This window comes from Pseudomonas sp. B21-035 (assembly GCF_024748945.1).
Taxonomy (GTDB): Bacteria; Pseudomonadota; Gammaproteobacteria; order Pseudomonadales; family Pseudomonadaceae; genus Aquipseudomonas.
On sequence record NZ_CP087179.1, the window covers coordinates 4,764,869 to 4,987,500 of the forward strand.

Genomic DNA, 222,632 nt, shown 5'->3' on the forward strand with positions numbered 1-222,632 from the left:
GCGAACTGCGCATGGCGGTCAACCTGTCGACCGTGCAACTGCACCACAACGAGTTGCCGCGAGTGGTCAACAACCTGCTGCAGATCTACCGCCTGCCGCCGCGCAGCCTGGAGCTGGAAGTCACCGAGACCGGCCTGATGGAAGACATCAGCACCGCTGCCCAGCACCTGCTGAGCCTGCGCCGATCCGGGGCGCTGATTGCCATTGACGACTTCGGCACCGGCTACTCGTCGCTCAGCTACCTGAAGTCGCTGCCGCTGGACAAGATCAAGATCGACAAGAGCTTCGTCCAGGACCTGCTCGATGACGACGACGATGCCACCATCGTCCGCGCCATCATCCAGCTGGGCAAGAGCCTGGGCATGCAAGTCATTGCCGAAGGGGTCGAGACGGCGGAACAGGAAGCCTACATCATCGCCCAGGGTTGCCATGAAGGTCAGGGCTACCACTACAGCAAACCCTTGCCGGCCCGGGAGCTGACTGCGTTCCTCAAACAGGCCCAGCGCAACCAGGTTTCGATTCTCTAACCCCTGTACGCATTGCTCGAAGCGGTCAACCCACGCATTTGAATATTTACGTGACTGCCCCTTTACACAAAATGCAAATCTTTCGCATTATGTTGCAGTTTTGCGTGCCCCCGGTACGCCTGTCCAACCTCTCGACGCAGGAATTCGCCATGATTCGTATGCCTCTGGCCACCGCCAGTCTGTTGGCCATTGCCATCTCTCTCGCCGGTTGCGGCGACAGCAAGGACAAGGACAAAGCCGCCGCACCGCAAGCCCCGGCCACCACCTCGGCTACCGCCCCTGCTGCCGCTGGCGCCGTCGACGAGGCAGCGGCCAAGGCCGTGGTCAAGCATTACGCCGACATGGTCCACGCCGTCTACAGCGACTCGCTGAGCACCGCCAAGACCCTGCAAACCGCGATCGACGCCTTCCTTGCCAAGCCCAGCGACGAAACCCTGAACGCTGCCAAAGCCGCCTGGGTCGCTGCCCGTGTGCCATACCTGCAGAGCGAAGTGTTCCGCTTCGGCAACACCATCATCGACGACTGGGAAGGCCAGGTGAATGCCTGGCCGCTGGACGAAGGCCTGATCGACTATGTCGACAAGAGCTACGAGCATGCTCTGGGCAACCCTGGCGCGACCGCCAACATCATCGCCAATACCCAGGTTCAGGTCGGCGAAGACAAGGTTGACGTCAAGGACATCACCCCGGAGAAGCTCGCCAGCCTGAACGAGCTGGGCGGCTCCGAAGCCAACGTTGCCACCGGTTACCACGCCATCGAATTCCTGCTCTGGGGCCAGGACCTCAACGGCACCGGCCCGGGCGCCGGCGCCCGTCCTGCCTCCGACTACCTGGAAGGCCAGGGCGCTACCGGCGGCCACAACGAGCGCCGCCGTGCCTACCTCAAAGCCGTGACCCAACTGCTGGTCAACGACCTCGAGGAAATGGTCGGCAACTGGGCACCGAACGTTGCCACCAACTACCGTGCCACCCTCGAAGCCGAGCCAGTGGCCGACGGCCTGCGCAAGATGCTGTTCGGCATGGGCAGCCTGTCGCTGGGCGAACTGGCTGGCGAGCGCATGAAGGTTTCTCTGGAAGCCAATTCGCCTGAAGACGAGCAGGACTGCTTCAGCGACAACACCCACAACTCGCACTTCTATGACGCCAAGGGCATCCGCAACGTCTACCTGGGCGAGTACACCCGCACCGACGGCACCAAGCTGAGCGGCCCGAGCCTGTCGTCGCTGGTGGCCAAGATCGACGCCGCCACCGACACCACCCTCAAGGCCGACCTGCAAGCAACCGAAGCCAAGATCCAGGTGATGGTCGACCATGCCGCCAAAGGCGAGCACTACGACCAGCTGATCGCGGCCGACAACGCTGCCGGCAACCAGATCGTGCGTGACGCCATCGCCGCCCTGGTCAAGCAGACCGGTGCGATCGAACAGGCCGCAAGCAAACTGGGCATCGCCAACCTGGCACCGGACACCGCTGATCACGAGTTCTGATTCAGCGGCGGCTTGATAGAGGCGACCTTCGGGTCGCCTTCTTTATGCGCATCATCGCGGGTCAAGCCCGCTCCCACAGGATTGGTGCAGGCAGGTCCACTGGAGGAGCCGGCTTGCCCCGCGATAGATTTCATCGAGCAAACGCAAATCCCTCTTATTCAATTACCCCGAGCCTGCTAAGCTTGCACGCCGGTTTTTTGCCCAAGCCCCAGGATTATTGATGTCCTCGTTGCTTCCCCGTCTCAGCCCCCTGCTTCTGGTCGCCGTTCTGGCCGGTTGCGACGACGCCCCGCGATTCACCCAGGCCGAGCCCGGTGAAGCGCTGGCCGGTGGCAAGGCGACGGTGAACAAGCGCGACCAGAACGCCTATTCCATGCCTTCGGCCAACCTGCCGCCGAGCCGGCGCCTGGACTTCAGTGTCGGCAACAGCTTTTTCCGCAGCCCCTGGGTGATTGCCCCGTCGACCACCACCGCCCGCGACGGCCTGGGCCCGCTGTTCAATACCAATGCCTGCCAGAACTGCCACATCAAGGACGGCCGCGGCCACCCGCCCGGGCCCAACGCCGCCAACGCGGTGTCGATGCTGGTGCGCCTGTCGATCCCCGATCTGCCGCAGTACGCCAAGGTTATCGAGCAACTGGGCATCGTCCCGGAGCCGGTGTATGGCGGTCAGTTGCAGGACATGGCGGTGCCGGGTGTCGCCCCCGAAGGCAAGGTGCGGGTCGAGTACGATACGCAACAGGTCACCTTCAAGGACGGCACCCAGGTCGAGCTGCGCAAGCCGCGCCTGCAGATCACCCAGCTGGGCTACGGGCCGATGCACCCCGATACGCGCTTCTCGGCCCGGGTCGCCCCGCCGATGATCGGCCTGGGTCTGCTCGAGGCCATCCCCGAGGCGGCGCTGCTGGCTAATGCCGACCCCGACGACCGCAACGGCGATGGCATCCGCGGCCGCGCCAACCGGGTCTGGGACGATGCTCAGGGCAAGACCGTGGTCGGCCGCTTCGGCTGGAAGGCCGGGCAGCCGAACCTCAATCAGCAGAACGTCCATGCGTTTTCCGGTGACATGGGCCTGACCACCAGCCTGCGGCCAATGGACGACTGCACCCCGGCGCAGACCGACTGCCTCAACGCCGCCAACGGCAACGGTGCCAACGGCGAGCAGGAAGTCAGCGACAACATCCTGCGCCTGGTGCTGTTCTATACCCGCAACCTGGCAGTGCCGGTGCGCAAGGACGTCGATTCGCCCCAGGTGCTGGCCGGCAAGAACCTGTTCCACCAAGCCGGCTGCCAAGGCTGCCACACGCCACAGTTCACCACCGCCAGCGACGCCGCCGAGCCGGAGCTGGCCAACCAGCTGATCCGCCCCTACAGCGACCTGCTGCTGCATGACATGGGCCCGGGCCTGGCCGACAACCGCAGCGAGTTCGCCGCCAGCGGCCAGGACTGGCGCACCGCGCCGCTGTGGGGTATCGGCCTGAACGAGACCGTCAGCGGTCACACCCAGTTTCTTCACGATGGCCGCGCCCGCAACCTGCTCGAAGCTGTGCTCTGGCACGGTGGCGAAGCCGAAGCGGCCAAACAGTACGTCTTGAGCTTCAACGCCGGGCAACGCACCGCGTTGCTGGCTTTCCTGAATTCACTTTAAGCAAAGGAGCCGGGCATGTTCCGTCCCAAACTGTTGTTCACCAGCCTTGCCGCCCTCGCCCTCGGCGCCTGCTCGCCGCAAGACCCGCAAGCGGTGACCTCGGCGGCGATCGCCAAACAGGTAATCCTGCCGACCTACAGCCGCTGGGTCGAAGCCGACCGCCAGCTGGCCGTCAGCGCCCTGGCCTTCTGTGAAGGCAAGGCGGACCTGGCCACTGCCCGCGCCGATTTTCTCCATGCGCAAAAAGCCTGGGCCGAGTTGCAGCCCCTGTTGATCGGCCCGCTGGCCGAAGGCAACCGTGCCTGGCAGGTGCAGTTCTGGCCCGACAAGAAGAACCTGGTCGGCCGTCAGGTCGAGCAACTGGTCAACGGTGACAAGCCACTCGACGCCGAAACCCTGGGCAAATCCAGTGTCGTCGTGCGCGGCCTGTCGGCCTACGAGTACATCCTCTTCGACAGCAAACCGGATGCCGCCAACGCCGAACAGAAAGCCCGCTACTGCCCACTGCTGGTGGCCATCGGCGAGCACCAGAAGGCCCTGGCCGAGGAAATCCTCAAAGGCTGGAACAGCACCGACGGCATGCTCGCGCAGATGACCAAGTTCCCCAACCAGCGCTACGCCGATTCCCACGAGGCCATCGCCGACCTGCTGCGGGCCCAGGTTACCGCCCTGGATACCCTGAAGAAGAAACTCGGCGCGCCCATGGGCCGCCTGAGCAAGGGAATCCCGCAGCCGCTGCAGGCCGAGGCCTGGCGCAGCCACTCCTCGCTGAAAAGCCTGGAAGCCAGCCTCAATGCTGCCCAGACCGTCTGGGTCGGGGTCGACAACAAAGGCCTGCGCGGCCTGCTGGGCAAAGACCAGCAAGCCTTGGCGGACAAGATCGACGCTGCCTACGCCAACGCCTCCAAGCTGCTGGCCGGCAACCAGAAAACCCTCGGCGAGTTGCTCGACGACGAAGCCGGCCGCCAGCAGCTGAACACTATTTACGACAGCCTCAACGCCGTTCACCGCCTGCACGAAGGCGAGCTGGCCAAGGCGCTGGGCATCCAGCTGGGCTTCAACGCCAACGACGGTGACTGATCATGTTGCGACGCCAGGCTCTCAAACTCGGTAGCGTTGTGCTCAGCGCCCTCACCCTCGGCGGCTGGACCCTGTTTCGCAACAAGGCCGGCACGCCGCTGCTGCTCTCGGCGCGTGACGATGGCGACGGCAAGCACTACGCCGTCGGCTACCGCCTGGACGGCACCCAGGTGTTCGCCACCGAGGTGGGCCAGCGTTGCCATGACATCATCAACCATCCCGAACAGCCAATTGCCCTATTCGTCGCCCGCCGCCCCGGCACCGAGAGCTACCTGATCGACCTGCGCGATGGCCGCTTGCTGCAGACCATCACCTCGCAGCCGAACCGGCATTTCTACGGCCATGCGGTGATCCACAAGAGCGGCGAATGGCTCTACGCCACCGAGAACGACACCACCGACCCTGGCCGTGGCGTACTCGGTGTCTACCGTTTCGACGGCGAGCGCCTGAGCCATGCTGGCGAAATCTCGACCCACGGCATCGGCCCGCACCAGGTGTCGTGGATGCCCGATGGCGAAACCCTGGTGGTGGCCAACGGCGGCATTCGCACCGAGGCCGAAAGCCGGGTGGAGATGAACCTCGATGCCATGCAGCCGAGCCTGGTGCTGATGCAGCGCGACGGCACACTGCTGAGCAAAGAAGTGCTCAGCCAGCAGATGAACAGCGTGCGCCATTTGGCGATTGCCGCCGACGGCACCATCGTCGCCGGCCAGCAGTTCATGGGCGCCAGCCACGAGACTGCCGAGCTGCTGGCGATCAAGCGCCCGGGCCAGGCCTTTGAAGCCTTCCCGGTGCCCGAGCAGCAATTGCAGTCCATGGCCCACTACACCGCCAGCGTCGCCATTCACAACGAGCTGCGCCTGGTGGCCCTGACCGCGCCACGGGCCAACCGGCTGTTTATCTGGGACCTGGACAGCGCTCAGGTACGCCTTGACGCACCGATGCCCGATTGCGCCGGTGTCGGCGCGGTGGCCGACGGTTTTGTCGTGACCTCAGGCCAAGGCCGTTGCCGCCTGTACGATTGCCGCAAGCCCGAACTGATCGGCCAGCCCCTGCAATTGCCATCCGGGCTCTGGGACAACCACCTGCACCTGGCCTGAAAATAGCCGGGAACACAGGCTTCCCAGGCCCGGTCAACAGAGTAATATTCGGCTACATCGCACGTGGGCAGGATCGCCCGTCGTCGTGCCAAGCGAACAACAATTCGTCTCCAAGGAACTGGACTATGCTGCGCCGCCGCATGCTGATCATGTTGGGTGTTGTCTTGCTGCTCGTGCTGATCCTGGGGGGCTACAAGGCCTTTGCCATCTATCAGCAGATCCAGATGTTCTCGGCCCCCAAGCCGCCGATCAGCGTGGCGGCGACCGAGGCCAGCGAACGTGCCTGGCAGAACCGCCTGCCGGCCGTGGGCAGCCTCAAGGCGCTGCAAGGGGTCGACCTGAGCCTGGAGATCGCCGGCACGGTCAAGGCCCTGCAATTCGAGTCCGGGCAGAAAGTCAGCAAGGGCCAGTTGTTGTTGCAACTGGACAGCGATGTCGAAACCGCATTGCTGGGTACCGCCCTCGCCGACCTGGGCCTGGCCCAGGTCGACTACAACCGCGGCAGCCAACTGGTCGGCAGCCAGGCGATTTCCAAGGGTGAGTTCGATCGCTTGAGCGCCCAGTTCAAGCGCAACAAGGCAGTGGTCGATCAACTCAAGGCGGCGCTGGCAAAAAAGAGCATCAATGCGCCCTTCAGCGGCACCATCGGCATCCGCCAGGTGGACGTTGGCGACTACCTGGCCAGCGGCACGGTGATCGCCACCTTGCAAGACCTGAGCAGCCTCTACGTCGATTTCTTCGTCCCCGAGCAGTCGATTCCCAAGCTGAGCATTGGCCAGCAAGTGCTGGTCAGCGTCGCCGCCTACCCGCAAGAGCACTTCCCCGGCAGCATCAGCGCGATCAACCCCAAGGTCGAGGACAGCACCCGCAACGTGCAGGTCCGCGCCACCCTGGCCAACCCCGACGGCAAGCTGCTGCCCGGCATGTTCACCAGCCTGCAGGTTTTGCTGCCCGACCCGCAGCCACAGGTGGTGGTGCCGGAAAGCGCGGTGACCTACACCCTGTATGGCAACTCGGTGTATGTCGCCACGGCGAAAAAGCCTGAAGACGGCAAAGTGCCAGACAACGCCGACGCCCAGCCAACCCTGATTGCCGAACGCCGCTTCGTCGAGACCGGCGAGCGCCGCGATGGCCTGGTGATCATCAGCAAGGGGCTCAAGGCCGGCGAAACGGTAGTCACCGCCGGCCAGTTGAAACTCACCCAGGGCGCGCCGATCAGCATCAGCCCGGACAAAGCCCTGCAAGCCCCCGACAGCCCGCCGCGCAGCAACTGATCAAGGAACCGTCATGGCCTTTACCGATCCGTTCATCCGCCGCCCGGTGCTGGCCAGCGTGGTCAGCCTGCTGATCGTGCTGCTGGGCTTCCAGGCCTGGAGCAAGTTGCCGATCCGCCAATACCCGCAAATGGAAAACGCCCTGATCACGGTGACCACCGCCTACCCCGGGGCCAACGCCGAAACCATCCAGGGCTACATCACCCAGCCGCTGCAGCAAAGCCTGGCCAGCGCCGAAGGCATCGACTACATGACCTCGGTGAGCCGGCAGAACTTCTCGGTGATTTCGATCTATGCGCGCATCGGCTCGGACAGCGACCGGCTGTTCACCGAGTTGCTGGCCAAGGCCAACGAGGTCAAGAACAAGCTGCCCCAGGACGCCGAAGATCCGGTGCTGAGCAAGGAGGCCGCCGACGCCTCGGCGCTGATGTACGTAAGCTTCTACAGCAGCGAGTTGAGCAACCCGCAGATCACCGATTACCTGTCGCGGGTCATCCAGCCCAAGCTTGCGACCCTGCCGGGCATGGCCGAAGCCGAGATCCTCGGCAACCAGCTGTTCGCCATGCGCCTGTGGATCGACCCGGTCAAGCTCGCCGGCTACGGCCTGAGCGCCAACGACGTGACCCAGGCGGTGCGCGGCTACAACTTCCTTTCGGCGGCCGGCGAGCTCAAGGGCGAGTACATCGTCACCAGTATCAACGCCACCACCGAACTGAAGAGCGCCGAAGCCTTCGCCAATATCCCGCTCAAGACCAGTGGCGACAGCCGGGTGCTGCTCGGCGACGTGGCGCGGGTTGAAATGGGCGCCGAGAACTACGACACCGTGAGCTCCTTCGACGGCACGCCGTCGGTGTACATCGGCATCAAGGCCACCCCCGGGGCCAACCCGCTGGAAGTGATCAAGGAGGTGCGTAAGCTCATGCCCGAGCTTGAAAGCCAGCTACCGCCGAACCTGAAATCCTCGATCGCCTACGACGCCACGCTGTTCATCCAGGCCTCGATCGACGAAGTGGTCAAGACCCTGGTCGAAGCGGTGCTGATCGTCATCGTCGTGGTCTTCCTGTTCCTCGGCGCCTTGCGCTCGGTGCTGATCCCGGTCATTACCATCCCGCTGTCGATGATCGGCGTGCTGTTTTTCATGCAGTTGATGGGCTATTCGCTGAACTTGCTCACCTTGTTGGCCATGGTCCTGGCCATCGGCCTGGTGGTCGATGACGCTATCGTCGTGGTGGAAAACATCCACCGTCATATCGAAGAAGGTAAATCGCCCTACGACGCGGCCCTGGAAGGCGCTCGCGAAATTGCCATGCCGGTGGTGTCGATGACCATCACCCTGGCGGCGGTGTACGCCCCTATCGGCTTTCTGCAGGGGCTCACCGGCGCGCTGTTCAAGGAGTTCGCCCTGACCCTGGCCGGCGCCGTGGTGATTTCCGGGATCGTCGCCCTGACCCTGTCACCGATGATGTGCGCCCTGCTGTTGCGGCACGAGCAGAACCCCAGCGGCCTGGCCCACCGTCTGGATGTACTCTTCGAACGGCTCAAACTGCGCTACCAGAAAACCCTCCATGGCACCCTCAACACCCGGCCGGTGGTGCTGGTGTTCGCGCTGATCGTGCTGTGCCTGATTCCGGTGTTTCTGATGTTCACCAAGAACGAGCTGGCGCCCGATGAAGACCAGGGCATCATCTTCATGATGGCCACCGCCCCACAGCCAACCAACCTCGATTACCTGAACAGCTACACCGACGAGTTCATCAAGATCTTCAAGGACTTCCCCGAGTACTATTCGTCGTTCCAGATCAACGGCTTCAACGGCGTGCAATCGGGCATCGGCGGCTTTTTGCTCAAGCCGTGGAACGAACGCGAGCGCACCCAGATGCAGCTGCTGCCATTGGTACAGGCCAAGCTCGAAGGCATCAGCGGCCTGCAGATCTTCGGCTTCAACCTGCCCTCGCTACCGGGCACCGGTGAAGGCTTGCCGTTCGCCTTCGTGATCAACACCGCCAACGACTACGCCTCGTTGCTGGAGGTGGCCGAACGGGTCAAGGCGCGTGCCCAGGCGTCGGGCAAGTTCGCCTTCCTCGACATCGACCTGGCCTTCGACAAGCCCGAGGTGGTGGTCGATATCGACCGCGCCAAGGCGGCGCAGATGGGCGTGTCCATGGACGCCCTGGGCGGCACCCTGGCGACCCTGCTAGGCGAGGCGGAGATCAACCGCTTCACTATCGACGGGCGCAGCTACAAGGTCATTGCCCAGGTCGAGCGGCCCTACCGCGACAACCCCGACTGGCTGAACAACTACTACGTGAAGAACCAGCAGGGGCAGATGCTGGCGCTGTCGACCCTGATCAGCATCAGCGACCGCGCCCGCCCGCGTCAGCTCAACCAGTTCCAGCAACTGAACTCGGCGATCATCCAGGGCTTCCCGATGGTCAGCATGGGCGAGGCGCTGGATACCGTGCGCACGATTGCCCGTGAGGAAGCGCCGGAGGGCTACGGCTTTGACTATGGCGGCGCGGCGCGTCAGTTCGTTCAGGAAGGCAGCGCCCTGTGGGTAACCTTCGGCCTGGCGCTGGCGATCATCTTCCTGGTACTGGCGGCGCAATTCGAAAGCTTGCGCGACCCGCTGGTGATCCTGGTGACTGTGCCGCTGTCGATCTGCGGGGCGTTGATTCCCCTGTTCCTGGGGATCTCGAGCATGAACATCTATACCCAGGTGGGCCTGGTGACCCTGATCGGGCTGATCAGCAAGCACGGCATCCTGATCGTCGAGTTCGCCAACCAGTTGCGCCAGCAAAAAGGCCTGAGCGCCCGCGAAGCGGTGGAAGAAGCCGCAGCCATCCGCCTGCGCCCGGTGCTGATGACCACTGCGGCGATGGTATTTGGCATGGTGCCGCTGATCCTTGCCACCGGCGCCGGCGCGGTCAGCCGCTTCGACATCGGCACGGTGATCGCCACCGGCATGTCGGTGGGCACCTTGTTCACCCTGTTCGTGCTGCCGTGCATCTATACCTTGCTGGCCAAGGCCGATGCGCCGCAAGCCGCCACGCAAACGGTATGAAATGCAAAGGCCTCGTCGATGACGAGGCCTTTGCCCGAACGCCTTGCAAGGTTTCAGCCGCTGGCGCGTACGCCCTGGCTCAACCCGAACAGCAACAACAGCAGATCGTGATCGGGTTTGGCATCGACCTGGGGCTTGACCACCCGGGGCAACGGACATTGCGCACCGGCGTCGACCTTGCTGACTATTTGCGGGCGTGGCTCTTCCCACGCGGCCACGGCGACAGTTGCCACGCCCAGCGCCATCAGCAGGAACACACCTCGAGCTATTTCTAGTTTCATTACTCTAAACCTTTGACAGCGCTGCCAAACGCCATCTGGTAAAAATAGAGCAGTTTTTGCCACTCTGCGTCAGTGAAAGACGAATGGCGGCGCAATTGTTTAAGGTCATTGGCGGCAGCGCGCTGGCAACTGATGCGCCGGCGGCATTTTTCCAGGTCCAGCAATGCCACCTCGGCCCTGGCTTCGGCGCCCTCGCCGACGACCTTGACGAACACGTGCTTGCCATACAGGCAACCATGCTGCCAGTGACCACGGTGCATACGCACCAGGTTCTGCGCCAGGTCCAGCAGGACCCGCTCGTGCAATGCCGGGTGATAGCGCTCACGGGCGCCAGCAGCGAACCAGCTGTCGATGTCCTCGAAACCTTCCAGCGCCTCGCTGACCAGCAACGCGCGCCACTGGTGCTCGGCATCGCGCTCGACGCCGCAATAGACGATATGCGGCACCCGCACGCCAAGCTGCTCGAAACTGTTCAGGGCCTCGTACTCACGGAGCACGGTGGGCCGGCCGAAGGGGTGCAAAAGGCTGCGGTAGATATGGCCGATCTGACGCTTGGCATAGAACGTATGGCCCGTGTCGTCGCTCAGGCGTTGTACACCACTCTCGCCGCCGCGACGCTGATTGGGCTCCTCGACCCATTCACCCTGCTGCTGCCAGAAATGATCGAACTGATCCTTGTTCGTCGTTGCTGCTGTGCGCTCAAACCCCATGCCCCGCTCACCCCTTACGCAATAGATAGACTCGCCACATGGCATAGAACGGCAAGAAGTCCAATCGTTCCTGAATGCGGAACCCTGCGGCTTCGAATTCTTCTTCAACCGTAGCAGCTGGTAACACAAAACGATTCTGGTAACTGCCCTGCCCGCTTTCGGCGTAACGCCGTTGCTCGAGCTTTTTGCGCCGCCAGGCTTTGAAGTTGCCATCCACCCACAGCGAAACGATCACGCTGTCGCGGGTAACTCGTTGAAATTCCGAGAGTAATGTCTTGCGATGGGCGGCTTCACCGATGTGATGCATCAGCCGCATGCAAAAAATACTGTCGACCGAGTTATCCGGTAAATCGATGGCGAAGGCAGATGTCTGCAAGGTACGTACCCGTTCCACCACATGGGCCGGCTGCGAGGCGCGTGCAGTTTCGAGCATGGCTTCGGAGTTGTCGGCGCCGATGATCACCCGGTTGGGTTTTTCTGCCAGCAACGGCCAGAAACGCCCGGCGCCGCACGGCAGGTCGAGGACCAGCCCGGGCTCGCCAGCCAGCGCCAGGGCGCGACGGGCCAGTTGCTCGTCACGCTGGTGGGACATCCGCCGCGCCAGGCCATCCTGGTGCTTGAGGAAGTATTCCTGGGCGTGCTGCTGGTCGTACTTTTCCGAAAACTCGAGTTTGATAGGGCTACGCATTGTGCATCTCCTGACTCCAATGCACTCACCTTAGGCAGGCAAGCGTTGGCGTCAGGTCATGCTGGTGTGAAAAATTTGTTAGTTTTCACGGTAAAGGTTTCAACAAATTACAAACTTTCACACCGGCCAATGCCCTGTTACCCCTCGAGCGGCCGCTCGGGTGCCAGGCTCAGGTCGACATGGAAGCGGCAGCCATGGGGCACCATAGCGCTAAGGCTGACCGACCAGCCCTGATCGTCACAGATCCGCTGCACCAGCGACAAACCCAGGCCCAGGCCTTCGCCACGCCGTTCGTCGCCGCGCACGAACGGCCGGAACATGGCTTCGCGCTGCTCTTCGGGAATCCCCACGCCACTGTCCTCGACCAGAAACCCGGCAGGCTCCAGGGTCAGGCGGATAAAGCCTTGGTCGGTGTAGTGCGCGGCGTTGCGCAGCAGGTTGCCCATCACCGCCTGCAGAAAGGTGGCGTTGTACAAGGTCGAGGTTGCGGCCTTGGGGTCGTACAGCAAGGTCAGGCCTTTCTGCTCGATGGTGTCGCGCCAGACGCCAATCAGGTCATCGGCGACTTCCTTCATGGTTGCCTGCGAGGCCACTGCGCCTTCGTCGCGCTGGGCACGGGCAAGCATCAGGAAGGTTTTCACCAGTTCCTGCATCTCTTCAGTGGCGCGGGCGATACGTTCGACCTGGGAGCGCGCCCGGGGCTCCATGTTGGGGTTGACCAGCAACAGCTCGCAGGAGCTGGCCAGCACCATCAGCGGCGTGCGCAGCTCGTGGCTGACGTCGCTGGTAAACAGGCGTTCACGGGTCAGAGCATCGCGCAGACGCCCAAGGGTGTCGTCGAAGGCCACCGCCAGCTGGCCGACTTCATCCGCGGCGTAATCTGGTGCCAAAGGTGGTGCCAGGCCGAGCAACTGGTCGCGGTGACGAACCTGGCGCGCCAGGCGGATCACCGGCGCCATAACCCGGCGGGCCAGAACCCAGCCGAGGAACACTGCCAGCGCCAGGCTCAACACGAAGCCGACCACCACGACGGCGAACAGCACCCGCTCGCGTTCTTCGAAATCGCTCTGGTCCTGGAGCAGGACATAGCGCCGGCCATCAACGATTTCGACCATCGCGTGGTAGGACAAGTCTTCGCGAAACACTTCGTGAAAGCCTCGTTCGAGATGGCGCAAATCCTTGGGCAGTTCGAATTCGTCGCGCCCGCCGCTGAAATAGAACAGTTGGTCCGGCCGTGGCCGGTGGCTCCAGTCGCCGACGCTGTCCATGCGCAGCAAGCGCTGCAGATCGCCGCCCAGTACCGCGGAAATCAGCCGCTCTTCGACCAGGTGCACGGTGGCAACAATGCCAAAGGCAAACGCCCCGGCCACCAGTGCGCTCATCAGGGCAAAAGCAATGATGATGCGCTGGGCAAGGCTCTGTCTAAACTCCATCACGGCCCTCGGCCAGACGATAGCCGACGCCGTGGACGGTATGCAGCAGGGGTTTTTCGAAGGGTTTGTCGATCACCTGGCGCAACTGGTGAACATGGCTGCGCAGGCTGTCGCTGTCCGGGCAGTCATCGCCCCACAGCGCCTCTTCGAGCACTTCGCGGCGCAGTACGTGCGGGCTCTTCTGCATCAGCACAGCCAGCAGCTTGAGGCCCACCGGGTTGAGTTTGAGCAGCTTGCCTTCGCGGGTCACTTCCAGGGTGTCCAGGTCGTAGATCAGGTCGCTGATCTGCAGGGTCCGGCGACCGCCGCCCTGGGCCCGGCGCAGTACTGCCTCGATGCGCGCGGCCAGCTCCGACAGCGCAAACGGCTTGAGCAGGTAATCGTCAGCGCCAGAACGAAAACCCTGCAAGCGGTCATCGAGCTGGTCTCGGGCGGTGAGCATGATCACCGGGGTATCACGCCGGGCATCTTCGCGCAGACGCTTGCACAGGGTGTAGCCGTCGATGCCGGGCAGCATGATGTCGAGCACGATCAGGTCGTAGTGCTCGGTAGCGGCCAGGTGCAGGCCGGACAGGCCATCCTGGGCACAATCCACCGTGTAGCCCTTCAGGCCCAGGTAGTCGGCCAGGTTGGCCAGGATATCGCGGTTGTCTTCAACCAGTAGAATTCGCATTGGGGTGTCTCCGGTCCGACGCTTTTGCCTGCTTGGCAGGCGCAGCTTAAGGCCATCAGCGCCGCCAGGCTAGGTCGGCGCGACTTTATTGCAGGTTAACGTTTTTTTCACCGAGCCTTCACGGACAGGTGATGGCGGCTGCCCGAGAATTGCCGGTCGGACTCCCCTTTGACCTGCCTGGACTTGCCATGTCACTACCCGCCTACTCCCGTCCGCTGAATTTCTGGATCGCCCTGGGCATTCCCGCCATTACCGCAATCATATTGATCCTGCTGGAACTGACCTCGCTGGACATGGACCTGGCCAAGATGGCGTTCGATCCGGTAGCCGGGCAGTTCATCGGCCGGCACAGCTATTTTCTCGAAGATATCCTGCACGACCGGGCCAAACAGGCGGTAATCGCCCTCGGTTTGCTGGCGATTGTCGCCTTCGCCGTGAGTTTCTTCTGGTCGCGGCTGTTCAGCTGGCGGCGGGAACTGGGTTGCCTGGTGCTGGCCATGGGTTTGTCGACCAGCTTTGTCACCCCGGTCAAGGCAGTAACTGCGGTGCAGTGCCCGTGGAGCCTGAGCGAGTTTGGTGGCAAGGAAACCTACAGCGAGCTGCTCAGCCCGCGCCCGGCTACCGACAAGCCCGGACGCTGCTGGCCAGGCGGCCATGCGGCAACCGGTTTTACCCTGTTTGCACTGTTTTTTGTTTTGCGTGATCGGCGCCCGCGCCTGGCCAGGGCCGCGCTGGTATTCGCCTTTGGCCTGGGTACGCTGTTTTCGGTGGGGCGCATGCTGCAGGGCGCGCACTTCTTTTCGCACAACGTATGGACGGCGGTGTTTTGCTGGCTGATCAGCCTTGGCTGTTACTACTGGGTGCTGTACCGCCGGCCGGTTGAGGTCAAGCAGGACGCGCTGGTTGCTGCAAAGTAAAAACGCAGGCATAAAAAAGCCCCGCACAAGGCGGGGCTTTTTATCGAGCGGGTAAGGCTGGCTTACATCATGCCGCCCATGCCACCCATACCACCCATGCCGCCCATGTCTGGCATGCCGCCGCCAGCACCAGCTTCCACTGGAGCGTCAGCAACCATGGCTTCGGTGGTGATCATCAGACCGCCAATCGAAGCTGCAGCTTGCAGGGCCGAACGGGTTACTTTGGCAGGGTCGAGGATACCCATCTCGATCATGTCGCCGTACTCGCCGGTCGCAGCGTTGTAACCGAAGTTGCCGGAACCTTGCTTGACCTTGTCGACAACCACGCTTGGCTCGTCGCCGGCGTTGGCAACGATCTGACGCAGTGGCGCTTCAACAGCGCGACGCAGCAGCTGAATACCGACGTTCTGGTCTTCGTTGTCGCCTTTGAGCTCGGAGATAGCTTGCAGCGAGCGAACCAGGGCAACACCACCGCCAGGCACCACGCCTTCTTCGACGGCTGCACGGGTAGCGTGCAGGGCGTCTTCAACGCGGGCTTTCTTCTCTTTCATTTCGACTTCGGTGCCAGCACCGACCTTGATCACGGCAACACCGCCAGCCAGCTTGGCCAGACGCTCTTGCAGTTTTTCACGGTCGTAGTCCGAGGAAGTCTCGGCAACCTGAGCGCGGATCTGGGTGATGCGCGCTTCGATATCGCCTTGAACACCAGCGCCGTCGACGATGATGGTGTTTTCCTTGGACAGGGTCACACGCTTGGCGTTACCCAGGTGCTCCAGGGTAGCGGATTCCAGGCTCAGGCCGATTTCTTCGGAGATCACGGTACCGCCGGTCAGGACGGCGATGTCCTGCAGCATGGCCTTGCGGCGATCGCCGAAGCCAGGGGCCTTGACTGCAGCAACCTTGACGATGCCGCGCATGTTGTTGACCACCAGGGTGGCCAGCGCTTCGCCTTCGACGTCTTCAGCCACGATCAGCAGCGGACGGCCGGCCTTGGCAACGGCTTCCAGAACTGGCAGCAGTTCGCGGATGTTGGAGATTTTCTTGTCAACCAGCAGCAGCAGCGGGCCATCCAGCTCGGCGACCATGGTGTCTGGCTTGTTGACGAAGTAAGGGGACAGGTAGCCGCGGTCGAACTGCATGCCTTCTACGACCGACAGTTCGTTTTCCAGGCCCGAGCCTTCTTCGACGGTAATCACGCCTTCTTTACCGACTTTTTCCATGGCTTCGGCGATGATGTCACCGATGGAGTTGTCGGAGTTGGCCGAGATGGTGCCGACCTGAGCGATGGCCTTGGAGTCGGCGCATGGCTTGGACAGGGACTTCAGCTCTTTGACGATGGCGATGGTGGCTTTGTCGATACCACGCTTGAGGTCCATCGGGTTCATGCCGGCAGCAACGGCTTTCAGGCCTTCGCTAACAATGGCCTGAGCCAGAACGGTAGCGGTGGTGGTGCCGTCACCAGCTTCGTCGTTGGCCTTGGAGGCAACGTCTTTCAGCAGCTGGGCGCCCATGTTTTCAAAGGCGTCTTTGAGCTCGATTTCTTTGGCAACCGACACACCGTCTTTGGTGATGGTTGGAGCGCCGAAGCTCTTGGCCAGAACAACGTTACGGCCTTTCGGGCCCAGGGTGGCTTTTACAGCGTCAGCCAGAACGTTGACACCAACGAGCATTTTCTTACGGGCGGAGTCGCCGAATTTTACGTCTTTAGCAGCCATGATCGTTTAATCCTTGAATACTTTGGAGTAACGGGAAACCAGCGGAATCAGCCTTCGATGACAGCGAGAATTTCGTTCTCAGCCATCACCAGCAGGTCTTCGCCGTCAACTTTCACAGTGTTGCTGCCCGAGTAAGGGCCGAAAACCACCTTGTCACCCACTTTCACGGCCAGCGCACGCACTTCACCGTTGTCCAGGATGCGACCGGTACCTACAGCGACGACTTCGCCACGGTTAGGTTTTTCAGCGGCCGAACCTGGCAGAACGATACCGCCAGCGGTTTTCGATTCTTCTTCGCTGCGACGGATAACGACGCGGTCATGCAGAGGACGAAGCTTCATTGTCGATCTCTCCTAATTGTGGTTTTCATCGGCCGGTATCGACACCGGCGGGTTGATGCTTGCGGCGTAGCCGCTCGTAGCCCGCGGGGCGGACCACACATGTAATGTCTGGTGCAAATCACCAGAAACCTTGCGGTGACCCATACATGAGGTCGCCAAGAGCAATTACAAGGCTTGGCTGTGAAAATTTTTAGCGATCGGCGCTGCACAAAGCAAAACGGCCCCGATAGGGGCCGTTGGCAAAGCACAGGTAACCTTTACAAGTCCCGTGGATTGCGCAGGTTAGGCTGAGCAGGATCTTCACGACCGACCACTTCACCTTCGATCACCGTTGGCTGGTGGCCACCGGGCTGGCCCGGCCGCGCCATGAACGGATCATCGCCAAAGGCGCGCTGGCGCATGGCCTGGGCCTCGGCGCGCTCGCGCATCTTGCGCCCGAGCAGGCGACGGGTGAACGGCAGCAGGCAGACCAGGCCGATCACGTCACTGATGAAGCCGGGCAACAGCAGCAGGCCGCCACCGAGCGCCAGCATCAGGCCGTGGAACATGTCCTCGGCCGGCAGCTCGCCGCGCTGCAGGCTCTCGCGGGCACGCAGGGCGGTGGCCAGGCCCGCCACCCGCACCACCAGCACGCCCAGGGCGGAGCCGGCGATGATCAGCAGCAGCGCGGGAAAGAAGCCGATCGCGGTGCTGACCTTGAAAAACACATACAGCTCCAGCACCGGAAAAATCAGAAACAGCAATAGAAAAGCACGCATCAACGGTTCCTCTGCGCAAGATGTCCTTGCAGTAGACCTTTAATGGATGCGATCCCTCGCCATTTCAAGCCTCGGCGGCTTGCCGTTGAGGCCATTGATCGGCGCGGGCCAGAAAAACCAGGGCTTCGCGCACTTGTATCGGCGTATTGCAAGGCGCTGCGAACGGCAACCAGTGCAGGGCCTGGCCAATGCGCAGGTGCATGCCCTCGCTGTCGATGCCGACCATCTGCGCCGCCGCGCCCTGGGGCAGGCCGCTGAGCTGGACGTAGTGCTCGATGGCGTTGGCGTGATCGCTGTTCATGTGCTCGATCATGCTCTGTTCGGCCTTGCCGGCAAAGGGGTTGGCCAGGTTCAGGTGATCGATCCAGTGGATTGCGCCGAAGCCGCCGATGTAGCGATGGCGCACCGGCTTGAGCACCCAGAAGTCGAAATCGTGGGCTTTATGGTAGTTGGCCGATTCGGGGAAGTAACGGTAATAGCGCTCGGCAGCGGCTTCGACTGCCTCGGTCTCGACCAGCTGTTGCGCCTCAGCCAGCACGGTCAGGCGGCCCACCGCCTGGACGTCCTCAGCGTCGCGCTCGCCCACCAGCAGCGAGCACTTGGAGTCTTTTTGCAGGTTGTGGGTGTGCTGGGCAATGCGGCTGATCAGGATCAGCGGATTGCCGTCGGCATCCAGGCAATAGGGCACCACCGATCCGAACGGAAAGCCCGGCATCGATTTGGAATGGGTCGACAGCACCCCGCGGTACTCCTTGAGCAGCAGCTCCCGTGCCTGTGTTGCGGCTTTAGCGCTCACTGTATGACTCCCCGCTCGATAATCGTCGTAATGCCGAGCGTGCATGCGCGCACGCCCAGGCTAGTTAACCGACAAAATAATCATTATCGCTCGGTGTTGCCAGCGTGCTTACCAGGCCACACCGAAACCTGCGGTATAGCGGGTCTTGTCCAGGTCGCTGTCGCGGGTGCCGCTGATGATGTCTTTCTCGGCCTTGAGGTTGAGCGAGGCCCACTCGGTAACCTTGTAGCGCAGGCCGACCTCGGCATCCAGGGCGTACTCGGCGACGCCGCCCAGCGGTTTGCCGACTTCGCCGTTGGTGAAGAACTCGACGCGCTTGCCAATCAGGTAGCGGTTGTAGTCCCACTTCATGGCCAGCGAGTAGAAGTTGTCCTTGCCGCCGTCGGCGTATTCATAGTCGGTACGGTTGACCAGCGAACCGAGCGAGAACGCGCCCAGTTCGTCATCCCAGAACTGGTAGCCCGGGCCGGTACCCACGGTGCGCTGGCGAGCGAGGTCTTCGATGTGGTCACGCTTGTATTCCAGACGGCCCTGCCAGAACCACTTCTCGGTGATGAAGCGGTCCAGCGCGTATTCGGCGCTCCAGTTGTTGGTGGTGGTGACCTCGTCCTTGCTTTCGCGGTTGTATTCGCCTTCGGCCTGATGGCGCCAGCGGCCGTGACGGGCGGTGGTCTTGAAGTCGATGTCGTAGTCGTCGCTGTCGGTTTCGGCGCGCTTATAGTCCATGGCCAGGTCGACATTGCCCTTCCACGACAGGTCCTCGACCACAGGCTTTGGCTTCATGATCTGCTGGATGCTGGCCAGTTCGACAGTCTTGGGGGCCTCGCCGTTGGCCAGAACGACCTTGCCGTCTTCGGCAGCCTGCAGCGACTTGGCTTTTTCGCCGCTGTAGGCGTCTTGCTTGACCAGCAACTCCTGATCGCTTTCCAGGGTCTGCACCTGCTTCCAGTCCAGGGCGATGGAGCCGCCATAAGGCGTTTCGAGCAACAGTTTGCCGCCATCGAAAACCTTGATCTTGCCGCTCAGCTTGTCACCGTTTTTCATCCACACGGTGTCGGCAAGGGCGGGGGAACAGGCAGCAGCGAGGGCAACGCACAACAAGGCTCTAGGAAACATAAGCGGCAACGGACTCGGGTTCGCGAAAAAAGTCGGGCATTATCCAGATACCCGCCATCAGAGCAAGGACTGACCTGCCCCATGTCGATGAGTTCAATTCTTATTTGCTCGAACAAACCTGCGCGTGCAGCGCGCAATAAGCGAATCCCGCGATGAACGGGATTCCCGGCGATCCGACCGAAAGCGCCGAAGCCCGACGAATGGCACTCTACCTGGTGCTTGGCCAGGTGCCCGCGGGCAAGGTGATCAGCTACGGCGAACTGGCGCAACTGGCAGGTTTAGGCCGTGCGGCGCGCTGGGTCGGGCGTACCCTCAGCCAGTTGCCCAGCGATACCCAGTTGCCCTGGCACCGGGTGCTGGGCGCCGGCGGACGCCTGAGCCTGGCCCTGGGCACCCCTTCAGGCGATGAACAGCGGGCCCGGCTGCGCGCAGAAGGCATCACCTTGCACAATAATCGTGTGGATATGTTGCGCCATGGCTGGCGCCCGATGGAGCACAGCGGTTAGAGTGCGCGCTTTGTTTTCGTAAACTTGAGGCAGATGTTGGCCCATGCCCCGTAAAACCTGGCGCGCTGCGCTCGCTGCCTATGCCAGCCCGTCGACACTGGTGCTGTTGTTGCTCGGCTTTGCCGCCGGCCTGCCTTACATGCTGGTGTTTTCGACCCTGTCGGTATGGCTGCGCGAGGCCGGCGTGGCCCGTGAAACCATCGGCTATGCCAGCCTGATCGGCCTGGCCTATGCCTTCAAATGGGTGTGGTCGCCGCTGCTCGACCAATGGCGCCTGCCGTTGCTCGGCAAACTCGGGCGCCGCCGCTCCTGGCTGGTGCTGTCGCAAATTCTGGTGGTTATCGGCCTGATCGGCATGGGCTTTTGCGACCCGCAAAAGCACCTGTCCTGGCTGATTGCCCTGGCGGTGCTGGTGGCCTTTGCCTCGGCCACCCAGGACATTGCTGTCGACGCCTACCGCCTGGAAATCGCCGATGACCAGCGCCAGGCCGCGCTGGCCGCCAGCTACATGGCCGGCTACCGGGTTGCCGCGCTGCTGGCTACCGCCGGTGCCTTGTTCTTCGCCGAAGGCTTCGGCTCAACCGGCTTCAGCTACCTGCACAAGGCCTGGACCGGCACCTACGTGCTGTTCGGCGTGATGATGCTGCCGGCGCTGATCACCACCCTGCTGATGCGCGAACCGCCGGTGCCACTGCGCACCCAGCTGTCGGCGGCGCGCTACGGCCTGGCCCACCAGCTGGTGTCGGTGTTCGTGCTGATCATCCTGCTGGTGTCGGTACCGGCTACCTTCACCCAGCTGTACAACACCGATTTCGCCAGCGTGCTGTTCGAAGGCGTGAGCCTGCTCGACTTGCTGCTCGAAGACCGCGCCTTCCTGCGCGCAATCCTCTATATCACCCTCACCGCCCTGTGCCTGTCGTCCATGGGCCGCCGCGGCCTGGCACCGGTGCTGACGCCGGTCAACGACTTCATCACCCGCTATCGCTGGCAGGCCCTGCTGCTGCTCGGGTTGATCGCCACCTACCGGATGTCCGACACGGTGATGGGCGTGATGGCCAACGTGTTCTATATCGACCAGGGCTTCACCAAGGACCAGATCGCCAGCGTCAGCAAGATCTTCGGCCTGATCATGACCCTGGTGGGTGCCGGTTTCGGCGGCTTGCTGATTGTGCGCTTCGGCATCTTGCCGATCCTGTTCATCGGCGGCGTGGCGTCGGCGGCGACCAACATCCTGTTCCTGATGCTCGCCGACATGGGCGCCAACCTGCAGATGCTGATCGTCACCATCTCGCTGGACAACTTCAGCTCGGGCCTGGCCACCTCGGCGTTTGTCGCCTACCTGTCGAGCCTGACCAACCTCAAGTTCTCGGCAACCCAATATGCCCTGCTCAGCTCGATCATGCTGCTGTTGCCGCGGCTGATCGGCGGTTACTCGGGGGTCATGGTCGAGAAATTCGGCTATCACGACTTCTTCCTGATCACCGCCCTGCTTGGCGTGCCGACCCTGATCCTGATCGCCCTGCAATGGCGTCAGGAGCGCGGCAAGCCAGAGCCGGTCGAGCACCAGGTTGCAGAACGCCCCTGAACCGCGCTGAGGCTATCGCCGGGATTACTCCGGGATAGCCTCTGGCAGATTGCTGGAAGCGCTCAGAACGACCCTCAGCGGCCATAGCGCAAGAATCCCCGCAGCGCCCGCCGCCAGGGCGAAGTGCACCAGGCTGGCACCCGCGCCGAGCATCGCCAGCAACGCCCCGCCAAGGCCCAGCAGGGCAATGGTGATCATCCCCAGCATCGCCGACACCAGGCCCTTGCTCTGCTCGCTGGAAAACAGCGTCATGCGGTACAGCACCGCGTTGGCGATGCCCAGGCCCAGGGCGTACACCGACAGGCCGGCCACCAGGCTCAGCACCGAAGGCAGCAGCCAGGTGCCCAGCATCATGCCCAGCAAACCGATCAGGAACGGCCACAGCGCCCGCCGTACCAGGGTAGTCAGCGCGTAGCGGTCGGCGATGCGGTTGATGATCAGGTTGCCGAGGATCAACCCGCCGAACACTGGCAATTGCCACAGGGCGTAATCCAGGGTGCTCAGGCCCTCGTCATGGATCAGCAGCACCGGCGACAGGCCGATCCAGCCGATCAGCGGCAAGCCGACCAGACCCAAGGCAGCGCTGCCGGCGACAAAGCGGCGGTTGCTCAGCAGTTGCCCGTAGCCTGCCAGCAACGGCAGCAGGTGGATCGGCTGGAACGCCAGGCGTGAGCCGTCGCGGCGCTCGACGCCAAGGGTTTCCGGCATGAACCGGTACAGGGCAAACCAGGCCAGCACCGCCGCCGCGCCGAACAGCACGAACAGCCAGCGCCAGGACACCCACTCCAGCAGCAGGGTGCCGACCAATGGCCCGAGCAGCGGCGAGAGCAAGGCAATATTGGCCAGCAGGGCCATCATCCGCACCGCGTCGGCCTCGCTGAACGCCTCGTTGAGCGCCGGGTAGCTGACGGTCACGACAAAGCCCAGGCCGATGCCCTGCAGCAGGCGCAGCAGGTTGAACAACTCGATGCCCTGCACCCAGAAGGTAGCGATGCAGGCCAGGCAGAAGAACGCGCAGCCACCCAGCAGCAGCGGTCGCCGCCCGTAACGGTCGGCCAGCGGGCCGATCAGCCATTGCAGGACAACGCCGCCAAGCAGGTAGAGGTTCAGCGCGTGGGGAATGAATTCGGGGCTGGCGTTCAGGTCACCGACCACCACCGGCATCGCCGGCATTACCACGTCACTGGCGAGGTAAGTGAGCAGTTCGAACAGCGCCAGGGTCATGGCAAAACAAAACGCCCGCAACGGCGTGATGTTGATCAGGGGGGTAAGCATGATAAGACCGGGCAAACAGAAGTAAGCCAGCCTATATGCCAGAAAGCACCGGGCGCAGGTAGCGCGAAGACGTGAACAAGTGTAATGACTGCTGAAAGCATCGCGGGGCAAGCCTGCTCCTGCAGCATTGTGCAGGAGCGGGCTTGCCCCGCTATGGCGTCGGTCGTTACTGCACCGCCGCTTCCTGCACCACGCGGATTACCCGCTGCGGAAAGGGAATGTCGATGCCTTCGGCCTTGAGGCGGTCACGGGCATGCTCGTTGAGCATGAACAGCACGTCCCAGTAGTCGGCGGTGTTGACCCAGATGCGCAGCGATACCGTGATCGAGCTGTCGCCCAGGGTCGAAATCACTGCCTGTGGCGCCGGGTCCTGGTGCACCCGCGGGTCCTGGGCCAGTTCCAGCAGCACGTTGCGGGCCTTTTGCAGGTCGGCGTCGTAGTCCACGCCCACATCGAACACCACCTTGCGCGTCGGCTGGCGGTTGGTGTTGGTGATGATGCCGTTGGACAGGCTGCCATTAGGCAGGATCACGGTCTTGTTGTCGCCGGTGCGCAGCACGGTGTGGAAGATCTGGATGCTGTCGACGGTACCCGCAACCCCCTGGGCTTCGATCCAGTCACCGATGCGGAACGGGCGGAACAGCAAAATCAATACGCCACCGGCGAAGTTGGCCAGGCTGCCCTGCAGCGCCAGGCCGATGGCCAGGCCTGCGGCACCGATGGCGGCGACGAAGGAGGTGGTTTCGATGCCGATCATCGAAGCCACGCTGACAATCAGCAGGATCTTCAGGATGATGTTGGCCAGGCTGCTGATGAAGCCTTGCAGGGCCTGGTCGGCATTGCGCAGGGCCAGCAGTTTGCCCAGGCGGAAAGTGACTTTGTTGATCAGCCACCAGCCGATGGCCAGGGTCAGCAGCGCCAGCAACAGGCGGCTGCCGTATTCCATGATCAGCGGAAGCCAGGTTTGCGAAGCCTTGACCAACTGGTCGACCTCAGCGTTGAAATCCATCGTATGTTCTCCTGATGCCGAGCGGCAAAGAGCTGAAAAAGACCTGCCGCAAACGTTTCAGCGGCACCTCGGCCCTCGGACGCCAAAAAGGCGCCAAGGTTCCGGGCTCCGCGACTTCAGTCGCGGAAATTGTTGAACTGCAGGGGCATGCCGAACTCTTTGGCGCGCAGGGCGGCGATCGCTTCTTGCAGGTCGTCGCGCTTCTTGCCGGTGACGCGCACCTGCTCGCCCTGGATGGCGGCCTGGACCTTGAGCTTGGCGTCCTTGATGTGGGCGACGATCTTCTTCGCCAGTTCTTTATCGATACCCTCTTTGAGCACCGCTTCCTGCTTCATGACCTTGCCCGAAGCGAAGGCGTCCTTCACTTCCAGGCACTGCACGTCGATCTTGCGCTTGACCAGGGCCAGCTTGAGGATCTCGATCATCGCTTCGAGCTGGAACTCGGCCTCGGCGGTCAGGTTGACGGTCAGTTCCTTTTCCTTGAACTCGAAGCTGCCCTTGCCCTTGAGGTCATAGCGACGGTCCAGGTCCTTGACCGCGTTTTCCACGGCGTTGGTGACTTCGTGCTTGTCCAGTTCCGATACCACGTCGAACGACGGCATACCTTTTCTCCAAAAAATAAAGGCACCCTCGCGGCTCTGCTGAAAGAGCGCGATGGAGCGCGCAGGGTTTGACGGTTAAAATACCGGATCATTATAACGGTTGCGAAACGCTGATGAGCAGCACCTGGCATATTCTCGGCGCCGGCAGTCTGGGCAGCCTCTGGGCCTGCCGGCTGGCCCGCGCCGGCAAACCGGTCCGGCTGATCCTGCGCGACAAGGCGCGGCTGCAGGCCTATGAAGCCGCAGGCGGCCTGACCCTGGTTGAACAGGGCAAGGCGCAGTTACAGGCGATCCCCGCACAACTGGCCGACGACCACACGCCGATCCACCGCTTGCTGGTGGCCTGCAAGGCCTACGACGCCGAACAGGCGGTGGCGCAACTGGCGCCGCGCCTGGCTAAAGATGCCGAGCTGATCCTGCTGCAGAACGGTCTGGGCAGCCAGGAAGCTGTGGCCAACCGCGTACCCCACGCCCGCTGCGTGTCCGCCTCGAGCACCGAAGGCGCGTTCCGCGAGCAGGACTGGCAGGTGAATTTCGCCGGGCACGGCTTCAACTGGCTGGGCGATCCGGCCAACCCCGGCGCCCCGGACTGGCTCGATGACCTGAGCGAAGCCGGCATTCCCCACCAGTGGACCCCGGACATCCTCACCCGCCTGTGGCGCAAGCTGGCGCTCAATTGTGCGATCAACCCGCTGACCGTGCTGCATGACTGTCGCAATGGCGGCCTGCAGGCGCATCAGTGCGAAGTCGCGACCCTGTGCGCCGAACTTGCCGAGCTGCTGCAATACTGCGGCCAGCCGCAAGCGGCCGAGGGCCTGGTCGATGAAGTGGAACGGGTGATCCATGCCACGGCGGCCAACTACTCTTCCATGTACCAGGATGTTCGCCACGGCCGGCGCACCGAAATCCACTACCTGCTCGGCCATGCCTGCCGCACCGCCAGCCGCCACGGCCGGCAGCTGCCGCACCTGGAACGGCTGTACCGGCGCCTGGTCGAACACCTGAACACGCGCGGATTGCCCAGCGACTGAGCACGGCGCTACCCTGCCCCTTCACCTACAGACCGGGACTACGCCTTTCACATGACTTTGCGCGAACGCCTGGAGAACCTGCCGGTCGGCCAGAAGTTGCTGGCCGCCCTGCTGGTGCTGCTGATCACTATCCTGCTGGTGGCCAACCTGACTTTTATCAGCGCCGCCTACTGGATTTCCCAGGAGAGCATGGCCCCGCAGGCCCTGCAGACCATTGGCCGGCTGGTGTCCAACCCGCAACTGGCACAACAGGCCAGCGATTCGCCGGAGGCCGCCAAGGCCCTGCTCAAGGAACTCGACAGCTACACCCCGCTGCGCGCCGCCGCCCTGTACGGCAGCGACGGCAAGATGCTTGCGCAATTGCAGCACGGCGAAGCCCTGCCGTTGCCCAAGCGCTACCGCAACATCGACAACTGGCGCCTGACCGAATTTCGCAGCACGCAACTGGTGAGCCTGCCGCGCGCGGGCGGCCCGCCCGGCCATCTGCTGCTGGTGGCCAGCAGCGAGCTGCCGATGGCCTTCTACACCGGCACCCTGACCGCCAGCCTGGGCATCCTGGTGTTCAGCATCCTGCTGTGGATGATCATCGCCCGGCAGATCAAACGCCTGATCACCCAGCCGATCTACCAGCTTGAAGAACTCTCGCGCCAGGTCACCCGCGAAGAAAACTACGCCCTGCGCGCCAAGCGCGGCAACGATGACGAGATCGGCAGCCTGGCCGACGCCTTCAACACCATGCTCTCGCGCATCGAAGCCCGCGAGCAGCAGCTCAAGCGCACCCGCGACGAATTCCAGGACGCCTACGACCAGGCCCAGGGCCTGGCCGAAGAAACCCGCCACACCAACCGCAAACTGGAGCTGGAAGTCCAGGTGCGCAGCAAGATCGAGAAAAAACTCACCGGTTTTCAGAACTATCTCAACAGCATCATCGACTCCATGCCCTCGGCGCTGATCGCCCTCGATGAGCAGCTCTATGTCACCCAGTGGAACCAGGAAGCCAGTGCGCTCTCCGGCACGCCGCTAGACGAAGCGCTGAACCAGCCGATCTTCCTTGCCTTCGAACCCCTCAAGCCGTTTTTGCCGCAGCTCAAGGAGAGCGTCGAGAAGCACCGGGTGGCGAAGATCGAGCGGGTAACCTGGACCAAGGACGACGACGCCCGCCACTATGCCCTGACCTTTTACCCGCTGATGGGCGGTGGCGGCCGCGGCGTGGTGATCCGCATCGACGACATCACCCAGCGCCTGTCGCTGGAAGAGATGATGGTGCAGTCGGAGAAGATGCTCTCGGTCGGCGGCCTGGCGGCGGGCATGGCCCACGAGATCAACAACCCGCTGGGCGCCATCCTGCACAACGTGCAGAACATTCGCCGGCGGCTATCGCCGGACCTTGCCAGGAACCTCGAACAGGCCGACGAGATCGGCATCGACCTGCCGACCGTCAACCGCTACCTGCAAAGCCGCGAAGTGCCGCAGTTGCTCGACGGCATCCAGCAGGCCGGCGCCCGCGCGGCAAAAATAGTGACCCACATGCTCAGCTTCAGCCGGCGCAGCAACCGCCAGTTGGCGCCTTGCGATTTGCCGGCGCTGATCGACCAGGCGGTGGAAATTGCCGGCAACGACTTTGACCTGACCATCGGCTTCGACTTCAAGGGCCAGGCCATCGTCCGCCAGTTCGACCCCAACCTGGGCCCGGTGCCGTGCACCGCCAACGAACTGGAACAGGTGTTGCTCAACCTGCTGAAAAACGCCGCCCAGGCCATTCACCTGCGCCACGACGACAGTGAGCCCGGGCGCATCACCCTGCGCACCCGGCTCAACCCGCCGTGGGCGGAGATCCAGGTCGAGGACAACGGCATCGGCATGCCCGAAGCGGTGCGCAAACGCACCTTCGAGCCGTTCTTCACCACCAAGGAAATCGGCCAGGGCACGGGCCTGGGCCTGTCGGTGTCGTATTTCATCATCACCAACAATCACAAGGGGCAGATGGAAGTGCAATCGGCACCGGGCCAGGGTACTTGCTTCACCTTGCGCCTGCCGCTTGCCCCAAGCAAAACGGAGTCTTGAGCATGGGTTTTCGTTTGTCGAAGATTTACACCCGCACCGGCGACAAAGGTGAAACCGGGCTGGGCGATGGCCGCCGCGTGCCAAAGGACCATCCGCGAATCGAAGCGATTGGCGAGGTCGACAGCCTCAACAGCCAGTTGGGCCTGTTACTGGCCGGGTTGGCCGAACAGGGGCTGGATGAACTCAGTGAAGTGCTGGCGCCGTGTCAGCACCGGCTGTTCGATCTGGGCGGGGAACTGGCGATGCCGGCGTATCAAGCACTGAACAGCGCTGAAGTGGAGCGCCTTGAGGCGGCGATCGACCGCTGGAACGAAGAGCTGGGGCCGCTGGAGAACTTCATTCTGCCCAGTGGTTCGGCGCTGATCGCCCAGGCCCACGTGTGCCGCAGCCTGGCCCGCAGTGCCGAGCGGCGCTGCCAGCAGTTGAACAGCATCGAGCCGCTGGCCGGGGTGGGCCTGGCGTATATCAATCGGTTGTCGGATTTGCTGTTTGTCGCGGCACGCTTGATAGCACGGCGTCAGGGAGTGGCCGAGGTGTTGTGGCAGGCTGCGGCCAAACCCTGAGGGCCTCATCGCGGGTCAAGCCCGCTCCTACAGGTGGCGATCCTGTAGGAGCGGACTTGCCCCGCGATCAATTCAGAGCTCAGGCCAGAACGCGCGGATCCCCGCCACACCCTGAGCGCCATGCTGCCAGGCCTTTTCCTGCTCGGCAGCGCCCACGCCACCAAGCAGATACACAGGCTTGCTGAAGCCTTCGATCAGTTGCTGCGCCTGCTCCCAGCCCAATGGCACGGCATCCGGATGGGTCTGGGTCGCCTGCACCGGTGACAGGGTGACGAAATCCACGCCCATCTGCTCGGCCAGTGCCAGTTCTTCAGCGTTATGACACGACGCCGCCAGCCAGCGCTGCCTGGGGAACGGCCGGCCTTTGCTGGCGTACTTGCGCAGCTGCTCAGAGGTCAGGTGCCAACCGGCCGCTGGGAAGTCGCCCAGCCATTCCAGCGGGCCCTTGAGCATCAACTGCGCCTTGCCCGCGCACAGACCGACCGCATCCACCGCGACATCGCGGTATTTGGGGTCGTACATGTTCGGCGCACGTAGTTGTACCAGCTTGATTCCATCGGCAATGGCCTTCTGGATGCCTCGCAACATCTGCGGGACTTCCAGCCCCTCGGGAGTAATCAGGTATTGCCCCGGCAAACGCGCGGCGGCAACGATTGGCTGGTTGGCTTCAGGGAAGTCGTAGTCCGGCAACTCCCGCGCAGTCACCCAGGCCAGCGGCTGGCCTTCGGCGCCATGGGGTTCGCCGCTAAAGCCGTTAACGTCCCAGACATCCAGCAGTACCTGTTTGTCCGGGTAATCGTGCTTGACCTTGATCAGCGGCCGCGCCGCAGTGACAACGATGCCCAGCTCTTCATGAAGCTCACGAGCCAGGGCCACTTCGACCGCTTCGCCGTCTTCGACCTTGCCACCGGGAAATTCCCACAGGCCGCCCTGGTGCTGGCTGTCAGCGCGGCGGGCAATCAGGATGCGTCCGTCGGTGCCGCGGATGACCGCGGCGGCTACATGCACACGTTTCACCCTTCACGCTCCGCCAGGCCAGCTTGTTGCCAGGCCTGGAAGGCTGGCCACTGGTAGATGGTCTCGATATAGGCCGCCGCATCTGCCGGCACTTCGACCCGGTAGGTGCGCAGGCGCACGGCGATCGGGGCAAAGAAGGCGTCGGCCAGGCTCAGGCAGCCGAACAGGTAAGGGCCAGCCTCTTTGGCTGCCAGGCGGCATTCGGACCACAGCGCGACGATGCGGTCGATATCGACCTGCACGTCCAGCGGCATGCTTTCCAGCGCTTGATCGCGAGACAGGTCGAACGGCATGTTGCCACGCAGGGCGAAGAAGCCGCTGTGCATCTGTGCGCAAGCCGAACGGGCCTGGGCACGGGCAGCGACGTCGGTAGGCCAGAGGTTGGCTTGCGGGTGACGCTCGGCCAGGTATTCGGCAATCGCCAGGGAGTCGGCAATCACCCCGTGCTCGCTTTTGAGCAGCGGTACCTTGGCGGTGGGCGAATGCTCGAGCAGGCGCTGGCGGGTGTCAGGCTGGTTGAGCTTGATCAGGGTTTCATCGTAAGTAGCACCGGCCAGCTCAAGGGCCAGGGCGGCGCGTAGCGACCAGGAGGAGTACAGCTTGTCGCCGATGATCAGGTGGTAGCTCATGGTTCGGCTCCATCAGGGGCTTTTCGCGGGTCAAGCCCGCTCCTACAGGTTTGGTAGGAGCGGGCTTGCCCGGCGATGAGGTTAAGTACGGTATTCAGCGTTGATTTTCACGTACTCGTGGGACAGGTCGGTGGTCCAGATGGTTTCGCTGCACTGGCCACGGCCCAGCTCGATACGGATGGTGATTTCTTCACGGGCCATGACTGCCGAGCCCTGGGCTTCGGTGTAGCTGGCGCTGCGCCCGCCCTGGCTGGCGATGCACACATCACCCAGGTAGACGTCGATCAGGCTGACGTCCAGGTCCGGTACACCGGCCCGGCCGACCGCGGCGAGGATCCGGCCCCAGTTCGGGTCGGAGGCGAACAGTGCGGTCTTGATCAGCGGCGAGTGGGCCACGGCATAGCCGACGTCCAGGCACTCCTGATGGTTGCCGCCGCCGTTGACTTCAACAGTGACGAATTTGGTCGCACCTTCGCCGTCGCGGACGATGGCCTGGGCGACTTCCATGCACACTTCGAACACGGCTTTTTTCAGCGCTTCGAACAGCGGGCCACTGGCTTCGCTGACATCGGCGACATCGGCCTTGCCGGTGGCAATCAGCATGCAGCAGTCGTTGGTGGAGGTATCGCCGTCGATGGTGATGCGGTTGAACGACTTGTTGGCGCCGTCGAGGATCAGGTCCTTGAGCACCGCCGGGGCCACCTTGGCGTCGGTGGCGATGTAACCGAGCATGGTCGCCATGTTCGGGCGGATCATGCCCGCGCCTTTGCTGATGCCGGTGACGGTGATGGTCACGCCGTCATGCTGGAACTGGCGGCTGGCGCCTTTAGGCAGGGTGTCGGTGGTCATGATGCCGGTGGCGGCAGCGGCCCAGTTGTTTTCCGACAAGTCATCGATGGCTGCCTGCAGGGCGCCTTCGATCTTCTCGACCGGCAGCGGCTCGCCGATCACGCCGGTGGAGAATGGCAGCACGGCACTGGCGTCGACGCCAGTCAGCTCGGCCAGCTTGGCGCAGGTGCGCTCGGCCGCAGCCAGGCCTGGCGCGCCGGTGCCGGCGTTGGCGTTGCCGGTGTTGGTCAGCAGGTAGCGCACGGTACCCTGTACGCGCTGTTTGGCGAGGATCACCGGGGCGGCGCAAAAGGCGTTCAGGGTAAACACGCCGGCGACGCTGGAGCCTTCGGCGCAGCGCATTACCACCACGTCCTTGCGCCCGGGGCGCTTGATGCCCGCAGAGGCGATGCCGAGTTCGAAACCTGGAACCGGGTGCAACGTTGGCAAAGGACCAAGACCAACAGCCATGAAAGCGCTCCTAGAAAAAAGGCACCGGGACGAGATTACCGGCGCTTGAGATGGAACAACGCCGCGACGGTCAGGACCAGTCGCGGCGCGGTGTTCAGATGTCAGCGAGGTACTACGGCGTGATGATCAGTCGATCTTGCCGTGGCACTGCTTGAACTTCTTGCCCGAACCGCACCAGCATGGCTCGTTGCGGCCCAGCTTCTGCTCGTTGCGCACAGGCGCGGCGGCCACGGCAACGTCAGCACCGTCTTCCTGCGGTTCAGCTTCAAGGCCCGGGGCCTCGGCGTGCTGGAACTGCATGCGCGCAGCCAGCTCTTCGGCTTCGCGGCGCAGACGGGCCTCTTCCTCGACCGGATCTTCGCGGCGCACCTGAACGTGCGAGAGCACGCGGATGGTGTCGCGCTTGATCGAATCGAGCAGCTCCTGGAACAGGTTGAACGACTCGCGCTTGTACTCCTGCTTCGGGTTCTTCTGCGCATAGCCGCGCAGGTGGATACCGTGGCGCAGATGGTCCATGGTCGACAGGTGGTCTTTCCACAGGTCGTCGAGCACACGCAGCAGGATCTGCTTCTCGAAGGTACGCAGGGCTTCGGCGCTGGCCTGCTCTTCCTTCTCGTTGTAGGCCGCCAGCAGCTCGGTCATGAGCTTGGCACGCAGGGTTTCTTCGTACAGGTGGTCGTCTTCGTCGAGCCATTGCTGAATCGGCAGCTTGACCCCGAAATCGCTGGCCAGGGCCGCTTCCAGGCCGGCCACGTCCCACTGCTCGGGCAGCGATTGCGGCGGAATGTGCTGGGCGACGGTGACGTCGAGCACTTCCTGGCGGAAGTCGGCGATGGTGTCGCCAATGTTGTCGGCTGCCAGCAGGCTGTTACGCATGTGGTAGATGACTTTACGCTGTTCGTTGGCGACGTCGTCGAACTCGAGCAACTGCTTGCGAATGTCGAAGTTGCGGCCTTCGACCTTGCGCTGGGCTTTTTCGATGGCGTTGGTGACCATGCGGTGTTCGATGGCTTCACCGGACTGCATGCCCAGGGCCTTCATGAAGTTCTTCACCCGGTCAGAGGCGAAGATACGCATCAGGCTGTCTTCCAGCGACAGGTAGAAACGGCTCGAACCCGGGTCACCCTGACGACCGGAACGGCCACGCAGCTGGTTGTCGATACGGCGCGATTCGTGACGCTCGGAAGCAATCACGTGCAGGCCACCGGACTCGATCACCTGCTGGTGACGCTTCTGCCAGTCGGCCTTGATCTGCGCGACCTGCTCGGCGGTCGGGCTGTCCATGGCGGCGACTTCGACTTCCCAGTTACCGCCCAGGAGGATGTCGGTACCGCGACCGGCCATGTTGGTGGCGATGGTCAGCGCACCCGGGCGACCGGCCTGGGCAATGATCTCGGCTTCTTTTTCGTGGTACTTGGCGTTCAGGACCTTGTGATCGATGCCTTCCTTCTGCAGCAGGTTGGACATGTGCTCGGAGGTTTCGATGGTCGCGGTGCCCACCAGGACCGGACGGCCCTGGGTCATGCTTTCCTTGATGTCGGCGATGATCGCCTGGTACTTCTCGTCGGCGGTCAGGTACACCAGGTCGTTGAAGTCCTTACGGGCCAACGGCTTGTTCGGCGGGATCACCATCACGTTGAGGCCGTAGATCGACTGGAACTCGAACGCTTCGGTGTCGGCGGTACCGGTCATGCCCGACAGTTTGTTGTACAGGCGGAAGTAGTTCTGGAAGGTGGTCGAGGCCAGGGTCTGGCTCTCGGCCTGAATGTTCAGGTTCTCTTTCGCTTCGATCGCCTGGTGCAGGCCTTCGGACAGACGACGGCCCGGCATGGTACGCCCGGTGTGTTCGTCGATCAGCAGGATCTGGCCGTCCTGGACGATGTACTCGATGTTGCGATGGAACAGCTTGTGCGCGCGCAGGCCGGCGTAGACGTGGGTCAGCAGGCCCAGGTTGTGCGCCGAGTAGAGGCTCTCGCCCTCGGCCAGCAGGCCGACCTGGGTGAGCATCTCTTCGATGAACTGGTGGCCGGCTTCGTTGAGTTCAACCTGACGGCTCTTCTCGTCGATGCTGTAGTGGCCTTCCTGGGTAACCTGGCCCTCGACTTCCTCGATGTGCTGCTTGAGGCGCGGGATCAGCTTGTTGATCTCGATGTACAGCTTGGAGCTGTCTTCGGCCTGGCCGGAGATGATCAGCGGGGTACGGGCTTCATCGATGAGGATGGAGTCGACTTCGTCGATCACGGCGAAATTCAGCTCGCGCTGGAATTTCTCTTCCATGCTGAAGGCCATGTTGTCGCGCAGGTAGTCGAAACCGAATTCGTTGTTGGTGCCGTAGGTGATGTCGGCGGCGTAGGCAATGCGCTTCTCTTCCGGCGGCTGGAACGGTGTGACGACACCGACGGTCAGGCCGAGGAATTCGTACAGCGGACGCATCCAGTTGGCGTCGCGGCGGGCCAGGTAGTCGTTCACCGTGACCACGTGCACGCCTTTGCCCGACAAGGCATTGAGGTACACGCCCAGGGTTGCGACCAAGGTCTTGCCTTCACCGGTACGCATTTCTGCGATCATGCCTTCGTGCAAGGTCATGCCGCCGATCAGCTGCACATCGAAGTGACGCATGCCCATGACCCGCTTGCCCGCTTCACGGGCGACCGCGAAGGCTTCAGGCAACAGCTGGTCGAGGGTCTCGCCTTTGGCCAGGCGCTCTTTGAACGCTGCGGTCTTGGCGCGCAGCTGCTCGTCCGAGAGGGCCACCATCTGCTCTTCGAAGGCATTGACGATCTGTACCGTCTTGAGCATGCGTTTGACTTCACGCTCGTTCTTGCTTCCAAAAAGTTTTTTTAACAAAGGCGCAAACATATCGGCAGGATCTTCCACACGTGGGGATGGAGGGCGGCCCCGTAAGTCGCCCGTGCAGCCCTAATGGCCGCATGCGAACGAGCATTCTACCCGGAAACGATGGTGAGGAAAGTGGCGGATTTCCACGATGCTGGCACAGCGCTTTGACGGGGCATGGTTAAAATAAGGCCTTTTTCGCCAACTTCAAGCCATTGCAACATGAAGTTTTACCCTCGCAGCGCAAACAGGGCCTGCCTGTGGCGATCTGCTAAGATGGCAGCTCTGTAACTTCAGGTGTCCCTTCATGGCTTTTCGCCCCTCGCCAGCCCGCGCTCCCGCTGTCCTTCTGCGCGAAGCCCGGCCGCTCAAAGCCCTGTTCAGCCAGGCCCAGCGCCTGGCGCAACTGCAGAAGCTGCTCGACAGCCAGCTGCAGCCGGCGGCCCGCGAACATTGCCACCTCGCTTCCTGGCGCGAGGGCACGCTGTTGTTGATCGTCACCGACGGCCACTGGGCCACCCGCCTGCGTTACCAGCAAAAACGCCTGCAACGCCAGTTGCAGACCCTGGAAGCCTTTGCCAGCCTGACGCGGATTGTGTTCAAGGTACAGCCACCGACCACCCAGAGCCGCGCGGCCGGGCACACCGCCGACCTGTCGAGCCGGGCGGCCGAAAGTATTCAGGCGACGGCTGAAGGCATCAGCGATCCGAAGCTGCGGGCGGCGCTGGAGCGGTTGGCCAGCCATGCGCGGGATAAGGATGCGGCGGACTCTTGAGGGTATGACTCGACTTGCCCCCGATGCGCCTGCTATCGCGGGGCATGCCCGCTCCTACAGGGGCAACAGGCATAAAAAAGGCCACCCGAAGGTGGCCGAAAAAAACTAAAGAAGAGAGTGTTCGTACTTACACTGCCGCAACCGGACGCATGTAAGAGATCGGTGCCGTGCTGGCATCTTCGAAAGTCACCACTTCCCAGGCGTCTGTTTCCTCGATCAGCTTGCGCAGCAGCTGGTTGTTCAGCGCGTGTCCGGACTTGTAGCCCTTGAACTCGCCGATCAGGCTGTTGCCCAGCAGGTAGAGGTCGCCGATGGCGTCGAGGATCTTGTGCTTGACGAATTCGTCTTCGTAGCGAAGACCGTCTTCGTTGAGCACGCCGTCCTTGTCGACCACGATGGCGTTTTCCACACTGCCACCGAGTGCGAGGTTGTGCTTGCGCAGGTACTCGATGTCACTCATGAACCCGAAGGTACGGGCGCGGCTGACTTCCTTCACAAACGAGGTGCTGGAAAAGTCCACGCTGGCGCTTTGGGTCCGGTTGCGGAACACCGGGTGATCGAAATCGATCTCGAAACTCACCTTGAACCCGTCGAATGGCAGGAAAGTAGCGCGCTTGTCGCCGTCTTCCACTGTCACTTCGCGCAGGATGCGGATGAACTTCTTGGCTGCGTCCTGTTCTTCCAGGCCGGCAGATTGAATCAGGAATACAAAGGGCCCAGCGCTACCGTCCATGATCGGCACTTCGGACGCGGAGAGCTCGACGTAGGCGTTATCGATGCCCAGGCCAGCCATGGCCGAGAGCAAGTGCTCAACCGTGTCTACCTTGGTATCGCCGTTGACCAGTGTCGTCGACATGGTGGTCTCGCCGACGTTGGCCGCGCGGGCGGGAATTTCCACCACGGGGTCGAGGTCGGCACGGCGAAATACGATGCCGGTATCCACAGGTGCAGGTTTGAGGGTCAGGTAAACCTTTTCCCCGGAGTGCAGGCCGACACCTGTGGCACGGATAATATTCTTCAGGGTGCGTTGTTTAATCATGGCATTGGCCGCTTCAGCGCAAATTGCGAACTGGTATCAACAAAGGCTGAGGATAATACCAGACCCGGCCTTTGCTGAACACCAATCACCCTTATACCCCTGATAAATTTCATTAATCGGCCTGACGACGCAGGAATGCCGGGATGTCCAGGTAGTCCAGATCGTCTTGCGGATTAAGTTTTGCAGCAGCCGCAGCACCGGCGTGGGCCTGGTTGCGCATCACGGTCGGACGCTCCAGGTCACGGTAGTTAACCGACGACTCGTTGCGTACAGGGGCCGGAGCCGGGGTCTGCGCCGCAGCGGTCTGCATGGTGTTGTCGATAACCTTGACCGGCTTCTCGATTTTCGCACCCAGGCCAGTGGCAACCACGGTAACGTGCAGCTCGTCGCGCATGTCCGGATCGATAACGGTACCGACCTTGACCATGGCGTGATCGGATGCGAAGGCCTCGATGATGCTACCGACGTCCGAGTACTCACCCAGCGACAGGTCAGGACCTGCGGTGATGTTCACCAGGATGCCGCGAGCGCCCTGCAGGTTGACGTCTTCGAGCAGCGGGTTGCGGATGGCTGCCTCGGTCGCTTCACGTGCACGGTTAGGACCGCTGGCACAGCCGGTACCCATCATGGCCATGCCCATCTCGCTCATCACGGTACGCACGTCGGCGAAGTCGACGTTGATCATGCCCGGGCGCTTGATGATGTCGGAGATACCGCGAACGGCACCGGCCAGTACGTCGTCAGCCTTGGCAAACGCCGACAGCAGGCTGGCGTCCTTGCCGAGGATGGTCAGCAGCTTCTCGTTGGGGATGGTGATCAGCGAGTCGACGCTGTCAGCCAGTGCACGGATGCCCTCGTCGGCAATCTGCATGCGCTTGCGGCCTTCGAACGGGAACGGCCGGGTCACCACGGCAACGGTGAGGATGCCCAGTTCCTTGGCCACTTCGGCGATGATTGGCGCCGCACCGGTACCGGTACCGCCGCCCATGCCGGTGGTGATGAACACCATGTTGGTGCCTTGCAGCACTTCAGCGATGCGCTCACGGTCTTCCAGCGCGGCCTGGCGGCCGACTTCCGGATTGGCACCGGCACCCAGGCCCTTGGTCACGCCGGTACCCAGTTGCAGGATGGTGCGCGCGCCGATGTTTTTCAGCGCTTGAGCATCGGTGTTGGCGCAGATGAATTCGACGCCTTCGATGTTGCTCTTGACCATGTGATTGACGGCGTTGCCACCGCCGCCACCGACGCCGATCACTTTGATGACCGGACTTTGCGGGACGTTGTCTACGAGCTCGAACATTTTCCCTCTCCTTACAGTTCTCTAGTTTTTGCGCCTACTACTACTGCTTTGAAACTTTAAAAGTTGCCCTGGACCCAGCGTTTGAAGCGTTCGAACGCTGGAGCCTTCGGTTCATCGCCATAGCCGTTGTTGCTGCTGCTGATACCGGTCAGGGTCAAGCCGTCGGACTGCTTCTGCAGGCCGTAGGTCAAAAGGCCCACACCGGTGGAATAAATCGGGTTGCGCACCACATCGCTAAGGCCGCGAACACTGTGCGGCACGCCCAGGCGTACCGGCATGTGGAAGATTTCCTCGGCAAGTTCTACCGCGCCTTCCATTTTCGAGGTACCGCCGGTCAGGACGATGCCCGCCGGTACCAGGTCTTCGTAGCCGCTGCGACGCAGTTCGGCCTGGATCAGGGTGAAGAGCTCGTCGTAACGCGGCTCGACCACTTCGGCCAGGGCCTGGCGCGACAGTTCGCGCGGCGGACGGTCGCCGACGCTCGGCACCTTGATGGTTTCACCGGCGCCGGCCAGCTTGGCCAGGGCGCAGGCGTAACGGATCTTGATCTCTTCGGCGTATTGGGTCGGGGTACGCAGGGCCATGGCGATGTCGTTGGTCACCTGGTCGCCGGCAATCGGGATCACCGCGGTGTGACGGATTGCGCCTTCAGTGAAGATGGCGATGTCGGTGGTGCCGCCACCGATGTCGACCAGGCACACGCCGAGCTCTTTCTCGTCATCGGTCAGCACCGAGTAAGCCGAGGCCAGTTGCTCGAGGATGATGTCGTCGATTTCCAGGCCGCAGCGACGCACGCACTTTTCGATGTTCTGCGCGGCATTGACGGCGCAGGTGACCACGTGGACCTTGGCTTCCAGACGCACGCCGGACATCCCCAGTGGCTCGCGCACGCCTTCCTGGTTGTCGATCACGTAGTCCTGCGGCAGGGTGTGCAGGACCCGCTGGTCGGCCGGAATGGCCACGGCCTGGGCGGCGTCGAGCACGCGCTCAAGGTCGGCGGCGCTGACTTCACGGTCGCGGATGGCGACGATGCCGTGGGAGTTCAGGCTGCGGATGTGATTGCCGGCAACACCGACGAACGCCGAGTGGATCCGGCAGCCAGCCATCAGCTGGGCCTCTTCGACCGCACGCTGGATCGACTGCACGGTGGACTCGATATTGACCACCACGCCCTTCTTCAGCCCGCGCGATGGGTGGGTGCCGATACCGACGATTTCCAGGGTGCCGTCGGCGGCGACTTCGCCCACCAGTGCCACGACCTTGGAGGTGCCGATATCCAGCCCGACGATCATTTTGCCGCTATGCGCATTTGCCATGGGTCCTGCCTCTCTCTAATTCTTCGCAACGGCGGGTTGGGCCGTCGTCGGTGCATTCGGTTCCCGCCAGCCAACAGCCAGGCCATTGGCATAACGCAGATCGATGCGGGCGATGTTCGTGATCTGTTCTTTGAGTGTCTTGTCGTAAATGGCAATGAAGCGGCGCATCTTTTCCACCAGATGATCGCGTCCCAGCAGCAGTTCGATACCTGGCCCGGCGCTACCGGCACCGGTGGTCAGGAACCAGCTGCCGCGCTCGCGCAACTCCAGCCGGGCAATCGAAAAGCCCATCGGCCGCAACATCTGGCTCAGGACCTGATATTGCTGCATTACTTTTTGCTGCGCCCGCTGCGGCCCGAACAGCTGCGGCAGGTGCTCGTAGTTGGCCAGTTCACGCGGGGTAAAGGCCTGGCCCTGGTTATTGAGCAAGGCTTCGTCACCCCAGCGCGCGACCGGCAACTGTTCTTCCAGGCGGATCACCACTTCATCCGGCCACACCCGGCGCACTTCGGCGTGGGCAATCCAGGGCATCTGCTCCAGTTCCGCGCGCATGCTCGCCAGGTCGACGGTGAAGAAGCTCGCCGCTACGTAGGGGGCGATCCGCTGCTGCACCGCCTGCTGGCTGATGTAGCTGAGGTCACCCTGTACGGCGATCTTGGTAATCGGCCGATCGGCGTACGGCATCAGGCGCTGGGCACCTTCGTAGGCGCCAAAACCTGCGACGACCAGCAGCACCGGCCACAGCAGGCGCTTGAACACGCTGAAGTTGGCCTTGGGCAGGCGCGCCGACAGTGGCTCCTTGGCCACCATCCGGCTGGCACCACGCGGCACCGGCTTGTTACGGCCGGGGGCGGGTTGCTGATGACGTAACATCGCGCCTTGCATGGGCTTAACCTCGCGCCTCGACGCTTGCCGCCAGGATCGCCAGCACCAACTGCTGGAAGTCCAGGCCGGCCGCGCGTGCCGCCATCGGGACCAGGCTGTGATCAGTCATGCCTGGTGCGGTGTTGACCTCGAGCAGCCAGAAACGCCCCTGCTCGTCCTGCATCACGTCCAGGCGGCCCCAGCCGGCGATGCCGATGGCGTCGCAGGCACGGGCAGTCAGGTCGATCAGCTCTTGTTCCTTGGCCGCGTCCAGGCCGCACGGGATGCGGTACTGGGTATCGTTGGCAATGTACTTGGCGTCGTAGTCATAGAAGGTGTGCGGCGTGCCCAGGGCAATCGGCGGCAACACCTGGCCACGCAGGGTCGCGACGGTGAACTCCGGACCATGAATCCATTGTTCGACCAACACTTGCGAATCGTAGGTAGCGGCGTCCTTCCAGGCGGCGATCAATTCGTCGACACCCTGCACTTTCGCCATACCGATACTGGAACCTTCATGGGCCGGTTTGACGATCAAAGGGAAGCCCAGTTCCGCACCTGCAGAAATACAGTCGGCTTCGCTGCTCAGCACGGCGTGACGAGGGGTCGGAATCCCCAGGCTGTGCCAGACCTGCTTGGTCCGCAGCTTGTCCATGGCCAGTGCCGAAGCGAGGATGCCGCTGCCGGTATAAGGGATGCCCAGGCACTCCAGCAAGCCCTGCATGCTGCCGTCTTCACCGCCACGGCCGTGGAGGATGATGAAGGCGCGGTCGATCTTCTCGCTCAGCAGGCGCTGCAGCAGATCGTCACCGACATCGATGGCGACCACGTCGACACCGGCGCTGGTCAGCGCCTGGATGACTGCGGCGCCGGATTTCAGCGAAACCTCGCGCTCGGCGCTCTTGCCGCCGTACAGCACGGCAACGCGGCCGAAGGCTTTCGGGTCGATGGTCGAGTGCAAAGTGGCGTATGCGTTATCAGTCATTTCGACTTCCCCTGACTGGCAACAGCACCAGCGAACAACGGACTCTTGAGTAATTGCGGGGCCAGGCCACCGATGTCACCGGCACCCTGGCACAGCAGGATGTCGCCAGCGCGCAGCAGCGGCTTGACCAGCGGCGCCAGCTCGATGCCGCGCTCGATGTAGATCGGGTCGAGCTGGCCGCGCTGGCGGATGCTGTGGCACAGCTGACGGCTGTCGGCACCGGGGATCGGCTCTTCGCCGGCCGGATAGACTTCCATCAGCAACAGTACGTTGGCGTCGGCCAGGACCTGGACGAAATCGTCGTAGAGGTCGCGGGTGCGGCTGTAACGGTGCGGCTGGTAAACCATCACCAGGCGCCGCTCAGGCCAGCCACCGCGCACGGCCTTGATCACCGCCGCGACTTCGGTCGGGTGGTGGCCGTAGTCGTCGACCAGCATCACGCTGCCGCCCTCTACCGGCAGTTCGCCGTAGACCTGGAAGCGCCGCCCTACCCCCTGGAACCCCGAAAGGCCCTGGACAATGGCTTCATCGCTGATGCCCTCGTCGGTGGCAATGGCGATGGTCGCCAGGGCGTTGAGCACGTTGTGATTGCCCGGCATGTTGACCGACACGTCCAGCGGCTCGCGATCGCGGCGCAGCACGGTGAAGTGGGTCTGCATGCCCGACTGGCGGACACTGATCGCACGCACGTCGGCTTCTTCGCTGAAGCCATAGGTGACCGCCGGACGCTTGACCTGCGGGAGGATCTCGCGCACCACCGGATCGTCCAGGCACATCACCGCCAGCCCGTAGAACGGCAGGTTGTGGAGGAACTCGACGAAGGTTTTCTTCAGTTTGTTGAAGTCGCCTTCGTAGGTCGCCATATGGTCGGCGTCGATGTTGGTGACCACCGCCACCAGCGGCTGCAGGTGCAGGAAGCTGGCGTCGCTTTCATCGGCTTCGGCGATCAGGTAGCGGCTGGTGCCGAGCTGGGCATTGGTGCCGGCTGCATTGAGGCGGCCACCGATGACGAAGGTCGGGTCCAGGCCACCGGCGGCGAACACCGAGGCCAGCAGGCTGGTGGTGGTGGTCTTGCCATGGGTACCGGCAACGGCGATGCCGTGGCGGTAACGCATCAGCTCGGCGAGCATCTCGGCCCGCGGCACCACCGGAATGCGCCGCTCAAGGGCGGTGGCGACTTCCGGGTTGGCGGTGTTGATGGCGCTCGAGACCACCAGCACATCGGCGCTGGCGGCGTTCTCGGCACGGTGACCGATGAAGATCTGCGCACCGAAGGATTCCAGACGCTCGGTGACCGGCGAGGTCTTGAGGTCGGAGCCCGACACCTGGTAACCCAGGTTCAGCAGCACTTCGGCAATACCGCACATGCCCACGCCGCCGATACCGACGAAGTGGATGCGACGGATACGGCGCATTTCCGGTTGTGGCATGGCTTTTTGATTCTCAACCATGGGCCACCTCCAGACAGATATCGACCACGGTGCGGGTGGCAGCGGGCTTGGCCAGGCGCCGGGCAGTGGCGGCCATGGTGGTGAGTTTTTCCGGTTGCATCAGCACCTCGTTCAGGCGTTCAGCGAGTTGCGCTGCGCCAGTTGTCGCTTGTGGCATCAGGAAGGCAGCGCCTTCACGGGCCAGATAATGGGCGTTGTGGGTCTGGTGGTCGTCGATGGCATGGGGCAAGGGCACCAGCATCGAGGGTAAGCCGGCCGCAGCCAGCTCGCTGACAGTCAGCGCACCCGCGCGGCAGACCACCAGATCAGCCCAGCCATAGGCATGGGCCATGTCCTTGATGAACGGCTCTACCTGAGCCTCGACACCCGCCTGGCGATAACGCTCGGCGGTAATCTGGTCGTGCTGCTTGCCAGCCTGGTGGAACACCTCGGGACGAATCTCCTGAGGCACCTGGGCCAGGGCCTGGGGCAGCAGCTTGTTCAGCGGTTCGGCACCCAGGCTTCCGCCGAGTACCAGCAAGCGAGGCCTGCGCGCGCCCAGGGGCTCGCGCAGGGTTTCCATGAACAGTTCGCTGCGCACCGGGTTTCCGGTGGTGCGCAGTTTGTCCGACGCCGCGAAGGTGTCGGGGAAAGCTTCGCAGACTCGGCCAGCCAAGGGCACCAGCAGCCGATTGGCGGTACCGGCGCGGGCGTTCTGCTCGTGAATCACCACCGGCACGCCGCAGAGCTTGGCGGCTACGCCACCGGGGCCGGTCACGTAGCCACCGAAGCCGACCACGCACACCGGCTTGAGCTGACGAATGATCCGCCGCGCCTGCAGCACCGCCTTGACCAGGGTGAACGGCGCCTTGAGCAACGACAGCTTGCTCTTGCCGCGCAGGCCGGTGACCTGGATCAGGTGCAATTGCAGGCCTGCCTGGGGCACCAGCTCGTTCTCGATACCGCGAGGGGTGCCCAGCCAGTGCACGCTGAAGCCGCGCGCCTGGAACTCACGGGCGCAGGCCAGCGCCGGGAACACGTGGCCCCCGGTGCCGCCGGCCATGATCAATACGTTCTTGCCGTTAGCGGCCATGATTCGGCTCCTCGGCAAAATCGCTTTCATCGAATTCGTGTTCTTCACTGCCCAGGTGCGTGCGGCTCTCCCACTCGATCCGCAGCAGCAAGCCGACGCAGGCGCAGCAGATCACCAGCGAGCTACCGCCGTAACTGAGGAACGGCAGGGTCAGACCCTTGGTCGGCAGCAGGCCGACGTTCACGCCGATGTTGATCAGGAACTGACCAATCCACAGGAAGGCCAGGCCGAAAGCCATGTAGGCGGCAAAGAACTGCTTGGCTTTTTCAGCCCACAGGCCGATGTACAGCGCGCGCACAGTGACAAACACAAACAGCGCCACGGTGACCAGCGAGCCGACCACGCCCAGTTCTTCGGCAAGCACCGAGAAGACGAAGTCGGTGTGCGCTTCGGGCAGGTAGAACTGCTTCTGCACGCTGTTGCCCAGGCCGACACCCAGCCACTCGCCGCGACCGAAGGCGATCAGCGCCTGGGTCAGCTGGTAGCCGGAGCCGAACTGATCCGACCAGGGGTCGGTAAAGGTAATCAAACGTGCCATCCGGTAGGGCTGGGCCTGGACCAGGATGAACACCGCCGCCACCGCCAGCACCACCATCAAGCTGAAACGGAACAGACCGACGCCACCAAGGAACAGCATCGCTGCCGCCGCGCCCATCATGACCACCGTGGCACCGAAGTCCGGCTCCATCAGCAGCAGGCCGGCCATTGGCAACAGCACGATGAACGGCTTGAAGAAGCCCATCCAGCTTTCGCGCACTTCCTGCTGGCGACGCACCAGGTAACCGGCCAGGTAAATGACCACGAAGACCTTGGCGATTTCCGAGGGCTGGACGTTGAAGAAGCTGAAGCCGATCCAGCGCATCGAGCCGTTCACTTCGCGGCCGATGCCCGGCACCAGTACCAGCACCAGCAGGCCGAAGGCGCCGACCAGCATGGTGAAGCCCATCTTCTGCCAGGTGGCGATCGGCACCATCATGGTGACGATGCAGGCAAAGACGCCGATGGCCACGTACACCAGGTGGCGAAACATGTGATACAGCGGGTTGCCCGACTGCGCCGCGGCGACTTCCGAGGACGCCGAGGTGATCATCACCAGGCCGAGGCCGAGCAGCGCCAGGCAACCGGCGAGCATGGCGAAATCGAGGTCGATGCCGCGACCGCTGATCAGCGGCGATGGATAAGGCTTGATGATGCCGAAGATCATGCCAGCCCTCCTGCGGCCTGGGCGAACAGGCGCCCACGCTCTTCGAAGTTTTTGAACATGTCCAGGCTCGCGCAGGCCGGCGACAACAGCACGGCATCGCCAGGCTGGGCCAGTTCGGCGCATTGCTGCACGGCTTCATCGAGGGTGTTCACCCGGATCTGCGGCACGTCGTCGCCCAGGGCTTGCGCCAGGCGCTCGGCATCGCGGCCAAGCAGCACCACGGCGCGGCAGTTGGCTGCAACCGGTGCGCGCAGGGCGCTGAAGTCGGCACCTTTGCCATCGCCGCCGGCGACCAGCACCAGCTTGCCGTCGATATCGGCGCCCAGGCCTTCGATCGCCGCCAGGGCGGCACCGACGTTGGTCGCCTTGGAGTCGTCATACCAGTTCACGCCGTTACGCTCGCGGATCCACTGGCAACGGTGGGCAAGGCCTGCGAAGGTGCGCAGGCTGGAGAGCATGGCGTCCATCGGCAAACCGACCGCATGGCCCAGGGCCAGGGCCGCCAGGGCGTTGGACTGGTTGTGGGCGCCGCGAATCTTCAGCTCGCGCACCGGCATCAGATTCTGGAATTCGAACGCCAGGTACTTCTCGCCGCTCTCTTCGCGCAGACCGAAGGCTTTGAAGTCGGGGGCGTTCAGACCAAAGGTCCATACCGGTTGGCCTTCAGACAACAGAGGCCGGCTCAGGGCATCCTGGCGGTTGACCACCACCTGGCGCGCACCACGGAAGATCCGGTGCTTGGCCAGATGATAGGCCGGCAGGCCGCTGTAGCGGTCCATGTGGTCTTCGCTGACGTTGAGCACGGTGGCCACTTCGGCGTTGAGCTGGTCGGTGGTCTCCAACTGAAAGCTCGACAGCTCCATCACATACAGCTCGACGTCGTCGCTGAGCAAATCCAGCGCCGGGGTACCGAGGTTGCCGCCGACCGCCACACGTTTGCCTGCCGCGGCGGCCATTTCGCCAACCAGGGTGGTGACGGTGCTTTTGGCGTTGGAGCCGCTGATGGCAATGATCGGCGCCTTGGCGTTGCGGGCGAACAGTTCGATATCGCCCGACAGCTTCACGCCGCGGGCAGCGGCCTGTTGCAGGGCCGGGGTGGCAAGGGCCAGGCCGGGGCTGACATACAGCTCGTCGGCGCGGCAGAGAAACTCGACGTCCAGCTCGCCACAGCGCACTTCCACCTGCGGGAAATCACGGCGCAGGGTGTCCAGTTCCGGCGGGTTGTCACGGGTGTCGGCAACCGCAAAGGCAATGCCCCGGTTCGCCAGGAAGCGAACCAGGGACATGCCGCTCTTGCCGAGGCCGACAACGATGCGGAAGTGGTCAGAAGCGATCAAGGACACGCGTTTCTACCTCAGTTTCAGGGTGGCAAGGCCGATCAGCACCAGAATCACGGTGATGATCCAGAAGCGGACGATCACCCGAGGCTCGGGCCAACCCTTGAGTTCAAAGTGGTGGTGAATCGGCGCCATGCGGAACACGCGCTTGCCGGTCAACTTGAAGGAGGCCACCTGGATCACCACCGACAGGGTCTCCATGACGAACACACCGCCCATGATGAACAGGACGATTTCCTGGCGCACGATCACCGCGATCGTGCCCAGTGCGGCGCCCAGTGCCAGGGCACCGACGTCGCCCATGAACACCTGGGCCGGATAGGTGTTGAACCACAAAAAGCCCAGGCCGGCACCGATCAGCGCGCCACAGAACACGATCAGTTCGCCTGCGCCCGGTACATAAGGGATCAGCAGGTATTCAGCGAATTTCACGTTACCCGACAGGTAGCAGAAAATGCCCAGGGCGCCGCCGACCATGACTGTTGGCATGATCGCCAGGCCATCGAGGCCGTCGGTGAGGTTCACCGCGTTGCTCGAGCCAACGATGACGAAGTAGGTCAGGACGACGAAACCGATACCCAACGGGATGGTGACATCCTTGAGCATCGGCACGATCAGGGTGGTTTCGACGCTGGTCGGCGCGGTCATGTAAAGGAAGATCGCCGCGCCCAGGCCGAACACCGACTGCCAGAAATACTTCCAGCGACTCGGCAGGCCGCGCGAGTTCTTCTCGATCACCTTGCGGTAGTCATCGACCCAGCCGATAGCGCCGAACAGCAGGGTGACGATCAGCACCACCCAGACATAACGGTTGGTCAGGTCGGCCCACAGCAGGGTGCTGATGCCGATGGCCGACAGGATCAGTGCGCCACCCATGGTCGGGGTGCCGGATTTGGACAGGTGCGATTGCGGGCCGTCGTTACGAACGGCTTGACCGATCTGGCGAATCTGCAGGGTACGAATCATCCATGGGCCCAGCCACAGGGCCAGCGACAACGCGGTCAGTACACCCAGAATCCCGCGCAGGGACAGGTACTGAAAGACCGCGAAGCCTTTGTAGAACTGTTGCAGATACTCAGCCAGCAGCAGCAGCATTAATGTTTCTCCCCGCTGGAACCGCACAAAGCCGCCACGACGTTCTCCATCGCAGCGCTGCGCGAACCCTTGATCAAAATAGTGGTGTTGGTGGCCTGTTCGGCGGCGCGAACGGCGTCGATCAGGTCAGCTTGATTAGCGAAATGTCGGGCATTGGTGCCGAACGCAGCTACCGCGTGGGCCATGTTGGTGCCCACCGCATAGAGTGCCGAAACCTTGTCTTTGGCGTACTCGCCTACCTGCCGATGCCCTTCCTCAGCCCACTGGCCCAATTCGCCGATATCCCCGAGCACCAGGACGGTGCGGCCGGAAAAGCCGGCGAGTATATCAACGGCAGCGCACATCGAGGTGGGGTTTGCGTTGTAAGTGTCATCAATCACCCGCACACCGTTGGCCGTCATCTGCACCACAGTGCGGCCCTTGACCGGTTGCACGGCATTGAGGCCCTGGACGATACCGTCCAGGGTCAGACCAAAGGCATGCGCGGCAGCGGCGGCCGCCAGTGCGTTGGCCACGTTGTGGGTGCCCAGCAGGTTGAGCTGGACCCGCGCCACGCCCAGCGGGCTGTGCAGGTCGAACGACGGGCAACCGCGCGGGTCGTGGGCGATGTTGGCAGCGTGGAAATCGGCGTCGGCGTTGTTCAGGGCGAAGGTCAGCAGTGGGCGATTGCCGGCGCGCTTTTTCCAGATGGCGAAGGCCTTGTCATCAAGGTTCAATACGGCCACGCCATCCTGACCCAGACCTTCGAGGATCTCGCCCTTGGCTTCGACAATCTTCTCTGGCCCGCCGAACTCGCCGACATGAGCAGTTCCGGCATTGTTGATCAACGCGACCTGTGGCTTGGTCAGGCCGACGGTGTAGGCAATTTCGCCGATGCGCGAGGCGCCCAGCTCGATCACCGCCGCGGTGTGTTCCGGAGCCAGTTCGAGCAGGGTCAGCGGTGCGCCAAAATCGTTGTTGAGGTTGCCACGGGTGGCCAGCACCGGGCCACGGGTGCGCAGGATGCTGGCAAGCATCTCCTTGACCGTGGTCTTGCCGCTGGAGCCGGTAATGGCGGCGACCGGCTTGTCGAAAGCGGCGCGGTTCAACGCGCCGAGCTGGCCCAGGGCCAGGCGGGTATCGGCAACCACCAACTGCGCCAGGCTGCTGCCCGGCACTTCGCGCTGCACCAGGGCGGCGACCGCGCCTTTGCCAGCAACGTCGTTCAAGTAATCGTGGCCGTCAAAACGCGGCCCGGCCAGGGCAACGAAAAGCTGCCCGGTGGTGATGGCACGGCTGTCGATGCTGACGCCATTGAAGGTTGCATCCTGACCGTGCAGGCGGCCGTTGAGCGGCGCCGCCAGCTGGCTGAGGGACAATGGCTTAAGCATGGGCAGCCTCCCACACGGCCAGGGCCTTCTCGGCTTCAACCAGGTCGGAGAAGTCGTGGCGCTCGCCGTTGATTTCCTGATAATCCTCATGCCCCTTGCCGGCCAGGACGATGACATCGTCAACGCCGGCGCTGGCAATCAGCTGAGCGATGGCGGCACCGCGGCCGGCAACGAATTCGACCGCATCGGCCTGGGCAAAACCCGGGCGGATGTCGGCGAAGATCTGCTGCGGGTCTTCAGTGCGCGGGTTGTCGTCGGTAACCAGCACGCGGTCAGCCAGGCGCTCGGCAACTTCGGCCATCAGCGGCCGCTTGCCGCGATCGCGATCGCCGCCGCAACCGAACAAGCACAGCAACTGGCCCTTGGCGTGCGGGCGCAACGCTTGCAGCACCTGCTCCAGGGCATCGGGGGTATGCGCGTAATCGACCACCACCAGCGGCTTGCTGCCGCCGCCCAGGCGCTGCATGCGCCCGACCGGGCCTTCCAGCGCCGGGGTAACCTTGAGAATTTCGTCCAGCGGGAAATCCAGCGCCAGCAAGGTGCCGACCGCCGCGAGCATGTTGCTCAGGTTGAAGCGCCCGAGCAGGCGGCTGCGCAGCGCGTGCTCACCCTGGGCGGTGACGATCACGGCGCGCACGCCATCATCATCGAAATGCGCTTCGCGGCAGTACAGCGACGCGGCCGGATCCTTGAGGCTGTAGCTGATCAGGCGCGACTCGCCCTGCCCGGCTGCCAGGCGCCGGCCAAAATCGTCATCGAGGTTGACCACCCGGCAACGCAGGTTCGGCCAGGCGAACAGGCGCGCCTTGGCGTCTTCGTAAGCCTGCATGCTGCCGTGGTAGTCGAGGTGATCACGGGACAGGTTGGTCATCACCGCAATATCGAATGCCAGAGCCGCGACCCGGCCCTGGTCCAGGGCATGGGAAGAGACTTCCATGGCCACGGCCTTGGCCCCGGCCTTTTTCAGGTCACTCAGGGTTGCCTGCACGGCGATCGGGTCCGGCGTGGTCAGGCGACCGCTTTGCAGGGCGCCATAGAAACCGGTCCCGAGGGTGCCGATCAGGCCACAGTGCTGGCCGAGCTGGTCCAGCGCCTGGGCTACCAGCTGGGTGACGCTGGTCTTGCCGTTGGTGCCGGTGACGCCGACCAGGTCGAGCAGGCGGCTCGGCTCGCCGTAGAAACGCCCGGCGATGTCCGACAGTTGCGCGGCCAGGCCCTTGACCGGGATCAACGGCACCTCGGCGATCGGCAGCACGGTAGCGCCTTCGGCTTCATAGGCGACCGCCGCCGCACCGCGCTTGAGCGCGTCGGCAATGTGTTCACGGCCATCCATGCGCGTACCCGGCACCGCCAGGAACAGGTCGCCCGGGCGCACGTTGCGGCTGTCCAGGGTCAGTTCGCGGATCGACGGATCGCGGCTGGCCTGGGTAAAAAGCTTGCTCAATGGCATTGTCATCAACCGCGTCCTCCCTTGACCGGTGCAGCGTTGACTTGCTGCGTAGGTGTTGCCGGCGGCAGGTTGTCCGGCGGAATGTTCATCAGGCGCAGGGTGCCGGACATGACTTTGCTGAACACCGGCGCCGATACCAGGCCACCGAAGTAGCCGCCCTTGCTCGGCTCATCGATGACCACGACCACGGCATAGCGCGGGTCGCTCATCGGCCCGAAGCCGGCGAACAGCGAACGGTACGAATTCTCGGTGTAACCCTTGGAACCGATAGTGGCTTTACGCGCGGTGCCCGACTTGCCACCCACGTGGTAGAACGGCACCTGGGCGCGGAACACCCCGCGCGGCGCCTCGATAACCTGCTGGACCATGCCCTGGATGGTCTCGGCGACTTCCTTGGGCACGACCTGGGTAGACTCCGGCGCCTTGTCGACCTTGAGGATGCTCAGCGGCACCATCTTGCCGTCGTTGGCCAGCGCGGCGTAGGCATGCACCAGTTGCAGCGCGGTCACCGACAGGCCGTAGCCGTAGGACAGGGTCGCGGTCTCGGCCTTGCGCCACTCGCGGTGGTTGGGCAGGTTGCCGACGCGCTCGCCCGGGAAGCCCAGGCCGGTGTACTGGCCAAGCCCCAGCTGGGACATGACCCGGTAGATCGATTCGCCACCGATATCGAAGGCGATCTTGCTCATGCCGACGTTACTGGAGTTGATCAGGATGCCGGTCAGGTCAAGGATCGGCCCTTCGCTGCGCGATACGTCGCGAATGGTGTAGCGGCCCAGTTGCAGGGTGCCCGGGTAGACCTCGACCTTGTCGGTCGGCTTCCAGCGCCCGCTCTGCAGGGCCGCGCTCATGGACAGCGGCTTGACCGTCGAGCCTGGCTCGAATACGTCGATGATCGCCCGGTTACGCATGGCCGCCGGGAACATGCTGCGACGGTTGTTGGGGTTGTAGGTCGGCTGGTTGACCATGGCCAGCACTTCGCCGGTCTTGACGTCGAGGATCACCAGGCTGCCGGCCTTGGCTTCCTGTTCGGCAATGGCGTTGCGCAACTCGCGGGTGGCCAGGTATTGCAGGCGCAGGTCGATCGACAACGCCAAGGTCTTTCCGGCCTTGGCGTTTTTGGTTACCTGGATGTCCTTGATCAGCCGGCCGCGCCGGTCCTTGATCACCTGTCGCTTGCCGGGCACGCCGGCCAGCCATTCATCGTAGGCCAGCTCCACGCCTTCGCGGCCATGGTCGTCGAGGTCGGTAAAGCCGACCATGTGCGCGGCGACATCGCCGGCCGGGTAGAAACGACGGAATTCCTCGATGCCATAGACACCGGGGACTTTAAGATCGAGCACCACCTGGCCCTGCTCCGGGGTCAGGCCGCGGACCAGGTAGATGAACTCCTTGCTGGCCTGCTGTTCCAGGCGCGCTGCCAGTTGCTGCGGGTTCTGCTTGAGCGCGGCAGCCAGGGCCGGCCAGCGGTCCTTGGCAGCCTGCATTTCTTTCGGGTTGGCCCACAGGGTGGTCACCGGGGTACTGACGGCCAGCGGCTCGCCATTACGGTCGGTGATCAGCCCGCGGTGCGCAGGAATAGGAATATGTCGCAGGCTGCGGGCATCGCCCTGGCCCTTGAGGAAGTCACGGTCGACCACCTGCAGGTCGATGATGCGCCAGGCAATCGCGCCGACCATCAGTGCCAGCAGGGCGATGACCACGCGGAACCGCCATGGGTAGAGTGCGCCTTCAAGTTTCATCATGGCGCCACCATCCGTACTTCGTCAGCGGCCGGAATACGCATTTTCAGCTGTTCGCTGGCAAGGTTCTCGATACGGCTGTGGGCCGTCCAGGTGCTCTGCTCGAGAATCAGTCGGCCCCACTCGGCCTGGGCCTTGTCGCGCTCGCTGAGTTCGCCGTACAGGGTGTTGAGCAACTGACGGTTCCAGTGCGCGCTGTAGGACACCGCCACCGAAGAAACGAGCACGCCAATGAACAGCAGAAGCATCAGGAAGCTTCCGCCTGGCAAAGGCTTGGCGAACAAACGGCTCACCGCAGTTTCTCGGCGACGCGCATGACCGCGCTACGCGAACGTGGGTTGGCCTTGAGCTCGGCTTCGGAAGCGAACTGGGCCTTGCCGTGGACCTTGATCTTCGGCTCGAAGTGCTTGTGCTGGACCGGCAGGTTGCGCGGCAGGTTGTCGGCCTCACCCTTGACCAGCTTGCGCATGAACAGTTTGACGATGCGGTCTTCCAGCGAATGGAAGCTGATCACCACCAGGCGCCCGCCGACTTCCAGCGCTTCGAGCGCAGCCTCAAGGCCGGCCTCAAGGTCACCGAGTTCGTTGTTGACGTGGATGCGCAGGCCCTGGAAGGCACGGGTTGCCGGGTTCTTGCCCTTTTCCCAGGCCGGGTTGGCAACCTTGAGCACTTCGGCAAGGTCGGCGGTGCGGGTAAACGGAGTTTCTTCACGGCGCAGCACCACGGCACGGGCCATGCGCTTGGCAAAGCGCTCTTCGCCGTATTCCTTGAACACCCGGGCGATTTCTTCTTCCGGCGCAGTGGCGATGAACTCTGCAGCGCTGACGCCGCGAGTCGGGTCCATGCGCATGTCCAGCGGGCCGTCGTTGAGGAAGCTGAAGCCGCGCTCAGGGTCGTCCAGCTGTGGCGACGAGACGCCCAGGTCGAGCAGGATGCCGCTGACCTTGCCGGCCAGGCCGCGCTCGGCAACTTCGGCGCCCAGCTCGGCAAAACTGCGCTGCACAATGACAAAGCGGCCGTCTTCGGCCGCCAGCGCTTGCCCGGTGGCAATCGCTTGTGGGTCCTTGTCAAAACCCAGCAGCCGGCCCTGCGGCCCGAGCTTGCTGAGGACTAGCCGGCTATGCCCGCCGCGCCCGAAGGTGCCATCCAGATAGCAGCCATCGGCGCGTACGGCGAGAGCCTCGACGGCTTCGTCAAGCAGTACGGTGATGTGGTTAAAGCCGCTATCTATAGTCACAGGATCAAATCACGCAGTTCATCAGGCATGGCGCCCGGTTGTTGGATAGCTGCGAGGTCGGCTGCCGAAACCGCGTTCCAGGCATCCTCGTCCCACAGCTGAAATTTGTTCAGTTGCCCCACCAGCATTGCCTTCTTGTCGAGCTTGGCGTACTCGCGCAAACGCGGCGGCACCAGGAAACGCCCACTGCCATCAAGCTCAAGATCCACCGCATTGCCGATCAGCAAACGCTGCAGGCGGCGGTTCTCTTCACGCAATGACGGCAAGGCGCGCAACTTGGCTTCAATCAGCTCCCACTCATCGAGCGGGTACACACATAAACAGGGATCAACCGCATCGATGGTCACGATCAACTGCCCGGAACTACGCGAATCGAGCTCGTCACGGTACCGGCTCGGCATTGCGAGACGGCCCTTTGCGTCGAGGTTGATGGCGTTGGCTCCGCGGAACACGGCTGCGATTCCCCACAATGTTAGCGTTTTTGTGTCAGAAAACCCACTTCATGCCACTTTCTGCCACTTGCGCACACTATAGGAATCCGCCTACCACACCGTCAAGGCACGCTTATAAGGAAATCCCTTACAGATCGGAGATTTAGCGCGCACAGAGAAGATAGAAGGACAATTCGGAAGGGATTTTGACGAAAAAACTCAAACCCACTCAGACGGATAGAGAGCGAAGTTAAAGTAATTTATTAAGAGTAAGATTTTTTCGGTATTACCAGCACGCATCTGCTATCGATTCAAGCAGGAGGGGAAGAGGTGGAGAGTCGATCTGTAAGCCGGGTTCTGTCGAGGACAGTCATTCCTCTACGACGGCCATCACTGGACGCCTTTAGCAACCTACCCGGTTCCAACGCGGGCCGCGCCATATGGAACCCTATTTGGTCTTGCTCCGAGTGGGGTTTACCTAGCCATGAACTGTTGCCAGTCATGCGGTGCGCTCTTACCGCACCTTTTCACCCTTACCGGCACCGAAGTGCTTAGGCGGTTATTTTCTGTGGCACTTTCCGTAGGCTCGCGCCCCCCAGGCATTACCTGGCACTCTGCCCTATGGAGCCCGGACTTTCCTCCCCCCTCTATTGCGGAACAATAGAAGGCAGCGACTGTCCAATCGACTCTCCGCCGCAAAGGTTAACGGTAGCGGGCGCCAAGAACAAGCGATAAAACTGATAATAGCACTATAACATCAGTGGGCTTTCTGTTTTTCCAGTGCCGCCTGGTACAGCAGGTTCTTGCGCACCCCGGTGATTTCCGCCGCCAGCGCAGCGGCGCGCTTGAGCGGCATTTCCGCCAGCAGCAGGTCGAGAATACGCATTGCCTCGCTGCTGACCGCCTGCTCATCTTCCGGCGCGGTATAGCCCGCCACCAGCACCACACACTCGCCACGCTGCTGATTGCTGTCAGCCTCGACGAAGGCGCGCAGCTCGGCCAGCGGCAAACCCTTGAGGGTCTCGAAGGTTTTGGTCAGCTCGCGGGCCAGCAACGCCGGGCGCTCGCCACCGAATACCTCTTCCATGTCCTGCAAGCACTCGAGAATCCGGTGTGGTGCTTCGTAGAAGATCAACGTGCGCGGCTCTTCCTTTACCTGACTCAGGCGCGCGCGACGTCCTACAGCCTTGGCTGGCAGGAAGCCTTCGAAGATGAACCGGTCCGACGGCAGGCCAGCGGCCGACAGCGCCGCGATCAGCGCGCAGGCACCGGGCACCGGCACCACGGCGATGCCGGCGGCGCGGGCCTGGCGTACCAGGTGATAGCCAGGATCGGAAATCAGCGGCGTACCGGCGTCGGAAATCAGCGCGACATTGTCGCCCGCCAGCAAACGGGTGATAAAACGACTGCCCTCATCACGCTCGTTGTGCTCGTGGCAGGCCGCCAGCGGCGTGTTGATACCAAAGTGTTGCATCAGACGAATGGAGTGACGGGTGTCTTCGGCGGCGATCAGCGCCACATCACCGAGTATTTTCAGTGCCCGGGCACTCATGTCATCCAGGTTGCCGATCGGCGTGGCCACCACATAAAGCGTGCCCGAAGTGGATTGGGAAGCCCCTGGAACATCAGTCACTGCACACACCTGTCGTCATGATCAAAGCGCCATTGTAGCCCGAGAGTCGGCAACATTGGGCAATCAGGATTGCCGCAAAGCGGCGTTCCAGCACCTATATTGAAGGATTAACGCCAGCAAGATCGCGCCCCGGCCAGCGCTTGGGTACAATTGCCAGTTAATTTGATCGAGTAACAGGACCCTTACATGATCGCTTGCCTGCGGCTGTTCACAGCCCTTTGCCTCGCCGCCCTGCTGGCAGCCTGCGCCAGCTCGCCCTCGTCGAGCCTCGGCGAACTGCCGCGCACACCGGATGCCAGCATCGAGCAACTGCTTGAACAGGCCACCACCAGCAAGACGCCGGAGCAAGCTGCACTGTTGCGCCTGAGCGCCGCCGACCTGGCCTACAAGCAAAAGGACAATGCCCGCGCCGCGCGCATCCTCGAGCAGGTGCCGCTGGAGCAGCTCAAACCGGCCCAGCAGATCTTCGCCAGCACCCTGGCGGCAGAACTGGCCATGAGCCGCAACCAGCCGAAAATGGCCCTGACCGCCTTGAGCCACCCAAGCCTGGCGCGCCTCAACGAGCTGCCGGAAGATCAACAGATCCGTACCCGCAGCGTGCATGCCGCAGTGCTGGAAGCCAACGGCCAGCCACTGGCCGCCGCCCAGGAGCGCGCGCAATTGACGCCGCTGCTCAAGGGCGATGCTGCCAACGCCAACAACGACGCGATCTGGAACCTGGTAGCCGCCACCCCGCGCGATCAGCTCAATAACCTCAGCAGCGGCACCGACACCATGGCCGGCTGGGCCAGCCTGGCCCTGGCGGTAAAAGGCGCCGGCACCGTCGAGCAGCAACAAGCCGCCATCGACGCCTGGCGCGCCCAGCACGCCGATCACCCGGCCGCCGCCCAGCTGCCACCGTCGCTGATCAAGCTGATGGAGCTGACCAGCCAGCCGCTGACCAAAATCGCCCTGCTGCTGCCACAGGAAGGCCAGCTGGCCGGCGTTGCCCGCGCCCTGCGTGACGGTTTCATGGCCGCGCACTTCCAGGCCCAGCAAGCCGGCCAGAAGCCGCCGACCATCGAAGTCTTCGACAGCTCGCGACTGACCTCGCTGGACGACTTCTACCGCCAGGCCCAGGCCTCTGGCGTGCAACTGGTGGTTGGCCCGCTGGAAAAACCGCTGGTGAAAAAGCTCGCCGCCTACCCGCAATTGCCGATCACCACCCTCGCCCTGAACTACAGCGACGCCGGCCAGAAAGGCCCGGAGCAGCTGTATCAGTTCGGCCTCGCCGCCGAAGACGAAGCCCGTGAAGTGTCGCGCCGCGCCCGCGCCGACGGCATGGTGCGCGCCGTCGCCCTGGTGCCGAAAGGCGAATGGGGCGACCGCGTGCTCAAGGCCTTCCGCCAGGACTGGGAAGCCAACGGTGGCAGCCTGCTGGCTGCCCAGCACATCGACCAGCCGGTAGCCCTGGCCCAGCAGATCGCCGAGCTGTTCCAGCTGCGCCAGAGCGAAGGCCGCGCCAAGAGCCTGCAAAGCACCGTCGGTGGCGCCGTATCGGCCCAGCCGTCGCGCCGCCAGGACATCGACTTCATCTTCCTTGCCGCCACCCCGCAGCAAGGCCAGCAGATCAAGCCGACCCTGAACTTCCAGTACGCTGGCGACGTACCGGTGTATGCCACCTCGCACGTTTACAGCGCCAGCGGCGACGTCAACCAGTACCGCGACCTCACCGGCGTGCGCTTTTGCGATACTCCATGGCTGCTCGACAGCGGCAACCCGTTGCGCCAGCAGGTAGAACGTCAGTGGCCACAAGCGGCCGGCAGCCTCGGCCGCCTGTACGCCATGGGCATCGACGCCTTCAGCCTGGCACCACGCCTGGGCCAGCTGCGCGCACTGCCGGAAAACCGCATTGACGGCCTGTCCGGCAGCCTGAGCATGAACGAGAACCAGCGCATCGAGCGGCAACTGCCGTGGGCCGAGTTCACCGGCGGCCAAATCAAACGCCTGCCCGACACCCCACGCTGATGCCCGACAGTTCGCGCCAACAGGCCGGCCAGGCCGCCGAACGGCAAGCCCTTGAATACCTTCAAGGGCAAGGCCTGCGGCTGCTGGCGCAGAACTGGCGATGCAAACGCGGCGAGCTTGATCTGGTCATGCTCGACAGCGATACAGTAGTATTCGTCGAAGTCCGCTACCGGCTGCACGCGGATTTTGGCGGTGCGCTCGCCAGTATCGACGGGCGCAAGCAGGACAAACTGGTGCTAGCCGCCGAGTCTTTTCTGCAAAAGGAAACACGCTGGGCCAACCACCCCTGCCGTTTCGATGTCATCGCCTTGCAAGGCAGAGGCCATTCGGGCCCACCGCTGGACTGGCTGAAAAATGCCTTCGAGTGCTGAACCCGCCACTGCCCTGCGCCATTACCCCTACAACTTTTTTGCTCTTTGCTTCACGGGCTGCACAGTCATGTGCCGGGACCTTTTTTGTATACTCCCGACGCGCCCGGCCAGCCGCCCTACTTAAGGTCACACTGATGGACATGCAATCCCGAATTCGCCAGCTTTTTCAGGCCAGCATCAACACCAAGCAACAGGCGATGGAAGTCCTTGCACCACACATCGAGCAAGCCAGTCAGGTCATGGTCAATGCGCTGCTCAACGAGGGCAAGATGCTTGCCTGCGGCAACGGCGGCTCGGCCGGCGATGCCCAGCACTTTTCTTCCGAACTGCTCAACCGCTTCGAGCGTGAGCGCCCGAGCCTGCCGGCCATCGCCCTGACCACCGACAGCTCGACCATCACCTCGATCGCCAACGACTACAGCTACAACGAAATATTCTCCAAGCAGATCCGCGCCCTGGGCCAGCCCGGCGATGTGCTGCTGGCGATTTCGACCAGCGGTAACTCGGCGAACATTATTCAGGCGATCCAGGCCGCACATGATCGAGAAATGATTGTCGTAGCTCTGACCGGGCGCGATGGCGGCGGCATGGCCTCGCTGCTGCTGCCTGAAGACGTCGAGATTCGCGTACCGGCCAACGTCACCGCACGTATCCAGGAAGTCCACCTGCTGGCGATCCACTGCCTCTGCGACCTGATCGACAGCCAACTGTTCGGGAGTGAAGAATGACCCCTAACCGCCTCGGCCTGATGGCCCTGACCCTGTGCCTGAGCCTCACCGGTTGCAGCTCGGTGCTCACCGCCACCCGCGACAAGCCGATCGAGGACGACCGCGGCACCCGCACCTTCGGCAGCAAGATCGATGACTCGCTGATCGAAACCAAAGTCGCGGTGAACGTCGCCAAGGCCAGCCCTGACCTGGACAAGAACTCGCACATTGTCGTCAGCAGCTTCAACGGCATCGTCCTGCTCGCCGGGCAAACCCCGCGCGCCGACCTCAAGGGCCTGGCCGAACAGGCTGCCGGCCAGGTCCAGCGGGTGAAAAAGGTGCATAACGAGCTGCAGGTGCTGCCGCCCTCCTCGATCCTGGCGCGCAACAACGACGCCTGGCTGACCACCAAGATCAAGACCCAGATGCTCACCGACAGCAACATTCCCGGTTCGCGCATCAAGGTCATCACCGAAAACGGCATCGTCTACATGCTCGGCCTGCTGACCCAGCAGGAAGCCTCGCGCGCCACCAACCTGGTGCAGGGCGTGTCGGGCGTGCAGAAGATCGTCAAGCTGTTCGAATACATCGACTGATAAACCCATCGCGGGGCAAGCGCCCCGCGATCCAACCATCCTTAGGAAGTCCCCATGAAAAACGGCCTGCTGCCAACCTTGCTGATTGGCGCCTTCGCCACCCTGGCCGGCTGCTCCACCCCAACCCAGATCACCCTCAACGACGGCCGCGAATTCCAGGCAGTCGACGCGCCGCACTACGACCGCGCAGCCGGCTTCTACGAGTTCAAGCAGCTCGATGGCAAGGTGATCAAGGTCAACAAGGACCAGGTCCGCACCATCACCGACCTGTAATCCAGGCCGGCAGACACAAAAAAGGCGATCCATGCGGATCGCCTTTTTTGTTACTTGACCACCTTCAAGCTCGGACGCCCGCTTGGCCGCGGCGGCTGGCCGCCGGCAGGCGGACCGTCGTCATCCGGCTCGACGCTGTCGTCTTCTTCATCTTCATCATCGAGCAGCGGCGGCTCGAGTTCGAAGACCATACCCTGGCCGTTTTCCCGGGCATAAATACCGAGGATGGCACCGGCAGGCACGAACAGGGTGTGAGCAACGCCGCCAAAGCGGCCCTCGAAGCTCACAGCCTCGTTATCCATGTGCAGGTGACGTACGGCACTGGGTGAGATGTTGAGGACGATCTGGCCGTCACTGGCGAAGCTCTGGGGTACCTGGACGGCCGGGTATTCGGCGTTGACCAGCATATGCGGTGTGCAGTCGTTGTCCACGATCCACTCATAGAGTGCACGTACCAAATAGGGGCGACTGGAGTTCATCGACAGCTCCTTAAAACCTAGCGCATTTCACGTTCAGCAGCGGACAGGCTTGCCTGGAAGGCTTCGCGGGCAAACTGTCGCTCCATGTAGTCGAGCAACGGCTTGGCCGGCCGCGGCAGTTCGATACCCAACACCGGCAAACGCCAGAGTATGGGCAATAGACAACAATCGACCAGACTTTGCTCCTCACTCAAGAAACAAGGCTTGTCGGCAAACAACGGCGACACTCCGGTCAGGCTCTCGCGCAGCTCCTTGCGCGCCTGTACCCGTGCCGGCTCCTTGCTGCGCGGGTCGAGTATCAGGTCGACCAGCGCACACCAGTCGCGCTGGATACGGTGGATCAGCAGGCGACTGTTGGCCCGCGCCACCGGATACACCGGCAACAATGGCGGGTGCGGGTAACGTTCATCGAGGTATTCCATCACCACGGTCGACTCGTACAACGCCAGGTCGCGATCGACCAGGGTTGGCACGCTGCCATAGGGGTTCACTTCAACCAGCTTGGGCGGAAGGCGACCAGGATCGACGTTGATGATCTCGACACTGACACCCTTCTCGGCGAGAACGATGCGCACCCGATGAGAATAATGGTCAGCGGGGTCGGAGTAGCAGGCTAACCGGTTGGTCACGCCCATAGTGGTCCTCCTCGCGTATGAATTTATAAATGCTGCAAATGCAAACGCGCCCTGCGAGCGCCCCTGTGATTCCAGAGGCGCCCCAGGGCGCGTTCAACTACCAGAAACTACTGCGTGATCAGTGCACGTCCTTCCAGTATTCGCGCTTGAGCAGATAAGCGAATACGAAGAAGAAGGCCAGATACAGCAGCACATAGGTACCGATGCGCTGGCTTTCCAGTTTGACCGGGTTAGCCGAGTAGGCCAGGAAGGTCACCAGGTTCTTGACCTTCTCGTCGAACTGCTCTGGCGTCAGGGTACCGGATTTCGGCTCCACGGTCAGCTGGTCGCATGCTTCATGAGTCAAAGGCGAGCCGGTCAGCGGGTCGTATTGCTTCTTGCCATCGACCACGGTCTGCACTTGCTTGCAGCCAATCACCTGGTTGCCCTGCAGGCCAACCAGCACGTTAGGCATGCCGACGTTGGGGAAAACCTTGTTGTTCACCCCGTACGGACGCGACTTGTCCTCATAGAAACTACGCAGGTAGCTGTACAGCCAGTCGGTACCACGGACCCGGGCAACCAGGGTCAGGTCAGGCGGCGCAGCACCGAACCAGGTCTTGGCATCTTCAGGCTTCATGCCGATCTTCATGTGGTCGCCAATCTTGGCGCCGGTGAACACCAGCTTCTCGAGCATCAGCTCGTGAGGAATGCCCAGGTCGTCAGCCACGCGCTCGTAACGCTGGAACTTGGCGCTATGGCAACCCATGCAATAGTTGGCGAAGGTGCGTGCGCCGTCCTGCATGGCGGCCTTGTCGGTCAGGTCGATATCGACCTTGTCCAGCTCCAGGCCGTGTTCGGCGGCGAAGGTGAACGCGGGCATCACTGCCAGAATCAATACTGCAAATAGCTTTTTCATCAGCCAGTCACCCTTTCCGGAACCGGTTTGGTCTTCTCGAGCCGGGTGTAGAACGGCATCAGAAGGAAGTAGGCGAAATACAGGAAGGTGCATACCTGCGACAGCAGCGTACGGCCCGGGGTAGGGGCCAGAACGCCGAGCACACCGAGGATCACGAACGAGATGCAGAACACCAGCAGCCAGACCTTGCTCATCCAGCCCTTGTAGCGCATGGACTTGACCGGGCTGCGATCCAGCCACGGCAGGACGAACAGCACGGCGATCGCGGCGCCCATGGCAATTACACCGAGCAGCTTGTCCGGAACGGCGCGCAAGATCGCGTAGAACGGAGTGAAGTACCAGACCGGGGCAATGTGCTCAGGGGTCTTGAAGGCGTTGGCCTGTTCGAAGTTCGGTTTTTCCAGGAAGTAACCGCCCATTTCCGGGAAGAAAAACACGATGGCGCAGAACACGAAGAGGAACACGACGACGCCGACGATATCCTTCACGGTGTAGTAAGGGTGGAACGCGATACCGTCCAGCGGCACGCCGTTCTCATCCTTGTGCTTCTTGATGTCGACACCGTCCGGGTTGTTCGAACCGACTTCGTGCAGCGCCAGGATATGCAGCACCACCAGGCCGAGAATGACGATCGGCAGGGCCACCACGTGCAGGGCGAAGAAGCGGTTCAGGGTGATGCCGGAGATCAGGTAGTCACCGCGGATCCACTGGGTCAGGTCGTCGCCGATCACCGGAATGGCGCCGAACAGCGAGATGATCACCTGGGCACCCCAGTAGGACATCTGGCCCCATGGCAGCAGGTAGCCCATGAACGCTTCGGCCATCAGCGCCAGGTAGATCAGCATGCCGAACACCCAGACCAGTTCGCGAGGCTTCTGGTACGAGCCGTACAGCAGGCCGCGGAACATGTGCAGGTAGACGACGATGAAGAACGCCGAGGCGCCGGTGGAGTGCAGGTAGCGCAGGATCCAGCCGTATTCGACGTCACGCATGATGTATTCGACCGAGGCGAACGCCTCTTCGGCCGAAGGGGTGAAGCTCATGGTCAGCCACACGCCGGTGACGATCTGGTTGACCAGGACCAGCAGGGCCAGGGAGCCGAAGAAATAGAAGAAGTTGAAGTTCTTCGGTGCGTAATACTTGCTGAGATGGTCTTCCCACATCTTGGTCGCGGGGAAGCGGGCGTCAACCCAATCCATGAACTTACTCATCACGCGTTCTCCTGATCGACGCCGACGACAATGATGTCGTCCGACTCATAAGAGTGCGGCGGCACTGGCAGATTGAGCGGCGCCGGCTGGGATTTGTAGACGCGGCCAGCCAGGTCGTAGTGGGAGCCGTGGCACGGGCAGAAGTAGCCACCGACCCACTTCGGACCCAGGTCGACAGGTGCCACTTCCGGACGGAAGGTCGGCGAGCAGCCCAGGTGGGTGCACAGGCCGACCAGCACGAGGATTTCCGGCTTGATCGAGCGGTTCGACGGATCGACGTAAGTGGGTTGAACCGAAGCCTTGGACTCTGGGTCGGAGAGGTCGCCGGTGATCTTCTTGAGGTTACCGAGGATCTCCTCGGTACGACGGACGATGAACACCGGTTGGCCGCGCCACTCAGCAATCATCTGCTGACCAGGCTCTACCTTGGCGATATTGACCTTCACCGGTGCACCCGCGGCTTTCGCCTTGGCACTGGGGAACCATGACCCTACGAACGGGACCGCAGCCCCCACCGCTCCTGCAGCACCCACCACGGACGTGGCTGCTACGAGGAAGCGACGCCGGCCTGCATTGACGCCGTCATTGCTCATTCAGTCCTCTCCCATCAGCTTTATGGCCTGTTGCAACAGGCATCTACTAAGTAATTTCTGAACTGCTAAAAATTTGCCGCATGGTAATGAAAAGACCCTTCTCTGACAAGGTGATTAGCCTTGTGCCACCCCGCTATCCCTTGTAACTCTTGACTTGCGTCTATGCGGCAAGTTGTCACAGTAAACAACAGCATAGTTATTCAAGACATAAAAAAAGCCCGGTTCCACCAGGAACCGGGCTTTTTTTGAACGCCGAAGCGAAATTAACGCTTGGAGTACTGAGGACGCTTACGTGCTTTACGCAGACCCACTTTCTTACGCTCGACTTCACGGGCGTCGCGGGTGACGTAGCCAGCTTTGCGCAGAGCGCCACGCAGGGTTTCGTCGTAGTCCATCAGTGCACGGGTGATACCGTGACGGATTGCACCGGCCTGGCCGCTGACACCACCACCGATAACGGTGACGTAGATGTCGAACTTTTCGGTGGTCTCGGTCAGTTCCAGCGGCTGGCGTACTACCATGCGCGCGGTTTCACGACCGAAGAACACGTCCAGAGAACGGTTGTTGATGGAGATGTTACCGGTACCTGGACGCAGGAAAACGCGAGCGGTTGCGGTCTTGCGACGGCCAGTGCCGTAATTTTGAGTCGCCGACATAATGAACTATTCCGTTAAATCTTCAGTTCTTGGGGCTGCTGAGCAGTATGAGGGTGAGTAGCGCCCGCATAGACTTTCAGCTTACGGTACATGTCGCGACCCAGTGGGTTCTTAGGCAGCATGCCTTTAACCGCGGTCTCGATCACGCGCTCTGGGGCCTTGGCGATCAACTTCTCGAAGTTGATTTCCTTGATACCGCCCGGGAAGCCGGAGTGGGAGTAGTACATTTTGTCCGAAGTCTTGGCACCAGTGACACGAACCTGCTCGGCGTTGATGACGACGATGTAGTCGCCGGTGTCAACGTGAGGAGTGTACTCTGGCTTGTGCTTGCCACGCAGACGGCTCGCGATCTCAGTGGCCAGACGACCCAGGGTCTTGCCAGCAGCGTCAACGACGAACCAGTCGCGCTTTACTGTTTCCGGTTTAGCAGTAAAAGTTTTCATTCTTTATAGCCTCAGGGGCCGCCCAGCGAAAATAAGACGGCAGATCTTACTGGATAGTGCGCACCTTGACAAGTCAAGGACACAGCCGCACACGGACGCTATCGGGGGCTCGGGTCAGCGCGTCCAATATTCGGCAGGGTTCTTCTATGGAGCGGGGCATCACTCCCGCTGCACGGAGAGGGGCTGAATTATCCAGATTGCGAAAAAAAATTCAACCTGCTTTTATGCTTCTTTTAGACAGGAAGCAGTCGAATGGACTATCGCCAGCTGGGCCGAACCGACCTCAACGTCAGCGCCCTGTGCCTTGGCAGCATGACCTGGGGCGAGCAGAACGACCAGACCCAGGCCTTCGCCCAGATCGAACGGGCCAAGGCCGCCGGGATCAATTTCATCGATACCGCCGAGATGTACCCCGTCCCTCCCCGCCCGGAAACCTACGCCGCCACCGAGCGCATGATCGGTAACGGGTTCAAGCAGCGCGGCGATCGCGCCCAGTGGATCCTGGCCAGCAAGGTGGCCGGCCCCGGCAACGGCATCAACCATATCCGCGACGGCCTGCTCAAGCACAACCGCCAGCACATCGTCGCCGCCCTGGACGACAGCCTCAAGCGCCTGCAGACCGACTGGATCGACCTCTACCAGTTGCACTGGCCAGAGCGCAGCACCAACTTCTTCGGCAAGCTGGGTTACCAGCATGCGCCGCAAGACCTGTTCACCCCGCTGGAAGAAACCCTCGAAGTGCTCGACGAGCAGGTCAAGGCCGGCAAGATCCGCCACATCGGCCTGTCCAACGAAACCCCGTGGGGCACCATGAAGTTCCTGCAACTGGCCGAAAGCCGCGGCTGGAGCCGCGCGGTGTCGATCCAGAACCCCTACAACCTGCTCAACCGCAGCTTCGAAGTGGGCCTGGCGGAAATCGCCATCCGCGAACAGTGCGGCCTGCTGGCCTACTCGCCCCTGGCTTTCGGCATGCTCTCGGGCAAGTACGAAAACGGCGCACGCCCGGCCGCGGGCCGCCTGACCCTGTTCAGCCGCTTCTCGCGCTACTCCAACCCGCAAACCGTGGCTGCCTGCAGCCGCTACGTGAAGCTGGCCCGCGACCATGGCCTGGACCCGGCGCAAATGGCCCTGGCCTTCGTCACCCGCCAGCCGTTCGTGACCAGCAACATCATCGGTGCCACCACCCTCGAGCAACTGGACAGCAACCTGGCAAGCGCCGACCTCAAGCTCAGCGACGAGCTGCTGGCGGCCATCGAGGCCATCCATCAGGACCAGCCCAACCCCGCGCCCTGAGACGCAATCCCGGTTCCCATCAACAAGGTGGGAACCGAGGGTAGACACAATCGCCAAAAAATAAGACGATCCAGCCGGTGATTGACCACTCTACCCTATAAGAATAAAGAAAATGATGTTTACCCAACCCACGGCGTCCTTGCGGCGCGTCAGTATCCTGGCCATCGACAATGTCTTCGCATCGACCCTGATGCAGGCCAAGGATTTCTTCCATCTCGCCAGCCTGCGCTACAGCAAGCAGTTGGGCCTGGGCCTGCAGCCGATGTTCGAAACCCGCCTGGTGAGCCCTGACGGCCAGCCTGTGCGCAGCTTCAGCGAAGTGATGCTGCCGGTCGACAGCGGCCTGGAGCAGGCCGACATCATCATCCTGCCGGCGTTCTGGGACGATTTCGATGCCCTCTGCCAGCGCTACCCGCAAGTATTGCCCTGGCTACGCGAGCAACACGCCCGCGGCGCCGTGCTCTGCGGCGAGGCCAGCGGCGTGTTCTGGCTGGCCGAAGCCGGGTTGCTCGACGGCAAGGAGGCGACCACCTACTGGCGCTTCTTCAGCCAGTTCGAAGAGCGCTTCCCCAAGGTCAGCCTCAACCAGGACAAACACCTGACCGACGCCGACAACCTCTATTGCGCCGGCGGCACCACCTCGGCCTGCGACCTGTACATCTACCTGATCGAGCGTTTCTGCGGGGCCAACGTTGCGCAAGCGGTGGCCCGTGACATCCTCTACGAAGTACAGCGCAACTACACCCCGGGGCGCATGGGCTTTGGCGGGCAGAAACTGCACCAGGACCTGATCATCCTGCAGATCCAGCACTGGCTCGAAGAACATTTCGCCGACAAGTTCCGCTTCGAGGACGTGGCCCGCAACCACGGCATGAGCATCCGCAACTTCATGCGCCGCTTCCAGAGCGCCACCGGCGACAAGCCGCTGCACTACCTGCAACGGCTGCGGATCGAAACGGCCAAGGGCTTGCTGTCGGGCACACGCAAAAGCATCAAGACCATCAGCTATGAAGTTGGTTATGACGATGCGAGTTTCTTTGCCCGGTTGTTCAGGCAGCACACAGAGTTGTCGCCGAATCAGTATCGGCAGCAGTTTATGCAGGAGGCCTGAAAGGCCTCCTCAGCTTCAAGCCTCAAGCTTCAAGCGGCAAGCAAGAGCAAGAGCAAGAGCAAGAGCAGGATCAAAAGCAGCACGCGGTCGGCTCTTGATCCTGCTTGCAGCTTGAAGCTTGAAACTTGCAGCTGCTTTTAAGGCTTATGCGCCCGCGACAGGAATTCGTGGGACTGCATTTCCAGCAGGCGGCTCAGGGTGCGCTGGAACTCGAAGGTCAGCCGACCACCGGTGTACAGGTCCTTGAGTTCAACCTCGGCCGAGATGATCAGCTTGACGTTGCGGTCATAGAACTCGTCGACCATGTTGATGAAGCGTCGGGCGATGTCGTCGGTGGCGACGCTCATCTGCTCGACGCCGCTGAGCAGCACGGCATGGAAGATCTTGCCCAGTTCGATGTAGTCGTTCTGGCTGCGCGGGCCGTCGCACAGTTCGCGGAATTCGAACCAGGCCACGTCGTCACAGGTACGCAGGGCGCGGATTTCGCGGTTCTCGATCACCAGCACATCGTTCTCGACCGCCTGGGTGCACTCCGGGGTCAGTGCCTTGAAGCTTTTGCGCAGGCTTTCGTGGGCCGCTTCGTCGAGCGGGAAGTGGAACAGCTCGGCTTGTTCCAGGTGCCGCAGGCGATAGTCGACGCCGCTGTCGACGTTGACGATCTCGGTGTTCTGCTTGATCAGGGCAATCGCCGGCAGGAAGCGTGCGCGCTGCAGGCCGTCCTTGTACAGGCCGTCAGGGACGATGTTGGAGGTGGCCACCAAGGTCACGCCGTTCTTGAACAGCTCCTCCATCAGGGTGCCGAGGATCATCGCATCGGTAATGTCGGAGACGAAGAACTCGTCGAAGCAGATCACCCGGGCCTCGTCGGAGAAGCGCTTGGCGATGATGGTCAGCGGGTTCTTCTCGCCCTTGAGGGTTTTCATTTCCTCGTGGACGCGCTTCATGAAGCGGTGGAAGTGCGTGCGCACCTTCTGCTTGAACGGCAGCGCTTCAAAGAAGGTATCGACCAGGTAGGTCTTGCCGCGGCCTACCCCACCCCAGAAGTACAAGCCCTTGACCGGTGCCTGGTCCTTCTTGCCGAACAACTTGCCGAACACACCCGGCTTGTTGTTCTGCGCCGCGATCAGATCGTCGTACAGGCGCTGCAGATGACGCACTGCAGTTTCCTGCGCCGCGTCATGGAAGAATTCGGGACGTTTCAGATCTGCTTGATATCGTTCTAGGGGCGTCATAATTCGTTAGCAAGGTAACAAAAACGGGCCGTCACTGTAGCGACGGCCCGGGATAATGGCAATCAGACTTCCGATAAGCCGTTCAGTCCTGCTGGGGCACCAGGGCCGCGCGCAGGGTTTCGATGGCGCTGTCGCGGGCGGCGCCGTCGGCAAACTGCGGGCCGTCGCCAACGCACTCACCTTCCAGCCACAGGCTGAAGCCCAGGCCTTCGTGGCGCACGTCAAGCTCGCCGCCCTGTTGCAATTGCTTGCTCACAGCACCTGCGGTCTTGCCGTCGGCGAAGTTGCGCGACAACAGCAGTTGCTCGCCATCGGCCGCCAGCAGGCGGAAGCGGAAGCTGCCGTCGTCTTCGCGGAAGCTGACAAAGCGCGCGGTCTTGGCCGCCTTCTTCTTGACCTGGGCAGTGGCCTGCTCGACGTTACGGAACGAGCGCAGGCCGACCGCTTCGCGCAGCTCCTCAAGGAACGGCGTGGCCACCTTGCGGGCTTTTTGCGCGCCGGCCAGGAGGATGTCCTCAAGGTCGGCCGGGCGGCTGATCAACTGGTGATAACGCTCGCGCGGCTCGCTCAGCTGGCCATCGAGCAACTGGAACAGGCGCTGCTTGGCTTCGCCCCAGCCCAGGCCCTGGAGCAGTTCGCTGCGAAACTCATCGGCCTGGGAGGCAGTGGCGAAGGCCTGGAACAGGGTGAACAGGTGCGCGTTGTCCGGATCCTTGGCTTCGCCCGGGGCGCGGGAGTCGGTGACGATGCGCGAGATGGCATCCTTCATGTCCTTGGCGCTGGTGAACAACGGGATGGTGTTGTCGTAGCTCTTGGACATCTTGCGCCCGTCCAGGCCCGGCAGGGTGGCGACGCTTTCTTCGATCAGCGCTTCGGGCATGGCGAAGAATTCCTTGCCCTGGCCGAACAGGTGGTTGAAGCGCTGGCCGATGTCGCGGGCCATTTCCACGTGCTGGATCTGGTCACGGCCGACTGGCACCTTGTTGGCGTTGAACATCAGGATGTCGGCGGCCATCAGTACCGGGTAGCTGTACAGGCCCATGCTGATGCCGGCATCCGGGTCTTCGCCGTTCTCGACGTTCTTGTCCACCGACGCCTTGTAGGCGTGCGCGCGGTTGAGCAGGCCCTTGGCCGCAACGCAGGTCAGCAGCCAGGTCAGCTCGGGAATCTCGGGGATGTCGGACTGACGATAGAACGTCACTCGCTCCGGGTCCAGGCCACCGGCCAGCCAGGTCGCGGCGATTTCCAGGCGCGAGCGCTGGATGCGCTGCGGGTCGTCGCATTTGATCAGGGCGTGGTAGTCGGCCAGAAAATAGAACGAGTCGACACCCGGCTCACGGCTGGCGAGGATCGCCGGGCGGATGGCACCGGCGTAGTTGCCCAGGTGAGGCGTGCCCGTGGTGGTGATACCGGTAAGGATGCGCGTAGTCATGGGTAATCGCTTATCAGGCTTGTATCAGTTCGAAAGGCGTGGCAGCACCAGTTCCTTGAGGTCGGTGAGCTTGCCATGGAAAAAGTGTCCGCATTCTGCCACTTTCAGCAGCTCATGGGGGCGTGGCAGTGCGCCGGACCAAGCGTAGACGATCTGCGGATCGATCACTTCGTCGGTTTGCGGCTGGATCACGCTCAGCGCGCAGCCTTGTGGCAAGGTGTCGTGATCCTGCAGGCGCATCACCGCTGGCGCAACCATGAACAGGTGCTTCAATTCGATACCGTTTGCTTCCAGACGCCCGCCGAGGCTGGCCGCAACAAAGCCGCCGAATGAAAAACCCATCAGGGTCAGGGGCAGCTGCGGATGTTGTTCCAGCAGCCAGGTCGCTGCCGCCTGAGCATCGTCCACTTCGCCGCTGCCCATGTCATGGTTACCGGCGCTGGCACCGACACCACGGTAGTTGAATCGCAAGGTGATGTAACCGGCATCGCGGGCGGTGCGCTGCAGCATCGACACCACCTTGTTGGTCATGGTCCCGCCCTGCACCGGGTTAGGGTGACACAGCAACACCACGCCACGGGCGTCGGCAACATCAAGGTACAAGGCTTCCAGTTGGCCGACCGGGCCATCGATGAATACGGGGGTTTCGCGGATAAGCAAGGATAAACTCCGTGACCTCGGAAAGGGTCGACTCGTCTAGCTGAATGATTCTGTCTGAGATATTTGCGATCGTTCGCGGTATACAGCGCAGGTCCGAGCCGTTAACGTAAAGCAAAGCCGTTTATAGAGGAAGGACTCGTGGAACTCTCGCTCTTAGTTTGGTTGTTGCCGACCCTGGCCCTCGTCGTGGGTGTCGTCGTTGGTTTCCTGGTCGCCCGCCTGCTGCCCAATGCCGCACCGAGCAGCACCCAGCGTCAGCTGGATGATATCCAGGAACGTTTCGACAGCTACCAGAATGAGGTGGTTACTCACTTCAACAGTACGGCTGCGCTGGTCAAAAAGCTGACCCAAAGTTACCAGGACGTCCAGGATCACCTGGCCGAGGGCGCCAACCGCCTGGCCCTCGACGAACTCACCCGCCAGCGCCTGCTGGCCGCCCTGCACTCCGAAGCCGTGCAGCCTGCGCGTGATCGCCTGACCCCGCCGAAGGACACCGAGGTGCCGCGCGACTACGCACCGAAAGCGCCCAACGCACCGGGCATGCTCGATGAGCATTACGGGCTCAAGCGTTAAAAATACAAACCCCGCCAACTGGCGGGGTTTTTTATTATGGCTGCTGTTGCAGCCTGCAGGAGCGGGCTTGCCCCGTGATGAGCCTCAGCAATACCAAGGCGCCTCCCCCTCCCGGTAGCCGTACTTCTCCCGCGCCTCATCCAGCACCCGCCGCTCAACTCCACCCTGGCGCACCAGGCTGTGCAGGCTTGCCAGAACGATACTGAAGCGATCGACCTCGAAGAAGCGCCGCAGCTGCTGGCGGGTATCGCTTCGGCCAAAGCCATCAGTGCCAAGCGTCACATAAGGTGCCTGTACATATTCAGCAATCAATTGTGGCCAGGCCCGCACGTAATCGGTTGCGGCAATCACCGGCGCGTCACCGTCCAGGCAGCGCTGCACATGGCTCAGATCAGCACTGCCCTGCCCCAACCGGCCGGCGCGATCTACATCCCGCGCCTCACGCGCCAGCTCGCTGAAGCTGGTGACACTGAACACTTCACTGGCAACCCGCCAGTCGCTGGCCAGCAGTTCACTGGCAGCAATCACCTCGCGCAGAATCGCCCCGGAGCCCAGCAGGCGCACCCGCCCCTGGGCAGCCGGCAGCTGCTGTTCGACATAACGGTACATGCCGCGCAAAACCTCTTCATGCACCTGCGCCGGCAGGGACGGCTGTGGGTAGTTTTCGTTCATCACCGCGACATAATGAAATTCATCGCACTGTTCAGTGAGCATGCGCCGCGCCGCGTACTCGAGGATCACCGCCAGCTCGCCAGCAAAGCACGGCTCCCAGGCCCGGCAGTTGGGCACCATCGAGGCCATCACCAGGCTTGAACCGTCCTGATGCTGCAGCCCTTCTCCGCCCAACGTGGTGCGCCCGGCAGTGGCGCCCAGCAGCAGGCCACGGGCGCGCTGGTCGGCGGCGGCCCAGATCAGATCACCGACGCGTTGAAAGCCGAACATCGAGTAATAGATGTACACCGGCAGCATCGGCTCGCCATGTACCGCGTAGGACGTTGCCGCCGCCACCCAGGAAGAAATCGCCCCGGCTTCGGTAATACCTTCCTCCAGCAACTGGCCATCGCGCGCTTCCTTGTAGGACAGCAACGACCCTGCGTCTTCCGGCTCGTAGCATTGCCCCTGGGGCGAGTAGATGCCGATCTGCCGGAACAGGCTGGCCATGCCGAAGGTGCGCGCCTCGTCGGCGACTATCGGCACCACCCGCGGCCCCAGCTGCGGCGCCTTGAGCCAGGCGCTGAGCATGCGCACGGCGGCCATGGTGGTGGACATTTCCTTGCCTTCGGCCTGCAGGGCGAAGCCGCCCATGGCCTCCAGCGCTGGCACCGGCACCGGGCGTACGTCGCTGCGCCGAGCAGGCAGCGGCCCACCCAGAGCTTCCCGCCGCTCGCGCAGGTAGCGCATTTCTGCGCTGTCTTGGTCCGGTCGATAGAACTGCAACTGTTCGACCTGCGCGTCCGACAGCGGCAAATGAAAACGATCACGAAAGGCCAGCAAGGCCTGCACGTCGAGCTTCTTGGCCTGGTGCGCGGTCATTCGCGATTCACCGGCGGCGCTCATGCCGTAGCCCTTCTTGGTCTTGGCCAGAATAACCGTTGGCCGGCCCTTGCAGGCCTTGGCGGCGGCGAAGGCGGCGTACAGTTTGCGAAAATCGTGGCCACCGCGTTTCAACGCATTGATCTCGGCCGAGCTCATGTGCTCCACCAGCTTTTGCAAGGCCGGTTGCTGGTTGAAAAAGTGCTCGAGGTTGTAGGCGCCATCTTTGGCCCCAAGGTTCTGGAACTGCCCGTCCGGGGTCGCCGCCAACTGGCGCAACAGCACGTGCTCGGTGTCACGAGCGAACAATGCGTCCCACTCCGAGCCCCAGAGCACCTTGATCACGTTCCAGCCGGCGCCACTGAACAGCGCCTCCAGTTCCTGGATGATCTGGCCGTTGCCGCGCACCGGGCCGTCCAGGCGCTGCAGGTTGCAGTTGACCACGAAGGTCAGGTTGTCCAGTTGCTCGCGGGCGGCCAGGGTCAGGCCGGCAATCGACTCCGGCTCGTCCATCTCGCCATCGCCAAACACCCCCCAGACGTGCCGGGCACTGGTATCGAGCAACTGGCGGTTGTGCAGGTAGCGCATGAACCGCGCCTGGTAGATCGCGTTGAGTGGGCCGATGCCCATGGATCCTGTCGGAAACTGCCAGAAGTCCGGCATCAGCCACGGATGTGGGTAGGAGCACAGGCCCTTGCCAGCCACTTCCTGGCGATAGCTGGCCAGTTGCTCTTCGCTCAAACGTCCTTCAAGGAAGGCCCGGGCATAAATGCCCGGCGCCGAATGCGGCTGGAAGAACACCAGGTCAGCGCTGCGTTGCTCGCCACCGGCCTCACCGCGAAAAAAGTGCTGGAAACCGACTTCGAAAATCTCTGCGGCCGAGGCATAACTGGCGATGTGCCCGCCGAGGTCGCCATAAGCGTGGTTGGCCCGCATGACCATGGCCAGGGCGTTCCAGCGCAGGATGCTGGTGATGCGCTCATCGAGCTCCAGATCACCCGGATAGACGCCCTGCTGCTCCACCGACAAGCTATTGCGATAGGCCGAAAAGGCCTGGGCCCCGCGCTCCAGGCCCAACTCGCGGGCATGGGTTTGCAGTTGCTGCAGCAGAAACCGCGCACGCTCCGGGCCGCAGTGCAGCAGGGTCGAATCCAGTGCGTCCAGCCATTCGGCGGTTTCCCCCGGATCGCTGTCCTGCTGTGGATCGCCCGGGCGCCGCGGCACACCTTCGCCAGGCACAAGGTTCATCATTGCCACCATTGCATTGACCTCGTCCGTGAAAGGTTAGGCGCAGGCCTTGAGCGCTTGTTGAATATCCGCCAGCAGGTCGTCGATGTCCTCCAGGCCCACCGACAGGCGTACCAGCCCTTCGGAAATGCCGTACTGCGCACGCTCCTCTGGGGTATAGCTGGAGTGGGTCATGCTTGCCGGGTGTTGGGCCAGCGATTCGGCATCGCCAAGGCTGACGGCACGGCTGAACAACTGCAGGGCATTCATGAAACGCCTGCCGGCAGTGATGCCGCCCTTGAGTTCAAAGGCGATCATGCCGCCCGGCAAACGCATCTGCCGCTGGGCCAGCTCATATTGAGCAAAGCCGGGCAGGCCGGGGTAATTGAGCATTTCAACTTCCGGCTGTTGCTCGAGGTATTCGGCAATGGCCTGGGCATTGCTGCAGTGGCGCTCCATGCGCAAGTTCAGGGTTTTCATCCCGCGCATCAGCAAGGCGGCGTCATGGGGCGACATCACTGCACCGGTCATGTCCTTCAAGCCTTCCAGGCGAATCCTGTCCACCAGCGCCTTGCGCCCCACCACCAGGCCGGCAGTGATATCGCCATGGCCACTGAGGTACTTGGTCGCCGAATGCACCACCAGGTCGGCGCCCAGCTCCAGGGGTCGCTGCAGGTACGGCGTGCAGTAGGTGTTGTCGACCACCACGCTGATATCGTGCTGGTGCGCAAGCGCGGCCACGGCAGCGATATCGGTCATCTGCATATTGGGGTTGGCCGGGGTTTCGAAATAAATAACCCGGGTATTGCCGTTAATCGCCGCGGCGACAGCCTGCAGGTCGCTCATGTCGACATGCCGGACCTTGACCCCGAACTCGCCGATACCATGGTGTAAAAAGGCAAAGGTGCAGCCGTACAGGGTGCGCCCCACCAGCACCTCGTCGCCGGGGCGCAGCAGGGTCCACAGGGTCGCGGTAATCGCGCCCATCCCCGAGGCCAGCGCCAGGCCGGCTTCGCCGCCTTCGAGCGAGGCCATGCGTTGTTCCAGCAAGGCCAGGGTAGGGTTGGAAATCCGGCTGTAGAAATGTCCGGCCTGTTCACCGGCGAAGCAGGCAGCGCCGTACTCGACGGTCGGAAAAGCAAAGGTCGCGGTCTGGTAGATCGGTGGCACCAGGGCACCACTGTGTTCCAGTGGATCGTAACCGTGGTGAATGGCGCGGGTGGCAAAACCTGAATTGTTATTGGAGCCGCTCATGGCAAACAGCCTCTAGTGGTTTGTTATAAGCTTATGCCACTGAGGTGCTGATTTTTTTCCAAATGTAGCCGTCCTTGCGGAAGGTTATTGACATAAAAACAACGATTTCAGACCACGGAGGGTAAAACATGCCTACAACCATCGATCGCACCGATCGAGCGTTGCTCGCGGCCTTGCAAGACAACGCGCGCTTGACGGTTTCCGAGCTGGCCGACCAGGTCGCACTGACCACCTCGCCGTGCTGGCGACGGATCAAGCTACTGGAAGAAGCCGGCTACATCATCGGCTACCAGGCCATCCTCTCGCCCAAGTCGCTGGGCTTTGGCGTAACCGCTTTCGTCAGCATCATGATGGACTCGCACAGCAAGGAAATGGCCCGCGCCTTCGAGCAGCGGCTGATGGAAATCCCCGAAATCGTCGCCTGCCACAACATCTCCGGGCGTTATGACTTCCTGCTGGAAATCCTTGCCCGCGACCTTGAGTCATTCGGTGAGTTTGCCCGCGAAGTGCTGCAGACCTTGCCCGGGGTGAAAGAGATTTACTCGAGCTTCTCGTTCAAGGCAGTGAAGGAGAAGCGGGTGATTCCGGTTTCGGAAAAGCACATCTGAATTCAAATCCCGTTCCTACAATGTGGGAGCGGGCTTGCCCCGCGATTTTCCCACTGCATCGCCCTGTAGGAAGCAAATTTCTTGCTGCTCAGAAAATCCTGACTCCAACTCCCACCCCGCGCGCCATTTTCAGAAACGGTCAAGAATCGCCGTTCTTATGAAATGCGCCATATCGTACCAACGAGCGAGGGCGGTGCACTGTATGACCTGGACAACCTGCCGGGGCCGCTGGCACCGAGCTCTATCAGGACACCTTGCTTGAGCACTTCATCGCAGTGACGCAACATCCAGAGGGCTCGGACCTGATTTTTTACCCGGCTGGCGATCAGGAACCAACGCCGCAGAAGATTATGAAGCAGATCCTGGAGTGGCGAGTAGCCAACGGCAGGCCTGGACTGAAGGTGGGCTGAATGAGGGCCCATCGCGGGGCAAGCCCGCTCCTACCGTGCGGTGAATTCGACCAACAAAAAGCCCCACCGAAGTGGGGCTTTTTGTTCAGCGCCAGCGCTTAGATCGCGCCACGCTTGCGCAGCAGCTCCAGCACCTGCTTGACGCCGTCTTCCAGGCTGACGTTCTGGGTGTCGATCACCAGGTCCGCATCCAGCGGTACGTCATACGGGAAGCTCTCGCCCGGGATGTTGTCGCCGCCGGCGGCATACAGGCCCTGCGGGTCACGCTCGCGGCACGCCAGAGGCGAAGCCTGGACGTAGACCGTGAGCAGGCGTTCCTTGCCGATCAGCGCCTTGGCCTGTTCGCGGCCTTCGGCGTCCGGGGCGACGAAGGCGGCCAGGGTCAGCAGGCCGGCTTCGTTGAACTGACGCGCAACGTGCGCGGCACGGCGCCAGTTCTCGGTGCGCCCGGCGCGGTCCTGCGGCAAGCCTTTGTTCAGGTCGTGGCGCAGGTTCTGGCCATCGAGCACATACACCGCACGGCCCATGTCGAACAGCTTGCGCTCCACGGCATAGGCCAGGGTGCTCTTGCCCGCGCCCGAGAGGCCGCTGAACAGCACGGTGGCTGGCTGCTGACCGAAACGCAGGGCACGTTCTGCGGTGTCCACGTGGGCCAGTTTGCCGTGCTGGCCAACGCTGCCATGGGGCACAACCGGTGGCGCGATGATCATGCCGGCACCGACGGTGCCGTTGGTCAGGCGGTCGATGACAATAAAGGCACCGGTGGTGCGGTTGCTGTCATAGCCGTCCAGCGCGATCGGCGCATCGAGGCTGACCTTGACCTTGCCGATCTCGTTGAGCTGCAGGGCACTGGCGGCGCCCTGCTCCAGGGTGTTGACATCGACCTTGTGGGCGATGCTGGCAATCGAGCCCGGCACATAGCTGGTGGCGCGCTTGATGTCGTATTTTTTGCCCGGCAGCATCGGCTCTTCAGCCATCCATACCAGCATGGCGTCGAACTGGTCGGTCACCGGCGGGACGTTGTCGGCATGCACCAGCAGGTCGCCACGGGAGATGTCGATCTCGTCTTCCATGGTCAGGGTCACGGCCTGGCCGGGGCCGGCGTTTTCCAGCTCGCCTTCGAAGGTGACGATGGACTTGACCCGGCTGCTCTTGCCCGACGGCAGCACGACGATTTCATCGCCCTTGTGCACCACGCCGCTGGCCAGGGTACCGGCGAAGCCGCGGAAGTTCAGGTTCGGCCGGTTGACGTACTGCACCGGGAAGCGCAGGTCGGTGAAGTTGCGGTCGGCCGCGACTTCGACGGTTTCGAGGATTTCCATCAGTGCCGGGCCCGTGTACCACGGCGAACGCTCGCTGCGGTTGACCACGTTGTCGCCCTTGAGCGCCGACATCGGCACGAAGTGCAGGCTGCTCGGGCTCATGTTGATGGCTTCGGCGAACTTCAGGTAGTCGGCCTTGATGCTCTCGAACACGCCCTCGTCAAAGCCTTTGAGGTCCATCTTGTTGACCGCGACGACGATGTGCTTGATGCCCAGCAACGAGGCAATGTAGCTGTGCCGGCGGGTCTGGGTCTGCACACCGTAGCGGGCATCGACCAGGATGATCGCCAGGTCGCAGGTCGACGCACCGGTGGCCATGTTGCGGGTGTACTGCTCGTGGCCCGGGGTGTCGGCGATGATGAACTTACGCTTGGCGGTCGAGAAGTAGCGGTAGGCCACATCGATGGTGATGCCTTGCTCGCGCTCGGCCTGCAGGCCGTCGACCAGCAGCGCCAGGTCGATGTCGTCACCGGTGGTGCCGACTTTCTTCGAGTCGCGGGTGATGGCTTCCAGATGGTCTTCGTAGATCATCTTCGAGTCGTGCAGCAGGCGCCCGATCAGCGTGCTCTTGCCGTCGTCGACGTTACCGCAGGTAAGGAAGCGCAGCAGCTCTTTACGTTCGTGCTGGGCCAGGTAAGCGAGGATGTCCTCGCTGATCAGATCAGATTGGTGGCTCATTACATTCAAGCTCCAAGCTGTAAGCTTCAAGCGGCAAGCTTGTCGGCATACAACTAGTCAGAAATTTTGTTGATCAACCCGCTCAGCATTCTTGAAAGCTCACGAGTCTCTGTAATCCACTCATTCGACAAAGGCTTTGGCAGATAGCCTACCTCTCCCCCGATGATGCTCTGCGTACGCAACTCACCGCAGGACGCCTTGGCAATACACAGATAGCGAACCTTTTCTTTTGCCGTTCTGCGCTCCATGCCTTCGGCGATATTCGACGGAACGGAAAGTGCCGCCCGGGTGATCTGATCCTTGAATCCAAGATCCCGGCACACCCTCTGCTGCGTGTAAATCGCTACCGCCAAATCTTTGCTTCTCTGCCAAACAGCAAGCTTCTCAAAGTCCATTGTTAAGCACTCTCACGCACCCACAATGGGGCGGCAGCCGACAAAACCCAGAAGCTACGCACCTTGCTTCTAACTTGCAGCTTGCCGCTTGTAACTTGAAGCTTAGAAGTACCCTTGACGTTTTTTGTCTTCCATGGAGCCGGCGCCATCGTGGTCGATGACCCGGCCCTGGCGCTCGGAAGTGCGCGTCAGGAGCATTTCCTGAATGATGTCGGTGAGGCTTTCGGCCTCCGACTCCACCGCGCCCGTCAACGGGTAGCAGCCAAGGGTACGGAAACGCACCTTCTTCTTGACGATACGGGCCTTTTCTTCCTCCGAGAGATGCTCGAGGATGCGCGCGTCGTCGATCATGATCAGGGTGCCGTTCTTCTCGATCACTTCACGCTCGGCGGCGAAGTACAGCGGCACGATCGGGATGCCTTCGAGGTAGATGTACTGCCAGATGTCCAGCTCGGTCCAGTTCGACAGCGGGAACACGCGAATCGATTCGCCCTTGTTGACCTTGCCGTTGTAGACGTTCCACAGCTCCGGACGCTGGTTCTTCGGGTCCCAGCGGTGCTTGCTGTCACGGAACGAGTAGACCCGCTCCTTGGCTCGCGACTTCTCTTCGTCGCGGCGCGCGCCACCGAAGGCGGCATCGAAGCCGTACTTGTCGAGCGCCTGCTTGAGGCCCTCGGTCTTCATGATGTCGGTGTGCTTGGCACTGCCGTGGGTGAACGGGTTGATGCCCTGGGCGACGCCGTCCGGGTTGACGTGGGTGATCAGCTCCAGGCCCATTTCCTCGACCATCTTGTCGCGGAAGCTGTACATCTCCTGGAATTTCCACTGGGTGTCGACGTGCATCACCGGAAACGGCAGCTTGCCCGGGAAGAAGGCCTTGCGCGCCAGGTGCAGCATCACGGCCGAGTCCTTGCCAATCGAGTACAGCATCACCGGGTTATCGAACTCGGCGGCCACCTCACGAATGATGTGGATGCTTTCCGCCTCCAACTGTTTCAAATGCGTCAGTTTGTCGACCATGGCTACTCACGGAAATACGATCTTATGGACGGCCAGCGGGCCGTGTTCGAGCGGGCCACTTTATCACAGCGCCCGATTCTATTTAGGCAGCCAACTAGAACGAAACAGTATAAGAATATGCCCTGCCGTTTTAGCTTTATATAGGGTTCGGGCAGTCGATGAACAGGTGTTCCAGGGCAAACCGTCGGGCCAGGTAATCGCCCAGCGCCTGCACGCCGTAACGCTCGGTGGCGTGGTGGCCGGCGGCGATGAAGCTGATGCCGTTCTCGCGGGCGCTGTGGAAGGTCTGCTCGGAGGCTTCGCCGCTCAGGTACAGGTCGACACCGGCAGCAATCGCCTGGTCGATATAGCCCTGGCCGCCGCCGGTACACCAGCCGACCCGGCGGATGATCTGCTCGCCTTCGATCAACAGCGGCTCACGGCCCATCACCTCCTGCACCTTGCGGGCAAAATCGCGCGCCGACATGGGTTCGGCGAGCGAGCCGACCAATCCGACAATGCGCGGGTTCTGCGGGTCCAGCGGGCCTTCGACAGTGATGTCGAGCTGGCGCGCCAGCTGCACGTTGTTGCCCACTTCCGCGTGCAGGTCCAGCGGCAGGTGGTAGGACAACAGGCTCAGGTCGTTTTTCAGCAGGGTTTTCAGCCGGCGCTGCTTCATGCCGGTGATGCACGGATTCTCGCCCTTCCAGAAATAGCCGTGGTGCACCAGTACCAGGTCGGCGTCGGCTTCGACTGCAGCGTCGAGCAACGCCTGGCTTGCGGTCACGCCACTGACGATGCGGGTCACTTGCGGGCGGCCCTCGACCTGCAGGCCGTTGGGGCAGTAGTCCTGGATTTTGGCGCTACCGAGGTAGCGTTCGGCTTCCTCGACCAGGGTACTCAAGGCAACAGCCATGGAAAGACTCCTCAATTTCGCAGTTCAGCGCGGCCCAAGGCCCCGTATAATGAGCGGCATTATGGGCCGTCGCCGGGTTTGGGGAAACCGACGGCAGTTGCCTGGGGGCTGGCATTGTTGGTTTTCGTGACGATTTAACAGTTCCTGCACAAGCCGCAGCGCAGTATGATCGCGCGCGTTTACGCTCCCAGCTGTCATCGGCCCTCTGCCAACTCCCAGGATTCGTTCAATGTTCAAGGCTTTGCGTTACTTTGGCTGGCCGCTGCTGGTCGGCGTGCTGATCGCCCTGTTGGTCATCCAGCGCTTTCCGCAGTGGGTCGGCCTGCCCAGCCAGGACGTCAACCTGCAGCAAGCCCCGCAAACCACGCGGATCATGCAGGGGCCGGTGTCCTACGCCGACGCCGTGAGCATCGCCGCCCCCGCGGTGGCCAACCTGTACACCACCAAGGTGGTCAACAAGACCGCCCACCCGCTGTTCGAAGACCCGCAGTTCCGCCGCTTCTTTGGCGACAACCTGCCCAAGCAGCGCCGCTGGGAGTCGAGCCTGGGGTCGGCAGTGATCATGAGCCCGGAAGGCTACCTGCTGACCAACAACCACGTGACCTCCGGTGCCGACCAGATCGTGGTGGCGCTCAAGGACGGCCGCGAAACCCTGGCACGGGTGATCGGCAGCGACCCGGAAACCGACCTCGCGGTGCTGAAGATCGACCTGAAGAACCTGCCGTCGATCACCATCGGCCGCTCCGACAACATCCATATCGGCGACGTCGCCCTGGCCATCGGCAACCCCTTCGGTGTCGGCCAGACCGTGACCATGGGCATCATCAGCGCCACCGGCCGCAACCAGCTGGGCCTGAACAACTACGAAGACTTCATCCAGACCGACGCCGCAATCAACCCGGGCAACTCCGGTGGTGCGCTGGTCGACGCCAATGGCAACCTCACCGGCATCAACACGGCGATCTTCTCCAAATCCGGCGGCTCGCAAGGCATCGGCTTTGCCATCCCGACCAAGCTCGCTCTGGAGGTGATGAAGTCGATCATCGAGCACGGCCAGGTGATTCGGGGCTGGTTGGGGATCGAGGTGCAGCCGCTGAGCCAGGAGCTGGCCGAGTCGTTCGGCATGCAGGGACGCCCGGGCATTGTCGTGGCAGGGATTTTCCGTGATGGCCCGGCACAGAAGGCCGGCCTGGAGCTGGGTGACGTGATCCTCAGCATCAACGGCGAACCGGCCGGCGATGGCCGCCGCTCGATGAACCAGGTGGCGCGGATCAAGCCCAATGACAAGGTGGCGATCCAGGTCATGCGCAACGGCAAGGAGCTCAAGCTGACCGCCGAGATCGGCTTGCGTCCACCGCCGGCACCGGCAGCCAAAGAAGAAAACTGATGGGTTAACAGCATCGCGGGGCAAGCCCGCTCCCACAGGTTTTGTGGTTTACCTGTGGGAGCGGGCTTGCCCCGCGATGGGGTCAGTGCAGAATCTGGCTCAAGAACAGCTTGGTCCGCTCATTCTGCGGCCGGTCGAAGAAATCGTCCGGCGCCGCCTGCTCTACAATCTCGCCTTTATCCATGAAGATCACCCGGTTCGCCACGGTGCGGGCAAAGCCCATTTCGTGGGTCACGCAGAGCATGGTCATGCCGTCTTCGGCAAGGCCAACCATGGTATCGAGCACTTCCTTGACCATCTCAGGGTCGAGCGCCGAGGTCGGTTCGTCGAACAGCATGATCTTCGGCTTCATGCACAGCGCCCGGGCAATCGCTACCCGTTGTTGCTGGCCACCCGATAGCTGCCCGGGAAACTTGTTGGCCTGCTCCGGAATTCGCACCCGCTCCAGATAGTGCATGGCAATTTCCTCGGCCTTGCGCTTGGGCATCTTGCGCACCCACATCGGCGCCAGGGTGCAGTTCTGCAGGATGGTCAGGTGCGGGAACAGGTTGAAGTGCTGGAACACCATGCCGACTTCGCGGCGGATCGCTTCGATCTGCTTGAGGTCGTTGGTCAGCTCCACGCCATCGACGACGATGCGCCCTTGCTGGTGCTCCTCAAGACGGTTGAGGCAGCGGATGGTGGTCGACTTGCCCGAGCCCGACGGCCCGCACAGCACGATACGCTCGCCCTGGCGCACGTTCAGGTTGATGTCCTTGAGCACGTGGAACTGGCCGTACCACTTGTTCACGCCCTGCATCTGAATAATGCCTTCAGGGCTCACAGGCTGTTTGATCGCTTCACTCATGGGAACACTCCTAACGCTTGTGGCCTGTGTCCAGCTTGCGCTCCAGATGCATGGAGTAGCGGGACATACCGAAACAGAAAATCCAGAAAACCAGGGCGGCAAATACATAGCCCTCGGTCGCCATGCCCAGCCAGGTCGGGTCGGCAGCGGCCTGCTTGACGCTGTTGAGCAGGTCGAAGAGGCCGATGATGATCACAAGGCTGGTGTCCTTGAACAGGGCAATGAAGGTGTTGACGATGCCGGGGATTACCAGCTTCAGGGCTTGCGGCAGAATCACCAGGCCCATCGAGCGCCAGTAGCCCAGGCCCATCGCCGCAGCGGCTTCGTACTGGCCCTTGGGAATAGCCTGCAGGCCGCCACGTACCACTTCGGCGATATACGCCGACTGGAACAGGATCACCCCGATCATGGCCCGCAGCAGCTTGTCGAAGCTCATGCCCTCAGGCAGGAACAACGGCAGCATCACCGAGGACATGAACAGCACGGTAATCAGCGGCACGCCGCGCCAGAACTCGATGAAGGTCACGCAGACCACCTTCACCGCCGGCATGTTCGAACGCCGCCCCAGCGCCAGCAGGATGCCCAGCGGCAAGGCCCCGACGATGCCCACGGTGGCGATCACCAGGGTCAGCATCAGCCCGCCCCACTGGTTGGTCGGTACCGCGGCCAGGCCCAGGTAGCCGCCGTGCAGCAGGGTGTAGGCGATGATCGGGTACAGCACCAGAAAGCCCAGGCCGTAAACCGCCTTGCGCGGGAAGCGCGAGATGAACAACGGCGCGGCGCCGATGACCGCCAGCCAGACGGTCAGATCGACACGCCAGCGCAGCTCGCTCGGGTAGTAACCGTACATGAACTGGCCGAAGCGCTGCTGGATGAACACCCAGCAGGCGCCCTCCTTGGTGCAGTCGGCGCGGGTGGTGCCCACCCAGTTGGCGTCGAAGATCGACCACTGCAGCAGCGGCGGCACGATCAGCCACACCAGGTACACGGCAAACAGCGTCAGCAGGGTGTTGAGCCAGCTGGAGAACAGGTTGGCGCGCATCCAGGCCATTACGCCGACGGCTTTGACCGGTGGCGGCATATCAGGTTTGAAAACATGGGTACTCATGCGCTTGTCCTCACCGCTCGATCAGCGCAATGCGCTTGTTGTACCAGTTCATCAGCAGGGAAATGCTGATGCTGATGGCCAGATAGACGCTCATGGTGATGGCGATCACCTCGATGGCCTGGCCGGTCTGGTTAAGCACGGTACCGGCGAACAGCGAGACCATTTCCGGGTAGCCGATACCGGCCGCCAGCGAAGAGTTCTTCGCCAGGTTCAGGTACTGGCTGGTCAGCGGCGGGATGATCACCCGCAGCGCCTGGGGAATGATCACCTTGCGCAGCGTCGGCCCTTCGCGCAGGCCCAGGGAGCGAGCCGCCTCGGTCTGGCCGTAGCTCACCGAACGGATGCCGGAGCGCACGATTTCGGCGATGAACGCTGCGGTATAGATGGTCAGTGCCAGGGTCAGCGCCAGCAGTTCCGGGATCAATACCCAGCCGCCGACGAAGTTGAAGCCCTTGAGCTGCGGCATCTCCCAGTGCACCGGCGCGCCGAACAGCAGCACGCACAACGCCGGAATGCCGAAGAACAGGAACAGGCCGACCCAGAATTTGTGGAACGGCTCGCCGGTGGCCTCAAAGCGCCGGTTGGCCAGGCGCACCATTACCACAATGGCAAGGATTGCCAGTGCGACGGCGACGACGAATGGCCAGAATCCATCGGCCATGGCAGCACCGGGCATGTTCAGGCCCCGGTTGCTGATAAAGAAGGTGTCGTTGAGATTGATGCTACCCCGCGGTCCCGGCAGGGTCAGGAACACCGCGAAATACCAGAACAGGATCTGCAGCAGCGGTGGGATGTTACGGAAAGTCTCGACATACACAGTGGCCAGCTTGCTGATCATCCAGTTCGGTGACAGTCGTGCCACACCGATGATGAAGCCCAGCAGGGTCGCGAGAATGATGCCGATGAAGGTTACCAGCAGGGTGTTGAGCAGGCCGATAACGAACACCCGCGCATAACTGTCCTGTTCGGTATAGGGGATCAGGTGCTGGGCGATGCCGAAACCGGCACTTCGTTCGAGAAAGTCGAAGCCCGAAGTGATCCCGCGGTGTTGCAGGTTGGTCTGGGTATTGTGAAACAGGTACCAGCCCAGACCGACCACCGCGACCACGGTGATAATCTGGAACAGCCACGCACGCACACGTGGATCGCTCAGGGATAGTCCCTTGGGTGCGCCGATATTATTTTGCATGTAATGCCCCGCAAGGAAGGGAACCGAACAGCCTGCGGCGGCCGGATGCCGCCGCAGGCCGCAACCGTCAGCGCACCGGTGGCGCGTACTGGATGCCGCCGTTGTTCCACAGGGCGTTCAGACCGCGGTCGATTTGCAGTGGGGTTTCCTTGCCCAGGTTTTTCTCGAAGACTTCGCCGTAGTTGCCGACCTGCTTGACGATCTGCACTACCCAGTCCTTCGGCAGTTTCAGGTCTTTGCCGTACTCGCCGTCGGCGCCGAGCATGCGGGCCACGTCAGGGTTCTTGGTGGCCTTGGCTTCGGCTTCGACGTTTTTCGAGCTGATGCCCATCTCTTCGGCGTTGAGCATGGCGAACAGGGTCCACTTGACGATGCTGAACCACTCTTCATCGCCTTTGCGCACCACCGGGCCCAGCGGCTCCTTGGAGATGGTCTCGGGCAGCACCACGTAATCGGCCGGGGCGGCCAGCTTGGAGCGTTGTGCGTAGAGCTGCGATTTGTCCGAGGTGAGCACGTCGCAACGGCCGGATTCCAGCGATTTGGCGCTCTCGTCGGAGGTGTCGAAGGTGATCGGGGTGTATTTCAGGCCGTTGGCGCGAAAGTAGTCGGAGACGTTGAGTTCGGTGGTGGTACCGGCCTGGATGCAGATGGTTGCACCGTCCAGTTCCTTGGCGCTGGAAACGCCGAGCTTCTTGTTGACCAGAAAACCGATACCGTCGTAGTAGGTAACACCGGCGAACACCAGGCCCATGCCGGCGTCGCGCGAGCTGGTCCAGGTGGTATTGCGCGACAGCACGTCGACTTCGCCCGATTGCAGCGCGGTGAAGCGCTCCTTGGCGTTGAGCTGGCTGAACTTGACCTTCTTGGCGTCGCCGAACACCGCAGCGGCGACCGCGCGGCAGACGTCGGCGTCGATACCGACGATGTTGCCCTTGGCATCCGGTACCGAGAAGCCCGGCAAGCCGTCACTGACGCCACATTGAACGAATCCCTTCTTCTGTACTGCGTCCAGGGTCGCACCTGCCTGTGCGAAACCGCTGATACCCAACGCGGTAGCAGCGGTAACCACTGCCAGTGTGGATTTCAACATCTTCATTCAAACCTCCAGTTTTGCTCTTGTTGTGTGAGCCGGGATTGCACCGCACCCTTATGAGGCGCATCCGACCCGTGTTGGCTTGTTTTTGGGTCAATTGGCGCAATGCGCTGTTCTGTGACAGCCTTGGGGACCGCTAACGGGTGTTACCGTCCAAAACGTGTAACCTCGCATCTGGAGTTTCATAGCAAAGCGCGTACCACACTGAAGGGCTAAAGCGTTTCAGTTAACGTCAATAGGAAAACTTGCAACCTTGCGACAGGTTTTTCCCGGATTTACCCGACGCGCCTTCATTTCATGCACGCAAACAAGAGCGCGCGCACACTTTCGGAGCAGTCATGACCCACCCGCTGATTCTCGAACCACAAAAAACCGCAGACGCCTGTGTGATCTGGTTGCACGGCCTGGGGGCCGATCGTTACGACTTCATGCCGGTGGCTGAGGCCCTGCAGGAAGTTCTGCTGACCACCCGCTTCGTCATGCCCCAGGCACCCACCCGTCCGGTGACCATCAACGGCGGCTATGCAATGCCCAGCTGGTACGACATCAAGGCCATGAGCCCGGCGCGTGCCATCGATGAAGACCAGTTGCACGAATCGGCGGAACAGGTGATCGAACTGATCAAGGCCGAGCAGGCCAAGGGTGTGGCCCTGTCGCGGATCATCCTCGCCGGCTTTTCCCAGGGCGGCGCCGTGGTGCTGCACACTGCCTATATAAAGTGGCAAGAAGCCCTGGGCGGCGTACTGGCGCTTTCGACCTATGCCCCGACTTTCACCGAGGCACGCGAACTGAGCGCCTGCCAGCAACGCACCCCGGCCCTGTGCCTGCACGGTGTGTACGACCCGGTTGTGCTACCGGCCATGGGGCGCAGCGCCTACGAGCACCTGAAGAACTGGGGCGTCAGCGCCAAGTGGGCCGAGTACCCGATGGAGCACGAAGTGCTGCAGGAAGAAATTCGCGATATCGCCGACTGGCTGGCCGAGCGCCTGCGCTAAAAGAAGCGTTCCCTGTAGTTGTCAGTGCAATCCACTACGCCGCGCCCGATTCTTGCATTACACTGCCCGGCGTACATTCCTTAACCAATTGATGAGATGACCGTGCTCAAAGCACTCAAGAAGATGTTCGGCAAGAGCGAGGTTGAGCAACTCGCCACCGAAACCGCTGCCCCCGTGAAGCAGCCGCCCGCAGCACCCCAGGCCCCTGCCCCGTCGGCACCGCTCAAGACCGAAGCCGTGGACCCTGCCCCGGCACGCGCCGAAAAACCGGCCGAGGCCAAGCCGCGCCGTGAGCGCAAGCCAAAGCCCGCCGCCTCCACCTGGAAGCTCGAAGACTTCGCCGTCGAGCCGCAGGAAGGCAAGACCCGCTTTCATGACTTCAAGCTCTCGCCCGAGCTGATGCATGCGATCCACGACCTAGGGTTCCCGTACTGCACGCCAATCCAGGCCCAGGTGCTGGGCTACACCCTGCGTGGCAAAGACGCCATTGGCCGGGCCCAGACCGGTACCGGCAAGACCGCAGCCTTCCTGATTTCGATCATCACCCAGTTGCAGCAGACCCCGCCGCCGAAAGAGCGCTACATGGGCGAGCCACGGGCGCTGATCATCGCCCCGACCCGCGAGCTGGTGGTGCAGATCGCCAAGGACGCCGCGGCGCTGACCAAGTACACCGGCCTCAACGTCATGACCTTCGTCGGCGGCATGGACTTCGACAAGCAGCTCAAGGCCCTCGAAGCCCGCCACTGCGACATCCTGGTCGCCACCCCGGGCCGCCTGCTGGACTTCAACCAGCGCGGCGAAGCACACCTGGACATGGTCGAGGTGCTGGTACTGGACGAAGCCGACCGCATGCTCGACATGGGCTTCATCCCCCAGGTGCGGCAGATCATCCGCCAGACCCCGCCCAAGAGCGAGCGCCAGACCCTGCTGTTCTCGGCAACCTTCACCGAAGACGTGATGAACCTGGCCAAGCAGTGGACCACCGACCCTGCCATCGTCGAGATCGAGCCGGAGAACGTCGCCAGCGAGACCGTCGAGCAGCACGTCTATGCCGTGGCCGGCAGCGACAAGTACAAGCTGCTGTACAACCTGGTGACCGAGAACAAGTGGGAACGGGTGATGGTCTTTGCCAACCGCAAGGACGAAGTACGACGCATCGAAGAGCGCCTGGTGCGCGATGGCGTCAACGCCGCCCAGCTGTCGGGCGACGTGCCGCAGCACAAGCGGATCAAGACCCTCGAGAGTTTTCGCGAAGGGCGCATCACCGTACTGGTAGCCACTGACGTGGCTGGCCGCGGTATCCACATCGACGGCATCAGCCACGTGATCAACTTCACCCTGCCGGAAGACCCGGACGACTACGTGCACCGCATTGGTCGTACCGGTCGTGCCGGCACCAGCGGCGTGTCGATCAGCTTCGCCGGTGAGGATGACTCCTACCAGCTGCCAGCCATCGAAGAACTGCTGGGGCGCAAGATCAGCTGCGAGATGCCGCCGACCGAGTTGCTCAAGCCGGTACCGCGCAAGCATCACTGAGTGCAGTAACACCAATCGCGGGGCAAGCCCGCTCCTACACCACCCTGTAGGAGCGGGCTTGCCCCGCGATGCTTTTTACACCTCGGCATATTGCCCAAATAAACTAAAAGTCCATAATAGACAAAATAGTTCATTTGGAGCTTCGCATGTCTGCGCCTCTCGTCATCGATCAACAGCACGCTCGCCAACTGCTCGCCCAGGTGGATGTTCCGCAGATCCTGCGCAACCTGTTCCGTGACCTGGCGGCCGGGCAAGCGGTGCAACCGCCCCAGCAACTGGTGGAATTCCCGGCCGGCAAAGGCGACTTCATCAACTACGGTGGCGTGCTGGCCGAACAGCGCGTGTACGGGGTCAAGACCTCGCCCTATATCGTCCGCGAGCAGGGACCGCTGGTCACCGCCTGGACCCTGCTGATGTCCATGGACAGCGGCCAGCCGCTGCTGCTGTGCGATGCCGGTGAACTGACCACCGCGCGCACCGCCGCCACTACCGCCGTTGCCGTCGATGCCCTGGCAGCCAGCGAGGCCCGGCGCCTGACCATCATCGGCAGCGGCCCGATTGCCCGCGCCCACCTGCATTACGCCCGCAGCCTGCGTCCATGGCAGGAGATCCGCCTGTACTCGCCAAGCCTGGGCCGGCAATCGACCGAACAGCGTCAGGCCCTGAGTAATCTCGACCCGCGCCTGGTGCTCAGCGAAAGCCTGGAGCAGGCGGTGCTGGATGCCGACGTGATCATGCTCTGCACCTCCTGCGCCACGCCGGTGCTCGACCCGCGCCAATTGAGCAAGCCCGCGCTGATCACCTCCATCAGCACCAATGCGGTGCGTGCCCACGAAGTGCCGCCAGCGACCTTAAGCGAGATGGACGTTTACTGCGACTACCGCGTAACCACCCCGGGCAGCGCCGGCGAGATGCGCATCGCCGCCGAACAACATGGCTGGCAAGCCGATGCGATCGTCGGCGATCTGGCGCAATTGATCAGTGGTGCGGCGCACAAGCCGGGCTACCAGCGCCACGCTTTTTTCCGCTCCATCGGCCTGGGCCTGGAAGACATCGCCCTGGCCAACGCCCTGTACCGCCTGCAACGCGCCGACTGAGGAAACCTTCATGCAACAGGCTGATTTCATCATCATCGGCGCCGGTATTGCCGGTGCCTCCACCGGTTTCTGGCTGGCCGGCCACGGCCGGGTACTGCTGCTTGAGCGCGAGTCGCAGCCGGGCTACCACTCCACCGGCCGCTCGGCAGCGCTGTACACCGCCGCCTATGGCACCCCGCAAGTGCGCGCACTGACCCTGGCCAGCCGGGCGTTTTTCGACCAGCCGCCAGCGGGTTTTACCGAGCACCCGCTGCTCAGCCCGCGCGGGGAAATGACCGTCGATCTCAATGGCGACCCTGAAGAGCTGCAGCGTCAGTACCAGAGCGCCAAGGCCTGCGTGCCAGAGGTCGAGCTGCTCAGCGCCGAGCAAGCCTGCGCGCGCCTGCCGGTGCTGCGCCGCGACAAGGTGCATGGCGCCCTGTACGACCCGAGTGCCAGCGACATCGACACCGACGCCCTGCACCAGGGTTACCTGCGCGGCATTCGTCGCCAGCAGGGTGAAGTGCACAGCGACTGCGAAGTACAACACCTGAGCCGCGACGCCGACGGCCTCTGGCACGTGCAGACCAGCCGCGGCACCTTCACCGCCCCGGTGCTGATCAACGCTGCCGGTGCCTGGGCCGACAAAGTCGGCGAACTGGCCGGCGCCCAACCCCTGGGCCTGCAGCCAAAGCGCCGCGCCGCGTTCATCTTCGCCGGCCCCGAAGGCATCGACAGCCATGCCTGGCCGATGCTGGTCAGCCTCGATGAGTCGTTCTACATGAAGCCTGACGCCGGCATGCTGCTCGGCTCACCGGCCAATGCCGACCCGGTCGAGCCCCACGACGTGCAGGCCGAAGAGCTGGACATCGCCATGGGCATCTACCAGATCGAAGAAGCCACCACCCTGAGCATTCGTCGCCCGACCCGTACCTGGGCCGGCTTGCGCAGCTTCGTCGCTGACGGCGACCTGGTGGCCGGCTTCGATCCGCAGGTGCCCGGGCTGTTCTGGGTGGCCGCGCAAGGCGGCTATGGTATCCAGACCTCGCCGGCCATGGGCCAGGCCAGCGCCGCCCTGGTGCGCGGTGAAGACTTGCCTGACACCCTCAAGGGCTTTGGCCTCAACGCTGCGATGCTGTCGCCGCGCCGCCTGCAAGGGTGACGCCCGGCCGCGATTGCGGCACACTCCCAGCGCCCTGTCGCAAGGGCGCTGACACCGCCTGGAGCCCGTCCGAATGCCCACACCCCAAGCCGATCCCGTCCTGCACAACTACCGGGCCATCGCCGACGCCATCGCCACCCTGTTCTTCCCCCACGCCGAAGTGGTGCTGCACGATTTGCGCAGCCAGAAGATCGACTACATTGCCAACAACCTGTCCAAGCGCGAGATTGGCGATGATGCGGCGCTGGAGGACATGTTCGAGGAAGGTACCGACGAGACCAACATCGGACCGTACGAAAAGCTCAACTGGGACGGTCAGAAGATCCGCTCGCTGAGCACCGTACTGCGCGACCCGGCCGGCAAGCCGCTGGCGGTGCTGTGCATCAACCTGAATATTTCCCTGTTCGAAAACGCCAAGGCGGCGCTCGACCTGTTCTTGTCGCCGAGCAAGCTGATCCCGCAGCCCGATGCGCTGTTTCGCGATGACTGGCAGGAGCGCATCAACACCTTCCTCAACAGCTGGCTGCGCCAACGTCAACTGAGCCTCAACCTGCTCAGCCGCGACCATAAGCGCGAACTGGTACTGGCCCTGCACGCCGAGGGTGCGTTCAAGGGCAAGAGTGCCGCCAACTATGTGGCCAATGTGCTGGGGATGGGACGGGCGACGGTGTACAAGCACCTGAAGGAACTCAAGGCCTGATCACGCTCAGGCCTTGAGTAAAGCGGCGATCAGTCGCCGTAGATATCAGACTTGAAGTACTTGGCCTGGATCTTCTGGTATTCGCCGTTGGCGCGAATGGCGTCGATGGCCTGGTTCAGCTCGGTCACCAGTTGTGTGTTGCCCTTGCGCACCGCGATACCCGCGCCTTCACCCACATAGCTCGGGTCTTTCAGCTCTGGGCCGACGAAAGCGTAGCCTTTGCCCTTCTCGGTATTCAGAAAACCCTGCTCCAGCGGAATGGTGTCGGCGAAAACGCCGTCCAGACGCCCGGAAACCAGGTCCATGAAGATCTCTTCGTTACTGGTGTAGCGCACCACCTCGATACCCTTGGGGGCCAGCACCTCGGTGACGTAACGGTCAGTGGTAGTTGCCCGCTGCACACCGATGCGCTTGCCCTTGAGGCTGACGAACTGGTCGTCGACCTGGCTGCCTTCCTTCATCGCCAGGCGCGCGGAGGTGAAGTAGTACTTGTGGGTGAAGTCCACCGAGCGCTTGCGCTCTTCGGTGATGGTGATCGACGACAGCGCCGCATCGATCTTCTTGACCTTCAGCGACGGGATCAAGCCGTCATACTCCTGCTCGGTCCACTGGCATTTGACCTGCATCTGCGCGCACAGGGCATTGCCGATGTCGTAGTCGAAGCCGCTGATATTGCCGTCAGGGGTCTTGAATGCGAACGGCGGGTACGCGGCTTCGATGCCAATGCGCAATGTCTTCTCGGCGGCAAACAGACTGCTGCTGGCCATCAGGCTCAGGGCCAGGCCGCTGATCAGGGTGAACTTGTTCATGACGGGGCTCTCTCGCTCGTTGTTGGAGGTGTGGTGCCAGACAGAGGGAAAGGGGCAGGCGCGGGTCGGCCTGGAATTATTTTGTACTTATAATTCCATACTGGACTTTTTGGTATTAAAATTCAACAAGCAAAAGCATCGCGGGGCAAGCCCGCTCCTACCTTGATCCCTGTAGGAGCGGGCTTGCCCCGCGATCAGATTTACCAGCGCCCGGCAGCCTCTTCATCACTCTGCTTGCCCTCGACCCAGCGCGGGCCGTCGCCGGTCTGTTCCTTCTTCCAGAACGGCGCGCGGGTTTTCAGGTAGTCCATGATGAAATTGCAGGCATCGAATGTGGCCTGACGATGGGCACTGGCAACACCGACAAAAACGATCGGTTCACCGGGTTCCAGGCCGCCAATGCGGTGCAGCACCTCGACCTTGAGCAACGGCCAGCGCTGCTGGGCTTCAACCACGATCTTGGCCAGGGCCTTTTCGGTCATACCCGGATAATGCTCGAGGAACATCCCCGCCACGTCCTGGCCATCATTGAAGTCGCGCACGTAGCCGACAAAACCGACCACCGCCCCGACACCGACGTTGGCCGCGTGCATCGCATTGACTTCAGCCCCCGGGTCAAAGGGCTCGCTCTGGACTCGAACGCTCATGCTCAGCCTCCAGTCACGGGCGGAAAGAACGCCACTTCGTCACCGTCTTCAAGCGGCTCGTCCAGCTTGCACAGCTCTTCATTGCGCGCGCACATCAGGTTCTGTTCGCGCAGCACATCATGCTTGTCACCTTTTGCAACCAGCGCCTTGCGTACGTCATCCAGGGTAGCGAACGAACCCTCGAGCTTTTCGGCATCAACCCCCAGAAACTCCCGGTAACGGGCGAAATACATCACCTTGATTTTCATTTCACTTCATCCGCCTGGTAATGGCCGCTCTTGCCGCCGAGCTTTTCCAGCACGCGCACGCCGTCGATGATCATGCCGCGGTCGACCGCCTTGCACATGTCATAGATGGTCAGGGCCGCGACGCTGGCAGCGGTCAGCGCTTCCATTTCTACCCCGGTCTGCCCGGCCAGCTTGCAACGGGCGACGATATAGACAGTGTCGTTGCCTTCGGCGCTGAGCTCGACCTTGACGCTGGTCAGCAGCAACGGGTGGCACAACGGAATCAGGTCACTGGTCTTCTTCGCCGCCTGGATACCGGCAATGCGCGCCACGGCAAACACGTCACCCTTGGGGTGTTCGCCTTCGACGATCATCTGCAGGGTTTGCGGGAGCATGCGCACCCGCGCTTCGGCCACCGCCTCACGCGACGTCACGGCTTTATCGGTGACGTCGACCATGTTGGCGCGACCTTGGGAATCGAGATGGGTCAGCACAGCTTTCCTCCTATTCAGGAGCAAAGAGTGTAAACCCTGGGGTCAGGTCTTCGAAGCGAAAAATAGCCTGGGCCGGCGTCAAGGCGCTTTATTGGGGTGTATGGCTGAATATAGGCTTTACAGTGCAAAAACTAGAAAGCTCCATACTCATGATCATTTGAAACCATTCAGCCTGAAGACAAAGTAATACACCAAAATTCATTAGACCAATAAACACCAAACCCACGAATATTCTTACAGCATTATAAGACCCCCCCTTACCCGCATTAGCCTTGACATTGCCCAGAGCAAAATTACCCTCACACATCAAGCCTAAGAACTTCACCAGCCACAATGAAAAACCCTTGTTGAAGATAGTCATGCCGCGCCAAATTAATAAACCACCGAACAACACCTATCGACCGACCGAATGCCAAACAGACACTTTTGCACCAAACACAAAACAATAACATTTGTGATAAACAATACAACGCACATCAAGCCAGGAGACCGTTGAAGTGCAACAGATCAGCACCAAGAACTACTTCTCTCTGTGTGGAATCCGGTTCTGCAGCTCTGTTGTACTATGGCTCGACTTCATACTCATTTTTTCGACGCTAACTTTCATTTTCGATGCCTCGGCACAAACGCTAGCATTAGCAGCTTCCTTGTATGGGATTCCGGCGCTTCTCTTTGGCCCTTATCTAGGATCATTGGCAGACCGATTCAACCCCTGCATAATAATCTCGGTCAGTTTCTGTATTCGTTTCATTGCATCTTGCGCTCTGTTTGCAGCCCCTTCCGTTGAGTTGTTTTTGGCATTTACAATGCTAAAGGGCTTATCTAACCTTGGCTCAACAGCGGCCGAAGTCGTTCTCACAAGAAACTTGCTGACCGCACCGCAGATTATCCGAAACACTTCATTAATTATGATAATAGATCAAACCGTAAAAATCGTATCCCCCCTTGCAGCTGGGATTCTCACAGGATTGAGTTTTAAGTCAGCCGGTTTTTTACTTTCCGCTTTTGTGTGTTTGTGTGGTTTACTATTCGTAACTTTATTATCTGCAAGGATCATGAGAAGCGAGGCCACATGTCCTTTAATTCCAAAAACCAGCAAGCGACAAATCTATAGTTTTTTCAAAAAACAATTGACCGCACGTATTTTTTAATGTGCATACTTTCCCAGTCAGCCGCCTTGGGTCTATACGACTCCCTATTGAGCTTGCTGTTGAAGGGGAACGGACAAAGTGCAACGTCTTTCGGCGTTATCGTCAGTGCAACTGCACTGGGCGGCATTTTTGCAGGCTTCTTGTTTCCACGCCTTTATCGTAGTGGTTCGCGTATCTGCTCCACAATAGCGTCGATGTGTTTTGGTCTCGCAGTACTCGCAGTCGGATCTCTCAGCTTTTTTCCTGCGTATTTCGAGCTTAATCTCTTGTCGCTACTTTTTCTTCTCGCCGGATTCGCCTATGGTCTGACAACTCAGGGCCTCACAACCACTTTGCAACTCACTTGCCCCCCTAACAAATTGGGTACGACATTTGCGACTGTGCGCACTCTATCCATCGCTCTGTTCATCAGTTTCCCCATACTGGGTGGTTGGCTAGCGGAATTGGCCAACATCGCCAGCGTTCTCTTAGCAGCAGGTATCTCCACCACCTTGATCGCTTGTACGCTACATGTTACCCATCGGACGAATCATTCAGAAAGTACCAGCATACGAGATAGCGCAACCATAGACTGAAACACTGCAAGCCTGCGAAAGCGCAGGCTTGCAGTTAAAGGTTTGCGGGAGCATGCGCACCCGCGCTTCGGCCACCGCCTCACGCGACGTCACGGCTTTATCGGTGACGTCGACCATGTTGGCGCGACCTTGGGAATCGAGATGGGTCAGCACAGCGTTACTCCTGTTTCAGGACAGTCGATTGTAAACCCTTGAGTCAGACCTTAGCGACAAGCGCGGACACTGCCTGGGGCTTTAAACATGCGATATCCATCTACTACACACTGATGCGTCTGCAGGTAGAAGCTGCCAATGCAACAACCTTGCACGCACCCTAACCTGATGCCAGGAGGCACCGATATGGTCATGAACGCGAAAGACTACGAAAAAATGCAACCCGTCTTTGCTCCCTACATTGGCAAGACATTCAGCAAGGAGTTAGCCGACGAGATCTGCAAAAATGCGGGTGGAGGTGAAGTCAGCGAGATTCGGCCGGGAGTCATTGGTTATACCGGGCAGAGCCCTTACCTGCTGATTCTCGACAAGGACGACAGCATAGTGAGCGTAATTTTCACCGGTTGGGGTGCTTTTGGCCGCGGTTGGAAATGAAATTACCAGCAATGAAAAAGCCCGCATCGGCTGATGCGGGCTTTTTGCAACCTCCGTACCGGGTTACAGGTGCGATTCGGCGTATTCGGCCAGAATCGAGCGCGGTACGCCCTGCAGGGTGATGTGCACGCCGTTGGGGAAGTCCTTGAAGCGCTCGGTCAGGTAGGTCAGGCCGGAGCTGGTGGCGGACAGGTAAGGGGTGTCGATCTGCGCCAGGTTGCCCAGGCAGATCACTTTGGAACCGGCGCCGGCACGGGTGATGATGGTTTTCATCTGGTGCGGGGTGAGGTTCTGGCATTCATCGATCAGGATCAGGCTCTGCTGGAAGCTGCGACCGCGAATGTAGTTCAGCGATTTGAACTGCAGCGGCACCCGCTCAAGGATGTACTCGACGCTGCCATGGGTGTTTTCGTCATCCATGTGCAGGGCTTCGAGGTTGTCGGTGATTGCCCCGAGCCAGGGCTCCATTTTTTCTGCTTCAGTGCCCGGCAGGAAGCCGATCTCCTGGTCCAGCCCCTGCACGCTTCGGGTGGCGATGATGCGCCGGTAGCGCTTGCTGACCATGGTCTGCTCGATGGCGGCGGCCAGGGCCAGGATGGTCTTGCCGGAACCGGCCGCGCCGGTCAGGTTGACCAGGTGAATGTCCGGGTCGAGCAAGGCGAACAGCGCCAGGCTCTGGTGGATGTCACGCGGCTTGAGGCCCCAGGCTTCCTGGTGCAGCAGCGGCTCCTGGTGCAGGTCGAGCAGCACCAGCTCGCCATCCTTGATGCCCTTGATCCAGCCGACGAAGCCCTGCTCGTCAATGATGAACTCGTTGATGTGCACGGCCGGCAGGTTGTCGATCATCTGCACCCGGTGCCAGGTGCGGCCATGGTCCTGGCGGGTCTCGACCTTGCTGACGCGGTCCCAGAACGAGCCGGTGACGCTGTGGTAACCCTTGGACAGCAGGGAGACGTCGTCCACCAGCTGGTCGGTGCTGTAGTCCTCGGCCGCGATCCCGCAGGCGCGGGCCTTGAGGCGCATGTTGATGTCTTTGGTCACCAGCACCACGTCCAGTTCCTTGCGCCGGCTACGCAGCTCGAGCAACTGGTTGATGATGATGTTGTCGTTGAGGTTCTCCGGCAGCAGGCGGTTGGGCTCGTTGCGCGGGCTCATGAGAATCGACAGGAAGCCCTTGGGGCCACTCTTGCCGCGCTGGATCGGCACGCCCTGCTCGACATCGGCCGGCGAGGCATCGCCCAGGGTCTGGTCGATCAGGCGGATGGCCTGGCGACATTCGGCGGCAATCGTATGTTTGCCCGTCTTGAGTTTGTCGAGCTCCTCCAGCACCGTCATCGGGATGGCGACGTGGTGCTCCTCGAAGTTGAGCAAAGCGTTGGGATCGTGAATCAGTACATTGGTATCGAGCACATAAAGGATTGGCTGGTTGGAGGAAGTGCTGCGTCCTTGATCATCCATACTCGGTCACCTTTGTGGGAGCCAGACGACGCAATACCTGAGCGGTGCTGCGCCGCGAAGTGGCCGCCGGTTCTCCCCTGGTCCGCGTCGTTACGGGTAGGGAGCTGCGAACAAAGAATGGGCCGTAGGACGCCACCTGTGCTGCAGGGTTCGGCGGTCTGTCTTCGTAATACCGCAAAACCCATGACCGGAAAAAGCGTTTTTACGTTTTTTTGAAGTTTATTTTTCGATCGGCCAATTAGCCCTTGGCGCAGGGGCAAAGCACCGCTACAGTCATAAATCCAGTCATGTGAAATGCCTGCGATCTTTCCTTCCCGCCTCTTAGCGAAACTTTACACTTTCAACGCTTTTCGCCGAAATTACGGCAATCTTCCCAGCCAATTCCACTCTGAGCCGTTTGCTTGAGCAACCAGGCCACTGCCTCCTGCGCCTTGGGCTGGGCGTCGTGAAACTGGATCAGCCCCTTGCGCCACAGCAACATCAAGGTCAGCACCCGCTGGGCCGCCTGTTCGCTGTTCAACGCGCCCTGATCCTGGGCGTCGATATCCCACAACACCACCTGCAAATGCTGGCCGGCGAAGAATGCCTGGCTGTCGGCACGGCGCTGGCCATAAGGCGGCCGGAACAACGGCACATACTGCTGCGGCAAGTCGCCCTGCACCCGCGCCTGGCTGCGCAGCACCGAGTCCTGCCAGCCCTGCCACTGCCCGTGGGAGCGGTACTGCCAGCCTTGCAAGCCCACGCACTGGCCCTGGTAGAGCGCCCGCAGATCGCTAAGCGAGGTCTTGTCGCGCCGGTTCTGCAGGCTGTTACCCAGCACAAAAAAGGTCGCAGACAGCCGTTGCCGGCGCAGGAACTCGGCCAGGCCGTCGGTACTGCCGCCCGCCAAGGATGGGCCGCCATCGAAGGTCAGCATGAATAGCCGGTCGTTGAGCTCGTCGCCATTGCGCTCAAGGTCGGAGAAGCGCTCGATTTCGCTGGCGGTCTGCGGGAACAGCGCGGCCTTGCGCAGCAGCTCGTCCAGGTAGCGCTCGTGAAAGGCCCGGCTGGGCTCGGCCCAGCTCGCGTAGAACGAGTCGGCGGCGACTTCGAAGGTTGCCGTCTGCTTGCGAAAATCGCCCAGGTCGTCGATGGCATAACAGAACGAGGCATCCTGCTCGCAGCTCTTCTGCGCCAGGTCGTAGTTGCGCCATAAGCGCTGCCACAGGCGCTGGCGCAGCGTGTTGATCGACAGCAGATTGACCTGGCGCAGGTTCAGCCGCGCCGCCATGGCGCTCTGGTCGAGCATTTCGCTTTCAGCCAGCACCCGGGCAAACCCGAGGATTTCGGCGCGCGAGGCGACATCGAACAGCGCCGGGCTGTCGAGCTGCTCTGGCCAGTGGCTGCGGTCGAAAGTGGCGACCGGGGCTGGCGCGGCCTGGGCCGTGACGCTGAACAGGCCAGCCAGTAAAACAAGGGCAATGCGCACGATCGGGCTCTCCGTTTTCCTCGCCGCGCACTATAGCGCCAAGTGTCGGGATGGTCTGTGGCTATTGCCTTGATAGCTGGAGATCGCCGCCCCCGCCCCGTAGAATCGGCGCCACGAATAAAGGAGCCGACCTGATGCTGACGGTGATTTCCCCCGCCAAGACCCTCGACTACGACACCCCGCCGGTAACCCAGCGCTACACCCAGCCGCAGTACCTGGATGATTCCCAGGAACTGATCGTGCAGTTGCGCGAGCTGTCGCCGGCGCAGATCAGCGAGCTGATGCACCTCTCCGACAAGCTCGCCGGGCTCAACGCCGCGCGCTTCGGCAGCTGGACCCCGGCCTTCACCCCGGACAACGCCAAGCAGGCGCTGCTGGCGTTCAAGGGCGACGTGTATACCGGGCTCGACGCGCAAAGCCTCAGCGAAGACGACTTCAGCTACGCCCAGGAGCACCTGCGCATGCTCTCCGGGCTGTACGGCCTGCTGCGCCCGCTGGACCTGATGCAGCCTTACCGCCTGGAGATGGGCACCAAGCTTGCCAACGCCCGCGGCAAGGACCTGTATGCCTTCTGGGGCACGCGCATCAGCGAGTGGCTGAACCAGGCCCTGGCCGAGCAAGGCGACGACCTGCTGCTGAACCTGGCCAGCAACGAGTACTTCAGCGCGGTCAAGCGCAATGCCCTCAAAGCGCGGGTGATCAACACCGAGTTCCGCGACTTCAAGAACGGCCAGTACAAGATCATCAGCTTCTACGCCAAAAAGGCCCGCGGCATGATGAGCCGCTTCGTGATCCAGGAACGCATCAACGATCCCGAGCAGCTCAAGCAGTTCGATGTGCAGGGCTACTACTACAGTGCCGAGCTGTCGAAGGCCGACAACCTGGTGTTTCTGCGCGATCACGCGGACGAGTAAAAGCTATCGCGGGGCAAGTCGGGCCGCCGCATCGCCGCTCCTACCCGTCGGAGTGGGAGCGGCGATGCGGCCCGACTTGTCCCGCGATAAATACGCCACAATCCTGGCGCCAAAAAACCACCCTTCTAGCTTTATCGCAAAACGCCATAAGACCGTTCGTAATTTTTTGACGAATTTTGAAAAAAATTTTCCGGTACTGGCATAAAAACATCCCACCTCGAGTTCGTCCTTTATATACAGGGACGAAACTGACAAGTGCTATCAAAGTGAAAGTATGGCCATCAGATAAAATATTAAAAAATCTTTCACGGCCCCTGAACCGCCCCCGGAACTTATCCCTTCAGCCATCGCTCATACCACCCGTAACGATTCTCGAGCATTATGTGAGAGATGACCTACAGCATTGATTGGAGCGCACAGTCATTGTGCATCCAGACAACTTTGACTTGAGTGTCGGTCACCCGACCCACAGTTGAACCCAGGAGAAACGCGCCCCTACAAATCGTCCTTGTGGTTGATTTCAAAGGATTTTATTCACTTGAAAGAACAAGCACTGCAGTTTCGGGTAACCGATCTGCAATAAAGACGGCTGCATAACAGGGCACGCCCATAATTATTGGCCTTTGGCTGCCAACTTTAAGTGCAACGACTTTTGCACTTGATATTTATATGCCTGCACACGGTGAAGTGACATCTTTCTGCCACGCCTCCGTGTGCCCGATAACTGCTGGTTAATCAACCCGGTCTGGCTCTATTTATTGAGCCGGCGTGATAAACACATGAGGTGAATGCGATGCGTATCAGCATCTTTGGTTTGGGTTATGTGGGTGCAGTCTGTGCTGGCTGCCTGTCGGCACGTGGCCATGAAGTGATTGGCGTCGATGTATCCACCACCAAGATCGACCTGATCAACCAAGGCAAATCGCCGATTGTCGAACCGGGGCTCGAAGCCCTGTTGCAACAGGGTATCGACAATGGCCGCCTGCGTGGCACCACCGATTTTGCCGCGGCAATTCGCGACAGCGACCTGTCGATGATCTGCGTCGGCACGCCAAGCAAGAAGAACGGCGACCTGGGCCTGGAATACATCGAGTCGGTGTGCCGCGAAATCGGCTTCGTACTGCGGGAAAAATCCAGCCGCCACACCATCGTGGTACGCAGCACCGTGCTGCCGGGCACGGTGAAGAACGTGGTGATCCCGATCCTCGAAGACTGCTCGGGGAAAAAAGCCGGCGTCGATTTCGGCGTAGCGGTCAACCCGGAATTCCTGCGCGAAAGCACCGCGATCAAGGACTACGACCAGCCACCCATGACCGTCATCGGCGAACTGGACAAGACCAGTGGCGACCTTCTGCAATCGCTGTACGAAGAACTCGACGCGCCGATCATCCGCAAGGACATCGAAGTGGCCGAGATGATCAAGTACACCTGCAACGTCTGGCACGCCACCAAAGTTACCTTCGCCAACGAGATCGGCAACATCGCCAAGGCGGTCGGCGTCGATGGTCGTGAGGTGATGGATGTGGTCTGCCAGGACAAGGCCCTGAACCTTTCGCAGTACTACATGCGCCCGGGCTTTGCCTTCGGCGGTTCGTGCCTGCCCAAGGACGTGCGCGCGCTGACCTATCGCGCCGGCAGCCTGGACGTCAAGGCGCCACTGCTCAACTCGCTGATGACCAGCAACGAGTCGCAGGTACAGAACGCCTTCGACATCATCGAAAGCCACGACAAGCGCAAGGTCGCCCTGCTCGGCCTGAGCTTCAAGGCCGGTACCGACGACCTGCGCGAAAGCCCGCTGGTGGAGCTTGCCGAACGCCTGATCGGCAAGGGCTACGAGCTGAACATCTACGACAGCAACGTCGAGTATGCGCGGGTCAACGGCGCCAACAAGGAATACATCGAGTCGAAAATCCCTCACGTGTCGTCGCTGCTCAATGCTGACTTCGAGCAGGTGATCAACCACGCCGACGTCATCGTGCTGGGCAACCGCGACGAGAAGTTTCGCGCCCTGGCCCAGCAGGCGCCCGCCGGCAAGCAGGTCATCGACCTGGTCGGTTTCATGAGCAAGGCCTCCTGCCCGAGCAGCCGTACCGAAGGTATCTGCTGGTAACCCGCAGGTTGCGCGGGGCCGCCCGGCCCCGCGCGCCATCAACGCCCCTTCCATTCGATACGGATGCAGAACATGCACAGGCTCAAGCACGGCCTGCTACAGGTCGCCGGTTGGCTGTTCTACGTGAGCCTGCTCATGTTGATCGCCCTGGCCTTGCCCAACTCCATTTTCGACCCCGACTCGAAGGACTTCATTTTCCTGGTCGGCGCCGTCGGCATCTGGCGCTATTCCATGGGTGCCACGCACTTTGTCCGCGGCATGCTGTTTCTCTACCTGGTCTACCCCTACCTGCGGCGCAAGGTGCGCAAGCTCGGTAGCGCCGCCGACCCGTCTCATGTGTACCTGATGGTCACCAGTTTTCGCATCGATGCCCTGACCACCGCCCAGGTCTACAGCTCGGTGATCCGCGAAGCGATCGACTGCGGCTACCCGACCACTGTGGTCTGTTCGCTGGTGGAAATGTCCGACGAACTGCTGGTGAAAAGCCTGTGGGAGAAATACAACCCGCCGCAGCGCGTGACCCTCGATTTCGTGCGCATTGCCGGTACCGGCAAGCGCGACGGCCTGGCCTACGGCTTTCGGGCCATCTCCCGCCACCTGCCGGATGAAAACGCCGTGGTCGCGGTGATCGATGGCGACACCGTGCTCGGCGAAGGCGTGGTGCGCAAGACCGTGCCCTGGTTCAAGCTGTTCGGCAATGTCGGTGGCCTGACCACCAACGAATTCTGTGAAGTGCGTGGCGGCTACATCATGAGCGAGTGGCACAAGCTGCGCTTCGCCCAGCGCCACATCAACATGTGCTCGATGGCCCTGTCCAAGCGCGTGCTGACCATGACCGGACGCATGTCGGTGTTCCGCGCCGCCGTGGTGACCAACCCCGAGTTCATCGCCGACGTCGAGAACGACTCGCTGCAGCACTGGCGCCTGGGCCGCTTCAAGTTCCTCACCGGCGACGACAAGTCGAGCTGGTTCAGCCTCATGCGCCTGGGCTACGACACCTTCTACGTGCCGGACGCGGCGATCAACACGGTCGAGCACCCGCCGGAAAAGAGCTTCATCAAGGCCAGCCGCAAACTGATGTACCGCTGGTACGGCAACAACCTGCGGCAGAACTCCCGCGCCCTGGGCCTGGGCATCCGCCGCCTGGGCCTGTTCACCAGCGTGGTGCTGTTCGACCAGCGCGTGTCGATGTGGACCAGCCTGCTGGGCCTGACCGTCGCGGTGATCGCCAGCCTCAAGTTCGGCCCGGCGTTCCTGCTGGTGTACCTGCTGTGGATCGGCATCACCCGGCTGATCCTGACCCTGATGCTGTTGTGCTCGGGCCACAACATCGGCCCGGCCTACCCGCTGATTCTTTATTACAACCAGATCGTCGGCGCGATCATGAAGATCTACGTGTTCTTCCGCCTCGACAAGCAGTCCTGGACCCGCCAGCCCACTGCCCTCAAGCGCGACCTCGCCAGCTTTCAACAATGGTTCAACACCTGGTCCTCCCGGACCATGACCTTCTCGGCGGCCAGCATCTTCATTGCTGTGCTGTTCATGGTCGTGTGAGCCGGAACCCGATTGGATTAAACAGGAACAAATCGCCATGAATACCGCCGTGAACGTCAATGTCGTGCATGAGTCCGAAGCCCAGCGCCAGCACGCCCGGGTACGCATCCCGGCCAAGCTGCGCTACCTGGGGGAGAACCGCGAAACCCTCGAAGTGAAGGTCGACGACCTTTCCGCCGGCGGCCTGAGCTTCCATGCCAAGCACCCGTTGAAAGTCGGCGAAGTGCTGCGCGGGCGCTTGCAGTTCACCGTCGACAAGCTCGGCCTGGCGATGGACATCGAGTTCCAGGTGCGCTCCTTCGACCCCTCCAGCGGCCGCGCCGGCGTGCAGTTCCAGAACCTCGAACCCCGCGACATCGCCACCCTGCGCCACATCATCACCTCGCACCTGTCGGGCGAACTGATCACCATCGGCGACGTACTCAGTACCCTGCAGCGCGACAACTTCACCAAGGCGCGCAAACAGAAAGACGCCAGCGGCGGCATGAGCGCCTTCGGCCGCTTGCGGGCGGTGACCTTCAGCCTCGGCGTGTTCGTGGTTGGCGTTGCCGCCTTCGGCTTTATCGCCAAGTCGGTATACGGCCTGTACTTCGTCAGCCATGCCCAGGCCGGGGTGGTCAGCGTGCCGACCAGCAACGTCACCATGCCCCGCGACGGCACCGTGCAGGGCCTGGTGGAGAGCGGCGGCCAGGTAGTCAAGGGCGCGCCATTGGCCTCGTTCAGCACCAGCATGCTGGACATGCTCAAGGGCCACCTGGATGACCAGCAACTGGAGCCGGCCAAGGTCGAGGAGCTGTTCGGCAAACAGATGAGCGGCACCCTGACCAGCCCCTGCGATTGCGTGGTCGCCCGCCAGCTGGTGGATGACGGCCAGTATGCAAGCAAGGGCCAGGTGATCTTCCAGCTGGTCCCGCGCACCACCATTCCCACGGTCGAAGCGCGCTTCAGCTACCGCCAGTTCGACGACGTCAAACCAGGCTCGCGCGTGCACTTCACCGTCGCTGGCGAAGAGCAGACCCGTACCGGGCAGATCGTCAGCAGTAGCAGCCTGAACAGCGAAGACCTGTCCTCGGACATCCGCGTGCAGATCAAGCCGGACGAATCGCTGCCCAGCGAACTGGCCGGCCGCCCGGTGGCGGTAGACAGCAATCGAGGCCCGTCGCTGGACTGGCTGATCGATAAAGCCGTGGCCCGTGGGCTCTAAGAGGATCTGCCCATGAATATGCTCAACACCCCAACTGTGGGAGCGGGCTTGCCCCGCGATGAAGCCCCTCAATTCCCCAAAGCGTTGTGCTCGATCGCGGGGCAAGCCCGCTCCCACAGTGGCACCCTTCTCGGCCTGGCCCTGGCCATCAGCCTGGCCGGTTGTGCCGGCCTGCCCGACCAGCGCCTGGCCAATGAAGCGCTCAAGCGCGGCGACACCGCCCTGGCCGAACAGAACTACCGCCAGCTCGCCGACCTCGGTTACAGCGAAGCCCAGGTGGGCCTCGCCGATATCCAGGTGGAAACCCGCGACCCGGCCAAGCTCAAGGAGGCCGAAGCCACCTACCGCGCCGCCGCTGATATCTCGCCGCGCGCCCAGGCCCGCCTCGGCCGTTTGCTGGCGGCCAAGCCGGACGCCAGCGAAGCCGAGCGCCAGGAAGCCGAAACCCTATTGAAAAAAGCCTTCGCCAATGGCGAGGGCAACACCCTGATCCCGCTGGCGATGCTCTACCTGCAATACCCGCAGAGCTTCCCCGGCACCAACGCCCAGCAGCAGATCGACACGTGGCGCAGCGCCGGCTACCCCGAAGCCGGCCTGGCCCAGATCCTGCTGTACCGCACCCAGGACAGCTACGACCAGCACCTGGACGAGGTCGAGCGCATCTGCAAAGCGGCGCTGAGCAGCACTGACATCTGCTACGTGGAACTGGCCACCGTCTACCAGAAGCGCGCCCAGCCCGAGCAGCAAGCGGCGCTGCTCGAGCAAGTCAAAAGCGCCTACCAGCGCGGTGCAATCCCGGCCACCCGGGTCGACAGCGTGGCCCGCGTCCTGGCCGACCGCAGCCTCGGCCAGACTGACGAGAAAACCGCCCAGGCCCTGCTTGAGCAGGTGGCGCCGGTCAACCCCGGTTCCTGGGTCAGCCTGGCGCAGTTGCTCAACGACTTCCCGGAGCTTGGCGACACCGACAAGCTGATGGAATACATCGACAAGGGCCGCGCCGCCGAACAACCGCGCGCCGAACTGCTGCTAGGCCGCCTGTACTACGAAGGCAAGACCGTGCCGGCCGATGCGCAGCAGGCCGAAACTCATTTGCTCAGCGCCGCCAACGCCGGCGAAGTCAGCGCCCATTACTACCTGGGCCAGCTGTATCGCCGCGGTTACCTGGGCAGCGTTGACCCGCAAAAGGCCGTCGATCATCTGCTCAGCGCTGCCCGCGGCGGCCAGCTCAGCGCCGACTACGCCCTGGCCCAGTTGTTCAGCGAAGGCCACGGCATTCGCCAGGACCTGGTCAACGCCTGGGTGTTCAGCCAACTGGCGCAAGCCAACCCCAGCGATCAGTCGCGCGAGCTGGCCGCCCAGCTCGACCAGCAACTCACTCCCGCGCAAAAAGCCCAGGCCGAGCGCCTGCTGCAGCAAGAGCGCCAGGCCCGTGGCGCCATGGGCCCGGGTGCCGATGCCCTGGCCCTGCAGGCCCAAGCGCAACCCGAACAAGGCGAGGACTCCCTATGACACTCAATCCGTGGATGAAAGCAGGCGTAGGCCTGGGCTTCGCCCTGCTCTGGTCGTGCCCGACCCTGGCGGCAATGACCGCTGAAAAGAACTTCGGCCTGGACGTGAAGATCACCGGCCAGTCCGAAGACGACCGCGACCTGGGTACCCGCTCCGGCGGCGACGTCAACGGCCTGGGCCTGGACCTGCGCCCCTGGGTGTACGGCGAGCGCGGCAACTGGAGCGCCTTTGCCATGGGCCAGGCGGTGGCCGCCAGCGACATCATCGAGACCGACACCCTGCGCCAGTCCGGCGATGAGGCCGAGTCCGACAGCGGCCGCGCCCATGGCCGCGAAGCCGATAAAAGCTACCTGGCCATGCGCGAGTTCTGGGTCGGCTACAGCGGCCTGACCGCCTACCCCGGCGAGCAACTGCGCTTTGGCCGCCAACGCCTGCGCAACGACGACGGCATGTGGCGCGACACCAACATCGAAGCGCTGAACTGGACCTTCGACACCACCCTGCTGCGCGCCAACCTGGGCGTGGCCGAGCGCTTCAGCGAGTACCGTACCGACCTCACCGAGCTGGCGCCGGAAGACAAGGACCGCCTGCACATTTACGGCGACGTTGCCACGCAGTGGACGCCCGGGCACTGGGTCGGCCTGCGCGCCCACCACACCCACGACGACGGCAAGCTGAAAAATCCCGGCGAAACCGTCGACGCCCTGGACAAGACCCGCACCGGCGACCTCACCTGGCTGGGACTGGAAGCCAACAGCGACGCCTATAACTGGCGCAACCAGAACCGCGTCAACTACTGGGGCAGCCTGACCTGGCTGAGCGGCGATCGCGACAGCCTCAACACCACCACGGTCAACGGCGAGCAAGTGGCCAGCGGTAAGCAGAGCGGCGACGTCAATGCCTGGGCCACCGACCTCGGTATCCGCCTGCGCCTCGATCCCAACTGGCAGGTCGGCGCCGCTTATGCCCGCGGCAGCGGCGGCGGTGGTAGCGACGGTTCAGGCAACTACGAGCAGACCGGCCTTGAGAGCAACCGCTCCAACTTCACCGGCACCCGCTCGCGCGTACACCGCTTCGGCGAGGCCTTCCGTGGCGAACTGGGCAATGTCCAGGCGGCGACCCTGTTCACCTCCTGGCAACTGCGCGACGACTACGACGCCAGCCTGATCTACCACAAGTTCTGGCGCGTCGATGGCGACCAGAACATCGGCAGCAGCGGTATCAATGCCGTGGTCGAGGACAACGGCATCAACCGGCCGCTGATCCAGGGCGAGAAAGACCTCGGCCAGGAGATGGACCTGGTGGTCACCAAGTACTTCAAGCAGGGCCTGTTGCCGGCGGCACTGAGCCAGTCGATCGACGAGCCGTCGGCACTGGTGCGCTTTCGTGGCGGCGTGTTCAAGCCCGGTGATGCCTATGGCAAGGAAGCGGACTCCTACATGCACCGCGCTTTCGTCGACGTGATCTGGCGCTTCTGACGCCTGGGGTGCAATCAAATGAGCCATCAACCGAACAAGCTCCACGCCTTATTGGCCGGCACCCTGCTGCTGGCCAGCAGCATCGCCCTGGCCAACGGCCAGGCGCCGACGCCGGTGGCCAAGGAGCTGCAGCAGGCCAAGACCTACACGGTCAGCAGCGCGCCGATCGAGCCGCTGCAGATCCCGGCGCCGACCCTGCCCGACCTGTCCGGCTATAGCGCGCAAGCGGTGCAGAAAAAGATCGACCGCTCGCACAAGGGCAAGGTCTCGGTGCGGCGCATGCTCCAGGAAAACAGCCTCAAGGAGTTCATCGGCGGCGACAACAAGATGGCCGAATGGGTGGCGCGCCAGCATGGCATTCCCCAGGCGATCTTCATCGACGACGGCCATGTGAACTTCACCGAGCTGAGCAAGCAGGTGCCCGCCCAGTACCTGCGCGAAACCGCGCCGGGCGTGTACCTGGCGCGCCTGCCGATCGTGGTCGGGCAAAAAGGCGTGCTCGAGATCGACGCCAAGGTCAAGGAACTGCGCCTGTCCCAGGAGGGTGGCGCGTTCATCGTCAACGACGGCAAATTGTTCGTCAGCGACACCCGGGTGACTGGCTGGCGCGAGAAAGACAACGGCCCGGCGACCTTCCGCTCGCCGAAGGAATTCCGCCCGTTCCTGCTGTCGTGGGGCGGCACTGAGACCTACATCGTCAACAGCAAGATGGCCAGCTTCGGCTATGCCAAGAGCAAGTCCTACGGCGTGAGCATTTCTCAGTACACACCGAACATGGCCAAGCAGATGGGCCGCCCGGAACCCACCGGCTGGATCATCGGCTCCGAGTTCAGCGACATGTGGTACGGCTTCTACTGCTACGAAACCAGCGACTTCGTGGTCAAGGACAGCACCTACCGCGACAACATCGTCTACGGCATCGACCCCCACGACCGCTCGCACCGATTGATCATCGCCGGCAACACCGTGTACGGGACCAAGAAGAAGCACGGCATCATCGTTTCACGCGAGGTCAACGACAGCTGGATCATCAACAACAAGAGCTACGACAACAAGCTCTCGGGCGTGGTCATCGACCGTAACAGCGTCAACAACCTGATCGCCTACAACGAGATCTACCGCAACCACACGGACGGCATCACCCTGTACGAGAGCGGTGACAACCTGATCTGGGGCAACAAGCTGATCAGTAACCGCCGCCACGGCATTCGCGTGCGCAACAGCGTCAACATCCGCCTGTACGAGAACGTCGCCATGGCCAACGGCCTGGTAGGCGTCTACGGGCACATCAAGGACTTGTCCGAGACCGACCGCGACATCGCCCTCGACCCGTTCGACACCAAGGTCTCGCTAATCGTCGTCGGCGGTGAGCTGGCGGCCAACGGCAGCGGCCCGCTGTCGATCGATTCGCCGCTGAGCGTGGAGCTGTACCGGGTGTCGATGCTGGCGCCGAGCAAGGCCAGCGGCATCAGTTTTTCCGGAGTACTGGGCGATCGCCAGGACGAGATTCTCGACCTGATGGTGCGCCAGGGCAAAGCCGTGCTGATCGATCCGGTCGAGCGCCAGACCGAAATGCTGGACTGAGGAAGCCAATCCTATGCAACCACAACTGACCAAGCTGCTGAGCCTTTGCGGCCTCGCCACTGCCCTGCTGGCCATCAGCGCCGGCGCCTCGGCCGAACAGGTCCAGGCACCGGACTTCACCGCCGAGCCGTGCTGCCAACTGTGCCCGCAGGCCCACGACGCCAGCCGCTACACCACCCGCTACCAGCAGAACTTCACCACCCTGGTGCAAGCCCAGGGCGACTGGCTGTTTCGCACCCGCGAAGACCTGCGCACCGAATTCGACACCTCCCCGGCCGGCTACCGGCGCCTGCAGCAGTTGCACGATGCGTTCAAGGCCAAGGGCGTGGAACTGGTGATCGTCTACCAGCCGACCCGCGGCCTGGTGAACCGCAACATGCTCAAGCCGGCCGAAAAGGCCGCGTTCAATTACGCCAAGGCGCTGCACAACTACCAGGCCATGCTCGGGCGCTTCAGCCAGATGGGCTACACCGTGCCCGACCTGTCGCCGCTGACCAACGAACAACTGGCTGCGGCCGACCAGGGCAAGGACTTCTACTTCCGTGGCGACCAGCACTGGACCCCGTACGGCGCCGAGCGCGCGGCAAAAATCGTCGCCGACAGCGTGCACAAGATGCCGGCCTTCGCCGACGTACCCAAGCGTGAGTTCGAGAGCCACAAGTCCGGGCGCATGGGCAAGACCGGCACCCTGCACAACGTCGCCGGGCAGCTGTGCGGCACCAGCTATGCAGTGCAGTACATGGACCAGTTCGTCACCGAGCCCAAGGGCGAGAGCGGCAGCGACGACCTGTTCGGCGACTCCGGCAACCCGCAGATCACCCTGGTCGGCACCAGCCACAGCGGCAAGAACTACAACTTCTCGGGCTTCCTTGAGCAGTACATCGGCGCCGACGTGCTCAACGTCGCCTTCCCCGGCGGCGGCCTGGAAGGCTCGATGATCCAGTACCTGGGCAGCGAAGACTTCCAGAACAACCCGCCGAAGATCCTCATCTGGGAATTCTCGCCGCTGTACCGCCTCGACCAGGAAACCATCTGGCGACAGATGCTCGCCCTGGTCGACAACGGCTGCGAAGGCAAGCCTGCGCAGATGAGCGCCAGCACCGCGCTCAAGCCGGGCAAGAACGAGCTGATGGTCAACGGCCGTAACGGCGTGATCAAGGACCTGACCAATGGCCGTCACCAACTGGATATCCAGTTCGAAGACAAGTCGGTCAAGACCCTGCAAGCCACCCTCTGGTACCTGAACGGCCGCCACGAAGACCTGAAGATCGAGAAGCCGGAAACCGCCGACACCGATGGCCGCTTTGCCTTCGAGCTGCGCGAGGATGAGGACTGGGCCGCCCAGACCCTGCTCGCCGTCGAAGTCCAGGGGCCGGAAAGCGGCAGCCAGAAAGTCGAAGCCACGCTGTGCAAACGAAAGTGAGGCGCCTATGAAAAATTTCAGCACATCCCCTGTAGCAGCACTCGCACTGGCGCTGGCCCTGTTCGGCCCGGCCGCGCACGCCGCCGGGCTGGTCCCTCCCCAGGGCTATTACGCCGGGATCGAAAAACTCAAGACCGGCGACAGTGACTTCAAATGCGCAGCCATCCCCACGCCCTACACCGACAAGCTGCAGTTTCGCAGCAAGTACGAAGGCTCGGACAAGGCCCGCGCAACCCTGAACAAAGCCTCGGAAAAGGCCTTCCGCGACTCCACCGCGAGCATCACCACCCTCGAGCGCGGGGTCAGTAAACAGGTCATGCAGTACATGCGCGATGGCCGCCCGCAACAGCTCGATTGCACCCTGGAGTGGCTGAGCAGTTGGGCCAGCGCCAATGCGCTGATGTCCACCGACTACAACCACACCGGCAAGTCGATGCGCAAATGGGCGCTGGGCAGCCTCAGCTCGGCCTGGCTGCGCCTGAAGTTCTCCAACTCCCAGCCGCTGGCGGCGCACCAACAACAGGCCGAACTGATCGAGAAATGGTTCGGGCGCCTGGCCGACCAGGTGATCAAGGACTGGAGCGACCTGCCGCTGGAGAAGATCAACAACCACTCCTACTGGGCGGCCTGGTCGGTGATGGCCACCGCCGTCGCCACCGACCGCCGCGACCTGTTCGACTGGTCGATCAAGGAATACCGCGTGGCCGCCAACCAGGTCGACGCCCAGGGCTTCTTGCCCAACGAGCTCAAGCGCAAGCAGCGCGCCCTGGCCTACCACAACTACGCCCTGCCGCCGCTGGCGATGATCGCAAGCTTCGCCCAGGCCAATGGTGTCGATGTGCGCCCGGAAAACAACGGCGCGCTCAAGCGCCTGGGTGAGCGGGTGCTGTCGGGCTCGAAAGACCCGAGCCCGTTCAAGGCAAAGAACGGCGAGAAACAGGACATGGACGACCTCAAGATCGACAGCAAATACGCCTGGCTCGAGCCCTGGTGCAGCCTCTACAGCTGCAACAGCGACGTGCTCGGGCGCAAGCACGACATGCAGCCGTTCAAGAGCTTCCGCCTGGGCGGCGACCTGACCCGGGTCTATGACCCGCAGGCCGAGCAAAAGAAATGAGCTAGGACCTGTCGCGGGTCAAGCCCGCTCCCACAGGAGCGCGGCGAACCCTGTGGGAGCGGGCTTGACCCGCGATGCTTTAAACACTGCCCCCCGCGTTCCGACATGGGGGGTTTGGGGGGCTGCTGCCCCGGTTGCTAACGACAAGGAGAGATCGGGATGGTGTTTTCATCCAACGTGTTTCTGTTCCTGTTCCTGCCGATCTTTCTCGGCTTGTACTACCTGAGCGGGCAACGCTATCGCAACGCCCTGTTGCTGCTGGCCAGCTACGTGTTCTATGCCTGGTGGCGGGTGGACTTCCTGGCGCTGTTTGCCGGGGTCACCCTGTGGAACTACTGGATCGGCCTGAAAGTCGGCGCCGCCGGCGTGCGCAGCAAGCCGGCCCAGCGCTGGCTGCTGCTGGGGGTTGCGGTCGACCTGGGCATCCTCGGCTACTTCAAGTACGCCAACTTCGGCGTCGACAGCATCAACGCGATCATGACCTCGTTCGGCCTTGAGCCGTTCATCCTCACCCATGTGCTGCTGCCGATCGGTATCTCGTTCTACATCTTCGAGTCGATCAGCTACATCATCGACGTGTACCGCGGCGACACCCCGGCGACCCGCAACCTGATCGACTTCGCCGCCTTCGTGGCGATATTCCCGCACCTGATCGCCGGCCCTGTGCTGCGCTTCAAGGACCTGGCCGACCAGTTCAACCACCGCACCCACACCCTCGACAAGTTCTCCGAAGGCTGCACGCGCTTCATGCAGGGCTTCATCAAGAAGGTGTTCATCGCCGACACCCTGGCGGTGGTCGCCGACCATTGCTTCGCCCTGCAGAACCCGAGCACCGGCGACGCCTGGCTCGGCGCCCTGGCCTACACCGCGCAGCTGTACTTCGACTTCTCCGGCTACAGCGACATGGCCATCGGCCTGGGCCTGATGATGGGCTTTCGCTTCATGGAGAACTTCAAGCAGCCGTACATCAGCCAGTCGATCACCGAGTTCTGGCGGCGCTGGCATATCAGCCTGTCGACCTGGCTGCGCGACTACCTGTACATCACCCTGGGCGGCAACCGCGGCGGCACCTTCGCCACCTACCGCAACCTGTTCCTGACCATGTTGCTGGGCGGCCTGTGGCACGGCGCCAACTTCACCTACATCGTCTGGGGTGCCTGGCATGGCATGTGGCTGGCGATCGAGCGGGCCCTGGGCATCAACGCCGCGCCGCAGCGATTCAACCTGGTGCGCTGGGCCTTCACCTTCCTGCTGGTGGTGATGGGCTGGGTGATCTTCCGCGCCGAAAACCTGCACGTCGCCGCACGCATGTACGGCGCCATGTTCAGCTTCGGTGACTGGCAACTGTCGGAGCTCAACCGCGCCAGCCTCACCGGCCTGCAAGTGGCAACCCTGGTGCTGGCCTACGTGACTCTGGCGTACTTCGGCCTGCGCGACTTCTATCGCAACGCCAGGCCCGCGCCCAAGGCCAGCCCGGTGGCCGTGCATGCCGACGGCAGCCTGAGCCTGGACTGGGGCCTGTACGCCACCCGCGCGTTGGTGCTGCTGCTGTTCGTGGCCTCGATCCTCAAGCTCTCGGCGCAAAGCTACTCGCCGTTCCTCTACTTCCAGTTCTGAGCGAGCCGACCATGACCCGACATTTACGCAAACTCTACGCCCTGCTGTTCCTCGCCCTGTTGCTGGGCCTGGGCCTGTGGTCGCTGGGCGGCCTGGGCAGCTTCCAGCGCACTGCGCAGATGAGCGCCCTCGACGGCAAACTGGCCAAGGCCGCCGAAACCCACTACGACGAGCAGTTCCCGCTCAAGCGCATCGGCACCAACCTGTGGGCGGCGCTGGACTTCAAACTGTTCAACGAAGGCCGCCCGGGCGTGGTGCTGGGCCGCGAGCACTGGCTGTTCAGTGACGAGGAGTTCAAGCCGGTGGCCAACAGCGACCAGTACGAACAAGAGAACCTGGCGCTGATCCGCGGTGTGCGCGACACCCTGCAGCAACACGGCGTGCAACTGGTGCTGGCGATTGTGCCGGCCAAGGCGCGGCTGTATCCGGAGTATGTCGGCGAACAGACCCCGGCCAGCCTGCACACCGACCTGTACAACGAGTTCCACGCCCAGGCCCGCCAGGCCGGCGTGTTCGCCCCCGACCTGCTGGCGCCGCTGCAAGAGGCCAAAGCCCGTGGCCAGGTGTTCCTGCGCACCGACACCCACTGGACGCCGATGGGCGCCGAAGTGGTTGCCCAGCACCTGGCCGCCGCCGTGGCGCGCCAGACCCTGCTCAACGGCGAGCCCCAGCAGTTCGTCACCGAACAACGCCAGAGCGCGCCATACAAGGGCGATTTGACCAACTTCCTGCCGCTCGACCCGCTGTTCAGCAACCTGCTGCCGCCGCCGGACAGCCTGCAAAAACGCAGCACCCGCCCGGCCGAGGCTGAAGGTGAAAGCGGCGATGCATTGTTCGCCGACAGTGAAATCCCGGTGGCGCTGATCGGCACCAGCTACAGCGCCAACCCCAACTGGAACTTCCTCGGAGCCCTGCAGCAAGCGCTGCGCAGCGACGTGGTCAATTACGCCGAAGACGGCCATGGCCCACTGCTGCCGATGCTCAAGTACCTGCAAACCGACGCCTTCAAGAACAGCGCGCCGCAAGTACTGATCTGGGAGTTCCCGGAACGTTATCTGCCAATGAAAAACGACCTCAGCGCTTTCGATCCGCAGTGGATCGCGCAGCTGAAAAAAACCCGCAATGCCAATCAAGACCTGGCCCTGTCGTCCCATCGGACGGAAAACTGAAGAGGAAACGCACATGACCTTGCATACCCAAAAGCTGCGCATCGCCAAAGCCTGCGCCCTGGCCGCCGGCCTCAGCCTGCTCTCGCTGCAAGCCCTGGCCGGCGCCGACGCCGCGCTGTATGGCCCGACCGCGCCGAAAGGCTCGACCTTCGTGCGCATCTACAACGCCGGCGCCCAGCCAGTGAGCGCCAGCGTCGGCAACACCCAGATCAGCGAAGTGGCGGCCCAGGGCAGCAGTGACTTCAGCTTCATGCCCCAGGGCGATTACAGCGCCAAGGTCGGCAGCCAGAGCCTGCCGGTCAAGCTCGCCGCCGATCACTACTACACCCTGGTCAACAACGCCTCGGGCCAGCCGCAACTGGTCGAGGAGCCACCGTTCAAGAACAAGCAGAAATCCCTGGTGCGGGTACAGAACCTCAGTAGCCAGGCCCTGACCCTGAAGACCGCCGACGGCAAGACCGAAGTGGTCAAGCCGGTGGCCGCCAAGGCCCGTGGCGAGCGCGAGATCAACCCAGTCAAGGTCAGCCTGGCGCTGTATGAAGGCGATAAAAAAGTCAGCGATCTGAAGCCTGTGGCTCTGGAGCGCGGCGAAGCAGCGGTGCTGTACGTGACCGGTTCCGGCAGCAGCCTGTCGCCGGTCTGGGTCAAGCGCCCGGTATCCACCCGTTAACCACCTGCCTATTTCTATTTTTGGAGAACACCCATGATTCCAGTCATTCTGTCCGGTGGTAGCGGTTCGCGTCTGTGGCCGCTGTCGCGCAAGCAGTTTCCCAAGCAGTTCCTGGCCCTGACCGGTGAACACACCTTGTTCCAGCAAACCCTCTCGCGCCTGGTGTTCGACGGCATGGACGCGCCCATCGTGGTCTGCAACAAAGACCACAAGTTCATCGTCAGCGAGCAGCTGCAAAGCCTCAAACTTCAAACCCAGGGCATCCTCATGGAACCCTTCGGGCGCAACACCGCGCCGGCAGTGGCACTGACCGCGATGAAGCTGGTCAACGAAGGCCGTGACGAGCTGATGCTGGTGCTCCCGGCCGATCATGTGATCGACGACCAGAAAGCCCTGCAACGGGCCCTGGCCCTGGCCACCGTGGCCGCCGAGCGCGGCGAGATGGTGCTGTTCGGGGTGCCGGCGACCAAGCCGGAAACCGGCTACGGCTACATCAAGTCGAGCCAGGACGTGCTGCTGCCCGAAGGCGTCAGCCGGGTGGCGCAGTTCGTCGAGAAGCCGGATGAAAAACGCGCCGCCGAGTTCGTCCGGGCCGGTGGCTACTTCTGGAACAGCGGCATGTTCCTGTTCCGCGCCAGCCGCTTCCTCGAAGAGCTGAAAAAGCACGACGCCGATATCTACGACACCTGTCTGCTGACCCTGGAGCGCAGCGAGGAAGACGGCGATAACCTGAGCATCGACGAAGCCACCTTCGCCTGCTGCCCGGACAACTCCATCGACTACGCGGTGATGGAAAAGACCCAGCGCGCCTGCGTGGTGCCGCTGTCGGCGGGCTGGAGCGATGTCGGCTGCTGGTCGTCGCTGTGGGATGTGCATGAAAAAGACCACAACGGCAACGTCACCAAGGGCGACGTGGTGGTCCAGGACAGCCACAACTGCATGATCCACGGCAACGGCAAGCTGGTATCGGTGATCGGCCTTGAGAACATCGTCGTGGTCGAGACCAAGGACGCCATGATGATTGCCCACAAGGACAAGGTCCAGGGCGTCAAGCAACTGGTCAACACCCTCAACGAACAAGGCCGCAGCGAAACCCAGAACCACTGCGAGGTGTACCGACCGTGGGGCTCGTACGACTCGGTGGACATGGGCGGGCGTTTCCAGGTCAAGCACATCACCGTCAAGCCCGGTGCCAGCCTGTCGCTGCAGATGCACCACCACCGCGCCGAGCACTGGATCGTGGTGTCCGGCACTGCCGAGGTGACCTGCGACGAGAACGTGTTCCTGCTCACCGAAAACCAGTCCACCTACATCCCGATCGCTTCGGTGCACCGCCTGCGTAACCCGGGCAAGATCCCCCTGGAGATCATCGAAGTGCAGTCGGGCAGCTACCTGGGCGAGGACGATATCGAGCGCTTTGAAGATATCTACGGACGCTCGACGCCGATCGAGCGCGGGATCTCGATCAAGACCATCGCGCAGTAAAACCCCAATCGCGGGGCAAGCCCGCTCCTACACATTGTGGGAGCGGGCTTGCCCCGCGATGCTTTTTGGTTAGGATGAAAGCACCCCCACCCACAAGGTTCGCTCCATGTTCATCGGCGCCCTGCTCATCCTCACCTGGCTGGTCCTGCTGCTGCGCTACCCGGCCAAAGCCCTGCCGATTTCGCTGGCGGCACTGTTCGGCCTGGGCCTGGTGGCGTTGTGGGTGGTCTGGCTGGACAACCGCGAAGCCAGGCAACTGGCCCACCTGGAGCTGCGCCTGACCTACGCCCCGGAGCAATGCCCGGCCGATCGCCCGCTGCAGGTGCACATCAACAACGGCAACCCGGTGCCACTGGTGGAGCTGCGCTGGCGGGTCGCGGCCTATGCCCCGGGCGATACTGTCAACCTCGCTGAGAACACCTACGCCGCCCCGCGCTACCGCGGCCCCGGCGAGCTGCAGCCCGGCGCCAGCTGGCAGGAGTGCCTGCCGTTGCCGCCACTGCGTTCCGGCTACCGGCCACAGAGCGTCGACTACCGCGCCGAGCACCTGCAAGGCAGCTTCGCCGACTGAGCACCTGGTATTTTTGCCAGGTTACCCAAGCGGCAAAATCCTGTTGAATGACTCCGCGTACTTCACTGCCTAGCGGAGTAAGGTCATGGTCGATACATCGCCAGCGGTTCAGGACCAGTTCAAGCAACTGTTCGAACGGATCAATCATCATCAACCGCTGGCCAGGCCCGTGGTGATCCTGGTGTATTCGGACACCTGCCCGGCATGTGCCGATGCCAAGCGCAACGTGACAACCCTGGCCGATAACGGCTATCGGGACCGGGTTGACTTCTACCAGCTGACATTCGCTGCCTTTCAAACGTTGTCCCTCGACACCCAGGTCACCCACGTGCCCACTCAACTGCTGTATGACAGGGCAAGCCAACGCCAGCTCTGGACCGGCATTTGCACCGATCGGTTGGAAAATGCATTGAAAACGCTGATTGCTGAACTATGATCCAGTACCCCCACTGCTCAAGGACAGCAGCTCATGCCCAGCGTGTTGATCACCGGATGCTCCAGCGGTATCGGTCTGGCTTTGGCCGAGACCTTCAAGAATGCCGGTTTCGAGGTCTGGGCCACGGCGCGCAAGGCCGAGGACGTAGACCGCCTGGCCGCCAGCGGCTTCAATGCCCGCCAACTGGACGTCAATGACCAGCAGGCGCTGACGCAGCTGGCCGGTGAACTGGAACAGCACGGCCAGGGCCTCGATGTACTGATCAACAACGCCGGCTACGGCGCCATGGGGCCGCTGCTCGATGGCGGCGCCGAGGCGATGCGCCGGCAATTCGAAACCAATGTGTTCGCCGTGGTCGGGGTCACCCGCGCATTGTTCCCGGCGCTACGCCGCAACAAAGGCCTGGTGGTGAATATCGGTAGTGTTTCCGGGGTACTGGTCACGCCGTTCGCCGGCGCCTACTGCGCCTCCAAGGCGGCCGTGCACGCCCTGAGCGAAGCCTTGCGCCTGGAAGTGGCGCCCTTTGGCATACGGGTCATGGAAGTACAGCCTGGCGCAATTGCCTCGCAATTCGCCAGCAACGCCGGGCACGAAGCCGAACAACTGATCGGTGAACAATCGCCGTGGTGGCCGCTGCGCGAAGGCATCCGTGCCCGCTCACGCGCCTCCCAGGACAAACCGACCCCAGCGGCCGACTTCGCCCGCGATGTCCTCAAGGCCGTGCGCCAGCCAGAGCCGGCGGCGCTGGTACGCCTGGGCAATGGCAGCCGCGCCTTGCCGCTGCTGCAAAACTGGCTGCCGCGGGGCTTGCTGCAGCGCGTGCTGAAAAAACGCTTCGGCCTGGACCGCGCGCTCTAGGCGATCGAGCGCAGCACGCCGGGTGCATGACCGCGCAACGATCACCCCTGGGCGGCGGTCTGCAACGGCTCGCTGAACGGCTGCCATCCACCGCCCAGCGACTTGTACAAGCCAACCAGGGCCTGGGACACCGCCGCCGAACTTTCGACCCACTGCTCCTGGCTGGCCAGCAAGGCGCCCTGCACGCTGAGTACATTGAGAAAGTCCACGGCGCCCTCGACATACTGCTGCTGCGCGGTCTGCAGGGCGATGCGGTTCTGGCGCACGGCCTCTTCGAGCAGGTCACGACGCAACTGGCTGGCGTTGTACAGGCGCAGCACATCGTCGATTTCGTGCCAGGCGCGCAGTACCACCTGCTGGTAGCGCAGAGCCGCTTCCTGCTGCTGGGCTTCGCGCAACTTGAGCACGCCGCGCAGGCGCCCGCCTTCGAAAATCGGCAAGTTCAGTTGCGGGCCGATGGCGAATCGACGCGCATCCCAGCTGCCGAAATCCGACAACTGCAGTGACTGCAGACCGACATTGCCCGACAAGCGGATGCTCGGATAAAAATCCGCCTTGGCCACCCCGATACTGGCGGTGGCGGCATGCAGCTGGGCCTCGGCCTGAAGAATGTCCGGGCGCCGCTCGGCCAGCTCCGACGGCACGCCGATGGCAAAGCGTTGCTGCGGCGTCGGCATCGCGCCTGGCTCCAGCAATTCGGCCTGCAGGCTGCGTGGCGGCTCGGCCAGCAACAGGCCGAGGGCGTTGATCAATTGTGCCTGGCGCTCTTCCAGGGTCGGCAGGCGGGCCTCGACCGAGGCGACCTGGGCACTGGCCTGGGCCACATCGAGGGCGGTGGCTACCCCGTCGCGCAGGCGCATTTGCGACAGGCGCAGGCTGTGCCGCGAAACCTCAAGGTTCTCCCGGGTGACGGCCAGGGTGCTCTGCACCGCTCGCAGCTGGATGTAGTTGCCGGCGGTCTCGGCCAGCAGCGACAACAGCACGCCACGGCGGTCGTTCTCGGCGACTTCGACCACCGCGTCGGCGGCTTCGACCTGGCGGCGTACGCGGCCCCAGAGGTCAAGCTCCCAACTGGCGGTAAAGTCGCCCTGCCAGAGGCTGAAGGCCGACTTGCCGCCGTTGCCGGACGGGTCGTTGAGGCCTTCGGCACTGTTGCGCGCCCGGCTGTATCCGCCGCCCAGATCAACCGACGGGGTTTGCTCGGAAGCGATGCTCATGCGCAGCGCGCGGCTTTGCAGCAAGCGCGCGCTGGCGATCTGCAGGTCGAGGTTGCGCTGGCTGGCGCGCTCGATCAGGGCACTGAGCTTGGGGTCGTGAAAGCTTTCCCACCAGCGCTGCTCCAGCGGTGTGGCCTGGGCCTGACTGGCGGCGGGGGTTTCCTGCAGCGCCGGCCATGCGGCCGGGGCATGGCTGTCAGGCGCGCTGAAATCCGGGCCCAGGCTGCAGCCGGCCAGCAGGCTCAGCAGCAGCGGGCAAAGGGCGAATGCAGGTTTCATCGGGCGCTGACCTCTTTACCGGTACTCAGGCTCGCGCCGGTATCGATCGTGGCCACCACCGACATGCCGACCCGCAGGCGATCCAGCAATGGCTGGTTGGCGTCGAAGACAATTTTCACCGGAATGCGCTGCACCACCTTGGTGAAGTTGCCGGTGGCGTTGTCCGGCTTGACCGCCGCGAAGGTGACACCGGTAGCCGGGGCGATGCTCTCGACCCGCCCGTGCAGGTATTCATCGGCGAAGGTGTCCACGCGGATCTGCACCGGCTGCCCGGGTTGCACGTGGGTCAGTTGGGTTTCCTGGAAGTTGCCGAGCACATAGGCGTGCTCCAGCGGCACCACCGACAGCAACCGCGCCCCCGGGTTGACGTAGGCGCCAACGCGCAGCGCGCGCTCGCCGACCATGCCGTCGATGGGTGCGACGATGCGCGTGTACGACAGGTCCAGTTGCGCCCGCTCAAGGCTTGCCTGGGCATGTTTGAAGCCCCCTTCGGCGCTGTCGACCTGGGCGCTGAGGATATCCACCTGCTTGCGCGCCGCCGCCAGCGCCGCCTGCGAGTTGGCCAGCCGCGCCCGCGCCTGATCAACCCGGCTGCGCGCCTGCTGGGCGTTCTGCACGGTACCGGCGCCCTGCTCGGCCAGGCGGCTGTGGCGGGTCAGTTCGTGATTGGCGAAGGCCAGCTCAGCCTGGTCGGCACTGACCGCGGCCTGGGCCTGGTCGATCAGCGAGGCCTGGCGCTCGAGGGTCGCCCGGGCGTTGTGGCTTTGCGCGCTGGACACCAGCAGTTGCGCCTGCGCCGCCGCCAGCGCCGCCTGGTAGTCGCGGTCGTCGATCTGCGCCAGCAACTGGCCGGCCTTGACCTGCTGGTTGTCCTCCACCAGCACCTGCTTGATAAAGCCGGCCACCTTCGGTGCGATCACCGTGTAGTCGGCAGACACGTAGGCGTCGTTGGTGCTCTGCGCGCTGTCGTGGCCCAGCAGCATCGGGCCGAACACGCCGGCAATCCCTGCCACCACCAGGGCGGCGACGATCAAGGCGGTTTTTCGGTGAGTTGTTGTCGTGGTCATGTCTTTCTCTCAAATCCGCAAACCTAGGCCACCGCGCGCGGTGGGTAGATCCGGGTAGGCACAAAAGGAATCAGTACAATCAGCGCCGCAGCCAGCAGTGCCATGCACAGGTAAAGATCGGCCGAGGTCAGCACCAGGGCTTGTTCATGGATGCGCCTGGCCAGGCCCGGGGCGCTGCTGTCGGCCAGCGGCGAATTGCCCAGGCTGTCGACCAGCGCATTGGAGTGAAAATGCCGGCGCACGGTGGTCAGCGCCTCGATCAAGCCGGCCGCAACCACCGAAGCCAGGCCCTTGACCGTGTTGAACCAGGCCGAGGCAAACGGCCCGTCCTGTGGGGTCATGCCGCCGGTGGCCAGCATCAGCAAGGGGATCACCGACATCGGCTGGCCGAAGATGTGCAGCAGTTGCAGCAGGTAGAAGTTGTCGCGAATCCACACGCTGGTGAGCTGGGTGCCCAGCGCGCACGACAGCGACAACATGCCCAGCCCCGCCGCCAGCACCCAGCGGCAATCCACTGCGCGAATGTTGCACAGCGCCGCCACCAGCGGCAGCGCCAGCAACTGCGGCAAGGCCACCAGCAGCATCAGCGGGCCGGTCTGCGCCGGGCGGTAACCCTGGATCTGCGCCAGGTAGCTGGAGGGGATGATGATCACTGCCGTCAGCACGATCAGCACGCCGAACAGGGTCACCAGGGCGTGGGTCAGGTTGCGCACCTTGAGCATCTGCAGCTTGAAGAATGGCAGCGGCTCGGACCACTCGTTGCACAGGAACAGCACCAGCAGCACCAGGCCGCCGCCGAGCAGCCAGCAGATCAGCGGCGAGTCGAACCAGCCCATGCGATCCCCCAGGGTCAGGCCGATCACCAGCGTGCAGATGGCCGGCAGGCCGAGCAGCAGCCCGCGCCAGTCGAACTGCCTGAAACGCTCCAGGCGCAGCGGGTCCTGGGGCAGGCCCCAGGCAACACAGGCCATTGCCAGCAATGACGGCAGAATGATCTGCCAGAACGCCCACTGCCAGCCGACATATTCAGTCCACAACCCGGCCAGCGGCGTGCCCAGGTTGGGCCCGAAGGTCGCGGTCAAGGCATAGCCGGCCAGGCCGTAGACCTTGATCCCCGGCGGCAGGAAACGCAGGGCGACGCTCATCAGCATCGGCGGCAACGCCCCCGATGCCAGGCCCTGCAAGGTGCGCAGCAGCATCAGGCTGGACAGGTTGGGCGCATACGGCTGCACCAGCCCGAGCAGGGCAAACACGGCAATGGCGCACAGGGTAAAACGGCGCAGGGAAAAGGTCGCCGCCAGCCACGGCGAAAAGGCCATGGCCGAGACCGACGCCGCCGAATACACCGCGATCAGCCAGGCGCCTTCATCGGCGCCGATGAACATGCCACCACGGATATCGGCCAGCGAGGCTTTGGTGACCATCTCGTTGAGGCCGGCGCAGAGCACCGCCAGCAGTACCCCGAGCAGGCCGACCAGAATGCGCGTGCCAAAAGCCGCCGGCGCCGCCGTAACGGCAACCGGTGGGGGCAGCACAGGTAAAGGAGTCGCGGTCAGCGAACTCATCACAGACATCTCCGGACAAACAAAAGAACCGGCGCAAGTCTATGAAGGGGCAATGCTTACGAAAACTGACATATTGGCAGTTTACTAGTGCAGCAAACGCAATCGGCCGGTTCAGCGCTGCTCGCTGCAGCACGCCTTGAGGGTCTGGCGCAGCCAGCGGTGGGCCGGGTCGTTGTCAAAACGCGGGTGCCAGGCCTGCATCACCGTCACCCGTTCCAGTGGCAACGGGATGTGGAACGAGCGCAGCGGCAGGCCGAGCTTGGTCACGCTGCTGAGGATATTGGCCGGCATCGGCAGCAACAGGTCGGAGTCAGGCAAGGAGAACATCGCCGAATGAAAGCTCGGGGTGATCAGCGCCACCCGCCGCTGCACCTTGTAGTTGGCCAGCTCGACATCGATCGGGCCGTTGGCGCGGCCGCGGCGCGAGACGCTGATCTGCGGGTAGGCGGCAAAGCGCTGGGGGGTGATTTCGGCCTCGAAGATCGGGTGATCCTGGCGCGCCAGGCCGACGTAGATGGTGTTGAACAGGCTCTGCATCTTGATCTCGGGGCCCAGGTCGATGGTCGAGCTGACGATCAGGTCAGTGCCGCCGTCGCGCAGCACCGCATCATCGTCACCACCGCCTTCCGGGACAAAACGCAGCACGGTGTGCGGGGCCTGCTCGTGCATCATCTGCAGCAGTTGCGCGCCATACAGGGCGATGAACAGGTCGTTGGTGCGAATGTTGAAAGCCCGGTCGAGGGTTGCCAGGTCGACTTCTTCGCGGCTGCGAAACACCAGCCCGGCCTGCTCGACCAGGGCCCGCACCTGCTCGTGCAGGGCCAGCGCCCGCGGCGTCGGCACCAGGCCACGGCCGGCGCGGACCAGGATCGGGTCGCCGATGGCCTCGCGGATTCGCCCCAGGGTCCGGCTCATGGCCGCCGGGCTGAGGTTCATGCGCCGCGCTGCGCCGACCACACTGCCCTCATCAAGCAGGGCATCGAGAGCGACCAACAGGTTCATATCCGGGATCTGCATTGCCAGGCATCCATGACGGGTAAACAAGGGCCGATCTTAACAGCTCGGCAGCGGCCACCGGGTTGCGCGTCACGCAACTACACAGTGCATGCCAGGCTATTTATCCGCTGGCCGCCGATCCTCAACAATAGCCGGCTCGACTGCCGCCCAGAGAAGCCGCCCATGCTCAGCCCCGTATTGATTGCCATCGATGGATCGCCCGCCTCCCAGGGCCTGGTCGAGCTCGCGCAACAGTACTGTTTGCCCAACTGCCATCGCCTGCAGGTGGTGCTGGCCATCGACAGCGCCTTCGCCCTGAGCGACGGCCCGGGGGCGATCAGCCTGTACGACCAGCAGGAATACCCGGCGGCCACCGATGAGCAGCGCCATGCCGTCCAGGCCGTGCGCCAGGCCCTGGAGAACCTGCGGGCGCTGGGCTTCGAGAGCGAAGGCAGGCTGGTGCCGGGCGAGCCGGTGGCGGCCATCGTGACTGCTGCCCGCGCGCTTGAGTGCGAGCTGATCATCATCGGCCACCGGCACTTGAACCGCCTCGGGCGATTGCTCGATCCGTCGATCAGCAACAAGGTGATCGATCAGGTCAGTTGCCCGGTGCTGGTGGATTCGCGCCAGGCTTGAGGCGCTTTTAGCCTTCTTTCCGAGCCGGCTTGACCACCACTGTGCAGGTGGTCCCCGCCGCCAGCAAAAAACCTTCCGGCACTTCATCGATGTGAATCCGCACCGGCACCCGCTGGGCCAGGCGCACCCAGTTGAAGGTCGGGTTGACGTCGGCGATCAATTCTCGGCTTTCAGGGTTGTCGCGGTCATAGATACCGCGCGAGATGCTCTCGACGTGGCCCTTGAGCCGCTCGCCGCTCATCATCTGCAGCTCGGCCTGGTCACCCACGCGCACGTGCGGCAGCTTGGTTTCTTCGAAAAAGCCATAAACCCAGAACGAGTCCTTGTCGACCACCGCCATCTTCGCCTCGCCGGTGCGCGCGTAATCGCCGCGATGGACGTTGAGGTTGGTGACATAGCCATCGACCGTGGCGAGGATCCGGGTCCGCTTGAGGTCCAGTTCGGCCGCCGCCAGCTGGGCCTGGGCCTGCTGGTAATCGGCCAGCGCCGAGTTGGCGATGTTGCTGGCATCGTCACGGTTCTCCCGCGAGATCACCAGGTTGTCCATGTCGGCGCGGCGATGGGCGTTGACCTTGCGCATCTCCCAGGTGGCCTTGCGCGAGGCTACCAGCGCCTGGGCCTGGCGGACCGCCACCTCGTAATGCTCGGGGTCGATCTGCAGCAGCACGTCGCCCTTCTTCACCAACTGGTTGTCGCGCACCGGCACGTCGACCACATAGCCCGGCACGTCGGCGGCGACGTTGATGATATCGGCGCGCACCCGCCCGTCGCGGGTCCAGGGCGTGTTCATGTAATGCACCCAGAGCTGGCGACCGATCACCACGGCAGCGGCCAGCACGAGCAAGGTGGCGATCAGGCTGAAAAACTTTTTCATCAACAGGGGTCTCAACGGTAGAGAGTCAGGGCCATGGATCCGAACAGGCAGATAAACAGGCACAGGCGCAGCAGCGCCGGGTGCCAGAAAAAGCGGTAGCCGTCATGGCTGGCGATGAACCGGTCCAGGCCCCAGGCAAGCCCGGCGGCGAACAGGAACATCAAGGTCATGGTCGGCATGTAGACGCCATGGAAGGCGATTTCACGAGGCATGGGGCAGTCCTTTGGCCGGGGCCAGTTCGGCCAGCGGCGACTGAGGGTCGAGCAACGAAGTACGGATGAAGTGCAGGTAGCTCTGCACCCGGCGCAGGGCCGAGGTGTCGAAGTGGCGGGCGAACGGCTCGTCGGTGGCTTGTACGCGGCTGATGGCGTGATCCACCGCCACCAGGGCGCGCTCGTGGTTGCTGGCGCTCGGTTGCATGAACAGCCGCGCCAACGCCCGGCCCATGACCCGGATGGCCTGGCGCCAGGGCTGCGATTCGGCATAGCACGGGTGCACTGGCAAGATTGCCTGTTCCTTGCGCAGCTCGATGATCGCGTGGCCAACCTCAAGCACCACGAACATCCAGCGCAGCAGCTTGCTCTGCACCAACGGCTGGCCGACCGCCAGGCCATAGGCCTGGTGCAGCAGGTCGCGGGTGCGGCTTTCGAAGCTCGAACCCAGGCCGCGCAGGCGCCCGGTAATTGCATACAGCACCTGGGCGCGCAGGTCCTGCTCCAGGCGGCTCCACAACCAGCGGCTGTTGGGCGGCAGGATGATCGCCCCGGCAGCGGCGCAGACCAGCATGCCGATGACCATGGCGATGTAGTCGTTGATGAAGTTGTAGGGGTTGTAGATGGTCAGGTTGTCGGGCACGGAACCGGTGGCAAAAAAGATCAGCAGGCCCAGGCCATAACCGGCATAGGCCGGGCGCGAGGCGAGGAACGCACCGAACACGAACACCGGCGCCAGCACCAGGCACAGCAACGGGAAACCGTCGATCCAGGGGAACACGAAGAAGGTTTCGAAGAAGCCGACAAAGGCGCCGAACAAAGTGCCGCAGGCCATCTGGAACGACATGCGCTTGGGGTTCGGCGTCGCCGCCGAGAGGCCGACGGTGGCAGCGGCGATCAGGGTCATCATCGCCCCGCTCGGCCAGGCGGTAAGAATCCAGAAACTGCCCAGCACCAGCAAAATGAACGAAGCGCGCACACCGGCGGCCAGCGAAGCCATCCAGTTGGTCTGCGCGACATAGGGCTCATCCCACTGCTCGCGGGCATGGTTGTGTTCGGTCAGCGAGGCGTGGGTCTGGGCGTAGCTGTGCATGTCGTCGACGAAGCGGTACAGCAGCTCATAGGCGGTGTGAAAATCCAGCAGGTCGGCGTCGCTCGGGCCGCTTTCGACATAGGCCGCGCGCAGCGTGCGCACGCGCTCCGGCAAGCCTTCCTTGTAGGCCGCCAGTTGCTCGGCCAGGCGCGCCGCATCGCGCTCGGTGAGGCCGCGCCCGGCATAACCGTCGAGCAGCTCGGCCAGGGCGGTGAGCCCGGGTTCGATGGCGGTGACGATCTGCAGCGGCCCACGCAAACGCAAGCGCTCAAGCAACTGGTGCAAGGCGTTGAAGCGCGTGGTGATGGCCATGAATTCGCTGTTCATCCGCCCCAGGCGACCGTTACGCCGGCGCATGTGCGGGTCTTCGAAGGCGGTAACGCTGCGCAGGCTCTCCAGGCCCACGGCCTCGGCGATAAAACGCACGTTGCTGCTTTCGAAGCGGTCGCGCTGGCTGTCGCCGCGCAGGCCCTCGGCAACGAAACCGGCGAACACGCCGAAGCGCTGGTACAGGGCGTTGCGCATCGAGGCACTGGCCGACTGCGGCAAAATCGCGGCGCTGACCAGGGTCGAGACCAGAATCCCCAGGGAGATCTCCAGCACCCGCCACACGGCGGCCATGAACGCGCCGTCGGGGTGCTGCAAGGCCGGCAAGCCGACCATCGCCGCGGTATAACCGGCGAGCACGAAACCATAGGCGCGGAAGGTGCGGTAGCGCATGGCACCGGCCGAACACAGGCCGACCCAGATCGCCAGGCTCGGCAGGAACAGCTCGGTGTTTTGCGGAAACAAGGCGATCAGCGCGACCATCATCGAAGAGCCGGCCAGGGTGCCGAGCAGCCGGTAGAAGCTCTTGGCGAACACATGGCCGCTCTGCGGCTGCATGACGATGAACACGGTGATCATCGCCGTGCGCGGTTGCGGCAACTCCAGGCGCATGGCCAGCCACAGGGTCAGGAAGGCGGCGCTGAGGACCTTGAAGATGTACACCCAGGTCACCCCGTCGGTGCGCAGCCATTCAAAGAACCCGCGACGCCACTCCAGGGTGGCCAGCCAGCGAAACGGCAGGGTCAGCGCGCTCATTGGGCGTGAACCGGCTTATCGAAAATCGCCAGGGTCGCCGGGGTCTTCGGCGCCTGCTGACGGTCTTCGCCGGGCACATCGCTACCCGCGCCCAGGCCGCCGCCCAGGGCCGTAACCAGCTCGGCATGGGCACTCAGGCGCGCAGCCTGGACCTGCTGCTGGATCTGCTGCTGGCGGAATAACTGGGTTTGCGCGTTGAGCACATTGAGGTAATCGGTCAGGCCGCGCTGAAAAGCGATCATGGCGATGTCGTAGGTTTTTTGCGCCGAAGCCACCGACTCGGCGGCAAAGTGCTGCTGCTCGTTCATCGACTCACGACGAATCAGCTGGTCGGAAATGCCCTTGAGCGCCTCGACCACGGTCTGGTTGTAGTGCGCCACGGCGATGTCGTAACCGGCCGAGGCAACCCCCAGCTGCGAGCGCAGGCGGCCGCCGTCGAACACCGGCAGGCTGATCGCCGGGCCGACGTTGTAGTTGAATTTGCGCCCGGTCAGAAACTCCAGCGCGCCGCCACCGGTGGCCATGAAGCCGAGACCACCGACCAGGTCGACATTGGGGAAGAAGCCTGCATGGGCGACATCGATACCACGGGCCTGGGCCGCCACCTGCCAGCGGCTGGCGACCACGTCCGGGCGCTGGCCGACCAGTTCGGCGGGCAACGCCGAGGGCAGCTTCAACGCGGTACCCAGGGCCAGTTGCGGGCGCTGCAACTGCGCGCCCTTCCCCGGCCCTTTGCCGGCCAACGCCGCCAGTTGATTACGCGCCAGGGCGATTTCTTCATTCAGGGCATCGAGCTGGCGGCGGGTTTCCGGCAGCGGCGTCTGCGCCTGGCTGACTTCGAAATGGGTGCCGATACCGCCGGCCAGGCGCCGTTCGGCCAAGGCCAGGATCTGCTCCTGCTGCTCAAGCTCGGCCTTGACGATATCGCGCTGGGCAAAGTGCAGCGACAGCTGGATATAGACCTTGACGATGTTGTTCTGCAGCTCGAGCTGGGCCTGACGGGCCTGGGCCACGCTCATGTGGGCCATGTCCACGGCCTGCTCGCTGGCATTGCGTTCGCGGCCCCAGAGGTCGAGGGCGTAACTGAAGCCCAAAGCGGCATTGTTGTCCCAGGTGTTGGAACCCGACAGTGCGCCGGGGCCATAGAACTGGTCTTCCGGCCAGTTGTGGCGCTTGAGCGTCGACTGGCCGTTGACCTGCAGTTTCTCCGCCGACTCGACCACCCCGGCCATGGCCCTGGCTTCGCGCACACGGGCGGCGGCCATGGCCATGCTGGGGCTGTCGTGTACGGCCAGGGCGATCCAGCGATCGAGTTGCGGGTCGCCGTAGGCCCGCCACCATTGCTGCTCGGGCCAGTGGGCGTCGAGGGCGGCTTCACGGATGGCCGCGTCGGTGGTCAGGGTATTGGCTTGCAGCGTCTTGCTTTGCGGGGCAATGCCCCAGGTTCCGATACAGCCGCTCAAGGTCAAGCTAAAGGCACAGGCACTGAGCGCATTGAGCGCTCTGATAATGCGACGCGGCACAGCTGCGAATTCCCGACGTAGAAGGTGGATGACGCTTGGAGAGGCAATTCTAGGGGGCCGCCGCACTGGCGATAAGCGTGCATTACTGCGAATCTTTGTTACGAAAACAGCGATAATCCGGCTTTAGTCTGAAGACCGCCCCGGTTACTTCATGTCACAATTTGTCGTCTACTTTGAGAGCGACCCATGGACACCCTGCAAAACATGCGTGCTTTTAGTTGCGTCGCGCAAGTCGGCAGCTTCACTGCCGCAGCCGTGCAACTGGATACGACCACCGCCAACGTATCGCGGGCGGTCTCCAATCTTGAAGCCCATCTGCAAACCCGCCTGCTCAACCGCACCACCCGGCGCATTGCCCTGACCGAAGCCGGCAAGCGCTACCTGATGCGCTGCGAACAGATTCTTACCTACGTCGAAGAAGCCGAAGCCGAAGCCAGCGACGCCCATGCGCGCCCGGCCGGGCAGCTCAAGGTGCATTCGATGACCGGGGTCGGCCAGCATTTCGTCATCGATGCCATCGCCCGCTACCGCGAAACCCACCCGGACGTGACCTTCGACCTGACCATGGCCAACCGCGTGCCGGACCTGCTCGACGAGGGCTACGACGTGTCGATCGTGCTGGCCAGCGAGCTGCCGGACTCGGGCTTCGTCTCCCAGCGCCTGGGCATTACCTACAGCATCGTCTGCGCCTCGCCCGAATACGTGAAGCGCCACGGTATCGCCCACAAGCCCAGCGACCTGCTCAACCACGCCTGCCTGCGCATGGTCAGCCCGGTGATCCCGCTGGAAAAATGGCTGTTCGACGGGCCCGAAGGCCAGGAAGTGGTGAACATTACCCAGGCGCCGTTCCAGGTGAACTCCGCCGATGCGATGAAAACCGCGATCCGCAGCGGCATGGGCGTTGGCGTGCTGCCGATCTACTCGGCCATAGAGGGCCTGCGCGATGGCTCGCTGGTGCGGGTAATGCCCGAGTACCGCCTGCAGGAGCTGAACCTGTACGCGATCTACCCGTCGCGCCAGTACCTGGATGCCAAGATCAAGACCTGGGTCGAGTACCTGCGCAACTCGCTGCCGGAAATTCTCGCCGCCCATGAAGCGGACCTGAAAACCCACGAACTGCGCATCGCCACCTGAAATCTTGCTGCACAGCGGTGGTGGAGAATGATAGCGTGCTACCCATTCTCCACCGCCCGCAGAGATTTCGCCGATGAAAAAGACCGTCCTTGCCTTCAGCCGCATCACCCCGGCGATGGTCGAACGCCTGCAGCAAGACTTCAACGTGATCGTGCCGAACCCCAAGCTCGGCGACATCAGCGCCCAGTTCAACCAAGCCCTGCCCCAAGCGCATGGCCTGATCGGCGTCGGCCGCAAACTCGGCCAGGCGCAGCTGGAAAACGCCAGCAAGCTGGAAGTGGTCGCCAGCGTCTCGGTGGGCTATGACAACTATGACCTGGCCTACTTCAACCAGCGCGGCATCGCCCTGACCAACACCCCCGACGTGCTTACCGAAAGTACTGCCGACCTCGGTTTTGCCCTGCTCATGGGTGCGGCGCGGCGGGTCGCCGAGCTGGATGCCTGGACCAAGGCCGGGCAATGGCAAGCCACCGTCGGCCCGGCGCAGTTCGGCAGCGACGTGCACGGCAAGACCCTGGGCATCGTCGGCCTGGGCAATATCGGCGCGGCCATCGCCCGGCGCGGGCGCTTCGGTTTCAACATGCCGGTGATCTACAGCGGCAACAGCCGCAAGCCGGCGCTGGAGCAGGAACTCGGCGCGCAGTACCGCAGCCTCGATGAACTGCTGGCTGAAGCTGATTTCGTCTGCCTGGTGGTGCCACTGGGCGCGCAGACCAAACACCTGATCAGCAGTCGCGAACTGCAACTGATGAAACCCAGCGCGTTTCTGATCAACGTCTCCCGTGGGCCGGTGGTCGATGAAGCGGCGCTGGTCGAAGCCTTGCAGGCCGGCACTATTCGCGGCGCCGGGCTGGATGTCTACGAGAAGGAGCCGCTGGCCGAATCACCGCTGTTCCAGCTGAAAAACGCCCTGACCTTGCCGCATGTAGGTTCGGCTACCGCTGAAACCCGCGAGGCCATGGCCAATCGGGCGATTGATAACCTGCGCAGCGCCTTGCTCGGTGAACGGCCACGGGATCTGGTCAATCCGCAGGTGTGGAAGTCGGCCTAATCAACCACCCTTACCGTTACCAGTGGTGAAATCTGCGACGGCAGGCTGAGCACCGAGAGATCGAAAAACAGCACACCAGTACCGCCCAGCGCGCTTTGCAAATAGCGCCTGGGCAGTACGAAGTCGTGCCCTCGGTAATCTTCCCAACGCTCGATCGCAAGCGAGTCACCGTAGGTTTCCGGCGCCCCTCCCGGTGGAAAGCCAATCCAGCCAAGCAGCAAGGTTGCCCCTTGAGAGCCCTGCAAGCCTGGCAAGGCGTAACCACTGAGCGTCAGCCCCGCCTCGTCCACCTGGGAAAGGCTGACCGTCCAGCTCGCATCTTTGAGCGTGGGCGGCGCGACCAACGGTTTATTGGACTTACCCATCATCACTTCCATGACCGTTGCCTCGAACGCGGCGGATGTGTTGTGCAAGCTACGCCTTTGGCACGCCCTTGAAACCTGGCATTTTTGCCAGGTACCGCTAATCAGCTGCAACGGCTACATCGCTGTAACGAACCTGAAATTTGAGACTCCATAAGCGTGTTTAGCCTAAGGTCACCAACAGCATGGAAACCTTCTCGACTCACGGATTGATCCGCCTCGGCAAAATACTGCTCACAGCGTTCATTGGGATCTTCGGTGCGCTAGTGGTATTCGGCAACCTCACCGACTACGCCAGCAACTTTGTCTTCGTCCAACACACCTTGAGCATGGACACGACCTTCCCGGGCAATGCCCTGCTCTACCGCTCAATCACCTCGCCGCCTCTGCACCACCTGTTCTACTGGTTGATCATTGCCGCCCAGGTCCTCTGTACCTTGTGCTTCGTAGTCGGTGCCTGGCAGATGTTCAAACACCGATGTGCCGACGCCCGACACTTTCACAAGGCCAAGCGCTTCGCCGTTGCCGGTTGCCTGCTGGGGCTGCTGATCTGGTACCTGTTCTTCCAGGTGGTAGGCGGTGAATGGTTTGCCATGTGGCAATCCACGCAGTGGAACGCCCTGGCCACTGCGGGGCGGATCGTCGACTTTCTGTTCGCCACGCTGATTTTCATCAGCCTCAAAATAGATGATTGAGGCCGGTTGCCAACAATGCTCCTGCTTGAGCCGGCCCCTGTGGGCTGGCTGTACCGGCCTCATCGCGGGGCAAGCCCGCTCCCACAGGTTCGGTGCGATAGCTACCGCAAGGCCACCACCGGCTCGACCACCTTGGGCCGGGGTTTGCGAAACACCAGCACATTGCCCAGCATCACCAGCACCAGGCCTGCCAGCGCCGGTGCCGTCCATTGATAACCCTCATAGAACGCCGAGACGTTCAGCGCCACCAGCGGGAACAACACCGTGCAGTAAGCGGCCCGCTCCGGGCCCATGCGCCCGACCAGAGTCAGGTAGGCGGTAAAGCCGATCACCGAGCCCGGAATCACCAGGTACATCAGCGAACCGATGTAGCGCGTGTTCCATTCCATGGCGAACGGAATACCGCTGACCAGGCAATACAGGCCAAGCATGCTGGCGCCATAGAGCATGCCCCAGGCATTGGTGGTCAGCGGGCGCAAACCGGCTTTTTGTTGCAGGCTGGAGAGCATGTTGCCGGCCGAAAAGCACAGGGTTCCCAGCAGCGCCAGGCCCAGGCCGATGATGGTTTCACGGCTGGCGGCATGCCCGGACAGCTCGGGCCAGAACAACAGGCCCAGCCCGGCCAAGCCGAGGGCGCCACCGGCCAGCACATTGGCGGCCACCTTCTGGCCGAAGAACACCCGCGCATTCAGCGCGTTCCACAAGGTCGCGGTAGAGAACACCACGGCGATCAGGCCGCTGGGAATCCACTGGCTGGCGGTCAGAAAGCACATGAAGTTGACGCAGAACAGGCACAAGCCCTGAGCCAGGCAGATCATGTGACCGCGACGGTTCATCGGTTGCAGGCGGCGGCTGAGCAGCAGAATGACAAACAGCACCAGCGCCGCCAGGGCAAAGCGGTAAACGATCGACACCGGGATGGCGACCACCCCCAGTTGCAGCTTCAAGGCAATCCAGGTGGTGCCCCAGATCAGCACAGTGAGCAGGTATAACGACAGGTTCATGGCGGCACTCCTCAATTCCAGGCCACCAGTGTGCAGCCGTCCCCGCCAGTGGCACTTGCACATTCTTGCGCTTTTGCGCAGGCAGCAGCTGTCAGCCCGGGCGCGGCGGAGTAGGATGGCCAACAGAGGTAGCGACCATGACGCCGTTGGACCAGCTGCAAGTTTTCAAAGCCATGCACGACTCACCCCATGCCCGCCTGGAACACAGCGCGCACCTGGGGGACGGCCTGGCGGCAGCCCTGTGGAACAACCGCCACGACGCCCGCGACTACGAAGCGCCCAGCCATCACACCCTGTCGTGCTACATCGCCGACGGCACCGGCACCTTTCGCCGCGACCGCCCCGGCCACACCGGCTCGCCCGACAAACTGTGCATCATGCCCGCCGGTTCCGCCTCGCACTGGGTGGTCAACGGCTCGATCCGCCTGGCGCACCTGTATATCAGCCAGGAGCAGTTCGCTCTCGGCTGCGTCAGCCTGCTGGACCGCGAACCGCGCGAGCTGCAATTGCAGGAAGCGACCTTTCTCGACGATCCCGAGCAGGCCCGGCGCTTTCGTCAGTTGATTGCCCTGGACTGGGACGAGCCCGCCGAACGCCTGCTGACCAGCAGCCTGGCTCACGAGATTCTCGACCACGCCCTGCTCAGCCAGGTCGGCCTGCGCCAGGGCCTGCGCCTGAAGGGCGGGCTGGCCGCGCACCAGCGCCGGCAACTGAGTGAATATGTCGAAGGCCACCTGGATCAGCCGCTGAGCCTTGGTGAGCTGGCGACGCTGTGCAACCTTTCCGAGTACCACTTCGCGCGAATGTTTCGTCAAAGCTTCGGCCTGCCGCCGCACCAGTACCTGCTGGCCCGACGCCTGGCCAAAGCGCGGCAATTGCTCCGCCATGGCCAACTGCCGCTGGGCGAAGTGGCGCTGCTGTGCGGCTTTGCCAGCGCCAGCCATTTCAGCAACCGCTTCCGCCAGGCCCTGGGAGCAACGCCCGGCGCCTACCGGGCGGCCTTCAACAGTTAAAATTCGAGGGTGCTGGACAGGCTGACCTGGCGCGCATCGCCCACCGAGACAAAGTTGCGGTTCACCGCCGAGCTGTAATAGGTGCGGTCGAACACGTTCTTGACGTTCAATTGCAAGCGCACCTTGTGTTCGTCCAGGCGGGTTTCGTAACTGGCGAAGGCATCGGCGACGGTGTAGCCCGGCAGCTCGAAATCGTTCTCGGCGTTGCCGGCCCGCTCGCCGACATAGCGCGCCCCGGCGCCCAGGCGCAGGCGGTCGCCACCGAACAGGCTGCCGGCATCATACACCGCCGACAGCGAGCCGCTGTGGCGCGCCACGTTCTGCAGGCGATTACCTTCAAGCGTCGGGTCCTGGGTGACTTCGGCGTCGATGAAGGCATAGTTGCCGATCAGGCTCCAGCGCTCGCTCAACTGCCCGGTCAGGTCCAGCTCGATGCCGCGCGAGCGCACCTCGCCGGCGTTGCTGTAGAGCGTGTCGCCGGTAGCGGAATCGAAGTTGGCCACCAGCACGTTGCGCTTGCGGATGTCGAACAGCGCCAGGGTGCCGGTCAGCGCCCCCGGCATGTCGAGCTTGGCGCCCAGTTCCCAGGATTTACCCTCCTCCGGTTCGATCCCCGAATCCAGCACCAGGCCGCCGGTCAGCGGGGCGATGCTGGAGTTGGGCTTGAACGATTCGCTGTAGCTGCCATACAACGACAGCTGCTCGTCAACCTTGTACACCAGCCCCACCCGCGGCACCCAGGCCTGACCGTTGGTGTTGGTATTGGCCTTGAACGGCCGCCCGCGCCCGGCGAGCTGGTCGTACATCTGGTAGCGCGCACCGGCGACCAGAATCCAGTGTTCATCGAGGTGGATCGAATCCTGGAAGAACAACGAGTCGCTGCGCAGCTTGTCGGTCTGTGCGCTGTCGCTGTCGCGCACGCTGGTGCCCTCAACTTCGCGGCTATACACCGGGTCGAGGTAACTGAAAGTGCTGAGGCTGCCCTGGCGGATCAGGTCGGCGCGGTAGACTTTGCGGTACTCATTGTCGAGGCCGAGCAGCAGGTCATGCTGCATGCCCGCCAGTTGCACCTTGCCCTCCAGGCTTGCGGTGGCGAAACGGTCGCTGCTGAGCGCGCCACGGGTGCCGTCCATGCTTCGGCTCAGGGTGCCGCGGGCGGCGTTGACGGCGGTTACCCGCACCTGGCTGGCGTCGTAGGTTTCGCGGTTGTAGCTGAAGCCGAAGTGGGCTTTCCAGTCGTCCGCAAGCTGATGATCGACCTCCAGGCGGTAAAGGTCCGAGCGCCCTTGCATGTCGTTGAACGGCTCGTCCAGGCGCCGGGTGCTGGGGATGTCCAGCGGGTGGTTGGTGCGCGGGTCGATGGCCGTGCCGCGGTCGAACGGGTAGAGAAACTCGCGGTGCTCGTAGGCCAGCAGCACCTGGGTGTCTTCGCCGAACCAGGCCAGCGACGGCGCCACCAGCGATTCACGGTGGGTACCAAAGTTGCGCCAGTAGTCTTCGTCTTCATGGTCGAGCACCAGGCGGTAGGCGAAGTTGCTCTGGCCCAGGGCACCCGTGCTGTCCAGGCCGCCACCGCTGCCGTTCTTGCCGCTGCCATAGGTCGAGCCGCGCAGGTTCAGGGCGTTGTATTGCTGCAGTTGCGGGCGCTTGCTGACCACGTTGATCACCCCGCCCGGGTCCTGGATGCCATACAGCAACGAGGCCGGGCCCTTGAGCACTTCGACCCGCTCAGTGCTGGCATTGAGGCTGCGGCCCTGCACGATCGGCATGCCGTCACGCATGATCGAGCCGTCACGGTTGTCGCCAAAGCCGCGCTTCATCACCGTGTCCTGGGTGCCGCCGAAGTTGTTGCCCTGGGTCACACCGCTGACGTTGGCCAGGGCATCGTCGAGGTTGCGCGGGGTCTGGTCCTTGAGCACCTGGGCCGGCACCACGTTGATCGCCTGGGGCGTCTGCATGATCAAAGCCTGGCTGCGCATCACCGAGCTGCTGGCTGGCGGCTGGTAGCTGTAGTCGGCATCGGCTTGCGAGTTCACCGTGGTCGCGTCGAGCTTGAGCGCAGCGCCGGCATCGAGTGGTTCGAGGGTCAGGGTGCGGGCATCGACCCGGCGTACGGCAAAACCCGAGTTGCCCAGCAGTTGCTGCAGGGCCTGCTCGGCGCTGAGGCTGCCGTGCAGGGCCGGGGCGTTGAGCGCCGGCAGATCGGTGGTATAGATCACGCTTTGCCCGGTCAGCCGGCTGAAGTCATTGAGCGCCTGCACCAGCGGCTTGCTCGGCTGGGCAAACACATAGACTTGCTGCGCGGCCACCGCGCCCAGGGGGAATGCGCCCGCTGTGGCCAGGGCCGAGACACTGAGCCAGATTGAAAAGCTGCGCGCTGCCGAGGGGGTGAACTTCATGACCGGTAACCTGTGAAGGAGTGACGTTTATGCGAATGAATCGCACTTTCACTCACTACACGGTTGTCGCGCGAAATTACCTCATCAGTTTTCTGAAAATATTTTTCAGCGGATCAGCGTCACCCGCTCCAGCAGGGTATTGCGCTTGAAGCCCAGCACCGCGCCGAGCGAATCCAGCGCCGCCAGCGGCTGGCTGGCCGGGAAGCTGCCGCTGACCTTGCGTTTGCCCAGTTCGCTGTCGAGCACGATGATGCGCCCGGGATAGTAGCGGGCCAGGTCGTCGATCACCGTGCTCAGCGGCACCTGGTAGTAATTGAGCCAGCCTTGGCGCCAGGCCAGGCGCGATTCGCTGTCCACCGCTTCGACGGCGCTGGCGGTGCCGTGGCGGTAGGCCACCTGCTGGCCGCCGCTCAGCTGTTGCTGCAAGCGCCCGGGCTCGGCGGTCACCGCCACCCGGCCATCGAGCACGGTGACCCGCGCGCCGCCATTGTGCTTGCGCACCTCGAAGCGGGTGCCGAGTACCCGCGTCTCGCCCTTTGCCGCCTCGACCACGAACGGCGCGCCGGTGTGGGTGACATGAAAGAACGCCGCGCCACGGCGGATCGTCACCTGGCGCTGACCCTCGCTGAAATCTACCGACACGGCGCTGCCAGCATCCAGAGTCATGTGCGAGTTGTCGGCCAGCACCACTTCCTCGACTTGCCCCGGCGCCGTGACGTAATCCGCCTGCAGGTCATCCAGCCAGTAGGCCGGATGCCAGCCGGCAGCGGTGCCCAGCGCCAACACCAGGCAGGCAGCGGCAGCCAAGGTGGCGACACGGCGCCAGGTGCGCCCCGCTGGCGGTTGCTGCATGGCGCGCAAATAGCCTTGCAAGGCCGGGTCGTCCTCGGCTGCCAACAGGCTCGCCGGCGCTTCGCTCAGGCGCCACAACGCCTGGGCCTGGGCATAGGCGCGGCCATGGGCCGGATGGGCGAGCAACCAGCGCTTGAACTCGGCGCGCTCGGCCAGTTGCGGTTGCTCGTTGATCCGGCTCAGCCAGCCCAGTGCGGCCTGGTGCTGCGCGGCGGTGATGTCAGTCATGGTGCTTTCCCTGGCTTGCGGGTGCTGGCCGGCGGCAGCTCGATACTCGCCTTGCACGCCTCCAGTGCGCGCATCATATGTTTTTCCACCGCACTCTGGGACAGGCCCATGGCCTTGGCGATCTCGGCGTACTTGCGCCCGTGAATGCGGTTGAGCAAGAAGATCTGCCGGGTACGCTCGGGCAGCAGGCGCAGCGCCGCCTCGATGCGCTGCAGGTCGCTGTTTACCTCCAGGGCCACTTGCGGTGCGCTGACATGCTCGTCGGCCACCTCCAGTTGCAGGCTGTCGTTGACCCGCTCGCGGGCACCTTCGCTGCGCAGGTGATCGATGGCGATATTGCCGGCGCAGCGCAGCAGGTAGGTATCGAGCGCCTCGACCTTGACCTGCGGCCGGCGCCAGAAGCGCAGGAACAACTCCTGGATCAAGTCCGAGGCGGTGGCCCGGCAGCCGATGCGGCGGCTGACCAGGGCTTCCATCTGCGCCCGTTGGGCGAGAAACACCTGCACAAATCGCGCGCGCCCGCTGGCCCCGTCGGTGTCGTTGCCACCTTCGGCGGGTAGATCGAGCGGCTCGTTGACCAAGCTACAGCGACGCCAGGGCAGTCAATGGCGCCAGCACCACGCTGGCCGCCGCCAGGCCCAGCAGCAGGCGCGGCTGGTAAGGCAGGAGGAACACCCACAGGGTGACGCCGGCCATCAGCACCGCGAACAGCTCGACCAGGCCCATGGCCCAGCCGCTGTGGCGCACCGCCAACAACAGCGCCAGGGCCAGCAGCGCCCAGCCCGCCACCCGCAGCGCCGCACGCCGCGCATTGCTCGGTGGCTGTCCGAGCAGGTCCTTGTAGTGCTTGTCCATGGCCAGGCACAGCGCGGCGAAGCCGGCAAAACCAAACAGGGCAATGGCCAGCATCAGTTCACCTCGCTTTCAATCAACGTGCCAGGCGCGGCCTTGGGCTTGCGCTTGGGCGCGACTAGCGGCGCCCGCCACATCTTGCTGGCAGCCCAGGCCAGGAACAGGCCGCTGGCCAAGGCGGTCAGGTCGAAACCAGCCATGGCCCAGTCGCCGACGGCGAGCGAGTGGTTCAGGCCCTGGCCGGTGGTCAGGCCGTTGAGCAGCGGCAAGCCCGCCCACATCAGCGCGCCGAGGCCCAGTTGCTCGGCCCAGGCTCGGCGGCCGCGGCGCAGCATGGCGTGCACCAGTGACAAAGCCCAGAGCAGGAAGAAGCAGTTGGTCTCCCAGTCGGCACGGCCTTCAAGGTCGATCGGCAACAAGCGGTTGGCCCAGAAGAACGCCGCCACACCCAGCAGCAAGCCGCTCATGCTGGCGATGTTGAGCACCTCGACCAGGCGCAGCTCGAACGGCTGGGTGCCGCTCTTGGCATGCTTGAGCTGGCGCTTGCCCAGCCACATGACCAGGCCGGTGCCGATCACTGCGGTGCCGGCCAGGCCAAAGAAGAAGTACAGCCAGCGCAGCCACGGCCCGGCGAAAATACCCATGTGCAGGCCGTACATGCCGCCGGAAATCAGCACCGGCGTGGCCTCGATCTGGCTGCCGCCCTCAAGAGTGCCGTTAACCCCGTCAAACAGCCAGCCACCGCCGCGCTGGTGAGCAATGCGGTCACCGGCATGGCGGGCGAACCGGACCCGGGCGTTCTGGTCACCGGGGTTCTGTACCTCGACCCAGGCAAGATTGGCCCCGGGCGCCTGCTCCTGGACCTTGGCGTACAGCTGCGGCAAGGGCAGCAACGGCGCCGCGGTGCCGGCGGCCTGGACCTGGCTCTGGCCGCCGAACAGGTCGTTGAAAAAGCCACGGGTGTTGTCGCCATAGCTGGCGATGATGCTGGCCGGCATGACCATGGCCATGAAGATCACCAGGCTGCTGTAGCTGATCATCAGGTGAAACGGCAGCACCAATACGCCGATGGCGTTATGCCCGTCGAGCCAGGAACGCTGGCCCTTGCCCGGGCGGAAGGTGAAGAACTCCTTGAAGATCTTCTTGTGGGTAATGATCCCGGTCACCAGGCCCAGGAGCATGATGAACGCGGCAAAGGTCGACAGCCAGCGGCCCCAGGGGTGAGGCATCTCCAGCTGGAAATGGAAACGGTAGAAAAAATTGCCGCCACGGGTCTCGCGCGCCTGCAATTCGGCGCCGGTGGCAGGGTCGAGGGTTTTGGAAGTGAAGTCGCGGCGCCCGCCTCCAGCCTTGGGCCAGCTCACGCTCAGCGCCGGTTCGCGAGCGTTGGGCAACTCGATGAACCAGCTGCTCGCAGTCGGCGCATGCTCTTGCAGGTAGCGTTGGGCCAGGTCCAGGCTGGCCGCCGGATCCAGCGCCCGGCTGGGCACTTCCGGCTGGGTCCAGTGGCTGATTTCTTCCTTGAAGTAGGACATGGTCCCGGTCAGGAAAATTGCAAACAGCAACCAGCCGAAGATCAGCCCGGTCCAGGTATGCAGCCAGGCCATGGCCTGGCGAAAGCCCTCTTTCATGGGTTTTTCATCCAGTAGGCCAGGCCGCTGATCATCGCCAGCACCAGGCTCGGCACCAGTACTCCCAGCCAGGCCTGCCAGGCACTACGACAGGCGAAGCACCAGAGAAAAGCCACCAGGTAGAACAGGAACGACAGCATCATGCCGCTGATCACCGCCTCGGCACGCGGCACCGGCAACAGCAGGGTGATACAGACGCTGGCCATGGCCGCCAGCAGGTAGCCACCGAACACGGCAGCCAGGCTGCGGGAAGTCACGGCCAGGCGATAGCTGATGGGCAGCCCGGCGGCTTTGCTTTTCATGGCATCGGTCCATTACGAGAAGCGCACAATAATAATGATTTATATTCTCATAAGCAAAACCGCAGGCCGGCCGATCAGAACGACAGGTCGACGCCCATGGTGTAGCGGCGGCCGTCCAGCACGGTCTGGTAGTTGTCGTAGTCCACTTCCTTGTTGAAGACGTTGTACACACCGGCCAGCAGCTTGACGTTCTTGGTCACCCGGTAGGTGCCGCCGAAGTCGACGAAGGTGTACGACGGCGTGCCGTCGGACATGGTGGTGCGGCCCAGGTAGTCCGAGGTCTTGCCGCGGTAGTTCAGGCGCGCCCAGGTCCCCAGCTGGTCGGTGGCCTGCCAGTCGAGGGTGGCGTTGAACATGTGCCGCGGCATCTGGTTCAGGGCCTTGCCTTTCTGCGGGCCGCTCTTCTGCTCGGAGGCGGTGAAGGTGTAGTTGGTGGCCAGCGACACGGTCTGGGTGATGTCCCAGTCCAGGGTCGCTTCGATGCCGCGCATCTGCGCCTCGTCAACGTTGACCCGGTCACTGATGAACTTGTACGAGGTACCGCCGATCTGGCACTGGCCCGAGGCATTGCCGGTGCTGTCGGTGCAGCGGCGGGTCTCGGTGATCTTGTCCTTGAAGTCGGTGTTGAACAGGGTCAGGCCGGTGGAGAATCCTTCGAGGTTGTCCCAGATAAAGCCGATTTCCTGGCTCAGGCTCTTCTCCGGCTTGAGGCTGGAGTTGCCGACGATGATCGCCGGGTCGCCACCGCCACCGGTGATCTGGCCCCAGTCATCGACGGCGGCGCGGATGTCCGGCGAGCGGTAGCCGCTGGATACACCACCCTTGATGGTCCACTGCTCGGTCGGGTGGTAGACCCCGTACAGGCGCGGCGACCAGTGCGTGCCGTAGTTCTCGTCGCGGTCCATGCGCAGGCCACCGGTCAGGGCGAAGGCTTCGGTCAGGCGCCATTCGTCTTCGGCAAACAGGGCCCACGACCAGCGGGTCAGCTGGTTGACGCTGGCCGCCGAGGCCAGTTGGTTGCCTTCGTCGCTGAGGTCTTCGTACTTGTACTGGCCACCGAAGGTGGTGATGTGCGAATCGCTGAAGAACGACACCTGCGAATTAAGCACAGTGTTTTCCAGTTCCATGCGCCGACCCGGGTTCTCGATCTTTTCGCGCTGCAGGTAGCTTTCGCTGGTGAGGCTGTCCCAGCGCCCGGAATGGGTGATGGAAAAGTTGGTACGGTCGTAGTCGTTACGGCTGGCGGAACGACTGGCGGAACGGCCGACGTGGGAGTTGCGCTCCTGCTCGGACTTGCCCGCTTCGAGGGTGATGTCGTTGTGTTCATCCGGGGTGAACGACAGCTTGGCCGTAGCGCTGTCGGTGCTCTGCTCGTTGAAGCCGTTGACGATATGGTCTTCGTCGCGGCGCGAGCGCTGGCCGTACAGCTGCAGGCCGACCAGGTTGTCGACCAGGGGCCCGGAGATGAAGGCGTTGGTGCTGTTGTAGTTGCCCGAGTCGGAGCGGTCCTGGAAGGTTGCTTCGGTGCGCACGCCGCCGTACCACTGCGGGGTGACCTTGCGGGTGATGATGTTGATCACCCCACCCATGGCGTCGGAGCCATACAGCGAAGACATCGGTCCGCGCACCACTTCGATGCGCTCGATGGCTTCCAGCGGCGGCATCCAGCCCTGTTCGATACCGGCGCCGTCACTGTTCGGGCGGGTGGCACGCGAGTCCTGGCGTTTGCCGTCGACCAACATCAGGGTGTACTTGGAGGCCATGCCGCGAATGCTGATGTCGCTGGAGCTGGCGCCACCAGTGACCACCACGCCCGGCACATCGCGCAGGGCATCGGTGACGTCACGGTAGGACTTGTTCTCGATCTGCTCGCGGGTAATCACCGAAATCGATGCCGGCGCATCCTTGATCTGCTGGGAGAAACCCGACGCAGTCACCACCATGTTGTCCAGCTCCAGCGGCTGGTTCTGAGCTGTGGCTTGCGCGGTGTAGAGCGAGCAGAGGGTAAGCGCGAGGCAGGATTTACTGAAAGTCGGGGACACGAGGACCTCTCCCTGAGAAATGTAAAGGTTGCGTAAATTCATCTAGGGAGCGAATGCTATTCATTCTCAAATGTGAGTAAAGCGTATTTACGTTTTTTACATTTCCCCGATCCTCTGCTACGCCCGTCAGTCAGGCACCGATTGCCGAGTAGTGGCACCTTTCACTACAATGCGAACAATTCTTATTCTGTTGCGCATCCCGGCGCCGGAGTGTTCACGGTGCCCAGCGCTCCCCCTTCCTCGCTCGAAGGCCTCTACCTCGACCATCACAACTGGCTCACTGGCTGGTTGCGCCGGCGTCTGGGCTGCCCCGACAGCGCCGCCGACCTGGCCCAGGACACCTTCATGCGCCTGCTCCAGGGCCGCGAAACGCCGCTGCTCAACGAGCCGCGGGCGTTCCTCACCACCGTCGCCAAACGCGTGCTGTGCAACCATTACCGCCGCCAGGACCTGGAGCGCGCCTACCTCCAGGCGCTGGCGCAGTTGCCCGAGGCACTGGCACCGTCGGAAGAACACCGGGCAATCATTTTCGAAACCCTGCTGGAGCTCGACCGCCTGCTCGACGGCCTGCCACTGGTGGTCAAGCGCGCGTTCCTGATGGCCCAGGTCGACGGCCTGAGTTACGCCGAGATCGGCGCGCAACTGGGTATCTCCCTGGCCACGGTCAAGCGCTACCTGAACAAGGCGGCCATGCGCTGTTACTTCGCCCTGTGAACGGCCATCAGGAGTTTTCCCCGCAGGTGGCCGAACAGGCCGTGCACTGGCTGATCGAGCTGCAGGGCGGCGCCCTCGATGCGCGTCAGCAACAGGCCCTGCAGCAATGGTTGCAGGCCGACGACAACCACCAGCGCGCCTGGAAGCACATCCAGCGGGTCAACCAGCGTTTGCGCGGCCTGTCCTCGCCCCTGGCCCACGCCGCGTTGCAGGCGCCACGTTTGGCCAGCCGCCGCCGGGCGCTGAAAACCCTGCTGATCCTCGGGGTCGGCAGCGCCAGTGGCCTGGCCTTGCAGCAGCACAACCGGTTGCCGACATTGCTCGCCGATTACCGCAGCCCGGTCGGCGAACGCCGGCGCCTGGCCCTGGACGACGGCAGCCTGCTGCAGCTCAACACCCGCAGCGCCGCCGACGTGCGTTTCGATGCCAGCCAGCGCCTGGTGCACCTGCTCGAAGGTGAGCTGCAACTGACTGTGGCCGGCGATAGCCGACCGCTGCAACTGCGCAGCGAACACGGCCTGCTGAACCTGGGCAACGGCCGCTACAACCTGCGCCAGTTCGCCGGCTACAGCCAGTTGGCGGTGTTCGAAGGCAGCGCCAGCCTGGCCGGCAATCGCCTGGGGGCGGGCCAGCAAGCGCGCTTCAACGGCCCGCATTGGCAGGCCAGTCAGGCCCTGGACAGCAACCTCGGGGCCTGGGTCGACGGCATGCTGGTGGCTGCGCACATGCCCCTTGGCGCGTTTCTCGACGAGCTCGGCCGCTACCGCCGCGGCCAGCTCAACTGTGCACCCGAGGTAGCCAATTTGCTGATCTCCGGCAGTTATCCACTGGCCGACAGCGAACGCATTCTCGACCTGCTCGAGGTGGCGCTGCCGGTGCGCGTGCGGCGCTTTACCCGCTACTGGGTGACGGTCGAAGCGCGGGCCTGAAGGTTTTTTCCACTGACCTGAGCCGTTTTCACCTCTCGCGTGACAGAGAAGGCAGAACCCTTTGCTTCGACCTTCTCAAGGATCTTCTGCATGCCCCTTCGACCGAGTCCACTTGCCCAGGCCCTGCGCACCCTGCTGCTGGGTGCCAGCCTGAGTTTCAGCGCCGTTGCCGTCCAGGCAGCCGAGGCCCCGGCGCGCAATTACCAGATCGCCCCGAGCACGCTGGAAAACGCCCTGAACCAGTTCGGCCGTGAAAGCGGCGTGCTGATCTCGTTTGGCTCGCAGCTCACTCGCGGTGTGCATAGCCCCGGCCTGCAGGGCCAGTACAGCCCGCAGCAGGGTCTCGATGCATTGCTGCAAGGCACCGGCCTGCACGCCCGCGCCGAAGGTGACAACGCCTTCAGCCTGCAACCGCTCGCGGCCGCCAGCGCGCCGGTCGAGCTCGGCGCCTCTACCGTGGTCGGCGACTGGCTGGGCGCGGCGCAGCAAGACAACGTCTTCGAACATGCCGGTGCCCGCGATGTAATCCGCCGCGAAGAATTCGAGCGCAGCGGCGCTACCACCGCGCGCGAAGTGCTCAACCGCATCCCCGGGGTCAACGCCCCGGAAAACAACGGCACCGGCAGCCACGACATGGCGCTGAACTTCGGCATTCGCGGGCTCAACCCGCGCCTGGCCTCGCGCTCGACGGTGCTGATGGACGGCATTCCGGTGCCGTTCGCACCCTATGGCCAGCCACAGCTGTCGTTCGCTCCGATCAGCATGGGCAACATGGACGCGGTGGACGTCGTGCGCGGCGGCGGCGCGGTGCGCTACGGCCCGCAGAACGTCGGCGGCATCGTCAACTTCGTGACCCGGGCGATCCCCGACGAGCCGACGGTGAAAGCCGGTTTCCAGACCCAGACCAGCCCGTCGTCCAGCCACGACGGCTTCAAGACCAGCGCCAACCTGCTCGCCGGCGGCACCAACGCCAACGGCCTGGGCGGCGCCCTGCTGTACTCCGGCAGCCGTGGCGGTGACTGGCGCGAGCACAGCGACACGCAGATCGACGACCTGATCCTCAAGGGCAAATACCAGCTCGACGAGGCCAACAGCCTGCACGCCATGGCCCAGTACTACGAAGGCGAAGCGCAGATGCCCGGCGGCCTGAGCGTTGCCGACTACGATGCCGACCCGTACCAGTCGACCCGCCTGCAGGACAAGTTCTGGGGCCGGCGAACGATGTTCAACTTCGGTTATGACTACAAGGAAGACGCCCGCCAGTTCAGCGTCAACAGCTTCTTCACCAAGACCCTGCGCAGCGGCTATCTGGACCAGGGCAGCTTCGTCTCGCTGTCGCCGCGCGAGTACTGGGTACGCGGCATCGAAACACGCTTCTCCCAGGGCTTTGCCCTCGGCGAGAGCTGGCATGAAGTGGGTGTCGGTTACCGCTACGTCAACGAAGCCGGCCACGAGCTGCGCTACCGCGAGCCGATCGCTGCCAACCAGTTGCCGACCAGCGCCAGCCGCAACGACCGCGACACCCGTGGCAGCACCGAAGCCCATGCGCTGTTCCTCGATGACCGCATCGACATCGGCCAGTGGACCATCACCCCGGGCATCCGCTACGAAATGATCGATTCCGAGCAGTCGAACAAACTCAACGGCCAGCGCTACCAGGGCGACTACAACACCGCGCTGCCGGCGCTCAATGTCATGTACCACCTGACTGACAGCTGGAACCTGTACGCCAACACCGAAGGCTCGTTCGGCAGCGTGCAGTACAGCCAGATGCCCAACCGGGTCAGCAGCGGCGAAGTGAAACCGGAAAAAGCCCGCACCTGGGAACTGGGAACCCGCTACGACAACGGCAACCTGCAAGCCGAGATCGGCGCCTTCCTGATCAACTTCGACAACCAGTACGAAAGCAACCAGACCAACGATTCAGTGATCGCCCGCGGCGAAACCCGTCACCAGGGCATCGAGACCAGCGTCAAGTACGCCCTCGAAGGCCTCAACCCGGCGCTGGCAGGTTTCGACGTGTATGCCACCTACGCCTTCGTCGACGCCAAAATCCGCGAAGACGGGCCGAACAAGGGCAATCGTGTGCCCTTCTCCTCGCGCCACAAAGGCACCTTGGGCATCGGTTATACCGAAGGCCAGTGGCAGCTCAACCTCGACAGCAGCTACCAGAGCGACCAGTTCGCCGACAACGCCAATACCGCGGCCGAAAGCGCCGACGGCAGCACCGGGCGCATCCCCGGCTACATGCTGTTCAGCAGCCGCGCGGCCTACGATTTCGGCCCGCAACTGTCGAACCTCAACGTCGCCGTCGGGGTGAACAACATCTTCAATCACCAGTACTACACCCGCTCGTTCGACGACAACAACAAGGGCAAGTACGTGGGTGAACCCCGTACGGTATACCTGCAGACCTCCGTCGCGTTCTGATCCAGCGCATGCAAAAGCCCGGCCTGTGCCGGGCTATTTGCTACAAGATATTTTTATTTCAAAAGGGCTTGAATTGTTTGGCCAAGTGCCTGACCTTGTAGTCAAGAGGCGATGGTTGTCACAGGCCGCCAAGGCCCCATCGATTCTCTTGCGAGCTAGCTGAATAAGGGATTGAACTATGCAAATCCAGGTCAATAGCGACAACCATATTCAAGGCAACATCCGGCTGGAAGAGTGGGTCCGCAGCACGGTAGAAAGCACGCTCGAACGATATGACGAAGACCTCACCCGCATCGAGGTCCACCTGCGCGACGAGAACGGCGACAAGCCAGGTCCGCACGACAAACGCTGCCAGATGGAGGCACGCCCAAAAGGCCATCAACCGATTTCCGTAAGCCACAAGTCCGCATCCCTCGACCAGGCTGTCGAAGGCGCCGCAATCAAACTGAACCACGCCCTGGAGCACTTCTACGGCAAACTGCGCAGCAAACGCGCGGTGGCCCAGCAAAGCATCGACGGCGCCCAGAATGACGGGCTGTTGCAGGAAGAGTTCCTGGAGAACGAGCAAGCTCGTATCAACTGAACAAGCAGCAACGCAGACGGTAAAAAGGCGAGCCCATGGGGCTCGCTTTTTTTATGCTCAGGTTTTTGAAAGCTTGATCAGGCCGAAGCCGATAAACAACCAGGCTGAGCCAATGATTGTCAGCCAGGAAGCCACTAGCATTCTGCGTCGAAGGAACCGAGGGAAGTTACGCAACTCTTCGGCATCCATCATCCCTGATCGAACACTGAGTTTCGGATAGAGCAATGCTCCGCTGATTGTACTAAGCAGATAGCAACGTGACCTCCAACCTGTCGTCCCCCAGAAAGGCATCTGCTGTTGAAGCCAAAAACTCTTTTGCAGGCTCGCAATCATGGTCTCAAAGTTTCGACTTAGGGCAAGGTAAGTACTCATCGCCACACCAGACATCATGATCACGAACGGCGTGAACAAGAAGGCGAATCGTAACCCTGGATGCCAGGTGTAATATTCAAAGATCATGACTCCATGCCAACTGTACCTCTGCACTATTCAATCTTTCGATAATTTAAGAAGCGCTACGGCTATTAGCATCCAGGCAAAACCAGTAGTCGTCAGCCAGACGGATGCAACCATTCGATACCTAAGAGGTTTTGGGAAATTTCGTATCTCGTCTGCCTCGAACAAGCCTCTACGTATTCCGATCGCCGGAAAAACCATCGCAGCGCAAACAGTGTTAACCAAGAAGCAACGTGATTTGAGACTCGAATTGCCCCAGAACGGTATCTGTTGCTTAAGCCAACGACAGTTTGGAAGCGCTGCAATCATGGTGTTGAAGTCGCGACTGCAGGCTATATGCGCACCTATCGCCACGCCGGAAAGACTGAGCACGAAAGGAGTCAGCATGAAAGTAAATGCCCACCAAGAGCTCCAAAATCCCGTCATGAATTGACCTTTTTATAAATGAATTCCCTGAGCCATTCGCCACCTGCTTCAACTCCTGGCCCGCCCGCAAGCGACTCACCAGAAAAGCTTCCGGCCTCAGCAAATCGAATCTTTTTACACCCATCCTTCTCCTCTGCTCTGCAAACTTCCAAGGCGAGCCCATGGGGCTCGCTTTGGAATGCTCAGGTTGCTGAAAGTTTGAGAAGGCATACATTTAGGAGCATTCCTATGCACCCCAAAATCGTGAGCCAGAACGATGCGATCAACCACCGTCGAAGGTAAGATGGAAAGTTACGTAAGTCTTCTGCATTCAGCCTCCCGGTGCGAACACTGAAGCTCGGGAACACAAGAAAGCCCGAGATACCGGCAACCAGATTGACTCGAGCCGTCGGAAGGATCAGCCCTCCCTTTAATATCTGCTGCTCTGGCCAACGACTGTTCTTAAGGGCTGCAAGCATGACGTTCAAGTGTCGACTACTAGCCACGTATCGGTTGATAAATACGCCTGTCACACCAGTTACAATGGGGGTGAGCAGGAATGAAATCTGGATATCAGAATGCCAAGTGTAGTAATCAAACATCATGGTTCCATCCGGTTGTAAATCACCTTCACCTTGGGCTCAAATAATTCCTGAATAACGAGCAAACTCGCCTCAACTGGTAATCAACGACGCAGACGGTAAAAAGGAGAGCCCCTGGGGCTCGCCTTTTTTTATGCTCAGATTTTTGAAAGTTTGATCAGGCCGACACCGATAAACATCCACACCGAACCAATGATGATCAACCAGGAAGCAATCAACAATCGCCGCCGAAGCCGTGGCGGAAAGTTGCGCAGATCCTCTGCATCCATCATTCCCAGGCGGATACTGAGCTTTGGATAAAGCATTGCACCGCAAATCGTGCTGAGCAAATAACAGCGCGATTTCAACCTGGTGGTCCCCCAGAACGGTATCTGCTGCTTGAGCCAGACACTGTTTGGTAGGCTGGCAATGACGAGGTCGAAGTCACGGCTTCGGGCGATGTAGGTTTCCATGGCTACGCCGGCTATACCCATCACGAAGGGGGTCAGCATGAAGGCAAATGCCCACCAAGAGCTCCAGAAGTTGCTCATGGACTTGTCTTCTCATACAAAAATTCCCCAATCCATTCGCCACCTGCGCCAACCCCCACCCCTCCTGCAAATGATCCCCCTCCCACTAGGACGATTCCACATACCGCCAGACCAATTCCGCCGGCAGCCGCAGCGGCGACGCCACATACAGCTACAGCTGTCTTCCCTCCCAGATAGGCACCAGCAGCACCACCCGCCACCCCCCCAGAGAAACTCCCAGCCTCAGTAAATCGAATCTTCTTGCATTCCTCCGTCTCCCCCGCTCTACACACTTCCTGCACTTTGAGAACCGACGCGCCACCCCCCAGGGCAATACCGACATACCCACCGTGCTTAAGGTATTTCGCGGTCCGGGATACCTGCTCAGGGTGGGTGGCGTAACCCGGGATCTCTCCCGGCGCACCGGCACGGCTCCAGTGGTGAACCAGGCTTTTGGTCGAGATGCCGAGGTCTCGACGCAGGCTCTCGTAATTGCCCAGGTTCAATGGCTTGTTGAGAAACGCCGTCTTCAACTGGGCATCCAGCTGGCGGTACAGCTGTTGGCGGGAGGCGAAAAACTGCGGGCTGTTCAGATGCCCGTAGGTGCTGAACGAGCGCTGATGCAGCTGTTCAAGCGCGCGCAGGCTGTTTTCAACCTGGCTCAAACCATGACCGAGCATGTCTTTGCCGACGCCCATCGACTGGCTGGCGCCGCTGAACAAGCCGGCAATTTCACCCTGGTAGCGGACCATGAAGTTGGCCTCTTCCTCGGTCAGCGGCGCCAGTACCTCGCGCACCTGGGCGGCAGCGGCCATCAGTTGTGCTTCCTCGCGGGTACAACTCATGCCGTTGTCGGGGTCGCCGAGGACGAACAGCTCACCGGCCTTGAAGCCTTCGGCGAAGCTGGGGTTAAGCCGTTGCAGCCGGGCGCTGAGGTAGCGGTTTTCGCCGCCAAGCCGGGCCAGCACCTGCTGGCCCGACATGCTGCGTGGCACCACATAGAAGCCCGGCTCCAGCGTGCCGGGCGCACTGGACATGGCTGAAGCGGGCCCGGTCGTACCGATGGCAGTTGGCCTGAGCGTCGCCGCAGGCGGCTTGAAGGCCTGGCCAGCCGGCGCGGCAAAGCCGCCCGCTACCGGCGCCGCTCTGGCGCCGCCACCATCCAGCGGCGCGACCAGGTGGTTACTGCCGGCCGGGCAGCCGCAGTCGATCTGCGCACCATCAAAGGCGATCGGCAGCCCGTTGATGGTCCAGTCAGCATACCCTTCGGCAATCTTGCCGGCCTGGCCGCACTCCGGGCAAGGCGTGGTGGCATCCCCCAGGCGCAGGCTGCCGACCCCGTTCTGCAGGTGACTGGACTGGCTGCTGAGGCAGGTCGCCCCGCTGGTGGTCGGGTCGCCATGCTGCCCGGCGCCGCGACCATTGAGGCTCAGGCGATAGACCATCGCTCACCTCGCGCTCGTGAGGAAATCGTCCGCCATGGGTACACCTTGCTGCTTGCTGATCAGCACGGTGTTTTGTGGGGTATCGATGATTTCATCACCGTTGCTCAAGGCACTGCCGACCAGGGCAATGGCCTGATCCTGCAGTTGCCCTTGGGCTCCGGCGCCGCTAATGATGTGCGCGCGGCTGCCGTCCGGATACTCGGCATAGTCACCGGTCTGCGCCACGCGCACCACCTGGCCATCGTCCAGGGTGATGGTCAGTGGGGCACTGGCCTGGCGAATGACACCCCCCTTGCGCGTGCGGCTGCCTTGGGTTGCCAGACGATAGATGGCTTCGGTAACAGAGGATGAAACGGCTGCGCTCTGTTGCGAAGTCAGCGCGTTGGTGAAGGAAGAGGTGGGTTGATTATTCCGTGTCATGTGTAGCTTCCTTGGGCAAATGAAGCCCGGAACCTAGCACGGTAAAGGTGGCCTTCTGCTTGGGCAGAAGCAATTCAGAAGCATCCCACTCGGTCGTAGGATTTAGCTGTCAGATATCGCAAAAGACCGTGAGAAAAATCACCTGAACCAACCCTCCCTCACCCGGTCAATCACTGCATGTCTTTGCCAGGTGAAGCTCCATGATCAACCCTTTCGCACAGATCAACGCCGCTTTTGCCCCCGAGTACCGGGTCAACCTGAGTATCGAGCGGCTCGACGGCAGCATCATGCTGACCCTCTCCAACGACACCGGCATCGTCGCCAAGCGGCTGATCAGCCCGGCCCAGCGCAACGACCCGCAGCGCCTGCAGCGCTTGATCGAGAGCGTCCAGTTCGGTATCGCCATCGAACAGGGCCACAGCGCCGTGGAAACCCTCGCCGCCATGACCCGCAACGGTGCAAAAGCCGGCCAGGTTACTTCGCTTCCTTGATCTCCTTGCCACTAGCATCGATGGCTTTGGTCGACGGGTAGCGGTACGAGGCGTAGCGCACCACCAGGATCGAGAACGCCAGCAGCAGGATGCCGCCGCACACGTACAGCAAACCGGCGTCCGGCGCCTTGTGGTGCGACACGTCGCCAATCAGCAGGCGGGTCAGCGCGGTGATCGCTACATACAGCAGGAAGCGGATCGGCATGTGGTTGGTCTTGAAGTAGATCCCCACCATGGCGCCGAGCTCGAGGTAGATGAACAGCAGCAGGATGTCGTCGACGCTGACGCCCTTGCCGAGCATCTCGATGAAGGTGACCACGGCCGCGTAGGCAGTGATGCCACCGATGCCGAACAGGGCCAGGTAGTGGAACGCCTCGACGCACAGGTTGCCCAGCGAGTCGGCCGAGCCATGCAGGCTCTTGCGCAGTTTGTCAGCCCAATTGATGCTCACGATACGGTTTCCTTGATACGGCTGGAAGGATGATGCGCCAGGCGCATGACGCTTTGTCTGCATGCAGTAAAAAGGCCAGGCCCCCTGCTTGAGAAGGCGACCGATTGCCGCAAGGCACAGCCATCGCTGGCCGTGCCCCTATCCTTTCAGTTCGCGGTTACCGAAACGTGTTTACTCCAGCGCCGAGGCCGGGCCGAAAAATTCGTAGCGGCTCTGCTGCTCGGGCACGCCCAGGCCCTTGAGGTGGCGCTTGACGCTGGCCATGAAGGCTTTCGGGCCGAGGAAGTAGGCGTCCACATCACGCTCTTGCGGCAACCACTGGCCAAGCTGATCGGCGCTGAGCAAACCCACGGCGTCCGCCGGCAGGCTGACGCCATCGTCCTCGGCATAGCAGTAGAAGCGCTTGACCTGCGGGTGGCGCGCCGCCAGTTCATCGACCCAGTCGCGGAAGGCGTGCACCGCGCCGTTGCGCGCGCAGTGAATGAAGTGCACCAAACGGCCGCTGTCCAGCGCCGCTTCGAGCATCGGCAAGGTCGGGGTGATGCCGACGCCGCCGCTGATCAGCACCAGCGGCTTGTCGCTGGCACTCAAGGTGAACTCGCCCGATGGCGGGAACAGGTTGATGCTGTCGCCTACCGCCAGCTGCTGGTGCAGGTAGTTGGAGACTTTGCCGCCGGCTTCGCGCTTGACGCTGATGCGGTACTGGCCGGCATTGCTCAGGGCCGACAGCGAATAGTTGCGGCGCTGTTCGACGCCGTCGATCAGCAGTTGCAACCCGATGTACTGGCCAGGCTCGGCCTGCAGGATCGCGCCGCCATCAACCGGGGCGAAGTAGAACGAGACGATTTCGCTGCTCTCCTCGACCCGCTCGACCAGCTTGAATGCGCGCGCGCCGCGCCAGCCGCCAGGGGCCGCAGCTTTTTGTGCATAGACCTCGCCTTCGGCGCCGATGAGGATATCGGCCAGTTGCTGATAGGCCGCGCCCCAGGCGGCGATCACTTCAGGGGTGGCGATGTCTTTGCCGAGGACTTCTTCGATGGCGCGCAGCAGGCAGCTACCGACAATCGGGTAATGTTCCGGAAGGATCTGCAAGGCCACATGCTTGTTGATGATCTGGCCGACCAGGCCACCCAGTTGTTCGAGCTGGTCGATGTGCCGGGCGTACATCAGCACGCCATTGGCCAGGGCCCGTGGCTGGTCGCCGCTGGCCTGGTGGGCCTGGTTGAACAGCGGGCGCACTTCGGGGTACTCGCTGAGCATCAGCTTGTAAAAATGGGTGGTCAGCGCTTCACCGCCGCTTTCCAGCAGGGGTACGGTGGCTTTGACGATTGCACGATCCTGGGCATTGAGCATGGATGACTCCTGAGCCTGTGGCTTCTTGATGAATGCCTGAGTTATTACAGCTTTCGTGCCAACTATTTAATCCATATAAATCAACAACTTATAAATTATAGAGTCATAACGACAACATCTGCGATATAGTCATTTTGACCCACAGGAGTCTTTATGACCGCAAAATCCCTGCTCACCGCCTTGCTGCCGCTGGTCAGCGACCTGTCCCGCGAATTGCCCGAACGCGAGCGCTACCGGCGCCTGCTCCAAGCCATGCGCAGCCTGCTGCCGTGCGATGCCGCGGCGCTGTTGCGCCTGGACGGCGAATGGCTGGTGCCCCTGGCGGTGGACGGCTTGAGCACCGATACTCTCGGGCGGCGCTTCAAGGTCGATGAACATCCACGCTTTGCCGCCATCCTCAGCCGCGAAGAGCCCACCCGCTTCGCCAGCGACAGCGACTTGCCCGACCCTTATGACGGCCTGGTCGAAGGCCTGCATCATCAGCTTGAGGTCCACGACTGCATGGGCTGCCCGCTGTTTGTCGACGAACAGCCCTGGGGCCTGATCACCCTCGATGCGCTCGACCCGGAGCAGTTCCAGCAGGTCGAGCTCGATGCCCTGCAGGCCTTTGCCAGCCTGGCCGCAGCTACGGTCAATGTTGCCGAGCGCATCGAACAACTGGCCTTGCGCGCCGAAGACGAACACCAGCGCGCCGAGGTGTATCGCCAGGCCAGCGGCCAGCAGCACAAGGAGCTGATCGGCCAGAGCAAGGCGCACAAACGCCTGCTGGAAGAAATCCGCCTGGTCGGCAGCAGCGACCTGACGGTGTTGATCACCGGCGAAACCGGGGTCGGCAAGGAGCTGGTGGCCCAGGCCATTCACCAGGCCTCGAGCCGCGCCGAGCGGCCGATGATCAGCCTCAACTGTGCGGCGCTGCCCGACACTCTGGTCGAGAGCGAGCTGTTCGGCCATGTGCGTGGCGCCTTTACCGGCGCGGTCGGCGAGCGCCGTGGCAAGTTCGAGCTGGCCAATGGCGGCACGTTGTTTCTCGATGAAGTCGGCGAGTTGTCGCTGAGCGTGCAGGCCAAGCTGTTGCGTGTGCTGCAGAGCGGCCAGTTGCAACGCCTGGGCTCGGACCAGGAGCACCGCGTCGATGTGCGCCTGATCGCCGCCACCAACCGCGACCTGGCCGAAGAAGTGCGCGCCGGGCGTTACCGCGCCGACTTCTACCACCGCCTGAGCGTGTATCCGCTGCTGGTACCGTCGCTGCGTGAGCGCGGGCGCGATGTGCTGCTGCTCAGCGGCTACTTTCTGGAACAGAACCGCTCGCGCATGGGCCTCGGTAGCCTGCGCCTGAGCGCCGAAGCCCAGGCCGCGTTGCTTGCTTACAGCTGGCCGGGCAACGTGCGCGAGCTGGAACACCTGATCGGCCGCTCGGCGCTCAAGGCCCTGGGGCAACATGCACAGCGGCCGAAAATCCTCACCCTGGAGGCCGCCGACCTGGACCTGCGCCCGCTCGAGGCGCTGCCGACACAAGCCGAAACACAGCCGCTGGTCGAAGCGCCGCTGCCCGTTGGCGACCTGCGCCAGGCCCTGGATGACTACCAGCGCCAGCTGATCCAGGCCTGCCTGGAGCGCCACCAGCACAACTGGGCCAGCACCGCCCGCGAGCTGGGCCTGGACCGGGCCAATCTCAGTCGCCTGGCGCGGCGCTTGGGTCTACGCTGATTTCACCGAGTGATTAAAGCCACGGGCTGCCGGGTCGATAACCTGGCATCTCCCCCTATTACTCTGCCCTGAAGGTGCCTATGGCGTCGCAAAATGCCCGCGCGGACTCGCTGTCGCTGCTGCTGTTTACCCTGCGCAGCGGCAAGCTGATGGCGATCAACCTGCTCAAGGTCAGTGAAATCATCCCCTGCCCGCCGCTGACCAAGCTGCCGGAGTCGCATCCCCACGTCAAAGGCGTGGCCACCCTGCGCGGCAACTCGCTGTCGGTCATCGACCTGTCCCGGGCCATCGGCGAACGGCCGCTGGCAGACCCGGACGGCGGCTGCCTGATCGTCACCGACATCAGCCGCTCCAAACAGGGCCTGCACGTGCAGGCGGTGAGCAAGATCGTCCATTGCCTGAGCACCGACATCAAGCCGCCGCCCTACGGCTCGGGGAGCAAGTCGTTCATCACCGGCGTGACCCGGGTCGACAACACCCTGGTGCAGGTACTGGATATCGAGAAGGTCATCCACGGCATCGCCCCGCCGCCCCACGAGGTGGCCAGCTCCGAGCTCAATGCAGAAGATGCTGCGGTACTGGTCGCCACCAACATTCTGGTGGTCGATGACAGCCAGGTGGCCCTGCAGCAGTCGGTGCACACCCTGCGCAACCTCGGCATCGAGTGCCACACCGCGCGCAGCGCCAAGGATGCAATCAACACCCTGCTGGAACTGCAAGGCACCGAGCGCGAGATCAACGTAGTGGTATCGGACATCGAGATGTCAGAGATGGACGGCTACGCCTTCACCCGCACCCTGCGCGAAACCCCTGACTTCCAGCACCTCTATGTGTTGCTGCACACCTCGCTGGACAGCGCCATGAACAGCGATAAAGCCAAGGATGCCGGGGCCAACGCGGTGCTGACCAAGTTCTCCTCGCCGGAGCTGACCGACTGCCTGATCGTCGCCGCGCGCACCGTGGCCTTCGAAGAACGCTGACACATACCCGCGAAGCGCTGCGCTTGAATGTGCCTGAGGCTCAGGCACAATTGTGCGCACACCTTTGCGAGTACCCGCCATGAAAGCCCTCCTCTTCACCCTGCTCGGCTGCGCTGTGTTCAGTGCCGGCGCCCAGGCTTCCAGCAGCCAGGCCTGGAGCGAGCATGAACAGCAGGTCCTGAAAAGCTGCATCGCCGCCAGCCAGCTCAAACAGGTCAAGGCCCTGGGCAAGGCCGCCGAGTTCGACGACCGCGTCGGTTACAGCGCCTTGCTGCTCGAAGGCCGCTACCCGCAAAAACACATGAACAACCGCAAAGGCACCGAGCTGTGCCTGTTCGATAAAAAACGCAAGGCGGCTTACGTCACCGATTGGGCACCCGGCCAACCGTGAACAGCGCACCTGCCTCCGATATCCGTTTCGACTGCACCGGCTGTGGCAAATGCTGCACCGGACATCATGTGCCCCTGACCTTGAGCGAAGCTCGCCAATGGGCTGGCTCTGGCGGCCAGGTCATCGTCCTGGTCGAAGCCTTCCTCGCCAACGGCCTGGGCCTGCCGGCCGAGCAGCGCGAGCACGCCATGCGCCGCTCCTGGCCGGTGCCCTGCGGCAGCAGCGAAGCCTGGGTGACCATCACCTTCGCTGCCTTCAACCCCGGCCGCTGCCGCAACCTGGATGACGACAACCGCTGCGGCATCTACGAGATCCGCCCGCTGGTGTGCCGCATCTACCCGATGGAAATCAACCCGCACATCCCGCTGCGCCCCGAAGCCAAGGACTGCCCGGGCGAAGCCTGGCAAAGCGGCCCGGCGCTGATCCACGGCAATCAATTGGTCGATAAGCGCCTGGCGGAGCTGATCGAGCGTTCGCGCCAGGCCGATCGCGATGATATCCGTGCCAAGGTTGCCATCTGCCAGGCGCTGGGCATCGATGTCAGCGCGCTCAAGGGCAATGGCTTTACCGCATACCTGCCCGACACTGCCGCGCTTGCCCAGGCCCTGCAACAACCGGCGCTGGAGCAGCCGCTGGCGCCGTGGACGCTGCATGTGGTCGATCCGCAACTGAGCGCCGAGCTTGAAGCCTGCGGCGCGCAGGTGTGCAGCGAACCGGGCTTGTACTACAGCTTCATCGGCTTCTGAATCACCCTACTGGCAGCGCCGCCAGAACTCATCGGCCAGCCGGCGCAGGTCTTGCGCCAGCCCGGCCACGTCGGTGGCGCTCAGGTGGCTCTGCTGGCCGACCTGCACCGTGGCTTCGCTGGCCTGGCGAATGCTGATGATGTTGCGGTTGATGCTCTCGCTGACCTGGCTTTGCTGCTCCACTGCAGCGGCAATCTGCAGGCTCATTTCACTGATCTGGTTGACCCGCAGGCTGATGCCGTCCAGGGCGCTGGCGGCGCGCTGCGCCTGTTCGACACTGTGCCCGGCATGTTCGCTGCTCTGCTGCATGACCTGCACCGCTTCGCGCGCACCATTTTGCAGGGCGCTGATCATCCGCTGGATCTCGTGGGTCGACTGCGCGGTGCGCTGGGCCAGGCCGCGTACTTCGTCGGCAACCACGGCAAAACCACGGCCCTGGTCACCGGCTCGCGCTGCTTCGATGGCGGCGTTGAGGGCCAGCAGGTTGGTCTGCTCGGCGATGCCGCGAATCACCTCGAGCACCCCGGTGATCTCGCTGCTGTGGCTTTCCAGATTGTGGATAACTTCGGTGGCCGAATTCAGCGAGTTCGCCAGGTTCTGGATGGCGCTGCGGTTGAGATCGACCAGTTGATGGCCGGCCTGGGTTTCCCCTTCGGCCTGGTCGGCAGCCTGCGAGGCTTGCTGGGCGCTGCTGGCAACCTGGGCAACGCTGGCGGCCATCTGGTTGATCGCGGTGGCCACCTGGTCGGCTTCGCTTTGTTGCTCCAGGCTGTTGCTGTGGCTGCTTTGCAGCGACTGGGCAAGGCTGCCGGTATGCCCGGCCAGGCGCCGCGAGGTATCGCCAATACGCCCGACCACCGCGCCCAACTGGCCCTTGAGCATGCGCAGGGCGAAGTCGATCTGGCCGATGCCGTCGCGCCGGCCGGTGTACAGCTGCTGGCTCAAGGGGTTGTCGGCAATCGCCTGGGCCTGCACGCGCAGGCGCTCCAGCGGGCGCAGGGCAATGAAGATCATCAACGCCGCCAGGCCGCTGGCCACAATCAGCTCCAGCGCACCTTGCCATGGCAGCACCGGCAGCAGCAGGCGACTGATGGCAAACACCGCCGCCAACGCCAGGGTCACCCCGCCCCACAACTGCCAGCCCAACCCCAGCACCGGCAGACGCTGCCACCAGCGGTTGCGGCCACTGCGCAGGTGGGCGTAACAACGCTCAGCGGCCTCGACCTGCTCGGCACTGGGCTTGGTCCGCACCGACTGGTACTCCATGGCCTGACCGTTGCTGGAGATGGGCGTAACAAAGGCGCTGACCCAGTAATGGTCGCCGTTCTTGCAACGGTTTTTCACCAGGCCCATCCATGAGCGGCCGCTCTTCAGCGTTTGCCACATCTGCGCAAAGGCCTGGGGCGGCATGTCCGGGTGGCGGACGATATGGTGGGGGTTGCCGATCAACTCTTCGCGGGTAAAGCCACTGATCTTGATGAAATCGTCATTGGCGTAGGTGATCTGGCTGGTCAGGTCAGTGGTGGAAAGGATATTGGCGTCACCGGGATAATCCACATTGCGACCGGTCACAGGCAAATTGCTCTTCATCGGAGGCACTCGTTTTTGTCGGGGAGAATCGGCAGGGCGTACGACTCTAGTGGCAAATTTTTGCGCAATCTTGATCCAGCTCAGGATATTGGCACTTGGCCATTACCGAGCTGAAATACACAGAATCTGCTGTGTTGGCAGGTCGGGCCTCATCGCGGGTCAAGCCCGCTCCCACAAAGGAGCGGTGTACGCCAAACCTGTCAGCGCTGTCAGTTAGCGGTCACTCTGCTGACCTGATTGAGCGGCTATAACGCTACATACCGATCCCTGCGCCCGCGGTGCCCTGCAAGCATGCCAATCAAGCCTCGTTCCGTCGTTATCTGCGCCCTGCTCATCGCCCTGGCAGGCATCGCCCTGTGGCTGGGCAATCGCCCAACCCAGGAAAAATCCGCCAGCACCAGCGCCATCCCGGTGCGCGTGGTCAGCGTCAAGCAGCAGGACGTGCCGCGCTTTGTCAGCGGCATCGGTTCGGTGCTGTCGCTGCACAGCGTGGTGATTCGCCCGCAGGTCGAAGGGCTGCTGACGCAGTTGCTGGTCAAAGAAGGCCAGGCGGTCAAGCAAGGCGACCTGCTGGCCACCATCGATGACCGTTCGATCCGCGCCACCCTCGAACAGGCCAAGGCCCAACTGGGCCAGAGCCAGGCGCAGTTGCAGGTGGCCGAAGTCGACCTCAAGCGCTATAGGCTGCTGAGCACCGACAACAGCGTCTCAAAACAGACCCTCGACCAGCAGCAGGCACTGTTCAACCAGCTCAAGGCCACGGTACTCGGCAACCAGGCCGCGATTGCCGCCGCTCAGGTACAACTTTCATACACACAGATTCGCTCGCCGGTGACCGGCCGGGTCGGTATTCGCAATGTCGATGAAGGCAACTTCCTGCGCGTGGCCGACACCCAGGGGCTGTTCAGCGTGACCCAGATCGACCCGATCGGTGTCGAATTCTCGCTGCCGCAGCAACAGCTGCCAACCCTGCAGGGCCTGCTCACCGCGCCAACCCCGGCGGTGGTGCAAGCCTACCTGGAAGGCGACGGCGACAGCGGCGGCACGCTGCTGGGCGAGGGCAGGCTTAGCCTGATCGACAACCAGGTGGCGGCCAACACCGGCACCATCCGGGTCAAGGCCGAGTTCGCCAACCCGGATGCGCGGCTGTGGCCCGGGCAACTGGTGACCCTCAAGCTGCAGACCGCGCTGGATCAAAAAGCCCTGGTGGTGCCACCGCAAGTGGTGCAGCGCGGCATCGACGGCCATTACGTGTACCGCCTCAATGGCGACAAGGTCGACAGCGTGCCGGTCAAAGTGCTGTACCAGGACAGTGTGCTGAACATCATTGCCGGGGTCGCAGCTGGCGACCGGTTGGTGTCCGACGGCCAGTCGCGGCTCAAGCCCGGCGCCCATGTCGAAATCGCCCCTGAGGCGCCGCCGCCAGAAGACGTGACCAGCGCCAAGGTGCAGCCATGAACCCGCGCGGCTCGATCAGCGCCTGGTGCATCGACCGCCCGATCGCCACCCTGCTGCTGACCTTCGCCCTGGTGCTGCTCGGGGTCATCGCCTTTCCGCGCCTGCCGGTGGCGCCATTGCCCGAAGCCGATTTCCCGACCATCCAGGTTACCGCGCAACTGCCCGGCGCCAGCCCGGAAACCATGGCCTCGTCGGTGGCCACGCCGCTGGAGGTGCAGTTCAGCGCCATCCCCGGCATGACCCAGATGACCTCCAGCAGCGCCCTGGGCTCGACCAACCTGATCTTGCAGTTCACCCTCGACAAGAGCATCGACACCGCCGCCCAGGAAGTCCAGGCGGCAATCAACACCGCCACCGCGCGCCTGCCCCAGGACATGCCCAGCCCGCCGACCTGGCGCAAGGTCAACCCGGCCGACAGCCCGGTGCTGATTCTTACCGTAAGCTCGGCGCAGATGCCGGCCAACGAGCTCAGTGATTACGCCGAAACCCTGCTGGCCCGCCAGTTGAGCCAGATCGACGGGGTCGGCCTGATCAACATCACCGGGCAGTTGCGCCCGGCCATCCGCGTACAGGCCCAGCCCGAAAAACTCGCCGCCCTGGGCCTGACCCTGGCCGACCTGCGCCAGGCCATCCAGCAGACCAGCCTGAACCTGGCCAAAGGCGCGCTGTACGGGCAGAACAGCGTGTCGACCATCGCCACCAACGACCAGTTGTTCCACCCCGAGGAATACGCCCAGCTGATCGTCTCGTACCGCGACGGCGCGCCGGTGCACCTGCAGGATGTCGCCAAGGTCATCAATGGCGCCGAAAACGCTTACGTCAAAGCCTGGTCCGGCGAGCAGCAGGGCCTGAACCTGGTGGTGTTCCGCCAGCCCGGGGCGAATATCGTCGATACCGTCGACGGCATTATGGCGGCCTTGCCGGGGCTTGAGCAGATGCTGCCGGCATCCGTGCAGGTGTCGGTGCTCAACGACCGCACCCAGACCATCCGCGCCTCACTGCACGAGGTGGAGATCACCCTGATGATCGCCGTGCTGCTGGTGATCGGGGTAATGGCGCTGTTCCTGCGCCAATGGTCGGCGACCCTGATCGTGTCGAGCGTGCTCGGTGTGTCGCTGGTGGCCAGCTTCGCCCTGATGTACCTGTTCGGTTTCAGCCTGAACAACCTGACCCTGGTGGCCATCGTCATCTCCGTGGGCTTTGTGGTCGATGACGCGATCGTGGTAGTGGAGAACATCCACCGTCACCTGGAAGCCGGTGACGGCATGCGCGAGGCGGCGATCAAGGGCTCGGGCGAAATCGGCTTTACCGTGGTGTCGATCAGTTTTTCGCTGATTGCCGCGTTCATTCCGCTGCTGTTCATGGGCGGTGTAGTCGGGCGGCTGTTCAAGGAATTCGCCCTCACCGCCACCTCGACCATCCTGATTTCCGTGGTAGTGTCGCTGACCCTGGCGCCGACCCTTTGCGCCCTGTTCATGCGCCGCCCGCAGCACAACGCGCAGGACACCCCGAGCCGCCTGCTCGGCTGGTACGAGCGCGGGCTGGTCAAGGCCCTGGCCCACCAGCGGCTGATGCTGGGCCTGTTCGGCCTGACCTTCGCCCTGGCGGTGGTCGGTTACATTGCCATCCCCAAAGGCTTCTTCCCGGTGCAGGACACCGGCTTCGTGCTCGGCACCAGCGAGGCGGCGGCCGATGTCTCCTACCCGGACATGCTCGAAAAACATAAGGCGCTGGCCAGGATCGTCGAGGCCGACCCGGCCGTGCGAGCCTTCTCCCATGCTGTCGGAGTGACCGGCAGCAACCAGACCATCGCCAACGGCCGCTTCTGGATCGCCCTCAAGGACCGCGGCGATCGCGACGTCTCGGCCAGCGAATTCATCGACCGCCTGCGGCCGAAGCTGGCCAAGGTGCCAGGCGTGGTCCTGTACCTGCGCGCCGGCCAGGACATCAACCTCAGCTCCGGACCGAGCCGCAGCCAGTACCAGTACGTGCTCAAGAGCAACGACGGCCCGGCCCTGAACCTCTGGACCCAGCGCCTGACCGAGCGGCTGAAGGCCAACCCGGCCTTTCGCGACCTGTCCAACGACCTGCAACTGGGCGCCAGCGTTACCCGCATCGACATCGACCGCAAGGCCGCGGCGCGTTTCGGCCTGACCACCACCGACGTCGACCAGGCGCTCTACGATGCCTTCGGCCAGCGGCAGATCAGCGAGTTCCAGACCGAGACCAACCAGTACAAGGTGATCCTCGAACTCGACGCCCGCCAGCGCGGCAAGGCCGAGAGCCTCAACTACTTCTACCTGCGCTCGCCCTTGAGCGGCGAGATGGTGCCGTTGTCGGTGCTGGCCAAGGTCGCGGCGCCGAGCACCGGGCCGTTGTCGATTGCCCATGACGGCCTGTTCCCGGCTGCCAACTTGTCGTTCAACCTGGCCCCCGGCGTCGCCTTGGGCGACGCGGTGCAGATTCTTGAACGCACCCAGCGCGAATTGGGCATGCCCGATTCGATCATCGGCACCTTCCAGGGTGCGGCCCAGGCCTTCCAGAGTTCGCTGTCGAGCCAGCCGTGGCTGATCCTCGCGGCGCTGGTGGCGGTGTACATCATCCTCGGCGTGCTCTACGAGAGCTTCGTCCATCCGCTGACCATCATCTCCACCCTGCCCTCGGCCGGGCTCGGCGCCCTGGCGCTGTTGTGGCTGTCGGGCGAGGATTTTTCGATCATGGGCTTGATCGGCATCGTGCTGCTGATTGGCATCGTCAAGAAGAACGGCATCCTGCTCATCGATTTTGCCCTCGACGCCCAGCGCCACCAGGGCCTGAGCGCCGAAGAGGCGATCCACAAGGCCTGCCTGTCACGTTTTCGGCCGATCATGATGACCACCCTCGCCGCCCTGCTTGGCGCCGTGCCGCTGATGTTCGGCATGGGCGCCGGCGCCGAGCTGCGCCAGCCACTGGGCATTGCTGTGGTCGGCGGGCTGCTGGTCAGCCAGGCGCTGACACTGTTCACCACACCGGTCATATACTTGGCCCTGGAACGCCTGTTCCACCGGCGCCAGACGGCCGTGACCATGGCGCAAACCGATGCCAGTTGAGAGCCGACCATGCGTGTGCTGATTATCGAAGACGAACAAAAGACCGCCGACTACCTGCACCGCGGCCTCAGCGAGCAAGGCTTTACCGTGGACCTGGCGCGCGACGGTATCGATGGCCTGCACATGGCCCTGGAAGGCGACTATGCGGTGATCGTCCTCGATGTGATGCTCCCGGGCCTGGACGGCTACGGTGTGCTGCGCGCCCTGCGTGCGCGCAAGCAGACGCCGGTGATCATGCTCACCGCCCGCGAGCGGGTCGAAGACCGCATCCACGGCCTGCGCGAAGGCGCCGACGACTACCTCGGCAAGCCGTTCTCGTTCCTCGAACTGGTCGCCCGCCTGCAAGCCCTGACCCGCCGTGGCGGCGGCCATGAGCCGGTGCAGATCCAGGTCGCCGACCTCTGGGTCGACCTGATCAGCCGCAAGGCCAGCCGCGCCGGGCAGCGCCTGGAGCTGACCGCCAAGGAGTTCTCGCTGCTCAGCGTGCTGGCCCGCCGGCATGGCGAAATTCTGTCGAAAACGGCGATTGCCGAGCTGGTCTGGGATATCAATTTCGACAGCGACGCCAACGTCGTCGAGGTAGCGATCAAGCGCCTGCGCGCCAAGCTCGACGGGCCTTTCGAAACCAAACTGCTGCACACCATCCGAGGCATGGGCTATGTTCTGGAAAACCGTGCCGACTAACTCCATCGCCCTGCGCCTGAGCGCGCTGTTCACCCTGGTGGCACTAGGTGTGTTCCTGGTGATCGGTACCGCGCTGTACAAGCAGGTCGACCGCAGCCTCGACCTGCTGCCCACCGCCGAGCTTGAAGCGCGCTTCAGCGTGCTGGAGTCGTCGCTGACCCGCTACGACACCCGCGAGCACTGGCAGAAGATCACCAACAAGCTCAATTTGCTCAGCGAAGAAGACCGGCGCATCCGCTTCTGGGTGGTCAGCGACGGTAGCCCGTTCGAATACGGCCAGCCGGATGCCAGCCTCCGCACCTTTGCCCAGGGCCGGCTGGGCATGCGCGACCTGCACCTGGCCGCCAGCCCCTACCCTTACAAGGTACTGGTCAGCGAACTGCCGGCCATGGGCAAGCGCCCGACCCTGCGCTTTTTGATCGGCATCGACACCGAGACTTTCTGGCACACCCAGCACACCTTGCTGGTGGCGATCATCAGCCTGTCGGTGCTGGGCGTGGTGCTGGCCTCGTTGCTCGGTTACTGGGTGGCGCGCTATGGATTGCGGCCGTTGCTGGCACTCTCGGCCGAAGCTCAAAAGCTGGCGCCGCCGCGCCTGAGCGGGCGCCTGCAACTGGCCGACTTGCCCCCGGAGCTGGCGCAGTTCGCCAGCGCCTTCAACTCGACCCTGGAGCGCGTCGACCAGGCCTACAGCCGCCTGGAAGCCTTCAACGCCGACGTCGCCCATGAACTGCGCTCGCCGCTGACCAACCTGATCGGCCAGACTCAGGTCGCCCTGACCCGTGGGCGCAGCGCCGAGCACTACTTCGAGGTGCTGCAATCGAACCTTGAAGAACTCGAGCGCCTGCGCAGCATCATCAACGACATGCTCTTCCTCGCCAGCGCCGACCAGGGCAGCAAAGCCACGGCGCTGACCAGCACCTCGCTGGCCGAAGAAGTGGCGACCACTCTCGACTACCTGGACTACATCCTCGAGGACGCGCGCATCAGCGTGCAGGTCAGCGGCGATGCCCAGGCGCGCATCGAAAAGGCCCAGTTGCGCCGGGCGCTGATCAACCTGCTGAACAACGCGGTGCAGCACACCTTGCCCGAGCAGGTGATCCAGGTGCGCATCGAGGAACAGGACGGCCAGGTGAGCATCGCCGTGAGCAACCCGGGGCCGGCGATTGGCGAGGAACACCTGGCGATGCTGTTCGAGCGCTTCTACCGGGTGGATGCGGCGCGCAGCAACAGCGGCGCCGGCAACCACGGGCTGGGGCTCGCGATCGTCAAGGCGATTGCGTTGATGCATGGCGGCAGCGTGTTCGTGCGCAGCCAGGCGGGGGCCAATACCTTCGGGATCCTGTTGCCGGCCTGAGGGCCTCATCGCGGGTCAAGTCGAGGCGTCGCACCGCCGCTCCTATAGGTGTGGGAGCGGGCTTGACCCGCGATGACTATTACCTTTGACGCAACAGTGCTTATCCTAAAAGTAACTGTTTCTATCACCCATTTCCGACTAATTTAGTCAAACCTAATCCACACTTGCCAAGCAAGAAGGTTGTTGCAAATGTCCAACAGTATGGGTGTTGCCAGCGTATTCGTCCTGTCGTCCCTGTTGCTGTCGCCACTGGCCATGGCTGAAGAATCCCCGGCCTTTGTTGCCCGTAATGCCGAGCGCGCCGCCGTCGTTCAGGAGGCCATCGCCGCACACAAGGCCGAGCAGGCCAAAGGCCTGGAACAGACCGCTTCCAAGGCTCAAGCGAGTGACGCTTCCGATAGCTGATAGCGCCACGCTCCACTCCTTCGACTCCCTCGATGGCCGTACAGGTGACTTGAGCGCCTGTGCGGTTGTCTTTCAAAGCCGCTGCCGATCAGCGGCTTTTTTTCGTGTGTCGAAAAATGCCAGCGCGCTGGCTCGTTTGTTCATAACAAGACCGTCTTTCACACAATAAAAACTGCCGTACATTCACCCCAAGGAGTCCACACCGGTGAACACTGCTTTACGCTTCACCCCACTGTTCGTTGCATTGGCTGCAACGATGCCCTGCAGCGCCCAGGCCGACGAGGAAAAGGCCGAAGGCTTCATCGAAGGGTCGAGCCTCAATGTGCACGCTCGCAACTACTACCTGAACCGCAACCAGCTGCTGCCAGGCGTGCGTGACAACCGCGAATGGGGCCAGGGTTTTCTCGGCAAGTTCGAATCGGGCTACACCCCGGGCACGGTGGGTTTCGGCCTCGATGCCCACGCCATGCTCGGGCTGAAACTCGACGGCGGTGGCGGTACCTCCGGCTCGAGTATTTTGCCGATCAACACCAAGGGCGATGGCGAACCGGGCAAGGCCCACGATTCGTTCTCCACTGCCGGCGCTGCGCTGAAGATGAAAGCCTTCGACACCGAGCTCAAGGCCGGCGACCTGTTCCTCACCAACCCGGTGATCGCCGGCGGCGAGTCGCGCATGCTGCCGCAGACCTTCCGTGGCGTCAGCGTCACCAACAACAGCTTTGACGGGGTGATGCTCGAAGCCGGCCAGGCCAGCTTCACCAAGCCCTACAACCAGAGCGGCCACCGGCGCATCGACACCTTCTACGGCAAGTTGCAGGACGAGCGCGACAGCCGCCACCTGAACTGGGCGGGCGTGGCCTGGAGCGGCGTACCGAACCTGACCTCGAGCCTGTATGCCGCCGAGCTCAAGGACATCTGGAACCAGTACTACTTCGATCTGGACTACACCTGGCAGCTCAACGAGCTGGTCAGCCTCAACCCCGGCCTGCACTTCTACCACACCCAGGACACCGGCCAGGCGCTGCTCGGGCACATCGACAACAACACCTACAGCCTGCATTTCACCGTCAACGTCGGCTACAACAGCCTCACCGCGGTGTACCAGCGGGTCAACGGCAACACCCCGTTCGACTACATCAACCAGGGCGACAGCGTCTTTCTCGACAACTCGCAGATTTACTCGGACTTCAACGGCCCCAACGAGCGCTCGTGGAAGCTCAAGTACGCCTACGACTTCGCCGGTGCCGGCATCCCCGGCCTGACCTCGATTGTGTCCTACTCGCGCGGTGAGCTGGACATGAGCAAGGTCGACCCCAACAGCGTCGGCTACGGCCACTGGTACAACGCCGACGGCGAGAATGCCCAGCACTGGGAACGTGACGTCGACCTGCAGTACGTGTTCCAGCAAGGCCAGCTCAAGGACCTCTCGGTACTGCTGCGCTGGGCCTCGCACCGTGGCACTCAGGGCTACTCGCACATCGACAACGATGTCGACGAGTACCGGGTGATCGTTGACTACCCGCTGAACATTTTCTGATCGAAGCTGTAGGCGCGAGCTTGACTCGCGATGCGATGGGTCTGACCCATTGCAATCGCGGGGCAAGTCGGGTCGCCGCACCGCCGCTCCCACATTCGTCAGAATGTCACCATTAAATCCTTGTCCGACAATCCGCGCGCCCCTAGAATACGGCCGCCGCGCAGTAATACCGCACTTTCCAGACGGTCTTCGGCATCAGTGACCATGACGTTGCCCACCCGATCCCAGCGATCCGCCCTGTACAAGTCTCATCCGGAGCTGATCCTCAACCTGGGCAGTTGCCTCGCGGTGCTCGCCATCGTCGCCATCGTCACCTTCCTGTTGATGCGCGAACGCAGCAGCGTCGAACAGGCTGCCGCACGCTCGGCCAGCAACATAGTGCAACTGATCGAAAGCGACATCGTGCGTAATGTCGAACTCTATGACCTTTCCCTGCAAGGCCTGATCTGGGCCGTGCAGCGCCCGGAACTGCTCGCCGTGCCGGTCGAGCTGCGCCAGCAGATTCTCTTCAACCAGGCCGTTACCGCACCGGTACGTGGCGATATCCTCTGGCTCGATGCCAAGGGCGACGTGGTTGCAGACTCCACCAACGCCATCCCGCGCCAGGCCAATTTCGCCGACAGCAAGGACTTCCAGCAGCATCGCGACAACCCCGACCTGGGCCTGGTCATCGGCCAGCCGTTCAAGGCGCGGCTGGGCGACCTGGACTGGTGCATCAGCTTCAGCCGGCGCATCTCCGGGCCCCACGGCGAGTTTCTCGGCGTGGCTGCCGGGGCCTTGCGCCTGTCGTACTTCAGCACGCTGTTCCAGCGCCTGGACATCGGCACCGACAGCAGCATCAACCTGATGAACACCGACGGCGCCCTGCTGGTACGCCAGCCGGGCAGCCCGGATGAACCAAAAATCGGCCAGAACTACAGTGACCGGCCGAACTTCCAGCGCATGCGCGCCGATGTCAGCGGCACCTTTGCCGGGGTTTCCACCCGCACCGGTAAAGAACGGCTGTTTACCTTCGCCCGGGTTGGCGACTTGCCGCTGATCGTCATCGTCGCCCACTCCGCCGACGAAGTCTTCGAGTCGTGGCGGCGCACCGCCGTGCTGGTCAGCGTCGCCACCGGCGTGCTGTGCATCGGCATTCTCTGGCTGACCCTGCTATTGGGCCGCGAATTGCGCCGCCGGCAGAGCGCCGAACAAGGCCTGGCGGCGCTGGCCGCCACCGACAGCCTGACCGGCCTTGCCAACCGCCGGCGCCTCGACCAGGTGCTGCGCCAGGAATGGGCGCGAAGCCTGCGCAATGCCCGGCCGCTGGCGGTGCTGATGGTCGATGTCGATCACTTCAAGGCCTTCAACGATCGCCATGGCCACCCGGGTGGCGATGCCGCCTTGCGCCAGGTGGCCGCAGCGATTGCCAGCAGCATTCGCCGCCCGGCCGACCTGGCCGCACGCTATGGGGGTGAGGAATTTCTGGTGGTGTTGCCGGAAACTGAACTGCCGGGGGCACTGCTGCTGGCCGAACGCATTCGCGCAGCCGTCGAGGCGTTGCCGCCGTTTGGCGCTGACACAGCGCCGGTGACCGTCAGTATCGGCATCGGTTGCCACACGCCAGGCGCCCAGCAAGATCTTGCGACCTTGCTGGGCGATGCCGACGAGGCGCTTTACCGTGCCAAGGGCAACGGCCGCAACCGGGTCGAGGCTGCGCGTTAAGAGCTGGCGCGAGCCTGGTTGCGCAGGGCCTTGACCTGGTCATGGTTACGCTGCACACCGTGGTACTGGCGTTCAACCAGGGCGTACACCTCGCTGCTTGGCAGGGTGTTGAGGCGAGCCAGTTTTTCCAGGGCGTCCTTGTAGGCTTTCAGGGCGTGGTCCTCGCCGCGCTCGACTTCGTTGAGCACCGCTTCTTCATCCTTGCCGGTGAGCATCGACTTCAGGTTGACCCAACCACGGTGCAGGTCACCGCTGACGCTGGTGGAGGTTTCCGGGTCGCCGCCCAGGCTGCGCACTTGCTGTTGCAGTTCGGCGGCGGCGCTACCGCACTCACCGGCACGCTGGATGAAGTAGCTTTTGAGCTGCGGATTTTTCACATCCTCGGCAGAGGTTTTGAAACCCTTTTCGCCATCCTTGCTGAACTCGATCAGTTCGTTGAGAACCGAGACCACTTCTTTGTTGGGGGTAGTCATGACGTTGCTCCTTTGCATGAGGGAAGTGCAATAGATCGGAGCAGGGTTCGTGCCAGCCGGCGAACATAAAAAATATCGTTAACTTTCAATAACTTGAAATTAAATGAACTTATCACTTGCACGCGTTCTGCATGAACTGTCCTTTGGCCTTCATGCAGATTGCATGTATGTTGGCCCACCTCTTCAAAGAACAGCCTTGCCATGAACCCGGAAGCCCTCGTCCTGCTGGTCACCCGCGAAATGCCCTACGGCAAATACCAGGGCCGGCTGATCGCCGACCTGCCTGGTCACTACCTCAACTGGTTCGCCCGCCAGGGCTTTCCCAAGGGCGAGCTGGGTAGCCTGCTGGCGCTGATGCACGAGGTCGATCACAACGGCCTGAGCGACCTGCTGGTCCCCCTGCGCAAGAAGTACCCGCGCCCGCGCAACTGATCAGGCCTTGGCCGGCTGCACTGTCAGTTCCACCCCTTCACCACGCTTGAGCACGGCATACACCACTGCCGTCAGCAGGCTGCCGGCGACGATCGCCAGCAAGTACAACACGGCATGGTTGATCGCATTGGGGATCAGCATGACGAACAGGCCGCCATGGGGCGCCATCAGCTTGCAGCCGAAGTACATCGACAAGGCGCCGGTCAGCGCACCGCCGACGACGCTGGCCGGGATCACCCGCAGCGGGTCTTTGGCGGCAAACGGAATCGCCCCCTCGGAAATAAAGCACAGGCCCAGCACCAGCGCCGCCTTGCCGGCTTCGCGCTCGCTCTGGGCGAACTTGCGCCGGGCGATGAAGCTGGCGATGCCCAGGCCAATCGGCGGCACCATGCCGGCGGCCATGGTCGCGGCCATCGGTGCATAACTCTGTGACGCCAGCAGCCCGACCGAGAATGCATAGGCCGCCTTGTTGATCGGCCCGCCGAGGTCGACGCACATCATCCCGCCGAGCAGCACGCCGAGCAGAATCGCGTTGGTGGTGCCCATGCTGTCGAGAAAATGGGTCAGGCCTTCGAGCATGCCGGCCACCGGCTTGCCGACCACGTAAATCATCACCAGGCCGGTGAACAGGCTGGCCAGCAGCGGGATGATCAGGATCGGCTTGAGCGCCTCAAGGCTGCTGGGCAGGCGCGCCCAGCGGCTGATGGCCTTGGCGCTGTAACCGGCGAGAAAGCCTGCGACGATCCCGCCGATAAACCCCGCGCCCAAGGTACTGGCGAGCAAGCCGCCAATCATCCCCGGCGCCAGCCCCGGACGGTCGGCTATCGAATAAGCGATGTAACCGGCCAGCAGCGGCACCATCAGTTTGAACGCCGCGTCACCGCCGATTTGCATCAATGCTGCAGGCAGGGTGCCGGGCTCTTTGTAAGCCTCGATACCGAACACAAACGACAGCGCGATCAGCAAACCGCCGGCCACCACCATCGGCAGCATGAACGACACGCCGGTGAGCAGGTGCTTGTACACCCCGGTTTTTTCGCTGCGCGCAGGCGCTGCGTTTGCACCTTGCGCGGCAGCTTCTTCGCGGGCTTCGGCCAGGGCTTTTTTCAGTGTCGCCTGGGCCTGCTTGAGGGCAACGCCGGTGCCGCAGCGGTAGATGCGCTTGCCGGCAAAGCGCGCGGTGGGCACCTCGATATCAGCGGCCAGCAGCACCACGTCGGCGTCGGCAATGGCCGCTGCCGACAAGGGGTTACGCGCCCCCACCGAGCCCTGGGTCTCGACGCTGAGCTGGTAGCCCAGCTGCTGCGCCGCCTGCTGCAAGGCCTCGGCGGCCATGAAGGTATGGGCGACGCCAGTCGGGCAGGCAGTGACCGCGACAATCTTCGCGCTGCGCTCTACCGGCGCTGCAACCGGCTCGGCTTCGGGCTGATAAACCACAGCCTTTTCGGCCGCTTCACGGAGAAAGTTTTCGACATCCGCCAGGGCTTGCGCCGGGGTGCTCTGGTACAGGCGCTTGCCGGCGAAACGGCGCAGCTCCAGCGGGCCGGTGTTGACCACCAGCACCCAGTCGGCGGCAGCGATCGCCGCCGCCGATAACTGCCGCTCGGGTTGCTGCGGGTCGTGCACTTCAACGCTGGTGCTCCAGCCCTGGCGCAGCGCGGCCGCTTCCAGCAGGCGCGCACTGAGCACACTGGAGACCTGGCCATTGGGGCAGGCGGTGACGATGGCAATGTTCATCTGCAAGCCTCTTGTTGTTCTTCTGTCAGCTGCACCTGGCTTTCCAGTTGCGCCAGTTGCGCCCGGTCGTTGATGCCGAAACCGATCTGGGTCACCGCCTGGGCGGCAATCGCCGTGGCCCGGCGCAGGGTTTGCGCCGGCGTGTCGGCGCTCAGCAGGCCATGGACCATGCCTGCCAGCAGCGAATCGCCGGCGCCGACGGTACTGGCTACCGTGACCTTGGGCGGCACGGCGCTGAGGACGCTGCCCTGGCGGAACCAGTTGACGCCCTGCTCGCCCTGGGACACCACCACATGTTCGACACCCTGGCCGATCAACCGGGTTGCAGCTTGTTGCTGCTGGGCAACATCATGCACCGCAGTGCCAAGCACTTCGCTCAGCTCATCGGTGTTCGGCTTGACCAGCCACGGCCCGCAGGCAAGCCCGGCCCGCAAGGCTTCACCGCTAGTGTCCAGAGCCACTTTCAGGCCCATGGCCTTGAGCCGGGCCAGGAGCATCTGCAACCACTGCGGGCTGATGCCCTGCGGCAGGCTGCCGGCGACCACCACCGCAGCGTGACCGGGGGCGATCTGCTCCAGGTGGGTCAGCAGTTCCAGACGCGCCTGCTCATCGACCTGCGGGCCGGGGCCGTTGATATCGGTGACCTGGCCGCAGGCTTCGACCAGCTTGATGTTGCAGCGGGTCTCGCCGGCTACCCGCACGAAGCAATCGGCAAAGCCGCGGCGGCCGATCAGGGCCTCGAACGGCGCCAGGTTGTCGCGACCGAGAAAGCCGCCCACCGTCACGCTATGGCCAAGGTCGGCCAGCACCTGGGCAACGTTCAGGCCCTTGCCGGCGGCATGGCTGTGCTGCGCCTGGCTGCGGTTGACCTGGCCGGCCTGCAGGCTGTCGAGGCGGACGGTAAGGTCCAGCGCCGGGTTCAGGGTCAGGGTCAGTATCTTGGCCATCAACGGGTCTCCAGCAGTGCCCGCACTGCGCCGGCACTGCCCTGCAGCAAGGCTTGGCGCGCAAGCTTTTGGGCATGTTCAAAGTTCAGTTCACGTACTTCGGCTTTCACCTCGGCGATGCTGCGCGCAGCAACGCTCAGCTCATCGACGCCAAGGCCGAGCAGCAGCGCCACCGCCTGCGGATCGGCCGCCAGCTCGCCGCACACGCCGACCCATTTGCCATGGGCATGGGCGGCGCGCACGGTGATGTCGATCAGTTGCAGCACCGCCGGGTGCAGGCCGTCGGCTTGCGCCGAAAGGCTCGGGTGGCCGCGGTCGATGGCCAGGGTGTACTGGGTCAGGTCGTTGGTGCCGACGCTGAAAAAGTCCACTTCCTGGGCCAGCACCGGCGCCAGCAAGGCGGCCGATGGCACCTCGATCATGATCCCCAGTTGCAGGTCGCTGACGCTGATTTCCTCGCGCAGGCGCTCGACCATGGCCCGCGCCTGGCGCCACTCTTCGAGCTGGCCGACCATCGGGAACATGATCCGCAACGGCCGGTCGCCAGCAGCGCGCAGCAAGGCGCGCAGCTGGCTTTCCATCACCTGCGGGCGTTGCAGGGTCAGGCGAATGCCGCGCACGCCGAGGAAGGGATTTTCTTCCTTGGCGATCGGCCAGTAAGGCAAGGGTTTGTCGCCGCCGACATCGAGGGTGCGTACCACCAGCGGCCGGCCAGCAAGGCCATCGAGCACGCGGCGGTACTCGGCCTCTTGCTCGGCTTCATCGGGGGCTTGCGGGTGGGCCATGAAGATCAGTTCGGTGCGCAGCAGGCCAACGCCTTCGGCGCCCTGATCAACCACCGCTTCGATCCCGGCGCTTTCGCCGATATTGGCGAACACCTCGATGGCATGGCCGTCGCGGGTGATTGCAGGCTCCAGGCGCCGGGCCTTGGCGGCCTGCAGGCGTTGCTCGCGGCGGTCGCGTTCAGCCAGGGCCCGTTCGAGTTGGTCAGCGGCGGGGGCGACGGTCAGGCGCCCGCGCTGGCCGTCGAGCAGCAGCGGCGTGCCCGGGGCAATCAGCAGCACGGCGTCGCCCGCCCCCACCACAGCGGGGATGCCCAGGGCACGAGCGACGATGGCGCTGTGGGCGGTGGCGCCGCCCCGAGCGGTCAGAATCCCGGCTACCCGTTGTGGGTCGAGGCGCGCCACATCGGAGGGGCCGACCTCCTCCATCACCAACACATAGGGTTGCTCCGGCGCCGGCACGTCGGCTTCGCCACACAGTTGGGCCAATACCCGCCGGCCGATATCGCGCAGGTCGGCGGCACGTTCGGCAAGCAGCGCGTCGTGCAAGGACTCCTGCTGGCGCGCGGCGGCATCGATCACCGCCATCCACGCAGCGGCGGCGCTTTCGCCCTGGCGCAGGCGCTGGTCGACTTCGTCGCTGAGGTCCGGGTCGGCGAGCATCTCCTGGTGGGTGACGAAAATCTCGCGGATGGCCTTGGCCGGGCTGCGCTGGGTCAGCGCTTCGATTTCGTGGTTCACATTGGCCAACGCTTGCTGCAGGCGTTGCCGCTCGATGGGCAGCGACTCACCGCGCAACGGGTAGTCGAACTCGCGCAATACCTGGATATGCGCCGGGCCGCTGGCAATGCCCGGCGCGGCGGCAACGCCGTGGATCAGCGCGCCCGCTGCCGGTGGCACAAGCTCAGGCTCGGCCAGCACGTCGATGACCGCCTCGACCACCGGCGCAAGCGCCTCCACCTCCTCGCCCAGGCCCGCTTCAATCGCGGCCAGCAACGCCGGCAAGGCATCGTTGGCAATGCTCGGCTCGGCGATGATTTCCAGCATCTGCCCACGCCGGGCGCCGAGACTCAGCAGCTTGCTCAGGCTCTTGGCCGACACCGCCGGCTGGCCGCTGTCGACCAGGCGCAGGCGAATCTCGCCATCAAAGTTTTTCGCCAGTTGCGCCAGCTCCTTGGCCGGCCGCGCATGCAGGCCGTGGGCGTTGGCCAGGCCGATACGCGCGCTGGGCCAGTCGGCAGGCAGCTCGCCACCCAGCACTTCCAGCACGGTGCGGCTGTTGGTGGCGCGGCACAGCTCCTGGCCGCGGCCTTCGATCAACAGCGTGCACAGGCGCTCAAGCAAGGCCTGATGCGCAGCGCCAAGGCTGGCCAGGCAGAACAGGCCCTGCACCGGCTGGCCATTGTGGCGCAGCGGTTGCTGCGGGGTGACGAAGGCCAGGCCCGGCTGGCGCACCGCCTGCTCGCTGTGCAGCCACCACAGGCCCTCGCCCAGCGGCAGCGGGTCGAGCTGCTGCAACACCCCGGCAAAGCCGCCGCCGACACACTGCGCGCGGGTCAGCAGGCGTGCGGCGCGCCATACCAGCTCGTCAAAATCTTCGGCGGGCACGCCCAGGCCGATCATCTGCGCATCCAGCGCCAACTCCTGCGGCGCGCCTTGCAGCAACTTCAGCAATGCCTCGGCAGAGCTGGCACGGCGCAGGGCTTCGGCCAGATCGGTCTCGCCCAGGGCGCGGGTCAGCAGTTGCAACAGGCGCAGGTGCTCATCGGAGCGGGCGGCGATGCCAATGGCCAGGTAGACGATCTGGCCATCGCCCCAGTCCACGCCTTCGGGAAACTGCAGCAGGCGCACGCCGGTGGCATGCACCAGCTCGCGGGTTGCGGGGGTGCCGTGGGGGATGGCAATACCTTGGCCGAGGAAGGTCGAGCCTTGCGCTTCACGGGCTTGCAGGCCGGCCAGATAGCCTTCGGCAACCAGGCCGTCGCTGACCAGGCGCTCGGCCAACAGGTGCAGCGCCGCCGACTTATCCACAGCCGACTGGCCCATGGATATCTGCTCCACGGTGAGCTCGAGCATGACCTTCTCCTTTGCAGCACCAGGGCGGTGCTGAGGTATTGTTGTGAATTGTTCAGCTAAGGGCCAGTTGCAATGGCCCTGTCCAGGCGAAAGGATCGGCAGTAAATCGCCTGCTGAAACGTTTAATCTAGATTCACGAGCACGTTACTCGATAATGTGGGATGAATGAAGCCCTGCTTGTCGTATTGCTATAGGAGCGGGCTTGCCCTGCGATCGAATGCGAAGCGGTCGTAATGATGTGTGGGCTGTACTTGCCTCATCGCGGGGCAAGCCCGCTCCTACAGGTACTGCGCTCCAACTGTGAACAACATTGCCCATGTTGTAGGACAATTGCGACAATGGTCGTCTGCGCCATCCTTCCAGGATCGGCGACAATACCCGGTCAGGCTTTGCAGCCAGTCTCGGTAATAACAAGGAAAATGCGGTGAAACTCAGCGATATCGCGCGTCTGGCCGGTGTGTCCGTCACCACCGCCAGCTACGTCATCAATGGCAAGGCCGAACAGCAACGCATCAGCAAAAGCACTGTCGAGCGGGTGCAGGCGGTGGTCGAAGCCCACGGCTTTACCCCTAACCCCCAGGCTGCAGGTTTGCGCAGCCGGCACACGCGTACCCTCGGCTTCATCCTCCCCGACCTGGAAAACCCCAGCTACGCGCGCATCGCCAAGCAACTGGAACAACGCGCCCGGGCCCAGGGTTACCAACTGCTGATCGCCAGCAGCGACGACCAGCCCGACAGCGAGCGCCAGCTGCAGCAGCTGTTTCGCGCCCGCCGTTGCGACGCCCTGTTCGTCGCCAGCTGCCTGCCGCCAGAAGACGACAGCTACCGCGAACTGCAAGCCAAGGGCATGCCGATCATCGCCATCGACCGCAGCCTCGACCCCGTGCACTTCTGCTCGATCGTCAGCGACGACCGCAACGCCAGCCAGCAACTGACCCGCAGCCTGTTGGCCACCCAGCCTGCGCACATCGCCCTGATCGGCGCGCGCCCGGAGCTGAGCGTCAGCCAGGCCCGCGCCGGCGGCTTCGACCAGGCCCTGGAAGGCTTCGGCGGTAACGTCAGCCGCCTGCAAGGCGAAGCCTTCAGCCGCGAGTGCGGCCAGCGCCTGATGAACCAGTTGCTCGAAGACCTCGGCCGCTTGCCCGACGCCTTGGTGACCACCTCCTACGTGCTGCTGCAAGGCGTGTTCGACGTACTGCAAGCACGCCCGGCCGACTCGCGCCGCCTGCAACTGGGCACCTTCGGTGACAACCAACTGCTCGACTTCCTGCCGCTGCCGGTCAACGCCATGGCCCAGCAACACGGCCTGATTGCCGAAACCGCGCTCAAGCTGGCCCTCGCCGCCGTTGAACAGAAGCAATACCAACCGGGCGTGCACGCCATCGGTCGAACCTTCAAACAGCGAATCTTCCCGGCCTGAATATGCGCCTGATCGACACCCACACCCACCTGGACTTTCCAGACTTCGACCCCGACCGCCCGGCCTTAATGGCCAACGCCCGGGCCAGTGGGGTCGAGCGCATGGTGGTGCTGGGGGTGTATCAAAGCAACTGGCAGCGGATCTGGGACCTGGTGCGCAGCGACGCGCAGCTTTATGCCGCGTTCGGCCTGCACCCGGTCTACCTCGACCAGCACCGCCCCGAGCACCTTGTCGAATTGGGCGATTGGCTGACCCGCCTGCGGGGCGAGCGCCAGCTGTGTGCCGTCGGTGAGTTCGGCCTGGATTACTACCTGCCCGAACTCGACCGCGAACGCCAGCAGGCGCTGTTCGAAGCACAACTGCAACTGGCCGCAGACTGCAACCTGCCCGCCCTGCTGCACGTGCGCCGCAGCCACGCCGTGGTGATCGCCACGCTCAAACGCTACAAACTCAAGCGCGGCGGCATCATCCACGCCTTTGCCGGCAGCGTCGAAGAAGCCCGCGAGTACCACAAGCTCGGCTTCAAACTCGGCCTCGGCGGCGCCGCGACCTGGCCGCAGGCGCTGCGCTTGCACAAGGTGCTGCCACAGTTACCGCTCGACAGCGTGGTGCTGGAAACCGACGCGCCAGACATGGCCCCGGTGATGTTCCCCGGCGTGCGCAACAGCCCGGAGCACCTGCCGCAGATTGCCCAGGCGCTGGCCGCGATCATGGGGATTGAGGTTGAGCGGTTGGCTGAGGTGAGTACGGGTAATGCTTGTGAGTTGTTTGGCTGGGCGTAAATCTTTCAGGCCAAAGCGACAATTTTCGGAAACGACCTACATACCCATCAACTTATTCGAATCTAGGCTGCGCTCTCTGACTACAGGGAGTAACGCTTATGGCCAATCATGGATACATGACCATCACCGGCAGGCAGCAAGGGTTGATCTCGGCTGGCTGCTCCACCGCAGACTCAATGGGCAACAAGTATCAGTCCGGGCATTGCGACGAGATCATGGTGCTGGCGTACAGTCATAACCTTTCCAACCTCGGCAACACCCAGAACGCCACCCACCGCCCGATTGTCATCAGCAAAAACATAGACAAGGCATCACCGTTACTGGCTCAGGCGCTGGCCAATCGAGAGGAGCTGAAGTGCCTGATCAACTTCTTTCGAATCTCTTCCAGCGGCCACCATGAGAAGTACTACACCATAGAACTCAGGGGCGGGATGGTCGTCGATTTGAGAATCGATGTACCCCACGCGGTTCTCCAGCACGACATGGATGCCCAGGAACACCTTGCCATCCGCTATCGCGACATTTTCTGGACGCATCACCTGGCAGGCACCAGCGGTCATGCCTTTTGGGGGGACAAGCAATGGAGCGAATGAAGAAAAAACCTGAACTGCGCTCACACGATCTATGGGACGTCAGTAGCGCCGCCGCACGCCTGACCAGCTACGCCTGCTCGATCAGTGCCCGACATCTTCAGGATGATGGTGTACGCATGCAATTCAACCGCGAGCTGGCGTACTACGCCAAGCGCGTGGTCGATGATGTCGAGCAGCGACGCTTGAGCCCTGAGGAAGGGCTTAGAGAAATTCAGGAGGAGCAGCGGAGTTTGCTCAAACAGTCGCAGGAGATATTTTTCAAAGGATTCGGTGTGGCTGTTGGCACCGCTCAGGTCGTAGCTGGCGGAGGTATTTGTTACGCCAGTGTTGGATCCCTATGTGTATTTTTTGGAGTACCACTTATGGCACATGGAACAAATAACATTTATGAAAATGGGCGAAATCTCGTTACAAGAAGCAATGATACCGAAGGTCCGGTCCGTAAGGGATATCAGTCCCTTGCTAAAACGGCCGGCTTTCAAAATCGCGAAGGAAATATCGCATACAACAGTATTGACTTAGGTTTATCGGCTTACGGCTTCGGCAGACATGTTCTCAAGAAAGACTCCTGGCGCTTATTTCGCTACCTGAAATCTGACTTCGAGCGGGGCTATAAAAATATGGGGGCAGGGACGCTGGGTTCCGAAGTCATAGCTGACATACTCACAGGAATGCAAATCCATGATGAAATAAAAAAATGATCCCATTAGCATTTATAGGATTTGCAATTATTGGCATTGCGTCTTCTATTTTTTTAAAATTACATTTTTCCGGGCCATCCTTAGGCTGGACCAAGCTATTGTTTTGCTTGGCTTACAATGCCTTTTTTGGGGTTTGCTATCTTTTAATCGCAAAACAGGATCATTTTGTTTATTTCGGATACCGCCCCGACATAATCGAAGACTATCAATTTATTGGCTGGTGCGCTCCACTTCTATTTCTCTTTCATGGATTCAGCTACCCCAAGAAAGAAAAGCGAAGATGAGGCCCAACACCACCTGAAGCGCGCCTCACCTTGCACCCTTTCCGATTCTGGAAAACGGCCTATGTACGCGCATTCAAAAAATTGGAAAACGTATCACTAGCCACTAAAATTATGAACGACGCCATAACAAACAAGAAAGTATGCGACGAATTTAAAAATGATAATTACTGCTTTTTTCGTGTTTGCAACCCTGGGCATTTCATTAGCACTTCTATTAAAGAAGCGCTTCACTGGGGCTGACCTAGGCTGGACAAAGTTCCTCATCTCCTTGACCTGCAATGTCTTTTTCAGCAGTTGCTACCTCTATCTGGTGAACCATGAAAAATACACCTACCTTAGAATTCAAAACTATTCATCGGGTGATTACCCACTCATAGATTGGCTCTCCATGGCACTAGTACTATTTCATGGATGGGCTTATCCGCGAAAGCTATAAAACCCGAGTACGAGCCCAGCGAGAAATGATCCCACCAGCTTTCATCGGGTTTTCGCTTTCTGCAGGGACTCAGCCACCCCACAAAAGGACATCAGCCAACACACCGCAACCGTGGCCACTTACTCAACCACGCCTTACCCGCAATCCGCTCCTCATAAACCTGCCGCTTATCCATCACAAAGCGCCGACTCGGCCTGAGCAGCAGCGCGAACAAGTCATCAAGCCCCAAAGGCGCCGACACTTCACACCTGTCATCGGCAGTACGCCGTACCCCAATGGCGGTAGCCGTTTCACACCAGAAGGACATTGCTTCGGCGGATGAACCGTAGGGCGCATCGCCGTTGCGGCTGTGCATGCGCGCCTGGTTTTTTACCGACCAGTCGATGCCGGGAGCCAGCACGCGCAACGTCGCTTCCAGGCGTTGGTCTTCGGCAGCGTCTGCCCGAGCCGGATCAAACCAGATGACATCCACATCCCCGGTCAGCGCTGACGGCGTACGACCGTGCAAATAATCCCACACCGCATTACGCACAAATCCGGCACCGATCCAGCAGTCCGGCAGATCCAGGCGCCGGACCACCTCAAGCACCTGCCAGCGGCGCGTATCGGTCGAGATAATCTGCTGCACCTGTGCTTCATGATTCATAGCGCATCCTTGCTGAAATACCGACTCGGCGCCGCTCCCAGCACCTTGCGAAACACACTGGTGAACGCACTCGGGCTGCTATAGCCCAGGTCCACCGCCACCCGGGTGATCGGCTCGCCATTGCCCAGGCGCACCACCGCTGCCAACAGGCATGCCTGCTGGCGCCATTCGACAAAGCTGATACCGGTTTGCTGACGAAACAGCCGGGTAAACGTACGCCGGCTCCGGCCCACCTGCCGGGCCATGTCATCGATGCTCACCTCAAGCGAGGGTTGCTGCAACAGCCGCTGGCACGCCTGGGCCAGGCGCGGATCATCCGGCAGCGGCGCATTCAGCGACAGCGGCGCCATGCTGGCGATTTCGTGTAGCAGCAAGGCCATCAAATGACCGTCGCGCTGTTCTTGCGCATACAGCGCCGGCACGTCTGCTGCCTGAATCAGCAACTGGCGCAAAAACGCTGACACATCAAACACCTGACACAACCCCGGCAGCGCCAAACGTGCCGCCGCCTCGTTGCTGATATAGGTGTTGAGCATGGTCACCGGCCCGCTCATGACCATCTCATGGGGCACCTGCGCCGGCACCCAGATCGCCCGTTGCGGCGGCACCACCCAGTTGCCCTGGCGGGTGAACACGGTAATCACCCCACAGGCCGCGTAGGCGAACTGCCCGCGCTGGTGGGTATGCAGCGCGAAGTGATGGCCATCGGCATAATCAACGGCGGTCACCACTACATCGCGGGGAATGTGTTCAGACGGGTCAATTTCAATCATGGCCCGAATCTACCGGCCTGCGACCCGATAACGCAAGCGGGCCAGCGCCTGCATTGCGCATAGTGGCGCCCTGCCCGCCTGTGGATAACAACACCATGCAACCAAAACACTTGCTGCTCGCCGTGCTGGTGACCGCCGTCTGGGGCCTGAACTTCCCCATCAGCAAACTGGCCCTGGCCGAGATCGACCCGCTGTTGCTTACCGCCCTGCGCTTCGGCCTCGCCGCCCTACCCTGGGTATTCTTCATCAAACGCCCGCCCGTGGCCCTGGGTTGGTTGGCCGCCTATGGCTTGATCTTCGGCGTGGCAATGTGGGCGCTGATCAACTTAGGGATCAGCCTGGGCGTGCCACCCGGCACCGCTGCCCTGCTGATCCAGTTCAGTGCCTTCTTCACCTTGGGTTGGGCCGTGCTGCTGTTTCGCGAAGGCATGAGCCTTGGCCAGTGCGTTGGCGTGCTACTCGCAGCCCTCGGCTTGCTCTGCATTATCGCCAGCAGCCCCGGCCAGGCGACGACCGTGGGGTACAGCGTATTGCTGGTCAGCGCCTTCAGCTGGAGCGTTGGCAACGTCATCATCAAACGCTCGAAAGTGCGTGAGATGTTTGCCTTTGTAGTGTGGGCCAGCCTCTTCCCGCCGATCCCCTTGCTGCTGCTCACCTGGCTCAGCCAGGGCAGCGCGCCGTTCACCGCCCTGGCCAGCCACCTTGAGGGCATCGCCCTGCTATCGCTGTTGTTCCAGGTCTACGCGGCGACGCACTTCTGCTACTGGGGCTGGAACCTGTTGCTGCGCGAATACCCGGTTTCAACCGTTGCGCCGCTGTCGTTGCTGATCCCGATATTCGGCATCGCCGGCTCCATCGTCATGCTCGGCCACCACATCGAGCGCAACGAAGGCATCGCCATTGCCCTGATTCTGGCGGCCCTTGCGGCGGGGCTGATCAAGACCCGCCCGCTACTGCGCCGAACGGTCTAAAACCAACCGCGATCATCCTCCAGCTCCTGGCGACAGGCCTTGAGCTGGGCGCCATAGACCCGCGACTGCGCCTCTACCTTGCGCGCCACCTGCATCAGCCACGGCTTGCTGCGATAAGTCCCACGACTAAAACCGCCGCGCCCTTCGTGATAAGCCAGGTACTGGTTGTAGGTATCCCACTTGGAAATCCCCAACTGGCGCTGGGTGCCGGCGGTGTACCAGCCGATGAACATCACCGCGTCATCGAAGTTATCGCGCGAGCCGCCATTGCCGGTGCCGGATTTGTACTCACCCCAGACCGGGTCCTGGGCCTGTGCATAACCATAGGCCGAACTCACCCGCCCCCACGGAATTACCCACAGCAAGTAGTCGCGGGGCGGCAGCGCATCGGAGACGAAGCTGCTTTCCTGCTTCATGATCGCCATCGCCACATGTTGCGGCGTGCCGAACTGCTGCTGCATCTTCAGCGAATCTTCGTACCAGTCCGGGTACTGGCGGTAGATATTGCACAGATTGTTCTGATCCCTCGGCGGCGCCGTGGCGCAGCCCGACAAGACCGCAACCATCAACAGCAGCGCCCACACTCGCCCTTGTTTCATCCATCGCCCCAGCAGAAAAAGAGGGCTTTCGTTGCCCTTCGTATAAAACGCAGCGCCTGGCCGGGCCAGGTTGCGGTGACCTCCTATGATGGCGTGGGTGATGGCAGGGTCACCAGCATGGAGCGTGGATTTGTAACGAATATTCGCGAGAACGGTACTTTAACGGCGGAAATCTTCAGAATTTCCTGATTCCATGTAGTCCATTTCCCAATCATACTTTTGCCGCTTTCAAAGCATTGCAGTGGTCCCGGGAGGACACTAGTCTCGGCCGGTCGTTGGCAATTTCAGCGACCGGTTTTGACAGGCCGACTACACCGTGGACATGTGCAAGCCTTTATGGCGATTGTACGTGGGGCACCTTCGTGTGCGCCGAGTTCTCCGGTGTTCGGTCTGTCAACCCGCGTACAGTTGCCACCCATTTGTTTGACAGCAGATTCGTGGCGGCTCCATTCACCGGGGAGACACCATGTTAAAAATCGTCCCAGATCCTCCGCATCATCCCGACCAATCCATTGAAGACCTTCTCGTCCAGACGTCCGGATATTTGGTCCGTGCGCTGACTATTGCTCAGCAGACCGTGCTGCTCCATCCCAGGCCGCCTGAGCAAGTACTGACCTTGGCCACCATGCACGAGATTGAACACGCCCGAAGCTTGATTGAAGTGGCTTTGAGCAAGGTTCAGTTGAAGCACTGAGGTCAATTTCAGAAGAGCGCCAGTGTTGCCTGGGCAATGCTGGCTGCCTGCTTTGGGAGGTACGGATGAACGATGATCATGCTTCAGCTCTGAAAACGATAGGCGTCGGCACCTTCGGCGAAGGCCCGGGCGGGAAGACCACCGAACGACTGTTTCGGGTTGAGCCAGGGCACAGTGTGGAATTTGTGCTGGAACAGGCAGCTTTGTTGATGGGCTGCGTGAGCAAGCTGACTCATCACGTGATGATTGAAGACAGTGAAGCGATGACTTGTGCGGCTCATTTTCTCAGTGGGATGGCGAAGGCGTTGGTCGAGGATTTAGCGACGGCAAACGAATCGCCTGGTCTCGTAGAAACCTCTTCGCCTTAGTATGGTCTGCTAACCTGCTGCGCCACGGCTTGCGTAAATCTGAAACCCACTGAACGAAGTCCAATGAGTATGAATAAATCACCTCTACTGTTCTCTTTGGCGCTGCTGCTGGCCGTGGGCGTGATGCCCGCACAGGCCAAACAGCGAGCCGCACTGAAAACGCCTGCATCGGGCGTACTCTGCGACCGTTACGTGTGCGCCAATGACAAAGGCATCTCCCGCGATCTAACGGAAAAGTACCTAGGCAAGAAGGCAGCGACGACCGACGTATTCACATCGAGTGACGTTGACCTGACCGAATTCACCTTCGCCAACGGGATATTCTGCGACGTGAAAGAGCGGTTATGTCGCGAAGATCGCTACTACGGCGCGAACGGAGAGCGATCCGGAGCCGTCTCCAAAAAATACACCAAGGCGCTGTTTGGCGAATGACCGAAAGGTAGCGGGCGAGGTTGAACGCGTCTGGTTATCCTCGCCAACACCGCCTCCCTGTTGTACTCAGCCTGCCGCTGTTCCCTTTCTCAAGCAAGCCCCGGCCTTCCCGAGTTCGAAAAATCTTCTCAAATTATCAAGAACATCGTACTCGGTTACTTTCTCGTCCCGAACCATGATGGCCTTTTGTTTAGTTAGCCAGAGATGGTTTTCCTTGTTCTTATTAGGAACTACAGAAATTTCGAAGCTCATCTTTGAGCTCCCCGGCACGGCGCCGGGCAGCTTGGCGTGAGTGAAGTTGAACGTGAGTTCATTGTCTTTGGTGGGCGAGGCGCTTTGCACGCTAGTAATAGGCATTTCGGCTTTTGCAACTGATGGGAGCTTGGCGGAGTACGACACGCTTCCATTGTGTACCTGCTTGGTTATTTCTAAAAAATAATTCTCGTTGTCTTCCGCACTTGCCGGAATCGTGCAGTCTTCACCTTCAGTTGTGAAGTATGTGCCCTCGAAGGCATAAGAGGGTGCTTTCTCACAGGCTACGAGGAACAGCGAAACTGTACCGATTAATACTAACCTCCATTTTTTCACACTGGACACTCCATGAATTCCATTATCCGTAATACTTATCTATGGTACCACCTGAACATCCATACTCAATCCCTGGACCAGCAGAGACACAACAAGACACCAGAAAAAATCAGAAACAACAAAGCCCGCACAAGGAAGGCTTTGTTGGTCATTTCGTGTTGGCCTCAGACAACTAGAAATCAGATATCTGGTGCGGAGACAGACGGACGGTTGTTGGACGTGAGGGCCCGGTTTTCGCGGGGCTGGAATTTGGTGGATTTTTTGATGTACCTCATAGGGTATCTATAAACAAATCAGCTAATTATGGATTTCAGTGGAATCGAATCGGGAATTACGCTGGATCCAATTAGAACTACGCCCACCCGGTTCAAATGCTAGGTGAGGAACGGCAGAAAACGACCCAAAGCTGCCCTTTGTGAATGGCGATCTTAGTCCAGAAGTGGGGCCCGATCGGTGCCTCGCACAATAGGGGGACAGACCACGCCTCATAATTTAAGGGCTCCATGGTAATAAGCCTTCGAGCCCCCTCGCTTGTATATATTCGAGGAATGGAATCGTGGCCTGCCCCTTTCTTTTTCTGTCTTCTTGCACTCTTAGGTATCTCCAGGGTGCTCACGTTGACTGTGCGCTCACTTATTTAACTACTGAGCCGCTTTGCATCCGGCCGCCTATATTCTTATTCGAAAATCGCAACAAAATTAAGTATCACCCAAGTATTTAAATTACCCACATCCCTCCCGATACCACTACCCCGTCAGGAAGCGGTCAAGAGGGATCCGCTAAGTGGGTGCTCCCATGTCAGGGAAAACTTAGAATATGGATGATCGGCAATACCTTCCGCACTGTATTCGCTCGCGTAATGGTTGGACATAGGCTGAAAACTATGATTGAAGCCACCTAACAACAATCCGAGCGGACAACAGCAAACGTCCGTACAATTTTAACCCGCAGGCATAATCTCTTGCTTACCCAAAGTTTCCGCAATAGAAATATCGTAAAAGCTAGCGATAATTTCGTGAAAATTACCACGCGACTGTAGGCTTTTATGAAGCTTTTTGACATACTTCGCGGTGACATCAGACTTCAGCGAAAAATCATCGTTGAAATGAGAAATCCCCAGCTTCAGCAACTCTGGAAGATTTTTTCCGTGCTGCTTGATCAACGACTCAAACGCGGAGTTTTTTCCAAGATAGGCATTTGTGGTTGCTAGGAAAAACAACTCATAAAGACTCCGGTCATCACCAGATACTTCCACCACTTCCAACACCCCCTCACCAATAGCATCTTCAAAATAGTTATAGCCATAGGTATGGCTCATCCCATGCGCCAAGAGATATATGAGCTGGACCGGAGGTAGACTTGACAGCGGATTCTTCCCCTGAAGCGCATCGTCCAGAATTCTAGCTGCAAGTCTAAAGCTGCCGCTCAACCCTTCTTGGATGACTTTATAGGGAGTCAGGTGCCCAGCCAAAAGATATTGCCCGGTTTGAAAGACTTTAACAATTTCTTGCTGCGGAGTAAGATTAGCCACCCCAAAAATTTCCCGCATCAAGTCTGGACAGTCCCGTTTCAGACCAACCAAGAAAAAGTAAACCGTACACCAATATGGATCAAAGACCCTGTCATGAACCAAAGCCGCATTCTCACGCAGCATCTTTTTGGCTGAGAAATATTCGGCAAATGTCCTATGCTTAAATGATAGCGCTAGATTTCTGTTGTTATATTTAAAAACCTCCCTCTTAGCCAGAAACTTATCAAATATAATAGCAGGTTCCATTTTCAGGTTTCTCTCCGCTATGTAGCGCTCAAAGAACCCAAGAACTTCACGAGATGAAACATCGCTGAGCCCGTTCTCGATTACATATGCTCCAAGATCCATACAAACGCTATCAATCACCTCGTACTCTTTTTGGGATTGTAGTCCTTTACTCATATCCCATCGCCCTAAAACCAATTCACAATACTTAGAGTAGAGTTCAGTCATAGTAGATGGAAGCTCTGCAGGGTCCTCCTTAACTATCCTCGCCAGTAAAATCGCAGAGATGGGCGTTTTGGGCAAATGCCTGAACAAAGCGGACCTTTCCATGCCGGCAGTAAGCCGTTCGAGAGCGACCGGATTATCGCAAGCCTTTTCAATAAAGGTTAAAAGTTGCTTTGTGGTTAGAGGAATAAGCTGGAATCGAGAAAAAAATCTGTCAATTTCATTTTTTTCTTTCAGGTCTTCGATTGGGCGACTGGTAACTACTACTTTAACATTGCTTTTTGACCTAACATTTTAACTAATAGCGCGAAGGCGATCTTGGCGAGCCTCCTCGCTAAGCGGAACTTCATCAAGCCCATCGATAAAGATAACGTAAGTATGCTTTTCAGGATCAGTTTGAGACTCATCAACAACCTTGGAAATTATTTTATCAACATCGCCGTGATAAGCTTCCAGATAATCTTTGAAAGTCATACCCACTGGAATAACTTTCTCGTTATTGATTATGGCAGGCTCAGTCATGCGCTCAATTGCCCGCTTTACAAGATTGGACTTACCCGCCCCCATAAATCCTTCGAGGAAAATAGCTTTTTCGTTTTTAATAGCATCATGAATTGTAGATTGGAGGTCTTTACTTTTTCTTCCCTGATCAGGCCTTACTTTTCTTCCGACGCGAACAACTCGCTGCTCAATATTAATATCTTCCTGAAATTCCAAAATTGCCGAATTTCTAGTTAGCCCTTCAGAAAAACTGCGAAGCTTCCTTATGTATTCCCCAAGACTGATGCTGATATCAGTCCAGTACTCAGCGTAAAACCTATCAATAAGCCCCGCAATTTTCTCTCCATCGAAGAAAATAATTTTGGTCTGCTTAAATTTATGATGAATCTTTTGCTGAGCATGCTCGGTAATGGCGTCATTTGTGATTATCCATATCTCGCTTAGAAATATCTTTTTCTTACCATTATCGAATGTGCGCTCCATGCCGCACTCATCAATTTGTCGCTCTATATCTTGAAAATCAAGTTTGATTTTTCCAATCTTAACAATGACGCCGACGTAGGTAGTGATATCTACAACATCATCGACTTTTTCCAATACAAAATCCGCCCCCTTTTCACCAGGCCCTTGGTTATATTCTAAATTCCTGATGTATGGCAACCTATGCAATAATACCCGTAGCAGCGGATGAAAATCTTGCACTTCTCGCTCAAGCTTTTTGAGCCGATTTAATTTTTGTACGTCCATGCGAAGGGGGCCTTTTTTAATGAAAATGCCTTTTACCGTGATGGCGCATTGATGGCCATATGCAATCATATCGCAACTCCGTGGCAGCTTGAAAGGCTCTCCGCACTTAACCATGACTGTATATATGTACAGCCAAAAAAACATTCCAACCTCTCCCGGCTTAATTTTAGTCGCGCCCCAAACTAAATGCTGGGGAGCGCGCACTTAACGAGTAAACAGCAGGGTTGCTGACTCAGCGCGATCACTCAGTCAATTGGCGATCCGAATACCCATGTTTTTTTGCAATCGGCTAACCAGCAACCGCACGGTCAGCAAGTAGTAGTAACGCGTTGCCTCGCTGCGGTTACCGAGGCGATGATCGAGAAACCAAGCCACATGCTTTCTCTGCCAACCCCAAGGAGTTTCAAGCTGCCAGCGCTTTGTAATCTCAGCCTGGATGATTTTCGCCTGTCGCACATGACGTTGCTGGGTTGCGTGCGACCCCGTCAGCACTCCAGTCAAGAACAGTTCTATGTCGAATTGCTTACTCATGTCCGCCCTCCGACGTAGGCAGCGACCACATTGATCCGACCGTGCCCCAGCTCGTAGCTGATTTGCTTCCGGGCCTCACGATCAAGGTTCCTGTTCACCTGGCAACATTGGCCGCCGTTGATAGGCGCGCTATGTTGGGTGATTTGCTCATAGCGCTCACATGCGTATGCCGCTCGTAGCTCATGGAAGCCTTTCAGGTTATGTGCATGCAGGATGTCTCGCGCAGGGCGGATGATTTCTTGCAGGACATTCAGGTAGGCTTGGTGGGGTGCGATCAGGTTGCGGCTACCCACAGGCGACACTTGCCTTGCAAACTCAATGGCACCTCGAACATTCTCGTCCACCGCAATCCAACGTGGCGCCGAGGCGCCGGCGCGGCCGCCTTTAGTGCCGTCTTGGATATTGATCTTGTCGAAGACTTCAGCCTCACGGCTCAGCCGTGGCAAGTCGGCTAGGATCGCCTCACGCAAGCGCATGCCGGTGGCTCGCGCCAACAGAGCGATTGCAGCGGCCCGTTGCTGATGATTGCGGCAAAGCGCATTGACGATCTCATTAACCTGATCGCGGTCTTGGCCTTGCGGAGCCGATTGGCGAACTCCGGTGCGCTGCATTCCCAACGCCTTGCTCGGACTGGGCAATTTCACACACTGATCACCGCGCAGCGCCGCCATTGTCCTGTTAACGCTGGATAGGCGGTTTTGTGCGGTGCTGACAGCAAGGTCACCGCGCCTTACCACGTCACGCAGGTACGCCGCATAGTCCGCCAATACCTTCCGATCAATCTGCCGCGCATCATTGATACCGGCCCCTTGTTCGGAGCGGCACCATCTGACGAATGCCTGCCACCGATCACAGTGTGCCTTCACCGTGCCGTAGTGGCCGCCGCCGAACATGTCTTTCAACGCCTGCGGCCCTGCATAGCTCAGTTGCCTGCCGTAGCCGAAATTGCGGCCATCCCGCCTACCTACCAATGCCATGTCGATCACCTCATCGCCTGTTCTCCGATCCTCGCCCCACGTCATCCCGCCAAGAATGCTGAGTGTTATCAGGGATCAAGGCCCCTGCGACCTGTGGGGAATGTCCTGTACGCGGGACTGGCGGCTCCTTACAACCGGGAGCAAGGGCATCTCATGATCTGGCCTCCTGAACACCGTTGCCGGTGGGCGGGTAGAGGCAGTGCTGGCTGACTAAACCAGCGCCTGAAGATCCTGAGCCGGTTGAACGCAGCAATGCGATGACCGGGGCATGCCTGACTGTCAGTCAGGTGCAGTCCATTCCGTGGTCTGCGGCACCATCATCTACAGCGCTGTTGCTGGTGACATCGGCGTTTGTCACGCCGATTGTCACGATGGGGATTGCCGCAAAGCCTTGTGCGATCAGGGCTGCAGCAGTGTTAGAAGTGCCCGTCTCTTTCCAGAAGAAAGAGACGGGCACAGGTTGGCGCAAAAATTTGGCCAAGCGGATAGGTTGCTGCAGGGCAGCGAGGTACGGAGTATCTGGCGCACGAGCGCTATGTGTGAAAGAGCATTCATCACATGGGTAGTGACCGGGCGAGCTGCCGAATGCTAATCGCCCTTGGGAAGAACCACCGCGTGAGCGGCGTGACCTTGAAGGTTCGGGTCACCTGGGATGCTGTCATCGACAGCGCTTGCACGGCCAGTTCTACGCCTGTGGATAAACACGGTCAAGGGTCGAAATTCACCGCTACTTGGGACGTAAAAAGCGGTTATCCACCGGTGGAATTCCGTGGTAAATCCCGGCCAATGTCGTGGCTTTTAGCTCTTCAAAGTAAGGTCCATCCAAACAGGGCGGCTTTGCAGCCCTGTTTGGATGGACCCGCGTGAAAGAGCAGCCAGCGCCGATCTTACAGGCTCACCCGCGATTGAATGCGCCATGGCCATTTGGCAAGGCGGTGACGTTATCGCCTACCGGATGGGCAAACTCATGCGGAGTGACATGGCCCGATCTGTTGGCATCGATGTAGTTACTCCACCACGCCATGATCAACCGACGCTGCTCCAGAAATTGGGCCTTGTGGATGTAAGCAGCGCGCACGCGGTTACGCTCCTGATGGCTCATCTGCCGCTCAATCGCCGCGTCCGTCCACATCCCTGATTCGAGCAAGGCACTACAAGCCATGGTCCTGAAGCCATGCCCACACACGTCCTTGGTGGTGTCGTACCCCATATTGCGCAGCACCTGGTTAACCGTATTACTCCGACAAGGGTTTCCAGTACCTGTGGTCACCGGGCAAAACCAGTTCAGAGAAGCGATTCAAGCTGCGCAGCCGCTCAAGGATCTCGATGACTTGAGGCGACAGCGGCACTATCTGAATGTCACCACTCATCTTGGTCCCGCGCGTGGAATAGCGGACGCCTTCAATCGGCTTGCGGGTATCAGGGATCTCCCACATCGCACGTTGAAGGTCGAATTCATCCCACCGAGCAAAGCGCAGTTCGCTGGAGCGCACGAACACATGCAACGTCAGCAGCACTGCAAGCCGGGTCAGTTCACGACCGGTGTAGTTGTCGATTCGATCCAACAGTTCAGGAAGGCGGTTTAGCGAGAGTGCGGGACGGTGCACGGTGCGCGGCGCTTGAATCGAGCCGGCCAGATCGAGCGCCGGATTTTGAGTGATCTGCCGCGCCCGCTTCGCGCCCCGCATGATCGTGGATAGATAATTCTGCACACGCAGCGCAACATCCATCGTGCCGCGATCCTTGATCCGCTGGGTGACCTCAAGCAGATCGTGGGTGTCGAGTTCAGCGATAGGCCGCTGGCCAATCAGTGGAAACACATGGGTGCGCAACCTGCTCAGCACCGTTTTGGCGTGCCCCTCAGTCCAACGCCGGGACATTTCGGCGTGCCACTCCAGGGCAACGGTTTCAAACAGAAGACTCGCACGCTGGGCAGCGGTCTTGGCCTTCTGCTTCTCTTCCATCGGATCAAGGTTGTCGAGCAACAGAGCCTTGGCCTCATCGCGCTTTGTCCTCGCGACCGCCAACGAAACGACGGGGTACTTGCCGATGATCAGCGTGCCTTCCTTGCCGTTGGGTTTGAAATACCGCAGCCGCCAAGTCTTCGAACCACTGGGTGCGACGTACAGGTACATGCCCCCGCCGTCGAACAGTTTGTAGGCGCGATCACGCGGTTTGGCCGTGCGGCATTTGAGGTCGCTGAGCGGAGTGGCTAGACGTGGCATAGGGGTACGTTCTCCATTCAGGAAATACGCTGTACCCCAAAAATACCCCCGGTTATTGGGGATTTTGTTGGTTCCCGACGGAGGGTCGTGGAAACTAAAAACCGGCCAGAAGGCCGGTTTAGAGGGCTTCCAAAGCATTCAACGGAATACTCTGGAGCTGGATGTGGTGCCGGAGACAGGAATCGAACCTGCGACCTTCGCGTTACGAGTGCGCTGCTCTACCGACTGAGCTACACCGGCGTGGCGATAACGCTACCACTGCCGGATCGCTTACGCAAATCACTGTTTATTAACAGCAATTGCGTCTGTTTCAGAGGGCTTTGCAGCCTGCCGGGGCGAGGTCTTCGTTGAGGGTGCTGGTGCAGGCCCAGCCGCTTGCGGCGCGGGTCAGGGTGATGGTTTTGTCGGTGGCGATGGCCGGGGCGTCGATCAGGGTGCAGACAATGCTGCCCACGCCCGTGGCCGCGGTGCCGCTGGCGGCAATGGCGCAGTGGGCGGTGCGCTCCTGGCCGCCCAGGGCGGCGACGTTGGCGATGTCTTTGCCTTCGTTCAGGCGCAGGTCGAAGGCGGTCTTCAACGCAGAAATTTCTACCAGGGCCGCCGTGGCTTTGGTGCGGACCTGGCTGTTGGTGTAAATCGGTAAGGCGATGGTCGCCAGAATGCCGATGATCGCCACCACGATCATCAGTTCGATCAAGGTAATACCGCGTTGCCCTTTCATGGACACTCTCCCTCACAAAATCAGTTCATGCCGGCCGCAGTGGTGCGGCGCCAGCAGGCGCGCCAGTAGGCCCGAACAGACACCTTTTGTCACCCTGTGACGGTCATTCGGTCGCTCTGGCTCGACTACTCTAGTGGGCGGCGGGCAACCCTGCTCGCCACTCGGGGCCTGGAGCTGTTACCAGGCTTGTGCAAGGCAGCGCAACAAGGATGTGGCGATGACCGAAAGCAACCGGATGTACAGCTGGCAAGGCACCAACGCCCAAGGTGCCTTGATCAGCGGCCAGAGTGCGGCGCGCAGCCCGGCGTTGATCAGGGCGCAGTTGCGCCAGCGCGGGATTCGCCCGGGGCGTATCGCCAGTGTGCGCCCGCCGTTGTGGCAATGGCGGCGGCCACTGGATGGCAAGGCGCTGAGCCAGTTCAGCCGCCAGCTGGCCACCCTGGTCAAGGCCGGGGTGGCGCTGTTGCAGGCGTTGGATGTAGTGGCCCAGAGCAGCGCCAACCCGGCGCTGGCCAGCCTGCTGGGGGCGATCAAGGCCGATATCGCCGCCGGCAGCAGCCTGGCCACTGCCCTGCGCCGGCACCCGCAGTACTTCGATCGGCTGTACTGCAACCTGGTGGACGCCGGTGAGCAGTCCGGCAGCCTGGAGACGGTGCTGGCCCAGGTGGCGGCGCTGCAGGAGCAACGCCAGGCCCTGCGCATGCGGCTGAAAAAAGCCATGACCTATCCTCTGCTGGTGTTGCTGGTGGGCTTTGCGGTGTCGGCGTTGTTATTGCTGGAGGTGGTGCCGCGCTTTCAGTCGTTGTTCGGCGGTTTTGGTGCCGAGCTGCCGGCCTTTACTCAACAGGTGATTGGCTTGTCGCAGTGGTTGGGCGCGCACCTTGGGTGGCTGTTGATAACGTTCGGCGGCGCTTGTAGTGCGCTGGTTTGGGCTTATCGGCACAAGCCTGGGGCGCGTTTGTGGCTGGTGCGCGTGGCGCTGCGCTTGCCGGTGCTTGGCAGCCTGCTCCGGCACGCCGCCCTCGCCCGCTTTGCCCGCACCCTGTCGACCTCGTTTGCCGCCGGGGTGCCGCTGGTGGAGGCGCTGGGGCCGGTTGCCGGGGCCTGCGGCAATCCGTTGTATGAGCAGGCGGTGCACAAGGTGCGCGACGACCTTGCCAGTGGCCTGGCCTTGAACGTGGCACTGCGCGCCAGCGGGTTGTTCCCACCGTTGGTGGTGCAGATGTGCGCCATTGGCGAGACAGCCGGCACGCTGGACGATATGCTCGCCAGGATCGCTAGCCACTATGAACAGGCCATCGACCACCTGCTCGACACCCTCACGGCCCTGATTGAGCCGTTGATAGTGCTGATCCTGGGGTTGCTGGTGGGCAGCCTGGTGATCGCCATGTACCTGCCAATCTTCCAGCTGGGCAATGTGATCTGACCATGAACCTGTTGAACACCCTGGCCAGCCAGCCACTGATGTACCTGAGCTTCGCCCTGTTGCTCGGGCTGATTGTCGGCAGTTTTCTCAATGTGCTGGTGCATCGCCTGCCGATCATGCTCGAACGCCAATGGCAGGCCGAAGCCCGTGAGGTACTGGCGTTGCCCAGCGAGGCACAAGCGCCGCGCTTCGACCTGTTTTTACCGCCCTCGCAATGCCCGCATTGCGCCCACCGCATTCGCCCGTGGGAAAACATACCGGTGGTGAGTTACCTGGCCTTGCGCGGGCGCTGTTCCGCTTGCCAGGCGCGCATCAGCCCGCGCTATCCGCTGGTGGAGCTTGCCTGCGGGGCGCTGACGCTGTTTGCCGCCTGGCATCTGGGTTTTACCGTCGCGGCCCTGGCGTTGATGGTGCTGAGTTGGGGCCTGCTGGCCATGAGCTTGATCGATATCGAGCACCATCTGCTGCCCGATGCCCTGGTGCTGCCGTTGTTGTGGCTGGGGCTGATCGCCAATGCCTTTGAACTGTTCGTCCCGCTGGAGGATGCCTTGTGGGGCACGGTGGCCGGTTACCTGAGCCTGTGGTCGGTGTTCTGGGTGTTCAAGCTGGTCACCGGCAAAGAGGGCATGGGCTATGGCGATTTCAAGTTGCTGGCCATGCTCGGCGCCTGGGGCGGCTGGCAGATTTTGCCGCTGACCTTGCTGTTGTCGTCGCTGCTGGGGGCGGTGATCGGCCTGGTTATGCTGCGCCTGCAGCGCAAGCAGGCGAGCACGCCGATCCCCTTTGGTCCCTATCTGGCCATTGCGGGCTGGATCGCGCTGCTCTGGGGTGGTCAAATAACCACTTCCTATCTGAAATATTCCGGATTCTGATGACCACCGCTGCTTTCACCCCCTGGATTCTCGGCCTCACCGGCGGCATCGGCAGTGGCAAGAGCGCCGCCGCGCAGCGCTTTGTCGAGCTGGGTGTGCACCTGGTCGACGCCGACCAGGCCGCGCGCTGGGTGGTCGAGCCGGGCCGCCCGGCGCTGGCGAGTATCGTCGAGCGTTTCGGCCCGGGGGTGCTGCTCGAAGACGGCCAGCTCAACCGCGCCGCCCTACGCGAGCTGATCTTCGCCGACCCGCAGCAACGGCTGTGGCTCGAAGCGCTGCTGCATCCCTTGATCGGCCAGGAGATCTTCAGCTACCTGGCCAAGGCCGAGTCGCCCTATGCGGTGTTTGTTTCGCCGTTGATGGTCGAGTCTGGCCAGTACAAACGCACCGACCGCCTACTGGTGATCGATGCGCCGCAGGCACTGCAGGTGCAACGCACCCTGCTGCGCGACCAGACCAGCACTGAGCAGGTGCAGGCCATCCTCAAGGCCCAGGCCAGCCGTGAACAACGCCTTAGCCACGCCCACGACGTGATCGTCAACGACCGCGACCTGGCCTGGCTGCATTCGGAGGTCGACCGCCTGCACCACTTTTACCTGACTTTGCGAGGAGGCCAAGCATGAGCCAACCAACGACCGTAGATTGCCCGACCTGTGGCGCCCCTGTGGAATGGAGCGCCGCCAGCGCGTTTAGGCCGTTCTGTTCCGACCGCTGCAAGCTGATCGACCTGGGTGCCTGGGCCTCGGAAGAGCACAAGATTCCGGTCGCTCCGGATGCCGAAGACGAGCTGTTCTCCGGCGAGCTCGACCCGCGTCACTGAGGCCTCAGCGCTCGGGGTCGTCATCCTTCCACGGGGCCTGCAGGTAGCGGGTCCGGTTGAAGGTCTCCAGCCACTCCGGGCAGAACACCACCAGGGCGCTGACCACCATGCCGTTGATGAAGGCTTCGGGGAAGATGATCAGCCACAGGTAGCCGATAAAGTCCTCGATCCACTCCGGCATGACGAACCGCCCGTCCATCCACAGCAACCCCAGCCCACCGAGCAGGCACAAGAGTGCCGACAGCGCCGCGGCAAAAAAGCCTGAACAGAAGATATAGACGAACAGGTTGCGCGGCTGGGCTCGCTCCACCAGGATCGCGCACACCTCGGTGACCAGCACCGGCAGGCCGATCAGCAGCAGGCCATTGACCCCCATCGCCGCCAGGTCCTGACGCCCCAGCGCCAGCAGGCCGAGCTGCGCCAGCAAGCCACCGACAATCGCCAGCGGCCAGTCCAGCAGCAGGGTGACGGCGGTCATGCCGATAAAGTGATACGACACCCCGGTGTCGAAGTCGCGGCGTACCAGCCACAGGGCAAACAAGGCGAACACCGTACCAAACAGCAAATGCTGGCGCCGGCTGTCGGCGAACAGTTCCAGCCAGCGGGTACGCGCCACCGCCCAGATCAGCACGGGCACATAGGCGACCCAGGCGATGGTCAGGGTCTGGCTGGAAAGTACGGCGGCACTGATCACGGCAAATAACCCTTGTGCGAGTGAGGCAATAGACCTGGGGGCAGTCTACACCTCGGGGCTGGCTTGATCAGCCTCCGCCGGTGCTTTGGGTGCCTCGAACAGGCGGAACACCGCGCCTTCAACCAGCCAGTCTGCTGGCTGGCAACTCGGGTTGCGCTGCAGCTCGACCACGCTGACGGTGGTCGCCGACACCTGCACATCGGCCCAGGCGCCGTAGCAAGCGAACTCGTTCAGGGTCAGGCGCAAGCGGTAATCGCCGGGCATGACGCTGAGCACCTTGGGGTTGAACTCGGCGTAGCTGCGCACGATTTCGTCTTCTGCGCCGCGATGGTCGATGAGCTTGACGCTGTAGGGCGCTGAATCGCCCTCCTTGAGCACTACATAGCGGCCATCCGGGGTGTCGTAAGGCACGGTAGGCGTCCAGAACAAAAAGCCCACGCCGTACACCACCAGGGCACAAACCACCGTGCCGGAACCGAATATGCCGCCCATCTTCACTACGCTCATGTTTCTTCCCTGATATTCACTGAGCCCACAACGGGTGCGCAGTCTAGGCGCTGGCCCGGCGTTGCAGCAATGGCTTGCAGACATTTCCTGCAAAGCTCAATTGAACGCTAAGCTTGTGCCCATGGACGACTCAGACTACTTGCGCCTGCTCACCATTCAGGCCGAACAAGCCAATGCGTTTCTATCCAATGCCCGTAAATGGGAACGTGAGCGTTGGGTCTGCCAGCGCCTGCTGCAAGGCCTGAATATTCCTTACCGCAGCGAAGATTTTGCCGCCGCCGGGCAAGAGCCGCCTGACGTGCTGTTTCGCGATGCCGCCTTCGAGGTGTTTTTTGTCCTCGATGAGGGCCGGCGCCTGAACGACGAGTGGCGCGAAGAGCTGCAGCGCCGGCGCAGTGCCTTTTCGTTGAGCCAGCTGGTGCGCCGCGAGGCCCGGCCACGGCGGATCAGCGCCCAGGAACTGCTGCAGCGCCTGGCGCCGACCCTGCGGAAAAAATCGCACAACTATCAGGAACGCGGCCTCGACCTGAGCGAGCTGGACATCATTGCCTTCGCCAGCCTCAAGCGCGAAGTGCTCGACCTCAATAGCCACTTCCCGCCACCCACCGAATATCTGCGCCAGGGCTGGCGCTCGTTGTCGCTGGTGGGCCCGACCTTCGCCCGGGTGCTGTTCGCCCACCCCGATGCGCCGGATTTCTTGCGTGGCAATCTGGGGCGCAGCATCGTTTTTGATGTCGGAATCAGCCTCTGAGCTGGCCCCCTGCCAAAGCCCGATGGCATAAATTCTGCGCCGGTGATACAAAGCGCAATCATTCGTTATAAAGACAGCCAAGTGACTGAAAGATGGGCGACCTTCGAGCAACTACAGTGAACACTGTAGCTTTCCCACAGTCACAAGCGTCTATCTGACGAGGCCCTCATGACCAGCCGCCTGAATCCCGATGACCAGCGTCGTGTCGATGAATACCTGCAAGCCCCTCAGCACCAAGTCGAGCGCAAGCCTTTCCGGCCCTGGCTGCTCCTTGTGCTGGTGGTGGCCGTAACGGTTGCGCTCGGCTTGTTGAGCCGCCTCTTGAGTCAACTGGTGCTATGAGCTGCCTTGCGCTCGCCCACAACGCCCGCCCCGTGCGGCCTACCACTCAAGACCCGAATTCCGTAAACCTTATGAGATATCTCCATGACTCACCGTATAGTGATTGTCGGCGGCGGCGCCGGCGGCCTGGAACTGGCGACCCGCCTGGGTAAGACCCTGGGCAAAAAGGGTAGCGCCAGCATCACCCTGGTCGACGCCAACCTGACGCACATCTGGAAGCCGCTGCTGCACGAAGTGGCGGCCGGCTCGCTCAACTCTTCCGAAGACGAACTGAACTACGTGGCCCAGGCCAAGTGGAATCACTTTCAGTTCCAGCTCGGGCGCATGAGCGGCCTGGACCGCGAAACCAAGCAGATCCAGCTGGCCGCGACCCTCGATGAGGACGGTCGCGAGCTGCTGCCTGCGCGCACCCTGGGCTATGACACCCTGGTGATCGCGGTGGGCAGCAACACCAACGACTTCGGCACCCTGGGCGCGGCGCAGCATTGCCTGTTCCTCGACACCCGCAAGCAGGCCGAGCGTTTCCACCAGCAACTGCTCAACCATTACCTGCGTGCCCACGCAGGTGATCAGGCCCATGAAAAAATCAGCGTGGCCATCGTTGGTGCCGGCGCTACCGGTGTCGAGCTTGCCGCCGAGCTGCATCACGCGGCCCACGAACTGGCGGCTTATGGCCTGGATCGTATCCAGCCAAAAGACATGCACATCACCCTGATCGAAGCCGGCCCGCGGGTGCTGCCAGCACTGCCGGAGCGCATCAGCGTGCCGGTGCACAAGACCCTGGAAAAACTCGGGGTGACAGTGATGACCAACGCGGCGGTCAGCGAAGTGACGGCCGATGAGCTGCGCACCAGCAATGGCGAGGTGATTCAGGCCAGCCTCAAGGTGTGGGCGGCGGGTATTCGGGCGCCGGGGTTCCTCAAGGACATCGACGGCCTGGAAACCAACCGCATCAACCAGCTAGTGGTACGCCCTACCCTGCAGACTACTCTGGACGACAACATTTTCGCCTTTGGCGACTGTGCTGCCTGCCCGCAACCGGGTAGCGACCGTAACGTGCCGCCACGGGCACAGGCTGCGCATCAGCAGGCGTCGTTGCTGGCCAAGGGGTTGAAGGCGCGCCTGGAAGGCAAGCCGTTGCCAACTTATGCGTACCGGGATTACGGCTCGCTGGTGTCGCTGTCGCGCTTCTCGGCGGTGGGTAACCTGATGGGTAACCTGACCGGTAGCGTGATGCTCGAGGGCTGGTTGGCGCGGATGTTTTATGTGTCGCTGTATCGCATGCACCAGATGGCGCTGTATGGGACTTTCCGTACGCTGATGCTGATGCTCGGCAGCCGGATCGGCCGCGGGACTGAGCCGCGGTTGAAGCTGCACTGATTTTGTATTGGCTTTGAGGGCCTCATCGCGGGTCAAGTCGAGGCGTCGCACCGCCGCTCCCACAGGTATGGCGGTGTTTCTGTGGGAGCGGCGGTGCGGCGACCCGACTTGACCCGCGATGGCGTCGGCATTGTTTATTTCAGTACCCGATAAGTACTCTGCACAAAGCCGCTTTCAAAGGTGGTGCTGCGCAGATGCTGCAGCGTCACGTCCTTCGCCAGGGCCCCGAACAGCGGGATGCCGCTGCCCAGCAACACCGGTATGCGGGTGATGGTCAGTTCATCCAGCCGGCCTTCGCGCAAAAAGCTCTGAATCACCTGCCCGCCATCGAGGTACAGGCCCTTGGCGCCTGTTTCATTCAGGTGCTCGACCAGGTCGGCGACCGGCCCCGGGTGCACTTCAACGCCATGCTGCATATCGGCCTGCTGCAAGGTGCTGCTCAGCACCACCACACGCTTGTGCGGATACGGCCACTCGCCAAAGGTCAGGACCTTCTCGAAGGTGTTGCGGCCCATGACCAGGGTGTCGATGGTGGCCATGTACGCCGCATAGCCGTGATCGTCACTGGAGCTGGTGGCAACCATCAGCCAGTCCAGCTCACCGCTCTCACGGGCGATGAAGCCATCGAGGCTGGTGGCGATGTACACGGAGGTTTTCAGGGGCACGGCGCAACTCCTTTGCAGGAAATAGCCGGATAGTATCAGCCAGGGCGCAGAAACGAAAAAAGGGCACCTTTTGCAAGGTGCCCTTCTTTCTGAAGATGGTCGGGGTAAGGGGATTCGAACTCCTGACATCCTGCTCCCAAAGCAGGCGCGCTACCGGACTGCGCTATACCCCGGTAAAAAAAAAGGCTCCGATTAAGGTGCCTTTTTTATGGCTGGCTGCTAATGGCAAACCAACCTTTTAAGATTTGAACCCAGCGTACCGGATTCAAAAATGGTGGGTCGTGTAGGATTCGAACCTACGACCAATTGGTTAAAAGCCAACTGCTCTACCAACTGAGCTAACGACCCTAAGATGGTCGGGGTAAGGGGATTCGAACTCCTGACATCCTGCTCCCAAAGCAGGCGCGCTACCGGACTGCGCTATACCCCGGCTTGAAATTTGGCTCCGCGACCAGGACTCGAACCTGGGACCCAATGATTAACAGTCATTTGCTCTACCGACTGAGCTATCGCGGAACTATCAATTTCAATTACAACAGTGCTGCAATTTCGAGTGCTGTATCACTACCGCTTCGAACTCTTCGACCTTGTGCATCGCTGCGTTCATGTCTCTGAGGCGCGCTATTCTACAACCTTCAAAACCCTTGTCAACCCCTAATTTGCATTCAACTTACTGATTTGCAACTTTTTTTCAGATTCCCAATTTTGCCGGGAAGCTGCGGGGCGACATACAGCGGGGCGCACTTTACAAGCACTCGAGAAAAAATGCAAAGAAAAAAGGCCTCGAAATTCGAGGCCTTAGCGTAACCCGCCGAAAACTCAGGCGAAGACGATCTCTTCGCCCTCGACCTTCGCCGTGATGGCGCTGCCTGGCAGGAACTGGCCCGACAGGATCAGCTGCGCCAACGGGTTCTCGATCCAGCGCTGGATCGCCCGTTTCAGCGGCCGTGCGCCATAGACCGGGTCGTAACCGACGGCGATCAGTTTATCCAGCGCCTCGGGGCTCAGCTCAAGGCTCAGCTCACGTTCGGCCAGACGGCTGCGCAGGCGGCCGAGCTGTATCTGGGTGATGCCAGCAATCTGCTCGCGACCCAGCGGTTCGAACACCACCACTTCGTCGATCCGGTTGATGAACTCCGGCCGGAAGTGCGAACCCACGGCATCCATCACCGCCGCACGCTGCGCTTCACGATCACCCACCAGCTCCTGGATCTGCGAAGAGCCCAGGTTGGAGGTCATGACGATCACGGTATTGCGGAAATCCACCGTCCGCCCGTGGCTGTCAGTCAGGCGACCGTCTTCCAGCACCTGCAGCAACACGTTGAACACATCCGGGTGGGCCTTCTCGACCTCGTCCAGCAGCAGCACCGCATAAGGTTTGCGCCGCACGGCTTCGGTCAGGTAGCCGCCCTCTTCATAGCCTACGTAGCCTGGTGGAGCACCGATCAGGCGAGCCACGGAGTGTTTCTCCATGAACTCGGACATGTCGATGCGCACCATGGCCTCTTCAGTGTCGAAGAGAAACTCCGCCAGCGCCTTGCACAGCTCGGTTTTACCGACACCGGTCGGGCCGAGGAACAGGAACGAGCCGCTCGGGCGGTTCGGGTCCGAAAGGCCGGCACGCGAACGGCGCACGGCGTTGGACACTGCCACCACGGCTTCTTCCTGGCCGATCACCCGCTCGTGCAGCAGGCTTTCCATCTTCAGCAGTTTTTCCCGCTCGCCTTCGAGCATCTTCGACACCGGGATGCCGGTCCACTTCGACACGACTTCGGCGATCTCTTCTTCAGTTACCTTGTTACGCAGCAGCTGGTTTTCCGCCTTGCCGTGCTGGTCGACCATCTGCAGGCTGCGCTCCAGGTCCGGGATCACCCCGTACTGCAGCTCGGCCATGCGGCTGAGGTCGCCCTTGCGCCGGGCCGCTTCGAGCTCCTGACGCGATTGCTCGATTTTCTGCTGGATCTGCGCCGAGCCCTGTACTTCGGCTTTTTCCGAGGTCCAGATCTCTTCCAGGTCAGCGTACTCGCGCTCCAGCCGGGCGATCTCTTCGGTGAGTTTCTCCAGGCGTTTGAGCGCGGCTTCGTCGTCCTCTTTCTTCAGCGCCTGGGACTCAACCTTCAGTTGAATCAGGCGGCGCTCCAGGCGGTCGAGCACTTCCGGCTTGGAGTCGATCTCCATGCGGATGCGGCTGGCCGCTTCGTCGATCAAGTCGATGGCCTTGTCCGGCAGCTGCCGGTCAGTGATGTAGCGATGGCTGAGCTTGGCCGCGGCGATGATCGCGCCGTCGGTGATCGCCACCTTGTGGTGCACCTCGTAACGCTCTTTGAGGCCACGCAGGATGGCGATGGTGTCTTCTTCGCTCGGCTCTTCTACCAGCACCTTCTGGAAACGCCGCTCAAGCGCTGCGTCCTTTTCAATGTACTGGCGGTACTCGTTCAGCGTAGTGGCGCCGACGCAGTGCAGTTCACCACGGGCCAGGGCCGGCTTGAGCATGTTGCCGGCGTCCATCGAGCCTTCGCCTTTACCGGCGCCGACCATCGTGTGCAGCTCGTCGATGAACAGGATGATCTGCCCTTCCTGCTTGGACAGCTCGTTGAGCAAGCCTTTGAGGCGCTCTTCGAACTCACCGCGAAACTTGGCACCGGCGATCAGCGCGCCCATGTCCAGCGACAGCAGGCGCTTGCCTTTAAGGCCGTCCGGCACTTCACCATTAATGATGCGCTGGGCCAGGCCTTCGGCGATGGCGGTCTTACCGACGCCAGGCTCACCGATCAGCACCGGGTTGTTCTTGGTCCGGCGTTGCAGCACCTGGATGGTCCGGCGGATTTCATCGTCACGGCCGATCACCGGGTCAAGCTTGCCGTCTTCGGCGCGCTTGGTCAGGTCGACGGTGTATTTGTCCAGGGCCTGGCGCGACTCTTCGGCGTTGGGGTCATTGACCGCCTCGCCGCCGCGCAGGTTGCTGATGGCATTTTCCAGGGCCTTTTTGCTCACGCCCTGGCTGAGCAGCAACTTGCCAAGCTTGCTGTTCTCGTCCATGGCCGCCAGCAGCACAAGCTCGCTGGAGATGAACTGGTCTCCCTTCTGCTGGGCCAGGCGGTCGGCCTGGTTGAGCAGACGCGCCAGGTCCTGGGACATGTTGACGTCGCCGGTCGGGTTCTGGATTTTCGGCAGCTGGTCGAGCTCTTTGCTCAACGCCTTGCGCAGGCTGTTGACGTCAAAGCCGACCTGCATCAGCAACGGCTTGATCGAACCGCCCTGCTGATCGATCAGGGCCTGCACCAGGTGCGCAGGCTCGATGGCCGGATGGTCCATACCCACGGCCAGGGATTGGGAATCGGATAATGCTAATTGCAGCTTGCTGGTCAAACGGTCTATTCGCATGGGTTACCTTCCTTTATGGGCAGGTCGGAGCGATGGACACACCTGATGAAGAAAAACCTGCCAGAGATACCACTGTAGATAAGGGTGATTCTGGAAGATTCAAGCTAGGCGGGCTTGATCCAGGTCAGCGCGCTGCCAGCCAGACCAGCGAAGCGAAGCGGCCACCCTGCGGGGTGCGCCGATAAGAATAGAAGCGCGGGTCGCTGACGGTGCACAAGCCACCACCATAGACGGCATTGACGCCGCGCGCTGCAAGGCGAAGGCGGGCCAGCTGGTAGATGTCGGCCATCAGCTTGCCGGGCTGGGCACCGGGCACGAAGGCCTGGGCAGTTTCCGGATGAACGGTCGTGAACGCATCACGAACCTCAAGGCCGACTTCAAAGGCTTGCGGGCCAATCGCCGGGCCCAGCCACACCAGCACCTCTTCGGGCGGCAGTGCCAAGCGTTCCAGAGTCGCCTCCAGCACACCGTTGGCCAGCCCGCGCCAGCCCGCATGGGCGGCGGCTACGCGGGTGCCGGCGCGATCGCAGAACAGCACCGGCAAGCAGTCGGCGGTCATGACCGTGCAGGCAATGCCAGGGGTGTCGCTGTAGCTGGCATCAGCCTCGGCGATCACCTCGGGGTCGGCTTTGGCTACAACTACGCCATGCACCTGCTTGAGCCAGGCCGGCTGGATGCCGAACTCGGTGGTCAGGCGCCGGCGGTTCTCGGCCACCGCTGCTGGCGCATCGCCAACATGATCTCCGAGGTTGAAACTTTCATAGGGCGGCAGGCTGACCCCGCCGCTGCGCGTAGTGACGCAGGCGCGCACCCGGGCTGGCGCAGGCCAGTCCGGGAACAGCAGCGCTTGCGTCAGCTCGCTCATCCGACGAACGCCTCGCGGTCCTGCTTGAGCAGCGACAGCAGCCAGACGAAGTCGTCCGGCAGCGCCGATTCCCAACCCATGCGCTCGCCGGTCACCGGGTGATCGAGCTCCAGGAAGCGTGCATGCAGGGCCTGGCGCGGGAAGGTCTTGAGCGCGTCGACCATGGTCAGGCTGGCCGCTGGCGGAATGCGGAAGCGCCCGCCGTAGACCGGGTCGCCGACCAACGGGAAGTTGACGTGGGCCATGTGCACGCGGATCTGGTGGGTACGCCCGGTTTCGAGCTTGACCCGCACGTGGGTGTGCGAGCGGAAGCGCTCCAGTACGCGATAGTGGCTGACCGCAGGCTTGCCGCCTTCGGTGACCGCCATGCGCTGGCGCTGACCGCCGTGGCGACCGATCGGTGCGTTGATCTTGCCGCCGGCCGTGACCACACCGATCACGATGCATTCATAGATGCGGCTGACGCTGCGGCTTTGCAACTGGGCAACCAGCTGGGTCTGCGCCTGGATGGTCTTGGCCACCACCATCAGACCGGTGGTGTCCTTGTCCAGGCGGTGGACGATACCGGCGCGCGGCACGTTGATGATGTCCGGCACGTGGTGCAGCAGGGCATTGAGCAGGGTGCCATCGGCGTGGCCCGCAGCCGGGTGGACCACAAGCCCGGCAGGCTTGTTGATCACCAGGATGTGGTCGTCTTCATAGACGATATCCAGCTCGATGTCCTGGGCCACCCACTCGCCCTGGGCTTCCTGCTCGGCATCGAGCGCCAGCAGCGCACCGCCGTGGACGATATCGCGCGGACGCAGGACAGCGCCATCGACCGTCAGGCGCCCCTCCTTGATCCAGGTGGACAGGCGCGAGCGCGAGTGCTCAGCGAACAATTGGGCGGCGACTTGGTCGAGGCGTTGCCCGCCCAATTCGGACGGCACCTCTGCGCGAAGTTGAATGATCTCGGACATGCTCGAATCAGCGGGCGGCACAGCCTTTGGTTTCGACTGCGCGCTTGTGGTTAAATACGACGTCTTTTGCCCCGAGGGTTGCATCGGGGTGCTCATCATAACAGGACGGCCACGCCCAAGACAGCGGCCGTCATAGGGACGCAAGCCGCCATGCAAGTGAAACACCTGCTGCTGATCGCCATCCTCGGACTGACCGCTGCTTGTTCTTCGAAGGAAGTCGTCGACGAAAACCTGAGCGAAGCCGAGCTGTACCAGCAGGCGCAGGCCGACCTGGACAACCACAGCTATACCAGCGCCACAAGCAAGCTGAAGGCTCTGGAATCGCGCTATCCGTTCGGCCGCTACGCCGACCAGGCCCAGCTCGAGCTGATCTACGCGAACTATAAAAACGCCGAACCGGAGGCTGCCAAGTCTGCCGCCGAGCGCTTCATTCGCTTGCATCCGCAGCATCCGAACGTCGACTACGCCTACTACCTCAAGGGTCTGACCTCGTTCGACCAGGACCGCGGCCTGCTGGCGCGCTTCCTGCCGCTGGACATGACCAAGCGTGACCCGGGCGCTGCCCGCGACTCGTACAACGAATTCGCCCAGCTGACCAGCCGCTTCCCCAACAGCCGCTATTCGCCTGACGCCAAGCAGCGCATGATCTACCTGCGCAACCTGCTGGCTTCCTACGAAATCCACGTGGCCGACTACTACCTGACCCGTCAGGCCTATGTCGCTGCCGCCAACCGTGGCCGCTATGTAGTAGAGAACTTCCAGGAAACCCCATCGGTCGGCGACGGCCTGGCGGTGATGACCGAAGCCTACATGCGCCTGCACCTGGACGAACTGGCGGCCACCAGCCTGGAAACCCTCAAGCTCAACTACCCGGACCACCCGAGCCTGGTCGATGGCCAGTTCGTGCCGCAGCAGAACGAAGCCGACAACCGCTCGTGGCTGTCCAAGGCCACCCTGGGCCTGATCAATACCGCCCCGCCGCTGCCGCCGGGTGAAACCCGTGCCAACCAGGACGTGGTGAAGCAGTACCAGGACGCCAAGGACGCGATCCCGCAAGAGCTGCTGCCTAAAGATGCCAACGGTGACGTCATCGAAGAAGAAAACCACGAAGCGGAAGGTAACAACGAAGACCGCTCCTGGTTCAGCTACATGACCTTCGGTGTGTTCGACTGAGCCATCGTGTAAAAGATAAAGGGAGGCCAAGGCCTCCCTTTTTTCATGCCCGAGCCCTAGACTGAAGGCTCTTCACTGACAAAGCTGGACACCATGGTTCGCCTACTTTTCTGGATTGCCCTGATTGCTGCTGCCTTCTGGCTGTGGCGCAAGTTCAAGGCCAGCAATGCTGCTGGGCAAAACAACAGCCTCGAAGACCCGCTGAAGATGGTCCGCTGCGCCCATTGCGGCGTGCATTTGCCCAGTGACCGGGCGCTGCATCGCGGGGCGCAGTGGTATTGCAGTCAGGCGCATCTGGAGCAGGGGCCTGGGGCGCAGCGCTGATTGCGCGGCGCCTGCATCGCGGGGCAAGCCCGCCCCTACCAGATTGTAGGAGCGGGCTTGCCCCGCGATGAGCCCTAAAGAGCAGCCACCCGCCCAGCCGGTGCATATGGCGCCGGATCAATGATTGGCTCACGCCCCAGCAACAAATCCGCAAACAACTGGCAGGACGCCGGCGCCAGCACCAGGCCATTGCGGTAATGCCCGCAGTTCAGCCACAGCCCGGCATAGCCCGGAACCTCGCCGATGTACGGAATGCCCTCAGGCGAACCCGGCCGCAGCCCCGCCCAATGGGCCACCGGGGTGGCGTCGGCCAGCGCCGGCAGCAGCTCCACCGCCGATGCCTTGAGGCTTTCCAACGCTTCGTCGGTTGGGGTCTTGTCGTAACCGGCATGCTCCAGGGTACTGCCCACCAGAATATGCCCGTCGCGCCGCGGGATCGCATAACGCCCCTTGGCCAGCACCATGCTCGGCAAAAAGTCTTCGGCGCACTTGTACAGGATCATCTGCCCTTTCACCGGCTCCACCGGCAGCTCCAGGCCCAATGGCCGCAGCAAGTCGCCGCTCCAGGCGCCAGCCGTCAGCACCACGCGATCGGCCGGAATCGGCCCGGTTGCAGTCTCGACCCCGGTGATGCGCTCGCCCTCACGGCTGAAGCCGGTGATTTCGCACTGCTCGCGAATGCTCACGTTCGGCAGCGCCAGCAAGGCGGCCTTGAGTGATTTGACCAGGCGTGGGTTACGCACGTTGGCAACCCCGGCCATGTAGATGGCGCGGCGGAAACCGCCACCCAGCACCGGCACCGCGTCATAGGCCGCCGAGATATCCACAGCACTTAGCGGCCGTCCTTCGCGCTTGGCCCAGGCCAGGGCTTCGGCTTCGTCGTCGAGGTCCAGCCAGTACAGGCCGGTGGTGTGCACTTCAGGGTCAACCCCGGTGCTGGCGAACAGGCGCTCGCCCAGCTGTGGATAAAAATCCTGCGACCAATGCGCCAGGGCCGTTACCGCCGGGCTATAGCGCCACGGGTACAGCGGCGAGACGATGCCGCCGCCAGCCCAGGAAGACTCCTGGCCGAGCGCGCCACGGTCACACAGCACCACCTGCTCGACCTCGGCCGCCAGGTTGAACGCTGTCAGCAGGCCGATTACCCCGCCACCGACAATCACTACTTGCTTGGTCATGTATTGATCCAACGTCTGAAGTAAACCTCAGCCACCCCAACAGCCGCGGCCGCCATCAACGGCGCCGGGATTGCGGCGCACACCGGCCTGGTCGAGTTCGAAATCGGCGCAGCGGTCACTGTTCATCAAACCACCGCCAATGCGCCGGGCGGTAAGGGTGAATGACGTCGAAAGACGAACGGCCTGCAGCCGGTAGTGCTCGGTCCCGGGCGCCAATGGGGTGACCAGGGCTTCGCTGTCGGCGTACTGGCCGCTGCGGGCATAGTGACGTTCGAGCAGTTGCGCGCTTTCGAACAGCAACCCGGCGATTTCCGTGCGTGCGGCCTTGCGGACCTGTTCGCTGTAGCTGGGATAGGCAATGCCCGCCAGAATGCCGACCACGGCGACGACAAGCAACAGTTCAATCAGGCTCAAACCTTTCTGCAGGGTGGACATAAGTCGAACTCCTAGTGAAGCTGGCGCCAGAGAATGCGCCTGGGTGGCTGGGCGCCCTCTTCTACAGCCTGTGCATAAACGCTTTCGAGCACGCTGCGCCCTACCCCGGCGTGGCTGACGGCGGTGATCCGGTACAAGGTAACGGACAGGTTGGCAGGCCAGTGCGCGGCGTGGGTACTCTGGCCAAGGTTCTGTACCAGGTGGAAGCCGCTGGCGCCGCCTTGCCAGCTCAGGCCGGAGGTCGGCCCTTCGCCGCGGTAGACGCCAGGCGCCCGCACCCGTGCAGCTTCCGGCGGCGGTAAACAGTACGAGCATGGCAGCACGCCGACGACGGTCGACTCTCCCAGCAGCAAGGCCTGCTCCGCCTGCTCGAGGCCGTGCAAGGCTGCTTGCAGGTTGCCGGCCATGCGCCCCTGCAAGGTGGCACTGACCATCGCCGAGACGCCGAGCAAAGCCAACAGCCCCAGCAGCACCAGGCTGACCAGCAGGACCACCCCACGCTGGCTGCCGGGCCTAGCCATTGCGCAGGGCCACTGTCAGTTGATACTGCTGCGGCCTTACCCGCGCCAGCGGGTCAAGCAAGGTCAGGCTCAAGCGCAGTCCGGCGATGCGGGTGGCACTCCGGCTGATAATGTCGACGCGCAGCTCACCGAGGTTGTCGATCAGCGGCGCATAACTGGCGCCGCTGCCGAGCATCAGGCTGGTGCCATCAACGCGATAGGTCTGGCGTCGTATCGGTATCGCGAAGTGCTCGGCCGGCGCCGCCTGGACATCGAGATAGACCCGCGCCTGGCTTATGCAATCGGTGACCAGCGTCCAGTTCGGCCGCCCACCGGCGCCAGCGACTTCGGCGCTGATCAGGCTCAATTGCTGCAATTGGCCGTCCGCTGCGTGGATTACCTCCAGCGGTTGGGCAAACGCCTGTGCCGAGGACGGGTTCACATGGCTGATTGCATCCGCACGCAAGCAGCCGAACATGCCGCTCATGCGAATATCCTGGGCCATGCGCTGCAACGCCAGGCGCGCGTCTTCCTGCAGTTGTGCGGCGATGCCCTGAGCCTGCCAGTTCGAAGTGGCCGCCAGAAACAAGCGGCTGACACCGAGCAGCAGCACCAAGCCGAGGCTGAGGGCCAGCAACACTTCGACCAGGCCGACACCGGCTTGCCGGTTCATCGGCCTGGCCCTGCGTTGATGCGCGCTTGTTCGAGCGCGCCATGCTGCAGATACGCCGCCTGAGTACTGTGCAAGGCACTGTCGGTGGCCTGCAGCGCCCGCACTTGCGCAGCCGCTGCAGCAAACACACCCAGCCCCAGCACCAGCATGGCCAGCAGCACTTCGAGCAAGCTCATTCCTTGTTGCCGTCCGCCATCCATGGCGCCATCCCTCCTGCGACTTTTCCCCAGCACTTTGCCAACCCGCCCGACTGGACGCTGCGGTGCGCCGGCCTGACTCTATAGAAGCACTTCCAGGGAGGAATGCACGGTGAAGCAACAGGGCGTAACACTGATACAAATGATGTTCGCGCTAGCGCTGGTGGGGATGCTCACGCACATCAGCCTGCCGGCCTACAACACCATGAGCAGCGGGCTACAACAGCAAACTGCCGCCAAGGACCTGGCTCAGGCTTTGCGTACGGCGCGTAGCGAGGCCTTGCTGCGCAACCAGGTGGTTCGCCTGCAGGCGCTGGAAGACAACTGGAGTAATGGCTGGCGCATGGTCGTGGAACAGGATGGCCCACTGCTGCTGTACGAACAGCGGCTTGAGCGGGTGAACGTCGTGGGTAATCAACCGGTGGCCCGGCAGGTGCGCTTCAGTGGGCTGGGGGTGCCGTTGCACGCGGGGGGAGCGTTTCAGGCCGGGACGCTGTTCATTTGCCAGCGCCCCGAGCCCTTCAGCCAGTACCGGGTGGTACTGGCACACACAGGCCGGGTCAGCCTGCGCGAAGAGCCTGGCGAGCAGCCGCTGTGCGCGGCCGGCGGGTCAGATCAGTGAACGTACGCGCAACTCTTTGGGCATCGAGAAGGTGATGTTCTCTTCGCGGCCATCAAGCTCTTCGGCGCCCGTGGCACCCCAGGCACGCAGTTGTTCGATCACGCCACGCACCAGCACCTCGGGGGCCGAAGCACCGGCGGTGATACCAATGCGCTCAACGCCATCGAACCAGCTTTTTTGCAGGTCTTCGGCGCCGTCGATCAGGTAGGCCGGGGTCGACATGCGCTCGGCCAGTTCACGCAGGCGGTTGGAGTTGGAGCTGTTCGGGCTGCCGACCACCAGGACCACATCACATTCATTGGCCAGTTGCTTGACCGCGTCCTGACGGTTCTGGGTGGCGTAGCAGATGTCGTCCTTGCGCGGCCCGCCGATATTCGGGAAGCGCGCGCGCAGGGCATCGATCACCCGGCTGGTGTCGTCCATCGACAGCGTGGTCTGGGTGACGAAGGCCAGTTTGTCCGGGTCGTTGACCTGCAGGCTGGCAACATCGTCCTCGTCTTCGACCAGGTAGATGGCGCCACCGTTGCTGGTGTCGTACTGGCCCATGGTGCCTTCGACTTCCGGGTGGCCTTCGTGGCCAATCAGGATGCACTCGCGGCCGTCACGGCTGTAGCGCGCCACCTCGATATGCACCTTGGTGACCAGTGGGCAGGTCGCGTCGAATACCTTCAGGCCGCGCCCCGCCGCTTCCTGGCGCACGGCCTGGGAAACACCGTGGGCGCTGAAGATGACGATGACGTCGTCCGGCACCTGGTCGAGTTCTTCGACAAAAATCGCCCCGCGCGCGCGCAGGTCTTCGACCACGAACTTGTTGTGCACCACTTCGTGACGCACGTAGATCGGCGGGCCAAACACTTCGAGGGCACGATTGACGATCTCGATCGCCCGGTCCACACCGGCACAGAAGCCACGGGGGTTGGCGAGTTTGATTTGCATGGCAGGCTCCAGGCTCACAGGGCCTTGACCGCGAGGATTTCCACCTCGAAGTTCAGGGTCTTGCCGGCCAGTGGATGGTTGAAGTCGATGGTCACCTGGGCATCATCGAAGGCTTTCACCACACCGGGCAATTCGGCGTTGGCGGCGTCGTTGAAGATCACCAGCAGGCCCTCGGACAACTCCATGTCCTGGAACTGCGAACGCGGCATGACCTGCACGTTCTGTGGGTTTGGCTGGCCGAAGGCGTTTTCCGGGTTGACGGTCACGGTGCGCTTGTCGCCGCTCTTGAAGCCGAACAGCGCCGCTTCGAAGCCCGGCAGCAGGTTGCCGTCGCCGACCTTGAACACCGCCGGCGCCTTGTCGAAGGTGCTGTCGACGGTGTCGCCGTTTTCCAGGTGCAGTGCGAAGTGCAGGGTCACTTCGGTGTTCTGGCCGATACGGGTCTCAGTCATGGACGGGTTCTCCGGACTTTTTGCTCTTGAACATATCCAGCGCCAGCATCACCGCACCCACGGTAATGGCGCTGTCGGCCAGGTTGAAGGCCGGGAAGTACCAGCGGTTCTGCCAGTGCACGAGGATGAAGTCGACTACGTGGCCGAGCACGATGCGGTCGTACAGGTTGCCCAGCGCACCACCCAGCACCAGTGCCAGGGCGACGGCCAGCCAGGTCTCGTTGCGCCCCAGGCGCTTGAGCCAGACCACCAGCACGGCACTGACCACTATGGCGATCAGGGCGAACAGCCAGCGCTGCCAGCCGGAGCTGTCAGCCAGGAAGCTGAAGGCGGCACCGGTGTTGTAGGCCAGGGTCCAGCTGAAGTAGTCGGGAATGACCACGATCTGCTGGTACAGGCTCAGCGCGCCCTCGAAGTAGAACTTGCTGGCCTGGTCGAGGACCAGGACCAGCACGCTCAGCCACAGCCAGCTGAGGCGCCCGAAGCGCCCCACACCAGGGTTAGGCATAGTGGCGCACCTCGCCTTTGCCGCCGATGTTGTCGGCGCAACGGGCGCAGATTTCCGGGTGCTCCGGGTTCGCGCCGACGTCCGCGCGGAAGTGCCAGCAACGACCGCACTTGGCGTGGCCGGACTTGACCACTTTCAGCTTCAGGCCCGGGACTTCGGTCTCGACCGCATCGGCTGGCGCCTGGGCGAATAGCGCAACGCTGGCCGCCGAGGTGATCAGCACGAAGCGCAGCTCGTCGCCCAGCTTGTTCAGGTCGGCGCTCAGGGCGTCGTCGGCGAACAGGGTGACTTCGGCTTGCAGGTTGCCACCGATGGCCTTGGCCGCACGCTGGTTTTCCAGTTCCTTGTTGACCGCGGTTTTGGCGGCCATGATGCGTTCCCAGTAGGCGCGCCCCAGCTCGAAGCCTTCCGGCAGCTCGCTCAGGCCTTCATACCAGGTGTTGAGCATCACCGACTCGTTGCGCTCGCCCGGCAGGTACTGCCACAGCTCGTCGGCGGTAAACGCCAGGATCGGCGCGATCCAGCGCACCAGCGCTTCGCTGATGTGGTACAGCGCGGTCTGGCAGGAACGACGGGCAACACTGTTGGCGCCAGTGGTGTACTGACGGTCCTTGATGATGTCCAGGTAGAAGCCGCCCAGCTCCTGCACGCAGAAGTTGTGGATCTTCGAATAGACGTTCCAGAAGCGGTATTCGCCGTAGTGCTCTTCCAGCTCGCGCTGCAGCAGCAGGGTACGGTCGACCGCCCAGCGGTCCAGCGCCAGCATGTCTTCGGCCGGCAGCAGGTCGCGGGCCGGGTCGAAGCCGGACAGGTTGGAGAGCAGGAAGCGCGCGGTGTTGCGGATACGCCGGTAGGCGTCGGCGCTGCGCTGCAGGATTTGCTCGGAAACCGCCATCTCGCCGGAGTAGTCGGTGGCCGAAACCCACAGGCGCAGGATGTCGGCACCCAGGGTGTCGTTGACCTTCTGCGGCTCGATGGTGTTACCCAGCGACTTGGACATCTTGCGACCGTTCTCGTCGACGGTGAAGCCGTGCGTCAGCAGCTCGCGGTACGGTGCGTGGTTGTCGATGGCACAACCGGTCAGCAGCGAGGAATGGAACCAGCCGCGGTGCTGGTCGGAACCTTCCAGGTACAGGTCGGCGCGCGGGCCGGTTTCGTGGCCGATGCTGTGCGAGCCACGCAGCACGTGCCAGTGGGTGGTACCGGAGTCGAACCAGACGTCGAGGGTGTCGGCGATCTTGTCGTACTGGCCGGCCTCGTCACCGAGCAGTTCGGCGGCGTCGAGCTTGAACCAGGCTTCGATGCCTTCTTTCTCGACACGCTTGGCCACTTCTTCCATCAGCTCGACGGTGCGCGGGTGCAGCTCGCCGGACTGCTTGTCGAGGAAGAACGGGATCGGTACGCCCCAGTTGCGCTGACGCGAGATGCACCAGTCCGGACGGTTGGCGATCATCGAGTGCAGGCGCGCCTGGCCCCAGGCCGGGACGAACTTGGTCTCTTCGATGGCCTTGACCGCACGCTTGCGCAGGGTGTCGCCGTTGTCGGGCTGCTTGTCCATGCCGACGAACCATTGCGCGGTGGCGCGATAGATCAGCGGGGTCTTGTGGCGCCAGCAGTGCATGTAGCTGTGGCTGATGGTTTCGGTGTGCATCAGCGCACCGACTTCCGAGAGTTTTTCGACGATGGCCGGGTTGGCTTTCCAGATGAACTGGCCGCCGAAGAATTCCAGCGACGGCACGTACACGCCGTTGCTCTGCACCGGGGTGAGGATGTCGTCGTTGACCATGCCGTAGCGTTTGCAGGTGACGAAGTCGTCTTCACCGTAGGCTGGCGCGGAGTGCACCACACCGGTACCGGCGCCCAGCTCGACGTAGTCGGCCAGGTATACCGGCGACAGGCGATCGTAGAACGGGTGACGGAAGTTGATCAGCTCAAGCGCCGAGCCTGGCGCGGTGGCGATCACCGAACCTTCCAGCGCATAACGCTTCAGGCACGACTCGACCAGCTCTTCGGCCAGCACCAGCAGCTTGTCGCCGGTATCGACCAGGGCGTACTTGAACTCCGGGTGGACGTTCAGCGCCTGGTTGGCCGGGATGGTCCACGGCGTGGTGGTCCAGATCACAATCGAAGCAGGCTTGGCCAGCGAAGCCAGGCCGAACGCGGCGGCCAGCTTGGCCTCATCGACCACCGGGAAGGCGACGTCGATGGTCTGCGATTTTTTATCGGCGTACTCGACCTCGGCTTCGGCCAGGGCCGAACCGCAATCGAAACACCAGTTGACCGGTTTCAGGCCCTTGAACACGAAGCCGTGCTTGACCATTTCGGCCAGCGCGCGGATTTCACCGGCTTCGTTGGCGAAGTTCATGGTCTTGTACGGGTTTTCCCAGTCGCCCAGCACACCCAGGCGGATGAACTCGGTCTTCTGCCCTTCGATCTGCTCGGCGGCATAGGCGCGGCACAGCTCGCGGGTCTGGTCGGCGCTCAGGTGCTTGCCGTGGGTCACTTCGACCTTGTGCTCGATCGGCAGGCCATGGCAGTCCCAGCCCGGGACGTACGGGGCGTCGAAACCGGACAGGGTCTTGGAGCGGACAATCATGTCCTTGAGAATCTTGTTCAGCGCATGACCGATGTGGATCTTGCCGTTGGCGTAGGGCGGGCCGTCGTGCAGCACGAACTTCGGACGATCCTTGCCAATTTCGCGCAGCTTCTGGTACAGGCCAATGCTGTCCCAGCGCTGCAGGATCTGCGGTTCGCGCTGTGGCAGGCCGGCCTTCATCGGGAAGGCGGTGTCCGGAAGGTTTAGCGTGGCTTTATAGTCGGTCATTTCAGGCTCTTCGTTAGCGGTTGACCGTGCCAATGGGCACGTGCGGCGGCGATATCCGCATCGATCGCCGACTTCAGCGCCTCCAGGGAGGCGAATCGCTGCTCTTCACGCAGCTTGTGGTGGAATTCCACCGTCAGACGCCGGCCATAGAGATCGCCGGCAAAATCCAGAAGATGTACTTCCAGGTGGGCTTTGCCATCACCTGAAACAGTTGGCCGTACGCCGATGTTGGCGACGCCCGGCCAGTTCTTGCCATCGACCTCGACGCTGACCAGGTAAACCCCGGTAAGCGGTACCCGATGGCGCTTGAGCTGGATGTTGGCTGTCGGGGTACCCAGCTGGCGTGCCAGCTTCTGCCCGTGCAGCACGCGCCCGCGGATGCGGAACGGCCGCCCCAGCAAACGCTCGGCCAGGGCGAAATCGGCATTGGCCAGGGCATCGCGCACTTGCGTGCTGCTGACCCGCAGGCCATCGAGTTCGACGGTTTGCGCCGCTTCGACGGTAAAGCCCTGAAGGATACCGGCCTGCTCGAGGAAGTCGAAGTCGCCAACCCGGTCGCAGCCAAAGCGGAAATCGTCGCCCACTTCCAGGTGCTTCACGCCCAGGCCATCGACCAGGATGGTGTCGACGAACTCGGCGGCGCTGAGCTTGCTCAGGCGCTGGTTGAACGCCAGGCACAGCACCCGGTCGACACCGGCGGCGGCCAGCAGGGCGACCTTGTCGCGCAGGCGCGCCAGGCGTGCGGGCGCAGTGTCGGGGGCAAAGTATTCACGCGGCTGTGGCTCGAAAATCACCACGCAGCTGGGCACGCCCAACTCGTCCGCTCGCTCACGCAGGCGCGCCAGGATTGCCTGGTGGCCGCGGTGAACACCGTCGAAGTTGCCAATAGTGGCGACACAGCCCCGGTGCTGGGGGCGCAGGTTGTGGAGGCCTCGAACCAGCTGCATAACGCGCTTCTTGCTCATAAAGTGGTCGATTATAACCACACCCGGGCGCTGACGACAGGCAGCAGCGTCACCCCGTGGCGTGGAATGTGTAAAACCGACGTCTGACCGCCGTTACGCCTTAATGCAACGCCTTGCGGGCGAAGTCACGCGGGCGGAATCCGAACAGCAGCAGACAGCCGAAATAGGTCACGACTCCGGCCAGGATCAGCGCGCCAAGGCGCAGAAAGCGCTCAAGCATCTGCCCTTCGGCCCAGGCCGGCATGTAGTGCATGCCCACCAGCAACACCGCCGACATCAGCAGCACTGCCACCACCAACTTGGCGAGGAACTTGGCCCAGCCCGGTTGTGGCTGGAACAACTGCTGCTGGCGTAGCTTCCAGTACAGCAGGCCGGCGTTCAGGCAGGCGCCGAGGCTGATGGCCAGGGCCAGGCCGGCGTGCTGCAGGTGGCTGATGAAGGCCAGGTTGAACAGCTGGGTGCAGACCAGGGTGAAGATGGCGATCTTCACTGGAGTACGAATGTTCTGCTGGGCGTAGAAGCCAGGGGCCAGGACCTTGACCAGGATAATCGCCAGCAGCCCGAGGGAATAGGCAATCAGCGCACGCTGGGTCATGGCCGCATCGAAGGCGCTGAATTTACCGTATTGGAACAACGCCACGGTCAGCGGCTCGGCCAGGATCGCCATGGCCAGGGTGCAGGGCAGCACCAGCAAAAAGCACAGGCGCAGGCCCCAGTCGAGGATCCGCGAGTATTCGTGCCGGTCGCGGTTGGCGTAGGTCTTGGCCAGGGTGGGCAGCAGGATGGTACCCAGGGCTACACCCAGCACTCCGGAAGGCAGCTCCATCAGGCGGTCGGCGTAGTACATCCACGACACCGAACCTGCGACCAGGAACGAGGCGAAGATGGTGTTGATGATCAGCGAGATCTGGCTTACCGAAACCCCGAGGATCGCCGGCAGCATCTGCTTGAGCACTCGCCATACACCGCTGTCGCGCAGGTTCAGGCGCGGCAGCACGAGCATGCCGATCTTCTTCAGGTGCGGCAGCTGGTACAGAAGCTGCGCCAGGCCGCCAGCCAGCACGCCCCAGGCCAGGGCCATGATCGGCGGGTCGAAATATGGCGTGAGGAACAGGGTAAAGCCGATCATCGCCACGTTGAGCAGGGTCGGCACGAAGGCCGGCACCGAAAAGCGGTTCCAGGTATTGAGGATGGCGCCGGCCAGTGATGACAGCGAGATCAGCAATATATAAGGAAAGGTCACCCGCAGCAGGTCGGTGGTCAGCTGGTATTTTTCAGTGCTGTCGACAAAGCCTGGGGCGGTGACCCACACCACCCAGGGCGCGGCGAGGATACCCAGGGCGGTGACCAGGGCCAGCACCAGGGTCAGCAGGCCACTGACATAGGCGATGAAGGTGCGGGTCGCCTCCTCGCCTTGCTGGGTCTTGTATTCGGCCAGAATCGGCACGAACGCCTGGGAAAACGCGCCTTCGGCAAAGATGCGCCGCAGCAGGTTGGGCAGCTTGAAGGCAATGAAGAAGGCGTCTGTGGCCACGCCGGCACCGAATACCCGCGCCAGGATGGTGTCGCGGACAAAGCCCAGCACCCGCGAGATCATGGTGATGGAGCTGACCGCGGCCAGGGATTTAAGAAGATTCATCGAAAGTTTTTCACGCCTGAGGATAAAGGGCTGTGCCGCAACGCGCCCAGTTGTGCGATACTCCGCGCCGCAACGCAAGCAGAGCAAAAGCTCCCGAGTTTACAGGTCGTACCGCAGAAGGGAATCACTCCCTTGTACAGAACGACCACTCAGCGGAACCATGCAAGTGCCCTTGACAACCGATCAACTCATCGGCATGATTCGCGGCCTATTTTGTTTGCTATTTACCAAGTCTTTCGAGGAGCTCGACGGTGGCCAACTCACCTTCCGCCAAAAAACGTGCAAAACAGGCTGAGAAGCGTCGCAGCCACAACGCCAGCCTGCGTTCCATGGTTCGTACCTACATCAAGAATGTAGTTAAAGCCATCGACGCAAAAGACGCCGAAAAAGCGCAAGCTGCTTACACTCTGGCTGTTCCAGTTATCGACCGTATGGCCGATAAAGGTATCATCCACAAGAACAAGGCTGCTCGCCATAAAGGCCGTCTGAATGGCCACATCAAGGCGCTGAAAGAAGCTGCAGCTGCCTAAGCGACATGCTTGTTGAAAAACCGACCCTAGGGTCGGTTTTTTATTGCCTGTGATTTGGGTTGCGGGCAGAAAAGCATCGCGGGTCAAGCCCGCTCCTACAGGTTTGTGTAGGAGCGGGCTTGACCCGCGATGGCTAGCGACTACTTACCAATCTGAATCTTCGGTGCCCACTGCAGCCATTCATCCTCGGCCTTGTCGAACAGGGCGAAGGTCTGCTGCGGCCGCGCCGGATTGCCCATCTTCTCGCCGTCTGGCGTGGCGAAGGCGATGCCGCCCTCTATCAGGGTCTCCAGCGACTCGGTACGCACCGTCGCGCCCTTGAACAGGCCGATATCGAAGCCGAAGCCGCTGCTGTTCCAGAAACGGCTACCGCCACGCACCAGCGCTGCATACCTGGGCTCGATCAGGATATGGATCAGTACCCGGTCGGCGGTCTGGCCCAATTCGAAGCCGGTGACCTTGCCGACCGGAATCTCGCGGTAGGTAACCGGTACGCCCGGCTTGATCGAACCCCGCCGCGCAGCACTGAGCACCAGCGACAGGCCAGCTTCGCGCTCAGAGAAATCCGGCGCCTGAGGCAAGGCATTGAAGTTGAGCTGCGGCCCGGTGCTTCTGACTGCCGGCTGCACTTCCAGGTACTGGCCGGTGACCAGGGTTTCCAGGTTGGCGGTCTTGACGATGCCCAGGGCCGGCTTGACCACCCAGAACTGCGTACCTTCGCGGGCAATGCGCTCCGGCACTTCGGTAATCCGCGCCTTGAGCAGCACCGCCTGCAAATCATTGGTCAGGTCGACCTGTTCGATTTTGCCGACATCCAGGCCCTTGAAGCGAACCGGCGTGCCAACCTTGAGGCCGTCTGCGCGATCGACGCGGATGGTCACCGTGGTACCGCTGCGGTTGGCCGCTTCCTGGCTTTCATTGAGGCGGAAGAACGGAATGCGGCGCTTGAGCTTCACATTCGGGATCGGTGTGTCGAAGGCGATACCGCCAGCCATCAGGCTCTGCAGCGATTCACTCTTGATCTGGATGCCCGACAGGCCGCCACTCAGGGTAATGCCGCTAGCATTCCAGAAGCGCGTCGAACCGTTGACCAGGCCGGCGTACTCTTTCTCGATGTGCACACCGATCAGCAGGCGCTTGCTCTTCTTCGAGAACTGGTAGCTCTGCACTGTACCGACCTTGACCTGGCGGTAGAGGATCGGGCTGCCGACTTCCAGCGAGCCAAGGTTGTCGCTGTACAGCACCAGGTGCAGGCCGGGCGCCTTGAGGTCCAGCGGCGGTGCCTTGGCTCGCGCCTCGAACTCGCGCTGCGGCGTCGCGCCCTTGTCGCCCGGGCGGATGGCAATGTAGTTACCCTTGACCAGCGCTTCCAGGCCGGTAATACCGGCGAGGGAGATCGATGGCTTGACCACCCAGAACTGCGTACCGTCGACCAGGTAGTCTTCGGCCAGCGGATCGAGGGTCAGCTCGGCCATGGCACTGGCCAGGTCGGGATCAACCTTGAGGGTCTTCAGCGAGCCGACCTGGATGCCTTTGTACATCACCGGGGTACGCCCGGCCTGCAGGCCCTCGAAGTCGCTCAGCTTGACCTTGACGCGAATCCCGGCCTGGGCCGCATCAAAGTCTTCGTACAAGCGAAACGGCAGGTTCGGATCAGTGGGCGGGCTGTCCTTGCGGTGCTCGGGGGTGGCGAAGGCAATACCGCCGGCGACGATGCTGGCCAGCGACTCGCTGCGTACCTTCACCCCGGAGAGGTTGGCGTCGATGCTGATGCCGCTGGCATTCCAGAAGCGCGTATGTTTGCGCACCAGGTCGGCGTAGGCCGGCTCGATGAACACCTTGATCTCGACCGTGCCCTGGTCTTCGGCGAGGCGATAGCTCTTCACCCGGCCAACCTGGATCTGCTTGTAGAACACCGGGCTGTCGCGGTTGAGCGAACCCAGGCGGTCGGCCTTGAGGGTCAGGTGCAGGCCCGGCTCGCTGTCGGACAACGGCGGCGCTTCATCCAGTGCCTTGAAGCGCTTGGTCGGCTCGCCCTGCCCCGGGCTGACGGCAATGTAGTTGCCCGATACCAAGGTTTCCAGGCCGGTGATCCCGGCCAGGCTAACGCTCGGTTTGACCAGCCAGAAGCGCGTACCGGTGTTCAGGTGCGGCTCGGCCTCCTTGTTCATTTCGATGGTGGCGATGACCCCGGTATTGCTGCCCTTGGCATCCAGCACCAGCTCTTTCACCTTACCGACCGACATGCCCTTGAAGACCACTTCGGTCTTGTTGGCGACGATACCTTCACCGCTCTCAAAGCGGACCTGGATGTTCACACCTGACTCGCGATAGGCCTGCCAGCCAAGCCAGCCACCAATCACCAGGGCGATCAGGGGCAATATCCATATGGCCGACCAGTTCGAAGCTGGGCGGGTTTTAGCCGTAGGCAAATCACTCATGGTCGTCATCCGACTCCGTGTTATCCCAAATCAGTCGGGGATCGAAGGTTACTGCAGCGAGCATCGTCAGAATCACCACACTGGCGAAGGCGACGGCGCCCAGATTGGCTTCGACACTGGCGATCCTGCCGAAATTCACCACCGCCACCAGAATGGCGATCACGAAAATATCCAGCATCGACCAGCGTCCGATGAATTCGATGAAGCGGTACATCAGGATCCGTTGCCGGGCCGACAACGGTTGGTGGCGCTGCACCGAATAGAGCAGCAGGGCAATGCCGACCAGCTTGAAAGTCGGCACCAGAATACTGGCGATGAACACTACCGCGGCGATCGGCAGCATGCCGTGCTTCATCAGGGTGATGACGCCGGACATTATTGTGTCCGGGCTACCCTGCCCCAGAGCACTGACGGTCATGATCGGCAACACGTTGGCCGGGATGTACAAGATTCCCGAAGTAATCAGCAACGCCCAGGTTCGCACCAGGCTGTTTGGCCGCCGGGCGTGCACCACTGCACCACAGCGGGTGCAGGTTTGCGCGTCACTGTCCGGCTCCTGGCGATTCAGTTCATGGCATTCGCCACAAACCAGAATCCCGGCATCAATCGCACGCATGCAGGTCTTCCCCCGATAAAGCACTCCATATCTGGTGGGGCGACATCACCACCTCCAGCCACACCTGCACCAACAACAAACTGATAAAGCAGGCCAGGCCCAGGCCGAGGCTGAGCTCAGCCAGGTCGACCAGCTTGACCATCGCCACCAGCACGCCCATGAAATAGACCTCGAGCATGCCCCAATCGCGTAGATGGTGATAAATCCGATAAAGCAATAAACCGTAACTGCGACCAACGTTCAGGCGAATGCTCAATAGCACTGCCAGCTGGCACAACAGTTTGAGCAAGGGAATCGCCATGCTGCAGAGAAACACCACCACCGCTACGCCGCGCATACCGGTGTTGTACAGCCCGACCACGCCGCTCCAGACCGTATCGTTGGAGGTTTGCCCCAGCAGGTGCAGTTGCATGATCGGCAGGAAGTTGGCCGGTACGTATAGCAGCAAGGCGGCCAGCACCAGGGCCAGGCTGCGCTGGACCACATTGTGTCGATGGGCGTAGAGCTCGTAGCCACAGCGCGGGCAGTGGGCCTTTTCGTCTTGCTTGAGCACAGGCTTGCGCATCAGCAGGTCGCATTCGTGACAGGCCACCAGGTCTTCCAGGGGCAGGTCGGCGAGCTGATGGGGGTCGGCAGGTTCTGACATAGTGAACTTCTGAGTCAACGCGAGGGCGCTATTCTAACCGATGTAGGAGCGGGCTTGCCCCGCGATACCCTTCTGTCAACCACATCGCATCGCGGGGCAAGTCGAGGCGTCGCACCGCCGTTCGCACAGATCCAGAAAGACAAAACCCCTACCTGCATGCGCAGATAGGGGTTTCGGAATTTAATCTTGACGATGACCTACTCTCACATGGGGAAACCCCACACTACCATCGGCGATGCATCGTTTCACTGCTGAGTTCGGGATGGGATCAGGTGGTTCCAATGCTCTATGGTCGTCAAGAAATTCTGTTGCCAGAAGGTCTTGTTCAGACACTCCAGCGAATCGGGTATGTGATGTTTGTGAGTTACAAATCTTCGGCTGTGCAGTCTTCACAACACCGCAATCTGGCTTTCGCTCAAATTGCTTGGGTGTTATATGGTCAAGCCTCACGGGCAATTAGTATTGGTTAGCTCAACGCCTCACAGCGCTTACACACCCAACCTATCAACGTCGTAGTCTTCGACGGCCCTTCAGGGAGCTCAAGGCTCCAGTGAGATCTCATCTTGAGGCAAGTTTCCCGCTTAGATGCTTTCAGCGGTTATCTCTTCCGAACATAGCTACCCGGCAATGCCACTGGCGTGACAACCGGAACACCAGAGGTTCGTCCACTCCGGTCCTCTCGTACTAGGAGCAGCCCCTCTCAAATCTCAAACGTCCACGGCAGATAGGGACCGAACTGTCTCACGACGTTCTAAACCCAGCTCGCGTACCACTTTAAATGGCGAACAGCCATACCCTTGGGACCGGCTTCAGCCCCAGGATGTGATGAGCCGACATCGAGGTGCCAAACACCGCCGTCGATATGAACTCTTGGGCGGTATCAGCCTGTTATCCCCGGAGTACCTTTTATCCGTTGAGCGATGGCCCTTCCATACAGAACCACCGGATCACTAAGACCTACTTTCGTACCTGCTCGACGTGTCTGTCTCGCAGTCAAGCGCGCTTTTGCCTTTATACTCTACGACCGATTTCCGACCGGTCTGAGCGCACCTTCGTACTCCTCCGTTACTCTTTAGGAGGAGACCGCCCCAGTCAAACTACCCACCATACACTGTCCTCGATCCGGATAACGGACCTGAGTTAGAACCTCAAAGTTGCCAGGGTGGTATTTCAAGGATGGCTCCACGCGAACTGGCGTCCACGCTTCAAAGCCTCCCACCTATCCTACACAAGCAAATTCAAAGTCCAGTGCAAAGCTATAGTAAAGGTTCACGGGGTCTTTCCGTCTAGCCGCGGATACACTGCATCTTCACAGCGATTTCAATTTCACTGAGTCTCGGGTGGAGACAGCGCCGCCATCGTTACGCCATTCGTGCAGGTCGGAACTTACCCGACAAGGAATTTCGCTACCTTAGGACCGTTATAGTTACGGCCGCCGTTTACCGGGGCTTCGATCAAGAGCTTCGCGTTAGCTAACCCCATCAATTAACCTTCCGGCACCGGGCAGGCGTCACACCCTATACGTCCACTTTCGTGTTTGCAGAGTGCTGTGTTTTTAATAAACAGTCGCAGCGGCCTGGTATCTTCGACCGGCATGGGCTTACGGAGCAAGTCCTTCACCCTCACCGGCGCACCTTCTCCCGAAGTTACGGTGCCATTTTGCCTAGTTCCTTCACCCGAGTTCTCTCAAGCGCCTTGGTATTCTCTACCCAACCACCTGTGTCGGTTTGGGGTACGGTTCCTGGTTATCTGAAGCTTAGAAGCTTTTCTTGGAAGCATGGCATCAACCACTTCGTCGCCTAATGGCAACTCGTCATCAGCTCTCGGCCTTAAGATCCCGGATTTACCTAAGATCTCAGCCTACCACCTTAAACTTGGACAACCAACGCCAAGCTGGCCTAGCCTTCTCCGTCCCTCCATCGCAATAACCAGAAGTACAGGAATATTAACCTGTTTTCCATCGACTACGCTTTTCAGCCTCGCCTTAGGGACCGACTAACCCTGCGTCGATTAACGTTGCGCAGGAAACCTTGGTCTTTCGGCGTGGGAGTTTTTCACTCCCATTGTCGTTACTCATGTCAGCATTCGCACTTCTGATACCTCCAGCAAGCTTCTCAACTCACCTTCACAGGCTTACAGAACGCTCCTCTACCGCATCACCTAAGTGATACCCGTAGCTTCGGTGTATGGTTTGAGCCCCGTTACATCTTCCGCGCAGGCCGACTCGACTAGTGAGCTATTACGCTTTCTTTAAAGGGTGGCTGCTTCTAAGCCAACCTCCTAGCTGTCTAAGCCTTCCCACATCG

The 222,632-nt window shown here is 62.1% G+C and carries 207 protein-coding genes, 5 tRNA genes, 2 rRNA genes, 1 other RNA gene and 4 pseudogenes (2 of these 219 running past the window's edge); 90 read left to right on the forward strand and 129 right to left on the reverse strand.

Features of this window, described 5'->3' with window-relative positions; all coding sequences use genetic code 11:
• From LOY22_RS21690 to LOY22_RS21720, 7 genes are all read left to right on the forward strand, one after another.
• Positions 1–527, forward strand: partial view of a putative bifunctional diguanylate cyclase/phosphodiesterase gene (locus tag LOY22_RS21690; protein WP_404944436.1) — the 3' portion only. The gene continues 1,555 nt to the left of window position 1, outside the view; the window shows 527 of its 2,082 coding nt (coding positions 1,556–2,082); its start codon lies beyond the left edge, outside the window; it ends in the stop codon at positions 525–527.
• A gap of 149 nt (positions 528–676) precedes the next feature.
• Positions 677–2,014 (forward strand): imelysin family protein, encoded by a 1,338-nt coding sequence (locus LOY22_RS21695; protein ID WP_093387302.1) that lies wholly within the window; start codon positions 677–679, stop codon positions 2,012–2,014.
• 220 nt (positions 2,015–2,234) lie between these two features.
• Positions 2,235–3,662, forward strand: a complete 1,428-nt coding sequence (locus LOY22_RS21700; RefSeq protein ID WP_093379867.1) for a di-heme oxidoredictase family protein — start codon at positions 2,235–2,237, stop codon at positions 3,660–3,662.
• Positions 3,663–3,677: 15 nt separating this feature from the next.
• A complete protein-coding gene (locus LOY22_RS21705; RefSeq protein WP_045197396.1) occupies positions 3,678–4,742 on the forward strand; it encodes an imelysin family protein in 1,065 nt (354 codons plus the stop codon).
• 2 nt (positions 4,743–4,744) lie between these two features.
• On the forward strand, positions 4,745–5,842 hold the full coding sequence (locus tag LOY22_RS21710) for a DUF1513 domain-containing protein (RefSeq protein WP_045197394.1): 1,098 nt from the start codon (positions 4,745–4,747) through the stop codon (positions 5,840–5,842).
• A 125-nt stretch (positions 5,843–5,967) separates the two neighbouring features.
• Positions 5,968–7,116 (forward strand): efflux RND transporter periplasmic adaptor subunit, encoded by a 1,149-nt coding sequence (locus tag LOY22_RS21715; protein WP_045197392.1) that lies wholly within the window; start codon positions 5,968–5,970, stop codon positions 7,114–7,116.
• Positions 7,117–7,129: 13 nt separating this feature from the next.
• Positions 7,130–10,177, forward strand: coding sequence for a multidrug efflux RND transporter permease subunit (locus tag LOY22_RS21720; protein ID WP_093379860.1), 3,048 nt, complete (start codon positions 7,130–7,132; stop codon positions 10,175–10,177).
• Positions 10,178–10,230: 53 nt separating this feature from the next.
• Here the strand turns inward: LOY22_RS21720 and LOY22_RS21725 are convergent, their stop codons facing one another.
• From LOY22_RS21725 to colR, 5 genes are all read right to left on the reverse strand, one after another.
• Positions 10,231–10,458, reverse strand: a complete 228-nt coding sequence (locus LOY22_RS21725) for a hypothetical protein (protein ID WP_045197388.1) — start codon at positions 10,456–10,458, stop codon at positions 10,231–10,233.
• Positions 10,458–11,168: a lipopolysaccharide kinase InaA family protein gene (locus LOY22_RS21730; protein ID WP_045197386.1), complete on the reverse strand. Its 711-nt coding sequence runs from the start codon at positions 11,166–11,168 to the stop codon at positions 10,458–10,460. Before LOY22_RS21730 ends, LOY22_RS21725 begins: the two co-directional genes overlap by 1 nt.
• Before the next feature lie 7 nt (positions 11,169–11,175).
• Complete coding sequence (locus LOY22_RS21735) at positions 11,176–11,856, reverse strand: class I SAM-dependent methyltransferase (protein WP_045197385.1); 681 nt, start codon at positions 11,854–11,856, stop codon at positions 11,176–11,178.
• A gap of 137 nt (positions 11,857–11,993) precedes the next feature.
• Positions 11,994–13,289 carry a HAMP domain-containing sensor histidine kinase gene (locus LOY22_RS21740; protein ID WP_045197383.1) on the reverse strand — a complete coding sequence of 432 codons (1,296 nt, stop codon included), beginning with the start codon at positions 13,287–13,289 and terminating at the stop codon, positions 11,994–11,996.
• On the reverse strand, positions 13,279–13,962 hold the full coding sequence (gene colR, locus LOY22_RS21745) for a two-component system response regulator ColR (RefSeq protein WP_045197381.1): 684 nt from the start codon (positions 13,960–13,962) through the stop codon (positions 13,279–13,281). The genes LOY22_RS21740 and colR overlap by 11 nt, the downstream gene beginning before the upstream one ends.
• A gap of 188 nt (positions 13,963–14,150) precedes the next feature.
• Between colR and LOY22_RS21750 the strand changes: the two genes are divergently transcribed.
• Entirely contained in the window at positions 14,151–14,879 is a 729-nt protein-coding gene (locus LOY22_RS21750) for a phosphatase PAP2 family protein (protein WP_093379853.1), read from the forward strand.
• 62 nt (positions 14,880–14,941) lie between these two features.
• On the opposite strand, the gene groL is transcribed toward LOY22_RS21750, so the two are convergent.
• The 5 genes from groL to LOY22_RS21775 all read right to left on the reverse strand — a co-directional run bounded on the left by groL (position 14,942) and on the right by LOY22_RS21775 (position 19,605).
• Entirely contained in the window at positions 14,942–16,594 is a 1,653-nt protein-coding gene (groL, locus tag LOY22_RS21755; RefSeq protein WP_045197377.1) for a chaperonin GroEL, read from the reverse strand.
• A 47-nt stretch (positions 16,595–16,641) separates the two neighbouring features.
• Positions 16,642–16,935: a co-chaperone GroES gene (locus LOY22_RS21760; RefSeq protein WP_003260750.1), complete on the reverse strand. Its 294-nt coding sequence runs from the start codon at positions 16,933–16,935 to the stop codon at positions 16,642–16,644.
• Between the two features lie 257 nt (positions 16,936–17,192).
• Positions 17,193–17,693: an FxsA family protein gene (locus LOY22_RS21765; protein ID WP_045197374.1), complete on the reverse strand. Its 501-nt coding sequence runs from the start codon at positions 17,691–17,693 to the stop codon at positions 17,193–17,195.
• Between the two features lie 64 nt (positions 17,694–17,757).
• Positions 17,758–18,489, reverse strand: a complete 732-nt coding sequence (locus LOY22_RS21770; protein WP_258594776.1) for a HugZ family protein — start codon at positions 18,487–18,489, stop codon at positions 17,758–17,760.
• A 108-nt stretch (positions 18,490–18,597) separates the two neighbouring features.
• Positions 18,598–19,605: a DUF481 domain-containing protein gene (locus LOY22_RS21775; protein ID WP_045197889.1), complete on the reverse strand. Its 1,008-nt coding sequence runs from the start codon at positions 19,603–19,605 to the stop codon at positions 18,598–18,600.
• 152 nt (positions 19,606–19,757) lie between these two features.
• Here LOY22_RS21775 and LOY22_RS21780 point away from each other — a divergent pair, with 152 nt between their 5' ends.
• Together LOY22_RS21780 and LOY22_RS21785 are read left to right on the forward strand one after the other, a co-directional pair.
• Positions 19,758–20,111, forward strand: a complete 354-nt coding sequence (locus LOY22_RS21780) for an MGMT family protein (protein WP_045197370.1) — start codon at positions 19,758–19,760, stop codon at positions 20,109–20,111.
• A 43-nt stretch (positions 20,112–20,154) separates the two neighbouring features.
• The gene (locus LOY22_RS21785; RefSeq protein ID WP_045197368.1) at positions 20,155–21,696 is read left to right on the forward strand and encodes an AmpG family muropeptide MFS transporter; all 1,542 of its coding nucleotides are present in this window, start codon (positions 20,155–20,157) and stop codon (positions 21,694–21,696) included.
• Positions 21,697–21,720: 24 nt separating this feature from the next.
• Here the strand turns inward: LOY22_RS21785 and LOY22_RS21790 are convergent, their stop codons facing one another.
• The 3 genes from LOY22_RS21790 to LOY22_RS21800 form a co-directional block, all read right to left on the reverse strand.
• Positions 21,721–22,971, reverse strand: a complete 1,251-nt coding sequence (locus LOY22_RS21790; protein ID WP_045197366.1) for an MFS transporter — start codon at positions 22,969–22,971, stop codon at positions 21,721–21,723.
• A gap of 166 nt (positions 22,972–23,137) precedes the next feature.
• Positions 23,138–23,980, reverse strand: a complete 843-nt coding sequence (locus LOY22_RS21795; protein WP_045197365.1) for a mechanosensitive ion channel family protein — start codon at positions 23,978–23,980, stop codon at positions 23,138–23,140.
• A gap of 116 nt (positions 23,981–24,096) precedes the next feature.
• Positions 24,097–24,582: a YajQ family cyclic di-GMP-binding protein gene (locus LOY22_RS21800; protein ID WP_045197363.1), complete on the reverse strand. Its 486-nt coding sequence runs from the start codon at positions 24,580–24,582 to the stop codon at positions 24,097–24,099.
• Positions 24,583–24,695: 113 nt separating this feature from the next.
• Between LOY22_RS21800 and LOY22_RS21805 the strand changes: the two genes are divergently transcribed.
• Genes LOY22_RS21805 through LOY22_RS21815 form a run of 3 tightly spaced genes read left to right on the forward strand, consistent with a single transcriptional unit; the run spans position 24,696 to position 28,240 of the window.
• Positions 24,696–25,613 carry a putative 2-dehydropantoate 2-reductase gene (locus LOY22_RS21805; protein WP_213603338.1) on the forward strand — a complete coding sequence of 306 codons (918 nt, stop codon included), beginning with the start codon at positions 24,696–24,698 and terminating at the stop codon, positions 25,611–25,613.
• A 51-nt stretch (positions 25,614–25,664) separates the two neighbouring features.
• Positions 25,665–27,677 (forward strand): ATP-binding protein, encoded by a 2,013-nt coding sequence (locus LOY22_RS21810; RefSeq protein WP_045197359.1) that lies wholly within the window; start codon positions 25,665–25,667, stop codon positions 27,675–27,677.
• 2 nt (positions 27,678–27,679) lie between these two features.
• Positions 27,680–28,240: a cob(I)yrinic acid a,c-diamide adenosyltransferase gene (locus LOY22_RS21815; protein ID WP_045197356.1), complete on the forward strand. Its 561-nt coding sequence runs from the start codon at positions 27,680–27,682 to the stop codon at positions 28,238–28,240.
• Positions 28,241–28,312: 72 nt separating this feature from the next.
• Here the strand turns inward: LOY22_RS21815 and LOY22_RS21820 are convergent, their stop codons facing one another.
• The 4 genes from LOY22_RS21820 to secA all read right to left on the reverse strand — a co-directional run bounded on the left by LOY22_RS21820 (position 28,313) and on the right by secA (position 34,044).
• On the reverse strand, positions 28,313–29,257 hold the full coding sequence (locus tag LOY22_RS21820) for a Nudix family hydrolase (protein WP_195884958.1): 945 nt from the start codon (positions 29,255–29,257) through the stop codon (positions 28,313–28,315).
• Positions 29,254–29,886 (reverse strand): glutathione S-transferase, encoded by a 633-nt coding sequence (locus LOY22_RS21825; RefSeq protein ID WP_258594783.1) that lies wholly within the window; start codon positions 29,884–29,886, stop codon positions 29,254–29,256. The genes LOY22_RS21820 and LOY22_RS21825 overlap by 4 nt, the downstream gene beginning before the upstream one ends.
• Positions 29,887–29,967: 81 nt before the next feature.
• Positions 29,968–31,185: a bifunctional glutamate N-acetyltransferase/amino-acid acetyltransferase ArgJ gene (gene argJ / locus LOY22_RS21830; RefSeq protein WP_258594785.1), complete on the reverse strand. Its 1,218-nt coding sequence runs from the start codon at positions 31,183–31,185 to the stop codon at positions 29,968–29,970.
• Between the two features lie 126 nt (positions 31,186–31,311).
• Positions 31,312–34,044, reverse strand: a complete 2,733-nt coding sequence (gene secA, locus LOY22_RS21835; protein WP_045197346.1) for a preprotein translocase subunit SecA — start codon at positions 34,042–34,044, stop codon at positions 31,312–31,314.
• A gap of 283 nt (positions 34,045–34,327) precedes the next feature.
• Here secA and LOY22_RS21840 point away from each other — a divergent pair, with 283 nt between their 5' ends.
• A complete protein-coding gene (locus LOY22_RS21840; protein ID WP_093379832.1) occupies positions 34,328–34,795 on the forward strand; it encodes a DUF721 domain-containing protein in 468 nt (155 codons plus the stop codon).
• 127 nt (positions 34,796–34,922) lie between these two features.
• On the opposite strand, the gene lpxC is transcribed toward LOY22_RS21840, so the two are convergent.
• The 18 genes from lpxC to rsmI all read right to left on the reverse strand — a co-directional run bounded on the left by lpxC (position 34,923) and on the right by rsmI (position 54,318).
• Positions 34,923–35,834 carry a UDP-3-O-acyl-N-acetylglucosamine deacetylase gene (gene lpxC, locus LOY22_RS21845; RefSeq protein WP_028943297.1) on the reverse strand — a complete coding sequence of 304 codons (912 nt, stop codon included), beginning with the start codon at positions 35,832–35,834 and terminating at the stop codon, positions 34,923–34,925.
• A 112-nt stretch (positions 35,835–35,946) separates the two neighbouring features.
• Complete coding sequence (ftsZ, locus tag LOY22_RS21850; protein ID WP_045197340.1) at positions 35,947–37,134, reverse strand: cell division protein FtsZ; 1,188 nt, start codon at positions 37,132–37,134, stop codon at positions 35,947–35,949.
• Between the two features lie 56 nt (positions 37,135–37,190).
• Entirely contained in the window at positions 37,191–38,450 is a 1,260-nt protein-coding gene (ftsA, locus tag LOY22_RS21855) for a cell division protein FtsA (RefSeq protein WP_010220793.1), read from the reverse strand.
• A gap of 15 nt (positions 38,451–38,465) precedes the next feature.
• Positions 38,466–39,335: a cell division protein FtsQ/DivIB gene (locus LOY22_RS21860; protein ID WP_038998876.1), complete on the reverse strand. Its 870-nt coding sequence runs from the start codon at positions 39,333–39,335 to the stop codon at positions 38,466–38,468.
• A gap of 4 nt (positions 39,336–39,339) precedes the next feature.
• Positions 39,340–40,299 (reverse strand): D-alanine--D-alanine ligase, encoded by a 960-nt coding sequence (locus tag LOY22_RS21865; RefSeq protein WP_258594788.1) that lies wholly within the window; start codon positions 40,297–40,299, stop codon positions 39,340–39,342.
• On the reverse strand, positions 40,296–41,750 hold the full coding sequence (gene murC, locus LOY22_RS21870) for a UDP-N-acetylmuramate--L-alanine ligase (RefSeq protein ID WP_213603335.1): 1,455 nt from the start codon (positions 41,748–41,750) through the stop codon (positions 40,296–40,298). The genes LOY22_RS21865 and murC overlap by 4 nt, the downstream gene beginning before the upstream one ends.
• Positions 41,743–42,822 (reverse strand): undecaprenyldiphospho-muramoylpentapeptide beta-N-acetylglucosaminyltransferase, encoded by a 1,080-nt coding sequence (gene murG / locus LOY22_RS21875; RefSeq protein ID WP_093379822.1) that lies wholly within the window; start codon positions 42,820–42,822, stop codon positions 41,743–41,745. Before murG ends, murC begins: the two co-directional genes overlap by 8 nt.
• On the reverse strand, positions 42,812–44,026 hold the full coding sequence (gene ftsW / locus LOY22_RS21880) for a putative lipid II flippase FtsW (RefSeq protein ID WP_045197333.1): 1,215 nt from the start codon (positions 44,024–44,026) through the stop codon (positions 42,812–42,814). The genes murG and ftsW overlap by 11 nt, the downstream gene beginning before the upstream one ends.
• A complete protein-coding gene (gene murD, locus LOY22_RS21885) occupies positions 44,023–45,369 on the reverse strand; it encodes a UDP-N-acetylmuramoyl-L-alanine--D-glutamate ligase (RefSeq protein WP_045197331.1) in 1,347 nt (448 codons plus the stop codon). Before murD ends, ftsW begins: the two co-directional genes overlap by 4 nt.
• Before the next feature lie 6 nt (positions 45,370–45,375).
• Positions 45,376–46,458, reverse strand: a complete 1,083-nt coding sequence (mraY, locus tag LOY22_RS21890; RefSeq protein WP_036996790.1) for a phospho-N-acetylmuramoyl-pentapeptide-transferase — start codon at positions 46,456–46,458, stop codon at positions 45,376–45,378.
• On the reverse strand, positions 46,458–47,828 hold the full coding sequence (gene murF / locus LOY22_RS21895; protein ID WP_258594791.1) for a UDP-N-acetylmuramoyl-tripeptide--D-alanyl-D-alanine ligase: 1,371 nt from the start codon (positions 47,826–47,828) through the stop codon (positions 46,458–46,460). Before murF ends, mraY begins: the two co-directional genes overlap by 1 nt.
• Entirely contained in the window at positions 47,821–49,284 is a 1,464-nt protein-coding gene (locus LOY22_RS21900) for a UDP-N-acetylmuramoyl-L-alanyl-D-glutamate--2,6-diaminopimelate ligase (protein WP_093379813.1), read from the reverse strand. Before LOY22_RS21900 ends, murF begins: the two co-directional genes overlap by 8 nt.
• Complete coding sequence (locus LOY22_RS21905) at positions 49,284–51,017, reverse strand: penicillin-binding protein 2 (RefSeq protein ID WP_176794319.1); 1,734 nt, start codon at positions 51,015–51,017, stop codon at positions 49,284–49,286. The genes LOY22_RS21900 and LOY22_RS21905 overlap by 1 nt, the downstream gene beginning before the upstream one ends.
• Positions 51,017–51,310 (reverse strand): cell division protein FtsL, encoded by a 294-nt coding sequence (ftsL, locus tag LOY22_RS21910; protein ID WP_045197313.1) that lies wholly within the window; start codon positions 51,308–51,310, stop codon positions 51,017–51,019. Before ftsL ends, LOY22_RS21905 begins: the two co-directional genes overlap by 1 nt.
• A complete protein-coding gene (gene rsmH / locus LOY22_RS21915) occupies positions 51,307–52,254 on the reverse strand; it encodes a 16S rRNA (cytosine(1402)-N(4))-methyltransferase RsmH (RefSeq protein ID WP_371128635.1) in 948 nt (315 codons plus the stop codon). Before rsmH ends, ftsL begins: the two co-directional genes overlap by 4 nt.
• Positions 52,251–52,706, reverse strand: coding sequence for a division/cell wall cluster transcriptional repressor MraZ (gene mraZ / locus LOY22_RS21920; protein ID WP_010220775.1), 456 nt, complete (start codon positions 52,704–52,706; stop codon positions 52,251–52,253). Before mraZ ends, rsmH begins: the two co-directional genes overlap by 4 nt.
• Positions 52,707–53,015: 309 nt before the next feature.
• Positions 53,016–53,375: RNase P RNA component class A (gene rnpB, locus LOY22_RS21925), an RNA gene on the reverse strand.
• Positions 53,376–53,442: 67 nt separating this feature from the next.
• Complete coding sequence (gene rsmI / locus LOY22_RS21930; protein ID WP_045197308.1) at positions 53,443–54,318, reverse strand: 16S rRNA (cytidine(1402)-2'-O)-methyltransferase; 876 nt, start codon at positions 54,316–54,318, stop codon at positions 53,443–53,445.
• A gap of 186 nt (positions 54,319–54,504) precedes the next feature.
• Between rsmI and LOY22_RS21935 the strand changes: the two genes are divergently transcribed.
• From LOY22_RS21935 to LOY22_RS21955, 5 genes are all read left to right on the forward strand, one after another.
• Positions 54,505–56,325, forward strand: coding sequence for a penicillin-binding protein activator (locus tag LOY22_RS21935; RefSeq protein ID WP_093379809.1), 1,821 nt, complete (start codon positions 54,505–54,507; stop codon positions 56,323–56,325).
• Positions 56,325–56,696 carry a YraN family protein gene (locus LOY22_RS21940; protein WP_045197304.1) on the forward strand — a complete coding sequence of 124 codons (372 nt, stop codon included), beginning with the start codon at positions 56,325–56,327 and terminating at the stop codon, positions 56,694–56,696. Before LOY22_RS21935 ends, LOY22_RS21940 begins: the two co-directional genes overlap by 1 nt.
• 134 nt (positions 56,697–56,830) lie before the next feature.
• On the forward strand, positions 56,831–57,424 hold the full coding sequence (locus LOY22_RS21945) for a phosphoheptose isomerase (protein ID WP_026001179.1): 594 nt from the start codon (positions 56,831–56,833) through the stop codon (positions 57,422–57,424).
• On the forward strand, positions 57,421–57,999 hold the full coding sequence (locus LOY22_RS21950) for a BON domain-containing protein (RefSeq protein WP_045197297.1): 579 nt from the start codon (positions 57,421–57,423) through the stop codon (positions 57,997–57,999). The genes LOY22_RS21945 and LOY22_RS21950 overlap by 4 nt, the downstream gene beginning before the upstream one ends.
• Before the next feature lie 54 nt (positions 58,000–58,053).
• Complete coding sequence (locus tag LOY22_RS21955; RefSeq protein ID WP_045197295.1) at positions 58,054–58,272, forward strand: YgdI/YgdR family lipoprotein; 219 nt, start codon at positions 58,054–58,056, stop codon at positions 58,270–58,272.
• Positions 58,273–58,322: 50 nt separating this feature from the next.
• On the opposite strand, the gene LOY22_RS21960 is transcribed toward LOY22_RS21955, so the two are convergent.
• The 7 genes from LOY22_RS21960 to rplM form a co-directional block, all read right to left on the reverse strand.
• Positions 58,323–58,751: a ClpXP protease specificity-enhancing factor gene (locus LOY22_RS21960; protein WP_045197293.1), complete on the reverse strand. Its 429-nt coding sequence runs from the start codon at positions 58,749–58,751 to the stop codon at positions 58,323–58,325.
• Between the two features lie 17 nt (positions 58,752–58,768).
• The gene (locus LOY22_RS21965; RefSeq protein WP_010220766.1) at positions 58,769–59,386 is read right to left on the reverse strand and encodes a glutathione S-transferase N-terminal domain-containing protein; all 618 of its coding nucleotides are present in this window, start codon (positions 59,384–59,386) and stop codon (positions 58,769–58,771) included.
• A gap of 118 nt (positions 59,387–59,504) precedes the next feature.
• Complete coding sequence (locus LOY22_RS21970; RefSeq protein WP_010220765.1) at positions 59,505–60,284, reverse strand: cytochrome c1; 780 nt, start codon at positions 60,282–60,284, stop codon at positions 59,505–59,507.
• The gene (locus tag LOY22_RS21975; protein WP_045197292.1) at positions 60,284–61,495 is read right to left on the reverse strand and encodes a cytochrome bc complex cytochrome b subunit; all 1,212 of its coding nucleotides are present in this window, start codon (positions 61,493–61,495) and stop codon (positions 60,284–60,286) included. The genes LOY22_RS21970 and LOY22_RS21975 overlap by 1 nt, the downstream gene beginning before the upstream one ends.
• Positions 61,495–62,088, reverse strand: a complete 594-nt coding sequence (gene petA, locus LOY22_RS21980; protein ID WP_010220763.1) for a ubiquinol-cytochrome c reductase iron-sulfur subunit — start codon at positions 62,086–62,088, stop codon at positions 61,495–61,497. Before petA ends, LOY22_RS21975 begins: the two co-directional genes overlap by 1 nt.
• Before the next feature lie 263 nt (positions 62,089–62,351).
• Entirely contained in the window at positions 62,352–62,744 is a 393-nt protein-coding gene (rpsI, locus tag LOY22_RS21985) for a 30S ribosomal protein S9 (protein WP_038998850.1), read from the reverse strand.
• Positions 62,745–62,758: 14 nt separating this feature from the next.
• Positions 62,759–63,187, reverse strand: a complete 429-nt coding sequence (rplM, locus tag LOY22_RS21990; protein WP_010220758.1) for a 50S ribosomal protein L13 — start codon at positions 63,185–63,187, stop codon at positions 62,759–62,761.
• A gap of 252 nt (positions 63,188–63,439) precedes the next feature.
• Between rplM and LOY22_RS21995 the strand changes: the two genes are divergently transcribed.
• A complete protein-coding gene (locus tag LOY22_RS21995) occupies positions 63,440–64,480 on the forward strand; it encodes an NADP(H)-dependent aldo-keto reductase (protein ID WP_045197290.1) in 1,041 nt (346 codons plus the stop codon).
• Between the two features lie 190 nt (positions 64,481–64,670).
• Positions 64,671–65,591 (forward strand): GlxA family transcriptional regulator, encoded by a 921-nt coding sequence (locus LOY22_RS22000; protein WP_177329159.1) that lies wholly within the window; start codon positions 64,671–64,673, stop codon positions 65,589–65,591.
• 137 nt (positions 65,592–65,728) lie between these two features.
• Here LOY22_RS22000 and zapE read toward each other — a convergent pair whose 3' ends face one another.
• The 3 genes from zapE to LOY22_RS22015 all read right to left on the reverse strand — a co-directional run bounded on the left by zapE (position 65,729) and on the right by LOY22_RS22015 (position 68,915).
• On the reverse strand, positions 65,729–66,823 hold the full coding sequence (gene zapE / locus LOY22_RS22005) for a cell division protein ZapE (RefSeq protein ID WP_045197288.1): 1,095 nt from the start codon (positions 66,821–66,823) through the stop codon (positions 65,729–65,731).
• Between the two features lie 82 nt (positions 66,824–66,905).
• On the reverse strand, positions 66,906–68,255 hold the full coding sequence (locus LOY22_RS22010; protein WP_045197286.1) for a tryptophan--tRNA ligase: 1,350 nt from the start codon (positions 68,253–68,255) through the stop codon (positions 66,906–66,908).
• A gap of 24 nt (positions 68,256–68,279) precedes the next feature.
• On the reverse strand, positions 68,280–68,915 hold the full coding sequence (locus LOY22_RS22015; RefSeq protein WP_093379795.1) for an alpha/beta hydrolase: 636 nt from the start codon (positions 68,913–68,915) through the stop codon (positions 68,280–68,282).
• A 138-nt stretch (positions 68,916–69,053) separates the two neighbouring features.
• Between LOY22_RS22015 and LOY22_RS22020 the strand changes: the two genes are divergently transcribed.
• Positions 69,054–69,488 carry a YhcB family protein gene (locus LOY22_RS22020; RefSeq protein ID WP_038998843.1) on the forward strand — a complete coding sequence of 145 codons (435 nt, stop codon included), beginning with the start codon at positions 69,054–69,056 and terminating at the stop codon, positions 69,486–69,488.
• 84 nt (positions 69,489–69,572) lie between these two features.
• Here LOY22_RS22020 and mdeB read toward each other — a convergent pair whose 3' ends face one another.
• On the reverse strand, positions 69,573–72,269 hold the full coding sequence (gene mdeB / locus LOY22_RS22025) for an alpha-ketoglutarate dehydrogenase (protein WP_258594801.1): 2,697 nt from the start codon (positions 72,267–72,269) through the stop codon (positions 69,573–69,575).
• Positions 72,270–72,305: 36 nt separating this feature from the next.
• Positions 72,306–73,502 carry a methionine gamma-lyase gene (locus LOY22_RS22030; RefSeq protein ID WP_045197282.1) on the reverse strand — a complete coding sequence of 399 codons (1,197 nt, stop codon included), beginning with the start codon at positions 73,500–73,502 and terminating at the stop codon, positions 72,306–72,308.
• A gap of 128 nt (positions 73,503–73,630) precedes the next feature.
• On the opposite strand from LOY22_RS22030, the gene LOY22_RS22035 reads away from it, so the two are divergent.
• Together LOY22_RS22035 and LOY22_RS27155 are read left to right on the forward strand one after the other, a co-directional pair.
• Complete coding sequence (locus LOY22_RS22035; RefSeq protein WP_045197280.1) at positions 73,631–74,110, forward strand: Lrp/AsnC family transcriptional regulator; 480 nt, start codon at positions 73,631–73,633, stop codon at positions 74,108–74,110.
• A 242-nt stretch (positions 74,111–74,352) separates the two neighbouring features.
• A pseudogene (locus LOY22_RS27155) lies at positions 74,353–74,520 on the forward strand (bacteriocin immunity protein); the annotation flags it as partial.
• A 98-nt stretch (positions 74,521–74,618) separates the two neighbouring features.
• On the opposite strand, the gene cysN reads toward LOY22_RS27155, so the two are convergent.
• The 4 genes from cysN to LOY22_RS22055 form a co-directional block, all read right to left on the reverse strand.
• On the reverse strand, positions 74,619–76,520 hold the full coding sequence (gene cysN / locus LOY22_RS22040) for a sulfate adenylyltransferase subunit CysN (protein ID WP_045197276.1): 1,902 nt from the start codon (positions 76,518–76,520) through the stop codon (positions 74,619–74,621).
• Positions 76,521–76,573: 53 nt separating this feature from the next.
• Complete coding sequence (locus tag LOY22_RS22045; protein ID WP_258594804.1) at positions 76,574–76,915, reverse strand: four helix bundle protein; 342 nt, start codon at positions 76,913–76,915, stop codon at positions 76,574–76,576.
• Positions 76,916–77,017: 102 nt separating this feature from the next.
• Entirely contained in the window at positions 77,018–77,935 is a 918-nt protein-coding gene (gene cysD / locus LOY22_RS22050) for a sulfate adenylyltransferase subunit CysD (RefSeq protein ID WP_038998836.1), read from the reverse strand.
• A 136-nt stretch (positions 77,936–78,071) separates the two neighbouring features.
• Complete coding sequence (locus LOY22_RS22055; RefSeq protein WP_093379772.1) at positions 78,072–78,830, reverse strand: Nif3-like dinuclear metal center hexameric protein; 759 nt, start codon at positions 78,828–78,830, stop codon at positions 78,072–78,074.
• Positions 78,831–79,059: 229 nt separating this feature from the next.
• Here LOY22_RS22055 and algW point away from each other — a divergent pair, with 229 nt between their 5' ends.
• Complete coding sequence (gene algW, locus LOY22_RS22060) at positions 79,060–80,217, forward strand: Do family serine endopeptidase AlgW (RefSeq protein WP_010220741.1); 1,158 nt, start codon at positions 79,060–79,062, stop codon at positions 80,215–80,217.
• Between the two features lie 82 nt (positions 80,218–80,299).
• On the opposite strand, the gene LOY22_RS22065 is transcribed toward algW, so the two are convergent.
• The 4 genes from LOY22_RS22065 to LOY22_RS22080 all read right to left on the reverse strand — a co-directional run bounded on the left by LOY22_RS22065 (position 80,300) and on the right by LOY22_RS22080 (position 84,457).
• The gene (locus LOY22_RS22065; protein WP_010220739.1) at positions 80,300–81,064 is read right to left on the reverse strand and encodes an amino acid ABC transporter ATP-binding protein; all 765 of its coding nucleotides are present in this window, start codon (positions 81,062–81,064) and stop codon (positions 80,300–80,302) included.
• Positions 81,065–81,074: 10 nt separating this feature from the next.
• Entirely contained in the window at positions 81,075–82,172 is a 1,098-nt protein-coding gene (locus LOY22_RS22070) for an amino acid ABC transporter permease (RefSeq protein WP_258594807.1), read from the reverse strand.
• Positions 82,173–82,182: 10 nt separating this feature from the next.
• Entirely contained in the window at positions 82,183–83,361 is a 1,179-nt protein-coding gene (locus tag LOY22_RS22075; RefSeq protein ID WP_045197267.1) for an amino acid ABC transporter permease, read from the reverse strand.
• Between the two features lie 67 nt (positions 83,362–83,428).
• Positions 83,429–84,457 carry an amino acid ABC transporter substrate-binding protein gene (locus LOY22_RS22080; RefSeq protein ID WP_038998832.1) on the reverse strand — a complete coding sequence of 343 codons (1,029 nt, stop codon included), beginning with the start codon at positions 84,455–84,457 and terminating at the stop codon, positions 83,429–83,431.
• Positions 84,458–84,792: 335 nt separating this feature from the next.
• Between LOY22_RS22080 and LOY22_RS22085 the strand changes: the two genes are divergently transcribed.
• The 5 genes from LOY22_RS22085 to LOY22_RS22105 all read left to right on the forward strand — a co-directional run bounded on the left by LOY22_RS22085 (position 84,793) and on the right by LOY22_RS22105 (position 89,923).
• On the forward strand, positions 84,793–85,449 hold the full coding sequence (locus LOY22_RS22085) for an alpha/beta hydrolase (RefSeq protein ID WP_045197265.1): 657 nt from the start codon (positions 84,793–84,795) through the stop codon (positions 85,447–85,449).
• 102 nt (positions 85,450–85,551) lie between these two features.
• The gene (gene rhlB, locus LOY22_RS22090; protein ID WP_045197884.1) at positions 85,552–86,985 is read left to right on the forward strand and encodes an ATP-dependent RNA helicase RhlB; all 1,434 of its coding nucleotides are present in this window, start codon (positions 85,552–85,554) and stop codon (positions 86,983–86,985) included.
• Between the two features lie 146 nt (positions 86,986–87,131).
• A complete protein-coding gene (locus LOY22_RS22095) occupies positions 87,132–88,082 on the forward strand; it encodes an ornithine cyclodeaminase family protein (protein WP_258594811.1) in 951 nt (316 codons plus the stop codon).
• A 10-nt stretch (positions 88,083–88,092) separates the two neighbouring features.
• Positions 88,093–89,223, forward strand: coding sequence for an FAD-binding oxidoreductase (locus tag LOY22_RS22100; protein ID WP_093379754.1), 1,131 nt, complete (start codon positions 88,093–88,095; stop codon positions 89,221–89,223).
• 73 nt (positions 89,224–89,296) lie between these two features.
• The gene (locus tag LOY22_RS22105; protein ID WP_045197259.1) at positions 89,297–89,923 is read left to right on the forward strand and encodes a transcriptional regulator; all 627 of its coding nucleotides are present in this window, start codon (positions 89,297–89,299) and stop codon (positions 89,921–89,923) included.
• A gap of 29 nt (positions 89,924–89,952) precedes the next feature.
• Here the strand turns inward: LOY22_RS22105 and LOY22_RS22110 are convergent, their stop codons facing one another.
• From LOY22_RS22110 to LOY22_RS22130, 5 genes are all read right to left on the reverse strand, one after another.
• Positions 89,953–90,732 (reverse strand): ABC transporter substrate-binding protein, encoded by a 780-nt coding sequence (locus tag LOY22_RS22110; protein WP_045197257.1) that lies wholly within the window; start codon positions 90,730–90,732, stop codon positions 89,953–89,955.
• A gap of 200 nt (positions 90,733–90,932) precedes the next feature.
• Positions 90,933–91,379 (reverse strand): molybdopterin synthase catalytic subunit MoaE, encoded by a 447-nt coding sequence (gene moaE, locus LOY22_RS22115; RefSeq protein WP_258594814.1) that lies wholly within the window; start codon positions 91,377–91,379, stop codon positions 90,933–90,935.
• 2 nt (positions 91,380–91,381) lie between these two features.
• A complete protein-coding gene (gene moaD / locus LOY22_RS22120; RefSeq protein ID WP_045197253.1) occupies positions 91,382–91,627 on the reverse strand; it encodes a molybdopterin converting factor subunit 1 in 246 nt (81 codons plus the stop codon).
• Positions 91,624–92,100: a cyclic pyranopterin monophosphate synthase MoaC gene (moaC, locus tag LOY22_RS22125; RefSeq protein ID WP_010220726.1), complete on the reverse strand. Its 477-nt coding sequence runs from the start codon at positions 92,098–92,100 to the stop codon at positions 91,624–91,626. Before moaC (LOY22_RS22125) ends, moaD begins: the two co-directional genes overlap by 4 nt.
• A gap of 88 nt (positions 92,101–92,188) precedes the next feature.
• Entirely contained in the window at positions 92,189–92,461 is a 273-nt protein-coding gene (locus LOY22_RS22130) for a hypothetical protein (RefSeq protein WP_258594815.1), read from the reverse strand.
• A gap of 136 nt (positions 92,462–92,597) precedes the next feature.
• Here LOY22_RS22130 and LOY22_RS22135 point away from each other — a divergent pair, with 136 nt between their 5' ends.
• Together LOY22_RS22135 and LOY22_RS27160 are read left to right on the forward strand one after the other, a co-directional pair.
• Positions 92,598–93,251: an MFS transporter gene (locus tag LOY22_RS22135; RefSeq protein WP_258594816.1), complete on the forward strand. Its 654-nt coding sequence runs from the start codon at positions 92,598–92,600 to the stop codon at positions 93,249–93,251.
• On the forward strand, positions 93,251–93,826 hold the full coding sequence (locus tag LOY22_RS27160; RefSeq protein WP_408980930.1) for an MFS transporter: 576 nt from the start codon (positions 93,251–93,253) through the stop codon (positions 93,824–93,826). The genes LOY22_RS22135 and LOY22_RS27160 overlap by 1 nt, the downstream gene beginning before the upstream one ends.
• Positions 93,827–93,865: 39 nt before the next feature.
• Here LOY22_RS27160 and moaC (LOY22_RS22140) read toward each other — a convergent pair.
• Positions 93,866–93,979: pseudogene (gene moaC, locus LOY22_RS22140) on the reverse strand (cyclic pyranopterin monophosphate synthase MoaC); the annotation flags it as partial.
• A 186-nt stretch (positions 93,980–94,165) separates the two neighbouring features.
• Here moaC (LOY22_RS22140) and LOY22_RS22145 point away from each other — a divergent pair.
• The gene (locus LOY22_RS22145; RefSeq protein ID WP_093379737.1) at positions 94,166–94,414 is read left to right on the forward strand and encodes a hypothetical protein; all 249 of its coding nucleotides are present in this window, start codon (positions 94,166–94,168) and stop codon (positions 94,412–94,414) included.
• Between the two features lie 63 nt (positions 94,415–94,477).
• On the opposite strand, the gene LOY22_RS22150 is transcribed toward LOY22_RS22145, so the two are convergent.
• Both LOY22_RS22150 and LOY22_RS22155 read right to left on the reverse strand, forming a co-directional pair.
• Positions 94,478–95,872 carry a PhoH family protein gene (locus LOY22_RS22150; RefSeq protein WP_045197246.1) on the reverse strand — a complete coding sequence of 465 codons (1,395 nt, stop codon included), beginning with the start codon at positions 95,870–95,872 and terminating at the stop codon, positions 94,478–94,480.
• 340 nt (positions 95,873–96,212) lie between these two features.
• Positions 96,213–97,340, reverse strand: a complete 1,128-nt coding sequence (locus LOY22_RS22155) for a polysaccharide deacetylase family protein (protein ID WP_258594817.1) — start codon at positions 97,338–97,340, stop codon at positions 96,213–96,215.
• A gap of 134 nt (positions 97,341–97,474) precedes the next feature.
• On the opposite strand from LOY22_RS22155, the gene yaaA reads away from it, so the two are divergent.
• The 16 genes from yaaA (at position 97,475) to LOY22_RS22235 (ending at position 117,039) form a co-directional block, all read left to right on the forward strand.
• Entirely contained in the window at positions 97,475–98,254 is a 780-nt protein-coding gene (gene yaaA, locus LOY22_RS22160) for a peroxide stress protein YaaA (RefSeq protein WP_045197242.1), read from the forward strand.
• 793 nt (positions 98,255–99,047) lie between these two features.
• Complete coding sequence (locus LOY22_RS22165) at positions 99,048–100,364, forward strand: nucleotide sugar dehydrogenase (protein WP_258594818.1); 1,317 nt, start codon at positions 99,048–99,050, stop codon at positions 100,362–100,364.
• Between the two features lie 63 nt (positions 100,365–100,427).
• Positions 100,428–101,918 (forward strand): glycosyltransferase family 2 protein, encoded by a 1,491-nt coding sequence (gene alg8, locus LOY22_RS22170; protein WP_195884980.1) that lies wholly within the window; start codon positions 100,428–100,430, stop codon positions 101,916–101,918.
• A gap of 37 nt (positions 101,919–101,955) precedes the next feature.
• Entirely contained in the window at positions 101,956–103,122 is a 1,167-nt protein-coding gene (locus LOY22_RS22175) for an alginate biosynthesis protein Alg44 (protein ID WP_093379721.1), read from the forward strand.
• Positions 103,123–103,134: 12 nt separating this feature from the next.
• Positions 103,135–104,631, forward strand: a complete 1,497-nt coding sequence (algK, locus tag LOY22_RS22180) for an alginate biosynthesis TPR repeat lipoprotein AlgK (RefSeq protein ID WP_258594819.1) — start codon at positions 103,135–103,137, stop codon at positions 104,629–104,631.
• Positions 104,628–106,109, forward strand: coding sequence for an alginate export family protein (locus tag LOY22_RS22185; RefSeq protein WP_093379717.1), 1,482 nt, complete (start codon positions 104,628–104,630; stop codon positions 106,107–106,109). The genes algK and LOY22_RS22185 overlap by 4 nt, the downstream gene beginning before the upstream one ends.
• An 18-nt stretch (positions 106,110–106,127) precedes the next feature.
• Positions 106,128–107,693, forward strand: coding sequence for a mannuronan 5-epimerase AlgG (algG, locus tag LOY22_RS22190; RefSeq protein WP_093379712.1), 1,566 nt, complete (start codon positions 106,128–106,130; stop codon positions 107,691–107,693).
• Positions 107,694–107,706: 13 nt separating this feature from the next.
• A complete protein-coding gene (locus tag LOY22_RS22195; protein WP_258594821.1) occupies positions 107,707–109,116 on the forward strand; it encodes an alginate O-acetyltransferase in 1,410 nt (469 codons plus the stop codon).
• Between the two features lie 7 nt (positions 109,117–109,123).
• Positions 109,124–110,233 (forward strand): mannuronate-specific alginate lyase, encoded by a 1,110-nt coding sequence (locus LOY22_RS22200; RefSeq protein WP_213603308.1) that lies wholly within the window; start codon positions 109,124–109,126, stop codon positions 110,231–110,233.
• Between the two features lie 159 nt (positions 110,234–110,392).
• A complete protein-coding gene (locus LOY22_RS22205) occupies positions 110,393–111,850 on the forward strand; it encodes an MBOAT family protein (protein ID WP_195884985.1) in 1,458 nt (485 codons plus the stop codon).
• Between the two features lie 11 nt (positions 111,851–111,861).
• Positions 111,862–113,019, forward strand: a complete 1,158-nt coding sequence (locus tag LOY22_RS22210; protein WP_093379696.1) for an alginate O-acetyltransferase — start codon at positions 111,862–111,864, stop codon at positions 113,017–113,019.
• Positions 113,020–113,032: 13 nt separating this feature from the next.
• Complete coding sequence (locus LOY22_RS22215) at positions 113,033–113,689, forward strand: alginate O-acetyltransferase AlgF (RefSeq protein WP_045197222.1); 657 nt, start codon at positions 113,033–113,035, stop codon at positions 113,687–113,689.
• A gap of 33 nt (positions 113,690–113,722) precedes the next feature.
• Entirely contained in the window at positions 113,723–115,174 is a 1,452-nt protein-coding gene (locus tag LOY22_RS22220; protein ID WP_045197221.1) for a mannose-1-phosphate guanylyltransferase/mannose-6-phosphate isomerase, read from the forward strand.
• A gap of 106 nt (positions 115,175–115,280) precedes the next feature.
• Positions 115,281–115,745 carry a hypothetical protein gene (locus LOY22_RS22225; protein ID WP_045197219.1) on the forward strand — a complete coding sequence of 155 codons (465 nt, stop codon included), beginning with the start codon at positions 115,281–115,283 and terminating at the stop codon, positions 115,743–115,745.
• Between the two features lie 85 nt (positions 115,746–115,830).
• Positions 115,831–116,181 (forward strand): thioredoxin domain-containing protein, encoded by a 351-nt coding sequence (locus LOY22_RS22230; protein WP_093379691.1) that lies wholly within the window; start codon positions 115,831–115,833, stop codon positions 116,179–116,181.
• A gap of 33 nt (positions 116,182–116,214) precedes the next feature.
• The gene (locus LOY22_RS22235; RefSeq protein ID WP_093379686.1) at positions 116,215–117,039 is read left to right on the forward strand and encodes an SDR family oxidoreductase; all 825 of its coding nucleotides are present in this window, start codon (positions 116,215–116,217) and stop codon (positions 117,037–117,039) included.
• A 41-nt stretch (positions 117,040–117,080) separates the two neighbouring features.
• On the opposite strand, the gene LOY22_RS22240 is transcribed toward LOY22_RS22235, so the two are convergent.
• The 4 genes from LOY22_RS22240 to LOY22_RS22255 form a co-directional block, all read right to left on the reverse strand.
• A complete protein-coding gene (locus LOY22_RS22240) occupies positions 117,081–118,535 on the reverse strand; it encodes an efflux transporter outer membrane subunit (protein ID WP_258594827.1) in 1,455 nt (484 codons plus the stop codon).
• The gene (locus LOY22_RS22245) at positions 118,532–119,602 is read right to left on the reverse strand and encodes an HlyD family secretion protein (RefSeq protein WP_213603305.1); all 1,071 of its coding nucleotides are present in this window, start codon (positions 119,600–119,602) and stop codon (positions 118,532–118,534) included. The genes LOY22_RS22240 and LOY22_RS22245 overlap by 4 nt, the downstream gene beginning before the upstream one ends.
• Before the next feature lie 23 nt (positions 119,603–119,625).
• Complete coding sequence (locus tag LOY22_RS22250) at positions 119,626–121,167, reverse strand: MFS transporter (RefSeq protein ID WP_258594830.1); 1,542 nt, start codon at positions 121,165–121,167, stop codon at positions 119,626–119,628.
• A gap of 111 nt (positions 121,168–121,278) precedes the next feature.
• Positions 121,279–122,184, reverse strand: a complete 906-nt coding sequence (locus tag LOY22_RS22255; protein WP_045197211.1) for a LysR family transcriptional regulator — start codon at positions 122,182–122,184, stop codon at positions 121,279–121,281.
• 162 nt (positions 122,185–122,346) lie between these two features.
• On the opposite strand from LOY22_RS22255, the gene LOY22_RS22260 reads away from it, so the two are divergent.
• Entirely contained in the window at positions 122,347–122,799 is a 453-nt protein-coding gene (locus tag LOY22_RS22260; RefSeq protein WP_258594832.1) for a universal stress protein, read from the forward strand.
• A 7-nt stretch (positions 122,800–122,806) separates the two neighbouring features.
• On the opposite strand, the gene LOY22_RS22265 is transcribed toward LOY22_RS22260, so the two are convergent.
• Genes LOY22_RS22265 through LOY22_RS22280 form a run of 4 tightly spaced genes read right to left on the reverse strand, consistent with a single transcriptional unit; the run spans position 122,807 to position 127,584 of the window.
• Complete coding sequence (locus LOY22_RS22265) at positions 122,807–123,673, reverse strand: HlyD family secretion protein (protein ID WP_258594834.1); 867 nt, start codon at positions 123,671–123,673, stop codon at positions 122,807–122,809.
• 11 nt (positions 123,674–123,684) lie between these two features.
• The gene (locus tag LOY22_RS22270) at positions 123,685–123,885 is read right to left on the reverse strand and encodes a DUF1656 domain-containing protein (protein ID WP_028943216.1); all 201 of its coding nucleotides are present in this window, start codon (positions 123,883–123,885) and stop codon (positions 123,685–123,687) included.
• The gene (locus LOY22_RS22275; protein ID WP_045197206.1) at positions 123,875–126,061 is read right to left on the reverse strand and encodes an FUSC family protein; all 2,187 of its coding nucleotides are present in this window, start codon (positions 126,059–126,061) and stop codon (positions 123,875–123,877) included. The genes LOY22_RS22270 and LOY22_RS22275 overlap by 11 nt, the downstream gene beginning before the upstream one ends.
• On the reverse strand, positions 126,058–127,584 hold the full coding sequence (locus LOY22_RS22280; protein ID WP_258594837.1) for an efflux transporter outer membrane subunit: 1,527 nt from the start codon (positions 127,582–127,584) through the stop codon (positions 126,058–126,060). Before LOY22_RS22280 ends, LOY22_RS22275 begins: the two co-directional genes overlap by 4 nt.
• Before the next feature lie 186 nt (positions 127,585–127,770).
• Between LOY22_RS22280 and LOY22_RS22285 the strand changes: the two genes are divergently transcribed.
• Positions 127,771–128,718 (forward strand): LysR family transcriptional regulator, encoded by a 948-nt coding sequence (locus LOY22_RS22285; protein WP_045197201.1) that lies wholly within the window; start codon positions 127,771–127,773, stop codon positions 128,716–128,718.
• A gap of 73 nt (positions 128,719–128,791) precedes the next feature.
• Positions 128,792–129,769 (forward strand): D-glycerate dehydrogenase, encoded by a 978-nt coding sequence (locus tag LOY22_RS22290; RefSeq protein WP_045197199.1) that lies wholly within the window; start codon positions 128,792–128,794, stop codon positions 129,767–129,769.
• On the opposite strand, the gene LOY22_RS22295 is transcribed toward LOY22_RS22290, so the two are convergent.
• A complete protein-coding gene (locus LOY22_RS22295) occupies positions 129,766–130,146 on the reverse strand; it encodes a hypothetical protein (protein ID WP_143013262.1) in 381 nt (126 codons plus the stop codon). The genes LOY22_RS22290 and LOY22_RS22295 overlap by 4 nt on opposite strands.
• A gap of 170 nt (positions 130,147–130,316) precedes the next feature.
• Here LOY22_RS22295 and LOY22_RS22300 point away from each other — a divergent pair, with 170 nt between their 5' ends.
• The gene (locus LOY22_RS22300) at positions 130,317–130,826 is read left to right on the forward strand and encodes a DUF2165 family protein (RefSeq protein WP_093379651.1); all 510 of its coding nucleotides are present in this window, start codon (positions 130,317–130,319) and stop codon (positions 130,824–130,826) included.
• A gap of 101 nt (positions 130,827–130,927) precedes the next feature.
• Here the strand turns inward: LOY22_RS22300 and LOY22_RS22305 are convergent, their stop codons facing one another.
• Positions 130,928–131,830, reverse strand: a complete 903-nt coding sequence (locus LOY22_RS22305) for a DMT family transporter (protein WP_093379647.1) — start codon at positions 131,828–131,830, stop codon at positions 130,928–130,930.
• Between the two features lie 137 nt (positions 131,831–131,967).
• Between LOY22_RS22305 and LOY22_RS22310 the strand changes: the two genes are divergently transcribed.
• The gene (locus LOY22_RS22310) at positions 131,968–132,843 is read left to right on the forward strand and encodes an AraC family transcriptional regulator (protein ID WP_195884991.1); all 876 of its coding nucleotides are present in this window, start codon (positions 131,968–131,970) and stop codon (positions 132,841–132,843) included.
• On the opposite strand, the gene LOY22_RS22315 is transcribed toward LOY22_RS22310, so the two are convergent.
• The 7 genes from LOY22_RS22315 to LOY22_RS22345 form a co-directional block, all read right to left on the reverse strand.
• Positions 132,840–135,242, reverse strand: coding sequence for a TonB-dependent receptor (locus tag LOY22_RS22315; protein WP_258594842.1), 2,403 nt, complete (start codon positions 135,240–135,242; stop codon positions 132,840–132,842). The two genes, LOY22_RS22310 and LOY22_RS22315, sit on opposite strands and share 4 nt — an antisense overlap.
• Before the next feature lie 105 nt (positions 135,243–135,347).
• A complete protein-coding gene (locus LOY22_RS22320) occupies positions 135,348–136,322 on the reverse strand; it encodes a FecR domain-containing protein (RefSeq protein WP_045197189.1) in 975 nt (324 codons plus the stop codon).
• The gene (locus LOY22_RS22325; RefSeq protein ID WP_045197187.1) at positions 136,319–136,903 is read right to left on the reverse strand and encodes an RNA polymerase sigma factor; all 585 of its coding nucleotides are present in this window, start codon (positions 136,901–136,903) and stop codon (positions 136,319–136,321) included. The genes LOY22_RS22320 and LOY22_RS22325 overlap by 4 nt, the downstream gene beginning before the upstream one ends.
• 1 nt (position 136,904) lies before the next feature.
• Entirely contained in the window at positions 136,905–137,231 is a 327-nt protein-coding gene (locus tag LOY22_RS22330; RefSeq protein WP_093379632.1) for a DUF3325 domain-containing protein, read from the reverse strand.
• A complete protein-coding gene (locus LOY22_RS22335) occupies positions 137,231–138,805 on the reverse strand; it encodes a PepSY domain-containing protein (protein ID WP_258594846.1) in 1,575 nt (524 codons plus the stop codon). Before LOY22_RS22335 ends, LOY22_RS22330 begins: the two co-directional genes overlap by 1 nt.
• Positions 138,802–139,107: a DUF3649 domain-containing protein gene (locus LOY22_RS22340; RefSeq protein ID WP_045197184.1), complete on the reverse strand. Its 306-nt coding sequence runs from the start codon at positions 139,105–139,107 to the stop codon at positions 138,802–138,804. The genes LOY22_RS22335 and LOY22_RS22340 overlap by 4 nt, the downstream gene beginning before the upstream one ends.
• Before the next feature lie 74 nt (positions 139,108–139,181).
• Positions 139,182–141,149 (reverse strand): ligand-gated channel protein, encoded by a 1,968-nt coding sequence (locus LOY22_RS22345; RefSeq protein WP_258594848.1) that lies wholly within the window; start codon positions 141,147–141,149, stop codon positions 139,182–139,184.
• 219 nt (positions 141,150–141,368) lie between these two features.
• Here LOY22_RS22345 and LOY22_RS22350 point away from each other — a divergent pair, with 219 nt between their 5' ends.
• From LOY22_RS22350 to LOY22_RS22365, 4 genes are all read left to right on the forward strand, one after another.
• Positions 141,369–141,863, forward strand: a complete 495-nt coding sequence (locus tag LOY22_RS22350) for a sigma-70 family RNA polymerase sigma factor (protein ID WP_045197879.1) — start codon at positions 141,369–141,371, stop codon at positions 141,861–141,863.
• Positions 141,860–142,792, forward strand: coding sequence for a FecR domain-containing protein (locus tag LOY22_RS22355; RefSeq protein ID WP_258594850.1), 933 nt, complete (start codon positions 141,860–141,862; stop codon positions 142,790–142,792). Before LOY22_RS22350 ends, LOY22_RS22355 begins: the two co-directional genes overlap by 4 nt.
• A gap of 90 nt (positions 142,793–142,882) precedes the next feature.
• A complete protein-coding gene (gene fecA / locus LOY22_RS22360) occupies positions 142,883–145,222 on the forward strand; it encodes a TonB-dependent Fe(3+) dicitrate receptor FecA (protein ID WP_258594851.1) in 2,340 nt (779 codons plus the stop codon).
• A 178-nt stretch (positions 145,223–145,400) separates the two neighbouring features.
• A complete protein-coding gene (locus tag LOY22_RS22365; protein WP_045197178.1) occupies positions 145,401–145,805 on the forward strand; it encodes an HPF/RaiA family ribosome-associated protein in 405 nt (134 codons plus the stop codon).
• Positions 145,806–145,862: 57 nt separating this feature from the next.
• Here LOY22_RS22365 and LOY22_RS22370 read toward each other — a convergent pair whose 3' ends face one another.
• The 4 genes from LOY22_RS22370 to LOY22_RS22385 form a co-directional block, all read right to left on the reverse strand.
• Positions 145,863–146,264, reverse strand: a complete 402-nt coding sequence (locus LOY22_RS22370) for a hypothetical protein (protein WP_045197177.1) — start codon at positions 146,262–146,264, stop codon at positions 145,863–145,865.
• Positions 146,265–147,405: 1,141 nt separating this feature from the next.
• Positions 147,406–147,798 (reverse strand): hypothetical protein, encoded by a 393-nt coding sequence (locus tag LOY22_RS22375; RefSeq protein ID WP_258594854.1) that lies wholly within the window; start codon positions 147,796–147,798, stop codon positions 147,406–147,408.
• On the reverse strand, positions 147,795–149,222 hold the full coding sequence (locus LOY22_RS22380) for a PAAR domain-containing protein (RefSeq protein ID WP_258594856.1): 1,428 nt from the start codon (positions 149,220–149,222) through the stop codon (positions 147,795–147,797). Before LOY22_RS22380 ends, LOY22_RS22375 begins: the two co-directional genes overlap by 4 nt.
• Before the next feature lie 3 nt (positions 149,223–149,225).
• Positions 149,226–149,642 carry a hypothetical protein gene (locus LOY22_RS22385; protein ID WP_258594858.1) on the reverse strand — a complete coding sequence of 139 codons (417 nt, stop codon included), beginning with the start codon at positions 149,640–149,642 and terminating at the stop codon, positions 149,226–149,228.
• A 200-nt stretch (positions 149,643–149,842) separates the two neighbouring features.
• On the opposite strand from LOY22_RS22385, the gene LOY22_RS22390 reads away from it, so the two are divergent.
• Positions 149,843–150,133, forward strand: a complete 291-nt coding sequence (locus LOY22_RS22390) for a DUF3509 domain-containing protein (protein ID WP_258594860.1) — start codon at positions 149,843–149,845, stop codon at positions 150,131–150,133.
• Here LOY22_RS22390 and LOY22_RS22395 read toward each other — a convergent pair.
• Positions 150,117–150,584 (reverse strand): phosphate-starvation-inducible protein PsiE, encoded by a 468-nt coding sequence (locus LOY22_RS22395; RefSeq protein ID WP_258594862.1) that lies wholly within the window; start codon positions 150,582–150,584, stop codon positions 150,117–150,119. The genes LOY22_RS22390 and LOY22_RS22395 overlap by 17 nt on opposite strands.
• Positions 150,585–150,755: 171 nt before the next feature.
• Complete coding sequence (gene hmpA / locus LOY22_RS22400) at positions 150,756–151,937, reverse strand: NO-inducible flavohemoprotein (protein WP_258594864.1); 1,182 nt, start codon at positions 151,935–151,937, stop codon at positions 150,756–150,758.
• A gap of 153 nt (positions 151,938–152,090) precedes the next feature.
• On the opposite strand from hmpA, the gene norR reads away from it, so the two are divergent.
• The 4 genes from norR to LOY22_RS22420 all read left to right on the forward strand — a co-directional run bounded on the left by norR (position 152,091) and on the right by LOY22_RS22420 (position 155,761).
• A complete protein-coding gene (gene norR / locus LOY22_RS22405) occupies positions 152,091–153,644 on the forward strand; it encodes a nitric oxide reductase transcriptional regulator NorR (protein ID WP_213603281.1) in 1,554 nt (517 codons plus the stop codon).
• A gap of 80 nt (positions 153,645–153,724) precedes the next feature.
• Positions 153,725–154,624 (forward strand): chemotaxis protein, encoded by a 900-nt coding sequence (locus LOY22_RS22410; RefSeq protein ID WP_258594866.1) that lies wholly within the window; start codon positions 153,725–153,727, stop codon positions 154,622–154,624.
• Between the two features lie 79 nt (positions 154,625–154,703).
• The gene (locus LOY22_RS22415; RefSeq protein WP_258594868.1) at positions 154,704–155,015 is read left to right on the forward strand and encodes a hypothetical protein; all 312 of its coding nucleotides are present in this window, start codon (positions 154,704–154,706) and stop codon (positions 155,013–155,015) included.
• Entirely contained in the window at positions 154,994–155,761 is a 768-nt protein-coding gene (locus LOY22_RS22420; protein WP_408980931.1) for a YkgJ family cysteine cluster protein, read from the forward strand. Before LOY22_RS22415 ends, LOY22_RS22420 begins: the two co-directional genes overlap by 22 nt.
• 6 nt (positions 155,762–155,767) lie before the next feature.
• Here LOY22_RS22420 and LOY22_RS22425 read toward each other — a convergent pair whose 3' ends face one another.
• Together LOY22_RS22425 and LOY22_RS27165 are read right to left on the reverse strand one after the other, a co-directional pair.
• Positions 155,768–156,853, reverse strand: a complete 1,086-nt coding sequence (locus LOY22_RS22425) for a methyl-accepting chemotaxis protein (protein ID WP_371128667.1) — start codon at positions 156,851–156,853, stop codon at positions 155,768–155,770.
• 216 nt (positions 156,854–157,069) lie between these two features.
• Positions 157,070–157,351, reverse strand: a pseudogene (locus tag LOY22_RS27165) (PAS domain-containing protein); the annotation flags it as partial.
• Between the two features lie 291 nt (positions 157,352–157,642).
• Between LOY22_RS27165 and LOY22_RS22430 the strand changes: the two are divergent.
• From LOY22_RS22430 to LOY22_RS22460, 7 genes are all read left to right on the forward strand, one after another.
• Entirely contained in the window at positions 157,643–158,809 is a 1,167-nt protein-coding gene (locus LOY22_RS22430) for an efflux RND transporter periplasmic adaptor subunit (protein ID WP_258594873.1), read from the forward strand.
• A complete protein-coding gene (locus LOY22_RS22435) occupies positions 158,806–161,898 on the forward strand; it encodes a multidrug efflux RND transporter permease subunit (protein WP_258594874.1) in 3,093 nt (1,030 codons plus the stop codon). The genes LOY22_RS22430 and LOY22_RS22435 overlap by 4 nt, the downstream gene beginning before the upstream one ends.
• 9 nt (positions 161,899–161,907) lie before the next feature.
• A complete protein-coding gene (locus LOY22_RS22440) occupies positions 161,908–162,582 on the forward strand; it encodes a heavy metal response regulator transcription factor (protein ID WP_045197149.1) in 675 nt (224 codons plus the stop codon).
• Positions 162,557–163,939, forward strand: coding sequence for a heavy metal sensor histidine kinase (locus LOY22_RS22445; protein WP_258594877.1), 1,383 nt, complete (start codon positions 162,557–162,559; stop codon positions 163,937–163,939). Before LOY22_RS22440 ends, LOY22_RS22445 begins: the two co-directional genes overlap by 26 nt.
• Positions 163,940–164,128: 189 nt before the next feature.
• Positions 164,129–164,344 (forward strand): hypothetical protein, encoded by a 216-nt coding sequence (locus tag LOY22_RS22450; protein ID WP_093379544.1) that lies wholly within the window; start codon positions 164,129–164,131, stop codon positions 164,342–164,344.
• A gap of 205 nt (positions 164,345–164,549) precedes the next feature.
• Positions 164,550–165,881 carry an OprD family porin gene (locus LOY22_RS22455; protein WP_156160193.1) on the forward strand — a complete coding sequence of 444 codons (1,332 nt, stop codon included), beginning with the start codon at positions 164,550–164,552 and terminating at the stop codon, positions 165,879–165,881.
• A 210-nt stretch (positions 165,882–166,091) separates the two neighbouring features.
• Positions 166,092–167,585 carry a diguanylate cyclase gene (locus LOY22_RS22460; protein ID WP_258597838.1) on the forward strand — a complete coding sequence of 498 codons (1,494 nt, stop codon included), beginning with the start codon at positions 166,092–166,094 and terminating at the stop codon, positions 167,583–167,585.
• Here LOY22_RS22460 and LOY22_RS22465 read toward each other — a convergent pair.
• A complete protein-coding gene (locus LOY22_RS22465) occupies positions 167,582–168,058 on the reverse strand; it encodes a PA2169 family four-helix-bundle protein (protein WP_045197145.1) in 477 nt (158 codons plus the stop codon). The two genes, LOY22_RS22460 and LOY22_RS22465, sit on opposite strands and share 4 nt — an antisense overlap.
• Before the next feature lie 201 nt (positions 168,059–168,259).
• On the opposite strand from LOY22_RS22465, the gene LOY22_RS22470 reads away from it, so the two are divergent.
• A complete protein-coding gene (locus LOY22_RS22470; protein ID WP_093379533.1) occupies positions 168,260–168,490 on the forward strand; it encodes a DUF3820 family protein in 231 nt (76 codons plus the stop codon).
• Here LOY22_RS22470 and LOY22_RS22475 read toward each other — a convergent pair whose 3' ends face one another.
• From LOY22_RS22475 to ptsP, 3 genes are read right to left on the reverse strand one after another with little or no spacing between them, the layout of a single operon-like run.
• Complete coding sequence (locus LOY22_RS22475; RefSeq protein WP_213603270.1) at positions 168,491–170,227, reverse strand: PTS fructose-like transporter subunit IIB; 1,737 nt, start codon at positions 170,225–170,227, stop codon at positions 168,491–168,493. It lies immediately after the preceding gene.
• Positions 170,224–171,174: a 1-phosphofructokinase gene (pfkB, locus tag LOY22_RS22480; RefSeq protein WP_258594882.1), complete on the reverse strand. Its 951-nt coding sequence runs from the start codon at positions 171,172–171,174 to the stop codon at positions 170,224–170,226. The genes LOY22_RS22475 and pfkB overlap by 4 nt, the downstream gene beginning before the upstream one ends.
• A complete protein-coding gene (gene ptsP / locus LOY22_RS22485) occupies positions 171,174–174,032 on the reverse strand; it encodes a phosphoenolpyruvate--protein phosphotransferase (protein ID WP_258594884.1) in 2,859 nt (952 codons plus the stop codon). The genes pfkB and ptsP overlap by 1 nt, the downstream gene beginning before the upstream one ends.
• A gap of 424 nt (positions 174,033–174,456) precedes the next feature.
• Here ptsP and cra point away from each other — a divergent pair, with 424 nt between their 5' ends.
• From cra to LOY22_RS22505, 4 genes are all read left to right on the forward strand, one after another.
• Positions 174,457–175,452 (forward strand): catabolite repressor/activator, encoded by a 996-nt coding sequence (gene cra, locus LOY22_RS22490; protein ID WP_258594886.1) that lies wholly within the window; start codon positions 174,457–174,459, stop codon positions 175,450–175,452.
• A 2-nt stretch (positions 175,453–175,454) separates the two neighbouring features.
• Entirely contained in the window at positions 175,455–176,234 is a 780-nt protein-coding gene (locus LOY22_RS22495; protein ID WP_258594888.1) for a TatD family hydrolase, read from the forward strand.
• 98 nt (positions 176,235–176,332) lie between these two features.
• The gene (locus LOY22_RS22500) at positions 176,333–176,827 is read left to right on the forward strand and encodes an Hcp family type VI secretion system effector (RefSeq protein WP_123566525.1); all 495 of its coding nucleotides are present in this window, start codon (positions 176,333–176,335) and stop codon (positions 176,825–176,827) included.
• On the forward strand, positions 176,815–177,528 hold the full coding sequence (locus tag LOY22_RS22505; protein WP_258594890.1) for a DUF4225 domain-containing protein: 714 nt from the start codon (positions 176,815–176,817) through the stop codon (positions 177,526–177,528). The genes LOY22_RS22500 and LOY22_RS22505 overlap by 13 nt, the downstream gene beginning before the upstream one ends.
• A gap of 811 nt (positions 177,529–178,339) precedes the next feature.
• On the opposite strand, the gene LOY22_RS22510 is transcribed toward LOY22_RS22505, so the two are convergent.
• Together LOY22_RS22510 and LOY22_RS22515 are read right to left on the reverse strand one after the other, a co-directional pair.
• Positions 178,340–178,894, reverse strand: a complete 555-nt coding sequence (locus LOY22_RS22510) for a nucleotidyltransferase family protein (protein WP_258594893.1) — start codon at positions 178,892–178,894, stop codon at positions 178,340–178,342.
• Entirely contained in the window at positions 178,891–179,667 is a 777-nt protein-coding gene (locus tag LOY22_RS22515) for a helix-turn-helix domain-containing protein (RefSeq protein ID WP_258594894.1), read from the reverse strand. Before LOY22_RS22515 ends, LOY22_RS22510 begins: the two co-directional genes overlap by 4 nt.
• A gap of 95 nt (positions 179,668–179,762) precedes the next feature.
• Here LOY22_RS22515 and LOY22_RS22520 point away from each other — a divergent pair, with 95 nt between their 5' ends.
• Positions 179,763–180,638 (forward strand): EamA family transporter, encoded by an 876-nt coding sequence (locus tag LOY22_RS22520; protein ID WP_258594896.1) that lies wholly within the window; start codon positions 179,763–179,765, stop codon positions 180,636–180,638.
• On the opposite strand, the gene LOY22_RS22525 is transcribed toward LOY22_RS22520, so the two are convergent.
• Entirely contained in the window at positions 180,635–181,237 is a 603-nt protein-coding gene (locus LOY22_RS22525; RefSeq protein WP_258594899.1) for a hypothetical protein, read from the reverse strand. The two genes, LOY22_RS22520 and LOY22_RS22525, sit on opposite strands and share 4 nt — an antisense overlap.
• Before the next feature lie 466 nt (positions 181,238–181,703).
• Here LOY22_RS22525 and LOY22_RS22530 point away from each other — a divergent pair, with 466 nt between their 5' ends.
• The 3 genes from LOY22_RS22530 to LOY22_RS22540 all read left to right on the forward strand — a co-directional run bounded on the left by LOY22_RS22530 (position 181,704) and on the right by LOY22_RS22540 (position 182,731).
• The gene (locus LOY22_RS22530) at positions 181,704–181,931 is read left to right on the forward strand and encodes a hypothetical protein (RefSeq protein ID WP_258594901.1); all 228 of its coding nucleotides are present in this window, start codon (positions 181,704–181,706) and stop codon (positions 181,929–181,931) included.
• Between the two features lie 65 nt (positions 181,932–181,996).
• Entirely contained in the window at positions 181,997–182,299 is a 303-nt protein-coding gene (locus LOY22_RS22535; RefSeq protein WP_258594903.1) for a DUF3077 domain-containing protein, read from the forward strand.
• A 63-nt stretch (positions 182,300–182,362) separates the two neighbouring features.
• A complete protein-coding gene (locus tag LOY22_RS22540) occupies positions 182,363–182,731 on the forward strand; it encodes a YcgJ family protein (RefSeq protein ID WP_258594905.1) in 369 nt (122 codons plus the stop codon).
• 66 nt (positions 182,732–182,797) lie between these two features.
• Here LOY22_RS22540 and LOY22_RS22545 read toward each other — a convergent pair whose 3' ends face one another.
• From LOY22_RS22545 to LOY22_RS22580, 8 genes and pseudogenes are all read right to left on the reverse strand, one after another.
• A complete protein-coding gene (locus LOY22_RS22545; protein WP_258594907.1) occupies positions 182,798–183,328 on the reverse strand; it encodes a hypothetical protein in 531 nt (176 codons plus the stop codon).
• Between the two features lie 931 nt (positions 183,329–184,259).
• Complete coding sequence (locus LOY22_RS22550; RefSeq protein WP_258594909.1) at positions 184,260–185,303, reverse strand: hypothetical protein; 1,044 nt, start codon at positions 185,301–185,303, stop codon at positions 184,260–184,262.
• A 291-nt stretch (positions 185,304–185,594) separates the two neighbouring features.
• A complete protein-coding gene (locus tag LOY22_RS22555) occupies positions 185,595–186,617 on the reverse strand; it encodes a hypothetical protein (protein WP_258594911.1) in 1,023 nt (340 codons plus the stop codon).
• Positions 186,618–186,797: 180 nt separating this feature from the next.
• Positions 186,798–187,079, reverse strand: a complete 282-nt coding sequence (locus tag LOY22_RS22560; protein WP_258594913.1) for a hypothetical protein — start codon at positions 187,077–187,079, stop codon at positions 186,798–186,800.
• Positions 187,076–188,056 carry an integrase domain-containing protein gene (locus LOY22_RS22565; protein WP_258597840.1) on the reverse strand — a complete coding sequence of 327 codons (981 nt, stop codon included), beginning with the start codon at positions 188,054–188,056 and terminating at the stop codon, positions 187,076–187,078. The genes LOY22_RS22560 and LOY22_RS22565 overlap by 4 nt, the downstream gene beginning before the upstream one ends.
• Positions 188,057–188,951: 895 nt before the next feature.
• Positions 188,952–190,281 (reverse strand): annotated as a pseudogene (locus LOY22_RS22570) (tyrosine-type recombinase/integrase).
• A gap of 164 nt (positions 190,282–190,445) precedes the next feature.
• Positions 190,446–190,521 (reverse strand) — tRNA-Thr (locus tag LOY22_RS22575).
• Between the two features lie 70 nt (positions 190,522–190,591).
• Complete coding sequence (locus LOY22_RS22580) at positions 190,592–191,002, reverse strand: pilin (RefSeq protein WP_093379440.1); 411 nt, start codon at positions 191,000–191,002, stop codon at positions 190,592–190,594.
• A 217-nt stretch (positions 191,003–191,219) separates the two neighbouring features.
• Here LOY22_RS22580 and LOY22_RS22585 point away from each other — a divergent pair, with 217 nt between their 5' ends.
• Genes LOY22_RS22585 through yacG form a run of 4 tightly spaced genes read left to right on the forward strand, consistent with a single transcriptional unit; the run spans position 191,220 to position 194,120 of the window.
• On the forward strand, positions 191,220–192,428 hold the full coding sequence (locus tag LOY22_RS22585) for a type II secretion system F family protein (protein WP_258594915.1): 1,209 nt from the start codon (positions 191,220–191,222) through the stop codon (positions 192,426–192,428).
• Positions 192,429–192,430: 2 nt separating this feature from the next.
• The gene (locus tag LOY22_RS22590; RefSeq protein WP_258594917.1) at positions 192,431–193,300 is read left to right on the forward strand and encodes an A24 family peptidase; all 870 of its coding nucleotides are present in this window, start codon (positions 192,431–192,433) and stop codon (positions 193,298–193,300) included.
• Complete coding sequence (gene coaE, locus LOY22_RS22595; protein WP_045200827.1) at positions 193,300–193,923, forward strand: dephospho-CoA kinase; 624 nt, start codon at positions 193,300–193,302, stop codon at positions 193,921–193,923. The genes LOY22_RS22590 and coaE overlap by 1 nt, the downstream gene beginning before the upstream one ends.
• The gene (gene yacG / locus LOY22_RS22600; protein ID WP_045200825.1) at positions 193,920–194,120 is read left to right on the forward strand and encodes a DNA gyrase inhibitor YacG; all 201 of its coding nucleotides are present in this window, start codon (positions 193,920–193,922) and stop codon (positions 194,118–194,120) included. Before coaE ends, yacG begins: the two co-directional genes overlap by 4 nt.
• Positions 194,121–194,124: 4 nt before the next feature.
• On the opposite strand, the gene LOY22_RS22605 is transcribed toward yacG, so the two are convergent.
• Together LOY22_RS22605 and LOY22_RS22610 are read right to left on the reverse strand one after the other, a co-directional pair.
• A complete protein-coding gene (locus LOY22_RS22605) occupies positions 194,125–194,814 on the reverse strand; it encodes an energy-coupling factor ABC transporter permease (RefSeq protein WP_045200823.1) in 690 nt (229 codons plus the stop codon).
• A 45-nt stretch (positions 194,815–194,859) separates the two neighbouring features.
• Positions 194,860–195,321, reverse strand: a complete 462-nt coding sequence (locus LOY22_RS22610) for a hypothetical protein (RefSeq protein ID WP_213603237.1) — start codon at positions 195,319–195,321, stop codon at positions 194,860–194,862.
• 121 nt (positions 195,322–195,442) lie between these two features.
• Here LOY22_RS22610 and LOY22_RS22615 point away from each other — a divergent pair, with 121 nt between their 5' ends.
• From LOY22_RS22615 to LOY22_RS22625, 3 genes are all read left to right on the forward strand, one after another.
• The gene (locus tag LOY22_RS22615; RefSeq protein WP_010220617.1) at positions 195,443–196,072 is read left to right on the forward strand and encodes a DUF1780 domain-containing protein; all 630 of its coding nucleotides are present in this window, start codon (positions 195,443–195,445) and stop codon (positions 196,070–196,072) included.
• A gap of 168 nt (positions 196,073–196,240) precedes the next feature.
• On the forward strand, positions 196,241–196,414 hold the full coding sequence (locus LOY22_RS22620; RefSeq protein WP_045200819.1) for a DUF3094 family protein: 174 nt from the start codon (positions 196,241–196,243) through the stop codon (positions 196,412–196,414).
• A gap of 84 nt (positions 196,415–196,498) precedes the next feature.
• Positions 196,499–197,794, forward strand: coding sequence for an NAD(P)/FAD-dependent oxidoreductase (locus tag LOY22_RS22625; RefSeq protein ID WP_045200816.1), 1,296 nt, complete (start codon positions 196,499–196,501; stop codon positions 197,792–197,794).
• Between the two features lie 134 nt (positions 197,795–197,928).
• Here the strand turns inward: LOY22_RS22625 and LOY22_RS22630 are convergent, their stop codons facing one another.
• From LOY22_RS22630 to rluD, 8 genes are all read right to left on the reverse strand, one after another.
• Complete coding sequence (locus LOY22_RS22630) at positions 197,929–198,459, reverse strand: dihydrofolate reductase family protein (protein WP_258594922.1); 531 nt, start codon at positions 198,457–198,459, stop codon at positions 197,929–197,931.
• Positions 198,460–198,555: 96 nt separating this feature from the next.
• Positions 198,556–198,632, reverse strand: a tRNA-Pro gene (locus LOY22_RS22635).
• Between the two features lie 99 nt (positions 198,633–198,731).
• A tRNA-Lys gene (locus LOY22_RS22640) sits at positions 198,732–198,807 on the reverse strand.
• Between the two features lie 5 nt (positions 198,808–198,812).
• Positions 198,813–198,889, reverse strand: a tRNA-Pro gene (locus tag LOY22_RS22645).
• Between the two features lie 10 nt (positions 198,890–198,899).
• Positions 198,900–198,975: transfer RNA gene (locus tag LOY22_RS22650), tRNA-Asn, on the reverse strand.
• A 303-nt stretch (positions 198,976–199,278) separates the two neighbouring features.
• Positions 199,279–201,843 (reverse strand): ATP-dependent chaperone ClpB, encoded by a 2,565-nt coding sequence (gene clpB, locus LOY22_RS22655; protein ID WP_258594924.1) that lies wholly within the window; start codon positions 201,841–201,843, stop codon positions 199,279–199,281.
• 124 nt (positions 201,844–201,967) lie between these two features.
• A complete protein-coding gene (gene pgeF, locus LOY22_RS22660) occupies positions 201,968–202,708 on the reverse strand; it encodes a peptidoglycan editing factor PgeF (RefSeq protein WP_258594926.1) in 741 nt (246 codons plus the stop codon).
• Positions 202,705–203,667 carry a 23S rRNA pseudouridine(1911/1915/1917) synthase RluD gene (rluD, locus tag LOY22_RS22665; RefSeq protein ID WP_038998723.1) on the reverse strand — a complete coding sequence of 321 codons (963 nt, stop codon included), beginning with the start codon at positions 203,665–203,667 and terminating at the stop codon, positions 202,705–202,707. The genes pgeF and rluD overlap by 4 nt, the downstream gene beginning before the upstream one ends.
• A 150-nt stretch (positions 203,668–203,817) precedes the next feature.
• Between rluD and LOY22_RS22670 the strand changes: the two genes are divergently transcribed.
• Together LOY22_RS22670 and LOY22_RS22675 are read left to right on the forward strand one after the other, a co-directional pair.
• A complete protein-coding gene (locus LOY22_RS22670) occupies positions 203,818–204,840 on the forward strand; it encodes an outer membrane protein assembly factor BamD (protein WP_045200810.1) in 1,023 nt (340 codons plus the stop codon).
• 93 nt (positions 204,841–204,933) lie between these two features.
• A complete protein-coding gene (locus tag LOY22_RS22675; RefSeq protein WP_038998721.1) occupies positions 204,934–205,164 on the forward strand; it encodes a PP0621 family protein in 231 nt (76 codons plus the stop codon).
• Between the two features lie 74 nt (positions 205,165–205,238).
• Here the strand turns inward: LOY22_RS22675 and thiO are convergent, their stop codons facing one another.
• From thiO to LOY22_RS22700, 5 genes are read right to left on the reverse strand one after another with little or no spacing between them, the layout of a single operon-like run.
• On the reverse strand, positions 205,239–206,342 hold the full coding sequence (gene thiO / locus LOY22_RS22680; RefSeq protein ID WP_093379411.1) for a glycine oxidase ThiO: 1,104 nt from the start codon (positions 206,340–206,342) through the stop codon (positions 205,239–205,241).
• A gap of 27 nt (positions 206,343–206,369) precedes the next feature.
• Positions 206,370–206,768: a type IV pilin protein gene (locus tag LOY22_RS22685; protein WP_093387269.1), complete on the reverse strand. Its 399-nt coding sequence runs from the start codon at positions 206,766–206,768 to the stop codon at positions 206,370–206,372.
• 20 nt (positions 206,769–206,788) lie between these two features.
• Positions 206,789–207,298, reverse strand: a complete 510-nt coding sequence (locus LOY22_RS22690; RefSeq protein WP_213603231.1) for a pilus assembly protein PilX — start codon at positions 207,296–207,298, stop codon at positions 206,789–206,791.
• The gene (locus tag LOY22_RS22695; RefSeq protein WP_258594930.1) at positions 207,291–207,950 is read right to left on the reverse strand and encodes a PilW family protein; all 660 of its coding nucleotides are present in this window, start codon (positions 207,948–207,950) and stop codon (positions 207,291–207,293) included. The genes LOY22_RS22690 and LOY22_RS22695 overlap by 8 nt, the downstream gene beginning before the upstream one ends.
• Positions 207,947–208,150, reverse strand: coding sequence for a prepilin-type N-terminal cleavage/methylation domain-containing protein (locus LOY22_RS22700; protein WP_045200800.1), 204 nt, complete (start codon positions 208,148–208,150; stop codon positions 207,947–207,949). The genes LOY22_RS22695 and LOY22_RS22700 overlap by 4 nt, the downstream gene beginning before the upstream one ends.
• A gap of 139 nt (positions 208,151–208,289) precedes the next feature.
• On the opposite strand from LOY22_RS22700, the gene LOY22_RS22705 reads away from it, so the two are divergent.
• On the forward strand, positions 208,290–208,769 hold the full coding sequence (locus LOY22_RS22705) for a GspH/FimT family protein (protein WP_258594932.1): 480 nt from the start codon (positions 208,290–208,292) through the stop codon (positions 208,767–208,769).
• Here LOY22_RS22705 and ispH read toward each other — a convergent pair.
• From ispH to murJ, 6 genes are all read right to left on the reverse strand, one after another.
• The gene (gene ispH, locus LOY22_RS22710; RefSeq protein ID WP_093379392.1) at positions 208,758–209,705 is read right to left on the reverse strand and encodes a 4-hydroxy-3-methylbut-2-enyl diphosphate reductase; all 948 of its coding nucleotides are present in this window, start codon (positions 209,703–209,705) and stop codon (positions 208,758–208,760) included. The two genes, LOY22_RS22705 and ispH, sit on opposite strands and share 12 nt — an antisense overlap.
• Positions 209,706–209,719: 14 nt before the next feature.
• Positions 209,720–210,157, reverse strand: a complete 438-nt coding sequence (fkpB, locus tag LOY22_RS22715) for an FKBP-type peptidyl-prolyl cis-trans isomerase (protein WP_045200794.1) — start codon at positions 210,155–210,157, stop codon at positions 209,720–209,722.
• Entirely contained in the window at positions 210,150–210,665 is a 516-nt protein-coding gene (gene lspA, locus LOY22_RS22720) for a signal peptidase II (RefSeq protein WP_045200792.1), read from the reverse strand. Before lspA ends, fkpB begins: the two co-directional genes overlap by 8 nt.
• Positions 210,658–213,489 carry an isoleucine--tRNA ligase gene (gene ileS / locus LOY22_RS22725; RefSeq protein WP_258594936.1) on the reverse strand — a complete coding sequence of 944 codons (2,832 nt, stop codon included), beginning with the start codon at positions 213,487–213,489 and terminating at the stop codon, positions 210,658–210,660. The genes lspA and ileS overlap by 8 nt, the downstream gene beginning before the upstream one ends.
• Complete coding sequence (ribF, locus tag LOY22_RS22730; RefSeq protein WP_045200788.1) at positions 213,486–214,436, reverse strand: bifunctional riboflavin kinase/FAD synthetase; 951 nt, start codon at positions 214,434–214,436, stop codon at positions 213,486–213,488. The genes ileS and ribF overlap by 4 nt, the downstream gene beginning before the upstream one ends.
• A gap of 118 nt (positions 214,437–214,554) precedes the next feature.
• On the reverse strand, positions 214,555–216,093 hold the full coding sequence (gene murJ / locus LOY22_RS22735; protein ID WP_045200785.1) for a murein biosynthesis integral membrane protein MurJ: 1,539 nt from the start codon (positions 216,091–216,093) through the stop codon (positions 214,555–214,557).
• 251 nt (positions 216,094–216,344) lie between these two features.
• Here murJ and rpsT point away from each other — a divergent pair, with 251 nt between their 5' ends.
• Positions 216,345–216,623: a 30S ribosomal protein S20 gene (gene rpsT / locus LOY22_RS22740; RefSeq protein WP_010220592.1), complete on the forward strand. Its 279-nt coding sequence runs from the start codon at positions 216,345–216,347 to the stop codon at positions 216,621–216,623.
• A 140-nt stretch (positions 216,624–216,763) separates the two neighbouring features.
• On the opposite strand, the gene LOY22_RS22745 is transcribed toward rpsT, so the two are convergent.
• The 5 genes from LOY22_RS22745 to LOY22_RS22765 all read right to left on the reverse strand — a co-directional run.
• Positions 216,764–219,064 carry a PqiB family protein gene (locus tag LOY22_RS22745; RefSeq protein WP_093379382.1) on the reverse strand — a complete coding sequence of 767 codons (2,301 nt, stop codon included), beginning with the start codon at positions 219,062–219,064 and terminating at the stop codon, positions 216,764–216,766.
• Positions 219,057–219,680, reverse strand: a complete 624-nt coding sequence (locus LOY22_RS22750) for a paraquat-inducible protein A (protein WP_258594938.1) — start codon at positions 219,678–219,680, stop codon at positions 219,057–219,059. Before LOY22_RS22750 ends, LOY22_RS22745 begins: the two co-directional genes overlap by 8 nt.
• Positions 219,667–220,326: a paraquat-inducible protein A gene (locus tag LOY22_RS22755; RefSeq protein ID WP_045200780.1), complete on the reverse strand. Its 660-nt coding sequence runs from the start codon at positions 220,324–220,326 to the stop codon at positions 219,667–219,669. Before LOY22_RS22755 ends, LOY22_RS22750 begins: the two co-directional genes overlap by 14 nt.
• 184 nt (positions 220,327–220,510) lie before the next feature.
• Positions 220,511–220,626: ribosomal RNA gene (gene rrf, locus LOY22_RS22760) — 5S ribosomal RNA — on the reverse strand.
• A gap of 135 nt (positions 220,627–220,761) precedes the next feature.
• A 23S ribosomal RNA gene (locus LOY22_RS22765) occupies positions 220,762–222,632 on the reverse strand (it continues 1,019 nt past the right edge of the window).

Coding starts and splice junctions, on each gene's coding strand:
- LOY22_RS22445 (WP_258594877.1), top strand. CDS start 162,557: ATGTTCTGGAAAACCGTGCCGACTAACTCCATCGCCCTGCGCCTGAGC.
- ptsP (WP_258594884.1), bottom strand. CDS start 174,032: ATGCTCGAGCTCACCGTGGAGCAGATATCCATGGGCCAGTCGGCTGTG.
- LOY22_RS22690 (WP_213603231.1), bottom strand. CDS start 207,298: ATGGCTAGGCCCGGCAGCCAGCGTGGGGTGGTCCTGCTGGTCAGCCTG.
- LOY22_RS22285 (WP_045197201.1), top strand. CDS start 127,771: ATGGACACCCTGCAAAACATGCGTGCTTTTAGTTGCGTCGCGCAAGTC.
- LOY22_RS22245 (WP_213603305.1), bottom strand. CDS start 119,602: ATGACCACGACAACAACTCACCGAAAAACCGCCTTGATCGTCGCCGCC.
- LOY22_RS22555 (WP_258594911.1), bottom strand. CDS start 186,617: ATGATTGCATATGGCCATCAATGCGCCATCACGGTAAAAGGCATTTTC.
- LOY22_RS21945 (WP_026001179.1), top strand. CDS start 56,831: ATGGACATGCAATCCCGAATTCGCCAGCTTTTTCAGGCCAGCATCAAC.
- LOY22_RS22745 (WP_093379382.1), bottom strand. CDS start 219,064: ATGAGTGATTTGCCTACGGCTAAAACCCGCCCAGCTTCGAACTGGTCG.
- thiO (WP_093379411.1), bottom strand. CDS start 206,342: ATGACCAAGCAAGTAGTGATTGTCGGTGGCGGGGTAATCGGCCTGCTG.
- ispH (WP_093379392.1), bottom strand. CDS start 209,705: ATGCAAATCAAACTCGCCAACCCCCGTGGCTTCTGTGCCGGTGTGGAC.
- LOY22_RS22080 (WP_038998832.1), bottom strand. CDS start 84,457: ATGAAGATGTTGAAATCCACACTGGCAGTGGTTACCGCTGCTACCGCG.
- LOY22_RS22290 (WP_045197199.1), top strand. CDS start 128,792: ATGAAAAAGACCGTCCTTGCCTTCAGCCGCATCACCCCGGCGATGGTC.
- LOY22_RS21750 (WP_093379853.1), top strand. CDS start 14,151: ATGTCACTACCCGCCTACTCCCGTCCGCTGAATTTCTGGATCGCCCTG.
- groL (WP_045197377.1), bottom strand. CDS start 16,594: ATGGCTGCTAAAGACGTAAAATTCGGCGACTCCGCCCGTAAGAAAATG.
- LOY22_RS22150 (WP_045197246.1), bottom strand. CDS start 95,872: ATGGATGATCAAGGACGCAGCACTTCCTCCAACCAGCCAATCCTTTAT.
- lspA (WP_045200792.1), bottom strand. CDS start 210,665: ATGCCTAACCCTGGTGTGGGGCGCTTCGGGCGCCTCAGCTGGCTGTGG.
- LOY22_RS22100 (WP_093379754.1), top strand. CDS start 88,093: ATGCAACAGGCTGATTTCATCATCATCGGCGCCGGTATTGCCGGTGCC.
- LOY22_RS22610 (WP_213603237.1), bottom strand. CDS start 195,321: ATGAGCGTAGTGAAGATGGGCGGCATATTCGGTTCCGGCACGGTGGTT.
- LOY22_RS22035 (WP_045197280.1), top strand. CDS start 73,631: ATGCCTACAACCATCGATCGCACCGATCGAGCGTTGCTCGCGGCCTTG.
- LOY22_RS22495 (WP_258594888.1), top strand. CDS start 175,455: ATGCGCCTGATCGACACCCACACCCACCTGGACTTTCCAGACTTCGAC.
- mraY (WP_036996790.1), bottom strand. CDS start 46,458: ATGCTGCTGCTGCTGGCTGAGTATCTGCAACAGTTCTACAAAGGCTTC.
- LOY22_RS22275 (WP_045197206.1), bottom strand. CDS start 126,061: ATGAGCGCGCTGACCCTGCCGTTTCGCTGGCTGGCCACCCTGGAGTGG.
- LOY22_RS22390 (WP_258594860.1), top strand. CDS start 149,843: ATGATCAACCCTTTCGCACAGATCAACGCCGCTTTTGCCCCCGAGTAC.
- LOY22_RS22590 (WP_258594917.1), top strand. CDS start 192,431: ATGAACCTGTTGAACACCCTGGCCAGCCAGCCACTGATGTACCTGAGC.
- LOY22_RS21705 (WP_045197396.1), top strand. CDS start 3,678: ATGTTCCGTCCCAAACTGTTGTTCACCAGCCTTGCCGCCCTCGCCCTC.
- ribF (WP_045200788.1), bottom strand. CDS start 214,436: ATGCAGCTGGTTCGAGGCCTCCACAACCTGCGCCCCCAGCACCGGGGC.
- LOY22_RS22670 (WP_045200810.1), top strand. CDS start 203,818: ATGCAAGTGAAACACCTGCTGCTGATCGCCATCCTCGGACTGACCGCT.
- LOY22_RS22550 (WP_258594909.1), bottom strand. CDS start 185,303: ATGACTGAACTCTACTCTAAGTATTGTGAATTGGTTTTAGGGCGATGG.
- moaD (WP_045197253.1), bottom strand. CDS start 91,627: ATGAAAATCAAGGTGATGTATTTCGCCCGTTACCGGGAGTTTCTGGGG.
- pfkB (WP_258594882.1), bottom strand. CDS start 171,174: ATGGCCAAGATACTGACCCTGACCCTGAACCCGGCGCTGGACCTTACC.
- murF (WP_258594791.1), bottom strand. CDS start 47,828: ATGCTTAAGCCATTGTCCCTCAGCCAGCTGGCGGCGCCGCTCAACGGC.
- alg8 (WP_195884980.1), top strand. CDS start 100,428: ATGCAGAACATGCACAGGCTCAAGCACGGCCTGCTACAGGTCGCCGGT.
- LOY22_RS22475 (WP_213603270.1), bottom strand. CDS start 170,227: ATGAACATTGCCATCGTCACCGCCTGCCCCAATGGCCAGGTCTCCAGT.
- LOY22_RS22225 (WP_045197219.1), top strand. CDS start 115,281: ATGTTCATCGGCGCCCTGCTCATCCTCACCTGGCTGGTCCTGCTGCTG.
- norR (WP_213603281.1), top strand. CDS start 152,091: ATGACCGCAAAATCCCTGCTCACCGCCTTGCTGCCGCTGGTCAGCGAC.
- LOY22_RS21805 (WP_213603338.1), top strand. CDS start 24,696: ATGAGCAGCACCTGGCATATTCTCGGCGCCGGCAGTCTGGGCAGCCTC.
- LOY22_RS21825 (WP_258594783.1), bottom strand. CDS start 29,886: ATGAGCTACCACCTGATCATCGGCGACAAGCTGTACTCCTCCTGGTCG.
- LOY22_RS22300 (WP_093379651.1), top strand. CDS start 130,317: ATGGAAACCTTCTCGACTCACGGATTGATCCGCCTCGGCAAAATACTG.
- LOY22_RS22110 (WP_045197257.1), bottom strand. CDS start 90,732: ATGAACAAGTTCACCCTGATCAGCGGCCTGGCCCTGAGCCTGATGGCC.
- LOY22_RS21970 (WP_010220765.1), bottom strand. CDS start 60,284: ATGAAAAAGCTATTTGCAGTATTGATTCTGGCAGTGATGCCCGCGTTC.
- lpxC (WP_028943297.1), bottom strand. CDS start 35,834: ATGATTAAACAACGCACCCTGAAGAATATTATCCGTGCCACAGGTGTC.
- LOY22_RS22165 (WP_258594818.1), top strand. CDS start 99,048: ATGCGTATCAGCATCTTTGGTTTGGGTTATGTGGGTGCAGTCTGTGCT.
- LOY22_RS22315 (WP_258594842.1), bottom strand. CDS start 135,242: ATGAAGTTCACCCCCTCGGCAGCGCGCAGCTTTTCAATCTGGCTCAGT.
- LOY22_RS22000 (WP_177329159.1), top strand. CDS start 64,671: ATGCAGGCCAAGGATTTCTTCCATCTCGCCAGCCTGCGCTACAGCAAG.
- fecA (WP_258594851.1), top strand. CDS start 142,883: ATGCCCCTTCGACCGAGTCCACTTGCCCAGGCCCTGCGCACCCTGCTG.
- moaE (WP_258594814.1), bottom strand. CDS start 91,379: ATGAGCGTTCGAGTCCAGAGCGAGCCCTTTGACCCGGGGGCTGAAGTC.
- LOY22_RS22585 (WP_258594915.1), top strand. CDS start 191,220: ATGACCGAAAGCAACCGGATGTACAGCTGGCAAGGCACCAACGCCCAA.
- LOY22_RS22505 (WP_258594890.1), top strand. CDS start 176,815: ATGGAGCGAATGAAGAAAAAACCTGAACTGCGCTCACACGATCTATGG.
- LOY22_RS22210 (WP_093379696.1), top strand. CDS start 111,862: ATGACCCGACATTTACGCAAACTCTACGCCCTGCTGTTCCTCGCCCTG.
- LOY22_RS22065 (WP_010220739.1), bottom strand. CDS start 81,064: ATGAGTGAAGCGATCAAACAGCCTGTGAGCCCTGAAGGCATTATTCAG.
- ftsW (WP_045197333.1), bottom strand. CDS start 44,026: ATGATCTTCGGCATCATCAAGCCTTATCCATCGCCGCTGATCAGCGGT.
- LOY22_RS22750 (WP_258594938.1), bottom strand. CDS start 219,680: ATGCGTGCGATTGATGCCGGGATTCTGGTTTGTGGCGAATGCCATGAA.
- LOY22_RS22215 (WP_045197222.1), top strand. CDS start 113,033: ATGACCTTGCATACCCAAAAGCTGCGCATCGCCAAAGCCTGCGCCCTG.
- LOY22_RS21785 (WP_045197368.1), top strand. CDS start 20,155: ATGCCCCGTAAAACCTGGCGCGCTGCGCTCGCTGCCTATGCCAGCCCG.
- ftsZ (WP_045197340.1), bottom strand. CDS start 37,134: ATGTTCGAGCTCGTAGACAACGTCCCGCAAAGTCCGGTCATCAAAGTG.
- LOY22_RS22295 (WP_143013262.1), bottom strand. CDS start 130,146: ATGGAAGTGATGATGGGTAAGTCCAATAAACCGTTGGTCGCGCCGCCC.
- LOY22_RS21900 (WP_093379813.1), bottom strand. CDS start 49,284: ATGACAATGCCATTGAGCAAGCTTTTTACCCAGGCCAGCCGCGATCCG.
- LOY22_RS21815 (WP_045197356.1), top strand. CDS start 27,680: ATGGGTTTTCGTTTGTCGAAGATTTACACCCGCACCGGCGACAAAGGT.
- LOY22_RS22200 (WP_213603308.1), top strand. CDS start 109,124: ATGAAAAATTTCAGCACATCCCCTGTAGCAGCACTCGCACTGGCGCTG.
- LOY22_RS22410 (WP_258594866.1), top strand. CDS start 153,725: ATGGCGTCGCAAAATGCCCGCGCGGACTCGCTGTCGCTGCTGCTGTTT.
- LOY22_RS22440 (WP_045197149.1), top strand. CDS start 161,908: ATGCGTGTGCTGATTATCGAAGACGAACAAAAGACCGCCGACTACCTG.
- LOY22_RS21940 (WP_045197304.1), top strand. CDS start 56,325: ATGCCCGACAGTTCGCGCCAACAGGCCGGCCAGGCCGCCGAACGGCAA.
- LOY22_RS22580 (WP_093379440.1), bottom strand. CDS start 191,002: ATGAAAGGGCAACGCGGTATTACCTTGATCGAACTGATGATCGTGGTG.
- hmpA (WP_258594864.1), bottom strand. CDS start 151,937: ATGCTCAATGCCCAGGATCGTGCAATCGTCAAAGCCACCGTACCCCTG.
- LOY22_RS22320 (WP_045197189.1), bottom strand. CDS start 136,322: ATGACTGACATCACCGCCGCGCAGCACCAGGCCGCACTGGGCTGGCTG.
- LOY22_RS22625 (WP_045200816.1), top strand. CDS start 196,499: ATGACTCACCGTATAGTGATTGTCGGCGGCGGCGCCGGCGGCCTGGAA.
- LOY22_RS22145 (WP_093379737.1), top strand. CDS start 94,166: ATGGTCATGAACGCGAAAGACTACGAAAAAATGCAACCCGTCTTTGCT.
- LOY22_RS21780 (WP_045197370.1), top strand. CDS start 19,758: ATGAACGGGATTCCCGGCGATCCGACCGAAAGCGCCGAAGCCCGACGA.
- LOY22_RS22450 (WP_093379544.1), top strand. CDS start 164,129: ATGTCCAACAGTATGGGTGTTGCCAGCGTATTCGTCCTGTCGTCCCTG.
- LOY22_RS21960 (WP_045197293.1), bottom strand. CDS start 58,751: ATGAACTCCAGTCGCCCCTATTTGGTACGTGCACTCTATGAGTGGATC.
- LOY22_RS22430 (WP_258594873.1), top strand. CDS start 157,643: ATGCCAATCAAGCCTCGTTCCGTCGTTATCTGCGCCCTGCTCATCGCC.
- LOY22_RS22265 (WP_258594834.1), bottom strand. CDS start 123,673: ATGAAAAAGTTTTTCAGCCTGATCGCCACCTTGCTCGTGCTGGCCGCT.
- LOY22_RS21865 (WP_258594788.1), bottom strand. CDS start 40,299: ATGACTGATAACGCATACGCCACTTTGCACTCGACCATCGACCCGAAA.
- LOY22_RS22255 (WP_045197211.1), bottom strand. CDS start 122,184: ATGCAGATCCCGGATATGAACCTGTTGGTCGCTCTCGATGCCCTGCTT.
- LOY22_RS22240 (WP_258594827.1), bottom strand. CDS start 118,535: ATGAAACCTGCATTCGCCCTTTGCCCGCTGCTGCTGAGCCTGCTGGCC.
- algK (WP_258594819.1), top strand. CDS start 103,135: ATGAATATGCTCAACACCCCAACTGTGGGAGCGGGCTTGCCCCGCGAT.
- LOY22_RS22175 (WP_093379721.1), top strand. CDS start 101,956: ATGAATACCGCCGTGAACGTCAATGTCGTGCATGAGTCCGAAGCCCAG.
- LOY22_RS22560 (WP_258594913.1), bottom strand. CDS start 187,079: ATGAGTAAGCAATTCGACATAGAACTGTTCTTGACTGGAGTGCTGACG.
- LOY22_RS22130 (WP_258594815.1), bottom strand. CDS start 92,461: ATGACTATCTTCAACAAGGGTTTTTCATTGTGGCTGGTGAAGTTCTTA.
- LOY22_RS21840 (WP_093379832.1), top strand. CDS start 34,328: ATGGCTTTTCGCCCCTCGCCAGCCCGCGCTCCCGCTGTCCTTCTGCGC.
- LOY22_RS22535 (WP_258594903.1), top strand. CDS start 181,997: ATGAACGATGATCATGCTTCAGCTCTGAAAACGATAGGCGTCGGCACC.
- murG (WP_093379822.1), bottom strand. CDS start 42,822: ATGGCCGCTAACGGCAAGAACGTATTGATCATGGCCGGCGGCACCGGG.
- LOY22_RS22465 (WP_045197145.1), bottom strand. CDS start 168,058: ATGACTACCCCCAACAAAGAAGTGGTCTCGGTTCTCAACGAACTGATC.
- LOY22_RS21760 (WP_003260750.1), bottom strand. CDS start 16,935: ATGAAGCTTCGTCCTCTGCATGACCGCGTCGTTATCCGTCGCAGCGAA.
- LOY22_RS22510 (WP_258594893.1), bottom strand. CDS start 178,894: ATGAATCATGAAGCACAGGTGCAGCAGATTATCTCGACCGATACGCGC.
- LOY22_RS22305 (WP_093379647.1), bottom strand. CDS start 131,830: ATGAACCTGTCGTTATACCTGCTCACTGTGCTGATCTGGGGCACCACC.
- LOY22_RS21715 (WP_045197392.1), top strand. CDS start 5,968: ATGCTGCGCCGCCGCATGCTGATCATGTTGGGTGTTGTCTTGCTGCTC.
- LOY22_RS21775 (WP_045197889.1), bottom strand. CDS start 19,605: ATGTTTCCTAGAGCCTTGTTGTGCGTTGCCCTCGCTGCTGCCTGTTCC.
- coaE (WP_045200827.1), top strand. CDS start 193,300: ATGACCACCGCTGCTTTCACCCCCTGGATTCTCGGCCTCACCGGCGGC.
- LOY22_RS22230 (WP_093379691.1), top strand. CDS start 115,831: ATGGTCGATACATCGCCAGCGGTTCAGGACCAGTTCAAGCAACTGTTC.
- LOY22_RS22705 (WP_258594932.1), top strand. CDS start 208,290: ATGATGTTCGCGCTAGCGCTGGTGGGGATGCTCACGCACATCAGCCTG.
- LOY22_RS21730 (WP_045197386.1), bottom strand. CDS start 11,168: ATGGGGTTTGAGCGCACAGCAGCAACGACGAACAAGGATCAGTTCGAT.
- LOY22_RS22310 (WP_195884991.1), top strand. CDS start 131,968: ATGACGCCGTTGGACCAGCTGCAAGTTTTCAAAGCCATGCACGACTCA.
- LOY22_RS21955 (WP_045197295.1), top strand. CDS start 58,054: ATGAAAAACGGCCTGCTGCCAACCTTGCTGATTGGCGCCTTCGCCACC.
- colR (WP_045197381.1), bottom strand. CDS start 13,962: ATGCGAATTCTACTGGTTGAAGACAACCGCGATATCCTGGCCAACCTG.
- LOY22_RS21765 (WP_045197374.1), bottom strand. CDS start 17,693: ATGCGTGCTTTTCTATTGCTGTTTCTGATTTTTCCGGTGCTGGAGCTG.
- secA (WP_045197346.1), bottom strand. CDS start 34,044: ATGTTTGCGCCTTTGTTAAAAAAACTTTTTGGAAGCAAGAACGAGCGT.
- algW (WP_010220741.1), top strand. CDS start 79,060: ATGTTCAAGGCTTTGCGTTACTTTGGCTGGCCGCTGCTGGTCGGCGTG.
- LOY22_RS21995 (WP_045197290.1), top strand. CDS start 63,440: ATGGACTATCGCCAGCTGGGCCGAACCGACCTCAACGTCAGCGCCCTG.
- LOY22_RS21975 (WP_045197292.1), bottom strand. CDS start 61,495: ATGAGTAAGTTCATGGATTGGGTTGACGCCCGCTTCCCCGCGACCAAG.
- LOY22_RS22270 (WP_028943216.1), bottom strand. CDS start 123,885: ATGCCTCGTGAAATCGCCTTCCATGGCGTCTACATGCCGACCATGACC.
- LOY22_RS22530 (WP_258594901.1), top strand. CDS start 181,704: ATGTTAAAAATCGTCCCAGATCCTCCGCATCATCCCGACCAATCCATT.
- rluD (WP_038998723.1), bottom strand. CDS start 203,667: ATGTCCGAGATCATTCAACTTCGCGCAGAGGTGCCGTCCGAATTGGGC.
- LOY22_RS21860 (WP_038998876.1), bottom strand. CDS start 39,335: ATGCAAGGCGCGATGTTACGTCATCAGCAACCCGCCCCCGGCCGTAAC.
- LOY22_RS22565 (WP_258597840.1), bottom strand. CDS start 188,056: ATGGCATTGGTAGGTAGGCGGGATGGCCGCAATTTCGGCTACGGCAGG.
- ileS (WP_258594936.1), bottom strand. CDS start 213,489: ATGACCGACTATAAAGCCACGCTAAACCTTCCGGACACCGCCTTCCCG.
- murC (WP_213603335.1), bottom strand. CDS start 41,750: ATGGTTGAGAATCAAAAAGCCATGCCACAACCGGAAATGCGCCGTATC.
- LOY22_RS22370 (WP_045197177.1), bottom strand. CDS start 146,264: ATGATCTTTGAATATTACACCTGGCATCCAGGGTTACGATTCGCCTTC.
- LOY22_RS22755 (WP_045200780.1), bottom strand. CDS start 220,326: ATGTCAGAACCTGCCGACCCCCATCAGCTCGCCGACCTGCCCCTGGAA.
- LOY22_RS22620 (WP_045200819.1), top strand. CDS start 196,241: ATGACCAGCCGCCTGAATCCCGATGACCAGCGTCGTGTCGATGAATAC.
- zapE (WP_045197288.1), bottom strand. CDS start 66,823: ATGACGCCCCTAGAACGATATCAAGCAGATCTGAAACGTCCCGAATTC.
- LOY22_RS21720 (WP_093379860.1), top strand. CDS start 7,130: ATGGCCTTTACCGATCCGTTCATCCGCCGCCCGGTGCTGGCCAGCGTG.
- LOY22_RS22615 (WP_010220617.1), top strand. CDS start 195,443: ATGGACGACTCAGACTACTTGCGCCTGCTCACCATTCAGGCCGAACAA.
- LOY22_RS22435 (WP_258594874.1), top strand. CDS start 158,806: ATGAACCCGCGCGGCTCGATCAGCGCCTGGTGCATCGACCGCCCGATC.
- LOY22_RS21735 (WP_045197385.1), bottom strand. CDS start 11,856: ATGCGTAGCCCTATCAAACTCGAGTTTTCGGAAAAGTACGACCAGCAG.
- LOY22_RS21965 (WP_010220766.1), bottom strand. CDS start 59,386: ATGGGCGTGACCAACCGGTTAGCCTGCTACTCCGACCCCGCTGACCAT.
- LOY22_RS22380 (WP_258594856.1), bottom strand. CDS start 149,222: ATGGTCTATCGCCTGAGCCTCAATGGTCGCGGCGCCGGGCAGCATGGC.
- LOY22_RS22515 (WP_258594894.1), bottom strand. CDS start 179,667: ATGATTGAAATTGACCCGTCTGAACACATTCCCCGCGATGTAGTGGTG.
- LOY22_RS21800 (WP_045197363.1), bottom strand. CDS start 24,582: ATGCCGTCGTTCGACGTGGTATCGGAACTGGACAAGCACGAAGTCACC.
- rplM (WP_010220758.1), bottom strand. CDS start 63,187: ATGAAAACTTTTACTGCTAAACCGGAAACAGTAAAGCGCGACTGGTTC.
- LOY22_RS22700 (WP_045200800.1), bottom strand. CDS start 208,150: ATGGATGGCGGACGGCAACAAGGAATGAGCTTGCTCGAAGTGCTGCTG.
- LOY22_RS27160 (WP_408980930.1), top strand. CDS start 93,251: ATGTGCATACTTTCCCAGTCAGCCGCCTTGGGTCTATACGACTCCCTA.
- yacG (WP_045200825.1), top strand. CDS start 193,920: ATGAGCCAACCAACGACCGTAGATTGCCCGACCTGTGGCGCCCCTGTG.
- yaaA (WP_045197242.1), top strand. CDS start 97,475: ATGCTGACGGTGATTTCCCCCGCCAAGACCCTCGACTACGACACCCCG.
- LOY22_RS21695 (WP_093387302.1), top strand. CDS start 677: ATGATTCGTATGCCTCTGGCCACCGCCAGTCTGTTGGCCATTGCCATC.
- LOY22_RS21905 (WP_176794319.1), bottom strand. CDS start 51,017: ATGAAACTTGAAGGCGCACTCTACCCATGGCGGTTCCGCGTGGTCATC.
- LOY22_RS22250 (WP_258594830.1), bottom strand. CDS start 121,167: ATGAGTTCGCTGACCGCGACTCCTTTACCTGTGCTGCCCCCACCGGTT.
- LOY22_RS22010 (WP_045197286.1), bottom strand. CDS start 68,255: ATGACTACGCGCATCCTTACCGGTATCACCACCACGGGCACGCCTCAC.
- LOY22_RS22340 (WP_045197184.1), bottom strand. CDS start 139,107: ATGAAAAGCAAAGCCGCCGGGCTGCCCATCAGCTATCGCCTGGCCGTG.
- LOY22_RS22385 (WP_258594858.1), bottom strand. CDS start 149,642: ATGACACGGAATAATCAACCCACCTCTTCCTTCACCAACGCGCTGACT.
- mdeB (WP_258594801.1), bottom strand. CDS start 72,269: ATGAACCTTGTGCCTGGCGAAGGTGTGCCGCGGCGCCCGGGCGATCCA.
- LOY22_RS22195 (WP_258594821.1), top strand. CDS start 107,707: ATGCAACCACAACTGACCAAGCTGCTGAGCCTTTGCGGCCTCGCCACT.
- LOY22_RS21790 (WP_045197366.1), bottom strand. CDS start 22,971: ATGCTTACCCCCCTGATCAACATCACGCCGTTGCGGGCGTTTTGTTTT.
- LOY22_RS22330 (WP_093379632.1), bottom strand. CDS start 137,231: ATGCTGGCCATTGCCCTGTTTGGTTTTGCCGGCTTCGCCGCGCTGTGC.
- LOY22_RS21700 (WP_093379867.1), top strand. CDS start 2,235: ATGTCCTCGTTGCTTCCCCGTCTCAGCCCCCTGCTTCTGGTCGCCGTT.
- clpB (WP_258594924.1), bottom strand. CDS start 201,843: ATGCGAATAGACCGTTTGACCAGCAAGCTGCAATTAGCATTATCCGAT.
- pgeF (WP_258594926.1), bottom strand. CDS start 202,708: ATGAGCGAGCTGACGCAAGCGCTGCTGTTCCCGGACTGGCCTGCGCCA.
- LOY22_RS22375 (WP_258594854.1), bottom strand. CDS start 147,798: ATGAGCAACTTCTGGAGCTCTTGGTGGGCATTTGCCTTCATGCTGACC.
- LOY22_RS22220 (WP_045197221.1), top strand. CDS start 113,723: ATGATTCCAGTCATTCTGTCCGGTGGTAGCGGTTCGCGTCTGTGGCCG.
- LOY22_RS22235 (WP_093379686.1), top strand. CDS start 116,215: ATGCCCAGCGTGTTGATCACCGGATGCTCCAGCGGTATCGGTCTGGCT.
- LOY22_RS22085 (WP_045197265.1), top strand. CDS start 84,793: ATGACCCACCCGCTGATTCTCGAACCACAAAAAACCGCAGACGCCTGT.
- LOY22_RS22470 (WP_093379533.1), top strand. CDS start 168,260: ATGAACCCGGAAGCCCTCGTCCTGCTGGTCACCCGCGAAATGCCCTAC.
- LOY22_RS22205 (WP_195884985.1), top strand. CDS start 110,393: ATGGTGTTTTCATCCAACGTGTTTCTGTTCCTGTTCCTGCCGATCTTT.
- LOY22_RS22675 (WP_038998721.1), top strand. CDS start 204,934: ATGGTTCGCCTACTTTTCTGGATTGCCCTGATTGCTGCTGCCTTCTGG.
- LOY22_RS22075 (WP_045197267.1), bottom strand. CDS start 83,361: ATGCAAAATAATATCGGCGCACCCAAGGGACTATCCCTGAGCGATCCA.
- petA (WP_010220763.1), bottom strand. CDS start 62,088: ATGAGCAATGACGGCGTCAATGCAGGCCGGCGTCGCTTCCTCGTAGCA.
- LOY22_RS22335 (WP_258594846.1), bottom strand. CDS start 138,805: ATGAAAGAGGGCTTTCGCCAGGCCATGGCCTGGCTGCATACCTGGACC.
- LOY22_RS21740 (WP_045197383.1), bottom strand. CDS start 13,289: ATGGAGTTTAGACAGAGCCTTGCCCAGCGCATCATCATTGCTTTTGCC.
- fkpB (WP_045200794.1), bottom strand. CDS start 210,157: ATGACTGAGACCCGTATCGGCCAGAACACCGAAGTGACCCTGCACTTC.
- LOY22_RS22260 (WP_258594832.1), top strand. CDS start 122,347: ATGCTCAGCCCCGTATTGATTGCCATCGATGGATCGCCCGCCTCCCAG.
- LOY22_RS22500 (WP_123566525.1), top strand. CDS start 176,333: ATGGCCAATCATGGATACATGACCATCACCGGCAGGCAGCAAGGGTTG.
- LOY22_RS22520 (WP_258594896.1), top strand. CDS start 179,763: ATGCAACCAAAACACTTGCTGCTCGCCGTGCTGGTGACCGCCGTCTGG.
- LOY22_RS21795 (WP_045197365.1), bottom strand. CDS start 23,980: ATGGATTTCAACGCTGAGGTCGACCAGTTGGTCAAGGCTTCGCAAACC.
- LOY22_RS22030 (WP_045197282.1), bottom strand. CDS start 73,502: ATGAGCGGCTCCAATAACAATTCAGGTTTTGCCACCCGCGCCATTCAC.
- algG (WP_093379712.1), top strand. CDS start 106,128: ATGAGCCATCAACCGAACAAGCTCCACGCCTTATTGGCCGGCACCCTG.
- LOY22_RS21950 (WP_045197297.1), top strand. CDS start 57,421: ATGACCCCTAACCGCCTCGGCCTGATGGCCCTGACCCTGTGCCTGAGC.
- LOY22_RS22105 (WP_045197259.1), top strand. CDS start 89,297: ATGCCCACACCCCAAGCCGATCCCGTCCTGCACAACTACCGGGCCATC.
- cysD (WP_038998836.1), bottom strand. CDS start 77,935: ATGGTCGACAAACTGACGCATTTGAAACAGTTGGAGGCGGAAAGCATC.
- LOY22_RS22365 (WP_045197178.1), top strand. CDS start 145,401: ATGCAAATCCAGGTCAATAGCGACAACCATATTCAAGGCAACATCCGG.
- LOY22_RS22695 (WP_258594930.1), bottom strand. CDS start 207,950: ATGAACCGGCAAGCCGGTGTCGGCCTGGTCGAAGTGTTGCTGGCCCTC.
- LOY22_RS21810 (WP_045197359.1), top strand. CDS start 25,665: ATGACTTTGCGCGAACGCCTGGAGAACCTGCCGGTCGGCCAGAAGTTG.
- argJ (WP_258594785.1), bottom strand. CDS start 31,185: ATGGCTGTTGGTCTTGGTCCTTTGCCAACGTTGCACCCGGTTCCAGGT.
- LOY22_RS21935 (WP_093379809.1), top strand. CDS start 54,505: ATGATCGCTTGCCTGCGGCTGTTCACAGCCCTTTGCCTCGCCGCCCTG.
- LOY22_RS21710 (WP_045197394.1), top strand. CDS start 4,745: ATGTTGCGACGCCAGGCTCTCAAACTCGGTAGCGTTGTGCTCAGCGCC.
- LOY22_RS22070 (WP_258594807.1), bottom strand. CDS start 82,172: ATGAGTACCCATGTTTTCAAACCTGATATGCCGCCACCGGTCAAAGCC.
- LOY22_RS22055 (WP_093379772.1), bottom strand. CDS start 78,830: ATGGCTGTTGCCTTGAGTACCCTGGTCGAGGAAGCCGAACGCTACCTC.
- cysN (WP_045197276.1), bottom strand. CDS start 76,520: ATGAGCCACCAATCTGATCTGATCAGCGAGGACATCCTCGCTTACCTG.
- LOY22_RS22045 (WP_258594804.1), bottom strand. CDS start 76,915: ATGGACTTTGAGAAGCTTGCTGTTTGGCAGAGAAGCAAAGATTTGGCG.
- murJ (WP_045200785.1), bottom strand. CDS start 216,093: ATGAATCTTCTTAAATCCCTGGCCGCGGTCAGCTCCATCACCATGATC.
- LOY22_RS22185 (WP_093379717.1), top strand. CDS start 104,628: ATGACACTCAATCCGTGGATGAAAGCAGGCGTAGGCCTGGGCTTCGCC.
- LOY22_RS21725 (WP_045197388.1), bottom strand. CDS start 10,458: ATGAAACTAGAAATAGCTCGAGGTGTGTTCCTGCTGATGGCGCTGGGC.
- LOY22_RS22095 (WP_258594811.1), top strand. CDS start 87,132: ATGTCTGCGCCTCTCGTCATCGATCAACAGCACGCTCGCCAACTGCTC.
- LOY22_RS22540 (WP_258594905.1), top strand. CDS start 182,363: ATGAGTATGAATAAATCACCTCTACTGTTCTCTTTGGCGCTGCTGCTG.
- ftsA (WP_010220793.1), bottom strand. CDS start 38,450: ATGGCAAATGCGCATAGCGGCAAAATGATCGTCGGGCTGGATATCGGC.
- LOY22_RS22525 (WP_258594899.1), bottom strand. CDS start 181,237: ATGAAACAAGGGCGAGTGTGGGCGCTGCTGTTGATGGTTGCGGTCTTG.
- LOY22_RS22415 (WP_258594868.1), top strand. CDS start 154,704: ATGAAAGCCCTCCTCTTCACCCTGCTCGGCTGCGCTGTGTTCAGTGCC.
- rpsI (WP_038998850.1), bottom strand. CDS start 62,744: ATGTCGGCGACTCAAAATTACGGCACTGGCCGTCGCAAGACCGCAACC.